The sequence below is a fragment of the Kiloniella laminariae DSM 19542 genome, assembly GCF_000374005.1.
GTDB classification, from domain to species: Bacteria; Pseudomonadota; Alphaproteobacteria; order Kiloniellales; family Kiloniellaceae; genus Kiloniella; species Kiloniella laminariae.
Genome location: NZ_KB893168.1, coordinates 57401 through 248282, shown reverse-complemented (window position 1 = coordinate 248282; position 190882 = coordinate 57401). Strand labels below are relative to the sequence as shown.

Genomic DNA, 190882 nt, shown 5'->3' with positions numbered 1-190882 from the left:
CTTTTCGCCGATCTGGGCGTGCGGCAGACAGCGGGGTTGCAGATGGTCACTATCCGAGGATTGAAGGAATTGAGGAGGAGTTTAAAAACCTGGTCCGGGTTGAGTCTCCGCTGATCTGGGGGGAGGTGGTTGCCCTGAGCTTTGATCCCGCGGTCCGTATTTCTGACTGGAATTCTCTGCGCAACTATTCGGTCGGTTACCCGGCGGACTGGATGATCTTTTCCAGCCGGACCGGGGACTATGGCCACCCTGCGCCGGTAGAGTTGGAAAGCAATATCCTGAGAATGCTCAAGGCCGGGCGGTTTCAGGTAGCTCTGGTTTGGAAAGAGCTTTTCCGCATATCTTCCGAACAGGAACAAAGCGGATATTCAGGCCTGACAGTGACACCGCTGGAACAGCGGAATGCCTATCTCTATCTGCATAAAAAACACAGCGCTCTGGCCCCTCTTTTGGCAACAGCGCTGGATGACATGCACAGGGATGGCAGCTTCGAGGTCATTTGCCCCTTTTGCAAAGGCCCCAATCAGGACAGTTCACAGGTGGAGTCATTCTTGATGCCGCCCTTTTCTCCAGCTTTATAAAGCTAGTAGACGGCTTTGTTCATGAATTGGCGTTCCCCTAAACAAGGGGCCATTTCAAGGCTTATTTGGGGGTGCATCCGCGGCAAGGGCCTTCGATGATTTGATCGAGGCCCTTGGCAAGATATGTGATCTCTACGATCCTTCCGAATGCTGGAATTCCTTCAAGGCTGCTAGATATGTCTCAGATTAAACGCAAAAATCTTTATTCTCCTGCTCTTGTGGCGATTTGTGCCAGCGCGTGGCTGAATGCTTGGCCGGCAGGTCCGAGTGGTTCGTCGAGGCGGTGGGCCAGGTAGGCTTCGGATATGAGTTGAGCATTCCGCCCCAGGGTCAGTGTGTCCAGGCGTACAAGACGTTTTTCGGCAAGATCAGAGGCCACCAGCCAAAGAGGTAAACGTCCCCATCCCAAGCCAGAGAGTATCAGCGCGTGTTTTGTTTCCTGATTGCTCACACGGCAGGTTTGGGGAGATATTACACCGAAATCACGCCCTTCCGATAGTGCAGTTGGGTCTGATAGAACGATTTGCAGATGGTCGGCCAGGTCAGTTACTCCAGCGGGTCGGGGCTGTAATCTTATCGCCAAGGGATGTTTTCTTGAGACGACGGCCACAGTTTCGATCGATGAAAGAGCCTCAAGGGTGATACGGGGATCCCGGAAATCCTCGCCTACGATGATAGCAAGGGTACTGCGCTTCTCTGTGAGTGCCGAGATCGGCCCTCCCAAAGGTTCCACGGCCATCTTGATTGATACAGAAGGGTAGAGCCTGCGCATCTCGACAAGGGCTTCTCCAACCTGCGCAATCGGGAATAATGTATCGACGATAAGCGAGAGCTCAAGTTCCACCCCTTCACCAAGGCCGCGCGCGCGTGCGCGCAGGGCATCGACTCTGAGGACGATGTCACGGGCATTTTCCAGTAAAGCCTGACCTTCCTGAGTAAGAACGGGACGATGTCCAGACCTGTCAAAAAGACGAATATTGAGTTCTGCTTCCAGATTTGCGATCGCATGACTTATCCCGGATTGGGCGCGAGAAAGGCGTATAGCACCAGAACGAAAGCTGCCGCATTCAACAACTGTCACGAAGATTCTCATCTGATCAAGTGTCAAAGCATCTAACATGATCTAGTCCACAGATAGGTTTGATAGATATTATGTCACTTATATAGATATCATGAAAGAGTCATGCTCCTGCAGAAAGCTCATTAGGACAGAAGGAAATGACAATGACGACAGTACTGGTGCTTTATTATTCATCTTACGGTCACATCGAGACAATGGCCGGAGCAATCTCAGAGGGGGTGAGGGCGGCTGGTGCTTCTGCAGTTCTGAAGCGGGTACCGGAACTTGTCCCGGATCATGTCTCAACAAAGGCAGGCTACACTCTCAATCATCAGGTGGAAACCGCGACCGTGGATGAACTCGCCGATTATGATGCAATTATTATCGGTACGCCGACCCGTTTTGGTAACATGGCCGCCCAGATGAAAAATTTTCTTGATCAGGCCGGTGGTGTTTGGGCCCGGGATGCTCTTGTCGGTCGGGTTGGCAGTGTCTTTACCTCATCCAGCAGCCAGCATGGAGGGCAGGAATCTACGATACTGTCCACGCATATTGTGCTGCTGCATTTTGGCATGGTGATTGCTGGCCTGCCCTATTCCTTCAAGGGACAAAGCCGGATGGACGAAATCACAGGGGGGTCTCCTTATGGTGCCTCCACGCTTGCGGATGATGGTAATGGGGGCGATCGCCAGCCGAGTACCAATGAATTGAATGGCGCTCGCTTCCAGGGGCAGCATATAGCCGAACTGGCGACTGCCCTAACTACCGCAAAGATGAGGAAGGCAGGATGACAGTAATGACGGGTATTAGTGCTTGGGAAGACAAGACAAGAAGGTTGACGGTGGCGATAGTGGTGGGATGCGGAATCGTGGCATCCCTGCAAATTGGCAAGGTAGCTATCGCTGCGCCTATGCTGCAGAGTGAGTTTAGCCTTAATCTCGCAGCGGTGGGGTGGATGACGAGTATTTTCGCCGTTATCGGACTTGTTGGCGGGATACCGTTCGGCGCTTTAGTGGCGCGGGTGGGGGATCGCCGGACACTGATCTTCGGTCTCGGCGCGATCGTATTGGGGGCTGCGATTGGTGCTAAATCCTCATCCTTCTTTATGTTTCTGTTTTCGCGGGTGCTGGAGAGCCTGGGTTTTTTACTGATCACGATTGCCGGCCCGGCAGTCTTGCAACGTGTTGTGCCGACCGGACAGCGTAACATCGCATTTGCACTGTGGAGTTGTTTCATGCCAACTGGTATCGCGCTTGCGATGGTTGCTGGGCCGCTTTTCACTGACTGGAAAACGATCTGGTGGACCTGTGCGTTCCTTGCCGCGACACTCGTTGTCGCGACATATCAGTTTATCGAAAAAACGGCAACTCCGTCTCCTGTTCAAACCTCGATGGGGGCGGATACACTTGCTGTTGTAGGTAAATCGGGGCCCGTCTTGCTGGCACTCTGCTTTGCTTTCTATAGCCTGATGTTCTTTGCGCTCTTTAGTTTCCTTCCAGTTCTGTTGATGGAGAGAATGGGGGTTACGCATGGTATTGCCGGACTGCTCAGCGCGTTGGCGACGGCGGTAAATATTATCGGCAATCTTTTTGCTGGATATTTTCTTACCCGCGGCACCAGCCGACCTGTTCTTATCGCTTTTTCCTGCGTCACAATGGGCGTCTCGGCGGTAGGGATATTTTTGCCCCTGTTCGGTGACACAGCAACATTTCTGCTCTGCTTGGTGTTTTCTGTCTCAGGGGGACTGATACCGGCGACCCTTCTTTCCTCTGTGCCGACTCTCGCACCTTCAACCAGGCTTGCTCCTCTGGTGATGGGATTACTGATGCAAGGAAGTAACCTTGGTCTGATTGTGGGGCCTGTTACTGTGGGGAGTGTCATTGATGGCTACGGATGGCCAGCCGCCTTGATCGTTGTTGTGATCGCGGCCCTGATGGCTACCTTCACCGCATTTGCCCTTCGGCGCAGTTTTCCAAGCAATTTATGATGATTTTGATTAACAACTGTCTAGGTGTTTAGTTCCTTGAACTGGATGAAAATGCCAGTGTTGCTCTGGTAGTATTTATGACAGGGGGGGTAGCAAGGCTTACTGCGGTATACAGCCGCTGATAAGTTCTGGTTTCTCTGCTGGCTGCAAAAATAAATGAAGCTTTAAAGCCTGTCTCAGAAATGAGTGAGGAGTTTATCACATTTTATGCGGCAGATTGAAAAATCAATAACAACAGAGTGTGAAATAAAGCTCATCCCAACTGTGGTAGTGAACTTCGAGGCGGGCAGGAAGTTGGCACAATTTTTCCGAGGGCTGAAAGGTGAGGGAGGAGGCAGTTGCCGCAACACAGGTCATCTCGTGGAAATCAACGAACTGTTGAACCAGGGGATAGATCGCTTTGTAAATGGCCTCTTTGGCCGAAAAAATGGCTGTCAGGGCTTGTTGCGGGGGCAGGATTTCCAAAAGCAGGGAAATTTCGGCCTCTGTGCAGACATACTTTCTGATGGTCTCATAGTCAGCCAGAGGAACAAGCTCCTCGACATCCAGCCCGATAGTCCTGTTCTTGCAGACTGCGGCGATGGCGTATCCGGCGGTATGAGAGATACTCCCCTGCAATCCCTTGGGCCAAAGTGGTTCGCGAGCGGCACCAATGGGGAAGGTTTCAAACGCACCTGTGATATTTTTGCAGGCCTTTCCAGCACAGTAACGCCCGGCGAGAAATTCGGCCTGACGTTTGGGAATCGCGTTGTTAAGGGATTCTGGCAGGGAGAGAGTACCAAGATCGGCTGTCTGGAGTGATTTTACAGGTTCAGTTCCGTGGGTGAAACGACAGGCATGAAACTGGATATTGTCTCTTTGAATCGTTACGGGAAAAGAGGCCTCAAAGATTTTCATGTTGTTTTCGTGGCCAGGGAAATCTGCAGAATACGGTATCCGATACAGCCAACAGGAATACACATCAGGGCAAGTCCGGCAAACAAACTGACCCCACCATAGTGATTGATCACCAGAGCCCCGGTAAAGGGTGCTATTGCTGCCCCCAGACCGGAAAGCATGGAAATCCCGAAAAAGCTGTTGCGCATGTCTGAAGGGGCCATCTTGTCGATCATGACAGTAAAAAGTGGCATGACAACAATCTCTGCCAGGGTTGCACAGCCGATTGCCAGCAACCAGATTGACATCCATCCTCCGACATTTGCGGCGATGATGGCCTCGGCAATCATCAGGAAAATCAATGCCAGGGCATAGGCTTTCTTTTCATCCAGAGTGACCAGCCAGCCCATCAGAAAGAGGTGGAACACCAAAACAACGGCTGTATTGGTGAAGTTGATCAAGGCGATGATCTGGTTGATATCCTGGACTTCAAGCGTCACCAGATAGAAGGTCAGCGGGTCTTCATTCTGGGCATAAACAAAGACCAACAGGAAGTTTACAAACAGTACGGCCAGAAAAAGCCGGTGGGAGAGAGCTGCTTTGAGAATAGCTGTTATCCCGGGTGTATCGGGTGACTGGGCAGCTGTTTCTTTTCTGGGGGCTGTTTTTGCCAGGAGAATACAGATTGCCAGCAGGAAGTAAGCCAGCCCTGCAATCAGGAAGACCAGATTGGTGTCCCGGTCAGCAAACCAGGCACCTAAAATGGGGCCGATAGCGACAGCAAGATTGACCAGATAATAGCGGATATGAAAAAGAAAAGCGCGGGTTTGGTCATCTCGGTCCAGGCTTTCGGGAATGGTCTCTCCAAGCCGGGCCCTCAAGAGTGGTTCAAGGAAACTGTGGGCGATGGCTGAAAGAATGATGGCTGTAAAATAGCTGGCGGGAGTATTTTGAAAAGCCATCAGTGAAAAGCAGAAAATGACAAGACCGCAGCTGGTCAGCATCAGGATTTTGCTGTTGAAACGATCACCGAGCATGCCAGCCAGCGGAGAAAGACTGATTGAAAGCAGGGCGGCAATCGAGAGCTGGGCACCGATTTCCGTGATGGGCGTTCCAAAACGCTTATACATAATGACGGCAATAAAAGGCCAGATCATATAGGCCGCAAACCGTGAGGCACAGATCCCCAGCAACAGCAATTTTGCCCCTTCAGGCAGACTCTGCAGTGTTGAGAAGGTGTTTCGAATACCACCAAGACTGCTGGTGCTCATGACTGGACTGCTTTCAGATAGGGGTGTCCGCTGCTGCAAAGAGACAGTCTCAGATTTTGTATAAAATGCGGTTCAGCAGATAGAGCATTTTCTTGGAGGATTTGCCGGATTGTTTTCGTTCCATCACAGTGTGAGAAAACCAGAGCTGCTGTGGGGTTAATCGGCGCCCGTGGAGCAGGACAGGGAATAGCCTGCGGGGAGAGTTCATAAAAGCCAGCCTCTTTCAGGACGTGGTTTTTTGTGGTGGTGCTTGCAGGATGAAACGCCGTATTGAGAAACTTTGCACAGATAGCTTTTTCGGTCAGGGCAGGGATCGGGCAGTCGGATTTTTGCAGATAAAACCAGAGCATGGGCGATTTTTCCCCCAACAGCAGATTTGTCGTCTGCCACTGATCGATTTCATCAAGCTTTGCATAGTTGAATTTCTGCTCTTCCCCGGCAAAATCCATTAACCAGTTGCTGTTGCCGCTGAGTTTGTCAAACTGATTAAGGCAATAGCTCAAAAGGGTCAGATTACAGTCTTGGGCCAGAGCATCCAGCGACTGTACCGTATAGCTGTATTCGACAGGCTGGAGCAGGGAGTCTGCGACAGCAGCTTCTGGCAGGGAACGCTGCAGGTCGAGGAAATCTTTCATCAGGCAGTCGGTGGGGAAATTTTGGACCAGATCCATAGTCAGGGGCAGTTCTTTTTCAACGTTTGGCTGACCACCCAGTCCACCGAGCAGACGGATTGCTTTTTGAAAGGCGGTTGTATGGATCCGGTGATAATAATTGTAGACCATCAGTTCCATAATACCGTCCGCTTTTAAACCACGCATCAGGTTCTTGAGGGGGATGGAGGGATCGGCGTTGTGATGGATGACCCCGGTACAGATCACATAGTCAAATTCCTGATCATAACTGGTGGCGTTCAGGCTTTCCTCACGCAGGGTCAGATTGGTCAGGCCAATCTGTTCGGCAACACGGGCACAGGTATTGAGGGATTCCGTTGAAACATCACTGCCGAGAACCTGGGCCTGGGGGAATTTCAGAGCGGTCAGAATGGCCTGATTGGTCCCGCAGCCCCCAACCCAGATTTTCATATCCGGTTTTATCCTTGGGCGGTCCCAATATCCGAGATCGTGATTAAGGGAGGCGGTCCAGAAGTCGGGGTCTTCGTAGCTGGGAAGAAACAGAGGAACCCAGGGATAGTTAAACCTGCTGTAGAAGCTGTTGTTCAGGCGATCGACATCTTCGGGGTTCTGCTTGTTATCGACGTTGAAGTGAATGCTGTCGCTCATCTGCTGGACTCTTGTGCTAGGAAAAGGTCATCGGGCGTTAAAATCAGATCAGCGATCTGGATGGCGTTTGTACCAGTCATGACCGTGTAGTGATCACCGGGGAGAACCCGGCTCGCCAGAGGAAATTTGAAATATTTCTGCCAGCTGTCCTGTAACCAGTCATGACGATTGGAGTAACCCGGTTCTGGTTTTTCTCCTTCCGCGGCAATCACAAGGGTGGTTCGGGCCGATATTTGTGCCTTGGGATGGAAAGAAGTCATTGCCGTTGCATTTCTTGCGCAGGCAGACATGACGGCTTCGATATAGCTGTCGCCTAAAGAAGGCAAGCGGGTGATTTTTTCCGAGGATTGATTTTGCAAAACGGATTTGTCTGCAAAATCGGGATGAGCCTGCGCCAGTTCCTGTAAAAAGACCCTGTTGGCATCAAAAGTGCTGTTTTGCTGCTGCCCGATGACGGGAGGGTCAATCAGGACGAGAGACGGTAGAGGACGGCCCTGCTGTTCGAGTTGTCTCGCCATGTCCCAGGCGATCAGGGCTCCGAACGACCAGCCGACAAGGCTTTCGGGCAGCTTGTCGCCAAGAAGTTCAAGGTAGTGCTGTGCCAGTTCCTCTACACTGCGTTCCTGGGCCTGCGGGTTTGCCAGAACCGGATCTCTAAAGCCCTGCACCTGCTGAAAAGCCGGAAGATGAGAAACCAGAGGACGATAGCCGGAGAGATCGCCCCCAATAGGGTGGATACAGCAGATTGACGGAGCGGCACCAGAGCGCAGCAACACCAGACTTTCGTCATTCGGGGAAGAGGCAGAGCCGATCGGTTTGTCTGCATCACTTTCGGCTGTGAGATAATTGTGTATGGCGGAGGCGCTGCCAAGTTTCAATATATCGGCGAGCGTCAGTTTGCCGGGATAGAGAGGATCGAGCAGATCCAGAAGGTCGAGGGCAGAAAGAGAGTCGCCTCCCAGATCATAAAAATCCATCTCCTCATCCAGCTCTTCAAGACCGAGAACTTTCGTGAAAGCAGCTGAAACGCTATCGGGAGGCGTGTTACCTGAAGGGGAACTATCCCGAGATTTACGGTTTTTGGTTTTGAGGTGCTCTTCGATTTTCCGCAGTTCTACCGGGGAAATCAGCAGTCTTGGCAGTCCCAGAGACAGGGCGACCTCCATCATCTCCAGCCCTTCAGCCGCAGTAAGGGCATAGTCTTTCTCGATGACAGAAGAAGAAACATGGTGAGCAGCCATTCCTGTTCCCGCCCAGGTTGGCCAGTTGATGGAGATAAAGCGGGCTGGATTTTCTATAGCTGTGACCTTCCGGGACATATTTTCTGCCCAGGCATCCATATAGCTGTTGGCCGCGGCATAGTCACTTTGACCCGGCAGACCAAAGACGGCTGACATGGATGAGAAACAGAGGACAAACTCCGGTGAAAGAGGCAGCAGGTAGCGTTCCAGATTTTGCAATCCGGTAACTTTTGCGGCCAGCCCCTGTTTCAGGGACTTGGAGGTGTTCTGGCTGAGCAGGCCACCTCCGGCCTGACCGGCCAGATGGACAATACCGGTCAGCTGTCCGAAATGTTGCTGCAGCTCTTCGGCAACAGCCCTGACGTCTTGTGGCTTGCCAATGTCCGCGGTCAGGGCGTAGTGATCGGCTTTTCCCCATTTTTTTACATTTTCGGGGTCTAGGGAGCGACTAGTTCCGGAACGGGAAAGCGAGACCAGTGTAACCTGCTCATGTTGGGAAAAATGATCCATGACGTGCTGGCCGATGCCACCCAGGCCACCAATAACAAGATAGACTCCCTTGTGCGTTCTTGGGGAGGAAAAGCGTGGGGCAAGCATGGGGCTATAGGTCTTGCTGTAGAGCGTGTCTCCGCGCAGGGCAAAGTGTCCGTTTCGCCCGGAAAGATTATCCAGCAGGCTGAGGAGGCGGGATAAAGTCAGTTCTCCCGGCTCAACATCAATCAGACGAGACTGGATATTCGGATGCTCTGCGGCCGTTACCAATAAAGGCCCGTTCAGCAATGCGACCTGGGGAACAAGCTGTTCTCCGGGGGAAAGTTTGGCTGTCCCCGAAGTGATAAGGGTAAAGTCCAGTGGCTGATCTTTACGCTGATTGGTCCAGGCCTGCAGAATTTCTATCTGGGTCAGCAGGGCATTTTCATCTGTCGGTTCGGTAACAAAGAGAATGGCAATGTCTGTATTCCGGGGAAGATCAGCCAAAAGTACGGGCAGGTTTTCTGGTGAAGAGGAATGGTAGTTCTGGCAGTGAGCAGCCATCATCCCGTTCAAGTCAGCAGGAAGGCCGATCCCGATCAGGGTTTGAGGTCTTTGTTCACTGGCTTGCAGCTGCTGAAATGATGTCCAGCCCTGTTGATACAGCCACTGCTCCTTCGGGGCCCGCAGACCAGCAGAGGGGATCTCCTGAATGGCAGGGGTAAAGCGATATTCTTTCTTGTCAAAAGGATAGGGAAGGGTATCGAGAGGAAGTCTGCCATGTGCTGCAGAATCAGTTGGATTTTCACCCGCCAGCCAGCGCAGATCTTGATTGTTGCCTTGAGGGCTTTGATCTGGAGCTGCCATGTCCTTGCCACTGATCAGATCCGACAGTCTGGCAAGAGCTTCTTCTCTGGACTGACAGAGGAACCCTGCCCGACAGGGGTAATGTCTTTTCCCGCTGTTCTGTATGGTCGCAAGTTCTTGCAGATCAATCAGATCTCCGCTGAGCTTGGCAAAGGCATTCTCAAGACTGCACCGCAAAGCCGTTGGGGATTTGGCCGAGAAAGGAATGAAATGTGCTGATGCAGCCCTGTTTTTGACCTGTTGCAGAGCACTGGACAAGATGAAATGGGCATTGGTTCCGCCCATGCCAAAACTGCTTACGCCAGCAATTCTTGTTTGTCCTGGCCAGTGCCGGGCGGTTTTGTTGAGGTAAAAGGGGGAACTGTCAAAAGCGATACGTTCATTGGCAGAGCCAATCCCGATACTGGGGGGCAGGATAGAGTGATACAGCCCCAGAGCTGTCCGGATCAGGCCGACGACGCCTGCTGCAGCTGCCAGATGCCCCATCTGGCTCTTAACGGTGGCCAGGGCACAATAGCCATTTTTATGTTCGTTTTTGCTGCTGGATTTCCGATGGGCGCGGGTCAGGGCTTCGACCTCGATGGGGTCGCCGATTTCCGTCGCGGTTCCATGGGCTTCGACATAGCTGATCTGTTCGGCCGCAACCCCGGCATTTGTCATGGCCTGGGTGATGACACTGGACTGACCTTTTACCGAAGGGGCAAAAAAGCTGACTTTGTCCCGGCCATCATTATTGATCGCACTTCCTTTGATGGTGGCATAAATGCGATCGTTATCAGCCAGTGCCTTTGAGAGAGGTTTGAGCACGACCATGCCCATGCCATTGGCAGGTACAGTACCGCTGGCTTCCTGACTGAAGGACCGGCATCTGCCATCCCTGGAATATATCCTTCCCTGCCGATACTCATAGCCGTCCAGATGTTCCGGATCAGCAGAAACTCCTCCTGCTAGGGCGATATCGCTTTCTCCCAGCCGAAGTTGCTGACAGGCGATGTGAATGGCCGAGAGGGAGCTGGAGCAGGCGGATTGAACTGTCAGTGCCGGGCCATTGAGGTTGAGGTGATAGGCGATCCGGCTGGAGACAAAATCCTTTTCGTTCAGCAGGGACATCTGGAAACCGTCCCGTGGTGCAGCACCGGATTTTAAAATGGCCTGCTGATACCGGTTTTCACTGGAGCTGACCACAACAGCGACACGTCCGGTTGTCGCTGTTGGCGGCAACCCTGCATTTTCCAGGGCATGAACGGCACCCATAAGGATATGGCGCTGCTGTGGGTCCATCACTTCGGCTTCACTGGCAGTCAGGCCAAAATAGGCGGGATCAAAATCAAACAACCCGTCCATGGAAGACACGGAAGAAACGCGGTGTCGATCAGTTGCCCCGGGAAGACTGTCCCGGGAGGTTCTGTTTTCGGTAAGGGAGGTAACATTCGAAGTGTTATTATGGGAAATACAGTCATCTCCTTGCTGTATTTTTTCCCAAAAACTGACCAAATCCGGGGCGTTGGGCAAGTGGACTGCCATACCAATAATAGCAATTTCCTCTTCTAGGCCCGCTTTTTTCTCCTCCTTAAGCTGCTCTGTTTCAATCTGGCCATTACCCAGGTAGGAGCCCAAGGAAGAAATGTTTGAATAGGTAAAAAAATCAACAAGTTCCAGGTCTAATTTATGTTTTGACTTTAGCTCACTGTGAACCTTCATCAGGAGGAGGGAGTTCATTCCTGCCTCGAAAAAGTTCATATCAGGATCAACTTCATAGCCCAGGGCATTGTTTATTTCATTACCGAGAAGGGTTTGAAGTTTTTTACTTTCCTGCGGGGCAGGAGTTTCAATAGCGGGTTGTGGTGCCAGGGGAAGGGCCTCACGATCCAGTTTGCCATTGGGGGTAAAAGGCAGTTGGTCAAGATGAACAAAGCTGTCCGGTATCATATGAGACGGCAAGATTTTCTGGAGCTGTTCCCGAAGTGTTGCCGATGTCAGGTTGCTGTTTTTTGTAACGATGTAGCCAATAAATCGTGTATCCCCCAGTTCAGATGTTTTGACCGCAACTGCGGCCTGCTCAACATCGGGCAGGGAGAGAAGGTGGCTTTCCACCTCGGCAGTTTCAATCCGGTATCCCCGTACTTTTAATTGTTCGTCCCGCCTGCCGATAAAATGTAACTGGCCGTCTTCGGACCAGAAGCCGAAATCGCCGCTGGCGTAGTAGCGCTTGCCGTATCGCAAAGTGGGAAAACGTTCACCGGTCAGATCGGAGCGTCTGAAATAACCCTGACCAACCCCAGCACCGCCAATGAAAATTTCTCCGGGAATGCCGATCGAACAGCGTTTTCCCCGGGCATTCAGGATTTTGATCTGAGTGTTGGCGATGGGTTGGCCTATGGGAACATCCCGATAGGATATTTGACTGGAAAGATCTTCTTTTGGCAGGGCATAAACGCTGCAGCCAACGACAGTTTCTGTCGGGCCGTATTCGTTGATGATTTCTGCTTTGGGGAAGAGAGTTCGGTAATGACTGGCCAGAACCCAGGGGAAGCTTTCCCCGCCGATGACAAAACAATGGGCTGTCGTAGAAGGGGCTGTTTCCAGATACCCGCGCAGAGCCCAGAGATGGCTGGGGGTGATCTTGAGAAGGAGGCGTTTTGTTGTCTTGTTCAGAAGCCGGGCAAGAGCCTCGACCTCTTTGCCATCCTGGGGTAACAGCTGGATTGTTTTCCCGCTGTATAGTGGTGCCAGAAGTGTTGTAATGGTCGCGTCAAAATTCAGGGATGAGCTGACAATGGCCAGATCAATCTGTTGGCAATACTGCTGGTTTGCATGTTCCAGATAGTTGGCCAGCGCACTGTGAGAAATGATGACTCCCTTGGGTAGGCCGGTCGAGCCTGAGGTATACATCACATAGGCAGTATCTTCGGCAGCTATTGTCGGGTCTTGCACAGGGCTTTGGGATAACGGATTTGCTTCCTCCGGGTCTTTTTCCAGTTCCTTCTGATCAAGGAGGAGGGTTTCAACGTCACAGTTGGCAAGAAAAGCCCCGGCTTTGTCGGTGGCTTTCCCGTGGGTCAAGATCAGGGAGATATCACTGTCTTCAACCAGATAGTTCAGGCGTTCTCCGGGATAGGCCGGATCCAGCGGAACATAGGCTGCACCGCTTTTTAACACGGCCAGCAGTGCGACGATCATTTCGGGAGAACGGTCAAAGCAAAGTCCGATACGGTGCCCGCTGCCCAGGCCGCGTTTTTTGAGGCGTTGAACCAGATGATCAACCTGCCCGGCAAGATCATGATAGCTGATATCGCTGCCGTTCATCTGAATGGCGGGGAAGGCAGGACGTCTGTCAACCTGTTGCTGAAAGCGGGTGATCAGGTCATCACTTGGGTCGTCAGGCACGGTAGAGCCTTCCCAGCTTTCCAGTTGTTGGGTTATCGCAGTGGGCAGAAGGGAGATGTCAGCTACAGACTGATTTAGAACGGTTGGAATTTTTGAGAGAAGAACTTCGAGGCCGGAGGCCAGATATTTGACCTGATGCAGGGTTAACAGAGCATTGTTGTACTCGAAGACCAGATGGGCGCCCTTATCCCGTTCTGTAATAAAGAGTGTCAGCGGGAATTTGGCGCTGCCGTTGGAATAGGTAACAGCCGTTGTTTGGGTACCAGGCAACTGCAATGTTTCAGGGCGGGTATTTTCCAGCACTATCATGACATCAAACAGAGGGTTTTCCTGTGAACGCTTGCTGAAGAGGGACGCAAGGTTATCAAAATCGATGTCGAGATCCTGAAAAATTTCAGTCGTATGTTTATGTGTCTGGTGAAGAAGAGTGCGAAGTGACCCCTTCGTCTTGAGCGGCAGGTGGCAAGGAAGACTGTTGACACACATGCCGACGATATTCTCGAACTCTCCCAAACCCCGATTGGCCAGGGGGGTGCCGATGGCGATGTCATCTCGTCCGGTCAACTGTGCCAGGGGCAGGGAAAAAGCGGAAAGCAGAAGAGAGAAGAGAGTGATGCCTTCTGATCGGGTGAAGGCAATCAGCGGTTCCCAGATTTGAGGCTCTATTGTGTACTCGTAAAAATCCCCTGTTCCACCTTTGGTGGATTTATCTGTGAATTTTGTTGCAAAGAGGGGGGTAAAGACCCGGCCGGAAAGGGCTGGTTCCAATCTCTTGCGCCAGTTTTGCAACTGGTCGCGGGCTGCCGGACTGTTATTGAAAAGCTGTCTTGCCGCTGCGAAGTCAGCATAACCGGCTTTGCCGGACAGTTCCGGGGCGGCGGTATTCTGTTGCAGAGCAGAATAGAGAGCTGACAGATCGGCGAAGAGAAGGTTGATGCTCTGGCCATCAATCGCGATGTGATGAAAACAGAGAAATAGCCTGTGCTGTTCTGATGCTGTTGGGGCCAGAGCTGCCCTTACCATAAGATCCTTGCCCAGATCAAAGGGCTGATCGCAATAGTCTTGTGCAGCAGAAAGGGTATCACACTGTTTTAATTCAAAGATGGTGTTTTCGCGGGGTACAGCATAGCTGATACCATTTCTGTCTTCGAAAATGGTGCGTAAAACCGGATGTCTGGCCACAAGAAGCATCAGAGCTTTTTCAAGTGTCCCGATTGAGAGGGAGCCTGTTACGTCAAAAACAAAAGGAGCGTTATAGGCAATGGAGTCCGGTATCAGACGTTGCAAAAAAAGCAGCCGGTTTTGTTCCGGAGCGGCGGGATAAGCCTTATTGGCGGTGAGAGGACCGGAAAGGGCAGGTAGGAGATCCTGTTTTACAAGACAGGGAATAAAAGCGGAAATGGAGGAGGCACCTAGAAGTTGCCCCACCGTTGCCTGGTGCGACGTCTGCTGCCGGATCTTTCCGATAATGCGCATGGCTGCGAGGGAGTCTCCACCCGCGGCAATAAAAGCCTCTTCTGCTTTAATAGCATAACCCAATACTTCCCGGCATATCTCCAGCACTGATGACAGAAGGCTGTCGCTGATTTCGACATCCTGCTCCTCTCTGCCAATTGCTTTTGCATCGCTGCGGGACAGCTGGTTCCGGTCAACCTTGTCATTGGCTGTACGGGGAAGAGTGTCTATTTGAAAAAACTGCTGCGGAATCATGTAGGGAGGCAAATGGAGGCTCAGAAACTGCCGGAAATCCTTCCGGGTCAGATCACAGGCTTTTTTTCCGACCAGATAGGCGGTCAGCCTCTGGCTGTTCTGGTCCTGTTCACAGGTCAAACAAACCTGGGATACTTCGGGATGTTGCGCCAGCAGGTTTTCTATTTCAGCCAGTTCAATCCTGTGGCCCCGTACTTTGATCTGGCCGTCTTGCCGCCCGATAAATTCAATCAGGTCTTCGCTGTTGCGACGCACCAGATCCCCTGTGAGATAAAGCCGATCTGGTGTAATCGCGGGGAGAGAGACAAAACTCTCGGCGGTTCGCTCTGGATTGTTGCAATATCCGCGGGCAAGTCCTGCTCCGCCGATATAGAGCATCCCTGTCGCACCCTCAGGAACCGCAGCCCCGTCATCCCCGATAATATGTATAGCGGTAGCATCGATCGGGGTGCCAATCGGAATATTCCCGGTGTCAAGGTATTGCTGGACCTTGGTCGGATGGATCTGGTGGGTCAGTGAAAAGGTGGTGCATTCTGTTGGGCCATAGCCGTTGTGCAGACGGCAGGTGCTTTTCGGGTTCGCCTGGAAGAAAGCGGCAACAGAGGCAGGGCGAAGTGGTTCACCGCCAACCAGAACATCACGGGCCGTACCAAGACAGTTCGGACTGAGATCAACCAGAACATTAAACAGCGCAGCTGTCAGGAACAGGGTATCGATCTTTTCCTGTTGCAGCCCCTGTGCCAGCAAAAACGGGTCTGTCACCTGTTCCTGAGAAAAGATCACCAGGGTCCCGCCGTTCAGCAGAGCGCCGAACAGCTCAAAAGTCAGGGCATCAAATGTCGGGTTGGAAAGGTTGGCAAATCGGGTGCCGGGCAAGATCTCCAGATAATCAGGATTTGCGGTTGTACGCAGAATACCGGCCTGTTCGATCTCGACGCCTTTGGGTGTTCCCGTAGATCCGGAGGTGAAAAGGATACAGGCGAGGTGACCGGGATCTGTTTCAGGAAGAGAAACAAACCCGGCTGTGTCCGGTTTCAAAAGATCGGTGAGGGTGGTTTGCTGCAATCCCAGATCTGGCGAAGGTTTCTGGCAAACCAGAAGTTTGACATCGGCTTCCTCCAGGCAGATTTTCTGGCGGGAAGCAGGAGCATTGGGGTCGATGGGAACATAGTTGGCTCCCAATTTCAGAACAGCGAGTATCAGGGCGGGAAGATGGAGGCTGCGGGGCTGGAAGAGGCCCACGGAATGGCCTTTACTGATTCCGAGTAACACCAAGTTCCGGGCGATACGGTCTGAAAGCTCGTCGAGCTCTCTGTAATCAAGTTTGTGATCGTTTTCTCTTACAGCAGGTGAATTTGCATGACGAGCACAGACGGCTTTGAAAGTTGCGATAAGAGATTGTGTAACTGACATTGCTATAATTCCCTTGGAGCTGTGCAGGGGCCGTTTTTTTTTTCGGCTCCTGCTGCTCTCGATACTTATTCCTGGAGTTCTACCTGAAGCCGGTCGAGGACCTGAACAGGGTGTGATCATGTAAAATCACGGGTGATCTCTTTTTCCAGGATCTTTGCGATGTGCTGAACAGCCGGAGCTTCAAGCATGGTGGCATGATCGCCGGGGCTGGTTTCAAAAACCAGGTCACCTGCTGCGTACTTGCGCCAATACTCCTGCCCATAGGCCCGTTCTTCCGCAGAGGTATCATCGGTGGCTTGAACCAACAGGCAGCGCCCTTTACTGGTTTGGGCTTTAAAGCTGCGCTGTGAAACAAGATGATGGTTATAGATCTGGTGATATTGAGAGATCTGGGCGTCATCAATCCCGGGATACATGCCGTTGTAGCGAACAAGCTTTTCCCGGAAAATTTCTGCGGAAACCGGATTGATCAACTTCAGTATTTCCGGGTCTTCGGTACCTTCGGTATCCAGCATGACGACGCTGGTATTGGTGATGCCTCTTTCATGGAGAATTCGAACCATTTCATAACCAAGAAGCCCTCCGAAAGAAGCGCCAACAAGAACAGTCGGGCCATCAAGCAGGTGTTCTATGGATTCAATATGGTGGCGGGCCATGGTTGAAATATCAGGCAGGAAAGTTTCTCCGGGATAGACCCCACGCGCCTGAAGTCCAAAAACACCCAGTTCGTCCGGCAAGAGCTTGGCAAGCGACAGATAACAAAACGCTGTGCCTCCGGCAGGGTGAACGCAAATGATATTGCGGTCTTTTTTGCCGTTCTTAAGGTCAATAATGCGGGAATGTTCGCCACGGTTTGCCCGTCCGGAGCGGATCAGTTCTGCGACCTCCTCAATTGTTGTCGCCCTTAGTAGGTCGCCAACGTTCAGCTGTGTTTCCATCTGGGCATTGATAGCTGACATAACCTTGATCGCCGCAATGGAAGAACCGCCGATATCAAAGAAATTGTCCCGGATGCCGATCTTGTTATGCAAAAGAATACGCTGCCAGATCTTGTAAAGAGCCAGTTCGATCTGGTCTCGGGGACTGGCCGTGTTAACCTGATTGGTGTCGCCCTGTTCTGCCAGAACGGTATCAAGCTGACGCCGATCGACCTTGCCGTTTGCTGTCAGGGGCAGGGCATCAAGAATGCAAAAAATACTCGGGATCATATAGTTTGGAAGAACATGTCCAAGGTGGCGGCGCAGATCGCCCACAAGGGCATTTTTTTGTTCCGGGTTTTGGGGAACAACAAAAGCAACAAGCTGTTTGTCTCCACTTTTCTCTGTGACATGGACAAAAGCATTAACCACCTCGCTCTGTGCCAGCAAGTGCGCTGTGATCTCTGAAAGTTCAATTCGGAAACCACGGATCTTGACTTGCGTATCAATGCGCCCGAGACAGTCAATGGTGCCATCCTTCAGCCAGCGGCCGAGATCCCCGGTGCGATAAAGTCTTTCATGGCCCTTTACATCACAAGGGTTGGCTATAAAGGATTTTTCATTCAGGTCCGGCCGGTTGACATACCCAAGGCCAACACCGTCGCCTCCGACATAAATCTCGCCCACGGCCCCCCGGGGCAACAGGCGTGCCTTGTCGTCCATAATAAAGGTGGAGACATTATAAAGTGGTTTGCCGATAGGGGTTGGGGAGGGATCTTGCGGGGTGACTTCGTGACAGGTTGCCCAGACCGAGCATTCGCTTGGCCCGTAGATGTTGACAAGCGAAGCCTTGAGTTCTGGAGGCAGACAATATTTGGTCAGACGATCCCCGCCTGTAAAGGCGTGTCTGATGGAGGCGGGCCAGTTGAAATCAATGCTGCAGATGGTCTCCATCAATCCGGTGGGGAGCCAGAAATGGCTGGGTTGATGCTGCTGAAGATGCTCCGAGAGTTTAAGAGGATCTTTGAGTGTAGCGTCAGGGGTCATAACCAGACAGCCGCCTGAAGTCAGGGTGGGCCAGATTTCCCAAAGGACAGAGTCAAATGAGACGTTTGCAGAGACGGTCATGACCGTTTCCGGCGTCATGTCAAAACGATCTCTTTGGGAAAGGGTCATGTTGATAAAGCCCCGGTGACTGGCAATCGCCCCTTTCGGGCGGCCAGTTGATCCCGAGGTGAAAACGACATAGGCGGCATCCCCTGGTGTAAGCATTGCGGCAGAAGGAGCGCTATCGCTTACTGGTTGATTGGTCAAATCTGTGATGTCGAGGTTTTCTATGCCTTCAAGCACGAGATCTTTATCTGCCAGGAGATCATTGCGGCTTATCAACAACCGGAAACCTGTATCTTCGGCAATATCAGCAACACGTTTTCCGGGGCTTGAGGGATCAATCGGAATAAAAATGTTCCCGGATTTTAACACGGCCAGCTGGGCGCAGATAAAGTCGATGCTGCGATCAAGGGCTATGCCGATATACCCCGGTTGTTTTCCAGCCCGGCTTGAGAGCAGAGCCGCGATTTTGTCAGCTCGACTGTTCAAATCGCCGTAGGTGATTTCGCCTGTGCTGTCGCGTACTGCAACATGATCTGGCTGAGAGCTGACAAAGGATTCAAACAGTTTGTGGCAGTATTCTGTCTGGTCATAAGGAACCTTTGGGCCAACACTGAGCTTGAGCAGTTCCCGGTTTTCCTGTTCGGACATCATGGGAAGGTCAGAGATTGTGCTTTGGGGATCTGCAGCAATCGCCAAGAGAAGAATAGAAAAGTGCTCGCTCAATGTTTCCACGGTTTCGCGATCAAATAATTCAGTCGCGTAGGTCCAGTTTAGGGAAAGCCCCTCTGGAAGGTGGCGGATTGCCAGGGCGAGATCATGTTTGGCTGAAATATTTTCCGGTAATTCCAGGGTCAGCGTGACATCATGCATGGTAAAGCTGTCGGCGACAAAATTTTCCATGGCGATCATGATCTGGAAAATACTGCTGTGGCTCAGGTTTCTGGGCGGGTTTACCTGTTCAACAATCCGGTCAAAGGATGTGTCCTGATGATCGAAGGCCGTAAAAATATTCTGGTGGCACTGATCAATGAAGTCGCCAAAAACCTGTTCAGGATCAACTTTGGCCCGAAGTGGTAAGACATTGGCAAAAAATCCGATCAACTTGCTGAACTCTGTCCTTTCCCGGTTGGCAACCGGGGCTCCCAAAACGATGTCGTTTTCGTTCGAGTGCCGGGCGAGAAGTGCCGTAAAAGCAGCGTAAAAGACCGTGAATAGGGTGGTTTTATGTGTTTTGGCAAGATCTTGCAGGGCCGTAACACATTCTGGCGGAAGAGGTCGTTCGACTGTATCTCCCTCGAAACCCTGATGGCTTTTACGCGGATGATCCAGCGGAAGGCTGTGTACGACAGGTGCCCCTTCGAGGTTCTTGCGCCAAAATCTGTGATGACGCGCTGTTTCGGCGCTGGCCTCTTGTTGCTGTTGCCAGAGGCTGAAGTCGGAAAACTGGTGCGACAGGTCCTCTAGAGAGCTGGCCTGATCTGTAACTCGGGATTTGTAAAGCTCGGCCAGTTCCTTGCTGAGAACACCAAAAGACCATCCATCCATAACAATGTGATGTCCCGCCAGATAGAGCTTGTGGCTGTTATGGGCTGTCTTGACGAGATGCCCCCGGAAAAGCGGTCCCTTTGCCAGGTCGAACGGCAAATCGAAAATACTGTTCTCGATAACCGCTAACTCTGTCCCTAGATCCTGCTCCCCGCTCAAGTCGCTATAGTCGAGTACAAACCGGTAGTTCTCAAGTAAGGTCTGGTAAAGCTGATCGTCAGTAATATGGAAAACACTGCGCAGTGTTTCATGGCGCTGGACAATCGTTTCCAGAGCCAGTGAAAGTGCTTCACGATCAAGAGGGCCTGAAAGATCAGCTAGCATAGGCAGGGTATAGTGCAGGCCCTTGGCTTCAATCTCGTTCAAAGTCCAGAGACTTTGCTGGGAATGGGAAGCAAGGGCGGTGGTCAGGTGATGAGCCGTTGGTGCCCGGCCTTGCGTGGTGTCGGGGTTGCTGTTTTCCGAAAGCCACGCGATCAGCTGGGATTTGTTTTCTTTGAGTATGGGGAGGATCTCATGATTGACCTCTCCCTTGTGCCAGCGGACCGCCAGCTGATCATCCTTGAGATAAACATCGATAGAATTGTCGCGAATAAGGCGCTGAAGTTCGAGGGAGATCATTTTATCGTTTCCTGCGAATTGCTCGTGTTTATATCAGGGTTTCAACGGTCGTTTCCGACAGATTTCTGGAGGCGAGAACCGAGCTGACGAGCTGGGCCAGTCCCAAAATATTTGGTGTGCTCAAGAGACTGCGGAGCGATATCTTGACGCCGGTTTTATTCTCGACTTGGCTCAGCATCTTAATTGCGAGAAGTGAGTGTCCGCCGAGTTCAAAAAAGCTGCTCTGAATATCAACCTGGGCTTTATCCAGGAGATCCTGCCAAATCAGGGCCAGCACACATTCGATTTCGGAGGAAGGGAGTTCCTGATGAAGCAGTTTTGTTGTTGAGAAATCTTGTTTTGTTTCCAGCAGGGCTTTTCGGTCGGTTTTCCGATTGGCGGTCAGAGGAAAGCTGTCGAGCGGAATGATCTGCTGCGGTATCATGTAAGAAGGCAGTCTGCTGGACAGAAAATCCCTAATTTGCTGCGGACTTGTCTCGCTGGCCGAAGGATGCGCACCGCTATCCCCTGGAGGAATTCTGACAAAAGCAGTGAGCTGCTCCCTCTCTCGTGTTTCTCCTGTGAGGAGAACCACTGCTTCAAGCACGGCAGGGTGGGCGCAAAGATGCTTTTCAATATCGCCAAGCTCAATACGGTGACCTCTGAGTTTAACCTGAAAATCCAGCCGTCCGAGTATTTCAACGGTGCCGACGCGGTCGTCTATGGCCGCTGCCTTGTCACCAGTCCGCCAGCGGGCAAGATCGCCGGTACGATAGAGGCGTTCACCAGTCAGAGGGTGAGCAACAAAGCGTTCAGAGGTGAGTTCTTCCTGGTCATAATAACCTCTGGCGAGGTTGACCCCCGAGATAAAAAGCTCTCCGGTTACCCCGAGCGGTGTCGGGTTCATGCTGTCATCTAGGATATGAAACCGATTGTTCGGAAGTGCTCGGCCAACGCTTACCGTTTTTGCCTGAGAAGTCATTTCCTGCATGCTGACGTAGACTGTGGCTTCTGTCGGTCCGTAAAAATTCCACAATCTGTTGCCGGGACAGGTCGCAAGCAGAGAGTCTTTCAGATGGCAGGGAAGACTGTCACCACCACTGTAAAGCTTGAGGGGAGTGGCGGGTTTCCAGTTGTGATCAATCAACATCTGCCAGGTTGCTGGAGTTGCGTGGGCATGGGAGATTTTCAGCTCTTCAAATTGCCGGGCCATGATTTCCGGATCAGTCAGGGCGGGTAAATCCAGGAGTGCAATCGTTCCGCCGCAAGCGAGAACATGCTGGACTTCGACAACATGCACATCAAAAGAGGCGGCGGTAATCAGCGGTACAACCATACCCGGTTGTAAGGGCATATCCCGTTCCAGGCCGGCAAGGAAATTGTTCAGGTTGCCGTGTTCGACCATGACCCCTTTCGGTGTTCCGGTCGATCCAGAAGTAAAGATGACATAAGCCAGATCATCCGGAGCCAGATTATCCGATGTCGCGCTGATGGACTGATGACTGCCGTCCACCACATCCCGAGAGAGTGTGATCCTGTCTAGATCAAGAAAATACCCGGTTTCCTGATGAAGCAACTCGGGACTGTCAGCATTCCCTAGGATGATAGAGGGGCGACAGCTGTTGAGGATCTGGCGGAGCCGGGAAGGTGGGAATTGGGGATCAAGCGGAACATAGGCTGCTCCGGCTTTGTGGATTGCCAGTATGGCCAGAATCATCTGGAACGATTGCGCAAGAGATAACCCGATCAGAACGTCAGGACTTGCGCCCAGTGCCACGAGCTGTCCAGCAAGGTCGTTGCTGAGCCTGTCTAGCTCCTGATAGCTCCAGCTGTCTTGCTCTGTTTTGCAAGCGATTGCCTGGGGATGATTTTTTACTGAGCGGGAAAAGCGATCAAGGAAGGTTTCCCCTTCTTTGACCGGCAGATGATCACTGTTCCAGCGTGCAATTGCGGCTTGTGAAGCCTCGGGACAGATCGAAAGCGAGGAGACCGCTGTGTCCGGGGTGGTCAGGGCTCTGGACAACAAGGTAACAAAGCTGTTGTGCAGCTCGGCAATGGTTGAGGCTGAATAGAGTTTCTCAAGATAGTTCCAGGAAAATTCTATGTTGTCTTCGTGATCATCAACATAGAGCTCAAGTTCGAAATTTACATTATTTCGGTAAACAGTCTGGGGGGCACAGATGACACCGGGAATATCCAGCTGATCCGTCGTGCCGCTATTCATGGCAAAGAGGATCTGAATGACCGGAGGGAACCCGGGATCCCGGTCCTTGACCAGTTCACCGACAATAACCTCAAAGGGAATATCCTGATGGCGGAAGGTATCCTGAAGCTGGTTCTGAATTCGTGTGATGTAGTGTCTGAAACTTTCTTCGGCTTGCAGTTTGATCCGCAAAGGCAGGGTATTGACGAACAAACCAATCATGCCTTCCACGTCAGGTGTATGGCGGCCTGACACCGGCGTTCCTGTTACCGCTTCGCTTCGGCCTGACCAGCGGGAAATCAGAAGAGAGAAGGCCGCCTGCAGGAGGGAAAAAGTTGTGATCTGTTGCTTTTGGGCAAAGAGCTGTAGCTGCTTTGCAAGCTCTGGCGAGAGCATGCGGGTCAGGGATTGAGCCTGATAGCTTTGTTCCGGCGGGCGCGGGTAGTCAGTCGGAACAGAATTCAGGGATTCAACACCAGCGAGAGTGTTCTGCCAGAAGTCCAGAGAGGAGCGCGAGAGATAGCTGTCAGGGTTATCGTTTTGCCAGCGGGCGATATCGACCATCTGGAGAGGGACGGAAGCGAGAGTTTTCCCGCTGAAGAGAGTCGAAATTTCCCGGAACAGGATCTGATAGGACCATCCGTCAAAACAGATATGGTGAAACACAAAAAGCAGGGTGTTTCGGTCGCTGTCTTCTTGCACCAGATACACTCTGACAGGAATTTCCTTTTCAAGATCAAAGGGAATTTCGGCGAGTTTGGCGAGGGTTTCCTCGAGCGGGGAGCTGGGAGAAAGTGGGTGGTTTTGCAGAGGGAGGGCGCAGTCGCTGGAGATACTCTGGCGAGGCTCACCATCGATGAGGCTGTATCTTGTGCGCAGTACCGTGTGGCGGGCAAGGATCTGGGTGAGTATATCCTCCAGCTTTTCAACATCCAGCTGCCCTCTGAGCCTGAAAGATGTTGCCATGTTATATTGAGATCCGCCTTCAAGCAGCTGATTCAAATAAAACATTCTCTTTTGTGAATGGGTCAGTGGAGCTGGTGAACCATACTTGTCCGGCTGTGGTTCAGGGCCAGTTGTTACAGGCTCCTGATGATCTTGCAGGAAGCTGATAATCGCAGACTTCCGGGTTTGCAGGCTCTGTTTCAATTCCGGACTTAGAGGCTGTCCGTGCGCCCGGAAACGCAAGTTTCCGTCTTGCAGGTAGAGCTCGATACCTTCGGATCTTGCCTGTTGGATAAGAGAGACGACCATTACAGGCTTCCCTCTTCAACGACATTGCCTTCTAACTCGGAAGGATTGCGAAGGCTGTTGACAGCAAGAATAAAGTTGGCCTGTTCCCGGATCGAAAAGTGGGTGAAGAAATCTTCCAGTTTCATGGTCACACCCAGGTCTTTCCGGAAGCGGGAAATGATCTTGATTGCCAGAAGAGAGTGTCCTCCGATCGAGAAAAAATTGTCGAGGACGGAAATTTCCTGGCGATCAAGAACAGCTTGCCAGATTTCTGTGACCTTATGCTCCGTCGGGTTTTCAGCAACAGCCTTGGTATCCGTGGGAATGAAAGGAGAGGGCAAGGCCCGGCGATCCAGTTTTCCCTGGGGTGTCAGCGGCAAGGAGTCCAACACCATAATGGCGTTGGGGCGCATATAGTCCGGCAGGGATTTTCGCAGGAGTCCAGAGAGATATCTCGCCAGTTTCTGGGGTTTAATTGAGCCGGAACTTATGGCTTTCTGTTCTTTTTCTGATGGTACAACGTAGGCAACAAGTGAGCCGTTTTCGTATAGGCAGGCGGCCTGAGATACCTTTTCATCAGCCTGTAATCGGGTTGTAATCTCGCTCAGGTCAACCCGGTAGCCCCGGATTTTTATCTCGTCATCCTGACGTCCGATAAACTCGATCTGGCCCGAGGCATTCCAGCGGGCCATATCCCCCGTGCGATAAAGCCGTCCCTCAACAGCAGGAAAGAGTTCCGCGCCGTCAATGAAGCGTTCTTCGGTTAGTCGAGTGTTCCCCAGATATCCCTGTGCCACCCCGGCACCACCGATGAGCAGTTCACCTTCGACACCAACAGGGCAGAGAGTTTTTCCCTTGGAAATGATATAAGCTGATGCGTTGGTTATCGGGTGACCAACAGGGGGCGGGGTTTCGTAACTTTGGCAAACTTCAAAACACAGCGCATCAACCGTTGTTTCGGTGGGCCCGTACATATTGAAGAGGCGAAATCCGCAATCCGGGGGAAGGGTCACGGCACCAAGCCTGTCTCCACCAGTCAGAAGGGTTTTCAGGCTGATTGGCCAGAGGAAATCTGTTGCCATCGCGGTTTCAAACAGCCCGGTAGACAGGCAGGCATGAGTAATGGCATGTTGCTCAAAAAGGTCGGCCATCAGGCCCAGATTGTTCCGTTCGCTGTCGTCCAGGGAGACAACACTGCCTCCGGCAAGCAACAGCGGCCAGACCTCGGCCATATAGGCATCAAAACTTTGGTGGGCAATGCTGATCCCTTTGCTTTTTTCATCGAGACTGAAGGTGTCCTGGTGAAAATGGCAAAGGTTAAGCAAGGAACGGTGGGAAATCACCACCCCTTTTGGCTGTCCGGTAGAGCCGGAGGTGAAGATGATATAGGCGGAGGAGGAAAAGCTGTTGAGCGAACCAGAGGAATTCTCTGGAATCAAGTGAACTTCCTGGGTCGCTGATAAAATCACCTGTGGCCTTGCTTCGGTCAGAATGTAGTCCAGCCGAGCCCGGGGCAGGTTTTGATCAAGTACCAGCACGGTGGCTCCGGCTTTCCAGACTGCAAGCATGGCAATGACCAGGGCGTTGCCACGCTCATGTTCCAGTCCGACGATCGCCCCCGGTTCGAGTGAAAGGGACGAAAGCTTCAAGGCCAGTTCGTTTGCTGCTTCTTCCAGCTCAGCGTAGGTAAGCCGGGTTTGGCCGTTTATCAGGGCACAGTGCTCCGGTCTTGTCTTTGCACGATGGCTGATTGCCGACACAAGGGAGTTTTGCACGAAGCTCTCTTGTTTTCCCTGCGACCAGACCAGCAACTTTTGTTGCTGGGCGAGGGAGGGTACGGGAAGGGATTGGAGAGACCTCTTCTGCGATGGCAGCATGCCGAGGAACAGTTCTTTAAAGCTCTCCAGAAAAAGGGTTATTTCCTGAGTTGTGAAAATATCACTTCTGTATTCCCAAAGAAAATGGACTTCATCTTCTGCGTGAAACGATCCTTTTCTTGGTACGACGAGACAATCAAGATCAAACTTGGAAGATCTTGATTCCATGGTCTCATCCTTAACCCATGTCAGGTTTTCGGGGGTTGTGGCTGAGATTGGCGTGTCATGGAAGCCAAGCAGAACATTGAAAAAGGGATTGCTTCCTCCTTCTCGCTCGGGGTTGAGAGCCGCAACAATCTTGCCAAAGGGGTACTCTTCATTATGTTGGGCGTCCTCTATCATCTGCCTGGTGTTGAGCAGAAGCTGTTCGAAGGTTGATGCCTTCGCAAGATCCTGTCGCAACACGATGGTGTTGACGAGCATCCCCAGAATAGCGTGGCTGTTTCCCCGGTTCCGGTTGGCAAAGGCGGAGCCAAAAGCGATGTCCGTCTGGTTCGAATAGCGTGACAGGCAGAGAAGCAGGACAGCCGAGGTGTAACAGAAGGTACTGATGCCCAAAGTCTGGCAGGTTTCTTCCAGCCGGTCCCATTGGTCCCGGGTAAAAATCATGCGCTGGGAGGCGCCTTCAAAACCCAGTGCTTGAGATTTTTTACCAAACAGACGCACCCCGTTGGGGCAACCTTCCAGCTGCTTGCGCCAAAAACCGAGCTGCTCTTCAGCCACATCTGAGGCAAGGAACTGATCCTGTTCCCGGGCGAAATCAAGATACTGGGGAACAGGAGACGGCTTGTATTCAAAGGCAGGGTCGACTTCTGAGCGATAGAAATTCAGCATTTCATTGGTGAATTCACTGCCGCTCCAGCCGTCGTGAATGATATGATGTTCCTGATGTAACAGGACATGAAGATCATCGGCAAAGCGGATCAAAAGAAAACGGGCAAGGGGCAACTGCCCCAGATCGCTGATTCCGGGAAGAGCGGTTTCAAAAAGCCGGGCGATTTTGCGCGGGCGCGCTTCTTCGGCAGTCGTCGTGCAATCCACCTGCTCAAGTTTTAACTTAAAAGCAGCTTTAACTTCCTGAAGCGCCTCGCCATCTTGCTCAATGAATATCGTGCGGTATATCTCGTGACGCTGGATAATCTTGTTGAGGGCTTTTTCGAGGGCCAGAGGAGAAAAGGTACCCTTAAAGGTGATGGATGCTTCTGCCAGATAGGCTTTGCTGTCCGGATTGCTCTGATGAAGGAACCAGGCTGCATTTTGTTGGGGCGTAAGGGGAAACGGGTGTTCGGGACGTGTCTGTACTGTCACTGCTGGCAGGGCAGCGGGAATGTCTTGTTCCAGCAATCGTCTTGCCGCAGCCGCTGTCGGATCTTTCCGGAATTGTTTTCCGCTAATGTCGCAGGAAAAATTCTCCTTGATGGCGTTTAACAGGCGGATGAGAGCAATCGAGTTGCCGCCCATCTTAAAGAAATCATCATCTTCACCCAGTTTTTCGTGGCCGAGTTCCCTATGAAACAGAGACAGCAGAAGATCGGAACTGGCGACAGGACCCGGTTTCTGATGTGTACTTAAAAGCGCCTTCCGGTCGATCTTTCCATTTGCCGTAAGTGGAAAATGCTCAAGACAGATGAAATCTGTCGGCATGTAGTAGTCTGGAAAGCTTGAGGCGATCAGGTTGCGAACCTTGTCCTGAATATCTTTCTGGGGGGCTTTGGTGGCAAGGAATGCAAGCAGATATTTGTCTCCTTGTCTCGTTTCCGGGGTTAGGATCTGGGCATTTTCAACCTCGTCGAGAGTGCAGATCAACTGCTCGATTGCTCCGGGTTCAACGCGGTTTCCCCTGATCTTTACCTGGAAATCCTTGCGGCCGACAAAAATGATTTTGTTTTTTGCTCCGCTTATCCCGTCTTCGCCGCCCTGAATCCGTCGCACCAGATCACCTGTGCGGTACCATCTGGTGCCGGAGGAATCAGAGTAAAAAGCAGTCTCTGTAAGTGCCGGGGCATTCCGATATCCGAGGGCTACCTGGGGACCTCCGAGAACTAACTCTCCCTCATCACTTTCTTGACCGTTTTTATCCTCGATCCTGTAACGAACATTTGCCGTCGCATCTTCTATCGAGGCGCTTTGTCCCGGTTTGATCAGGGTCAGGCTTGCACAAACCGTGATTTCAGTTGGCCCATAACCGTTGAAAAGCCGATATTTTTCTGCCCAGTTGTGCAGTGTTTTTTCCGGGCAAACATCTCCGGCGACGACCAGTCCTTCAAGGGCATAGCGCTCGGACAGGGGAAGGTAGGGCAAAAGGGCCGAGGGCAGAATTGCCTGTGTAATCTTCTTTTCCACGAGAAAATCTGACAGTCCTCGGGGATCGTCTCTTTTGTCATCCGGCACAAGGAAAAGGCTGGCGCCGTTCGTAAGCGCCAGAACCCACTCCAACACCGCAGAATCAAATGCGGGGGCTGCATAGTGCAAAACATGTGATTGCACGGTTATGCCCAGCTTTAGTACTACGGCATCTGAAGTGCGTAACATGGCATCTTGCGTTAGCTCAACACCCTTGGGGCGGCCACTTGATCCAGAAGTGTAGATCAGAAAAGACGTTACGTCAGGCCGGAGAACTTCAGGCCGGAGAACTTCAGGCCGGAGATCTACACAGGAAAAATTGGGGAGCGGCTTGATGTTGGGCTGTTCATATATAAGTGGTTCAGTTGCGAGAGAGGCAAAATCATTTTGATGGGATCTTGTTGTAATGACGAGACCGCCACCGGCATTCTCCAGCAGAAACTCTTTATGTGATGTCGGATGGCGTGGGTCAATTGCAACAGAGGGGCGGCCAACAGAGAGGCTGGCAAGCGAGGCAATAATCATCTCACAGGAGCGATCAAGACAGACAAAGACCACATCCTCATTTTGGTCTTGTGCATCACTTTTTTCTTGTGAAGACAGCTGGATCTGGCTTGCCAACTGCGCCACGGCATTGGCGACCTCTTCATAAGTCAGGCTTGTTTTGCTATCAACAAGAGCAAGGTGCTGAGGGGTTTTACGAGCCTGCGCGAGGAAGCGGTTGTATATAGTGTTGTGCACGACTGAAGACATCCCTGATTATTTTATAATTTAGCAATCCTGCCTTCGGATTGCACCGTCTTGTATGAATTTTGGATACGTTGCCCAGATTCCTTTGGATCCATTCAGACCGGTTCGGTTTCGCTTACCCGTCTATAGTGGCGTAATTTTGGTACCACTGTGAGGACTGGTTGCAATAAAACCCCTGATGTGTCCCTAGGTCAAATCAGGCTGGATCAATGTCAGACTATGAAAATACGATGCAAAGCAGGTGAGATGGCGTGACATTCCTGTGGTGCAAATCGCGCGCCTGCAGTCGGATGTAAATGGGTTTTTCATATGCACTGACCTGTTCGTATTTTTGTGTTGCTCTGGAACTTTAGTTGTCCAGTTTTCCCGCGGCATTATATTGTTAAATTTTATATTGTATATTTTATTTTGTTAAGAGGTTGTGTTTTTAATATTCTCATCATTATTAAATTCCAATAGTGAATTGTATTTTAATGGATATATCAAAATTTAAACACTCAGTAGTTGTATTTTTATTTTTTCTGTTCGTGAGTCTTGTTGCTTTTTTGTGTTGATCGAATCCTAAGTTCATTAGGTTGTCTTGTCCAGTGATAACAAATGGGGCATGAGTATAAAATGATAATCCAGGCGGAGGGGAAGTGATGGATTGTAATCCAGGAGAGCATTGGCAGGAATATTTTCTGGAAGATTATGATGCGGATGAAAGTGCGAACAACCTCCGCCTCACAGGGATTAAAGAGCGGTTTTTGAGCCCGGATGAAAATGTCTTGCTGAGCCCGGTTATTCTCGGACGCAAGGAAACCGGGCAGGCTTGTCGTGATCTGCAGCGACTGGGGCAATTGCTTCAGGAAATGCCAGAGCTGTTTTTCCATTCTGATATGACGCAATGGGCCCTTGCTTTGGGTTATTCATCAGAGCAGGCGGCTTTTCTAACCGGAACATTGGCAGGGCGACCACCTGCGTTTGGTCGTTGGGATATTCTACCATCGATTGAGGGGTGGAAGATTATCGAGTTTAATTCTGGTGGAGCTGTTTCCGGTCTGGACTGTGATGCGATGCAGGATCTGTACGATGTCCTGTTGTCCGAACAGCTTGCCGAGTACCTTGCAGGGCATGATGTTCGAGGGGGGAATGCCCTGGATGCGTTGGGTGAGCTGGTAGCAAAGCTTGTTGCGGGAAGGGAGCTGTCTGATGTCGTCGTTGTTGATGATGATCAGCAGTACCGGAACAGTCCCTTCAGTGCGGATGGGGCTGCGCAGGTTCTGGCACGAATTTTAAACAGGCAGGTCCGGGTGGAGGTTGCAAGCAAGTTTGAGCCTGCAAGCAAGGGGGTAACGCTTGTCTTTGAGGTGTTTACGCTACGGGATGTTGCTGCCAGACCTGAGCTGTATCACAGGTATCTCTCTGCAGTTGGTCGGCAGGATGTTCTTTCGGTTAATCCTCTGGCAACAGATCTTCTGATGAGTAAGGCGGGCCTGGCTGTCCTCTATGAGCAGGCTCGAAAGGGCTCCTTAACGCCGGCAGATCAGGATCTTGTTCTGAAATACATTCCGGAAACCTATTGTGTTACCTCCGATCTGCTTGCCCGGGAGGGGGGATTTGATCGAGAAAAGTGGGTTTTGAAAGCTGCAATCGGCTATGGCGGAATGGAGGTGTTCTGTGGCTGGGAGCAGACAGAAGCCCGCTGGCAGGAGCTGCTGGAAGAAGCCGCAAATGGAGAGGTTCTTTTTGTCCTGCAAAAACGTGTCCAGCCGGTAAAGCAGACGGTTGTGGCCATGACCCCCCAGGGAGATTTTATCGAACGACAGGAAGCACCTGTTCTCGGAATTTTTATCCGCGAGGGGCAGTTTTCAGGGGGGCTGGCGCGGGCAGGAATTGGGAACTCTGCTGTCGTCAATGCTCATAATCACGCAGCAGTTGGGGTTATGCGCCTGGAGCAGGAGTGAGCTGTTTTGGGTGTGATGGCAATCGGAATCGCCGGTTGGGGAGGCGCTAGTCTTCTTGTTGGGCAGTGGTGTTTCGACTGCGCAGTCTTTTGTAACTAAGGTTGATGTGCATCCAGCGAATATAGCCTACGGCCTGGATATCGCCGCTCAGCAGGGCATCGAGCACTTCTTCCATTTCCCGGTGGAAAACCCGGACTTCTTCCCGCAGGCTTGATTGGGGAATGGAGTGCACCCAGATCCGGGATGTCAGGAAGTAAAGATTTTCACATATTTCCTTGAGGGGTTCATTGTCAGTGATCTGCAGGAGTTCCTGAAAAAAAGCGGCATTGATGCGGGCGTAGTCGGTTACGCAGGGCTCGTCTGGTAGAGCGAGCAGTTTGGCGATGAGCGGCTTCACCGCCGTTGCAATTTTTTGGCTGTCCGCCGTGGGTGACAGTCGAGCCAGGAGCAGAGAAAGCTCTTTGCGCAGTTCATAGGTCTGAAACAGGGTTTTATCCTGTATCTCGGTTACAATGGTTCCGACGCCATGTTGAGCCTGTACAAGACCGCGCATTTCAAGCCCGGCAAGAACCCGGCGAATAGGCGTTCGGCTCACCCCGAATTCATTGGCGAGCTCGATCTCACCCAAGCGGGTTCCCGGAGGATAGATCAGGAAGCAGATCCGATTGCGGAGCTCTTCAAAGATGGCCTGGGATCGTCCATTGGCTGTTGTGGAGCCTCCCGTTTTCTGTATGTCCATTTTCTGACTCCGTAACTAGTGTAATGACTGTTTCAGTTTTTCCAGCATTTCCCAATCCGCATCGCATTGGGCTGCGATAGCATAGTGGGGAGACATTGCCTGGTACAGCATGTTCAGTCTTTGATAAAAAGCTTGCGGGGAACCGATGCGAGGCATTCGGCAGGGCCGGTCTCGCGTATCGCGATTGTCTCGGTGATCTCCAGCCCCCAATCTGACATCCACAAGCCCGGCATAAAATGAAACGTCATGCCGGGTTCCAGAATGCTATCGTCATCTTCACGTAATGATATTGTCCGCTCGCCCCAGTCAGGGGGGTAGGACAGGCCAGTCGGATAGCCCACGCGTCCCTGCCGATCTATTCCCGCTTTGCGCAATTCGTTCTTGAGTGCCTTTGCAATATCCGAGGCGCGGTTTCCTGCCTTTGCCGCTTCCAGTCCGGCTTCCAGCCCTGTGATCAGGGCTTGTTCTGCGTTGATCAAGTGGGCTGGTGGCTTGCCAAGAAATACCGTTCTGGACATGGGGGAATGGTAGCGGCGGTAGCAGCCTGATATTTCGAAAAAAGTGGCTTCACCAGTGGCGAACTCCTTGCCATTCCATGTGAGGTGTGGCGCTGATGCATCTGCGCCACTGGGAAGCAGGGGAACTATGGCGGGGTAGTCCCCCCAGAGGTCGTCTACCCCATCAATCGCATCGGCGTAAATCTGTGCGACCAGTTTGTTTTTGGGGATGCCTGGTTCCACGCGTTCTACGATATTGCCAATAATTTTTTCGGTAATACGCGCGGCGTTGCGCATAAAGCCGAGTTCTTCGGATGATTTTACCGTTCGGCACCAGTTGACCATTCCTGTGGTGTCAACCAGTTCGATGCCGGGGAGAGACTGGCGCAAGCTGTCGAGTGCCTTGCCTGAAAAGTAATAGTTGTCCATTTCAACACCTAGGCGCCCACGAAGCAAATCAAGGTCACTTAACTTCCGGGCGAGATCCTGCATTGGATGGCAGGTGGTTGATTGTACGAAGGCTTCCCCGTAGGCAATCACACAGCCGTCTTCCATCCAGACAGTGCGCAGCGCTCCATTTGCGTCCTGCGCACGTCCCCACCATATCGGATCATCGCTCAGGGAAAGGATAACTCCCTGATGGACATAGAATGACCAGCCATCGTAGCCGGTAAGCCAGGCCATATTGGAGGGATCGCTTACAAGAAGTGTCTCGATTCCCGCAGCCAGCATTTTTGAACGGCACTTTGATATTCGTCTGTCGTACTCGTTTTTGCTGAAGGGAAGATCCTTTGATTTCAACATTTAGTGCTCCGAAATGCATAATCTTAGATGTATACATATAATTGTAAAGTTCACTTTAAACAACATAATATGATCGAAAATTGTCAATTATGGTTATTTTATTTGTTGACATGTTCCTGTTTTGATATTGTTGTATACAAATTAATAACAACAAAAATGTCCGTGAACAGTGAGGATCAAGCTATGAAAAGTAATTTCCTGAAGTCTTCGTTCGCAACAATTGCCGTCTTGGCAATCGGGGTTGTGTCCGCTCAGGCCGGACCACTTATGGACCGGATCGAGGCAGGTGAGACAATCCGGATTGGTTTTGCAAATGAAGTTCCCTGGGCCTATCCGGGTGAAGCCAATCAACCGCTGGGTTTTGTTAATGCGCATGTATTGGGCGTCTTGGGCAAGATGGGCTATGAAAATGTCGAGCCGGTTGTGACAGACTGGGGTGGGTTGATTCCTGGTCTCAAGGCCGGTCGCTTTGACATGATTACAGGCGGCATGTTTATCTTGAACAGCCGTTGCGAAAACGTGTCTTTCTCAGAACCGATGGCCCGGGTTTCTGACGCGTTTATTGTTCCTGCAGGCAACCCAAAAGGCATCGAGAACTACAAGGACCTGATCGAGAAGGATGCCATTATGGTGACCGGAGCAGGTTTTAATACTGTTGAAGCCGCCAGGAAAGAAGGTCTTGCTGATGCAAGCATCATGCAGGTTCCCGGACCAACCGAAATTCTGGCTGCTGTCAAGGCAGGGCGTGCCGATGCGGGCGCGGTAGCCTTCTTTACGGCAAAAGAGCTTTCTGCGAATTCTGGTGGAACACTGGATGTTACTGATCCGGGTGCCTTGCCGGAATGGACACAGAACTGGGTCGGAATTGCCTTCAATGGCGAAGATTCAGATTTCTTGACGAAATTCAACCAGGCGCAGACTGGTTATCTGGGGTCGGAAGCGATGCTTGAGGCTGTAGCCCCGTATGGTTATGACGAAAAAATCCTGCCCGGGGAAGCCACAACGGATTGGGTTTGTAATAACCGCTAAAGAACCTCCCTAAGTCTCGCGGGTGCCTGCACCCGCATTTTTTTGTGGCTTTTCAAGGAGGTGGCGCATGTCCTATTGGGAATTTCTTGTAGAACAGGGCCCACGTTTTGTTGATGGTGCCTTGATAACGGCGGTGCAGTTTGCCCTTGCGGCCGTATTGGCAATTGCGATCGCGCTGCTTGCCGGCTTGATGAAACTCTCGTCGAACCCTTTGATCAAAGGGAGCGCAGTCATTTACATCGAATTGTTTCGCGGTACGTCATTGCTGGTTCAGCTTTACTGGATCTTTTTTGTGCTTCCTCTGTTTGGACTGACGCTTGAGAAATTTACCGCCGGTTTTGTCGCTGTTGGCATGAACCTGGGGGCCTATGGTGCCGAACTGGTCCGGGGAGGGATACAATCTGTACCCAGAGGACAGTGGGAAGCGGCCTATTCCCTGTCCATGTCACCGGCCAAACGCATGTGGCGGATCATTCTGCCACAGGCTCTTTTGAATATGCTGCCGCCCTGGGGTAACCTGCTGATCGAACTGCTTAAAGGCACGGCGCTGGTTTCGCTGATCTCGGTCGCTGATCTGATGTTCGAGGCCAAGCAGATCAACGGGTCAACCTATCTGTCCGCACAGACATTCGGAACTGCACTGATCATTTATTATCTATTCGCTCGGGTGCTGGTAACGCCGTTCATGCGGTGGCTCGAACAGGTCATGTTGCGCAAGCTGGGGAGGACCGAATGATGTTTGACTGGCGCTGGGATTTTACATGGGAAATATTGCCGCGGCTGATATCAGCAACGGCGAACACGCTGCTTGCTGCAGGGGCTGGTTATGGTATCGCCATTGTACTGGGGCTTGTGTTGGCTTTGTCCCAACGCACTCCCTACAGGTTGCTCACCCTGGTCGTGCGTGAATTTGTCGAGTTCATCCGATCCACCCCTTTGGTTCTTCAGATCTTTTTTGTCTTCTTTGTCGGACCGCAGATCGGTATCCGGCTGTCGCCCTGGACATCGGGGATGATTGCTATTGGCTTGCACTATTCGGCCTATCTGTCCGAGGTTTATCGCGGTGGTCTGAACAGTGTGCCTGTGGGGCAATGGGAAGCCTGTTCCGCCCTCAGTCTTTCGACGCGCAAGACCTATTGGCGGATCATTATTCCCCAGGCTTTGCCCGCCTGTTTTGCTGGAATGGGAAATTATCTCGTTGGTATTCTCAAGGACACACCGATGTTATCGGTGATCGGCGTGGCAGAGCTGATGCATACGGCCAATGCAATCGGATCAGAAAGTTATCGTTTTCTCGAACCCTACACCCTGGTGGGGATAATTTTTCTCCTGGTATCGCTGCCCACAGCAGGGCTGGTTCGAATTTCTGAAATGTGGGTTCGCAGAAAGTTAGGGGTGTACTGATGGAAGACATGTCACGCTATCCGTTACAGCTGGAGGGGGCGGATGTCCCTATGGTCAGCTTTAAAAACGTTACCAAGGCCTATGGTTCCCTGACGGTTCTCGAGAATCTTGATCTCGATATCCGTGAGGGTGAAATGGTGTCTGTGATCGGTCCGTCAGGCTCTGGCAAGACAACTGTTCTTCGCATGTTGATGCTGGAGCGCATCCAGCAAGGAGTGATCTATGTTAACGGCAAACCGATCACGCATATGGAAAAGAACGGGGGGCTGGTTCCTGCAGATGACAAGTACCTGCGCAAGGCACGCGAACCCATCGGCATGTGTTTCCAGCATTTCAACCTTTTCCCGCACATGACGGCGCTGCAAAACTGCATGGAAGGGCCTGTGCAGGTTCTGGGAATGTCAAAAAGGGCCGCGCGCGAAAGATCCGAAGATCTGCTTGAGCTTGTAGGGATGATCGACAAGAAGGATCAACATCCCTCGCGTTTGTCTGGGGGACAACAGCAAAGAGTTGCCATTGCGCGGGCTCTGGCGATGCGACCAAAGGTAATGCTGTTTGATGAAGTGACTTCCGCGCTTGATCCCGAAGTGATTGGCGAGGTTACAAATGTGATCAAGAAGCTTGTTGCAGAACATAATCTGACGATGTTGATGGTGACCCACCAGATGGGGTTTGCCAAAGATATCTCTGACAGGGTGTGTTTCTTCTTTGGTGGAAAAATCGAGGAACAGGGGCCACCCGAACAGTTGTTTGACCACCCGCAAAAGGAACGCACGCAGCAGTTCCTGAGCGCGGTAAAGTCAGCGGACTAGAGCATGAGCATAAAGATTGAGGATATTCTGTCCGCCCAGCAGATAATTAAAGGGGTGGCAGATAATACGCCGTTTATTCCTTCTCCCTATATGACCAAATATGCGGGGCAGGAGTTCCTGATGAAAATGGAGATCATGCAGCCCATCGGTGCCTTCAAGCTGCGCGGGGCCATGAATGCGGTTGCATCTGTGCCGGGTGACGCCGCCGGGGTGACCTGCTGTTCAACGGGCAACCATGGACGCGGGGTTGCTTTTGCCGCTGCGCGTCTGGGCCTGCGTGCGATTGTCTGTATGTCGTCCCTCGTGCCCCAGGCCAAGGTTGAGGGTATTAAAGCGCTTGGTGCCGAAGTCAGGATCGTTGGCAAAAGCCAGGATGACGCGCTTGCCGAAAGCCGACGTCTGGTGGAGTTGGAAGGGTTGGTGGAGATTTCGCCCTTTGATGATCCTCATGTTATTGCCGGGCAGGGGACGATCGGTCTTGAGATTATAAATGTACGCCCGGACCTGCACAGGTTGCTTGTCCCACTTTCCGGAGGCGGTCTTGCCGCAGGTGTTGCTGCTGCTGCCAAGGCTGTTAATCCGAAGGTTCAGGTTATCGGTATCACTATGGATCGAGGGGCTGCCATGCATCACTCGATTCTGGCCGGGAAACCGATTGAGGTAGAAGAAGTTGCCAGTCTTGCAGACAGCCTGGGAGGCGGGATCGAATTGAATAATAGGCTGTCTTTTGCCATGTGCCGCGATCTCCTTGATGGAATTGTTCTGGTGAGTGAAGAGGAAATTCGCGATGCCATGCAGGTGCTGTATTTCGAAGACCGGATTATTGCGGAGGGAGCCTCCTGTGTAGGTCTGGCGGCAGTCCTATCCGGCAAGGTAAAGGCAGAGGGATCCACAGGAACAATTATCACAGGGCGCAATCTCGACATGAATATCTTTACTGCGATCATGTCCGGGCAGGACGTGTTGTTGGGGGAACGCAGGTTGAAAGGAAAACTCTATGGCGCATGAAGTCAGGATCGTCACCGAGGCAGAGTTACGTAATGTGATCACGCTTGATCTGACAGCGGTAGAGGTCGTTGAGCAGGCTTTTGCTGCTCTTGCGTCCGGGGCTGTCGTGATGCCTCCGGTTCTGTCAATGGAGCTGGCAGCAGCAAATGGTGAAGTGGATGTTAAAACCGCCTATATCCCGGGGTTCGACGGCTTTGCAATCAAGGTTAGTCCGGGTTTTTTTGACAATCCGAAACTGGGATTGCCCAGTCTGAACGGCCTGATGATCCTGTTATCAGCAAAAACCGGTCTGGTTGAGGCTGTGTTTCTGGATAATGGTTATCTGACCGATATCCGGACAGCGGCTGCGGGTGCGGTTGCCGCGCGCCATCTGGCTCCGGCTGAGGTCGAGACAGCTGGTGTGATCGGCACAGGAGTTCAGGCGCGTTTGCAGTTGCAGGCGGCACATCTCGTGCGGCCGTTTTCGCGGGCATTAATCCATGGACGGAATGCGGAACATGCGGCGCGTTGTGCTGAAGATGTGGCCCGGGTTCTCGGTATTGAGACAGAAGTCGTCGGGGATGCAGCCGCTCTGGTGGCCCAAAGCCAGCTCGTTATTACAACCACACCCGCAAGAACACCGGTAATCTCTGCTGACTGGTTGCATTCCGGACTTCATATCACAGCGATGGGATCGGATCAGCACGGCAAGAACGAAATTGACCCCAAGGCGCTTGTACTTGCAGATGCCTATGTATGTGACCGTGTCAGCCAGTGTGAAAAGATGGGGGAGCTGCGGGCGGCAATTGACGCCGGATGCTGGAGCGGAAAACAGCCAGCAGAATTGGGACAGGTTATTACCGGCGTGTCTGTGGGACGAAGTCATGAGGATGACATTACGATCTGTGATCTCACCGGAACAGGTGCTCAGGATACGGCGATTGCGACACATGTCAGAAACATTATTGGCGATGCTGGTACGTCAATAAGCGCGCGTGCATAAAGACTGGAAATACAGGATTAACTTCCGGGAATAACTGTCGGGTGAACCAAGTGGCTTTGGCCGTCCCGCGCCAGTTATAAAAGCCCCCCGAACGCAGCCGGGTTTTGACAGCGTTCGAGGGGCGGAAGCGAAGATCAGGCCAGATCGAAACGATCAGCGTTCATCACTTTGGTCCAGGCAGCAACAAAGTCCCGGACAAAATCTTCGCCTGCGTCGTCACAGGCATAGACTTCTGCCAGGGCCCGAAGTTGCGAGTTCGAACCAAAGACCAGATCGACACGGCTGCCGGTCCACTTTACTTTCCCGGTGGAACGGTCCTGCCCCTTGAACTCCTGTTCTGAGCCTGAAGTGGCTTTCCACTCAGTGTTCATGTCGAGCAGGTTGACAAAAAAATCATTGCTCAGGGTTTCAGGACGCTTGGTGAAGACACCTGTGGCGGACTGACCGACATTTGCATTCAACACACGCATGCCACCGACCAAGACAGTCATCTCTGGTGCGGTCAGTGTCAGCAGCTGGGCTTTATCAACCAGAAGCTTTTCAGCCGGAACACTGTATTCGGTTTTGAGATAGTTGCGGAAACCATCTGCAATTGGCTCAAGAACGGCGAAGGAGTCTACGTCGGTCTGTGTTTGCGAAGCGTCAGTACGACCGGGTGTGAAAGGAACAGCTATCTTGTGTCCTGCGTTCTTTGCTGCCTGTTCGACAGCAGCGCAACCGCCGAGGACGATTAGATCAGCAAGAGAAACGGCTTTCCCGCCTGACTGGGCACTGTTAAACGCTTTCTGGATCTTCTCCAGGCCCGTCAGGACCTTATTCAACTGCTTGGGTTGATTGACTTCCCAATCCTTCTGTGGCGCAAGGCGGATACGCGCCCCGTTTGCGCCGCCGCGTTTGTCGGAACCTCGGAAGGTTGAAGCTGATGCCCAGGCAGTGGCAACCAGTTCGGAGATCGAAAGACCGGAAGCGAGAATACGGGTTTTAAGGTCCGTGATTTCTGCTGCTGAGATTACCTTGTAATCAGCTTCCGGGATCGGGTCCTGCCACAGCAGTTCCTCAGCGGGTACTTCCGAGCCGAGATAGCGGGTGACCGGTCCCATGTCGCGGTGGGTCAGCTTGTACCAGGCCCGGGCAAAGGCATCAGCGAATTCTTCTGGATTGGCATGAAAATGACGTGAAATCTTCTCGTAGGCCGGGTCCATACGCATTGCCATATCGGCTGTGGTCATCATGATCGGCATTTTCTTGGTCGGGTCTTCGGGGTCTGGGGCCATATCCTCTTGTTTCAACCCTTTTGGCTGCCACTGCTGAGCACCGGCGGGACTTTTGGTCAGCTCCCATTCGTAACCGAAAAGCACATCGAAATAGCTCATGTCCCACTTCGTCGGGGTTGGTGTCCAGGCGCCTTCGATGCCGCTGGTGATGGTATCGCGTCCCTTGGCACTTTTGTAAGTTGAGAGCCAGCCCAGGCCCTGTGCCTCGATCGACGCACCCTCTGGCTCGGGGCCGACATGGGCGGGATCACCTGCGCCGTGAGCTTTGCCGAAGGTATGGCCACCAGCGGTGAGGGCGACGGTCTCGTAATCATTCATCGCCATACGGGCGAAGGTCTCGCGGATGTCGCGACCGGATTTAACCGGGTCCGGTTCACCATTTGGTCCTTCGGGATTCACATAGATCAGCCCCATCTGAACGGCAGCAAGAGGATTTTCGAGGTCCCGGTCACCGCTGTAACGCTTGTCGCCAAGCCAGTCGGTTTCTGTGCCCCAGTAGATGTCTTCTTCCGGTTCCCAGATGTCTTCGCGGCCGCCGCCGAAGCCGAAGGTTTTAAAACCCATGGATTCCAGCGCGACGTTACCAGCAAGGATCATCAGATCAGCCCAGGAGATGCTGTTGCCGTACTTCTGTTTGAGGGGCCAGAGCAAACGGCGGGCCTTATCGAGATTGCCATTGTCCGGCCAGCTGTTGAGCGGGGCAAAGCGCTGTGACCCGGACGATGAGCCACCCCGGCCATCACCCGTACGATAAGTCCCGGCGCTGTGCCAGGCCATGCGGATAAAGAGACCACCATAATGTCCATAATCAGCTGGCCACCATTCCTGGGAGTCTGTCATCAGCGTGTTAAGATCTTTCTTTAATGCAGCCAGATCAAGCTTCTTAAAAGCTTCAGAGTAGTTGAACGCCTTGCCCATGGGGTTGGACAGGGAAGAGTTCTGATGGAGAATTTTAAGATTGAGCTGGTTCGGCCACCAGTCCCGGTTCGATGTACCACCACCTGCTGAATGGCCCATAGGACACTTGCCCGCAGTGTTTCCGGTCGTTTTGCTCATAAAAAGTTCTCCTGATCTGGTGGTTGGTTTTAATCAGTCTTGGGTCAGCTTATCATTGTGTGCTGTATCAAGGCAGCTTTCTTGGAAATTTAAAATATTGGGTCTGTGGAACTGGTGTTGTTATGTCCCTGATTTTTGATCACTTGTGGTATCCCGAATTCATTAGAAGAAATTTACGTACTTAATATAATTTTGTGAAACGATATAAATTTGATATTGTGTTCGGAATTTCCGAATTATAGAAAATGATAGATGAAGCCGTTACCAAGTCTTAAGCAGCTGCAATATCTGACAGCTCTTGCCGAAACCCGACACTTTGCCCAGGCGGCTGAACGCTGTAATGTCACACCTTCGACATTCAGTGCTGGCATCCGTGATCTGGAAAACGTTCTGGGGGTTGCTGTGGCCGAGCGAACCAAGCGGACGGTTTTTGTAACCCCCATTGGACTGGAGATTGCCGAACGGGCGCGTTGTTTATTACGCGATGCAGAAGACGTTATGCGGCTGGCATCCACCCAGAAAGAACCAATGACCGGGGATATGAAACTGGGAGCGATTCCAACAGTCGGTCCCTTCATATTACCGAAGATACTGCCAGAGATCGGGGGCAGGTATCCGAAATTAAGACTGTACTTGCGCGAGGAACAAACCTCTGTTCTTCTTTCTCGTCTACGGGAAGGTGAACTTGATGTTGCTCTGATCGCACTCCCCTACGACACAGAAAATTTGGCAGTGCGTGTTTTGTTTGATGATGCTTTCCAGCTCGCCTGTCATGCCGATCATCCCTTGTCCGACCATGAAACGATTACAGACGAAGATCTGATCGATCAGCCTCTGTTCCTACTCGAAGAGGGGCATTGTCTTCGGAGCCACGCCCTGGAAGCCTGTAGCCTGAACAAGTCTCCTGTCCGGGTTCAGTTTGATGCCACGAGCCTGCAAACTCTGGTGCAAATGGTGGCCTCAGGTATTGGTGTAACGCTGTTACCCCAAATGGCAGTGGACGCCGGGATGTCTCCCACAAGGGATATTCGCCTGATCCCTCTGCAAAGACGGACAGCCCGGCAGATAGGTCTGGTGTGGAGAGCCTCATCTCCGCGAGTTGCAGAGTTTGAACTTTTGGCGGAGTTGTTCAAAAACTCTCAGCCAATTGTGTAAATAAAAAAATAACTTTCCTATGGTTGTGTGTGGGGTTTATTCCAATAATGACAAGAGGATAGCTCTTGTTGCTTAATTAGGGGTGTTTCTGTACAATAGTTACAAAATTACGACAGCTACCTCCGTAAATTTGTTTGGAAGATCAATGGATGTTCCCTTTAAATTCAGGAGTTTGTTAGCCGGTAAAAATGGCCTTTGTTTGAGTGTCGCATTTTTGCTTTTGGTAAGTTTTGTTGGTAATCCCAAGGTTACATTCTCTGAAGAAATTTCACTGGAAGAGCGGCAGCACTTCCAGGCGCAACAATTACGAAAAGCCTCTGAAATCAGGGCTCAATCGCAGCTCGGTTATGAAAATATCTATCGCGATCCCAAAGATCGTCAGATTGATTATTATGCACTGACACAACAGATTAACACTCTGTCCAACATTGTCCGTGCTCTTGCAGAGGAGCAAAATCCTCAACCCAGTACAGAATCTCCTCCACACACATTGCCACGTGCACTTAGTGTCGTCCGTTCTCAGTCTTCGTCACCTCAGTCAGGGTCTCAGGTCGGGAATGTTTACGGACCCACTGGACCGAATGAGAAAGCGGTTCGTCTGCTGCTTGAATATCAGTTGATGGTGAATGGAAATCCACGGCTGAAAGTTGGTGATATAAGTGATGAAGAGGGTTTTATTGTTGCTGATGTGATCACCGTTGATGGCTCGCTAGTTGAAAGATATCGGATTGATAAAACAACCGGGATCTGGGTACCTCAATAGCCTCTGTTTTTGGGGACGGCTGTCGGGGTCTTGGTTTGCGGTATAATAGATCAGGAAAGGCTAACAACTATGCTAGGGCTTCAGTTGCATTCCCTCTCGAAAAGCGGACTGATTTTTACGGTGGCATCTTTGTTTTGTGCCCTGTCACTGTCCCCCGTCTATTCCCAGACTTCTGCCGATACTGGTGACGAGAAAGTCATGGTTCTGACCGAACCGGTACAGGAAATTGCCGGGCCAAAACGGGTGGTGTCGGTCGGGAAATTTGATGCCATTGGCGCTTTTGAGCAGAAGTACGGAGATTGGGATATCGGGGGCGGGCTTTCCGCCATGATGACCTCGGCACTGGTTGAGTCAGGCCGCTTTATTGTTGTTGAACGTGCCAACGTTCAGCAGGTACTGGCGGAGCAGCAAATGAAGGGTCAGAATATAACCAGCCCGACAACAGGTCCGGAACTGGGCCAGGTCACCGGGCTGAATTTTTTGATCTATGGCTCGGTTACCGAATTTGGTACCGATGACCAAGGCGGTGGTTTTGGCCTTGGTGTCTCTACCGGGACAATTGGCAATCTCTTCAGCGGTGGCCTCTCCAGGCAATCAGCCTCGGGAAAGGTGGCTATGGATATCCGGCTTGTCAATGCCACGACATCCCAGGTCGAGGAGGTCTACCGGGTGTCTGAACCGATTGATAACTCCTCCTGGGACCTGTCGCTTGGCTATGAGGGCGTCAGTCTGGGCACAAACCAGTTTTACAAAACCCCGCTTGGTGAAGCCACGAGAAAAGCCATTACCCATGCTGTTCAGCTGATTGCTGCAAAAACCAATACGGTGGCCTGGACAGGGCAGGTGGTCGATTTTGACGAGGGGCAGGTTTATATCAATGCTGGCAGCAGCTCGGGTATTCAGGCCAATGACAAGTTTATGGTTGAGCGGGTTGTCAAGAGACTGACCGATCCCCAGACGGGTGAAGTCTTGATGATCCGTAAAAAAGAACTCGGACTGGTGACGGTCTCCGATGTGCTTGAAAAGGTTTCCTTTGGAGGTTTTATACCTTTGGACATTGATGCACCGCAGAGGGGAGACGTGATTGTTCTTGTCCGCTAGTGGCTCGGCTGGTGGAAGGTGGGATGAAAAGCTTGCATATGGGTTGCTTCAGATTGAGGTGATGGCGAGATAAACAATACACAGGACAAGGCTTTGTAGCAGTAGGCTACGGTGGCCAACCGCTGTCGTCGAAGTAATCCCTGTCTGGACAGGATATGGGAGATTTGGTGATGGGCGGTTTTTTACTTACAGGGACGGTATATCCCACTCTTTCGAGCTATAGGGATTATCGTATTTTCCTGTTTTTGTTGGCCCTTTTTCTGTTTCCCAAAGAATCTCGGGGGCAGGAGATTCCCTCTATCTATCAAAACCAGGGCTATAGTGTCTTTACGCCGGGGCAGGCGACGACTTATGGCGGTGGTTATGCCACTCAGGCAACGCAAGCCACCCAGGCTACCCAAGCGCGACAGGCTGAAGGGTATGTATCACCCTATAGCCCGAGTCAGCCTTACCGCCCAACCTTGCCCACCTTTAATGTTATTGAGACACCGGTCCCGACCTATAATATTCAAACCTATAATGTCCCCTCTAGTGTTTCTTCTGTCACAACAAGCGAAACAACATCGTCTACACCTGTAATAGCCGCGCCTTATCAACCGAATGTGCTGGGGATGACGGTACCAGGAACAAGCCGCACGGAAACGGTAACCGGAGGAAATACCCGGATAACCGTTGCACCGCAGCCGCCTTCCGTTAATCAGGTCAATAGGGCCCCCGAGGTGGTATCAAGTCCCTCAGCTCCTGTAATCGCGATACAGAACCCTACCGAAGAAGCTGTACCAGCGGCACCTTCTTCTGTTGCAGCTGTCTCGAGTGAAGTCTCGGCAGAAAGCTCAGAGGTTTCATCAGATGCTGGAGCTGATGCCGAAGCCGCTGCTGAGGAAGTTATCGCCGAAAGTGGCGAAGCTGCTGCGATAACCGAAGAAGGGGGGAGTGTTTCCCAAGGGAGTAACGAGGTTCATCACGAGGAAAAGAAAAAAGAACCGGGCATGACGCTTGAGCAGATCACAGCCATGCGCAAGGCTTCGGAGGAGCGGGCGAAAAGAAACCTGGTCCGGGAAGATGTCGCCCCGATCAGCAGCATTGATACGGTCCGCGAATGGTCTGGCCCAAACCTGAACAGCCTGATCAATCAGGTTGGGGAGATGGTTCGTTCAGCTGGAAATGCCTCACTGGCCATGATTGAGAATGCAACACTCGAGATTGTGGTTGATCCCAAGGATATCGAAGCGGCGGCGGACAAGGAAGACAAAGAGAACGCTGAAAAAGCGAAGAAAATAAAAGAAGAGCTGGAGAAGAAGAAAAAGCTGAAAGAGAAGCTGGAAAAAGCCAGAAAGCGGATGAAAGAAGAAATGGAGCGCCGGGAGAAAGATAAAAAATACAAGGCGCGCAGAGAAGCAGAAGAAAAGCTTGAGGAAGAGCGCAAGGAGCTTGAACGAAAGAACAAGGAGCTGAAAAGAAAAGCTGAAAAGCATGAAAAAGACGGGGAGGATCTTGAACGCGAAGATAAAAATCTGCGTGAAATTGAAGATGAGATGCGCAGGGATGGGGACCCCAATTGCCGGAGTTCAGCCTGCCAGAATATCAGGCGACTTCGCGCGGATAACCAGGCCGCAAAACATGATCACAGAAATGCGGGGACTGCTCTGCAGAAAGAAGCCAAACAATTTAACAAGGACGTCAAAGAGCATCAGAAAGCCACACAGCTGGTTGAAGATATGAAAGACCAGAAATTTGGCATGAATGATGCCGAGTTTGATAAACATAAAGCCGATAAAAAGGTAAAGCAGCTTGCTGAACAGGAAGAGCAGATCAAACGGGCCATGGCGGATCTTCGTCAAAAAGCCGAATGGCAGAAACATGGCAAAGGTATTACGGAAAATGAGGCTTCTGATTTCCGCAAGCAGATGCGGGGACTGGAAGGTTTGCTTGAACAAAATGAGTCTGCCCAGGCTGAAGCAAAGGAAGCTGTCTTCGTTGCCGAGGCCAATGCACTGGGATTGGGTGCTGAACTGGATGCTGCCCAAAAAGCCTTTGATAAAAGCCAGAAGGGCAAGGGCTTTTTGTCAGGTCCAATCGGCCCGAATGTTGGTGGGGATATTCCCAAGGAGTTCATGGATTCTTTCTATGAAGCCAAATCCATTAAAGGAATGGAACTCGGGGAGCTTGAAAAGGTCGGGGCACAGTATGATTCGGCTCTTGAGCGTCTGGATGCAGCAGAAAAGGCTTTGGCTTCGGGTGAAATTCCCAAAGGAGGATCGCCAGAAAGTTTGGCAAAGTTCGGCCAACTTGCGGATAAGCTGGATGAGGTCGAGAAGCAGATCAAAGCCGAAAATGCAGACAAGGATAGCCGCTATACTAACGAGCTGAAGGAACAACGGCGCAGGGATCAGGTCCGCTTTGACGCTCTGGAGGAAGTCAAGAAGGCCCAGCAGGCTCTCGTTGAAGCTGGTGATACCGAATATATTGATTTTGATGTCAGCGGTATGCGCTCGGAAGAAGAGATGCGACAGCAGATGAACAAGACCTTTACAGGTCCCAAGGCCCTGCGAGAAAAGGTGGCGGAAAACCGGGCCAAGCTTTTGAAGGCAACCGAGGCGTTTCATGAAGCGGATCAGAACCTGCAAAATTACAGCGATGGTTTGCGGTCAGGCGAACTTCGGGATCAGGCTGATGCGATCCGTAAAGAGATGCGGGGGCTGCTGCCAGATGTCGAGGTTGATATTTTCAGCAGGCAAGTCGGGTTATACAACACGGATGTTGCCAGTGGGCTGGCTCTGGGGCCGGACGGAAAGGTTGATCGCAAGGCATTGGCGAATAATGTTGCGGCAGTCGCCGACCAGCAGATGAAGCTGGCCAAACTTGGAACCGAACTCGATACGGTTTCGCGCAAGCTGGCTTCTTTTCAATCTCAGGGAGGACTGACAGCACAGCAGGCTCAACAGACCGAGGTACTTGCTTTTCAGCGCGATCAAATTAAAGCCCAGCAAGATCAGGTTGTTGGTAAACTGGACAGCCTCGGGGTGAAAGGTACGCTGCAGGACGGGAAATTCACCCCGACCCCGATGACACGTGGTGGGGCGATTACCTGGAACACAGCCAGAGACCAGGTCATTGATACCTTCAAGGGCATAGAAGAAAATCGCCGCAAGGTTGCCGAGGCAACAAACAAGAAGGTCAGTCTTGCTGGACTTCCTGATGAGCCGGAAAAATCCGGGACAGGTGTCGTACAGAAGCTGCTTGATAAAGATCAGAAAGAACTGAGCGGAGTTGCTGCCGGTCTTGGCGGAATTGCGGGCGCGGCTTTATCCGGTTTGACCACAACGGAAGAGAGAACAGTATCTGCGGGAGATCTGGCCAAGTCAGCTGACCAGACAGTCCGTCAGCTGACGGTTACTGAGGCACCAAAGAAAAGTGAAGCGGTTATCAAGCTGGAAAATGCCATATCTGGCCTGGATGATACGATCGAAGCCGTGGAACAGACAATGACGGCTGCCAGATCGCATAAAATTCCCGGTCTTGAAGTTGGTCTGGATCTACAAAGAGAGGCTCTCTTTACCTCAAGGGCAACCCTGGAGAAGCAGCTGGATCAGGAAAAACAACAGCTCCAGACACAGAAAAATCAGGTGGACCTTGCCAGGGTGCAAACCAGAACAAGAACTGAATCACGTAAAGCAGAGCAGCTCAAGCAGGCACTCACCAATCTGGATTTGAATATTTCGGCGATTACCTCAGTTGAGGAGGCACTTGCAGGAAGTGAGCCCCAACCGCTGTCTCAGGGTCTTTCTGCGCAAAGGCAAGCTTTGGAAGCTAGCCGTCAACAGGTGGCAAAGGCGCTGGAAAACCAAAGGACGCTCGAGAAGGAAAAGACCAAAAACAATCCACGGGGATTAAACACGATTGATCGGTTACTTGGCAGAGAGGGAGCGCCCCCGCCGGTGGAGAAACCGGACCCTGTTGTGGTAACACCCGTAAAAAACCCAGATAATGCCAAGACCAAGGAGCTGAGCACTGCTATTGCGAGCCTCAACAAGTCAATCGAGACCCTTGAAGAGACGATGGCTGCGACAGAAAACAGCAATGTTCCCGGTTTGGCAAAGTCCTTGAACGATCAGCGAGAGGTGATGTTTGCCAGTCGCGACAGTCTGGCAAAGCAGCTCGAAAGTGAGCAGGAAAAATTACGATCCCAGGCCAATAAACCTGTAGAACAAAACCCAGAGCAGGCGAGCGAACTGGTTTTGAGCGAGAACATCAAGGCCTTTGAAACCGCTGCGGCGCACTATCGCGGGATTGGTCAGAACGGCCTTGCCCAGGTGTTCGAAACGCAAAAGGCCGCTCTCGAAGCAGAGAAAAAACGGATCAAGGCGACAAAAGCCAGTTACCCGGTTGGAGAGGAGGGGCGCAGTAAACCTTCCGAGCTGGAAGCGGTGAGTTCCCTTGTGCAATGGATTAACAAAGACATACTTCCAGCTTTCGCCAAAGAAGATCCGGCAGCAGGTATCTTACCCGGCGTGCTTTCTGATATGGCACAGAGGTTCGGGGCAGATATTACCGAACAGCTGCTTGACGAAGCACTTGATGAACTGGTTGATAATGGCCTGAAACCGGATGCTGCAGTTCTTCTCGATGCTCTTTTCCGAAGGATAAACCGGGAGCTGACCTCGGGTAATGGTGAGCAGCAGAAAGCGAGTGAAGAGCCACGTCTGAAATTTCTGGCCGAGATACTCGCAACACGGAAAAAGGGCAAGAATGATCGCGAGACGTCTTATCTCAAGGCCACCTACGAACAGCTCAAGTCAAGGCTTGAAGCCGCACAACATGAGAAACTGAATGTTCCGGGAGCTTCTGCTCTTGAGCTTCTGAATGCTGTTTCCTCGCTGGTTGATCTGGCGCGCCTGCCGGGAACAGATCCCAAAGAACTTCCGCCGCTTATCTCTCAATTACAGCGTCAACTTGCACGGGTTGAGAGCGGTATGAAACAAGGGGATGCAGAAAAACTGATGGTCGCCCTTGAGGCAGTTAATCTGAACGTCCGTCGTCTGCTCGCGCAAGTTCAGAAGGATATGGTCAAGGGGACAGAACAGACGCGTCTGACATCGGAACTGACCAAACAACTGGTCAGGATAAATGACATGCGTGCCGTTGTTTACGGGCGCAAGTTTTCGGCAGAGAAAAATAAAACCCAGGAAGAGTTGCGCAAAAAATATGCGGTTTCCCGCCTGGAACAGGTTCGCAATCTGGTGAACAGTGGTGATCTCGCGGGAGCAGTGGCGATATTGAAAAGCCTTGAGAGCGAAGATCAGTCGGTACAGCAAAGCCGATCGCTCGCTCTTATTGATATCGTTACACAGATAGAACAACGCTATGGTTTCCTGAATGCCAGTGAACGCGAGAAACTTGGCAAATTATCTGACCTCAAGGCATTGCGCGAAGCTGCCCTGAAAGGGTTCCTCGAAACAGCAAAAGATCCAAAGGTTATTGCCGGGATTTCATTGCATTGGGCCGAAAGGCTGTTGCGCGAAGGTAAATTTACGGAAGCTGGTGATGTGCTTAACAAGGCCCTTGTGCGCAAACCAAACGATCCGTCCTTGCTTGCGCTTCAGGTACGGCTGTCCCTGGCAAGAACGGGGAAAGAAGCCACACCAGAAATTATAAAATCTCTCTTGGGAAATATACCTGTTGAGATCGGACCCGTGGTTTCCAGTATTGTTCTGAACGGGTTCATTGAACAGGGCGCACATGTTAGTGCCCGCGCCCTTATCACTGTACTCAGAAGTGCTGAAGATATCGACGAAGCGACAAGGCAGCGCCTTAACATCCAGCTGGAATTTGCAGAAATCTCGCTTATGGCCAGTGGTTTGGGCAGTACGCAGGACGATTTGGAGTTAAAGAAAAAGCTGGAGGCCTTCATAAAACAACTGTCATCCACGGCAGGACTGGATGAAAAATATAAAACCGCTCTGGTTTCATCGAGTAACCGCCTGATGGCTGAAATAGACAAAGCCGCTGCCTGGAGAGGGGCTGTTGCCAGGGAAGGAACCTCGGCAGACGAACTTGGTTCGATTGCCAAAAATGCTGTGAACGCAGGGCGTTATGATATCGCTGGCACTGCATTGCAGAAACAGATTGAAAAACTGTTGAAGGAGAATGGCCCCGAAGAAATTGGTCGGGGTTTCCTTCAGGCTTTACGTCTGTTGGATGGTATCCGGATGCGGTCACAAGATCCACGGCTTAGCGAAGCCCATCAGAAGATTTTTGCAAAGTTCCTGAGCGATAATGGTAAAGCCATCACTGAAAAACTCGACGGGTATTTTAACGAACGCATAGCCGTTGCCGCAAAAACAGCGCGGGTTAAAGAGCAGAAAAGCACGCACCGGAGAAGTCTTGAACAAATCCAGCTTGAGTTGCGTTCTCTGGCCCAATTGAAATTACGCCTCGGCCTGCTGTCAGAAGATCCGAAGACACGGCAGAAAAAAATGTCAGAGCTTGTGGATTTGGCAAGTAAAGAGGTTGATCAAAAAGAAGCCCAGATCCTCAAGGCCTTTGATGGATTGGGTGATGTTCTGCGCGATAATGAAACCACTAAAATAAACTTGGCAGAACAGCTCTCCCGTTTGAACAATTTACGGGCCATCCGGGACGGCTTTAAAGATTATTATATTGAGAACGCAGATGTCTTCAATGCACCGGACTACCGGATGTATGGCATGCGTTATGGATCATTCCTGCCGGAAAACCACCGGGAGTGGGAGATTACCATCATCCAGCGCAAGGTTGCCGGGGTTTATGCAAACGGCAAGTCGGCGGACGAGATCTGGGATGAGCGGAAAAACCTTGGCAATTTTACTATTGGCAGGGGGCTGAGGGAGAAAACCCTGGCCAATCATAAAAACACGCCAAGAGAGCGGGAATACAAGGCCGATGAGAAAAAATACAGAAATCACTGGCTGACACTGGCGATGGACGATGCCGAGCTGAAGTACCTGGATCAAAGACGTGCCGAGTTGATTAACGAGGATAGGACCCGTGGCCGTAAAGAGCGCGGTGAGCTCTATGAAAAGCTGGTCAATGCCGAAGCGAAATACCTGCGCGCGCTGGTTGGCTCTTCGAACCCGCTTCTGGAAATGTTCGAACAGATGGCACAGACAGGACGCTTGATGAAAGGTGCGGCGCAGGAACTTGAGGGACGGATTGTCCTGAACCAGCAGCGTCTGTTGATTGAAGAGTATCAATCAGCTTTGATAGAAAAGGATGCCCAGAGGCTCTTCCGGTCCATGATCCCCTTGAGAGAAGCATCCCTTGCTGGAGAACTGGACAGCTTTGTCAGCTATCTGCATATCGAATGGTATAAAGCCGGACCCGCGCGGGCCGCAAATCTTCTGGGCGGGATGAAAGATACCCAGGCTGCACTGGAAGAGGTGATCGCCGAAAGCCAGAAACTGAACATTGCTCTGATCCGGGCGGGTCATAACCTTCCGGAACAGCTCAGTGAGGTCGATAAGGAAGTACTCCGCACCCATGGTTTCCTGAAAGACGGGGTTTATGTCATTCCAGAACAGATTGTGCTGGAGCCGACAAAAGTCGGAAGTACCTTTGTTGCAAGAACCCAGACTGGTGTGGCGGGAACAATTGACCGCTTTGTCAATGCTCAACAGGCCGGGGAACTCTTTGCCACAATTGCGGTTCCCGGAGGCATTGCCGGGAAGTTTGGCCGCTGGGCCACCGCCGAAGTCCTAGCCTATGGTGCCGTAAGGTCGCTTGGCGGTAAAGCGCTGGCCTATGGTACCGGCTTGGCCCTTGAGGCCGGTGCCTTTACCCTGTTAAACCGGACCGCCCAAGTGGCGCTGGATCCGGCACTTCTGATGAAGGATGGTTATTGGTCGAGTGAAACACTTCTCAAAGAATATGCACATAACCTCTTGATCATTGGTGCTTTAAAAGGTTTTGGAGCCGGGGCTGAAGGGTTGGCCAAGGCGACCAGCCGTGTGGGGTTGCAACAGATGGCTGCCTTTGTGAAAGGCAGTGCGATTTTCGGGGAGGCAGCGATGCTGACCCAGTTAAATGCCCTGCTGGAAGGCAATCAAATTACGCAGGAGGATTATCTTGGAAACCTCTTGACGATCGTCATGTTAAAGGGCACGGGCAAGGTATTGGAAGGTAAAGAAAAAACACCATTACAACGCCTGAATGAAGTACGGATCAACAGATGGCTCGAGAGCATCGGTAAACCACCTGTTGAAGGGACCGGGCCGACGACAAAAGTCAGCCAGCTCCGGGATTCCCAGATCCGGCAGATTGAATATCTGGACTGGTTGCTCTTTGTAGACAGGCCAACCAAAATCCTGATGGAAACCTACAAAGGTGACTGGGATGCAGCCCGAAAAGATTACGAGAAAGGCAATCTCTCCCCACAGGATATGCGTAAACTTGTCAATCTTCGTCGGCAAATTGTCGATAATCTGGCCAACGAGATCATACAGGAAATCGGGGGAGAGGTTCAGGCTTTTGGATCTGAAAATCTCACCAGTGATTATGATATCAGCTTTGTCGGACCGAAAGCAGCGCTGGGGGTGATCCTGTTCAACGCCCGTTTTGCCAGTCGTTGGAAGACGGCGAGTGAAATTGGAGGCAGGGAAACCGGGCTGGTTCTTGATACCAATGCCTATACGGAAANAATTCAGAGTCTGATCGAAGCAGGCAAGGGGGATGTCATTTTCCAGGATGCCTTTGCCCATCTCTCTGCGCGTAAGGCTCTACCAAAAGAGGCCTGGGATATTCACAAAAAATGGATACTGGAAAACACCGCAGAAGGAAAACGTGCCGAGGTTCTGGAATCCCTGAACCTGGCTGAAAAATACAACGCCGAATATAAACAGGCCATAGAGGCCCAAAAAGAGCTGTTGCGGAATGACAAGGACAATCCGGTTGGCGAAGCCGATTTACAGATCACGGCAGAAAACCGTCTCTATGAAAGTGCGTTGAAGGATATACTGCAACTCAGGGAGGCTTTCGAAAAGGCAAAGGGGCCTGAAAAAGAAACCCTGAGACAACAGTTGCGTAATGCCCAGTCCAAGGCGCTGTATTTTGCCCAGGAGGCTTATTACACCCAGGCGGCAATTGAACATGTGGTCTTCACCATTCAGGCGGCCAAACGGTCGATCACAGCGGAGAGCCTTCTTTCTGATACAGCGCCCAAATTAAAGATTGATCTGACACCCGAACAGGGCCGACAGTCCTATTTTGAACAGGTCGCCCATATGCTGCATGAAATAAGACATGCGGGTGATCCTGCAAAACTGGCCTCAAAGGGGGCTAAGTACTTTATCAGGGCGCTGGATGCGGCCCAGATCGCTGGACTGCGCCTGGGGGATCTGGAGAAGGTCGTTCGCGAAACTGTAGAGCTTAATGATAACAGGTCTGACCTTACAAAAGTTCGCGAAATTTTGGCCAAGGACTTGATTGAAGCGAAAGTAAAAGAGCTTGGACGAGAGCTCAACGATGCAGAACGGGAAGCCATCGAAAAAGAGGCCGGATTACAGTATCTGTCCGATGTGCAGAAGGCGGCAAATATCCTGACGGCTGCTCTCTATAGTCAGGCGTCGGGGCTGCGGGAAGCCAGGGTTGGTGAGAGCAAGGCCAATGAAGGTAAGGCCAATGAAGGTAAAGCAGAAGATAAACCGCTTGAAGCAGCCAATGATAACATTGATCCGGATATGGGCACCAGACCTGCGGCTGAAAACGCGGCGGAAAAGGCAGCTGAGAATGCAAAGGCTTTTGCCGATGCTGCTCCTCCAGCTCCGGCATTAAGGGGAGGGACAGGCGAGAGTGGGCCGAGGATACTGGTCAGTGACCCGGGGCAAACGGCAAAAGCCCAGACCGAATTCAATTTTACTGACCCAAGCGGCGCCAAACACTTCCTGCCACTGGGTAAATACCTTGGCAGTGGTTCAACCAGCTATGTCTATGAACAGGCAGGTAACAGTGGGCGGGTGGTCAGATTGACTGTGGCTGAATCCTGGGATGCACGGGTTCTGGATGAATTCGGGCGGTTTGCTCTTGAAAAGCTGGTGGACACGCGTTTTATCCGGATCGTGCAACGCTTTGCCCGTTTTGATGTAACACAGACTTCGACAAAATATTTTGAAGTGCGTCGGGCGCAATCAATCGAAATTAATGAAAAGGCAGAGAATGGTACAGCCCAGAACATGATGGCAGAGCAGGGTGGAAAAATGACCAAAGGACAAAGCCTGGCACTGGATCAAGCTGTTCGAGAGCTCAACCGCAGAGGCCTTGCCTGGCTGGATGTAAAACCAGACAACTATTCTTTCGAAAAGCTGCCAGGGACAGACAGATGGCGGGTTCTGGTGCTTGATCCCGGCGGCATTGTCGCAATGGAGGGAAAGTCACCACGCGAACGTTATGACAATGCCCGTGGAGTTCAGGAGATGATTAATAAACCGACGGCAGAACAACTGGATATCTGGCAAAAATTCACCAGTGCCAGAGAGCTGGTCCTCAACGATATACGTCAGTTGGTTCGGGAAAATTATGGCGCTAAATTCAACAGGGGGGCCATGAAGTTACCGTTTGATGGCAAGATTGCCTTCAATCCCGGCGGCAATATGGATCTGGTCGAGATACACAAGCTCTTTGAACTTTCCCCCGAGGCTTCAAACGATAACTATCTAGCGCATTATGGAACGCCACCGAAAGTTGCCTCACTTGAAATACGTTGAAAATAGCGGTCAAACGGTCGGGGCGTGGGCTCAAGGTTCCTTGGAACGAATTATTCTCCTGAAGTATGCTAGATATAGGTTCGTTCTGTGATCGGTGTTTTTTCAATCTGGGCCAGCAACAGGTCGAGAAAGGCCTGTTCTGCACGGTTCAGACGGGCTTTGGGGTTCCAGGCGACATAGACATCGACGGCGGGAGGAGACTCAAATGGTGGAAGCCGCCAGAGATGGCCGTCTTCGATATCCCGTTTGACCACGTGGATTGGCAAGGGGCCAATACCAAGCCCTGCGATAATCAGTCTGCGCACTTCCTCGAGGTTGGCAGAGGTTCCCACCACCCTGTCTTCCAGGTCAGCGTCAGCACGCATCAGGGTGACCGGCCTGAGGGCATCACTCATGTGATCTGTGACAAAGCTTACCGTCGAGTGCCCGGCCAAATCAGCTTTGTTTAGACCTTTCTGACCAAAAAGCGGATGTGAGGGGCCACAGAACAAGCCGAAATACTCCCTGAAAAGGCGTTTGTATTCCAGAGCAGGATTACGGTCCTTAACCAGGCAGATCGCGAGGGAGGCACGGCGGGCCATAATTTTTTCAATCACATGACGGCTGGCCGAGATATCAATGGTAAGGGTGCCATGAGGATAGCTTTTATGAAATTCAGTCAGCGTATTGTCAAAAAGTGGACTGATGACATGGCTTGCCATGGCTATTTCAACATGGCCGCGTACTTCATCCACCGTTTCGCGCATCAGGGTATTGAGCCGTAATATCGCACCGTGTATCTCGACAGCTTCTTTCTCAAGAAGTTCTCCGGCTTTTGTCAGGCGAAACTTTCCCGGTGATCGATCTATCAATCGTTTGCCGAGCCGATCTTCCAATCGCTTCAGGGCGCTTGAGACCGTCGGTTGTTTTAACCGCATTTTCTCGGCAGCCTCGGTCACACTGCGCGATTTTGCCAGAACAACAAAGGTGCGTAACAGGTTCCAATCCATGTCTCGGGCCAGCTTTTCCGCGCTATCTGTCCGAAATTCAGTCATCATAAATCTCATCAATACTTATAATTCTAACTATCTATTTGATCAATGATACGGCATCTGACAGGTTTTAAGGAGAAAAAAATAAAGCCGATAAATCCTTGAGTAAATTATCGGGTAAAGAGCAGGGTAAATTGATGGCACGAGAGACACGAGAAGCACGGCAACCCTGGTTGCTGCTTGCTCCGGCACTTACAACAATATTTTTCCTGCTGGTTGTGCCGGTGCTTTTTGTTGTCGTCTATTCCTTTTGGCTGCGGACAGCAAACGGGTCTGACCAACCCGGGTTTTATATGACCAACTGGGCGGAAGTTGTAACAGACCCCTTTTACCGCGATATCCTGTTCAATACCCTGAAGATCGCAGCTGTTACCACCTTCCTCTGTGCGTTGCTGGGGTATCCCACGGCCTATTTTATTGCCCGGTCTCGGGGAAACAAGGCGATGTTGTTGATGTTGCTGATGCTGCCCTTCTGGATCAGCTACATCATTCGCACCATGTCATGGATCAATATTCTGGGGGTGTCGGGGGCATTGAACTCTCTGCTGCTGTCACTGGGGGTGATCGAGACACCGCTTCAGCTGCTCTATAACGAGGCAACGGTTGTTCTGGGGCTGGTTCACTTCCTGCTGCCCTTTATGGTTCTCAATATTTATGTGAGCGTTGAAGGTATAGATGAGACGCTCGAAGATGCTGCCTGCTCGCTGGGGTCAACCAGATGGCAAAGCTTTCTTGAGGTAACGCTGCCGCTGTCTCTTCCCGGCCTGGCTGCTGGTGGCTTGCTGTGTTTCGTTCTGGCGGCAGGAACCTATATCACGCCCTTGGTTCTTGGAGGTCCAACGGACGCGATGTTTGCCAACCTTGTCTTTGAGGCAATTATCACACAGCTAGACTGGCCGCTTGGCTCTGCCCTATCACTGGTTCTTGTCGCTGTGCTCGGCGCATTGGTCTTTATCTACAATCGTTTCTTCGGAATGGCGCAGCTCATGAAAGGCTTAAGCTAATGGGTTGGTCAATTATCCGGGTGTGGACTGTCGCGGTTTACCTCTTCATGTTTCTTCCTGTCGCTGTCGTGGTTCTACTGAGCTTTAACGACAATCAGTTCGGCAGTTTTCCGATCACGGGTTTCTCTTTTCGCTGGTTTATCGAGCTTTGGCAGAACGATGCAATCCTGCGGGCCTTTAAAACCTCTATTGTTCTTGGCGCGCTGACAGCCCTGATCTCGACAATTCTTGGTGTGCTCGCCAGTCTGGCACTGGTACGCTACAAAATTCCGGGGCGTAATCTGATCTCAACGCTTCTGATTGCTCCGATACTGGTGCCCGAGGTCGTCCTGGCGGTTGCTCTGCTGCTTTTTCTGAACTTCCTTTCCTTTCACAAGAGCTTTCTCCTGCTGCTCTTGGGACATGTGATCTTCACGTTGCCTTTTGTTGTTTTGGTGGTTCAGGCCCGCCTTGTCAGTATTCGTCGGGATTACGAAGAGGCGGCGATGAGCCTGGGTGCTAATCCGGTTCAGGCTTTTTTTCAGATAACCCTACCGCTGCTTGCGCCAGCTGTCTTTGCCGGCATGCTCTTTGCCTTCACGATCAGTTTTGATGACATTACCGGGACCCTGTTTTGGAAGCCGGGAGGCATAGAAACCGTGCCAACGCAGATCTTCTCGATGTTGCGCAATTCAATTTCTCCGGAAATCAATGCCCTGGGATCCATCATGATTATCCTGACTGTGGGATTGCCGCTGATCGGGGTAGGGATCGCCCGGCGCATTGCGATGAAACAACACTAATCACGAAACGTCATAACAATAATAACCCTTAGAACAGAGAGATAAAACAATGGACAATTCAAAAAGATATGACCGTTTGCTCGACCGTTATAAAAGTGGTGATGTGGATCGTCGCTCTTTCCTGGGGCTGATCGGTGCTGCCGGACTGGCTTATGGAGTCAGCACGCCTTTTGCCAAAAATGCGTTGTCGGCGGTAAAAGAGGTTCGTTTTGATGGCTGGGGCGGCGTGGTATCCGAAGCGTTTCGCAAACATGCTTTTGACCCCTTTACCAAGGCGACAGGTGTCAACGTTGTCGATGGTACCTTTGGTAGTGGTGATGAATACATCTCCCGGGTGAAGGCCAGCCAAAACGGTGAGTATAATATTGCTCATCTATCGGGTGTTTTTGACTATGCCCGCTATCATGAACTGGGTCTGACCAGTACGCTGAACGAAGACAATATTCCAAATCTGAAAAATGTAATTCCCAAGCTGGTCGATGTTTTCCGCGGTGTTACCGATGGAAAGCTTTCCTGTGTACCTTTTGACTATGGGACAACCGGGATTGCCTATAACCGAAAACATATTTCGGATGAAGAAATGCAGGAAAAAGGCGCATCAATCCTCCTTGATGAGCGTCTGAAGGGAAAAATTGGCGGCTGGAGTGACTGGCGTACCCGCATCTGGTATGCGGCGCTTCAGACGGGCCAGGATCCCAACAATGCAACAGATATGGATGCGATTTGGGGAGCTATTCGCACACATAGGGACCTTTTGCTGAAGTACTGGGGATCTGGGGCTGAATTGATGTCTTTGCTGGCCGAGGAAGAGATTTATGTGACGGAAGCCTGGTCTGGCCGGGTTTTCGCTCTTCAGGAACAGGGGCACGATATCGGGTACATGGACCCACCAAATGGTTTTGGCTGGCAGGAATGTCTTTTTGTTCTCAAAGGCTCGCCCATGGAAGAGTGTGAACAGCTGCTGAACTTCATGCTTTCGAGCGAGGCATCTATTGCAGTGGCCGAAGGACAGAATTATCCACCGGCGCTTGATCCGGCAAAAGTAGATTTGGGCAAAAAAATTCCGACCCTGCCTGCTTTCGATCCAACAGGTACTCTTTCAGGCCTGACCTTTGCCAAATCAGACTACTGGAACGGCAATCAGCAGGCCTGGTCCAAGGAATTTGGCCGTATCCAAAAAGGCTACTGACCTTTTGACTGTCTGCCCTGCAACTTTCTCTGCCGCGGATGTCGCGGCAGAGAGTCTCTTAACAAATCCAGTTTCTGGAGGCTTTCTGTGAGCTCCGTCAGTTTGAGAAATATAGTCAAACGATTTGCCGATTTTACGGCTGTACACCCGATGTTTCTCGACATACCGGAAGGCAGTTTTGTAACCTTGCTTGGTCCATCCGGTTGTGGCAAGACGACAACCTTGCGGATGATCGCCGGTCTTCTTGACCCGACTGAGGGGGAGATCAGCATCGGAGAGCAGTTGGTAAACAACATTCCGATGCACAAAAGAAATCTTGGCATCGTTTTTCAGAACTATGCCTTGTTTCCCCATAAAACGATCCATGACAATGTCGCCTTTGGCCTCAAGTACCGGAATGTATCTGATGCCGAGGTGAAACGTCGCGTGGAAGATGTGCTGGAATTGGTACAGCTCCCTGATGTGGGAAGCCGCTACCCTAACCAGTTGTCTGGTGGGCAACAGCAACGCATCGCCCTGGCACGAGCAATTGTGATCAAACCTGATGTGCTGCTGCTGGATGAACCTCTTTCCGCGCTGGATGCGAATTTGCGCGAAAACATGCGTATCGAGTTAAAACGCATTCAGGAAAAAACCGGTATTACCACAGTCTTCGTTACCCATGATCAATCCGAAGCTCTGGCGATGTCTGACAAGCTGGTTGTGATGTCAGAGGGGCGAATTGAACAGGTCGGCGCGCCCAAAGACGTCTATGATAATCCGGAAAGCTCTTTTGTTGCTGACTTCCTTGGTACTTCAAACATTATTGATGTCAATTGTGAGAGCGCGGATAAAAGTGGTGTTTGCGTTGATGCCAAACATCTTGGTTCAGTCTGTTTGCCACGGGAAAAAGCCCGAAATGCTTCTGCTGGTCTGGCGGCAAAGCTGGTGATCCGCGCCGAGAAACTCTATCTGGTTGCGGCGGACACTCCTTCGGACCTTCGTTCCAGTGTGGAAGGCGTTGTCGAGACGGTCGATTATCAAGGGCAAGCCGTTCGGTATTTTGTCCGGGTCGGCGACCTGCAATTACAAGCCCTTAACATGATTGATAATCAGCCCTTTAATGAAGGGGACACGGTATCCCTACGCTTTAGACCACAAGATTGCGTCGCACTGAAAGGAGAGGGCTGATGGCCGAAAGAAAACAAAGTCACCTCTTCTATCAATCGCACAGCCGTCGCCCCGTTCTAGATCAGGCGCGGGGGATTTATATGTGGGATGTTGATGGGGAACGCTATCTCGACGGATCATCCGGGGCGATGGTATGCAATATCGGGCACTCCAATGAGATCGTACTGGAAGCCATGCGCAGGCAAATGGACAAGTCGACATTTGGCTATCGTTTGCACTTTGAAACGGAACCCGCAGAACGTCTGGCGAGCAAAGTCGCGGCCTTGTCGCCAGAAGGGCTGGACAAGGTGTTTTTTGTCTCAGGCGGGTCCGAGGCCGTAGAAAGCGCGATCAAGCTTGCCCGACAATACGCACTTGCTATAGATCAGCCCAAACGCTGGAAAGTGATTTCCCGTTTTCCCGGTTACCATGGATGTACTCTGGGGGCGCTTGCCCTGACGGGCTATACAACGCTGACCAAGCCCTTTGGTCCCATGATGCAGGCGATGCCGAAGATCCCGGCACCCACAGCTTATCTTGATGGATTGAACCCGGATGATCCTGAAACAGGGCATCACTATGCTGATATGCTGGAAATATGTATTCTTGAAGAGGCCCCGGAAAGCGTTCTGGCTTTTATCGTCGAACCGGTAGGCGGGGCGACCACCGGTGCTCTGGTGCCTCCAACGGGATACATGGAGCGCATTCGCGAGATTTGTACCCGGTATAATATCCTTTTGATCCATGACGAGGTTATGACGGGTGGAGGAAGAACGGGACGCTTTTTTGCGGGTGAACACTGGGATGTGTCGCCGGATATTCTGGTGCTGTCAAAAGGGTTTTCTGCTGGTTACGTCCCGCTTGGCGCGATGATTGCCCATAAGGATATTGTTGATGCTGTGATGGCTGATGGCGGTTTTTTACACGGATTTACCTATGCCGGTAATCCACTGGCCTGTTCTGCCGGGCTTGCTGTTATTGAACAGATCGAGACACAGGGGCTTTTAAAAAATGCCGAAAACGTAGGGGCGATCCTCAAGCAACGTCTGAGTGGGTTGATGGACCGCTACCCCTTTATCGGTGATGTTCGGGGAAAGGGGTTACTGCTTGCCTTTGAACTGGTCAGTGATCGCACAACGATGCGACCTCTCCCCAAAGAGCTGGCTGCTTTTGATCGACTGGTTGATATCGCATATTCAAATGGGCTTATCATCTATTCCCGTCGAACACGCGGCGGTGTGGAGGGAGATCACTTTCTGGTGTGCCCTCCGATGATCACAACAGAAGCTCAGGTCGATGAAATCATGACCATGCTCATTAAGTCCCTCGATACTTTTGCCGTTGAAGCCAAACTGCCCATCGAAAGATAAAGGCGCAATCCCATGAGCAAGATAATCATAACCTGTGCTGTTACGGGCTCTATACACACGCCTTCAATGTCGCCTTATCTTCCTGTTACAGGCGAGGAAATTGCAGCGCAGTCAATCGCGGCAGCGCAAGCTGGTGCTGCGATTATTCATCTGCATGCCAGGGAGCAGAGAACCGGAAAACCATCTTCTTCATTCAATGATTTCATGAGCTTCCTGCCTGAAATTAAACTCAAATCTGATGCTGTGTTAAATCTGTCAACAGGGGGAAGTGCCCTGATGTCGCTGGAAGATCGACTGGTTGCGCCGCGTCTGGTCGAACCGGAGATGTGTTCCCTGAATATGGGCAGCATGAACTTTGCCCTTTATCCGATTGCCGAACGGATTGAGGAATGGAAGCATGACTGGGAGAAACCGTTCCTTGAGAGTTCGGATGATCTTGTGTTTAAAAACACACCGCGTGATATCTCCTGTATCTTGACTGAAATGGGGGAGAAGCGCGGCGCGAGATTTGAGTTTGAATGTTATGATCTCGGGCATCTCTACATGCTCAAGCATTTTGTTGATCGCGGCATGGTCCGTGCTCCGCTGTTTATCCAGTTTGTTTTTGGTGTGCTCGGCGGAATGGGGGCTGATCCTGAAAATTTAACCCATATGAAGCGTATTGCAGACAAGCTCTTCGGCGAGAGTTATTCCTTTTCGGTGCTGGCAGCCGGGCGCCATCAAATGCAACTGGCCGCAATGTCTGCCACGATGGGCGGGCACGTCCGGGTAGGGCTTGAAGATAATCTGACCATCGCGAAGGGTACTTTAGCCCAATCCAACGCACAGCAGGTCACCAAGATACGGGAGATCGTTGAGCATCTTGGCCGTGAAGTTGCCACTCCTGATGAAGCCCGCGTCCTTCTTGATCTGAAAGGAAGTGCTCATGTCAAATTATAGAAAACCTTCCTTGTCCATCGTCTATCCATTGACCCCCGTAAATATCGTTAGAGGTGCAAGATGAAATATGTCTTTGACGAGCGCCAGAAGAGGCATGATCCAAAGCATTTTTTTGCTAATGGGACCCCGCTTCCCAATCCCGAGCAGCCGGAGAGAACAAGATTGTTGCAAAAAGGGGCGAAAGCCGCTGGTTGTAAGCACGTTCTGACCAAGGATTTTGGTCTGGGACCAATCGCGGCGATACACTCGGCAGAATATCTGGCCTTTCTGGAGAATATTCATACGCGATGGCAACGAATAGACGGGGCTTCTGATGAAGTTATTCCGAACATCCACCCGATGGCGCGGAATGTTAATTATCCGAAATCTGCGGTGGGGCAGGCGGGGTATCATCAGGCCGATACGGCCTGTCCGATTTCTGCCGGAACCTGGGAGTCAGCTTACTGGTCCGCGCAAACAGCGCTTACCGGGGCGGATCTTCTTCTGGAGGGTGAAAAGGCGGCTTATGCTCTTTGTCGACCACCTGGGCATCACGCTTTTGCTGACATGGCTGGGGGCTTCTGTTTCCTTAACAATTCAGCCATTGCAGCAGAAAAAATTCTGCGGACAGGGCGCAGGCCCGCTATTCTCGATATCGATGTTCATCACGGTAATGGAACACAGGGAATATTTTACGAGCGCAAGGATGTTCTGACCCTGTCTATCCATGCTGATCCCGACCGTTTTTATCCTTTTTTCTGGGGGAGCGGGCAGGAACGGGGAGAGGGCGAGGGACAAGGGTATAACTTTAATCTTCCTCTGCCGCGTGGAACGGGAGACGATCACTACCTTGTTGCCCTGCAAACAGCTCTGGAACGGATAGAGTCATTTGGCACAGATGTTCTGGTTGTTGCGCTGGGGCTCGACCCCTACGAAAAAGATCCCCTTAAGGGCTTTTCAATCACTACAGCCGGGTTTGCCCGAATAGCTGGGGCGATAAAAAAGCTGGATATACCGACACTTTTTGTACAGGAAGGGGGCTATCTGTGTGAGGAATTGTCGGATAACCTTGCATCATTTCTGCAGGGATTTGAATCTACAGGGCTTGAAAAATAATGATGTTTATTTCGGATGTATTGGTTATCGGGGGCGGGATTGCAGGTATCGGGGCGGCGGCCAGAATAAGCCCGGAAGCAAGTGTGACCGTACTTGAGGGTATGAATGCTTTTGGCTATCACGCCACCGGGCGAAGTGCGGCCATTTTTATTCGCAATTACGGTAACAAGACGTTGCGGGCGTTGAATATTGCATCAGAACCTCTATTACTGGAGCCAGAGGGTATTTCCGATAGCAGTCTTCTTTCACCTCGCGGGGAAATACTGGTTGCGACGGAATCAGAACTCGATGATCTCAAGCGATATCTGGAAGGTTCCAGTGGTATCGAGGCCCTGAGTGCAGATCAAGCAGTAGAACTGGTGCCAATTCTACGCCGGGAAAAAATTGCTGCTGCAGCTTATGAACCCCAGGCACAGGATATTGATGTCGACAGGTTGCTGCAGGGCTTCGCGAGGATAATCAAACATAACAAAGGACAGATTGTCACCAATGCTGCGGCACAGACCATTGCCCGGAAAAACGGCGTCTGGCGGGTAGAAACGCCTGCGGGTACTTTTGAGGCCAAGATACTGATAAATGCCGCCGGGGCCTGGGCTGATGAAGTGGCCGCTATGGCAGAGGTCAGAAAAGTTGGTCTGGTTCCCATGCGGCGCTCAGCTGCCCTTCTACCACCACCGGATGATCACGACATCATGAAATGGCCTCTTTTTGCCAGTGCTTCGGAACAGTGGTACGCCAAACCGGAGGGCGGAAAGCTGATGGTTTCCCCCGCGGATGAGGATCCAGTCGATCCTCACGATGCTTTTGTCGACGATATGGTTCTGGCAGAAGGACTGGACCGCTATGAACAATCCGTCACCGTGCCTGTCACCCGGGTTGACAAAAGCTGGGCTGGCCTGCGCTCTTTTGTCAAGGATCGTACGCCTGTTGCCGGTTTTGCAGCGGATACTGAAGGCTTTATCTGGCTGGCCGGGCAAGGCGGATACGGAATACAGACTGCACCAGCCCTGTCAGCTCTGGTGGCTGACATTTGTCTGGGCAGAACACCCCGGTTGTCGCAGGAAACCCTGGAAGCACTCAACCCCGCGCGTTTGGCCATATAATATAGAGAAAAATCCTGTCGGGATGGCTGTTCGTGGCTGGGCGTATTGTTATATTTGAGAGCGATCTCAAATATAATAATCTCGGTTTTCTGAAAGATTTTTCAGGAAATTTCTTTAGTAAAGTGATGGTTTTAGATTATCCGCTCACCCCAGAAATTTTTCGGGGCGGATCACGCTGACATTGCTGCAATAGGTAATCATGGCGTAATTGTCATAATACTTCTGTTCCAAAAACGCGAGGATCTGTCTGGAAAGTTTTTCGCTGCAGACGATTTCAACCCGGATATTCCCGTCGATCCCCCAGTCGCCGGCACGATTTCCACGATGACCTCGACCACGCACATCTGTAATGGTGAAGCCTTTAACACCAAGGTTTTCAAGGTCGGTGAGAAGAGTTGTCTCAATTACAGACTCAGTAATGATGACAACGAGTTTGGGCTGTATTGTTTCAGTCATAAGGGAGTTCCTGAAATTTGGAGAGCCAGTTTGTGGTAGAGGGGAATGCCGACAAGAACGTTAAAGGGAAAGGTGATCCCGAGAGAGGCGGCGAGCGAAAGCGCCGGGTTGGCTTCAGGGACAGCGGTTCGAATAGCGGCCGGAACGGCAATATAGGACGCGCTGGCTGCGAGGGTTGCCAGAATAGTCGTGCCGCCGACAGACAGGTCCAAAAAACTTCCAAGCAGGGCGCCAATACAGGCAGACGCCAGAGGTAGCCCCAATCCAAACAGGATCAGGGGGATGCCATATTTGCGCAGACTGCTGACGTGCTGTGCCGTAATCAGACCCATTTCCAGTAGAAAGAGTGCCAGAACACCTTTGAAGGTATTGAAGAACAGACCTGACAGCGGCTCGACCCCTGAGGGCCCCACAGCCCAGCCGATCAATAGTCCACCGAGCAGAAGAACAATACTTTTGCCAAGAAAAGTCTCATGCGCCAGTGCTTTCCAGTTGGTCTCTCTTGTGATGCCTTTGGCCAGAATAATGCCGACGATAATGGCCGGGACTTCCAGCAGAACAACAAACAGCGGCATGTGGCTTTCGTACTCGATCTGCTGGTGGCCAAGATAGGCTACAGCGACAGCAAAGGTTCCGACACTGACTGAACCGTAATGTGCAGCGAGAGAGGCGGCATCAGCACGTTTGAAACGCCCCAGTTTAAGCAACAAAGGAAAGGAAAACAGGGGGAGAAGAAACCCCATGACAATAACAGCAGCCATCTGGGGCAGGAGCGTTGACATTGGCTGGGTCGCAAGTTCAACGCCGCCCTTCAATCCGATGGTGAGCAACAGAAGAACAGAGAGAAACTCATAGATGGCGGGAGGGAGGCGGAGTTCCGAGCGCAGGAGAGCCGCTATCAAACCCAGCAGGAAAAACAGAATTATTGGGTCCATCGTGTGATTTACTCTAGTGTTTGTTAAAGCGAAACCAGTTCACCGGAAAGCAGTATATCTGGCAAGGGGAAAAGGATAGATCATGAACTGTTCTCAGGCATAATTACAGATTTTTGCAAAGTGGAGTTCTGATTGAACAGCTATATGATCTAGAGGGGGAAGCTGTCCTCTTTACATCAATCCCGACAAGAAGTAGAAGTCGCTCTGCTTTCCACTGATTTATTTGATGATTGAACAGTTCTGTTCTTTGTTCTGGTGGAAAATTGAGAGTAAGCCTGTCTTTTAGAGCTTATTCTTAGGTGGCGCGCAATACCGTGTGCTATGTAATAAAGATGAGAGCCCTAAGCTTAACGGATAGTCCCATAGCCTGCTGCCTCACCCGTTCCTGTTCCGAAAGAAAAAACATGTCTGAATCTTCTACCCACTTCGAGGGTGTTCTTCCATCACTGGAGCAGGCTCTTGGTAAACGTGGTTATAAAGCTTTAACTCCGGTCCAGCAGGCTGTACTGGCACCTGAGTTGGTTGACGCAGATGCCCTGGTCTCGGCACAGACGGGGTCCGGGAAGACAGTTGCTTTTGGACTGGCCATTGCTCCGACATTGCTTGAAGGTGCTGAGCGCTTCACCAAGGCCCAGGTTCCTCTGGCTCTGGTAATTGCGCCGACCCGCGAACTGGCGCTACAGGTCAAAAGCGAGCTGGACTGGCTTTATGAAATGACTGGCGCGTCTGTTGCTTCCTGTGTGGGGGGCATGGACATGCGCAGCGAACGGCGGGAGCTGGATCGTGGGGTACACATCGTTGTTGGTACGCCCGGACGGTTACGCGATCATATCGAACGGGGATCGCTTGATGTCACGGCTCTGCGGGCCGTGGTTCTGGATGAAGCGGACGAGATGCTTGATATGGGTTTCCGGGATGATCTGGAATATATTCTGGATACAACACCGGAAGACCGCCGTACATTGTTGTTCTCTGCGACGGTGCCGCGTTCCATTCTGGGACTGGCAAAGCGGTATCAGCGCAATGCTGTGCGTCTCTCGACAGCAGCAGAAGAAAAACAGCATCTTGATATCGAATACCGTGCCCTGACAGTTGCACCGAATGATCGTGAAAATGCGATCATCAATCTGGTGCGCTATTACGAACCTAAAAATGCGATTGTGTTTTGTGCAACGCGTTTGACTGTAAGTCATCTTGCAAGCCGTTTAACCAACCGGGGGTTTGCGGTGGTTGCTCTGTCAGGAGAATTGAGCCAGGCACAGCGAAGTCACGCGTTACAGGCCATGCGCGATGGCCGGGCGCAGATCTGTGTTGCAACTGATGTTGCTGCGCGCGGGATTGACCTGCCAAATCTTGAGCTGGTTATTCATGCCGATATTCCCAAAGGGGCAGAGCCGTTATTGCATCGGAGTGGACGTACAGGCCGGGCCGGGCGAAAAGGTGTCAGCGCACTGATCGTCCCGCATAACTGGCGCAAGCGTACAGAACGTCTGTTGGATAATGCCAATGTCGTGGCGACCTGGGCCAAGACACCGTCGGTTGATGAGATCGTTGAGCGGGACCGCGAGCGTTTCCTGGCGAACCCCGCATTGAATGAGGCCGTGAAGGATGATGAGCTGGCTTTTGTTCAGGAGTTGCTTTCCCGTTACAGCGCAGAACAGGTGGCGGCGGCTCTGGTCCGCTTAAACCATGCAGGCTTGCCAGCCCCGGAAGAGTTGCTGGATACACCTGAACCTCACCAAGGGCGAGACCGCAGTGAACGCGGAGAGCGGAGCAGTTCCAATGAACGTGGTAATCGTCAGGACAGACGAGACCGGGAGCAGAGCGACGTACCTAGAAAACAACGTCAGGACTTTACTGACGGGGTCTGGATTTCTGTATCTGTTGGTCGAAAACATACGGCTGAGCCTCGCTGGCTCTTGCCGATGCTGTGTCGTGCCGGCCATGTGACCAAAAACGAGATCGGGGCAATCCGCATTTACGAATCAGAATCTTTTGTCGAGATCACTTCTGACGCAGTGGATAAATTTTTCTCTGCCTTGGGACCGAGCAGCAAGATGGAAAAAACCATCAGCGTGAAACGGTTGGAAGGATCTCCAGATGATGAAGTTGCGACCTTCAGATCCTCAAGAGGGGAAGAACGCGGCAAACGTGAAGCTCATCAGAGGGAGGAAGGGCTGAGTGGAAATAAAAAGCCCGGACGTAACGGAAGAGATCATTTCAGAGATAACTTTAACTCCAAGGCTGAAAAAAGAGATTTTGGCGATGGGAACTGGAAGTCGGATCGTCGACCGAAAGAACCGGTAAAGGCGGGCAAGGTTGATTTGCAAGCCCTGGCATCGAACATCGAAGAGAAAAACAAAAAATCTGCTTTCAAATATGATGCTGCCCACAAAAAATCAGGCAAAACAGCTCAAAAATCCTTCGGCAAGCCAAGGGCGGAGAAAGAGTTTTCCCCGATGAGTGGTGACAAAAAACCGGGAGCAACCAAGGCTGGAGCGGGGAGAATAGATCGTCCGGCTAAAAAAGAAAAATCCGCGGAATATGAAGGGCCTGATGATTCTGGAGAAATCTTTACCCGCAAACCCCGTTTCGACAAGGTCGGGGGTGCCGGAAAAGGTAAACCGGGGTTCTCTGCAAAAGCCAAAGATAAAACAGGGTCTTCAACCTTGAAAAGAAAGAAACCGAGAGCCTGATCCGGTTTTCTAATCCTGACTGGTTAATTATATAGAGGGGTAAGAGGCATCATTTGTTCTCTTGCCCCTCTGTTGTTTTTAATCTGTCCATTAACTGTCATCTTGTCGAAACAGCTGTGGGGTAGGGCTGGGATATAACAAAACCCGAAAGCCAGCGATCTGATTAGAGTCTGGCGTACGCAGGAGACGATGATGGAAAAAGAGACTACCCCGCTTTCCTTTGATGATTTTGATGAAATTCAGAACCCGGGCCCGGAACAAACCGATTTTGAGCAGGTTGTTGACAGGGCGATCAGCCGCCGTGGTTTTCTCGGGGCTGGTCTGGGGTTCGGAGCTGCAGCATTTGTGCTGGGCACGACGGCTCTCACACCAACAAAAGCCAGGGCATCCAGCCGCTTTTCTTTTGAGCCGGTTGCAGCCAACTCACTTGATACTGTCACTGTGCCCAATGGTTATAGCTGGCATGTCGTGAGTAAATGGGGCGACCCTCTCTGGTCAAAGTCCCTGGATTTTGATCACAAGACCCGTGGAACGGGGGAGAGCCAGGAACTGGCCTTTGGTGACAACAACGACGGCATGACGCTTTTTGCAGAAAATGGCCGGGATATTCTTGTGGTCAACAATGAATACACCAACCGTAATATCATCTATGGTAATCGGGAAAGCGAGTTGCCCGAGACTGCGGATGATATTCGGAAAGGCAAAGCTGCTCATGGGGTGACAGTGGCTGAAATTGCCCAAAAAAACGGTCAGTGGATAATCGTCAAGGATTCTGATCTCAATCGTCGCATTACTGCCGATACACCGATGGAAATTACCGGACCAGCACGTGGACATGCTTTGGTACAAACCAGAGCAGATGTCAGCGGAACACGCTCGCTTGGAACTTGGAATAACTGCGGTAACGGCCGTACGCCCTGGGGCACCTATCTTGCCTGTGAAGAAAATTTCAACGGTTATTTCTCCAGCAGTGATGCCTCTTACGAAGCAAGTGCAGAGCTCAAGCGGTATGGGGTGAGCAATGAAGACTGGGGCTATGGCTGGGCCAGGGAAGACGAGCGTTTCGATATCAGCAAGCACCCAAATGAAGCGAACCGCGCTGGCTATGTTGTAGAAATTGATCCCCGCAATCCTTCTTCCACACCAAAAAAACGCACGGCTTTGGGACGTTTCAAACATGAGAATGCTGAAGTGGTCGTCAATGGCGATGGTCACGTGGTGGTCTATATGGGGGACGACGAGCGCGGCGAATTCATCTACCGTTTTGTTTCCGAAGGAAAATACAGCGAAGGTGCAGACAACAGCAATCTGCTTGAGACCGGTCGCCTGTTTGTTGCCAAATTTCATGATGACCAGAAAGGTGAGTGGCTGGAGCTAACGCCTGAGACAACCGGTATGGCATCGCAGGCAGAGGTCTGTATTCATGCCCGACTGGCGGGGTCAGCCGTCGGCGCCACGACAATGGATCGTCCCGAGTGGGTCGCAGCGCATCCAAAGCGCGCAGAAATCTATTGTGCCCTGACCAACAACAAGAACCGCGGTAAAAAACCTAACGCCGGAGGGGATGATACCCCTGTCGGCGGGCCGAACCCGCGGGCAGCAAATCTCTATGGTCAGATTGTACGCTGGAAACCTGAAAACGAAGATCACACAGCGAAAAGCTTTACCTGGGACCTGTTTGTCATGGCGGGTAATCCCAACAGCCACAAAGATGCCTATGCAGGATCTGAAAATATTAATGCCAACAACATGTTTAATTCCCCGGATGGTATTTCCTTTGATAACAACGGCATGCTGTGGATACAGACAGACGGGGAATATTCCAACGAAGGAGATTTCGCTGGAATGGGCAACAACCAGATGCTGATCGGCGATACTGAAACCGGTGAAATTCAGCGGTTTCTGGTGGGGCCAAAAGAATGTGAAGTGACCGGGATTACCTGGAGCGGGGATCGCAAAACTGTTTTTGTTGGTATTCAGCATCCCGGTGAAGAAGGCAACAGCCACTTCCCTGAAGGGGGCTCTGCTGTTCCACGTTCGGCAGTGATCGCGGTAACCCGGGATGATGGTGCCGTAATCGGCTGATTTGTTATCCTGTAAACAAAGAACCCCCGGATTTCTGATCCGGGGGTTCTGTTATTTATAATAATCTGTTCAGCATTCCCTGATTGAATACTAAGCGATTTTGCCTGCACCGGGTGAGGCAAAATCCGGATGGGTGTTCTGTACGTGATGTTTCTCTTCAACCCTTTTGACATGCAGGTTGGCAAAGAAAGCAATAAGCAGCAGGGCTGCCATGGCATACATCGTCGTGTTGTACAGGCTTGGTGTCGGATCAAGCGTTCCTTCGGGTGCAATCTCCATCAGTTTGGCGACAGTCACCGTTTTGGCTGCAACAAGTTCCTGGAGCTTCTCAATACCTGCGCCAAATTTTTCCTGGAAAACAGCAGGATCAACTTTTGCTGCCAGATCACCGAGGGCACCATCAAGGGAACGCTGACGTAGATAGGTGATGGCGAAGGGGCCGAGAACCCCGGCCGTACTCCAGGCTGTGAGCAGGCGTCCGTGAATGCCACCAACATGCAGGGTACCAAAAACATCGGCAAGGTAGGCCGGAATGGTCGCAAAACCGCCGCCGTACATGGTGAAGATCACCATGGTTGCGCCATAGAACAGCACCAGCCACATGACGGCGGGACTCGCACTGACCTGATTGGCGACAAGGGGGATCGAGAGATAGAGGATCATCCCGAGAATAAAGAAACAGTGATAGGTATTTTTGCGTCCGATGTAATCTGAAAGGGAAGCCCAGATAAAGCGACCGACCATATTGAAGACCGAGATCATCAGAACGTAGGTCGCCGCAAAACCGGCATCCACAATGCCGGGCAGGGTGGAGCCGAAAATTTCGGTCATCATGGTTTTGGCGACACCAATAACCCCGATCCCGGCTGTAACGTTCAGGCAAAGAACAATCCAAAGCCGATAGAACTGTGGGGTCTTGAGCGCCTGATCAATATGTACATCATCGTGGGTAATCATACGCTTGCTGGAAAGATCTTTTGACGGGGCTTCCCATCCCTCCGGTTTCCAGCCGGGGGCAGGAATGCGGTAGGAGAAAGCTGCGAGGATCATGACGATGAAATAGGTAATCCCCAGCGTGATAAAAACACTGGCAACCCCGGTATTCCCCGTCCCGACCAGATAGACCCCTTCAGGGCCTGCGATCGGCATTTTTGCCATATCGGCAGCAGAAGCAATCACAACTTCCGCCTGGGTTCCGGCGACTTCGGCAAAACGCCGCCCGCTTTCGGTAATAAGATTGATATCTGTAACTTTACCCAGATATTCAGGGGCTTGATAAAAGACACCGAGGAGCCAGGTTTTAAGAGGCGCACCAATCATCGCGCCGCCACCAAAACCCATGATCGCCATACCCGTTGCCATGCCACGGCGATCTGGAAACCAGCGTAAGAGTGTGCTGACGGGGGAGACATAAGCCAGGCCGAGACCAACACCGCCGATTGCGCCGTACCCAAGATAAATCAGCCAGAGCTGATGGGTTGTGATCCCGATACTGCCGATCAGGAAACCACCACCCCAACAACAGGCAGCAAGCACACCGACAGCTCTCGGGCCAACACGTTCCAGCCATTTACCGCCAATCGCAGCAGCAAGACCCAGGAAAACGATGGCAGTGGAAAAAATCCAGACGACGGAGCTCAGGCTCCAGTCATCCGCTGCACTGGTAACCACGCCATATTCCTTGATCAGGGGCGTGTTGAAAATACTCCAGGCATAAACCGAGCCAATACAGAGATGAATGGCGATCGAGGCGGGGGGGACGAGCCAGCGGTTAAAACCTGGCTTGGCGATGATACGTTCTTTGGACAGCATGGCCATGAAGCCGGACATGAGTGTTTTCTCCTCAATTATTATTTGTTTATCGTTTCTTCTTGTTCCACCGGAGTTTCGAACTCTTTAATCCGGGATTCGGAATAGGAAACGATCTCCCTGGGTAGCAATTTCACCAAAATAACCAGCTGGGGCATGATTGGTGAAATCAGGGCCTAATCAGCAAGGGGCATGCCAGATGCCTGCTTTCCAGCTTTAGAGCCAGTTTTGTTTATTGGATAAGTTAATTGGAAAATTAAATCGGGACTCAATGTCTCGATAAAATTAATGTCGGGACATTTTGGCCCTATATGAAGGTGCTCAAAGAAATGATTGTCAGCATCGGCCCGTTAGAAATCGGACAGGTCGGTGATGACAAACCAGGGTTGAGCGCGTAGCCTCAGGTGAAAATGCAGGAGAGTGTGTGACTTGGAATCACTAATTCTCAGCTCATAAAAATGGGAAAGCGGGAAAATTGTCCAGCAAGGTAGAAAGAGTGACAGGGGGATATACCGGGAAAGGAAAATTTCCTGCGTCTTCTTCTGGGAAGGTAGAAGGCAAGGTCAGCTTTTCCATTCTGGTTGTTGATGACGAGGCGGGGATCCGCGACTTCCTGCAACGGGCTCTTGCCAAGACCTATAGTCTGGTCGAAGTGGCATCTTCGGCTGAAGAGGCGAGCGAACTGCGCTCGCGGATCCATTTTGACCTGATGATTGTTGATATTTGCTTGCCCGGAAGTTCCGGTGTTGACTGGCTTAAATCTATCGTGGAGCCGGGATGGACATCGGATGTGGTGTTCATGACGGCTTTTGCTGATGTGGACAAGGCAATCGATGCTCTGCGGATCGGGGCGTCCGATTTTATCCTCAAGCCTTTTCGCCTTGAACAGATGATCTCTACAGTGCGGCGCTGTCAGGAAAAACGACGACTGCTGCGGGAAAATTTTGTTCTGCACCGCCGGATTGACAATTTTTATCCCAAAGAGGGAATGATTGGTCGCAGCGCCCCTTTTCAACAGCTCTGCCAGATGATTTCCCGTGTTGCGCCAAGTCCATCCATGGTGCTGATAGAAGGCGAAACTGGAACCGGAAAAGAGCTGGTGGCCAGTGCAGTCCACAAGGAGAGTGGACGGACCGGGCCTTTTGTCCCGGTGAACTGCGGTGCGATTTCATCCGAGTTAATTGAGTCAGAACTTTTTGGTCATCTGAAAGGGGCCTTTACCGGCGCACAACAGGCTCGAGAAGGGTTGTTTTCCTACGCGGATGGCGGGACACTTTTCCTTGATGAAATATCGGAAATGCCCTTGCCATTACAGGCCAAGCTTTTGCGAGTACTTGAGGAAAAAACGATCCGGCCTGTTGGAGGCGAGCGCGAGATTGCTGTGGACGTTCGTATTGTTGCAGCAACAAACCGGGACCTGACAAAAGAAAAGGATGAAGGGCGCTTTCGAGCCGATCTGTTCTATCGTCTGAATGTGGTTACGCTTTTGATCCCGCCTTTGCGTGAACGCAGGGAGGATATCGTGCCCTTGGTTGAATACTTCACACAGGTGCTGGCAGGTCAGTTGGGACTGCAGGACGTCCCTTTTGATCTGAGTGATTTTCGAGAACTGGAAGCCTATAGCTGGCCGGGAAATGTCCGAGAGCTGAAGAATATGGTGGAGCGTTGTTTGCTCCTTGGCAGATTTCCATCTGAGCTGCTCAAGCCGGGAAAATCTGATAATAGCTCTGTGGCGGGCTATCCTGTTAGCTGGACACTTGAGGAAGCAGAAAAAGATCATATCAGGAAAGTCTTGGCACGATCAGGAGAGAACAAGACACAGGCGGCGAGAATTCTTGGTGTTTCACGCAAGACCTTGACCCGCAAACTTCATGCCTGGCAGCAGGGGAGGGAGAGCAAAGATCAATGATCATGCGTCTCTATGCGCTGATTACCCGCAGCCTGCGCCACAAAATGCTGTTCCTTGTTTTATTTCCGGTTCTGATTGTCATGCCGACGGTGATCGGGATGGCCTATCTCTGGAGTAACGATCTTAGCTATCGCCAGTTGCTGATGAAGGTCAACGGAGACCTTTCTGTTGCCCACGAGGCCTTTCTGCGTGCCCAGCAGGATTATCTTGCAAGACTGGGATTAATGGCTGAATCCCATAGCTTTCATCTTGCTTTGGATGAAGGTCTCACTCCAGAACAGCAGAAGCAGAAAGTTGGTCGTCATCTGCAAGAACTCAGAACGAACGAAGGTTTTGATTTTGTGTATCTTGTGGACCCCCGAGGGTGTGACTACTGGGATAGAACTTTCTGTGCAAGAAAGGATAGTCCCTTGTTGCAACAAGCTGAAAAACTGGGGGCAGCTACGGGTGTTGAAATTTTCAGCAGGGATGAGCTGGCGGCAATTAACCCGGCATTACCGCAAAAGATATACCTCCCGCTGATCCCGACACCCCGGGCAAAACCGACGGAACGTCTGATCGAAGACCGGGGGATGGTGCTGCACAGTTATTACCCGGTGAGGGATGAGGCCGGGCAAGACGAAGCAGGAAAAATCAGGGCCTATCTGGTCGGGGGCGTACTGGTGAACCGGGATTTTGGCTTTGTTGATCGTCTCAGGGATATTGTCTATAGCAAGGGCAGCCTTGCCGAAGACAGTCTGGGGACAATCACTGTCTTTCTTGAAGATGTCCGGATCAACACCAACGTTCCGCGTCAACTGGAAGTCCCCAGCCAGCGCGCTCTGGGAACCCGTGTATCCGAAGAGGTCCGCAACAGGGTCCTTGAACAGGGGGAGCGCTGGATTGATCGGGCTTTTGTCGTCAGTGAATGGTATATTTCTGCCTATGAAGCGATTACAGATGTCCGGGGTGAGCGGGTCGGCATGCTCTATGCCGGTTTTCTGGAGGCCCCCTTCAAGGATATTTATCTTGAAGGCTTGAAGAAGCTGTTGCTGCTTTTTGTTGCCGTGACCCTGCTGTCGGTTGTTCTGGCCATGCTGGTTGCCCGTTCGATCTTCCGACCAATTGAGGCCATGGCCAAAGTCATTACCCGCATCCAGAAAGGCGATGACCTGCGCATTGGCTGGATTAAAGCTGAAGACGAGGTGGCAGCCCTGGCGCAGCAGTTTGATGTGATGCTCGACCAGTTGCAGGAACAGCGTGACCAGATCCAGTCAGCTGCCGATGATCTGGAACGCAAGGTAGAGGAACGTACAGTACAACTTCGCAACCGCACCGATGATCTGGAGCGTAACATCGCCTTGCTCAATCACACCCGCGAGCAACTGGTGGTACGGGAAAAGCTGGCTGCCATCGGAGAATTAACAGCCGGGATTGCTCATGAGATCAACAATCCGACAGCTGTGATCCTGGGGAATATGGATCTAATGATCGATGAGCTGGGGGAACAGGCGGGGCCGATAAAACGCGAAACCGATCTGGTGATCCAGCAGGTCTATCGCATTCGCGCGATCATTAACAATCTGTTGCAATACTCCAGACCTTCCGATTATCAGAACCAGGCTATTCCGGTCGATATCAACCGGGTTGTGTCCGATACACTGGTTCTGGTGCAGCATGATCTGGAACGCAAGAAGATCAGTCTGGCTCTCGACCTGCGGTCTACGCGCCCGGTAGAGGGCAACCATCAGCAATTTCAGCAGGTCCTGATCAATTTAGTCGTCAATGCGGTGCATGCAACAGTGGCCGGGGGGCAAATTACCCTGCGTTCGCGTAACTGGCGCGATCAGGGTGTTTTACTGGTGGTGCGCGATAACGGCTGTGGCATCCCCGACGATGTTTTGCCCCGCATTTTTGATCCCTTCTATACTGGAACCAACAGTGGTACGGGTCTCGGCCTGTCCGTAAGTTACGGTATTCTGCAGCGCTACCAAGCAAAGATCGAGGTTCGTTCCCGCCCCGGTATTGGCAGCTGTTTCTATATCTGGTTCCAGCCGGCAGAAGGCAAGGTCATCGAAGGAATAGATGACTTTGATATATTGCTGGAACGGGAAGGGGGAGGATAAGGTATTTTAAACGATTAAAACTTTAATTCCTTCCGGTTAATCAATCAAAATATCAAAAACTTATGTCTCAAGGGTTTTTATGACAAGACGTCTTCCGCCATTGAATGCGATCCGAGCTTTTGAGGCAGCCGCAAGGTTGTTGAGTATCTCCAATGCTGCCGAAGAGCTGTCGGTAACACCTACGGCAATCAGCCACCAAATCAAGCAGCTTGAGGACCTTTTGGGGATCAAGCTATTCGAACGCTCTGGCCGGAATATTACCTTGACCAGACAGGGGGAACGCATATTTCCAGGTGTAACCCAGGGGATGGATAGCCTGGCGGGCGCGTTTGAAGAGACCTATGGCAAGGTTGATCTCAACACAATTACAATCAGCACCACCAGAGAGTTCGCCCGCTACTGGCTGCAGCCCCGGCTAGGTGATTTTTATGAACAGTTTCCATCCCTTGTGTTGAATGTATTCACATCGGAAAGCTGTGTTGACCTGTCTGGTCGCGAGGTTGATCTGGCGGTGAGATACGGCCCGGTGCCGGCCGAGGATTCAGGCGATGTGGTTCTGTTTCAGGAGCATTACATCCCCGTCATCAGGAAAAGCCCTGTTGATTCCAAGGACAAGACAGTCGATATCGCGGATCTGGAAACCAAACGACTTATTGATGTCCGATGGGAAAATGCAACCCTTGCTGCTCCATCCTGGAAAACCTGGTTTGAGCAGAGTGGCAAGGAGGGATTCCATCATTTCAAGCGGATGAATTTTGATTCATATCATCTGGCTTTTGATGCGCTGAAGCGCGGGTATGGTGCTGCTCTTTTAAGCCAGACGATTGTCAACTCGGATGAATTTTCATCTGAACTTGTCCGGATAGAGGGGCCACAGTTGTCTGGTTATTCCTATCGGGTGGTTGTTGCGCCTGCCAGCCAGCGGAAAAAGAATGTTCGTTTGTTCGTGGATTGGCTTTCGGGATAAAACCCCGTTATCCCCGTTATTTGAGACCCCTGAAAACCTGAGATTATCTCATCTATTCCTGAATAGTCCTCATTTGTGGAAAGCTGCCCTGTTCGTCACTGTGGTTTTGTTATCAACTTAATGACCTGAGGAGCCACCATGAAAACGCTATTGCAGATTGATGCGAGTGTCAGAAAAACCGATAATCCGGTTCACAAATACAACTCCATTTCCAAATCAATTGCGCAGTCTTTCATCAGGAGCTGGATGGATCGCGGCATAGACACAAATATCATCCAGCGTGACGTTGGGGTTAATCCTCCCGACTTTATCACAAATGACTGGATTGCAGCCGTTTTCACGGCGGAGGAAGTCCGTACGGAAGAGCAGAAAAGCCTACTGGCATTATCCGACAGCCTGATTGATGAGCTGGTTCAGGCTGATATAATTGTCATTTCATCGCCGATGTATAACTACGGCATGCCTGCCGCCCTGAAAGCCTGGTTTGACCAGATTATCCGGATCAACAAAACCTTTACCTTTGACCTAGCCCGGGGGATTACCCCTTGAGACCGATTTTATCAGGAAAGAAACTAGTTCTGATTACCTCAAGTGGCGAATTTGGATTTCACCCCGGCGGCATCCGGGAAAAAATGAACCACCTTGGTCCGCATATTAAAACCCTTCAGGCCTATCTCGGGGTTGAGGAGGCTTTCGAAATCAGTTCCGAATATCAGGAGTTCGCCGATGATCGTCATGCCTTGTCTGTAGAGAAAGCCCACAAAGCTGCTGCAGAGCTGGCAAACTGCCTTATATCCGATCTAACGCCTGCTTAATTTGCAATGCTTTCATCAGATACATCACTGAAAAAAAAGCCCTCACCGTTTCGGGTGAGGGCTGGCGTCTGGTTCGCTCATTGTTTTTGGAAGGCGGCGGTTTCAGACGTAAGTTGTGCTTTTGCAAGCAGGGTAAAGGGTTAAGCGCGTTCGAAGCCGCGGGCAACTTCCCAATCGGTGACACGGCGGTCAAACGCCCGCTGTTCCCATTCGGCTGCATGGGTGTAATGATCGATCACCTCGTCCCCCATGGCGGCACGCAGCATCTTTGACTGGTTGAGGGCAACGGCGGCACCCCGCAGGTTGTTCGGGATGGAACGGGCCTTTTCGGAATTGTAGGCATCGCCCTTGAACTCGGCTTCGAGCTCGCGCTTGTTTTCGATCCCGTCAAGTCCGGCTGCGAGCAGGGCGGCCATGGCGAGATAGGGATTCAGGTCGGAACCACCGACACGGCATTCGATACGGATTGCCTTGGTGCCATCTCCACAAAGCCGGTAACCGGCGGTGCGGTTGTCCTTGCTCCAGATCGCTTTGGTCGGGGCGAAGGTGCCTTCGGCAAAACGTTTGTAGGAATTGATGTAGGGGGCGAGGAAATAAGTGATATCACTGGCGTTGTGCAGCAGTCCGGCAACATAGTGACGCATCAGCTGGGACATGCCGTATTCAGCCTTCGGATCATGGAACAGGGCTTCCTTGCCATCCGCAGACCAGAGCGACTGGTGAACGTGCGAGGAGCTGCCCGCAGCATCGTTGTGCCACTTTGCCAGGAAAGTCAGGGCTTGACCTTTCTGCCAGGCAATTTCCTTACAGGCGTTCTTGATAAAGGCATGGTTGTCAGCTGAATTGATTGCATCGTCGTATTTGACGTTGATTTCTTCCTGTCCGGCAGAGGCTTCGCCTTTGGAGCATTCAACCACAATACCGGCACCATGCAGGCCGTTACGGATGGCGCGCATGACGCCTTCTTCCTTGGTGGTTTGGAAGATGTGATAATCTTCGTTGTACTTCCCAAGGGTTTCCAGCTTGTGGTAGCCGTCTTTCTGGGCTTCTTCGTAGGAGTTTTCAAAGAGGAAAAATTCCAGCTCAGAAGCCATGTAAGCTTTCATGCCCATCGCATCGAGACGTGCAACCTGCTTCTTGAGAATGGCGCGCGGAGAGTGGGGGACTTCTTTGTGAGTATTGTGATCAAGCGTATCGCAGAGCACAAAAACGGTGCCTTCGAGCCAGGGAACCCGGCGAAGGGTGCTCAGATCGGGTTTCATCACATAGTCACCATAACCAGCTTCCCAACTGGTCGATTTATAGCCTTTTACGGTTTCCATCTCCATATCGGTGGCGAGGAGATAGTTGCAGCTGTGGGTTTCGACATAGCCGCCTTTGACAAAGTAGTCTGCGTGAAAACGCTTGCCCATCAGGCGGCCTTGCATGTCAACCTGACAGACGAGAACGGTATCAATCTCGCCGCTGGAGACGGCACGTTTCAGGTCTTCAAAGGAAAGATTGCCGGACATTGTATTCTCTTATTCTAAAGGTGTTTAAAAAAGGGGTGTCACAGCCCGATAATGGGCTGTGACAGAACGCGGGATTAGCTGTAGCGATATGGCTTGCCAGCTTTTTCCATGGTTTTTGCGTACTTTTTGAAGATCTCGACCACGCGTTTGGCACGATCACTGGTTTCAGCGATTTCGTCCCAGAACTTGTAAGCTTCAGCTTCAACAGTTGCCCACTCTTCATCAGGAATAGTGGTCAGCTGCATTTTGGTGCCTTCGGTACGAAGCTGTGCTTCTCCACCCCAGTACCAGTGCTGGCGGTAGTAGTGCGAGCTGTCCATGCAAAGCTTAAACAGGGTTTTCAGATGCTCAGGAACTTCGTTCCAGCGATCTTCGTTGGCAAAGAATGACCCACACCAGGCACCGGAGATGTTGTTGGTGAGGAAATAGTTGGTCACATCAGCCCAGCCAACAGTGTAATCTTCGGTAATCCCGGACCAGGCGATACCGTCGAGTTCACCGGTCTGCATGGCGACTTCGATGTCTTCCCATGGCAGTGTTACCGGAACAACACCAAAGCGGGAGAGGAAACGGCCCGCGGTCGGGAAGGTAAAGACACGCTTGCCTTTCAGATCTGCAAGGCTGTTGATCGGATCTTTTGTCGCGAAGTGACAAGGGTCCCAGGCACCAGCAGAAAGCCACTTGACGCCTTCAACTTCGTTATAGGCTTCTTCCCAGATTTCATTCAGACCGTACTGGTTGAACAAGACCGGCACGTCGAGGCTGTAACGGGTTGCGAAGGGGAAGTAACCGCCAAAGACAGATACGTCAACGGGAGCAGCAATGGAATCATCGTCGCTCTGTACGGCATCGATCGTTCCGTTCTGCATCGCGCGGAACAGTTCACCGGTCGGGACCAACTGATCCGCATAATAAAGTTCGATGACCATTTCGCCATTGGCAGCTTTGTTAAAAGCATCAATAGCCGGTTTGATCACATGCTCACCCAATGCAGGACCAGCATAGGTCTGCAAGCGCCACTTGATTGTGGATTGGGCATGTACTGCAGGTGCTGCCAATGTGGTAGCGCCAGCGGCACCAACGGTCGCCAGACCTGCTTTTTTCAGAAACTCGCGTCTGTTATTCGTCATAATTTCTTACTCCCTAGTTCAACTTGTTTATCTCCGGACAGAATATCCGGATGGCCTGAAGCTCTTTCAGTTCTTCTTGACTATTCTCACCTAAATTATTTTTAACCTCCTGTATTCGTTCTGTTTTACCTTCCTATAGCAGATGTCAAGACTTGACATATTCTGGCAGCCACAGAGCAATCTGCGGGAAAGCCATAACAACCACCAGTGCTATGATCATGATGATGACGAAAGGAATCACGGAACGATAGATATCGACCAACGAGATTTCCGGCGGTGCCATTGCCTTCATCAGGAACAGGTTGTAGCCAAAGGGAGGTGTCATATAGGCAACCTGAACCGTGATGGTATAGAGAACACCATACCAGATCGGGTTAAAGCCAAGACTCATCACCAGTGGAATATAGAGTGGCGCAACAATCACCAGCATTGCGGTGTCGTCCAGGAACATACCCATCACGATATAGGACAACTGCATCAGGATCAGGATTTCCCAGGGGCTCAGGCCCCATTTTTCCAGAAACAGGCTTTCGATCGCCTTAACAGCACCAAGGCCGTCAAATACAGCGCCAAAAGCGAGGGCTGCAAGAATGATCCACATGAACATACAGCTGATGCCCAGGGTCTGGCGGATGGTTGTCTCCAGTACCTTCATGGTCAGACGTCTACGGAAGACCGCTGCGAGCAAGGCCGCTGTCGCTCCGACAGCAGAACTTTCAACCAGACTGGTAATCCCGGCGACGAAGAAGCCTGTCATGAAGACAAAGATCAGCAGAGGCAGGATACCCGCCTTGAGCAGCGCCAGCTTTTCCCGCATGGGAATGTCACGCTCTTCTTTGGCAAGTACAGGCCCAAGTTCCGGCTGCAGGCGGCAACGTACAACAATATAGATGACAAACATCGCTGCTAGCATCAGCCCCGGGACGGCACCAGCAAGCCAGAGATCACTGACAGGCTGTCTGGCAATCATGCCATAGAGAACCAGAACAACACTTGGTGGCACAAGAATACCCAGAGAACTCCCTGCCTGGATCACCCCTGTGACCATAACCTTGTCGTATCCACGGCGCAGCATTTCCGGCAGGGCAATGGTGGCTCCGATGGCCATACCGGCCACGCTGAGACCGTTCATGGCCGAAATGAGGACCATCAGACAGATTGTCCCGATGGCAAGACCGCCGTGCAGCGGTCCCATCCAGACATGGAACATCTTGTAAAGATCACTGGCAATCCCTGATTCAGACAACATGTACCCCATGAAAACAAACAGGGGAAGTGTCAGGAGCGGATACCAGCTCATAAGTTTCGAGGTTGCGGTAAAGGGCATTTCCACCCCTCCCTGGCCCCAGAGAAGGATTGCAGCAATTGCGGCAACAAATCCGATAGCACCGAAGACACGCTGACCAGTCAACATCATGACCATCATCGTGGAGAACATCAGTAATGCGATTAGTTCGTAACTCATTAAAGTGTTACTCCTCTGGCTTTTGCCAGGTCTTTAAAGAAGGCTGAAGTTGCCTGAAGCAGCATCAGAAATATCCCGATTGTCATGATTATTCTTATGGGGGCGAGAGGATAGGGAACCAGCGTACGGGTCGCCTGACCTGTCTTGACCGCATAAACCGAACTGGATATGGCCCCAATCATCAGGACGACCAGATAAAAAACGAGGAAGATGGATGTAAAGGCATCTGTTCCCGCCTTTCGGCGCGAGGACCAGCGGCTGTAGAACAGATCCATACGGACATGAGCGTTTTCCTGCATGGAAAAACCACCGCCTAGCAGATAGTAAGCAGACATCAGAAACTGGGAAATCGTCACGACAGAGTTGACGGGGGTGTCAAACAGGGTTCGCGAGATTGAAGAATAAAGTAAGATGCCGATCATCAGGAAGATGAGATGCATGGTCACCAGCCCTGTAAACCGGTTCAGCGCATCCACGGCTCGAACGTAGGATCTTATTATACTGAGCATTTCAGTTTCCCGTTTTTATCGGTTTTGTTGTGGGAGCTGTATGATTTTTCTTTTTCCCAAGAGTTTTTTCAGCCTGCAAGATTGCCTGTGCCAGAACCGTCGCCATATCCTGTTGGCTTTCCGGGTCAGTTATCAGATCATTTCTGATTTCCAGCATGACATTCCTGAGATTTCGGGGCAGGGCGTGTTCCGTAAGGGTGTGCGTAACGCCATCCGCAGGACCGTATGGCTCATTAAGACGTAGCACGAATTTATCTGTTTCTGCGGCAAAAGTCTTTATCAGTTCTTTGGCAAAGATATCATCCCGGTCATGAAGGAAGCCGATTTCCACATCGCGTTTCACTCCTTTATAGACAGGGGTGAAGGAATGGACAGTGATCACGACAGGCGACTGACCTCTGGCCTGGAGCTGGTCAAGGCAGTCTGTCAGGGCACTGCGAAAAGGGACATAAACACTGTTTGTCCGCATATCCCGATCAGCCTGGGAAAGATTGCTGTTACCGGGAATTGTGAAGATTTCACTTTGCGCCGGCATGGCGTTTTCGGCTTCAGGTGGACGGTTGCAGTCATAGATCAGGCGAGAAAGTTTCTGTTCCACCAAAGGGGCATCAAGTGCCTTTGACAAAGCCTGGGCAACAGCCAGCGCACCAGGGTCCCAGGCGACGTGGCTTTTGAGGACAGTCTCATCCAGACCCAGGTTGTTATAAGCTGGCGGAATGTAGTTTGAGGCATGTTCGCAGACAATAAGGAAATCCCCGGCACCAGCAAGGTTACTGGTTTCAACCACACTGTTGGCAGAACCGGTGTTTTCTGCGTTATGAGACTCAGTCGACAAATCTGTACCCCTGTTTTTATTTTTGAAATTATATTTTCAGACCTGAGAAAAAAGTCAAGATATTTTCTGAAAAGATATTTTCTTATAATAATGTTGTGGAGAAAATTACACATTTGTGATTAAAGTAGGCGCAGATAGAGAAAAACCGGAGTGAAATCCGAACAGATCGGAACGGGTGGTCATGGATAATGCAGAGAATCTGACGGTTGCAGAACGTATCCGTCAGCAGTTTGAAGACCTGACACGTGCAGAACGTCAATTGGCCAATTGCATGCTGGAAGATTATCCTGTTTCAGGACTGGGAAGTATTACGGCGGTTGCAGAATCTTCTGGAGTTTCCACACCGACAGTCGCCCGTATGGCACGGAAACTTGGCTTTGGCGGCTTTCCGCAGATGCAGGCCCAGCTTCATTGCGAACTCAAGGCGACAATATCCAACCCGATCAACAAGCACGATCTCTGGGCTGAAAATGCGCCGGGAACCCATATTCTGAACCGCTTTGCCGAAGCGGTAATGGAAAATATGCGGCAGACCCTGAGACAAATCAACCCGGTTGACTTTAATGCCGTTGCCCAGTTGCTGTCTGATCCCAAACGAGACATCTATGCCGTTGGGGGAAGAATTACCCGGTCAATGGCGGATCATTTTTTCACCCATATGCAGGTGATGCGAAGTGGTGTGACGCTTATGGCGCCAAATTCGAATACCTGGGCGCATTATGTTTTGAATATGAAAGAAGGCGATGTTCTGGTGGCTTTTGATATCCGTCGCTATGAGCACGATATTCTCAGGCTGGCAGAGGTTGCCAAGTCACGGGGGGTAACTTTTGTTCTTTTTACCGATCAATGGGGATCTCCTGCCGGAAAATTTGCCACGCACAGCCTCAATTCCCGCATTGAGGTACCCTCCGCATGGGATTCNCTTGTGGTGACACTGTTCCTGGTTGAGGCGGTTATTGCTGCTGTGCAAAACGAAACCTGGGATGAAACCAAAGACAGAATGAAAATTCTGGAGGAGTTGTTTGACCAAACCAAGATGTTCAAAAAATTTATCTGAATTTACGAAAGGTATTCCTGTGAGCTCAGGAGCAACAGGAGCTACCCTGTTGAACGGGGGGACAAGCGACTGTCCCGTATGAGCAATATACGCAACAATCCCCCGGTTTGGGCTTGAGTAATTCGAGACAACCCTTGCACTCGTAAAACCATTGGCAAGCATCTGTCGGCATTGTTTCTGTTTCCCTGTGTCCGCAGGCAGGGCAGGTGATTTTCGAAACAAGACTAATCATGGCATGACCTTTTTTCCACGGTCTTTTTCCAAAGTGCGTAGATTGTCAGCAACACGAAAATCAGGAGTGTCGGCAATAGCACAAAATCCAAATATCCGACGAGCCCTGACAATCCTGCTATCCCAAGCAGGATGACCAGTATCGGTGTGAAACAACATAATGCTGCTATGACTGTTCCAATGATACCAACGGTTAGCTGTTTATTTTGCATAGATCCCCGATTATTTTTTTGAACCAACTCAATACAAGGTTATAATTCCTGTAGTGACTACAGGAGCAAGAACATAATGACACAAGCAATTGGGGTTGCTGCTCGATTGAGTGGGGTTACGATTGAGACTATACGTTATTATGAACGTGAGGGAGTTGTCCCCAAAGCGGCGCGGTCTGTATCAGGACGTCGTGTTTATGATAAAGATGCTATAACCCGTCTCCGTTTTGTTAAGCGGTGCCGCGAACTTGGTTTTCCTCTCTCGGAGATTAGATCTCTTCTGGATCTTTATGGTGATGCCTCGGGAAACTGTGATGAAGTCAGGATCATTGGCGCAAACAATCTGAAGCTCGTTCAAGAAAAAATTGCTGATCTGAGGTCTATGGAGGCCGCATTGAAGACACTTGTCGTATCCTGTAAATCTGGCGGCAAAGATTGTCCCATGCTCAAAGATCTGTTTGCAGATTGATTGGGTACAGGCAGGCGGTCAGCACGGTCATGAGCGGTCAGGTCTTGCGCGTAGGGATATAAATCGAGACAGTTTCAGGCGAAGCCCGGATCTGTCCGGAACCTTAATCCAACGGCAGGCTCTGATCCATTTCCCGGGCAGGTTGCGGGCAGCAGCTGCCGACTATTTTGGCCGGAACTCCGACAGCAGTGCAGTGAGCGGGGACATTCTGCAGCACCACAGATGCTGCGCCGACCTTGGCGCATTCACCGACTTCGATGTTCCCGAGAATTTTTGCCCCGGAACAGATCAATGCGCCCTGGCGGATTTTCGGATGGCGGTCTCCGGTTTCCTTGCCTGTTCCGCCAAGAGTGACATTTTGCAAGAGGGAGACATTGTCTTCGATGACAGTGGTTTCACCGATCACAACCCCTGTGCCGTGATCAATCATAATGCCCTGTCCAATTTTTGCGGCGGGATGAATGTCGACTGAGAAAACCTCTGAAATACGGTTTTGTAGGAAAAGTGCGAGGGGTTTGCGACTGTTGTTCCACAGCCAATGGCCAATCCGATAGCACTGCAGGGCGTGAAACCCTTTGAAATAGAGCAGGGGTTCCAGGTGACTTGTACAAGCCGGGTCACGTTCGAAAACAGCCAGAATATCCGCGCGGATTGCTGCGATAATATCAGGGTCAGAAGCCAGGACCTCATCAAAAACCTGCCTCAGCAAGATAGAAGGGACAGCCGTGTTCCCGAGCTTTTGGGAGAGGTGGTAACTCAAAGCCTGTTCGAGAGTATCGTGATTGAGCATTGTGGAATAAAGAAAGCCGGCAAGAACAGGCTCGTTCTCAACCATCTCAACAGCTTCTTTCCTGATATAGGACCAGATCAGATCACTTGGATCCGTTTTCTCTGCTGTATGGGCCATCGTGCTTCCTTTTCCTGTACTGTCAGGGTTTGCCTCAGAGATATGATATAAGATCACAGGGCAATTTTTTAAATGATTTTTTGTGATCGAAGGTATCTCAGCATCACGAGAGCTGGACGCAAGATGCCTTTCATATAAATTATATCAGAATAAAGCGGTTTAATTTGTTAAATTAACAGTGATAAAATAATGCCAGAACCAACCTCCATTCTGAAATATCTCCCGCTGGAAACAGAACGTTTAAGAATTCGCCAGTATCTCGAAGAATATTTAACACCAGATTTGTAAGGTCACTTCCAAGCGAGGTCGGTTCAAATCAACTTTCTTCCAGAATTGTCTTTAGAAACTTTCTGGTTCGCTCTTTTTTGGGATCAGAGAAAAATTCCTTTGCGGGGCCTTCTTCGACGATACGGCCTTCTGCCATGAAAATTATCCGGTCAGCAACATCGCGGGCAAAGGCCATTTCATGGGTAACAATAATCATGGTCCGGTGCTCTTCAGCTAGGCTGCGGATGACGGCAAGTACTTCGCCAACCAGCTCTGGATCAAGCGCAGATGTTGGCTCATCAAACAGGATGACATCAGGTTCCATGGCAAGCGCACGGGCAATGGCAACACGCTGTTGCTGACCACCGGAAAGAGCGGAGGGGTAGGCGCTTTCCTTGTTGGCCATTCCGACTTTCTTCAGGAGATAGCGGGCGCGTTTTTCAGCAACAGCGGGTTCTTCGCCCTTAACAATAGTTGGCCCTTCGATAATATTTTCCAGGACCGTTCTGTGCGGGAAGAGGTTAAAGTTCTGAAATACAAATCCGGCATGCTGACGCAGTTTGCGGATATCGCGCTTTTGTTTTGATAACGAGAGCGCCGTATCAATTGTGATGTCGGCAACCCGGATTGATCCGGATGAAGGTGCTTCCAACAGGTTCAGGCAGCGCAGCAGAGTGGTTTTCCCCGAGCCACTCGGGCCGATAATGGCAAGTACTTCGCCCTTTTTTACGACCAGATCAATACCTTTGAGAACATCAGTTTTTTCAAAGGTTTTATGAAGGTCCCTAACCTCGATCATATTCATCTAGCGTGACCTCAAGTGACGGTTTGCCCGTTTTTCCAGGCGGTTTTGCAGCCAGGAAAGTCCTGTGGAAAAAATCCAGTAAATAACCGCGGCCGAGATATACATGGCAAAGATTTCATAGGTTCTTGCACTGATCAACTGGGCCTGACGGAAAAGTTCAGGGACCTGGATTGTTGCGGCAATGGCTGTGTCCTTGAGCAGGCTCAAGAAGGTGTTGCCAAGGGAGGGCAGGGCGATGCGGATTGCCTGGGGCAGAATTGACCGACGCATGGCCTGAAGCGGGGTCATGCCAATGGAATAGGCTGCTTCCCAGTGGCTTCGTTCAATGGCCCCGATGGCCCCGCGCAGAATTTCACCGGTATAGCCGCCGACATTCAGAGATAGTCCGAGAAGGGCGGCGGGAATGGGGTCAAGACGGATGCCGAATTCAGGCAGCCCATAATAGATCAGGAAAAGCTGAACAATCAGCGGCGTGCCACGGATAAAGGAGATAAAAAACTTTGCCGGCCAGTTAAGCAGTCGCAAAGGCGAAAGGCGCATAAAGGCAACAGCAAAGCCCAGAGCAAGCCCGAAGACCATGCTTCCGAGGCTTAAGCCCAGAGTATAGGCGGTCCCCTTCGCAAGGAAGGGGACCGAGTCGAGAATCAGTTTTGTGATCTCATCCATGAGTGATTACTTGGTTACGTCCAGTTTGAACCATTTTTGCGAGATTGCTGCCAGTGTGCCGTCAGCACGCAATTCGTCAATAGCCTTGTTCAGGGCAGCCAGCAGGTCATCGTTGTTTTTACGAAGAGCAACACCCATGCGTTGTTTGTCGAAAGGCTCGCCCGCGGCAACAATCCGGCCATCGGAATGTTCCAGCAGATAAGCGGCTGCAAGACGGTCATTGAGGAAGGCATCAATCCGGCCTACCAGGAGGTCCTGAAGCTTGGTTGCATTTTCATCGTAGGTGGAGACTTCAGCACCGGGAACATTGGCGGTGAGCCAGTCTTCGTAGTTACTGCCCAGGCCAACGCCAACTTTTTTGCCTTCGAGATCAGCAGGGGTGACATAACCATCCTGGTTGTCCTTCAGGGTGATGACCTGAATGCCGGATACCGTATAGGGTTGGGTAAAGTCATATTTTTTCAGGCGATCTTCGGTGATTGTTACCTGGTTGGTAATGACATCGAAGCGTTCTGTTTCAAGACCGGCCAGCATGCCATCCCATTTTGTTGGCACAAATTCGGCTGTCACACCAAGGCGTTCGGCAAGGGCTTTGGCAACGTCAACTTCGAAGCCGACCAGTTCGCCGTTTTCATCCTGATAGTTGAAGGGGGGATAGGTTGCTTCAAGGCCGACCAGCAGCGTGCCGCGTTCCTTGATTGCTGCCAGGAGCTCGCCTTTGGCATGGGCTGAGGCCGTGGAGAGGCCCAAGAGTGAGGCTGTCAGGACGGCAGCAGAAAAGAGATTTTTAACAGAGATGTTTAGCATGATGACTCGCAATCAGAGTAAAGAGGTGATGAACCGTTGGCGCAGATATGGCGCAGGATTATTTCGATTACAAGGTAATTTACAAAAAAAATAGTTATTATTATATTTTAACAATTATTTTGTGTTTAATTGTGAATTTTAAAAGTGAGAAAGCCTGCCATTTGGGGGTGAAAAAAACGCCCCTGAGGATCTATTCCCCCTGAGGAGTTATCTTGGATGTCTCTGGCCAGTGTTCATCGTAAGTGTCTGGGTAGTTTCAGCTGCTTTGGTTATAACTAACAACTTCTATTTCAGGGGGGAGATTATGCTGGATCTGTGGCATGGCGACTGTTTTCACATGTTCCTGGCAGATCCGGGCAAGTTGTTTGGGTAATTTGCCCAGTTCCCGATCCCGGGAGACAAGGGAAATCTGTCGCGAAAAACTGGCGAAGGGCAGGGGAAGGACTTTGACGTTGTCGAGAAAGTGGCGACAGTCCAGCAATCCGGTGGGGGTCGTAATGGTCCAGCCCTGTCCTGCGGCAACCATGGGCATGATTGCTCTGGTTGTATCCAGTTCGTATCGATGCGGAATATTGAGACGTAGCCGCCTGAGCTGCTGTTCGATCAGCTGGCCAATCTGAAGTCTGGGGCTATAGCGGATAAAGGGGAGGTTCTTAATCAGGAAACCGAGCAGATCCCCTTCTTTTTTCGCTGCTGTCGGGATCGCCAGAACAAAAGGTTCCCGATAGAGAGGGTAACGTTCCATTGCATCAATATCCTCCATCTGGTCCATGGTAATGATCAGATCTGTTTTTCGTTCCAGCAGCGCAGTGCGGTGGTCTCCGGTTTGGCCGCTCCAGATTTTAATTCTTCCTGCAGGATAGCGTTTACCCAAATCATAGGACAAGGCAGGTATAAGTGTGTCTGCCAGTGTATCAATAACTGCAACCCGGATTTGATATAGTGAATTTTGATCTGCCTTCTGTAAGGCATTCCACATGCCTGTTGCTGCATCAAGTGTTCTGATGGCGTGGTCATAATAGAGCTGCCCGGCAGGTGTCGGTGTTAGCGGTCTGACAGAGCGGTCCAGGAGTCTTACGGCAAAGAGGTCTTCCTGATTGGAGACTTGCTGGGAGATTGAAGACTGGGTCATCCCCAAAGCTTTTGAGGCATCGGCCATACTGCCTTTGTCTACGACGATGACAAAAATCTCCATCGCCCTCAGGTTCATGTTCTTGGTCATATGCATCTGCTCTAAGCCAATTTGTTCAAGCGGGTTGTTACCCGAATAACTTACACATCTTCGGTATAATTAATGATGAAATATTCATTTAGTTCAAGAAAGTTACATAAAATTAGCATCTAGATTGGAAAAACTTAACTGTTGAATTGGTTTTTGTGAGGTCGCTTTTCTTTCTTGAACTGTCCGGGCACACTTTTGCCTGTTCCATAGTCTTGCCGACCGTAGTGGTCAGACACTAGGGAGCAGAACCTTTATCTGTAGTCGAGGCTCATTGGGCTGAAGGAGAGATTTGAATGTCTGGAAATTTTGTGTTCGATCCGGCTACGGAGAATGACTTTCCGAACTTTGTCACACACCTTGAATGTTCTTATACAGGGGAGACTTTTCCCTCAAACCAGCTTCATGGCCTGTCTCCAGCAGGAAAACCCCTTCTGGTGCGGTATGATCTCAATGCTTTGGGAGCCTCTGTCAGCAAAGAGGATCTGGCGGCACGGCCGGGCGGGTTCTGGAAATACAGAGAGTTTCTACCTGTTCGACAGAGCTGCAACGTGGTCAGTCTGGGGGAAGTGATGACCCCGTTAATTCCCTTGCGCAAACTTGGTGCAAAAGGCGGTCAGTTGCTGGTCAAGGATGAGGGACGTCTGCCGACAGGATCTTTCAAGGCACGGGGGCTGGCCCTGGCCGTCGCGATGGCCAAAGAACTTGGCATTACCCGTTTGGCCATGCCGACCAACGGTAATGCGGGTGCCGCGATGGCGGCTTATGCCACCCGTGCGGGGATGGAAACCACCATTTTCTGTCCGGATGACACACCAGAAGTCAATGTTTCCGAGATCGAGTATCAAGGCGGCAAGGTCTATCGCGTCAATGGTCTGATCAATGACTGCGGCAAAATTGTCGGGGAGGGTAAAGAGCCTACAGGCTGGTTTGATTGCTCCACCCTGAAAGAGCCTTACCGGATTGAGGGTAAAAAAACCATGGGGCTTGAGCTGGCTGAACAGCTGGGCTGGGATGTTCCTGATGTCATCTTCTATCCCACGGGCGGAGGAACGGGGCTGATTGGTATGTGGAAGGCTTTTGCCGAGCTGGAAGCCATTGGCTGGATTGGCAGTAAACGTCCGAAAATGGTCGCGGTCCAGTCAAGCGGTTGTGCTCCTATCGTCAAGGCGTTTGAAGAAGGCAAGGAACATGCGCCTTTGTGGCCAGACGCCGATACACTCGCTTCGGGGATACGGGTGCCGGTTGCTGTTGGTGATTTTCTTATTCTGAGGGCTGTCCGGGAAAGCGGTGGTTTCGCTATTGCCGTGGACGACAACTCGATCGTTAAAGCTCAGGAAGAAGTTGCCCGTCAGGAAGGGTTATTGCTTTGCCCCGAGGGAGCCGCGACCTATGCTGCTTACAAAAATGCTCTTGCTGATGGGCGGATCAATGCCAGTGATCGCGCTGTTCTCTATAACTGTGCAACCGGCCTGAAGTACCCCATGCCCGCTATTAACCGGCGTTTGGACAAAAATAAGCCCGTTGATTATTCGACGATTTGAGAGAGCAGAAAGTCAGAGTTAATGAGGAGTTACACGATCTCTATGCGTTCTCGCGCCCGGAGGCCGTATAGGAGTAGTGATTGACATCTTCTCTTAAGCTCCAGCCTTTTGATTGCCAGAAGGCATTGGCGAGATCGTTGTTCTTGAAAACAAAGATGTGAGTTTTATCAATACCGAGGTTGGCAAGTGCTGTTAGGCATTTCTGAAACAGGGCTTCGCCCAGGCCCTGTTGTCGGAATCCTTCGCTGACAATCAGATGCTGCAGGTATCCTCTGCGACCATCGTGTCCACACATAACACAACCGACAATGACGTTGTTTTGCTCGACAACAAAATTCAGACCGGGATTCCGCTCAAGGTACCGTTCAGTTGCTTCTTTGTTGTCAGCCTCACGAAGCGTCACACCCGGAGTTGAGCTGAAGAGGGCCAGCAGAGCGCCATGATCTCCGGGTTGCATTTCGCGGATAGGATAACTGTTCATGATATTCCTGAGATCTGTGATGTTCTGTTTAGGGAGATACCCTGTGAATTTGACCTGTCAACATTGTCAGATCTGTTGAATATCAAAAGTAGTATATCCCGAAATTATTACAAAAAAAAGAGATTGATAAAATGCAATATGAAATCTCTCGACATTGTTGTTTTTACAGTAATAATGCTAATTCTTATCTGCCGTGTTTTCGCTCTTAATTGTTGTGTTCTTCAACAGATTTTCCTTATTGTTTCTATCTGTGATTCCTGGCGCAAAGGGATTCTACCTTGTTTACCCCAAGTCGAAAAAGCTCAGGGCTTTTTAAAACATTACGATGTGTTTTTGTTTTGCTGCTTATCTCAGGCTGTAAACCAGACAAGCAGGATCTTGACTTTGAACTGGTGACAAAAGGGCGCTCGACCATAGCACTCAAAAGCCTTGAAGGGCACGCTCTTAATGATTGCGCTGTTTTTCTCAATGGCATAAATGGTTTCTGGCATAAACCGGGAAACATCAACTTTCGCAAGGGCGAGCAGAGGATACTGGTATTATCAAATTTTTTCAGCCCGGTGAAACGTCAGTTTGATCCAAAAGTCAACCGGATAGAAGAGATTTCAATCAACTGTTCCAAGCCAAGGGGGCGGGCAATTCTGTTCAATTCCCGCAACGGGTTTGGTGATTTTCTGGGCTAAATTATTTTCGTTCGGAGACAGTTCTTACCGGAAACATTCTTTATACCTTTCCTGAGATGATTTATTAACCAGCATTCAATTAGACTTCACCACACCAGCAGGTATGAGACCACCTGCTGTTTGTTTGGTGAGGGAGATATACAGGGTGAACCTGAAGAACTGTTTGGTTTATTTGTTGAGTGCGCCATTTATATTGGCCGGATGTGACGGTTCCCAGGGGGATTATGACTTTACCCTTGTCTCACTGGGGAAAAGTAATGTGACGATCAAAAGTGAAGATAAGCGAACTATTGACGGTTGTATGATTCTGGTAAATGGGGCCGGCGGATTTTCCTACTCGCCTGAACAGGGAACATTTAAACCGGGAGAGACCAAAGTTTTTTCCTTTTCAAGTTTTTACAGTACGACGCGCCGGCAGTTTGATCGCAGGGTGGATCGTGTCGAAGAAATTGCGGTTTCCTGTCGAAGCCCTAATGGCTCGGTGATCGTCTTCAAGGCAAATGATGGCCTCGGTGGTTTCTTGAAATAGCGGATGCTGTTATCTGGTGGCTGAGGTGTCTGGCCCTGCTTGATAAAATAAAGCGGCTTTGTTATATAGCGGCCAACTTTAATTGCAGCTCTGGTTTTGCATTCCAGCCCGCACAAGGAAGAGTCATGACAAAATACGTTGTTTCGGCACTGTATCACTTTGCTGTCCTCGAAGATTTCGAAAAGCTTCGTGAACCCCTTCAGAAATTTATGCTTGAACAGAATGTCAAAGGGACACTTCTGCTCGCACGCGAAGGCATCAACGGGACCGTTGCCGGAACCCCGCAGGCAATTGCTGCACTTCATGGATATCTTCGGTCAGACCCCCGCCTGGCAAAGGTTGTAACCAAGGAATCCTACCACGAGGAACTTCCTTTTCACCGTACCAAGGTTAAACTCAAGAAAGAGATTGTAACCATGGGGGTTGAGGGAATTGATCCCAATGATATTGTCGGCACCTATGTGAAGCCGAAAGACTGGAATGCGCTGATTTCAGACCCGGATGTTGTGCTGGTTGATACCCGCAATGACTACGAGGTTGGTATCGGAACCTTCAAGAACGCGATTGATCCCAAAACCGCTACTTTCCGTGAGTTTCCCGCTTATGTGAAAGAAAATCTTGCTGATGCCAAAAGCAAGAAAGTGGCCATGTTCTGTACAGGGGGTATTCGGTGCGAGAAATCGACCGCTTATCTGAAGCAACAGGGGTTTGACGAGGTTTATCACCTTGAAGGTGGTATCCTGAAATATCTCGAAGAAGTGCCGGAGGAAGAATCTCTCTGGGAAGGCGAGTGTTTTGTGTTTGATAGCCGGGTTGCGGTGAAACACAATCTGGAAAAAGGCAAATACGACCAATGTTACGCCTGCCGGATGCCCTTAACAGAAGAAGACAAGAGAAATCCTAAATACCTCAAGGGAATTTCCTGTCATCTCTGTCATGACAAGCTGAGTGATGAACAGAAACAGCGCTTTGAAGAGCGGGCGAAGCAGGTAGAGCTTTCCCGTCAGATGGGCATAGACCATATTGGTGGGGAAGTTGCGGCTATCAAGGAAAAACGTCGTCAGGAAAAACTTCTGAAGCGTCAATCCCAGCAGCAGATCAATCAACAAGAGTGACAGAGCCCCGCGTGTCACTTGAGGGTTTGGGCTGGTTTGATTTCTTTCAGGAGCAGTTGGCACAATCTGAAATCCAAATGTTAGGCGATGGCGCTGAAACGTCCCTCATTCCCATGAGAATTTCCCGGGTACAACGTATCCGCCTTCGCGCCTTGTCTGTTTCGGGAGAGGGGGAAGAGATACTTTTTCCGCCCAAAGAGCAGACTACTGGGAGTTATGCTGTCGGTGATTGGGTGCTTGTTGATGGGGATAAGGGACAAGTTGTTCAATTATTGACACGCAAGTCCCTGTTACAACGATTGATTTCCCGTGCGGGATCTCGGACTGGAACTTCCGGGCAGGCCAGACATTGTCAGTTAATTGCCGCCAATGTAGATACACTTTTTATCGTCAGTTCCTGTAATGCAGATTTTAAACTTTCCTGGCTCGACCTTTTTCTGGCTCTGGCTTATGAGGCCGGGGTGCGCCCCGTAATAGTTTTAACCAAGGCTGATACGGTTGATAATGTCCCGCAGTGGATCGGGCAAGCTCAGGCCCTGTCTCCCGGTTTGGTTGTTATCGCCCTTGATGCCCGCAACAGGGATGATCTGAAACAGCTTGATCAATGGTGCGGCCCCGGGCAGACCGTTGCTCTGGTTGGTTCTTCCGGTGTTGGAAAATCGACGCTGTTGAACGGATTATCTGGTTTTGAACAGGCCACGGGAGCAACCCGGGAAAAAGATGATCGGGGGCGGCATACAACTACAGCCAGATCAATGCACAGGGCAGCGGCTGGCGGCTGGTTGATTGATACGCCGGGCATACAGGTTCTACGTTTGGATGATGTGATGGTCGGGATTACCCGGCTGTTTGGTGACATTACCGAGGCCAGCAAGAACTGTCATTTCCGTGATTGCAAGCACCAGAAAGAGCCTGGTTGTGCCCTGCAGGAAGCGGTGTTAAACGGAAAAATCTCTGCTGAACGTCTGGAGCGCTGGAATAATTTGTGCCTTTCGGATGAGGGCGAGGGTAAGGCGGATGGGGAAACCGCCTTAAACTGGAGAGAGCAGTTGAAGGCCGAAAGATCAGTCAAGAAGAGAAGAAAAAAGTAGTTCTAAATCAATTTAATACATTAAATATTTAATTTTTTAAATTAAATTTAGCAGTGCTTCATTTGCAGCAACCAGTGCACCTTCCAGATATCCGCCATCCCGACTGGCGACTTCTGTGCCTGTGAAAATCAGGCGTCCATCCCACAGCCTTTTCATGCTCTCTGGCATACTATAGTGCGGGTGGTTCTTGAGCGGCTGTTGGTCTGATATTGTTGCGGTAAAAGGGTCCTGTGCCCAGTCTTTGATTGTGATATCAAGTGGAAGAGTGGCTTCGTTGCCAAAAAGTCGATTGAGCTGCTCCTGAATTGCCTTGGTCATCTGGTCTTTGCCAAGTGGGGCTCTGGAAGCGGAGGTTCCACCAAGAAACCCAAAAAGACCATAAGGGCCTGTCCCTTCTGTCGAAGCATCGTGAATTTCCATCATTGGGCCAAGGCGACTGAAGGCTTGGCCAGATAAATGCTGATCGCGCCAGAAGGGGCGATCATAGGTGATCAGGGCTTTGGCCTGTCCTGCCATCCAGGTTGGGATGGCCATCATGTCCGACAGGGTTTTCTGGGGAAGTGTTGGTTGAAAGGAGATCATTTCAGCAACGAGGCGCGGTGGCAGGGCTAGAAAGGCCCGTTGGGCTGAAAATTTACGTGATGAGGCAGAACCTGCTGGCGTTGCGTCTATCAGCAGGTTTTCGCTGGCGCTGCCATCCCTGTTTTTAATGGATCGTACCTGATGGGATAACAGCAGCTTTTTCTGAGGCAGAGCTGCCCGCAGACTTTCAACAAGTCGAATAAACCCTCCATTCATCCGATAGGATGTCATTTGATAAGCTTGCGGGGAAATCCGTTCTGCGATTACGAACTGGTCTTCGTAAAGAAGGTCTCCCTGGTTTTGCTGTTTGAAGACAGGAATTTCCAGCGATCTTAGTAGTCTTTCCAGCTGTTCTTGCCCGGGCCAGAACCAGGTTGGTCCCAAGTCGAGGGCCGGGCCCTCCGGAACAGGAAGGTGGCCAAGAATACGTCCGCCAAGCCGATCTCTTGCTTCGAGCAGTAAAAAGTCTTTCCCGGTCTGCTGGAGCCGATAGGCGAGGTAAAGTCCGCTAAGTCCGCCGCCGACAATGATATTTTCGCAAGAGGATACAAGATGTTTTGGGGACACTAGAAATTTTCCTGTTGCGGGCGCAGGTCAATCTCGTGGGTCCAGGTCGAACGTGGTTGCTGGATCAATTGCCAGTAGATCTGGGCGATATCGTCGGGTTTCATCATGCGGTCAGATGAAAGTTTGTGCAGGGATCTGCTTGTATCTGTGTCAATAATTCCATCAAGAATAGCGTGAACAACGTGAATTCCCTGTTGCTGATACTCACGGGCGAGAGATTGGGCAAGTCCGCGCAGGGCGAATTTTGCTGAAGCGAAAGCGGCAAAATTTTTGCCGCCGCGCAGGCTTGCCGTTGCGCCGGAAATGATAATGTTACCTCGCCCGGCTTCTAGCATCTGTGGAAGCACTGCCTGACAGGTGTTGACTGCACTGAGCATCATGGATTTCCAGGCGCGTGTGAAATCCTCTGCCGAGGTCTCGAGAAAGGGTTTGATAACCAGACTGGCCGGATTGTGGATCAGGATTTCGGGCGTCCCGTATCGGGTCAAACAGGGAGTAAGAACTTCTTTCACAGCCTGGGTATCTGCCAGATCGACCTGGGCAAACAATATCGTGTCTGAGATAGAAGATGATGGTTTTGAGCGTGTTATGCCAAGGACGTTGTAGCCTTCCTGAGATAGCTTTCTTGTCAGGGCTTGCCCCAATCCCGGACCGGCACCGGCAACAATGGCGAAGGGTCTTTTCTTGGTCATCTCAAATCTCCTTGGCAGGTGGATTTCGGGCAGGAGTGTCAAAGCATCTTCTGCTTCTTTATTCGATAGCCTAAAGTCGGCTGCCATAGTGTTGCACAGGAAAGGCAACCGGGCTTTAGACATTATCGTGAGGACGGAGAAAGGAAGGGGGTGTTTAGTTACGGCCTGCCATAACGCCACCATCAGTATCCCAGATAGCTCCGGTTACCCAGGAAGCCTGTTCAGAGAGCAGGAAGACGATGACTGTGGCGATATCATCAGTTCTGCCTACCCGGCCAATAGGATGAAAAGCATCAAAAGCGCTGGTCAGTGCTGTCTCAATTTGCTCGGGCTCGATAAAAGAGCCAAAAATTGGAGTGACAACAACGGCAGGTGATACCGCATTTACCCTGATATTGTAATCAGCAAGTTCCATCGCAAGGTGCTGGGTCAGGGCGTGCAACCCGGCTTTGGCCATGGAGTAGGCCGATGAGGGCGTGGCCTTGATCGCCTGTTTTGCCCACATAGAACCGATATTGACGATAGCGCCGCTGCCGTTGGTTTTCATATTTTCTGCTACGGCTTGGGTGATGAAAAACAGGCTTTTGTTGAGCTGGTGATAGTTTTCGAAATCACTTGCTATGTGTTCAAGAAATGAAACGGGTTTAAAGGAACCAGCAGCATTGACAAGCTTGTTGATATGGCGCTGTTCTCTACTGATTTCCTGAATGAATGCTGTGACTTGTTCATCTGAATAAAGGTCCAGTTCTTTCACTTCGATATTGCCGCTGCTCTGGACCAATAACTCCTGCTTTGTCTTGTTCAGTTTTTCGAGATCTCTACCAATTAATATAAGCTGTTCCCCCCGGGCATGCAGGTGTTGAGCTGTTGCTTTACCCATCCCGCTAGAGCCACCAACAATAAGTGTTACTAGGTTAGTCATTTTCGAATCCAATCTATCTATAGGTAGGTTATCTGTTTTTTATAGATAGGCAGTTTCGAGATAAGGTCAACTTATAAATCTATCTACAGATAGGTAAATTATTGTGTGATGATATTATTTATTTAAAAACAAATTGTTATAGGGAGGTGCGGAGGTGATAAAGATTAATAATATGGGGTTGTAAGGAGCAAAGAACAGATAATGTGCTGTGAGTACCTAAAAAATGACTTCGAAAGAGAAGGAGATTATTCCCTTATTGAGAACAGTTCTGTTGTAATTTTACATCATGGTCTTTTTTTTGCTTGGTCACTAAGAACTCTGACTTGGCAAGGTTTGATTTCGAGGTTACAAGGTTAGCGTGTATTACCCGTTAAGACTTCAGGAGGACTGCATTTATGACCCGTATTTTTGCCTCTGCATATATCCGCACGAGTGCATATGGGCTGTGTGCACCTGAAGCTTTGTTCACTCGTGTTTCCAAATCAGCAATGAACCGACGTAATCTCGGCTAGTTTTATACCACGCCCCGATTATATCCGGCCTCGGCTGTCAGGAACGGTAATTCACCTTTCTCTATAATTACGTTAACAATTTTTCTATGCCTTGATTCTGCTTGTCTGATCAGGGCGGAAAATCTGTCTGTTCCCTTTGGGGCTGCTGCAGATAATCTGCGTTTTGTTTTATGCAGGGATTGATTATGCGTTTTTATCGTGAAGGACACGAGTGACTCTGTTCGTTTCCCGATAGTCGTGGCCTATTCTATGGAGAATAGACATGACCAGGCTTATCCAGCTTGTAAGCAACTTTTTCTTTAACCGTCAGGCAACCACGCGTTTGCAAGACCTGCCCCGCAGGCTGCGCCGGGACATTGGCCTTCCTGAAGATCCGGGACCACCGGGGATGACGGGCGACTACACCCGCTCATGGGAAAGATATCTGTAAGGTTCCATTCTTTCTTTCTGAATGCCAGCGAGTAGATGAGATCTTCAGGAGAGGCGGGGCTTTTCCCCGCCTCTTGTCTCATTACTGCACGGACAGGCTTTTGTTAAAAAAATCCAGGACTTCCTGATTGAATCTCAGATGAAATTCTGCGCGATCAAAAGCAATATTATCTACGCAGACCATATTCCAGATTCTGGGGTTGATCTCTTTTAATCGCGGGTTACAGGGAGGGAGAAAAGCGAAGTGCCCTGCATTTTCAATCTGATGATACTCCGGCTCCAGAGGAAGAGATCGGCGAACAATCGCCGTATTGCTTTTGTATGGTACATTTTTATCTTCAGCAGCTGCCCAAAGCTGAACCGGGATTGTTACCTGTTTTAGAGCCTGTTTGTTGAAGGCAAAACCAAGTCCCGGCGCAACAACAACCGCCGCAGAAATTCTGGGGTCATGTCCCCAACTTTCAGCGGGTGATGTTACCAGCTTAGCGATTGCCGGGTCTTCTTTCAGACCGAGAGTACAGGCCAGTTCTTCCGGAGTATTGGCGCAATGTGTGTGCATTGCCTTGATATCCGGTATTGCACCGGATGAGACCAGTGCAGTGTACCCACCTGCAGAAAAACCAAAAATACCGATTTTGCCAAGGCCTACTGATTCTTTGCCTTTCCAGTTTTTCAGGATGTAATCAAGAGTAAGGCTGATGTGGCGAGGGCGATCCCGCATCCAGCGGGAGGGCGGGTAGCTTTCATCTTCATAGTTGTTACCAGTGTGGGTCGGGGAAACCACAACATAACCGGCTTTAGCAAGGGTGAGGGCTGTATCCGCGTGCCCTGCCATCCATCCACCATAACCATGGGACATAACGACAAGGGGTAAATTGGTTCCAACCGGTTGACTATCGATCGCCAGGGCTTGGCGAAAGGGCGTGTTGGCTTCTTCTGGCGCTGTTGTATCTGTCGGATACCATATGCCGATTTCCAGTGGTTGATCATCTGGATCAGATATTTTGTAAAGCTGGAAGCCCACTGCTGAAGCAAAAGAGAGTTGAGAGAACAGGCAGAGGGCGCTGAGATAAATCGAAAGCAGGGAAGCGAATTTCATAGGGCGGGGCCTTTATATAATCAAATTTGTCTTTGTGGTACGGATGAGTGAAGTATTTGTGGTTCTCTGCACCTTTTGAGACCTTGATCATGTTTCAGGTCGTACTAAGTCGCGTTTAAGGTCATTTTATTTATCAAAAGAGCCCATCATTCTTTTGGGGTGAGGCGTGTATCTTGGTTTGAAACGTTGCCCGCGCTGCTTGTGGAAAGTGAGATTTATTGATGATTTTTGTGCCGCTGCCCTTTGTCGTCGCTTTGTTGCTTCTGGTTTTAATCTTTCAGTTACTCCGTCAGGATCAGGGGTTGGGGGCAAATCGGCTTTTTGTTCTTCTTCTGGGGTTTTATGTTGTTCTGTCGATTATGATCGGTGTTCGCTGGGGGTATGATATTCTAGAGTTCTTGCCTCTGCAGTCGATCCTGGCAGCAACCTGGGCTCCCCTGTCCTGGATTTGTTTCCGAAGTCTTTCCCGTTCTGGAGCAGCCGTGATATTGCCTGGAGATATCAAACATCTGGCGCCGCCGCTATTGGTTTGTGTACTGATTTTACTAGCTCCCCGCTTTATCGATTTCCTTTTGATCGGGATATATCTTATATATGCTATCCTGCTTGCCTGTTTGGCTTTTTCTGGGGCAGATAAGCTACGGATGGTTCGGTTGGTTGACGCTAGGAATGCGCATCGTGCTCTGGTGATCACGGCTCTGGCGCTGTTTTTTTTCGCCGGAATTGATATTCTGATTTCTTATGACCTGCGCTCTGGAGCAGGCGATTTTTCGGCCAGGCTTGTCGCCCTGGCCAATGTTCCGGCAATTCTGGTTCTCGGGATGATGGCGACCATAGCCGGGCAGGGGCGGTCTCCTGATATTGCTGCTGATTCTGTCATGGAACATGAGGCCCAACAGAGAGAAGAAGAGGATTATCAGGTTCTGGAGAAAGTCGATGACCTGATTTCAACCAAGGAAGTGTACAGGGATTTCGACCTCAACCTCGATCGTCTCTCCCGTAAAAGTGCAATCCCGGCACGGCAGATCTCAGGGGCGATTAATCGGGTGAAGGGGCAAAATATCTCGCAGTATGTTAATGGTTTCCGGGTTAATGAGGCCTGTCGGCTTCTGGAGAACAGAGAAATCAGGATAACGGACGTTATGTTTGAATCGGGTTTCCAGACAAAATCCAATTTTAATCGGGAATTTAGGAGAGTCACGGGGCTTTCCCCCAAAGATTGGCGGGCCCGATTTTCAGCTTAAATATTGTTAGGAAGTATGGAATCACAGCCAGTGTTATCAGGTGATACCTGCCCCTTGGAATGTTTTTGAGTAATAAAATTACAAATTAATCCTAAAGAAATGGATTGCTATTTCGAGTAGGCATCTGAAATCATATGTATATATCCTGTTTGGGGAGATTTGATCTGCGAAATTGCAGACCACTGCTGCAGAATTATGTGTTTATCTGCAAATCAGCAGATGACATTATGACCTTACCTAAGGTGACACTACGTAATAGATTAAAAAAAATATCATTAAAAACAATATTTTGTCACTGGGTATGAACAGAAAAAACAAGGCATCTTTATAAGAGAGTTCGGAAAATTCCGGTAAAGGTAATTGACTTTTACGTAAGATGTTAAAGGATCTGCAAATGAACGGGCGGGGATTCTATAGCATAACCGAACTGACAAACGAGTTTGGGATAACCACCCGGACCTTACGGTTTTATGAAGGGGAAAAACTTCTCAATCCCCAGCGGGAAGGGCGGAAAAGATTATATTCTTCACGTGATCGGGCGCGGTTGATTTTGATACTGCGGGGGAAACGACTTGGTTTTTCCCTGGCAGAGATCCGTGAAATTATTGAAATGTATGATCTTGAGCCGGGGGAAAGTGGACAACTTCAGCGCCTGCTTGGTTGTATCGCAAAGCACAGAGCCCTTTTGGAAAAGAAGCGTCAGGATATTGATCAAATTCTGATGGAAATGAACGAAGTCGAAACATCTGCAACACTTCGTCTTGGCGAGTTGGAGATGAATACAGTGGATAAGAAAGAGTCTGCAGAGGCATCTCTGGCCATTCCGACCAATTTTAATTCCCTCCAGGGATTGTTGGTCAGGAGCGGTAAAGACGGGCAGAATTAACGCGCAGAAATAGCAGAAACAAGTGACACAAAGTCACGCGGGACATAGGCAGCATAAAGCTGCTGTGGACAGGGAGAAGAGGTTTGGTTCAATCGGGCGAGCTTTTGCTTGAAGCGAAAGGGATTAACCTTCGTTTCGGTGGTATTCGTGCTTTAACAGATGTGAGTTTTAATGTTCGCAAGGGCGAGGTTTTTTCAATTATCGGCCCCAATGGTGCCGGCAAAACCTCTATGCTTAACTGTATTTCCGGGCGGTACAAACCCCAGGAAGGCGAGATAACCTATAAGGGACGCAGCCTGATCGGGCGTTCAATCAATGATCGCGCAGCCATAGGTATTGGCCGAACTTTCCAGAATCTTGCTCTTTTTGGCCATATGTCGGTGCTCGACAATATTATGGTCGGGCGACATCACCTGTTGAAAAACAATTTTCTTACCGGGATGTTCTACTGGGTCGGCGGGGCCAGAAAGGAAGAGCTGGAACACCGCCGGGCCGTTGAAGATATTATTGATTTTCTTGAAATTCAGCATGTCAGGAACGAGCCAGCGGGCACACTGTCCTACGGCCTGCGTAAGCGTGTCGAGCTTGCAAGGGCGATCGCAATCAACCCTGACCTTATCCTGCTTGATGAGCCTATGGCGGGAATGAACCTGGAAGAAAAAGAGGATATGGCCCGCTATATCCTCGACCTCAACGAGGAACTGGGGACGACCGTGGTGATGATTGAACATGATATGGGGGTTGTCATGGATATCTCCAATCGTGTGATGGTTCTGGATTTTGGTAAAAAAATTGCTGCCGGACTTCCTGAAGAAGTGATGGCGGATGAGCATGTCAGGCGCGCCTACCTAGGAGAGGAAGATGCGTTATTGCACGATGAAGAAGGGGAGGCTGCAGCACTATGAGAGATACAAGCCTGACCACAACAGCTCCCTCGCTTTCGCCTTCAAAGGTAATGCAGGGCAACGGCATTGACTGGGCACCAGCTTCCAGTAGCCATGCCGACGTAACAGTATACGATACCTTGCCAAAAATTCTGGCCTTTAACGCGGAAAAGTTTCCAGACGATGTCGCCCAGCGGGAAAAGGAATTTGGTATCTGGAACCGCTTTACCTGGAAAGAGTTTAACGATCATGTTGGCCGGATGGCTTTGGGAATGGTCAAACTGGGGGTGACCCGGGGAGATACAATTGCCTTGATCGGGGATAACCGGGTTGAGTGGGTCTGGGGAGAAATAGCGGCGCACAGTTGCCGGGCCATGAGCATGGGTATTTACCGGGATGCTCTGGAAGAGGAAATTGCCTATCTCACCGATTATACCAGCCCCAAAATTGTTATTGCCGAAGACGAAGAACAGGTTGATAAATTTCTTAATCTTGAAGATAAAATTCCCTCTATCACGCACATTGTCTATTGTGATCCCAGAGGGATGCGGAAATACGAAGACCCCCGGCTGATTTCACTCGAACAGCTGGAAGCGCTGGGCCAGGAAGTACTGGACAAGGATCCTGCTGCTTACGACAAGATGATCAAGGCGACGGATACTGATGATGTTGCTGTTCTCTGCACCACATCGGGAACGACCTCTAATCCCAAACTCTCCATGTGGCCACATCGGGCTTTTCTGGGACATGCCGCAGCCTATCTGCGGGCTGATCCAAAGACCTCAGAAGATGAATACCTTGCAGTTTTACCCCTGAGCTGGGTGATGGAACAGATGTATTCTGTCGCCTGGAACCTGATCTCACGCATGCGGGTCAATTTTCCTGAGGAACAGTCAACGGTAATGTCTGACCTGCGGGAAATCGGACCGACTTTTGTTCTGCTCGCCCCCAGAATCTGGGAGCTGATTGCTGCAGATGTCCGGGCCCGGATGATGGACTCTTCTGCCTGGAAACAGGCGACCTATGAATGGGGAGCAAAAAAGGGGCTGGCCGCCCTGGAAAAAGGTGAAAAATCCCTTGCGGCAGAATGGCTTCTGATGCGGGCGCTACGTGATCGCCTTGGCTTCAAAAACCTGAAGTCTGCGGCGACAGGCGGGGCTGCCATGGGGCCGGATACCTTCAAGTTTTTCCTCTCCATGGGAATTCCTCTACGTCAACTCTATGGTCAGACCGAAGCGCTTGGTGCGCATACAATCCACAAGTCGGATGATGTGAACCACGATACGGTTGGTTCTCCGATGCCGGGGGTGGAGCTGCGCATTGATAACCCGGATTCAGAAGGGCTGGGCGAAATTGTGGTTCAGCACGGTCATATGATGAAGGGCTACTATAAGAACGAAAAAGCAAGCAAGGAAACGTTTGGCGAGGACGGCTGGTTCCTGACCGGAGATGCCGGGTACTTTGATAAAAACGGGCATCTGGTGGTGATTGACCGGATCAAAGATCTGGCCAAGACCACCAAAGGCGTAAAGTTTTCGCCGCAGTATATTGAAAATAAACTGAAGTTTTCCACCTATGTTGCCGAAGCTGTCATTCTGGGTTCTGACCAACCCTATCTGACTGCCATGATCTGTATTCGTTATCCCATTGTTTCCAAATGGGCAGAAAAACGCCGCCTGCGCTTTACCACCTATACCGATCTGTCGGCCCAGTCTGAGGTTTATGAGCAGTTGCGGGCCGAAGTCGAGATGGTCAACGCGACCTTGCCGCCGGCTCAGCGGATCAAGAAGTTTCTTTTGCTTTACAAGGAACTGGACGCTGATGACGGAGAACTGACCCGGACCCGTAAGGTTCGCCGGGGAGTTATCGCCGACAAGTATGGTGATATTATCCAGGCGCTTTATTCCGATCAGGACAAGGTTGCTGTGGATACCGTGATCCATTTTCAGGATGGCACCAAACAGCGCATCGTTACCTCGCTGAAAGTCGAGACACTCGACACATCTGACAAAGAAAATAAGGGGGCAGGGCAATGAACTGGGATCTGCTGTTTCAGCTTTTGATCAATGGCCTGATCGTCGGGATGCTCTATGGTGTTGTCGCCATGTGTTTCGTCTTGATCTACAAATCGACCCAGGTGGTGAACTTTGCCCAAGGGGAATTCCTGGTGCTTGGGGCCTGGGTTTGCTGGTTTTTCATTATGAAAATGCAGTTACCCTTTGTACTGGCTTTCCTTTTTGCCATGGCCTTCATGACTATTTTCGGCATCATCGTGCAAATGGTGGTGCTGAGGCCCTTGATCGGAGAACCGATTATCTCAGTGATTATGGTGACCATCGGCCTGTCCATTTTTATGCAGGCATTGATGAACTGGATGTTTGGTAATTCTGCAGAACGTTTCCCGGCGGTTTTCGGTGAAAATACCGTCTCAATCGGGGGGCTGCAGGTTGAAACAGCTTACCTAATGTCTCTGGTGTTATCTGTGTTGGTGATGGGGTTGTTCTATTATTTCTTCAAGTTTTCCAGATACGGTCTGGCGATGAGAGCGACTGCCTATAACCAGCAGGTAGCACAGAGTTTGGGAATTTCTGTCAAACAGGTCTTTTCCATGGCTTGGGCAATCTCGGCTCTGGTTTCCTGTATTGCCGGGGTTGTGCTTGGTTTGGTCAATGCCGTGTCAAATTCTCTGGCGATTATCGGGATCAAGGTATTTCCGGCAGTGATTGTCGGGGGGCTTGATTCCATTATCGGAGCAGTTGTTGGGGGTGTGATTATCGGTGTGCTGGAAAATATGGCCGAATTTGTTGATGGCCAGTTCCTGCATATTGGCAACATGTACACAGTTGCGCCTTTTTATGTGTTGATCATTATTCTGATGATCCGGCCTTACGGGCTTTTCGGCACCAAAGACATCGAACGTATCTGATAAAGGGAGCGGTTAAACTATGTCTCATGTTCCTCATCCGCGCCCTTGTGGTGATTTCCGGACCTCTTACAGTGATGATACATCGCTGTTTCGTACCAGATTTGAAGGTTGGAGTATCTATGCAGGGATCGCGGCCCTTCTGGTCGCGCCCCTGTTTCTGAACGATTATTATATCAGCCAGATGCTGATGATCGGGATCTTTGCTATTGCGGCTTTGGGATTAAACGTTCTGGTCGGCTTTACCGGACAGATCTCCCTTGGACATTCTGCATTTTTCGGGTTTGGAGCTTTTGCTTCGGCCTGGATTAATAATACGACAGGTCTGCCGGTTTTTATCTGTATTCCCCTGGCGGGTATTTTGACCACAGCAGTTGGTATGATCTTTGGTATACCGGCCGCTCGTCTGAAAGGGCTGTACCTGGCAATTGCCACGTTGGCATCCCAGTTTATCCTGCAGGATTTCTTTGCCCGGGCAGACTGGTTTTCCGGTGGGTCGTCAGGCTCCCTGGCGGAAACGGTCAATTTTCTCGGCATAGAGCTGGATACGGATCAAAAATATTTCTATCTCGTGCTTTTCTGGGTCATCGTCTCCTTTCTGGCAGTAAGCAACCTGCGTCGCTCACGAGATGGCCGGGCCCTGGTAGCGGTAAGGGATCATTACCTTTCAGCCGAAATCATGGGCATCAATCTGACACGTTATCGTATTCTGTCTTTCGGCGTTTCCAGCTTTTTTGCTGGTCTGGGTGGCGCACTTTATGGCCACTATCTCGGTTATGTGTCGGTTGAAGGTTTTACCATTCTTCTGTCGATCCAGTTCCTCGCCATGATCATCATTGGTGGATTGGGGTCTGTAACAGGATCTTTGCTCGGGACGATCTTCATCATGCTTTTGCCGCAGTTCATGGAAGAAGCCGCCAGTGCTATGGCAGTTGTCTTTCCGGCGATGGAACAGGGCAAGGCCTATATCAAGGAAATGTCTGTCGGGGCTGTGATCATTCTGTTCCTGATCTTTGAACCTGAAGGACTGATTCATCGCTGGCGCATGATCCGCGCAAGCTGGAAACTTTATCCATTCTCTCATTAAGAGAGGCTTCTCACGCTGCGGCGGCCAGGGTGAGAAATATAATAAGCCGCCAATAGGGAGGAAAGTATGAAGCAGCGCATTCTCGCCGCAACATTTGCCCTGGCGGCAGCAGGAAGCCCGGCTTTGGCCGAAGATTCTGTCTTTGTTGGGCATCTGGTCGACTACACCGGGCCAACGTCTTTTGTGAGCAAGTTTTATGGTCCCGGCGTCCGTGATGCCGTTGACTATATCAACTCGACCGGTGGCATCGACGGCACCAAAATCGAAATGGAAACCATCGATTACGCCTACAAGGTTCCAGAAGCTATTGCCAACTATAAAAAGTGGAAATCCAAAGGCATGATCGCCCTTCAGGGCTGGGGAACCGGGGATACTGAAGCCCTGATTTCTTTCGTTGCCAAAGATGAGGTTCCTGTCTGGTCAGCGTCCTATTCTGGTCACCTGACTGATCCGACCGGGAAAAATCCAAAAACGGCCAAACCGGCACCTTATAACTTCTTTTATGGTCCTTCCTACACTGATGCCTGTCGGGCACTGGCGCAGTGGGCGGCAGGTGATGCCAAGGAAAAAGGTATAGACAATCCAAAGTTCGTTCATACGGGGGATAACCATCCCTATCCGAATGCACCGAAAGAAGGCTGTGCTGAATATGCCGCAGAATTGGGTCTCGAAGTTCTGCCACCAGTTGTGGTGCCGTTGGGACCGGGTGATTTCAAGGCCCAGTGCCTGACCATCAAAGAGTCTGGCGCTAACTATGCGTATATCGGAAACTTGGGTGGCTCTGTTATTTCCCTGCTGAAGTCCTGTAATACCGTTGGGGCAGATGTGACCTATATGGGCAATATCTGGGCTGGAGATTATCTGACGATCGAAGCTGCAGAAGCCAAGGATTATGTCTTCCCGACAGCGACACCTTTCTGGGATGCCTATGCGCCGGGTATGGATCTGGTTTATAAAATCGCTGACATGAGTGGTTTTTCGAAAGATGCCAAACCAACCCATCATTACATCCGTGGTGTCTGTTCCGCTTTCTACATGAAAGAGGCCATGGAGTGGGCCAAGGCTAATGGTGGTCTGACGGGTGCGAACATCAAGCAGGGAATGTATGCCAAGAAAGACTGGGTCCCCGCAGGACTTGATGGTGTGTGTCTACCTTCCAACTGGTCCGCAGAAGATCACCGTGGCAGCACTGTTGTGTCTATCAACAAGGGCTCCTTTGAAGATGGTGGTGTCAACATCGAGCGTATTGCCGAGATGACTTTGCCACGTCGTGATGACTGGGTTGGGTATTAATCGTACCTGATTAGTTGACGAGAAACAGGCCCGTCATCGGGCGGGCCTGTTATTTCAATTCCGATATTCCCCGATACTCCCTGATATTTTGTGCCAGAGGTTCTGACCAATGAGTAGCGTTACACAGCTGAAAAACCAGACCCCCAAAAATCAGAATATGGAAGATACAATCCTATCTGTGAATAATATCGAAGTGGTTTTCAACGATGTTATTCTGGTCCTGCGTGGCTTGAACCTGAATGCCAAACGCGGACAGATTACAGCTCTGCTCGGCGCCAACGGCGCAGGGAAATCGACAACTCTCAAAGCTATTGCCGGGTTGCTTGGTTCTGAAGACGGCGAGATTACCCGGGGGGATGTGGTTTATAACGGCGTCGATATCACACGCTTGCCGCCAGAGAAAATCGTTCGTAACGGAACCTTTCTGGTGATGGAAGGACGTGGCATCGTCCAGGACATGACGGTGATCGAAAACCTGCGCCTCGGGGCTTTTACTCAGCCACAGGCGAATGTTGCCGGGGATATTGAAAAGGTCTTCAGTTATTTTCCACGTCTGAAAGAACGAACAGGGCTTGCCGGGTATCTCTCCGGAGGCGAACAACAGATGCTGGCAATTGGCCGGGCGCTGATGGCGCGCCCGAAACTGATCATGATGGATGAGCCTTCCATGGGACTGTCACCCCTGTTGGTTAAAGAGGTGTTTGGTATTATCAAGCGCCTGAACAAAGAGCTGGGAATTTCCGTTCTGCTGGTTGAACAGAACGCCAACATGGCACTGCAGGCAGCCGATTACGGCTACATTATGGAGAACGGCAAGATCGTTCTTGATGGCACAGCTGAAGAGCTGATGAACAATGAAGACGTCAAGGAATTCTATCTTGGTGGTGGAGGAAGTGAACGTAAGTCATTTAAAAACATCAAATCTTTCAAACGCCGCAAACGCTGGCTGTAACGCTGCCAGAAAGGCTCGACGGAGTATTTACGGGATTTATTCATGATCCCGGACTTTTGAAGGAACAGGTATTTCAGCGATGAGCGATTTTTTTGATGATAAGGAAACCCGTTCGCAAGAAGAGCGTGAAAATGATCTTCTGGGCAGGTTGCGGGATCTGATATCCTCAGCACAAAAAGCTGCGCCCTTTTATAAAGACACACTTGCCGGGATAGAGGCTGGGAAAATCAAAAGCCTCAAAGATCTCTCCAGGCTTCCGATTGTGCGTAAGTCGACCCTGATCGAATTGCAAGATGCGCAAGCGCCTTTTGGCGGGCTGGGCATGGTTCCGGCAGGAGAAATGGCGCGGTTGTTTCTTTCACCCGGCCCGATTGTCGAACCCCAGGGCAAGGACGAAGATATCTGGCGTATTGGCCGGGCGTTGTTTGCAACCGGCTTTCGCAAGGGCGGTGTTGCTCATAACTGCTTTGCCTATCACTTTACCCCTGCAGGGATTATGTTCGACTATGCAGCAAGAACACTTGGTTGCGCGGTCTTTCCCGGCGGTGTTGGCCAGACTGAAGGGCAGGTTGAGGCAATCAATCGTTTCCAGGCTGACGGTTATATGGGGACACCTGACTTTCTGAAGATCATTCTGGAAAAAGCAGATACGTTGGGAACACCGATTACCTCGATCAAAAAAGCCCTTGTTACAGGTGGTCCATTGTTCCCGGACTTGCGCAGCTATTATGAGCAACGCGGCATTTCCGTATTACAGTGTTACGCAACGGCAGACGTCGGCCTGATTGCTTACGAAAGTCCGGCAAAAGAAGGTATGATTCTTGACGAGGATGTGATCGTTGAGATTGTTCGCCCCGGCACAGGGGATCTGGTCGAGGAGGGAGAGGTCGGCGAAGTCGTTGTTACCTGCTTTAACCCGAACTATCCCTTGATCCGTTTTGCTACAGGGGACCTGTCAGCAATTCTGTCGGGTCAAAGCCCTTGTGGTCGGACCAACCGCCGGATCAAAGGCTGGATGGGCCGTGCAGACCAGACAACCAAAATCCGGGGCATGTTCGTGCATCCCGAACAGGTTGCCCGGGTTGTCGCCAGCCATGAGCAACTCGTCAAAGCCCGGCTTGAAGTCACCGCGCAAGGCGGCAAGGACAACCTGACCTTCCATTGTGAAGTCGCAAGTGGTGCGGATACTGCTGAACTGCAATCGGCAATAGAGGAAAGCATCAGGGTTCACTGTCGTTTACGGGGAGAAGTGGTGTTTGCCGCTGTCGGTTCTCTGCCAAATGACGGCAAGGTAATCGACGATACCCGACCATCGGCTGTTGGCTAACAGGCATTGTGCGAATAAAAAGGGCTGGATCAGTGGACCACCTTGATCCAGTCCTTTTTTATCGGTTAATTCTTTCTTTGAATGTCATCCAAAGGCTTCTTTAGTTCATGAATCTGCTCATGTAGCAACATATAATTCGGGAGTCTGGCCTGGAAAAAATGAATGAAGTAGGAGCTACCTCGATCGAAAATTGGCACAGAAAGAGCATGGACATTCATGTGAAGCAAAGAACAACTTATGGCGGCTGGACTGTGCCAACTAACTGATAGATAAGAGTTTGAAATATGAATTATTTGCGTCTGTGGGCTTTATCTGGATTGTGGATGTTAACTGCTTGTTCAAATTCAGATCTAACACATGAAAAATGTATCGAGCACGACATGCTAAAAGAGTTAAAGCAAACATTTAGCTCTAAAGAATATTTGTTAGAATTTCCTATTACAGTAAAGCAGGAGAAAGAAGTATATCAGGATCCGATTTGGTCAATTAAAATAATTGAGATTAAATTGGATGGAGAAATTGTCCAAATTCTACCGTCGGCAGTAAGTTTTGACTATGTAAATTTAAATACTCAAAAAGTTAAAAATAAGAAACTTGTTTACCAAGTGTCATTCCCACATATGGTTTTTGGCAAAATTTCGAACGGAAATGAGTATGAAGCATATAAATACCCTGCCCCCTTTGAAGTAAAGTTAATCGAAGTCAAATATTCATTTATGTATGTTGATGGTTCCTATAGTAAGGATTGTTATTCATTGATCGCAAAACGTGTTGATGATTAAAAATGTGGCGAAGGCGTTGTAGGCCTGCCATTTTCGGTTTCATTGCTGGCGTGATGTCGCCGATGTCCATGTTGGGGTGTTCGCTGTTGTAAGTCTAGAGCCATTATGTTGGCCAGATCCTCTGCCTCCTCAATTGTTTCAAAGATATATTGGTCAAGCCATTCGCCCCGAACCGTGCGGCTGTATCACGGATAACCTGTGATACAGCCCTTTTCTTTAGTTAAATCAGCTCAACGGCCAGTGCTGTGGCTTCGCCGCCACCGATGCAGAGGCTGGCAATACCTTTTGTGCCGCCGGTCTGTTTCAGGGCGTGGATCAAGGTCACGATCAGGCGGGTGCCGGACGCGCCGATTGGATGGCCGAGAGCACAGGCGCCGCCGTGGACATTGACCTTTTCGTGGGGCAGATTGAGCTCTTTCATTGCCGCCATGGTGACAATGGCAAAGGCTTCGTTGATTTCATAGAGATCAACTTCTTCGGCTGTCCAGCCTGCTTTGTCCAAGGCGTTGGAGATGGCACCGACAGGGGCCGTGGTGAACCAGCAGGGCTCTTGGGAATGGGTGGCATGAGCCTTGATCGTCGCCAGCGGTTTCAGGCCGCGTTTTGTTGCTTCGGACTGGCGCATCATAACCACGGCTGCCGCTCCGTCGGAAATCGAGGAAGAAGAAGCCGCGGTAACGGTGCCATCAGGGCGGAATGCAGGGCGTAGTTTGGGGATCTTGCTGATATCGACCGCATAGGGCTGTTCGTCCTGTTCAACAAAGTCTTCGCCTTTGCGGTGCTTGACGGTCAGGGGTTCGATTTCATCCTTGAACAGGCCTGCCTCGGAAGCTTTCTTGGCCCTGTTCAGGCTTTCGATGGCAAAGGCATCCTGCTCTTCGCGGGTGGCGGCATATTTGTCTGCGGTGTTTTCCGCAAAGGTGCCCATTAGGCCCCCCTTGTCGAAATAGGCATCTTCCAGACCGTCCATGAACATGTGGTCCACGACAGTGCCGTGGCCCATGCGCATTCCACCTCTGGCTTTGGGGAGAATGTAGGGGGCATTGGTCATGCTTTCCATGCCACCAGCAACGATGATCTCAACCGATCCAGCCAAGAGGGCATCATGGGCGAGCATTACAGTTTTCATGCCGGAGCCACAGACCTTGTTCACAGTGGTACAGCCTGCTGACAGGGGCAGACCGCCTTTGATGGCTGCCTGACGGGCAGGGGCCTGACCAAGACCAGCGGGCAAGACACAGCCCATCATTACTTCCTGAATATCGTCGGCGGCAAGGCCTGAGCGGGTCACAGCAGCTTTGATTGCGACAGCACCAAGATCAGTGGTTGAGAGAGGAGAAAGCGCCCCCTGAAAAGAGCCCATAGGGGTACGGGCAGCAGAGACGATGACAACGGGATCAGACATGATGTGTTCCACTTTGTTTCTAGTCGTTTTGGACAAGTTCTTTCAGGACAGGCAGCAGGTCAGGCAAGCCTTACCGAGCCGTCCAGACGAATGGTTGTGCCATTGAGGAAGGCATTTTCACAGATATGTGCGGCAAGCGCTGCGAACTCTTCAGGCCGTCCCAGACGTTTCGGGAACAGGCTCTTTTCAATCAGGGTTTCTTTGACCTTGTCGGACATCCCGGCAACCATTGGCGTTTCCATCACGCCGGGGGCAATCGCGACAACGCGGATGGCGCTTCGGGCCAGCTCACGAGAGAGTGGCAGGGTGAGGGAGGCCACGCCACCTTTGGAGGCTGCATAGGCTGCCTGACCGATCTGGCCTTCCCAGGCGGCGATTGAGGCCGTGTTGATGATCACACCGCGTTCGCCGTCAATCTCCTCATAGGTGACCATGCGTTCCGCCGCCAGACGCATAACGTTAAAGGCGCCGATCAGGTTGATTTCAATGGTCTTGCGGAACAGGTCAAGGTCGTGGGCGCCCTCGCGGCCAACCAGCTTCGCACCGGGGGCAATGCCAGCGCAGTTCACGACAATGCGGATAGGGCCCAGCATCTTTTCAATCATGGACACGGCAGAACGGATCGCATCCGGATCTGTGACATCAGCCGTAACCGCCAGTCCATCGATATCCGTGGCAACGCGGTTGACACCTTCATCATTCAGGTCGATCAGGCCACATTTTACCCCTTTGTCTGCGAGATGCCGGGCAACGGCCTCTCCCAATCCAGAACCGCCACCAGTGACCAATGCGGTAAGTCCAGATAGTTTCATGACTTTGATTCCTTTATATTACTGCAAGCTTTTCAGGCTGATTTTTTAATCTGTTCTTCCATGACACGGGCCAGTTTTGACCCCGGCGCTTTCCCGAGAACACCCGAGATGTACCAGGCGGTTTCAACCAGTTTGGTCAGATCAACACCCGTTTCGATGCCCATGCCGTTGAACATGTAGATCACATCTTCGGTAGCGACGTTTCCAGAAGCGCCTTTGGCATAGGGGCAACCGCCCAGACCGGATACCGAGGTATCAAAGACCCGGACCCCAAGTTCCCAGGAGGCAAAGATATTGGCCAGAGCCTGACCATAGGTATCGTGATAATGGCCCGCCAGTTGTTCAATTGGTACTGATCTGGCCACGGTCTCGACCATGCGTTTGGTCGCAAGCGGGGTGCCGACCCCGATGGTATCACCCAGGCTGATTTCGCTACAGCCCATGGCATGCAGTTCCCGGGAAACCTCGGCAACCTTTTCGGCGGCAATCTCGCCTTCATAAGGGCAACCGAGAACACAGGAAACATAGCCGCGGACCCGAATGTTTTCTTTCAGGGCGGTGGAAACGACCGGGGCGAAGCGCTCCAGGCTTTCCTTGATAGAGCAGTTGATGTTTTTCTGGGAAAAACTTTCAGAGGCCGCGCCAAAGACGGCTATTTCGTCAACGCCTGCCGCAATCGCTCGCTCCAGACCTTTCAGGTTCGGGGTCAGCACAGGATAGCGCACACCCGGACGCTTTTTGATGCCGGTTATGACCTCGGTGGCGTCTGCCATCTGCGGCACCCATTTGGGCGAGACAAAGGCACTGGCTTCGACAGCAGAAAGACCGGTATCGGAAAGGCGTTCGATCAACGCGATCTTTGCGTCTGTCGGTACCAGATAAGGCTCGTTTTGCAAGCCGTCTCTGGGGCCAACCTCGACGATTTTTACCCGCTCCGGGTTTATCTGGTTTGTTACCGTCATCGGTTATTCCTCGGCCTCAAATTCCACCAGACTGTCGCCATCATCAACCTGATCGCCTTCCTGGGCGAGGAAGGCGGTGATTTTGCCTTTTGCCGGTGCGAGAATGGTGTGTTCCATCTTCATGGCTTCAAGCACCAGCAACGGGGCGCCGCGTTCAACGATATCACCAGCAGATGCAAAGAGTTTGACGATCTTGCCGGGCATGGGGGCGCGCAAACCGCCAGTGTCATCATCGATATTTTCTGCCGCGACCAGCGGATCAAAAAGATCGAGCTGATAATGGGCACCCTCAAGGAAGATATGGCGTTCCAGCGCATTACTGACAACTGCTGCGACAATACGATGCCCATCGATGTTGGCCGTGACGATATCCCCCTTGACGCTGCCGGTGACTTCATACCCGGCTGCACCGATCTGCAGGGCATAACCTTCAGCGTGATAGATTGCGGTAACAAGGTGTTCTTTTTCACCGGTCATAAAACGCAGTAGACGGGTGGCCCGACCGCCCAGACGCCAGCCATCCTGGGCAATCCAGGGGGAAAAGGGGTCTGTCGCGGGTCCCTGCGGTTGATGACCGAGTAACTCGGTAAGGGCCGCCAGCACCAACACGGTATCGGGAAGCGCTTCTGGCGCGGGAAAGAGCACTGCTTTCTCCCGTTCAATCAATCCGGTATCCAGCTTTGCATTTTTAAAAGGCTCGAGCGATGCCAACCGCGAGAGGAAAGTGACGTTGGTGGTCAGGCCAACAATACGGGTTTCTCCCAAAGCGCCGATCAGACGATCCAGGGCACGCTCCCGGGTTTCGTCCCAGCTGATCAGCTTGGCGATCATCGGATCATAGTGTGGGGAAACGGTCCCTTTTTCCTCGACCCCTGCATCGATCCGGATGTTTTCCGAAGGTTCAGGAAAGGAAAGCCGGGTGAGGTGACCTGTTGCCGGGAGGAAGTCGTTGTCTGGGTCTTCGGCATAGATGCGGGCTTCAAAGGCATGACCCGTCAGGCTGATTTCATCCTGTCTGGCAGGCAGGGGTTCACCAGCGGCAACACGCAGCTGCCATTCCACCAGATCAAGTCCGGTGATCATCTCGGTGACTGGATGTTCGACCTGAAGCCGGGTATTCATTTCCATGAAATAAAAATCACCGCTGGGATCAAGCAGGAATTCAACCGTCCCTGCGCCGCGATATCCCACAGCTTCGGCGGCAGCGATTGCTGCTTTGTGCATGGCATCGCGGGTCTGGTCACTCAGCCCGGGAGCAGGAGCTTCCTCGATCACTTTCTGGTGGCGTCTTTGGGCTGAACAATCACGTTCAAATAGATGCACGGTATTGCCGTGATTATCAGCAAAGACCTGAATTTCCACATGGCGTGGATTGACGATGAATTTCTCGATCAGGACCCGTTCATCGCCAAAGGCAGCTTTGGCTTCGCGTTGACAGGAGGCGAGAGCCGCAGCGAAATCCTTTTCACTGTGGACAATGCGCATGCCTTTTCCGCCACCACCAGAAGATGCTTTGATCATAACAGGGTAGCCGATTGTTTTCGCCTGTTTTGTGAGGAGTTCAGGCGTTTGATCCTCGCCTTCATAGCCAGGAGAAAGCGGAACGGCGGCGTCGCGCATCAGGCGTTTTGAAGCAGACTTGTCGCCCATCGCAATGATTGAACTGGCTGGCGGGCCAATAAAAACCACCCCTGATTTGGCACAGTTTTCGGCAAAAGCTGCATTCTCTGAAAGGAAGCCATAACCCGGGTGAACAGCTTCTGCGCCCGTCAGTTTTGCGGCCTCAAGAATACGCTCTGCAAGCAGGTAACTTTCAGCCGGGGCAGGCGGGCCGATATGTATTGCCTCGTCAGCTTCTTTGGCGAAGGGCGCGTCCCTGTCCGCATCGGAATAGACAGCAACAGTTTTGACCCCCATCAGGCGGGCCGTTCGAATAATCCGCCGGGCAATCTCCCCGCGATTGGCAATCAGGATTTTTTTAAACATCTGTTTATCCTATCTCAGGCAACCCAGGAGGCTTTGCGTTTTTCAAAAAAGGCGGTTAGTCCTTCGCGTGCTTCAGGCTTGAGGCGCTGACGGGCGATCAGTTCAGCGGTCTCGTCCATCAAGGCAGCATCTAGCTGACGATTTGAAACAGAGCGGATCAGGTCTTTGGCAACGTCAACAGCATCTGGTGCCGCCAGACCAAGCGCGGAGATCAGGTCGCCTATTACTGAATCAAGCTGGTCATCAGCGCAGCTTTCGTGAACAAAGCCGATTTCCCGTGCCCGCTCAGCACGGATGATCTCGGCTGTAAGGAAATAACGCCGTGCCTGCCGTTCCCCCATTGCCGCGACCACATAGGGTGCGATGGTCGCAGGGACCAGACCGAGTTTGACTTCGGAAAGACAGAACTTGGCATGTTCTCCGGCAATGGCGATATCAGCTGCTGCCGTCAATCCAACACCACCACCAAAAGCCGCGCCCTGTACCCGGGCGATCACAGGCTTTGTGCAATGGGCAATGGCCTGAAGCATCTTTGCCAGTTTCAAGGCGTCCTGACGGTTCTCTTCTTCGCTAAAACCTGCGGCGCGTTTCATCCAGCCCAGATCGGCCCCGGCGGAGAAGCTTTTGCCGCGCCCGGCGAGGACGATGGCCCGAACCGAGAGGTCTTTGCCGAGAGTGGTAAAGGCGTCAGTCAGTTCGGCGATCATCACTTCGTCAAGCGCATTGTGGATTTCCGGACGGTTCATCCAGACCCAGGCAGCGCCATGTTTTTTTTCAATCTCGAGAGTTTGATAGCTCATGTCATTACATCCTGAAGACGCCAAATTTGGTGTCACTGATCGGGGCGTTGAGTGAAGCGGACAGACCCAGAGCCAGAACCCGGCGAGTCCGGGCGGGATCAAACACGCCGTCATCCCAGAGCCGGGCAGACGCGTAGTAAGGGGAGCCCTGTTCTTCAAACATGTCCAGCATCGGTTGTTTGAATTTGGCTTCTTCATCCGCTGACCAGCTATCCCCCTTGGCTTCGATGTTGTCCCGACGCAGGGTTGCCATCACAGAAGCGGCCTGTTCGCCGCCCATCACGGAAATGCGGGAGTTTGGCCACATCCAGAGGAAACGCGGTTGATAGGCCCGGCCACACATGCCGTAGTTCCCTGCGCCAAAACTGCCGCCAATCAGAACGGTGAATTTGGGCACAGCCGCGGTTGCCACTGCTGTCACCATCTTGGCGCCGTCCTTGGCAATGCCGCCTGACTCGTATTTGCGGCCAATCATAAAGCCGGAAATGTTCTGCAAGAACACCAGGGGAATACCGCGCTGAGCGCAAAGCTCGATAAAGTGGGCAGCTTTCTGGGCACTTTCGGAAAAGAGAATGCCGTTGTTGGCGACAATGCCGACAGGGTAACCCCAGATGCGGGCAAAACCACAGACGATGGTGGTGCCGTATCGGGCCTTGAATTCATCAAAGCGGGAGCCATCGACGATACGAGCGATGACTTCGCGGACGTCGTAGGGGGTTTTCAGATCACTTGGCACCACGCCATAGATTTCTTTTGGATCATAAAGCGGGTCTTCGGGTTTGCTCAGATTGAGCTGGTTTGGTTTTTGCCAATTGAGATTTGCAACAACATGTCGTGCGATGGTCAGGGCATGGGCATCGTTTTCTGCCAGATGATCCGCGACACCGGAAAGACGGGTGTGGACATCGGCGCCCCCGAGATCTTCAGCAGAGACAACTTCACCCGTTGCGGCTTTTACCAATGGTGGTCCACCGAGAAAGATCGTGCCCTGTTCCTTGACGATAATCGTTTCGTCAGACATGGCGGGAACATAAGCACCACCAGCAGTACAGGAACCCATAACTACAGCAATCTGGGGAATGCCTTTCGAGGACATCTGGGCCTGATTGTAAAAAATCCGGCCGAAGTGGTCCCGGTCTGGGAAAACCTCATCCTGGTTCGGCAGGTTGGCGCCACCGGAATCCACCAGATAAACACAGGGCAGACGGTTCTCCAGGGCAATCTCCTGTGCCCGCAGATGTTTTTTCACGGTCAGGGGATAGTAGGTTCCACCCTTTACCGTGGCGTCGTTAGCCAGAATCATGCACTCGACACCGGAAATCAGACCAATGCCTGCGATCACGCCTGCAGCAGCAATATTGGCATCATACATACCGTGTGCGGCAATCGGGGCGATTTCCAGAAAGGGAGAACCTGGATCAAGCAGGGCTTCAACCCTTTCTCTCGGGAGCATCTTGCCGCGAGCCAGGTGCTTTTCCCGGGCGTGATCCGGGCCACCTTTGGCTGTCTCTGCCAAAACGCTGTTCAGCTGATCGACCAGGCCTTGCATATGGGCTGCATTGGTCTTGAAACCCTCAGATCTCGGAGAGATCTTGGAACGGATAACCGACATCAGGCTGTCTCCCCAAAGAGTTCGCGGCCAATCAGATAACGCCGGATTTCACTGGTACCCGCACCGATTTCATAAAGCTTGGCATCACGCCACAAACGCCCGGTCGGATAGTCATTGATGTAACCGTTGCCGCCGAGAACCTGAATTGATTCCCCGGCCATCCAGGTGGCTTTTTCTGCCGAGAAAAGGATTGCTCCGGCAGCATCCTTGCGCGTGGTCTCGCCGCGATCACAGGACTGACCAACAGCATAGACATAAGCACGGGTCGCGTTCCAGGTGGCATAGATATCAGCCAGCTTACCCTGCATCAGCTGGAACTCACCAATGGCCTGTCCGAACTGTTTGCGCTGGTGCACATAGGGAATAATGACATCGAGGCAAGAGGACATGATGCCAAGTGGTCCGCCGGAGAGTACAGCGCGTTCATAATCCAGACCAGACATCAGGACGCGGACACCACCATTGAGCTGGCCGAGAATGTTTTCTTCCGGTACTTCGCAGTTATCAAAGACCAGTTCGCCAGTGTTGGAGCCGCGCATGCCAAGCTTGTCGAGCTTCTGGGCGACGGAAAAACCGGGGAAATTCTTTTCGACGATAAAGGCTGTGATGCCTTTGGCGCCTGCATCGGGATCGGTTTTGGCGTAGATGACCAGTGTATCGGCATCGGGGCCGTTGGTGATCCACATCTTGGTGCCATTCAGGACGTAGCGGTCACCTTTTTTCTCAGCTCGCAGTTTCATTGAGACAACATCAGAACCTGCACCGGGTTCGGACATGGCGAGGGCACCGACATGTTCACCGGTAATTAGTTTGGGCAGATATTTTTGTTTTTGTGCATCGGTCCCGTTGCGTTTGATCTGATTGACGCAAAGGTTGGAATGTGCGCCGTAGGAAAGACCAACAGAGGCTGAGGCCCGGCTGAGTTCTTCCATGGTGACGATGTGGGCCAGATATCCCATACCACTGCCGCCAAATTCTTCTGCAGCAGTAATGCCAAGAAGGCCCATATCGCCCATCTTGCGCCAGAGATCCATGGGGAATTCGTTGCTGCTGTCAATTTCAGCGGCACGGGGGGCAATCTCGGCTTCGGCAAAGGCCTTGACGCTGTCGCGCAACATATCGATTTCTTCACCAAGGTGAAAGTTCAGGCTGGGAAAATTATGACCGGTGCTCATGTTCTGCTTCTCCGCTTACGGACGTTTTGTCAATTGTGACAGAGCTTGAAGGAAAATGTATGGAAATTCGGGCTCTGTTATTTCTTTATGGTTGTATCGCTTTTGGGGCGAGAGGCTTAGCCGGGCTTGTTCTTCTGCAATCGCCCGATTGTCGCGGCGACATCGGGGGTGTTTTCCATGCGCATAAATGTTCCCTGACCAGCGGCAATGTGAACTTCGCTGCCGTCGCTCTGTTGGGCGAAAACATCCATACGGGCAATGGTCACACGACGACCTGGACGTAGTACTGTGCCTGTTGCGCGCAGTTTGACGCCAGCGCCAGGGGCCATCATGTTGATCTTATATTCAACGGTCAGCATGGAATCGTCGGCATTGATCAGGGTATAACTGGCAAAACCACCGGCATAGTCAGCCATGGCTCCGATCACACCCCCTTGAAAAAAACCGTGATGCTGGGCCAGCTCTTGCCGAAAGGGGAGGATCATTTCGACATGACCGGGTTCAATAACCGTAAATTCAGCCCCGAGAGTTTTCCCAAAACCAGAGTAATGATAGCTGTCCATAACCAGCTGCTTGTAATCGGGATTTGGTGGTACGAACCTGTTTGTCATTTTCCCCTCCGTGCTGTCAGTCTATGTGTTTTTTGTTGCGATTTTCCGCGTTTCTATTGGTTAAATTTGTTTCCCGTGATCAGGAACCAGTTTCATTTTTGCAGCTTTTCAAGTTCATTTATGCGGAGCAGCGCCAGACTTTCGACTTCAGCTAACTCTTTCAGCGTTTCCTCAATATCCCGGCGTTTTTGCTCAAGTTCAGCTTTGCGTTCATTGATGCGTTGCATCAGGATCTGCAACTGGCGGTTTTCTCCCGGTGCATGGTCATACATCTCGATGATTTCTCTGATTTCTGCCAGAGAAAAGCCCAGACGTTTGCCGCGCAGGATCAGCTTTACCCGGGTCCGGTCGCGCGGGGTATAAAGCCGCTTGCGTCCGTGCCGCCGGGGATTGATCAGTTTCTCATCTTCATAGAACCGCAAGGTCCGGGTTGTGATCCCGAATTCGGCTGTCAGTTCCGTAATGGTGAAATAGCGCCTGTCTGTCATATTTAAAGTTTTTACGCATCTTACGTAAAGGTCAAGAATATTTTATAATACTAATAATATCAATATTATATGTCGCATTTAATGAATGTGTTTCTTTGTTTTGTGACAGTTTTTTACAAGGAATCGATCTTAATCGATCTCCTCAAGTGTGTGCTTGGAATGGTGAGCTTGCGCTGATAGTATCTAGCCGATCAAGGAAGGACCCCGTTTTGACTGATATCATTCTTGATTGCTGGCAATCCTGTGCAGAGAGCGATGGGATCATACCAATTATCCCGGATGGTTGCCGGGATCTGGTTCTTAAATACTCTGTAAATGAAAAACCGGAGTGGTTTTTTTCTCCTCTTCAAGATCACACGCGAGAAGTGGCTGTGACCTCCGGTGTTCTCATGAAGGGGTATCGGCTTCATCCTGCTGTGAAAATTCAGGAAAGTGAGATACTGGCAAATATCGACGGAAAACATCTTGAAGAGGGTGATATCCGTTGTTTGTTGAATGATTTCTCTGTTCTGGAGAGGGCAACTGAAGAAGCCCTTATCTGTCTGTCTTCCGATATTGATACAGTAGAGCAGGCTTCGAGACGCTTGGGAATGAGCCAGCGAAGCCTGCAAAGGTTATTACGCGAACAAACGGGGAAACCTCCTTCTTTCTGGCTACAGTTGGCACGGGTAAGAAGAACTGCCCGAAATATCCAACTTGTGCCTTCCCTTGCTGAATTAGCGGATGTATCCGGTTATTCGGATCAAGCGCATATGACCAGGGAATTTCAACGTTGGTTTCGGGTGAGCCCCGCAAGGATGCGTCTTGGCGGGGCAGAGTTTGAGCAGTTACTTGTTCCGGCTTTCGGCTAGGCTCAAAAGTCGGGGCGCCGTTCAGGGGGCTGTTTAAGTGACCGGACTGCAAATCTCGATCAGGAAACCATTGGGATCACCCACATAGGCGGTTGTCTGACCCCAGGGCATTTCTTCTTCCTTCTGTATCAAGGTTGCCCCAGCCTTAAGCGCGGCCTTTAGTGCAGCGGAAACATTATCAGTTTCAAACGCAATCTCAAATTGAGGGCGCGCGGTATCGGGTTTTTCCGGTGATTTCCCCAGCTGTTGCATTAATGCATAGGATGAAAATGACAGAGTGGTCGAGCCTGTATCCAATTCACCATAATCACCGCTTTCATGGAGCATTTTTTGGGAGAAACCAAAAGCCCTTGCGTAAAAATCGAGAGTTTCAGAAACATTGTCGACATAGAGAATGGTATATTTTAACTGCATTGATGGCCTCTGGAATAGGTGTGTTTTTGTGATGGAATTGACTCTGCCCGGGCGATGGCGATCTGTATTGAAAATATGCGACAAAAGATAGTTTTCAGATGAAATAGAATAGTAGCTTCGCAAAAATGACATGAAACTGAAATTCGCATGACACCAAGAAGCTTCATAGCAAAAGGATAATTATTGAAATATTGTCCGGAGCTTTATTAATGAAACACCTTGCCAAATCAGCCAGCCTAGCGGTTATCGCCCTGGGCTTGGCCGGACCCGCCATGGCGGTTGAGGGCTTTAGCCGTCTGTCTTCCCTGCCTGTTTATAAAAACCTGCCCAAGGGCAAGGAAATGGCGACGGTCACCGGGGCAGAGATCGTGACCTCAGCAATGAACGGTACGATGCTGGTCTACACGGACTCGTCTCTTGAGGTTATTGGCAAGGTCGATATTTTCGATCCATCCAATCCCCAAGCGGCTGGCGTGGTGATGGTTGGTGGTGAACCAACCTCGGTTACTGTCAAAGGCGGTCTGGCTTATGTCGGGGTTAATACTTCCAAAAACTATATGGAACCCTCAGGATATCTCGCTGTTGTTGATCTCGCTAAAGACAAGGTTATTGCCAAGTGTGATGTGGCCGGACAACCTGATTCCGTTGCGCTGAGCCCTGATGGAAAGTATCTGGCTGTTGCGGTTGAGAATGAGCGCGATGAAGAACTGAACGATGGGCAATTGCCTCAGGGACCTGCAGGACACTTGGCTACATTTGTGCTGGGTAGTGAAGGACAGCTCTCCAACTGCAAAACAGTAACCAAAACCGATATGACCGGATTGGCAGAAATTGCTCCTTCTGACCCTGAGCCAGAATTTGTTTCAATCAACAGCTTGAACCAGGCCGTGGTCACACTTCAGGAAAACAATCATATCGTTCTGGTCGATCTGGAAAATAACAAGATTATTCGCCATTTTTCTGCTGGAACCTCAACTGTTTCCGGGGTCGATGCGACCAAGGATAAATCTATTTCCCTTACGGATGATCTGAAGGATCTGCGTCGGGAGCCGGATGCGGTTTCCTGGATTGATGATACCCGTTTCGTTACCGCCAACGAGGGAGATTACGAAGGGGGATCACGTGGGTTTACCGTGTTCTCAACCGCAGGTGATGTGCTTTATGATAGCGGATCCCTGACAGAAGAGCTCGCCGTTTCCATGGGGCACTACCCCGAGAAAAGATCCCATAAAAAAGGAACTGAACCAGAGGGGGTAACAGTTGGTACCTTTGGTAAGGACCGTCTGATCTTTGTCGGTCTGGAGCGGGCAAACCTGATTGGTGTGTTCCAGGATGTTGAGACTTCTGGCAAACCCAACAATCGACTGGATCTTGTACAGGGTTTACCAAGTGGCGGCGTTGGGCCGGAAGGCATTGTTGCTATTCCTGCGCGAGGCCTGCTGGTGATCGCTAATGAGAAAGACAGTGCTGAAGTCGGTTACAGATCAACCCTGACAATTTACAAACAGGGACAAAAGGGGGCTGCTGTGCCGCAGATTGTTTCTGTCGAGGGGGCAAATGGAAAGCCGATTGGCTGGGGTGCACTATCGGGACTGACAGCCAATCCAACGGACCCGAGCATTCTTTACGCAGTAAACGACAGCTTCTATTCCACTGCTGATATCTATACTCTTGATGTTTCTGCCAGCCCGGCCCGTATTGTTGCAGCTCGCCGTTTGATCAAAGACGGTAAGCCAATGGAAAATCTTGATCTTGAAGGCATTGCTGCAGCACCGGATGGATCATTCTGGGTTGTATCAGAAGCAAAGCCGGAAAAACGTAAAAGCTTGTTGCTACATGTCCTGCCAACGGGGCAAGTGGTAAAGGAGATTGCTTTGCCAACTGCTGTAGAAGCCCAGATGCTCAAACACGGGCTTGAAGGGGTAGCACTTGATGGTGATCAACTTTACATTGCCATTCAAAGGGAATGGAAAGATGATCCAAAGGGTTACAGTAAAATCCTGACTTATGACATCAAGAGAGAAATCTGGGGCGTTCTGTCTTATCGCCTGGACAAACCAGAAAGTCCTGCGGGTGGTTGGGTTGGTCTGAGCGAGATCACAAGTCTTGGCAATGGCGAACTTGCTATCGTTGAACGGGACAACAAAGGAGGTGAAGACGCCACAATCAAACGCCTTTATCGTGTCTCTGTTCGCCATACAGCGCCGGTACCTGTTGGCACAAAAGAAGTCCCGGTTCTGGAAAAAAAATTGATCCGGGATTTACTTGTTGATCTTAAGGGGGCGAACGGCTGGACACCTGACAAGCTCGAAGGCCTGACTGTTGCGGCTGATGGAACTGTTTATGCAGTTACAGACAATGACGGTGTGGATGATTCAAATGGAGAAACGCTCTTCATGAATCTCGGCCCGCTTGATAAGGTTTTGGCTCAGAAGTGATCGTCTTATACGTATCTGTTTAAACTGAATGTTATTAGAAGTGCTATGGCAGAAAACCCCGGTCTGATGACTGGGGTTTTCTGTTTTTAGGATTCAGGCATAAAGACTTTACGTGCGGCAGTGACTTTTTCCACGATAAAATCGACAGTTGCGCGGATACGGGCAAAGCCCTGCAAGTCTGCGTGATAGATCAGCCAGAAGGTGCGCATGATCTTGACCTCTTCCCGGAGGATCGGCACCAGGTTTTCGTGATTATCGGCCATAAAACACGGCAGGATACAGATCCCTGCACCCGTTGCGGTGGCATGCATCTGGGCGATCAGATTGGTGCTGCGCAACTGGGGCCGCAGCTCCTTGCCGACCTGCGGCACATAATCCAGTTCGGGTGAAAAAATCAGATCTTCGATATAGCCAACCAGCCTGTGGCTCTGGAGCTGGTCTTTGCTGGTGATGGGGCCGCGTCGTTTGAGGTATTCTGGTGAAGCGTAAAGCCCGAGGCGGTAATCCGTCAGTTTTCGAGAGCGCAAACGTCCTTCAGTCGGACGGCTCAGGCCAATGGCAATGTCTGCTTCGCGTTTTGAAAGGCTGAACATGCGGGGCATGGCGACCAGATCAATTTCCAGACCCGGATGGGCCCGGCAAAGATCACAAATTCTTGGGGCCAGGAAGTAGCTGCCAAAACCGTCTGGCGCACCAATCCTTACGGCTCCGGTCAAGGTAAGGTCAGCTCCGGCCAATTCGTTCTGAACGCCCATGGCAACGGTTTCCATGGATTCAGCTGCGCCGAGAAGACGTTGACCGATTTCCGTCAGGGCATAACCTTGCGGGCCACGTTCAAACAGAGTGGCGTTCAGGGCGTTTTCAAGCGCCTGTATCCGGCGGCTGACAGTGGTGTGATCCACTTTCAGCCGTTTGGCGGCGATGGTGAGCTTGCCCGTTCTAGCAACAGCGAGAAAAGGGCGAAGATCATTCCAGTCAAAGGTCGGGTTCATAATTGCATTTTCGCACACTGGTTTGTTGGTATTACCTATAGCTGTGCGAAAAAAACAATGCAAGTCTCTGAGCTTAGTTCTTTGTGGATGTATCCAGAACAACGAGTCTTCCGGGCGAAATATGATCTGTCGGGGAGCAAATGTTGCAAGAACACCTGATTTCAATTGTCGGTATAGCAGGGCAGGGTTTTGGAACTCTGCTCTGGTTCTGACTTCTTACGTATAAAGGAGATGCGGATATGACCGCTGAACTCTATCACCTTATCGGTGGCAAAAAAGTAAAAGGCACTTCTGGTCGTTTTAGTGATGTCTACTGGCCAATGACGGGCGAAGTTGCTGCAAGAGTTCCGCTGGCATCAGCCGCAGAGTTGCGAGCTGCTGTCGAGAATGCCAAGGCGGCACAACCAGCCTGGGCCGCGACCAACCCGCAAAAGCGTGCCCGTGTGATGCTGAAATTCCTGCAGTTGATTGAAGAGAACTATGGCGAACTGGCCGAGATGCTGTCGCGTGAACACGGCAAGACCATCCCGGATGCCAGAGGTGATATCCAGCGTGGCCTGGAAGTTGTAGAGTTTGCCTGTGGCATTCCGCATCTGCAGAAGGGCGAATTCAGCGAAGGAGCCGGACCGGGCATTGATATGTTCTCCATGCGCCAGCCGCTGGGTGTTGTTGCTGGCATTACGCCGTTTAACTTTCCTGCGATGATCCCGATGTGGAAATTTGCTCCGGCAATTGTTTGCGGCAATGCTTTTATTCTCAAGCCATCCGAACGCGATCCTTCTTTGCCACTGCGTCTGGGGGAACTGATGCTTGAGGCTGGATTGCCAGCTGGTATTCTCAATGTGGTCAATGGTGACAAAGAATCAGTCGATGCCATCCTTGATGACGAGGATATCCGGGCTGTCGGTTTTGTCGGCTCGACCCCGATTGCTGAATACGTCTACACCCGTGCAACCGCGAACGGCAAACGTGCGCAGTGTTTTGGCGGGGCGAAGAACCACATGATCATCATGCCGGATGCTGACATGGATCAAGTTGCTGATGCGCTTATTGGTGCAGGGTATGGCTCTGCCGGGGAGCGCTGCATGGCGATCTCTGTTGCTGTGCCTGTCGGTGAAGAAACGGCGGATCGCCTGATTGCCAAGCTTACGCCACGTGTCGAAAGCCTCAAAATCGGTTTGTCAACAGATCCGGATGCCGACTTTGGCCCGCTGGTTACGGCAGAAGCCGTCGAGCGCGTTAAAGGCTATGTGAATATCGGTATTGAAGAAGGTGCCAAGTTGGTTGTCGATGGTCGCGACTTTGTCATGCAGGGGTATGAAAAAGGCTTCTATATGGGCGGCTGCCTGTTTGATAACGTCACGCCGGACATGCGCATTTACAAGGAAGAAATCTTTGGACCAGTGCTCTCCGTTGTTCGTGCCAAGGACTACGACGAAGCTCTGCGCCTGCCAAGCGAACACGAATATGGGAACGGCGTAGCGATCTATACCCGTGACGGTGATACTGCGCGTGATTTCATGACCCGGGTAAACGTGGGCATGGTTGGAGTAAACGTACCGATCCCTGTTCCTTTGGCTTATTACACATTCGGAGGCTGGAAACGCTCCGGCTTTGGTGATTTGAACCAGCATGGTCCGGATGCCATCCGTTTCTACACCAAAACCAAAACGGTTACTTCCCGCTGGCCTTCCGGGGTCAAGGAAGGAGCCGAGTTCTCCATCCCGACGATGGACTGATGCAGGTTTGCGGGGCGATCTTCGGGTCGCTCCGTGTTCCAGTTTATAAAATAAATACGACCGGGCAGGAAAAAACCGATGAGCCAGTTTGACCTATTTGACCTCAATGAAGACCAGCGTGCCATTCAGGAGATGGCGCGTGATTTCTCTCGGGACAAAATTGCCCCCTTCGCCCTGGAATGGGATGAAAAAGAACATTTCCCGGTTGATGTCATGCGTGAAGCAGCCGCACTGGGTATGGGGGGGATCTACGTCAGGGATGATGTTGGTGGAACTGGCCTTGGCCGGCTGGATGCTGCCTTGATTTTCGAGGCTCTGGCCAGCGGTTGCCCGGCGGTATCGGCCTTTATTTCCATTCACAACATGGCTTCCTGGATGATCGATCGTTTCGGGACCGAAGCACAGCGTCAGAAATGGCTCCCCTCCATGATGTCCATGGATTTGATTGCCAGTTATTGTCTGACGGAACCATCTGCCGGGTCTGATGCTGCAGCCCTTAAAACCAAAGCCGTAAAAGACGGAACTGATTTTGTGCTCAATGGCACAAAGCAGTTTATCTCCGGGGCGGGAACTTCTGATCTTTATCTGGTGATGGCCCGTACAGGGGGCGATGGCGCTGCAGGGGTTTCCTGTTTTCTGGTGCCAAAGGATGCACCGGGCGTATCATTTGGTGCCAACGAGAAAAAGATGGGCTGGAAAGCCCAGCCGACCAGAACAGTTATTCTTGAAGACGTACGTATCCCGGCCGAAAACATGATTGGTGACGAGGGGCAGGGCTTCAAGATTGCCATGATGGGGCTTGATGGCGGCCGTCTTAATATCGGGGCCTGTTCGCTTGGGGGAGCGCAGGCTGCGCTCGACAAGGCGGTAACCTATATGGGCGAACGCAAGGCCTTTGGTAAAAATCTGGCCCAGTTCCAGGCGCTGCAGTTCAAGGTGGCCGATATGCTTACCGAACTGGAAGCTGCCAGAACTCTGCTGTACAAGGCGGCCTGCAAGCTTGATGCAAAGGCCCATGATGCGACCCGCTGGTGCGCCATGGCCAAACGTTTTGCCACGGACACCGGATTTTCTGTCGCGAACGAAGCGCTTCAGATCCACGGTGGTTATGGATATCTTGCCGACTATGGGGTTGAGAAAATTGTGCGTGACCTCAGGGTTCATCAGATCCTTGAAGGAACCAACGAGATCATGCGCCTGATCATTTCCCGTGATCTGCTGAAGGGAGGACAGGCATGACTGACGAGCTGATTATCCGTCAGGAAGGTGCGGCGGGCCGCATTACCCTGAACCGTCCCAAAGCGCTCAATGCCCTGACCCTCGAGATGGTCCACGGGATGCTGGATGCCCTTGAACGCTGGCTGACGGATGAAACCGTACGGATCGTTATTGTCGATGGGGCCGGCGAACGCGGTCTTTGTGCTGGTGGTGATATCCGGGCACTTTATAAATCAGCGCAGGAAAACGATGGACTGGCACAGAAATTCTGGGCGGATGAATATCGTCTGAATGCTCTGATTGCCAACTATCCCAAACCATACATTGCTGTGATGGACGGTATCGTTATGGGCGGCGGCGTTGGCGTGTCTGCCCATGGTAGCAACCGTATCGTGACAGAGCGCTCCATGATCGCCATGCCCGAGACAGCCATAGGGCTTTTTCCGGATGTTGGCGGGAGCTGGCTTCTTGCCAATGCGCCGGGAGAAATCGGCAGTTATCTTGGGTTGTGCGGTCAGCGGATCGGGGCTGTTGATGCGATCTATGCCGGACTGGCCGATGTCGAGGTTTCAAGCGATCGTCTGCCTCGTCTGATAGAATCCTTGGTCGCTGCTGATTATGGTGTGGATAGCCGGAGCGATGTTGATACGCTCATCAGAGGGTTTGTCAGTTCGAACGCTCAGGCACCCCTTGCTGCTTTGCGCGGTGCGATTGATGATGTCTTTTCCTTTGACCGGATCGAAGACATCCTTGCTGCAGCAGCAAAGCTTGGGACTGACTGGGGCGACGAACTGGTCAAGACCCTGCGGGGGCGGGCACCTCACTCCCTGAAAGCGACACTGGCAGCTCTCCGTAAAGCTCGCAATCTTGGGGGCATAGAAGAAGTTCTTGATATGGAATACCGGCTTGCGTTGCGGATGTTTGCTCTTCCCGATTTTTCTGAAGGAGTGCGCGCAGCGGTTATCGATAAAACCGGAGACCCCAAATGGTCTGTTGCCAGGGTTGAAGATGTTCAGGACGCAATGGTTGATGTTTGTTTTGACAGTCTTGGTGACCAGGAACTTGGTTTAAGTACCAGACTGGCCCGGTAGATCAGGTTGAGAAGGAATAATAATATGAAAACAATTGCATTTATCGGCTTGGGAAACATGGGCGGCCCGATGGCTGCGAACCTCGTTAAAGCCCAGTACACAGTCAAGGGTTTTGATCTGTCTGAAGAGGCCAAGGCGCATTCCAAAAGTCAGGGTGTGGAAATTGCTTCCTCCATGGAAGAAGCTGTACAGGCTGCTGATGCTGTTATCACCATGTTGCCAGCAGGCAAACATCTGCTTGCGGTTTATGGTGCAGCCCTGAAGGAAGCCAAAGCCGGGACACTTTTTATCGACTGTTCTACGATTGATGTCGACAGCGCCAGAGCCGCACACCAGTCCGCAACACAGGCATCCATGCTGTCACTTGATGCTCCCGTGTCCGGCGGGGTTGGAGGTGCGACAGCTGGCACGCTGACCTTTATGGCCGGCGGGTCAAAACAAGCTTTTGACAAGGCTCAAGAGCTGCTCACGGTTATGGGCGGTAAAATTGTTCACTGCGGCGGTGATGGCAATGGTCAGGCAGCCAAAATCTGCAACAACATGATCCTGGGTATTTCCATGATAGCCTCGGCTGAAGCCTTTAATCTGGCGGAAAAGCTCGGACTGGACCATCAGGCGCTGTTTGATGTTGCTTCGACATCTTCAGGCCAGTGCTGGTCAATCAACAGCTATTGTCCGGTGCCGGGACCTGTGCCAACCAGCCCGGCGAACAATGATTACAAGCCGGGTTTTGCGGCAGCCCTGATGCTCAAAGATCTTAAACTGTCTCAGGAAGCTGCCAAATCCAGTGGCGTGTCAACGCCTTTGGGGGCCCATGCTGAAGAGCTGTATGAGCTGTTTAATAACGAAGGTGGCGCTTCGACAGATTTTTCCGGCATTATCAAGTTTCTCAAAGGCGAGAAATAGGGTAGCTTGTCACCGTCCAGTGTCCCTGGAATAAAAAAACAATCCTGCGGGGAAAGAGTAATGTTACGTCAGGGGCCAAGCTATGAATCTGTTAAAGAGGCTTTTCACTGGGAAATTCCGGATAGCTACAACATCGGTGTAGATGTCTGTGACAAATGGGCTGAGCGCGAGCCAGACAGGCTTGCGCTCAGCTTTATTGATACTGCAGGGCAAGTATCTGATTATTCTTTCGGCGACCTGAAAAAGCTCTCAAACCGTCTTGCAAACCTATTGGATTCCAGCGGCATCGTCCGGGGAGACAGGGTTGCGATCCTGTTGCCACAGTCACCTGAAACGGCTTTTTCACACATTGCCGCCTATAAGATGGGCTGTATAGCCATTCCGCTTTTTATGCTTTTTGGTGTTGAGGCGCTTGAATATCGCCTGTCAAATTCGGGTGCCCGGGTGGTTATCACCAATACCGATGGTGTGCGGAAACTGGCAGAAATACGTGACCGTTTGCCTGAACTGGAACTGGTTCTGTCTATTGACGGCCCTGTCGAGGACGCAAGGGATCTGCATCAGGAAATCGCTGTTCAGTCCGATCTCTTTACGCCAGTTCTGACCAAAGCGGATGATCCTGCCGTGATTATCTATACTTCCGGAACAACAGGGCAGCCAAAAGGGGCGCTGCATGCACACCGGGTTCTGCTTGGGCATTTACCGGGTGTGGAGATGTCGCATGACTTTTTCCCTCAACCGGGAGATAAAATCTGGACTCCGGCGGACTGGGCCTGGATTGGTGGCTTGTTGGATGTTCTGCTTCCCGCCTTGCATCACGGCGTAACGGTGGTGGCCCGGCGTTTTGAAAAATTCACAGCCGAAGCGGCTTTTGAACTCCTTGAGCAGCAAAAAATTCGCAATGCTTTTATCCCACCAACCGCCCTGAAAATGATGCGAACGGTCAAAGATCCGGAGAAGCGCTGGAATCTTCAGATGCGCTCAATTGCTTCCGGTGGTGAAACGCTGGGGACTGAGTTACTGGATTGGGGACGCAAGACCTTTGGTCTGACAATCAATGAATTCTACGGCCAAACAGAGTGCAACATGATTGTCTCGTCCTGTTCAAAAATTATGCCTGCCCGTCCGGGAATTATGGGGCGTGCAGTGCCGGGTCACGAGCTGGCAATCGTTGATGACAGTGGCCAGAAACTTCCGACTGGCGAGCTTGGCAATATCGGGGTGAAAAGCCCTGATCCGGTGATGTTTCTGCAATACTGGAACAATCCGGAAGCAACCGGGAAGAAGTTTGCCGGGTCCTGGCTCCTGACAGGGGACAGAGGTATTCTTGACGCTGAAGGATGGATACAGTTTGTGGGCCGGGATGATGATGTTATTACCTCGGCCGGTTATCGTATAGGCCCCGGTGAGATAGAAGACTGTCTGATCGGTCATCCGGCGATACGTATGGCCGGCGTGGTTGGAAAACCGGATCCGCAACGTACCGAAATTGTGAAGGCCTTTGTTGTTCTGAACGATGGTTATCAGGAAAGCCCTGAACTGGTGAAAGAAATCCAGAACTTTGTCAAAAGTCAGCTTGCGGCGCATGAATATCCACGCGAAGTCGCTTTTGTCGAGGCCTTACCCATGACCACGACAGGAAAAATCATCCGACGTGAACTTCGCATGCTTGGGTGAATTTACTGAACGGCACTGTTGGTTACAGTGCCGTTCACTTTGACCATCAATTATATACCGTTCTGCCTTTGATCGGGATACAGCCAGCCTTGTCCGGCCAAGGCATGATCGATCAACGTCTTGTACAGATGGTTCCGAGCGGGGTGTGCTGCTGGATTGATCCAGTCACGCTCCAGCAGATTCCAGTTCTGGTCTTCCGGATCGAGCCCCAGCGTTCGGATATAATCAGCCTCGCATACAAGAAACTGGGTTTTGTAGGGCAGGAGATATCCCGCATTTTTCTGTCGGACCTGACGGGCCTCTCCGTAGAAAACATGCCAGATATTGGTGTAAACACCACAGCGGGGTGGATAGAGAAGTTTACCGTAATCTACTACTGATCTCTGGTTTTCACCAGGAGGGCTACCAGGCTCTTGCATGACTTTGAGCAAATGTGCCCAGCCCTGAAACCCCAAAAAGATAGCTAGCTGGGACAAGCAATGACGCCGCAGGGTCTGTTCGATCAGTTCAGCGTTGGATAACTTGACTAAACCAGGTTGTTTTCGGATGAAAGCCAAGCTTTGCGGCGTAGAAGTAAGGATATTTCGGTGAAGATGACGCGCTTTGTGTTTGAGATCTTTGATAATATCGACCATAGAGTTTTCTCCTTAACCCGGATCATTCCCGCTCAATGCGATCCAGAAGAATACTTTGGTGATAGTGAACGTCAGTGCGACATTTCAGCAGGGTGATACGACTTTTGGCGGTAGGCGTCCCTGAAAACCTGAGCCAAGCTAGAAGATTGGGTGCTGGTTTTCAAGCCTTTTCCGACAAGCCTGCTTTATCAGTCTTTTGTCTTGACCAGATCCAGAGGCAGGCCTGTTGTATATTTGACCTTTGAGACAGCAAAACGGGAATGTACTTCAGCAATATTTGGGATTTGCAGCAGATTGTCGCGCAGAAATCGCTCATAGCTGCGCATATCGATTGTGACGATGCGCAGGATGTAATCCATGCCCCCGCTGACGGTATAACATTCAGTCACTTCATCAAAGCGGCTGACCCTGCGTTCAAAATCCTCAAGTCCATGCTGAGCCTGCGCAGTTACCTTGACCGTGGCAAAAACCACTATTTCAAGCCCCAGACTGTCTGGATCAAGAATGGCGACCTTTTGTCTGATAATGCCGTTTTCTTCGAGCCTTTTGATCCGGCGCCAGCAGGGTGCAGTTGATAACCCTACCTGTTCAGCAATTTCGGCATTACTGAGGCCAGAATCCTGCTGCATCAGCTTCAGGATCTTTCTGTCTGTATTGTCGAGTGAAATCGGCATAATTTTTTCGCCATAATGAATTTTAGAGAAACCAGATTGCTAAAATACCGGAAAATTGAATGGAAAAGAAAGAACATTCCAGAAAGATTTTGGCAAAATTAAAAGAAGCCGTAAACAAACAGAACAAGCGGCAGCTGCAAGATATCTGCAGGGCAGGAGAGAGTGATCCAGATGATAATATCTTTCTGGCATCAACGAAGAGCCAGCTTGAACAGTATGATTCAAGTGTAAAACTCTTGGTTTGTTTTTCTCCTGCAAGGTCTGCCTGTTCTACGGATAATCAATAGAGACTGATCGTTTCGGTCATCCGGGGAAAAGTAAGATGAGCGTATTTAATCACGAGGCTTTTGCCGGGCACGAGCAGGTTGTTTTTTGCCATGATGCCATTTCCGGCCTCAAGGCAATAATCGCGGTTCATTCAACCGCTTTGGGGCCTGCAGCAGGCGGTTGCCGTATGTGGTCCTATGCCAGTGACGAGGAAGCTCTCAGGGATGCCCTGAGGCTTTCAAGGGGAATGAGCTATAAAAATGCCATGGCTGGACTGGAACTTGGTGGCGGCAAGGCTGTTATAATAGGGGATGCAGGCAAGGATAAGTCAGAAGCGCTATTTCGCTCATTTGGTCGTTTTGTCGAGGGACTTTCTGGAAAATACATCACAGCCGAAGATGTCGGCATCTCTGTATCGGATATGGAAATTGTCGCCCAGGAAACAGATCATGTTGGCGGGTTGAACTCCGGGCAGGCAGCAAGTGGTGACCCGTCGCCTTTTACGGCACGGGGAACCTTTAACGGGATTAGAGCTGCTGTCAGGCATCGTCTGGGAAAACAAGATGTCAGGGGGCTTGTTGTGGCCGTTCAGGGGCTGGGGCATGTCGGATGGCACCTTTGCGAGGAACTCCACAGGGCCGGGGCAAAGTTGATAGTTGCCGATATTAACGATGACATCACAAGAAAGGCTGTATCCGCTTTCGGGGCGACAGCTGTTTCCTGTGATGAAATCCTGTTTTGTGATGCTGATGTGGTCGCGCCCTGTGCTCTCGGGGCTATTATGAATGAACAAAGTATCCCGCGGATCAAGGCCAGGATTGTGGCTGGTGCTGCGAACAACCAGTTATCCTCAGCATCGGATGGCGATCTCTTGCGCCTGCAGAAAATCCTCTATGCTCCTGATTATGTGATCAATGCTGGGGGCATCATCAATGTGGCCGGAGAAATTATCGGGCGCTATGACCGTACTCTGGTTGATTCCAAAGTTGCCAGTATCCACGATGTCCTGCTGGACATATTCATCCGTGCTGATCGGGAAGGTCGTGCAACAAGTGATGTCGCGGACAGTATGGCTCAGGAAAAAATCTTGCAGGCCCGGCAACGTCAGATGAAAGGCACTGGTGCAGGCCGTACAGTAAAACACGTTGCCTGATTGCATCAGGGATATGTAATAAAAAAAACGCTGAGGCAGAGTAACTTTCTGCCTCAGCGGAGTTTCCTTGAGGAGATATCCATCAAGGAGGTATGGTTTTAAAGTTTTTCTGCTCCGTAATAGAGGCTTACAGTGTGTTTTGCCTCTGCAAAAAATAGCCAGCGTTCTGTGAGAATACCTGTTGTTCCCATCAGTATGGCCAGTATCATCACGAGATTGGCGAGTGTTGTACTTGCCAGAACTCCGACAAGAGAAATCAGAAAAACTGGCAGAACAAATCCACTGATAAAAGTGATCTTGCGTAAACGTTGACTGTGTTTTCGGGCAATCCTGAAACCCATTTCCTTCATCAGATAGTTGGCTTCACTGTGGGCGGCTTCGAGAAGGCGAACCTTGCCCAGCTTGCCAAGTCCTGTGGCTGTCCCGACAGAGGACCGTCCCCTGTGTTCGGCGATATGTTGCCAGTAGAGAAACTTGGTCACGAGAGATGCCAGCAACAGGATGATGGTGGTAATATCGGTGATCAGGTCACTGAGCCCCTGAAAGTGCAAAATACAGCTCAGGAGCAGGGCTCCGGAAGAGAGAGCAAGCACCAGATAACTTGTGGGCACCAATCGATTATACCAGGCGGGTATCGGCTTCAGGGATGCATAGATCATGGCTGTGCAGTAAACGGTTGCTGTGCAAAGCATCAGGCTTACCAGACCTGAAAATATCACCAGACCATCAAAGCTACCCTGTCCAACCACAATGAGCAGTGCATAAAGGCCTGCAGGAATAAAGCTGGATATGGCCAGAATTCCTTCCCGGCTCAGCCATGAACTTCGCCACTGGCTCAGAGCCCTCCAGGCTCTTTCCGGACGGCCCAGATGAAAGGTTGATGAAGCCAGCCCCAGGATAATCAGGAAAAAAGCTGTACCGAAGCCGCTGAAAGCCAGGGTACTGTTAAATGGAAGTATTCCAAGCAACTGACCTAACGTCAGCAGGAAGATCATGCCATATCCGGCCCCGGAAGCCGTGGTGAACAGAATAACGGACTTAGCCGGATGCATAGAGGGCCTCTTGCTTGGAGTGTATTGAATTAATTTTGTTCACAGGGACAATACCTTGTCGGCCCAGCGGGCAAAGAGTCCGGCTTTTTCTGTTGCGACCGGGGTAAGCTGTTTGGGCTTGTTGGCGGCACAACTGTGTTCATTCTGTTTCGGACGCGGAGGCAGATATTTGTTCACAGGTTTGTAGTCAAGCTCGGCCATCAGGTCAAAACCACCCCGGTCCGCGACCAACAGGCTGACATGGGATTTGGGGTCATTGAAATCCCCAAAAGATCTGGCTCCGACCGGGCAGGTGGAGACACAGGCAGGAACTCTGGAGGCTTCGGGCAGGTTCTCGTTGTAGATCCGGTCAACACAGAGAGTGCATTTTTTCATGATACCGACATCTTCATCATATTCTCTTGCCCCATAGGCGCAGGCCCAGGAACAGAGTTTACAGCCGATGCATTTGTCGGCATCAACCAGAACAATGCCGTCTTCTTCACGTTTATAGGATGCCCCGGTCGGGCAAACAGTCACGCAGGGGGCATCATCACAATGCAGGCAGCTTTTGGGGAAGTGAACTGTTTTACTGTCATTGTCCTCATCCACAACTTCAAAACTGTGAATACGGTTAAACCAGACACCATTGGGGTCAGCCCCGTAGGGATCAAGGTCGGTCAGGGGTGCTGAATGACCTCCCGTGTTCCACTCCTTGCAATTGACAGCACAGGCATGGCAACCAACACAGATATCCAGGTCTATAACCAGTCCCAGTTTTTTTGTCGGATTGACAACAGGAAGGCAGGTCATGATGCTTCCCCCTTCACATTTGTTTTGTATACCAGAGCTGGTTCTTTGTGCTCGGTTGTCGGGCTTTTTTTGTTTAGAGATTTCGCGGGTGGGAAATTTTCACCATAACGAAGAACAGCAAGCTGTTCCGGCGCATTGGGAATAGGGGGCAGAGTATCAAACAGCGGCTCTGTCACCGTTTCTTCCGTTGCATCACACTTTTCGATGCGCACTCTCAAATCATACCAGGCAGCTTGTCCTGTGACGGGATCTGAATTTGAATAGCGATAGCCATCTGCTCTGGGAGGCAGAAGTTCAGAAATGATATGATTGAGCAGGAAACCTTTGTTTGATTCCGGTGCTTTCGGATCAAGTCCCCAGGTTCCCTTGCGTTTTCCAATGGCATTCCAGGTCCAGATTGTATCGGGATTGACCCCGCTCATCAGGCGCACCTGGGTTTTGACCTTGCCATGGGGAGAGACAACCCAGATCCAGTCATCGTCTGCAATCCCCTGTTTCTCTGCAGTGTTCTTGTTTATGAACAGGCGATTCTGCGCTGTGATCTGGCGTAACCAGGCGTTCTGGGATCCCCAGCTGTGGTACATGTGCATCGGGCGTTGGGTGATGGCATGCAGGGGATAGTCATCGCCATCAAAAGCTTTTTCTTCAAGCGGCTGATACCAGAGAGGCAGGGGATCAAAATTTTCCTCGATCCGGCTGCGCAGGTGATCAGGCGGCTGGATCTCCCCATGTCCGAGCGCCGCAAGACGGAATTTCTGCATTGGCTCTGAATAGATCTGCATCACGATCCGATCCGCCGAAGGGATCCAGCCCATGCTCTGTGCCCGGTCGAGATAGGAGCGATTGGCAAATTTGAAATAAGACTGTTCTGCCGTGAATTCATCCGACCAGAAACACCCGTTATCAATATAGCGCTGAAGTTGACCCTGGTTTGGAGTTCCTTTGCCATGGCTGGTGCCGTCCTTGCCACGCCACCCTGCAAGCGGCCCGACACCCGGGGTTCGTTCATGGTTGGTGATATAGTCTGCATAGCCACCGGGATAGGCGGGGGACCCGTCTTCTTTCACCATACCAGGCAGACCGAGGCGGGCCCCAAGATCAAGCAGGACTTCCTGAAATGCCCTGACATCACGATCCGGCTTGACCACAGGTTGGCGAATAGAGTCCGCTGGCCCATGCGCACTGCAGATCGGACGGTCCAGCAGCGAGATACAGTCCCAGCGTTCCAAGTAGGTGGTATCTGGCAGAACCAGATCTGCATAAGCCACCATTTCAGAATGGTAGGCGTCAGAATAGATAATCCGGGGGATTTTGTACCCGCCATCTTCGTTTTTATCCGTCAGATACTTGATCGTTCCCGGCACATTCATGGAGCTGTTCCAGCTCATGTTTGCCATATACATGAACAGAGTATCCACCGGGTATGGATCTCCCTTCCAGGCGTTGTGGATTACCATGTGCATCAGGCCATGAGAGGCGAGAGGAAACTCCCAACTGTAGGCCTTGTCGATCCGTTTCGGGCTGCCGTCTTTTTCGACCAGCAGATCTTCCGGGCCTGTGGGAAAGCCCAGCGGCATGCCTGGTAGGGGCGTATTGGCAAGTGAGTCCTGTCCGGCAGGTTTTGGTCCGGGGGGGCAGGGGCGCGGGAAAGGGGGCTTATGTCGGAAACCTCCCGGCACATCAATCGAGCCAAGCAACATCTGCAGGACATGAATGGCGCGACAGGTATGAAAACCGTTGGAGTGGGCAGAGATCCCGCGCATGGCATGCATGGAAACCGGGCGACCAATCATCTTGTCCTGCTTGCGACCCGCCCAGTCAGTCCAGGGAACATCCAGAATAATTTCCTGCTCGAAGGCCACTTCGGCAATTTCAGCAGCAATGCGCCGAATGTTTGCAGCGCTATAGCCAATCTGTTCGGCAACTGCATCCGGCGCATACTTGGGATCAAGATAACGTTCGGCCATCAACTGAAAAGCCGGTACAGCTTTACGTCCATCCGGCAGGATATATTCTCCAACCAGAGCAGGCTGTGCCTCGGGATTGTTGGCTGAAGTCAGGAATTTTTTCTGAGCGTCATAACAAAGCGGATTTGTATCGACGTCCCGAGCAAAAAGACCATCGTCAGCGGCTCCTTGGTCCTGGATCACCAGCCAGGTAGCATTGGTGTAGCGCGACAGATATTGCCAGTCGACCTTTTCTGCCTTGAGCAGCTCATGGATCAGGGCAAAAACCAGAAGGCCATCAGTGCCCGGGCGAATACCGATCCACTCATCTGCAATACCTGAATAGCCTGTGCGGACCGGGTTTACAGAAACAAACTTGGTGCCCTTGCGGCCTTTAAGTTTGCCAAGGCCAATTTTGATCGGATTGGAATCGTGGTCTTCGGCAACACCGAACATCAGCAAGTATTTCGTCAGATCCCAGTCAGGCTCGCCAAATTCCCAGAACGAGCCCCCAGCCGTATAAAGTCCGGCTGCTGCCATATTTACAGAACAAAACCCACCATGGGCTGCAAAGTTGCGGGTGCCGAATTTGGCGGCCCACCAGCCGGTCAGGCTCTGCGACTGGTCGCGTCCGGTGAAGAAGGCGAGTTTGGCTGGATCCGTTTTTCGGATATTGCCAAGCCAGCCCGTCGCCAGTTCCAGCGCTTCTTCCCATTCTATTTCCCTGAACTCGCCAGAGCCACGCTCGCCTGTGCGCAACAGAGGCTTGCGCAACCGGGCAGGGGAGTTGTGCTGCATAATCCCGGCCGAGCCTTTGGCACAAAGCACCCCTTTATTGACAGGGTGATCCGGATTGCCTTCGATGTAACGGATCTGGTCGCCTCTTAAATGCACTTTGATGCCGCAACGGCAGGCGCACATATAACAGGTGGTCGTCTTTACCTCGTCCGATACGTGGGGAGAGGTCTCAACCTGCTCCTGTCTGGACGTGGGCAAGAAGCTCATATTTTATCTCCATCCTGTAGCAACCCTGTTGTCTTTTTTTATTTTTGGTCGAGTTATGACTGATTGTTAAGTTCGTTATTTCTTAAACAGTTGTTCAAGATGTTTATACATTTTGTGCAACTATGGTTGCAATAGCCATGCTGGCCAAACGTGCAGCAGGAGGGTCGGCACGACTGGTGAGGACGATGGGTACGGAAGCGCCTAGGACGATACCTGCAGCACAGGCGCTGTCGCAGTAAACCAGCTGTTTAAACAGAGCATTGCCTGTTTCAATGTTGGGGACCACAAGGATATCGGCCTGTCCGGCCACGGCATTATCTATGCCTTTTATCCGGGCTGCTTCGGGAGAGATCGCATTATCCAGAGCCATGGGGCCAAAAACATCGGCATGTGTGATTGAGGCTTTTGCCCAGCGTGTGAGTTCAGCAGCTTCCATGCTTGAGGGAATACGTGGATTTTCCTCTTCACTCGCCGAAAGCACGGCGACCTTGGGATGTTTGTTTCCCAGGGAATGAAGCATCTTTACCGCATTGAGAATAATTGACTTTTTGGTTTCCAGATCAGGTGCAATATTAATCGCTGCGTCAGTGATTACTACAATCCGGTCTGAATCTGGCACCGACATGTAAAAGGCGTGTGAGAGACGACCTTCACGCCGTAATCCTTTTGAGCGATCAATGATTGCTTTCATAAATACATCAGTATGAATCTGGCCTTTCATCAAGGCATCAACCATCCCGTTACGAGCAAGCTCGACAGCAGAAACGGCAGCGGTTTGTTCATCTGGAGCATGGTGAATTTCCAGATGGTTGATATCCCAGTCAAATCCTGCTGCCAGAGTTCTTACCGTTTCTTTATTCCCAATCAATATGGGCTCAATAAGCCGGGCTTGTGCTGCGAGAAAGGCACTTTCCATTGCGATGGGGCTCACCGCATTTACAATAGCCGTTCTTACAGGGCCGTGAGCCGCAGCCGTGCTCATCAAACGGGTTGGGCATTCTATGGGATGTTGGCTTAACATTGATGAAATCTCATTTTTATGCGTATCCGCCTGAACTGTGAAAAGTCGATTTCAAATGAAAAACCGGGAGTTCTTCCTGTTTCAGAGTCACTCCCGATGAGTTTATGCCGAAGGTCGTCGGGACACCTCAGCAGTTTCACTTCCGTTTGACAGGGATGTGAACCGGAGAAAGCAGGGTGGGCTGTCCTTTGGAAATGACAAAGGGCCTGATCTTTTTTTCTACTAAGCGGATGAGTTCAAAAATCAACATACAACACCTCCTGCGCAACCTGATGGTTTTGCTGTTTTTCCCAAATCGGTTTCGATGCAGGAAACGTCGCCTGATCAGGTTTACCTGTTCTGCTGCAATTCTTTATCGCCAGTGAGGTTGCGACTAGCTCCATATGGAGCCTTTCGATGGGTCCAGTTCTGGTGAACAGGTTCAGTCGGGGTCACTGGGATATACCGGGGGATGTGATCTTGTTATTTGGCAAGACGGTCAATCGTACTTGCCAGCTGCTTGATACCAGGTTCGATCTTGGCGGTTTCTATGGAGGTAAAACCAATCCGGATATGGGTGTCGGGGGCAGGGCGTTCGAGAAAAAATGGCCGTCCGGATTCAATCAGGACACCGTCATTGTATGCTTCTTTGGCTAATGTATCGGCACTGAGTTGCTCCGGGATCTGGACCCAGTAGGAGGTGCCACCGGATGAATGAGGATAACTGCATTGTGGTAGAAAGCTGTCGAGCGCCTCGCTCACCGCTTCCCACCGACGATGCCAACGTTTTCTCAAGCTATAGATGAGGCTGTCATAATAGCCGTGGGAAAGGAACAGGGCGACGGTTCTCTGGTTATTGCTCGGGGTATAACGGACGACGAGGCGGCGGAAATCACTTAACTGGGCAATCAGTTCGGGCGCTGCGACGACATAGCCGACCCGCAGCCCGGGAAACAGGGTTTTGGAAAGACTGCTGATATAGATAACCCGATTGTTGGTATCGAGAGCTTTGAGCGAAGGGCTGGCTGATTTGAAATAGTTGATCTCGTTTTCATAATCGTCTTCTATAACCAGAAAATCCTGTTCTTCCGCCTTTTCAAGAAGTTTGCACCGTCGAGACAGAGGCATGGTTACGGTTGTCGGGCACTGGTGGCTTGGTGTGACAAAAGCATAGTCACAGTCATTCAGGCGTTCATCTACCACCATGCCCTGTTCATCAACGGGAATTGCGGTAAGCTTTTCGGTAAAAAGCCGCATGATGTTTTTCGCATCCGGATAGCCGGGGTTTTCAACAGCAACCCGGGTATTTTTGCGCACAAGTAGTCCCGCAAGCATATAGAGCGCATTTTGCCCGCCCAAGGTAACCAAAATCTGGTCACTGGACACATGTATGCCTCTTGCCGGGAGCAGACGGGTTCTGATCTGCTCGACCAGCTGTGGATCGTCATAGATCTTGTCGTCGTGGATCCAATCCGCCATATCACGGGTACTGAGAGCTAACCTGCTGCATTCCCTCCAGGCTGTCAGAGGAAACAAGCCGCGGTCTGGCTGGCCATATATAAATGGATAAGGTTTGTGTTGCCAGTTTTTGGGAAGGTTTAGATAGTCGAGATCTGAAGGGCGGAGAAAAAGACGACTGTTCCAGTCCGGATCTTTATCCTGATTGCGGAGCGGAGCTCTTGCTTTTTCCGGTGTCAGGCGGGACTGTTCCAATCCCGCGACAAAATCCTTGTTCACAAAAAGACCACTTCTTTCGTGAGCAACCAGATATCCGTCATCCGTCAGGCTTTGATAAACCAAAATGGCTGTGTTGCGGGAAATGCCCAGATCTTTTGCGAGCTTGCGGCTGGAGGGCAATTTGAAACCAGCGGGCAGGGTGCTGTTGAGGATGGCATTGAGGATTGCTCTTCTAAGCTGGCTTTGCAGGGATTCACGGCTGTTTTTATCCAAATGGAAAAGTATATCGCTGGCCACCTGTATATCCCCTCAATAATTATCCGGATTCTTTACAGCAATCTAAGTCATTTGATCAAAAGGCTATATCACGCTTTCTCTCTGGACTCATCATGTTCTCTGCACTGGTTCTAACCGCAGGGCTTTTTCCGGTCTTACCGTTACCAGCGGATTTATAGCAAGTTTAGGCGATTTTTAGCTGGAGAAAGCTGCTCTGGAATCTTTGGGTAGGAAGATTTTAAGACATTTGCCCCTATGATCATCGCCTTTAAGGGGCCCTGTAGGGTGGTTCGGGCCAAAAATTTGTCTGTTGTGTATCAAATAGGGGAAGAAATCTGTTCAATCGGGGACCGGTTGGGGATCAGGGCTTCCAGGGGAGACGAATATGTCTGAAACCACTTCGGGTTCTCATGGTGACGGGGATCAAGCAACCGGAACGTCTACTCTATACGAAAACAAATCTATATTACCTGATGAGCTGAAGCGTGGGTTAAGTGTTAAAGTAAAGATGCTTCTTGCCGTAGGGAGTATCGTAGCGACAACACTCCTCGCAGGATTGGTCGGCTGGATCTCTTTTCAGGGGGTGAACCAGTCTCTGGAACAAATTTCAAGTCGCAGCATGCCGCAGATGACGACGGCATTAAAGCTGTCTGATATCGGAACAAAAATCGCCACGGCTGCGCCTGCCTTGATCTCGGCACCGGACCTGGATGTTAAGAACAGAGTTTATACCTCGCTTCAGGAGCGGGAAAAGGAGCTCGAAAATCTGACCGAAGAGCTCAAAGCCGGAAACTTTGACGCCTCTATTAGTCAGGGATTAAGCCGTGTCTCGGCAGATATTTCTTCAAATCTTTCTGAACTCAATAATTCTGTATCTCGCCAACTGGAGCTGGAAAATCAGGGGACGGCAAAAATGGCTGATCTTCTGGAGCTGAAGTATGCCTTTGATACTGTTGTTATTCCGTACCAGGAGCAGGCGAAGAAAACAGCAGAGGATTCAATTGATCAGGCCTTCGGTAGTTCCGATGTTACCAGTCAGCTGATTGAAATTCTGATTTCTGTAACCAGAAATCAGGTTTCATCTGGTTTGCGGGTCGATATTAATTTTATTTTTGCGCAGCTCGCGGAGGCAATTTCGGCAAAAGATCCTGTTGCGGTGGATGGGGCTGAAGAGCAGGTCAAAAATGCTGTTGCACGCAGCGAAAATAATCTGTCCCTGATCAGCGATGATATCTCTGCCGAGGCCGTTAAAATACGCGAGCTTGGTAAAAAGCTCTTCAGTCTGTTGACGACCGAAGAAACCGTCTTTTCCTACCGTCGTTCCATGCTGCTGGAACAACAAAAAATCCAAGTGTTATCTGCAAGAAATACCGAACTTTCTTTGGAGCTTACTGCCTTGATCAGCGAGGTGGTCTCCGGAGCAGCGGAAGGGGCAGTGGCCTCGGTTTCTGTTTCTGAAGAGGCTATTGCCGAAGGTAAATTCTGGCTATCAGCCATCTCGGTTCTGTCTGTCATTCTCGCGCTGTTCATCGTCTTCTTTTATGTTGGCCGAATGATAATCGAACGCCTGGTGGTGCTGTCTTCTGCCATGGGTGACATTGCCAATGGCGATCTAACCGTTGAAGTTGCTGCGGGACAGAATGATGAAATCGGGGCCATGGCCCGGGCACTGGAGGTTTTTAAGAAAAATGCTCTGAATGTCGAGCGATTGCGGCGTGAACGCGAAGAGGCGAAAGAAGTGGCTGAAGCGAAGCGCAAAGCTGATATGAATGCTCTTGCTGACCAATTCAATAGCCGGGTCAAAGCCATCGTCTCGACGGTTCAATCCTCTGTTTCTGATTTAAGTACAACGGCTCAAGGGATGAATGATATCGCCGGGCGGGCACAGCAAAAATCGTCTCAGGCATCACAGGCTTCGTCAGATGTATCCGTTAATGTTGATTCCGTTGCTGCTGCCTCAGAAGAGCTTTCCTCCTCGATTGAGGAAATCAGCCGTCAGACTGCTTTGGCTGCAACGGCTTCACGCGAAGTCAGTTCGGATGCGAGAGAGACCAACCAGGCTGTGGACAGTCTGTCTGAAGCCGCAGAAAAAATCGGAGCGGTTGTTGATCTGATCAGTGAAATTGCGGATCAAACCAACCTTTTGGCATTGAATGCCACAATCGAAGCCGCCAGGGCAGGGGATGCAGGCAAGGGATTTGCAGTTGTGGCGTCAGAAGTGAAAAATCTGGCAACCCAAACCGGTTCTGCTACCGATGACATCTCTACCCAGATCTCGACAATACGTTCTACTGTGCAACAGGCTGCGGATGCGATCAAAAAAGTTACCCTGGCTGTAGGGAATGTCGATGAGATCACCAGCTCAATTGCCGCTGCCGTGACGGAACAGTCATCTGCGACAGGAGAGATGTCGAGGAATGTACGGTTGGCGGCCGATGGAACAACCCGAGTGTCTCAAAATATCCAGGAAGTCATGCGGGCATCAGAAGAGACTGGTGGCGCTTCCGAGACGGTATTGAGTGCCTCGCGGAAACTGGCGGTTGAACTGGAGACACTGTCCAAAGAGGTAGATGGCTTTATGCAGGAAATTCGCAGTTGATGTCCTGTCCGGGAAAAAGCTGGTGTCTTTCCGTTTTTATCTGGACCCATCTTGTTTTTGTAGTTGGTACTAGATCGAATTTTCATTTCGATTACCGTATTAATAACAAGGCAGTTAAAGCCAATAAAACAAAGAACAGGTAATATTCAGATCTTTCGCGCCAAGAGCTGTTCGTGATCGTATCTTGAAATGGGGTTTCGTGTTTTCATAAATGAAAAATGCCTTTATTTATGATGGGGTAGGAAAATATGAAAATGCAAATATTTTCAGGATATTGATGAGTGAAAATTATAATATTCTTTTCAGAGTACGAAGGGTATTTGTAATTTTTTTTCAGAATTTGTCTATGTGGTGTATTATTCCCTGAGATCACCAGTATTTTGTTTGTTTGTGTATTTGAGCTGTGACGTAAGGGTTATCGGGCTGTAGGGGTGTAAATACTCGCCGATGACAAGTTGACCAAGGCAGCAAACGATTTTTCTAGTCGTTTTAAAGTGTTGTGCGATCTGACAAATGACGTAAGCCGTTTACAAGAACGCATGTCTTTCACAGTTGCCTTTTGGTCGGTTCAGGTAAGGAGCTGACAGTGGGTATGTCTGTTGTAAGTACCAGAAATCTCTTTGTGTCAGAGAATTCATTTTTGTTGCTGCTTCGGTGTACCTCCCAGTTTTTACAATTTTCCTTTTTATCAGAACTTATAGTGTTTTCTACGCGTATTTTTTTACAAAAAGAAGGTGCCTTTACTATATTTATCAAAAGCTTAAGAGGTGCTTTTTACAACACTCGACAGGGAGGTGTCTCGGCAAACAGGTCCTGATTCAAGCGAACATTTACCCAACGATAAACGAAACAGCTTTCTTGGCGCCAAGTACGTTCTACAGAGGCTGTGAACAGGGAAACGCCTTGCTTCTAATGGCAGGGAATTTGGGAGAAGTGATACATGACAATCTTAAACAATAAATCTGTAAGCCGTCGTAAAGTCCTTAAAAATGCTGCTGTTGCCGGAGTATCTGTGCTGGCTGCTCCGGCTTTTATAAAAAATGCTCTGTCTTCTTCAGGCGAAATCAACGTGATGATGTGGTCAGATTATTTGCCCGAGGAATTCAAGGAAGCCTTCACCAAGGAAACCGGTATTGCGATAAACCATACTGGCATTGGATCAAATGAAGAAATCATCAACAAGCTGCGGGCGACCCGTGGTCGGGGCTTTGATCTGGTTTCTCCAACCAACATGCGTGCCCAGCAATGGGAACCTCTGAACCTGTTGCAGGCATTTGATATGAACAAAGTGCCAATTGACCGGGTGAATGCCTCCATGGCCAAGGTCGGAGAAACCGACTGGAATTTTGGTGGGAAGGGATCCCACTGGGTTCCGCAGCTTTGGGGAACCGAAGCCATTGCCTGGCGCACTGACAAGTGGACCCCGGAGGGGGGAGTTCCCAGTTATGGCGATCTCTGGGTCGAGGGACGTGATAACGAAATGATGGGGCGTCCACATTCCATGATGCTCGGCGCAGGTCTTTATATGGAGACTATTGGGGAGCTGGCTCCTGGCGATGTTGTTCGCGCCTACAAAAGCGAAGACGACATGAAGGATGTATGGTCCAAGATTACCCAGTTCTGTATTGAGCGTAAAAAGAACGTCAAAAAATTCTGGAATGATGCTGATGGTCAGAAAAATGGCCTGATGCAAGAAGATGTTATCCGTGGGCAAACTTGGGATGGACCAATTTTGGCGCTCAAGTCAGAAGGTAATCCGGTTCAGTATCAGGCGCCAAAAGAAGGAGCACTTGCCTGGGTGGATGGTATTGCAATGCCGGTTGGCGCCAAGAACATTGATCAGGTATATGCCTTCCTCGAGTTTTCTTTCCGGCCCGAATTCGGGGGATTAACCGCCAATCTGACAGGATACAATTCGGCTGTGAACGGTGCGGATGCTCATCTTACCGAGGCGTCGAAGAAGAACTTTGCCGAGGCCTATCCTGGAGATGCCCTGGATAATCTCTTTGCCTGGCCCGCTGAACCAACCTGGTATGCGCAGCTGCGTACAGAGTTCCAGGACAAGTTTGTTGCGTCCTAGTTTCTGAGCTTAACTCAATTGAGAGGGGCACGGGTTTTCTGTGCTCCTCACTCTTCTTGAAATAACAAACCGGGCCAGTTGTTGAGCCCGTGAGAATAGTCTTGGGGGCGTCATGAGCTCAGGTGTCGATTTAGAACATGTATCAATTCGTTTTGGGAATTTCACAGCTGTAGATGATGCAAACCTTTCAATCAGAAAGGGAGAGTTTTTCAGTTTTCTTGGCCCATCCGGCTGCGGAAAAACCACGATCCTGAGGGCCATTTCTGGATTTAACGAGCCGACCGAAGGTGTCATCCGGATCAATGGATCTGATATGCGGGGCATTGGCCCGAACAAACGACCGACGGCCCTGATTTTTCAAAACCTGGCTCTCTTTCCTTTGATGTCTGTTGCTGAAAACATTGCCTTCGGGCTGGAGGTCGAAGGTGTCAAATACGCTGAGCGCCGCCGCCGGGCAGAAGAGTTACTCAATCTTATTGCTTTGCCCGGGCAGGGCGACAAGATGGTCTCGGAGCTGTCGGGCGGACAGAAGCAGCGGGTTGCTATTGCCAGGGCTCTGGCTGTTGAACCTCAAGTTCTGTTGCTTGATGAGCCGCTCTCTGCCCTGGATTTGAAGCTTCGACAACACATGCGCAGTGAATTGCGCAATATCCAGCAGCGTGTCGGTATTACCTTTATCTATATCACCCATGACCAGGGTGAAGCTTTAACCATGTCCGACCGGGTGGCCGTGATGTCTGCCGGCGTTATCCAGCAGGTTGGGGACGGTACAAGCATCTATAATAATCCGCAGACTGCATTTGTGGCCTCCTTTGTTGGGGAGAATAATCCTTTTTTTGGCAAAGTCGTTAAGGCAGATGCTCAGTATGCCCAGGTCGAAAATAAATTCGGGATACTGAGGGGGCGTAATACCCAGGGACTAGAGGAAGGAGATGCTGCCATTCTTTTTGTCCGGCCGGAATCCCTGTCTCTGGTTGAAGGTCAGAGCCCGGCAGAGAACAGCATAGAAAGCACTGTGCTTTCCGAGGAATTCGAAGGTCATTCCATTCATATTCACCTGGAAGGAGAGGGCAGCAAACATATTGCGCTTTCCTTAAGCAACGATGGTGTTGATACCAACATGCATGTCGGTGACAAGGTTAAGATCCGTTTTGATCCAGACCGTGCCATTGTTCTGCCGGAAGGAGAGTTGGCTGATGAATGATCCACTCAGCACCTTCTTTGTTGTTTTTCTGGCTGTAATTATGGCCCTGACACTTGCACCCGTCTTGCAAAACAATTCGGCCAGGGTCTGGGACAACCTGAGGCAGATCAAGTTTGTCCGAAAAAACGGTGTATTTGTCTCGATCTATCTGGTCGGGGCAGTTGTGCTCTGGGTCGGGTTGATGATTATCGCCCCCCAGCTTTATATGGTTGACTATTCCTTTCGGGATGGCGCGATTGGCGGAAATCTCGAAGGGCATACGCTGGTTAACTACTCCTATCTTATTTTTGGAAGGGAAAGTGACGAGGCGTGGTTTAACTGGCTGCATCTGCAGGTGTTTCTCAGAACTATTATCGCTTCAGTAATGGTGACACTCCTTGCTTTTGCGCTTTGTTATCCGATTGCCTATTACCTGGCTCAAACCGCAAAAGGCGGAACGGCAAGATTATTTCTGATTTGTCTTATCCTGCCGTTCTGGGTCAACGAAATCCTGCGGGCTTTTGCCTTTCGTATCCTTTTTGGATCAAGTGGTGTCATTAATGCTGTTCTGATTTCTATCGGGCTCATTGATGATCCGATTGACTTTATCAAAATCGATGTGGCGATGTATGCTGGCCTGAGTTATGCCTACATCCTCTTGATGGTTTTCCCGATCTACAATGCGATCGAAAGTCTTGATCACAACCAGATTGAAGCGGCGAGGGATCTCGGATCTCCCTGGTGGCGTATTCATTACCGAGTGGTCATTCCTTACGCCAAACCGGGGATTGCCTCTGGCTGCACCATGGTTTTCATGCTGTCAGCTGGTGCCTTGGCTGTTCCCCAGATTCTGGGCGGGCCAAGCAGTCTTTGGTTTACCCAGATAATCTACGACTGGTTCTTTTCCGGTGGTGATTGGGCGCGGGGTTCTGCCTATGCATTTGTACTGCTGTTTTCCTGCATCATCTTCGTTCTGACGATTATGCGTCTCTTCAAGGTTAATCTGGGGGAGCTGGCAAAATGACTTCAGATCGTATTCAGAAATACATGGTCCGTTTTTATATCGGGATGTTCTTCCTTTACCTTTTTGGTCCTTTGATTTTGATGGGGATCACAGCCTTCAATACACCAAAGTTTCCAACAGCAATACCGATTGAGGAACTTACGCTGGAATGGTTTTCGGTTCTTGCCAACGATAAGGAGATGATTACAGGGATCCAGAACTCGCTTTTGATTGGCGTCGGGGTTATTTTTCTTGCTGTACCAATCGGTCTGGCCGCAGCTTTGCTGATGTCCCAGGTGCACAAGAAGGTTCAACCGATCTACTACACGGTTGTGGTTTCTCCTCTGCTGACACCGGGCGTTATTCTGGGAATCTCCACTCTGGTTTTCTGGGATCGGCTTGGTGTCTGGATGGACGCTGATTACGACACAATTTTCTATAGCGGGATTTTTCTGACGATTGTGGGGCAATCTACCTTTATTTCGGCCTATTGCATGTTGATCTTCCTCTCCCGTCTACAGCGATTTGACCGGACCCAGGAAGAGGCAGCGCTGGATCTGGGGGCAACAAATGTGCAGGTGTTCTGGAAAATCCTGATCCCGTTCTTGAGACCTGCGATTGGCTCAGCTGCTGTGCTGGCGTTTCTAACCAGTTTCGAGAATTACAATACAACCCTCTTTACCATTCAGGCGGAAAGCACTTTGACGACAGTCCTGGCGGGTAAGGTGCGTTTGGGAACCAATCCTTCTCTCAGTGCTCTGGCCGTCGTTATTGTCTGTGTGACCTTGCTTGGTGCTATTCTGCACGAAGTCTACCGCCGTAAGGAACTGCGCAAGGAGAAGATTGCAGCTGAGGCCGCCAAGCGGGCAGCGGCTGAAGCAGACAAGGCAATGGCGCCAATCTGAGTGGGCTGTATAAAAAAAGATATGGCGCTTGAGCTAATTCTCAAGCGCCATATCTGTTATGTTTTTGAAACAGAGGATCAGCGGGAAAGTACAAGATCTCTGGTCAGGAAAGATACTGATTTGTCAGGCACCGCCATTGCCAAAATGTTCTCCGATAATTTCTGCTTTTGTATCAAGGGAAACATCGAGAACGGTTTTGTTTGGACCGATCTGTTGCCAGGCTATTTTCCAGAAGAGTTCTTTTTCAAGACGTAAAATATCAACAAAAGACTGATAGTATTTTATATCATAATAAGCGGTTGCGGTTTGCTTTTGGTGATCACCGTAAGGGTTTTGCGCATTGCTTTCGCCATAATCCTTGAAAACAGCAACACCACAGGTCTTATCTTCCTTGTTCAGCAATCGAACGATAATCTGTGCTTTCGGTGTATCGGCGTTGCCCTTGGTGTTCAGGATCTGGACAGTATATTTTAAGATGCTATGAACTGTAGTAGGCATCATTTACCGATTTCCTTTTGCCGTTGTTTATCGTATTTGACGCTAAAAATATCAGACTGGTTTTTACTAACAGAAACGGGCACAGGATCGAACTGAAAAGCTTGTTCCTCTTTGCCAAATTTTCAATTGAAAACTGGAAGACCCTATCTGATAATACCTAGCATAAAATGATAATTTTCACCAGAGAGGGTGAAAAACTGGACCCATAATATTATTGACTCTGGGTGTAAAAAAAATCCGGTGTATCCAGCTTGGTTGGCTGGATTCAGAATTATTTTACGATTTCCGTTGATACTGTTACCCAGTTGCCAGAATAGCGAGATTGAATGACCAGTTTTCATGGCTATCTGAAAAGAGCAATATTGTCCTTTTTGGGTATTTTTCTGGCGCAAGAGCTTTGGGCTTCTGAGCAAAGCTTTCGTGTGTGTTACGAAGACAGAAGCCATCCACCCTTTGTGTTAGGTGGCGACGATCAGGTCCCGGAGAGAGAACCTGGTATCTTCCCTGAAATGATTTCTGCCTCTCTCGCTCCCCTGAATGTTTCTACCGATTTCATAAGGCGTCCCTGGAAACGTTGTCTGGCTTTGTTAAAAGACAATGAGGTTGATGCTGTCTTTCCCGCTATTTATCAGAAAGAACGTGAAGCCCTGGGGCAATATCCGTTAGATGTTGCAAAAGGAGAGGGAAATCCGGACATTGATCGCCGTTTACTGAGGGTTTCCTATATGCTTTTCGCTCGTGAGGACACCTTGCTCAAGTGGGACGGAAAAGCTTTTAATAATGTCGGGATGTCTATCGGAGCTCCCTTGGGTTATGTGGTCGTCAAGCGGCTCAGGGAAGATTTTGGGCTTGAAGCAAATACGGTGCATTCACCGGAAAAGGGTTTGTCACTAGTCGCGGAAAAACACCTTTCAGCCTATATCATAGAGCGAAATATTGGTCGAAAATTACTTGAAAAAATAGGCCGGAATGATGAGCTTGTCGAGCTTGAACCAGCATTTGCGGAATATGACTGGTACATGATGATCAGTCATAAATTCTATTCGGAGAATAAAGGTCTTTCCGAGAATATTTGGGATGAAATCGCCCGTTATCGACGGGACTTAATAGAAAGGAAATTTGAAATCCCTCTGAGTAATTGAGGGGACATTTGTAATGGGAAAACAAATTTTTTTCTCTATTAATATTAATCGAGTGTAATTCCGTATTTCCTTAATTTATCGGCAACTGTTGTATGGGAAACACCAAGAGCCTGTGCAAGCTTTCGGCTGCTTGGGTGAAGTGGATAAAGCTCTGTAAAGAGATGCTTTTCAAAATTTTCCAAAGCCAGTTTATAGCTGGTGCCAAGTTGTATGTGCGAGCCCTGTGAAAGAGAAGGCGGGGTGGGAATTTGTAATGGTAATTCCAGATCAACGGCTGATAGCTGTTCTTTTTCACAAAGAGACACTGCCCGGAACAGGGCATTTTCCATTTGCCTTATATTTCCAGGCCAGGAATAGGCACTAAGCTGGTCTATTAGCGACTGGGATAAAACGGGTGTCCGGCAGCCAATCTGACGGGAAGCTCGTTTGGTGAAGTGTCCGGCAAGCAGAGGAATATCTCCAGCTCGTTCACGTAAAGGCGGAAGGGTGATCGACAGGACATTGAGGCGATAATAGAGGTCCTCGCGGAAAGTCCCTTTTGTAACCATCTCTTCGAGATTGCGGTTGGTGGCACTGATGGTTCGGACATCAACCCTGATTTCTTTTGTGCCGCCGACCCGCATAAAACTGCCGTCCTGTAAAAACCGCAGCAGTTTGGCCTGCAGATAGGGGGTGAGTTCGCCGATCTCATCCAGAAGAACTGTTCCAGTGTGAGCGAGTTCCAGCAGTCCCGGCTTGCCGCCTTTTGTGGCAGAGGTAAAAGCGCCGGGGGCATAGCCGAACAGCTCACTTTCTGCCAGATTTTCTGGTAGCGCGGCACAGTTTAAGGCGAGAAAAGAGTTTTTATTTCGGAGACTGGATTCATGGCAGGCGCGGGCAAAAAGCTCTTTACCGGTTCCGGTTTCTCCCAGGATTAGTAGTGGGGCATCAACTTTGGAAAGCCGAACTGCTCGATCCTTGATATGGAGGAATGCGGGTGTTTCCCCCAGTATAGCCGAAAAATCTTTAACAGCTTGTTTTGTATCAAGTGCACTGAAGGTTCGTCCCAGTCTGGCCGGACGTTGAAAAACCAGTACGCTGCCAGATATCTGGGTATTCTGATTTTCTTGTGCTTTGATTGGTTCTGCATGCAAGAGAAAATTCTCGCCGCCCAGCTGCATTTCAATCTCGGCTATTTGAAAAGAAGATTTTTGCAGCAAATGGGCGAGTGGTTGTGAGAGAAGTTGGTCCAGTGGTCTGCCTCTCAGGTCCAGTTCTGTTTTATTGACAATTTTTTGCGCTGCGTCGTTCGCCTGGGTTATGTCGCCCTTTGTGTCAATGGCAATAACGGGGTCAGGCAAACTTGACAGGACTGCGTGTAATTGCAATCGGCGACGCTCTGTCGGCAGAAGGTCAATGGGCATGATCTGGTGCACACCAGGAACAGCGGTTATCGCCGCTGTTAATGCTGATGGTAATGATGACGGGGCTTGAGCCCGGTCAAGCGAGGGTAAGTCGATATAGATATGATTGGTTGTGACCTCAAGGTTACGCAAATCCAGGCCTTGGGCAACCAGGACTGAGAGAACCTCCTGGGTCATCCCCAAACGATTATCGGTTCTTATTTCAATTCTCATGTAAATATATCCTTACGTACGAATTAATTTACACCATATTGATCTTTGAAAATCAACAGATTTACTGCACTTTTAAGATCCAGGCTAAAATAAGTGTAAGAATAAATTTACATTAATTTGATTTGAATTTATGTATCTATTTGATTTTATTTGATAAAATACTTGGCACGCTTGTTGCTTTTGTGGGTGTTAAAGACATTTCACTCTGGGAGCCAAATTCAAATGACTGATCTTAAAGGCAAAAAAGGTTTCGCGACACGCGCCATTCACCACGGTTATAATCCGCTTGATCACCAAGGGGCGTTGAACCCGCCGGTTTATATGACCTCGACCTTTGCCTTTGATTCTGCCGCACAGGGTGGCCGTCGTTTTGCCGAGGAAGAGGCTGGCTACATCTATTCCCGTATTTCCAACCCGACCCTGGCTTTGCTGGAAGAGCGCATGGCCATTCTGGAGGGAGGAGAAGCTGCTCTTGTTACCTCTTCCGGGATGGGGGCCATTACCTCCGTTTTCTGGACCCTGGTGAAGCCCGGTGATGAAATCATTGTGGACCGTACCCTTTATGGCTGCACCTTCTCCTATTTCCGCCACGGACTTGAACGCTTCGGGGTGACGACACGTCATGTCGACCTGACTGATCCGGCAAAGCTTGAAGCTGCAATCAGTGACAAAACCCGGATTGTATATTTTGAAACCCCGGCCAATCCCAACATGCGGGTTGTGGATATTGCCGCGATTTCCGAGATTGCTCACAGTAAGTCAGCAACGGTAATCGTCGATAACACCTATTGCAGTCCTTATCTGCAACGTCCCATCGAACTCGGGGCTGATCTTGTGGTCCATTCTGCGACCAAATATCTTGGTGGCCATGGCGATCTGACAGCAGGAGCTGTTGTGGGAACCGCAGAAGCCATGCACGACATCAGACTGATTGGCCTCAAGGATATGACAGGTGCGGTGCTGTCCCCCCAGGATGCCCAGCTGATCCTGCGCGGGATCAAGACACTGAACCTGCGGATGGATAGACATTGTGCCAGTGCAATGACGGTTGCCAGTTATCTTGAATCTCACCCGCTGGTTAGCCGGGTTTTCTATCCTGGTCTGGAAAGCTTTGAGCAATATGATATTGCCCAAAAACAGATGGACAATTCTGGTGGGATGATTGCTTTTGAGCTCAACGGTGGTCTGGAGACGGGGCGTAAAATGATTGATGGTTGCCAGATGATCGTCCGGGCAGTCAGCCTGGGAGATGCGGAAACCCTGATCCAACACCCCGCCACAATGACTCATTCGACCTATACAGCCGAAGAACGCCAGGAATACGACATTACAGACAGTCTCGTACGGCTTTCTGTTGGTCTCGAAGAGGTCGAGGATATTCTTTCCGATCTCGAGTACGCGCTTGATGTGGCCGGAGGCGGAAGCAAGGTCAAAATGATGGCCCGTTCAGCTTGATTTAATAAGCGTTGTCATAATCCAACGAAAAGTAAAAAAACAGGGGCAGAATAATGCAGGCTGTATTGGCAGAGAATCAAACCATGTTCGAAAATGCGTGGGATGGGGAAAACGAACAGGTCTTGGCTCTTCAGCAAATCGAGAACAAAGTCCGCTGGCTTGCGAGTTGGATGATCCACAATGCCAATCACCTGCGAGAAAGCCGCGATGGTTTGAAAGTCGGCGGGCATCAGGCCAGCTGTGCCTCAATCACCACAATCATGACTGCCCTCTATATGCATGAACTGCGCGCACAGGATCGTGTGGCGGTAAAGCCCCATGCCAGCCCTGTGCTGCATGCCATTCAGTATCTGCTTGGTAATCAGACCCGGGAAAAGATGGAGAACTTTCGGGCCTTTGCCGGGGCCCAGTCCTATCCATCGCGAACTAAAGACGGAACTATGATCGATTTCTCGACCGGCTCGGTTGGACTGGGGGCGGCAATCACTAACTTTGCGGCGCTGACCCAGGATTATCTGCGGTACAAGGATATCATTCCTTCGGATGAGGTGCCGGGACGGATGGTTGCGCTGGTTGGGGATGCAGAACTGGATGAAGGCAACATCTATGAGGCCTTGCTTGATACCTGGAAGCATGACATCCGCAATATCTGGTGGATTATCGATTACAACCGTCAAAGCCTTGATGGCATGGTCAATGAAGACCTGTTTCGCATCATCGGACGTTTTTTCCGGGCGGCTGGCTGGAATGTCATCACTCTGAAATACGGCAAGTTACAAAGAACCGCTTTTAACCGTCCCGGCGGTAAGGCGCTACGTCGTTGGATCAATGCCTGTCCGAACGACATCTACTCTGCACTGACCTTCCAGGGAGCTGCTGCCTGGCGCAAACAGATCATACAGGATTTACCGGATGAATCTGATCTACACCAGCTGATAGCCAGTTATGCCGATGATGATCTGCAACGGTTGATGACCAATCTGGGCGGGCACTGCATGGAAACCTTGCTTGAAGCTTTCCAGTCAGTTCCTGATGACAAGCCGACAACCTTTGTTTGTTATACTGTCAAGGGTTATGGGCTACCCCTGCAGGGTCACAAGGATAATCATGCTGGCCTGATGAACTTGCCGCAATTTGCTGAATTCCAGAAAACCTGCGGTGTTGAATCCGGGCAGGAGTGGGATCATTTCGCCGGGCTGAAGGGGGATCTGGAGGCAATCAAACAGATTATTGAGGATGCTTCGCTTGTCAGTAATGGTTCCCGACATAAAGATGCCCGGAAAATAGCCCTGCCTGAAAAGATGCCCTTTACAGTCGCGGATAAAGCCTCAACCCAGGAAACCTTTGGTCGTATCCTCAATGATCTTGCTAAGGCTGGTGGTGATCTTGCCGACCGGATTGTCACCACCTCTCCGGATGTAACGGTTTCAACCAATCTGGGCGGCTGGGTCAATCAGCGCGGGTTATTCGGCCGCAAAGACAAAAAAGATGCCTTCCGGGCGAACAAGGTTCCCTCCATGCAGAAGTGGGACCGCCATCCCTCCGGGCAGCATGTTGAACTGGGGATCGCCGAGAATAACCTTTTTCTTAATCTGGCAGCACTCGGACTGTCCGGAAGTCTGTTTGGCGAGCGTCTTTTGCCGATTGGTACACTCTACGACCCCTTTATTTCGCGCGGTCTCGATGCTCTGAATTATGCCTGTTATCAGGATGCCCGCTTTATGCTGGTGGCTACGCCATCAGGGATTACGCTGGCACCAGAAGGGGGCGCTCATCAGTCGATCTCAACACCGATGATTGGCATGGGGCAACCGGGGCTCACCTCCTTTGAGCCAGCCTTTGCTGACGAAGTGGCCGAGATCATGGGCTGGAGCTTTGCCCATATGCAGGATGAGAGCAATGGTGGTTCGGTTTACCTCCGCCTTTCAACCCGACAGATAGAACAGCCGTCGCGTACACTCGACGAAGAAACCCGAAAAGGGATCGTCAGCGGCGGTTACTGGCTGGTTCCTCCGGCAAAAGGATCAAGCAAAGCACTGGTCTATACAGGGGCTCTGGCTCCTGAAGCTTTAAAGGCTTTTGATGCTCTGAAGACTGATTTCCCCGAAATGGGGCTGCTTTCGGTGACCTCGACCGATCGTCTTTATAATGAATGGCAGGATCTTGAACGCTTGCGTTTAAAAGGCGAAGACAATGGTCAAATGGCGCATGTTGAAAACCTGCTCGAGCCTTTGGCGTCAAATGCGCGTCTGGTTACAGTTATCGATGGTCATCCCGCAGCTCTGGCCTGGATGGGGGGCGTAAGAGGCCATGCCGTCGCACCCTTGGGGATCAATTCTTTTGGGCAGTGTGGAGATTTGATCGACCTGTTCGATCATTATCAGATTGATGATAACTGGATTAGCAAAGCAGCGCGTCGTCACTAACCCGACACAATTGCTTGCTAGGAAAATGAAAAGCCCGCGAATATGGCTGAGAAACAAGAGAGAAGTCTATGTCATTGAATGATTGCAGGGGTGTCCCCGTTTCCTATGGAAATCGGGATGCGATTAAAGCTTTGGAAGAGGCACATCTCTGTACCATGACATTCTTTGGTGATCCGATCACCATGATCAACCGGACGCTTGAAGAACACCCTGATTTCATCATGGGACACTGCTTTAAGGCGGCCTGGCTGACCCAGACTCTGGAAACAAGAATTTATCGCCGAATGTTGTCTGCTCTTGAAAAAGCCGAAGCGCTCTGGGACAAGGCAAATGAACGGGAACGCGGCCATATCAAAGCTGTACGAGCCTGGGTTGATGGTGATTTTTTTGCTGCTGTTCAACACTGGGAAGCTGTCTTAACCTGCTATCCTCTTGATCTCCTTGCACTGCAGATGATTCACCTTGCTGATGTCCTGTTGGGTGATGTGGTTGGGCAACGCGACTGTGTTGCCCGGGTCTTTGCCCTCTGGGATGAGGACATGCCAGGTTACGAATTTGTGCTTGGTTTCTATTCTTTTGGCCTGGAAGAAAACAGCGACTATCTCCAGGCAGAAGAGATGGGACGTATGTCACTGGCGATCCGCCCTGACAATCCCTACGCGGTTCATTCGGTTTCCCATGTTATGGAAATGCAGGGCCGTCAGGCGGGCGGGATAAGCTTTATGAGAGAACGCGCGCCAAGCTGGTCGCGCAGCCACTTTGCCAACCATCTCTGGTGGCATCTGTCCTTGTTTCATCTGGATGTAGGGCAGGTTGATCGTGTCCTTGATATTTATGATAACAATCTGCGGACCCAGAACCAGACAGCCGACAAGTACGAAGAGCTGGATGCTGCGGCTCTGTTATGGCGGCTTAAGCTTCTTGGGATCGATGTTGGGGACCGCTGGACTTCCCTTGCTGATAAATGGGAGCCCAGTGCGGAAGATACGCTTTATGCCTTCAATGATGTTCATGCCATGATGACCTTTGTGTCTGATGGGCGGACAGAGGCTGCACAGCGGCTGCTCAATGCCAATGAACGTTATATCGGCCATGCAACAGATGCCAACGTGGCGATGAGCCGGGAAATCGGTCTACCATTCTGTCTGGCTCTGCAAGACTTTGAACGGGAAGACTATGGCAGTTGTGTTGATCGGCTTTTGGCTGTTCGTTACATGACGCACCGTCTTGGCGGCAGCCATGCCCAGCGCGATATAATCGGCTGGACCTTGCTGGAGGCAGCTCTTCGGGCAAAACGTTTTGACCTGGCCCTTGCCCTGGCAAACGAACGTTGTGCTTTGAAAAACACTTCAGTGCAAAACTGGAGTTATGTGGCCCGCGCTCACAAAGGGTTGGGGCATGTAAACCGGGCCGCCCGCGCTGACGCTCGGGCGCTCTCGCTGACAACCGGATAGATTTTCTAAAATCAGATATAAAAGATAAAGACCAGTTTTGACAGCTGGTCTTTATCTTTTTGTGGATCTTTTCTCTTCCAAAACGAGTTATCGCTTGGCCTTTGCCAGACTGGTTTCAACCAGCCGAGTAATCTCATTCCATTTTTTTTCTGTGACCATATTTTTGGGCGCCAGCCAGCTTCCTCCAACACAGATTACGTTTGGCTGGGAGAGGAAGTTGTTCAGGTTCTCTAGAGATACACCGCCCGTCGGACAAAAACGAACATCAGCAATAGGTGCATGCAGGGATTTCAGCATATCAATACCACCGACTACTGTGGCAGGGAAAAGCTTCTGTATCTTGAACCCCTGTTCTCGCAAAGACAGGACTTCAGAAGGGGTTGCAGCTGCCGGAACATAAGGCAAGTCAGCATCGATGGCTGCCTGGCTAAGGCGTTCCGTTGTTCCCGGGCTTAAGGCATAGCTTGCTCCAGCACTTTTTACCTGTGCAAATTGAGCTTGCTCCAACAGAGTTCCTGCACCCAGGGCCAGCTCAGGTAAAGCCGTGGCAATCTTCTCAATCGCTGAAAGTGCAGCCTGGCTGCGCAAGGTCACTTCAATGGCTGTGCAGCCTCCGGCGAAAAGAGCTTTGGCAAGTGCAACAGCTTCTTCCGAGCTTTCGATGACCAGAACAGGCAGAATAACCGCTTTTTCCAGTGTTTGCGTGAGGTAACTGTGATGGGCATCATTGGTCATTATAGGCTTGCCTGCTGGTTTTGTTAGAGTGCCGGAGCAATAATCGGGACAATGGCGCCTTGCTGGGCGATAACCTGTCGGGCGATTTCTCCGGCAATCGTAATAGAATTCTCAAGGGATTTCCCGCTGAGCCTAGCCCAGAGATACCCGGCGTTAAAGCTGTCACCTGCGGCTGTCGTATCCTTGACCACCTTCGCGGCCTCAACTGGAAAGACCTGAACTTCCCCGTCAGAATAAGAGGTGACGCTGTCCGATCCATTTTTCAGAATAATCTCGTCCACACCCAGCTTTGAAATCCGTTGGATTGACTGGTTTGTATCTTCCTGATCGAAAAGAAGTTTTTCATCATCATAGGAAGGCAAAGCCAGATCACAGAGGCTATAGGCCTGGTTCAATACATATTTTGCTTCATCTCTGTCCTGCCAGAGTCTGGGACGATAGTTGCTGTCAAAAGCTACTTTTCCACCCTTCGACCGGAAATCACGGCAAAGCTGAAATAGCTCTTCCCTCCCTTCAGGGTAGAGAATAGCCAGGGTAATGCCAGAAAAACATAACCAGTCTTTTGTCATCAATCCGGCTTTGAGCTGTTCGGTAAAGGCCGTTTGGAAGAGCTGCCGAGCAGGGGCTTGAGATCGCCAGTAAAGGAAACTTCGTTCGCCATGATCATCGGTCTGGATCATATAAAGCCCGGGAACAGCACCAGATATTTTTTCGATAAGATCTGTCTGGACACCTGCCGTCGCGAAGGTTGTGATCATCTCGTCACTAAGGCTGTCATCACCAAGAGCAGTGATATAGCTGACCCCTATTGCCCCCTGAGAACATTGCGCCAGATAATAAGCGGTGTTGTAGGTATCACCACCAAAGCGCTTTTTGAACAATTCGTCTTGTGAGGCAGAGGCTTCGGCGCGAAAAAGCTCGACCATACATTCGCCGATAATACCGATTGAGGTCATGCGGGCGGGTTCCTTGTTCAATTCAGCTTGCCTTGTTGACTCCAGGCGAGAATTTTATTGTATAACATGTTGTTAGAAATTGATTTTACTGCTTGACGTTAACCGTTTTGTCTCATTGTTCAAGATCTGTTGAACAGTACAGTCAAGGATTATTCAAATGATGGAGCGGTGGCAAAGATAGGCTAGTGGGAATGTCTGGGCAAGCCCTTGTTGTCGATAATGCGCAGATGCAGGGTGGCAGGCTCAAGGCAGGCTCCAGTGGAAAGTTGCCCGACCATGGACCGATATATATCCTGCCAGGGAGTCTGGTTATCTAGCTCGGGTAGCACCAGTTCTGACTGTCTTTTTGCCAGTTCTTCATCACTGATCATCATGTCGACCTTGCGGTCATTCAGATCCACACGGATCCGGTCGCCATTTTTAAGCAGGGCGAGCCCGCCTCCAACAGCGGCTTCAGGTGAAGCATTGAGGATGGAGGGGCTACCTGATGTTCCGCTCTGTCGTCCATCACCGGCACAAGGGAGAGAGGTGATACCTTGTTTGACCAGACTGTCCGGCGGCAACATGTTGACCACCTCGGCAGAGCCGGGATATCCCACCGGGCCGCAGTTCCTGATGAAAAGAATGGAGTTGGCGGTTACGCCAAGATCGGGATCATTGATCCTGTGATGGTAATCTTCGGAGCCTTCAAAAACGATGGCATCGCCAAAAAACACGTTTGGATGTTCGGGATCTTCGAGATACCGTTTGCGAAAGGCCCCGTCGATTGCTGAGGTCTTCATGACAGCGTTTTCAAACAGGTTTCCTCTAAGCACCATAAGGCCAGCGGATTGCAGTAAGGGAGTATCAGCTGTGCGAATGACTTCACGATCATGTGTGAAGGCACTTCGGCAGTTATCGCCAATGGTGTGGCCATTCACTGTCATTTGTGTTTCATGAATCAGGCCAGCTGAAATCAATTCGGCGAGGACTGCTGGAACACCACCAGCTTTATGGAAACCTTCACCAAGAAAACGGCCGACGGGCTGACAGTCTACGATCATCGGTACGTTGTAGCCGACCCTCTGCCAGTCCTCCATATCAAGCTCAACCCCCATATGACGGGCTATGGCAATGAGATGGGGCGGACAGTTGGTCGAAGCACCAAGGGATGATGCCAGGACAATGGCGTTTTCAAAAGCTTCTTTGGTCATGATTTCGGAGGGAGTTAGATCCTCCCAGACCATTTCGACGATGCGTTTCCCGGTGTGATAGGATATCTGGCCTCGCTCCCGATAAGGTGCCGGAATGGACGCACAGCCGGGCAGGGACATACCCAGTGCTTCGGCGAGGCAATTCATGGATAATGCCGTGCCCATAGTGTTGCAATGTCCTATTGACGGGGCAGAGGCTGCCGCCAGGTCCATAAAACCTTCGTAGTCCAGTTCACCTGCAGCCAGTTGCTGGCGGGCTTCCCAGATGATGCTTCCGGAACCAACAGTGCGGCCTTTGTGGTAGCCATCGAGCATTGGGCCACCAGACAGGACGATTGCGGGCATGTTCACAGTCGCTGCCGCCATAAGGCAGGCGGGGGTCGTCTTGTCGCATCCTGTCGTCAGAACCACGCCATCCAGAGGATAACCATGGAGAACCTCTACCAGCCCAAGATAGGCAAGGTTACGGTCCAGAGCCGCCGTTGGGCGCTTTCCGGTTTCCTGAATTGGGTGAACCGGAAATTCCAGCGGAATTCCCCCGGCGTCGCGAATACCTTCTTTAACCCGGGTCGCCAGATCCTGGAGATGACGGTTACAGGGGGTCAGATCTGATCCGGTCTGGGCGATACCGATAATAGGTTTGCCTGATTGCAGTTCTTCACGGGTCAGGCCGAAGTTGAGGTAGCGTTCGAGATAAAGCGCAGACATGCCAGGATCATCAACATCATCAAACCATTTTTTGCTACGGAGTTGTTCTTTGGTGATCGGGCTACGGGTCATGTCATACTCTATTTTCTGGGGCGGATCTTATTGTAGCAGGCAGATTATCAGGCTTAACTGTCGGCTATCCGGTTACGGCCAATCAAGGGATACTGTTCAACCTCCAGCACCGTACCGGTAACAGGTACTGACTTGTCCGAAAGCCAGAAGACGGCGTGTTGCGCAACCTGTTCGGGCAAGAGAATCATTCCCGTTGGTGCAGAAAGCGGGGAAAGGTCATCTAGCCAGTTTTCCGGGCGGCCTTCGGCCAGTTGCAGCTTGTGCTCGTTTTCAGTGTAGGTCCAGCCGACATTCAACTGGTTAACGCGAATTTTTTCTGGACCAAAGGCATCGCCAAGATTCCGGGTCATCGTCTGGAGCCCGCCCTTGGAAACTGAATAGATCAGCAGATCCGGTTGACCACAGTGTGCATTGATTGAACCGATATTGACGATACTACCGCTGCCCAGCTTACGGAAATTTTCCATGCAGGCCTGGATCATGAGCATCGGGGCGCGCAGGTTGATCGCCATGACCTGTTCAAAGGCCTCTGCTGTCAAACTGTCGATGTTGTGTCGGGGAGAGATCCCGGCATTGTTGATCAGACCGTCAATCCTGCCAAAATGACGAATGGCCGCTGCACATAGCTGAACCGGAAACTCCGGATTGGCGATATCACCAGCCAGCCCGCCAACCCGCTCCTGCCCATACAGGCTGCCCAGTTCTGTGATTGCTGCTTCAACCAGCTGTTCCCGCAAGCCATGCAGGAAAACGGATGCGCCTTCCTTGAGAGCTTCCTCTGCAATCTTTCGCCCAATGCCGCTGCTTGAGCCTGTTATCAATATATTTTTGTTTTCCAATATCATGTCAGATTTTTCTAATCTAAATAATTGACTAGGGTTTCCGGAAGACCTGCGATGTCGAGGTTAAGTTTGAACAAAGCCCCGGCGTCCGGATTACGGGATATTTCCTCTGGTGTCAGCCTTGTTGAAGCTGAGGTGATATAGAGTGTTTTGAGGTCTTTCCCGCCGAAACAAAGCGAGGTCGGGCGTTGAACAGGCAAGGTGATCTTGCGATCAATTGTGCCATCGGGAAGGTATCTGGTGATTGCCCAGCCATCCCACTGGGCATTCCACAAACAGCCTTCACTATCGATAGTCATACCATCGGGATACCCATCTGTTTCTGACAGCTGGACAAAAACTTCAGGCAGGCTGCTGATGCCATAATCCTGATCATAGCTTGCAGTCATTATTTTCCGGGATGGAGAATCAGCAAAATATATCCGGTCTCCGGCAGGGCTAAAGGCGGGGCCGTTGAAAACGGTAAAATGTCCTTTCTGTTGAACGATCTGTCCCTGCGAATATCGCCAGCAACCGGCAAGGGCTGATGTTTCTTTAAGGTGCTTGGCTCCAAAAAAGAAATTGCCATAACGATCTGCTTTGCCGTCATTCATCAGGCAGGCATCACCGGACAGGCTTGGGGCAAGTGCCGTGACAATTCCGGTTTCCATATTGATCAGGGATATGCCCTGGCCGAGGGCTGCGATCAACTCGCCGCTATCAGACAGAGCTATGCTCCCGGCAGGTGCTGGCAGATCAAGACTGTCGGTAACAGGCTGGTTTCCAGTTCCATCCTGTTTCTGGCGGAATAGCCTGGCGTTTTCTATGTCCAGCCAATAGAGGCAGCTGTTGCCTGGATCCCAAAGAGGGGACTCGCCCAGCAGAGCCGGGCCTTCCCAGATTGTCTCAACAGCGATGGTTTGCATGATTCTATGCCTATATCCGCAGTTCGCTTTTGGGGTCAAACAGGCTGGCTTTGCCCATATCGACCATAAAGGCCATGGTTTCCCCGGGATTGGAGGTATTGTAGGGATTAACCCTGGCAATAACTTCCCGCCCGCCCAGCTCGATATAGGTTAGCGTATCTGCCCCGGTTGGTTCCAGTACTTCCACCTGACAATCGAATGGTTGAAGCCTTTTGTTCTGGGACATTTCCGCATCTGAACGATGGGTAAGGGTTTCCGGACGAATGCCGAGGATAACCTCGCGCCCAACCCATTCGCCAATGTCCTGTAAATCATCGGGAAGGGCAAGGAAAACAGAACTGCGCTCTCCATTGGCGGTTCGCTCAATAGAAACACCAAGCTGGTTATCTTCACTGACAACAGTTGCCGGAATAAAATTCATGGCTGGCGAGCCGACAAAGCCTGCAACATACATGTTTGCCGGACGTTCATAGACTTCCTGAGGACTGGCAAACTGCTGGATTTCACCTTCACGCAGAATGGCGATCCGGCTGGCCAGGGTCATGGCCTCGATCTGGTCATGGGTGACATAGACCATGGTTGTGCCCAGGCGTTGGTGCAGTTTTTTGATCTCTGTCCGCATCTCGACCCGCAATTTGGCATCTAGGTTGGAAAGCGGTTCATCGAACAGAAAGATTTCTGGCTTGCGCACCAAGGCCCGGCCCATCGCCACACGCTGTCGCTGTCCACCGGAAAGCTGTGCTGGCTTGCGATCTCTCAAGTGATCGATCTGCAGCATGCGAACGGCTTCATCAACCCGCTTTTCCCGGTCTGCTTTTGTAACCTTGCGCATCTCCAGACCAAAACCGATGTTCCGTTCAACGGTCATGTTTGGATAGAGCGCGTAGCTCTGAAATACCATGGCAATGTCACGGTCTTTGGGGTGAACGTCGTTGACCACCTTGCTGTTGATCAGGATTTCACCATCCGTGATGGTATCAAGCCCGGCAATCATGTTCAGCAGGGTAGACTTTCCACAGCCGGAAGGGCCGAGAAGGACAAGAAATTCGCCGTTTTCCAGCTCCAGATCGATGCCTTTGAGAACATCGACAGCACCGTAGGATTTCTTGACGTTTTGAATGGTCAGGGTTGCCATGAGAGTTTTCTCCTTACCCTTTGACTGAACCAGCGGTCAAACCACGAACGAAATAGCGTCCGGCCAGAACATAGACGGCCAGTGTCGGGGCTGCCGTAATCAGGGCTGCCGCCATATCGACGTTGTAGCGTTTGACACCGGTTGTGGTGTTAACAAGATTATTAAGCGCAACGGTAACAGGCTGTCCGCCGCCTGTGGTAAAGGAGGCGCCAAACAGGAAGTCATTCCAGATCTGGGTAAACTGCCAGATAATTGTCACCACAATAATTGGCGGGGAAAGGGGTAACAAAATGCGCCAGAATATGGTGAAGAAACCGGCACCATCAATAGTCGCCGCCTTGATCAGGTCATCGGGAATACTGACGTAGTAGTTTCTGAAGAACAGCACGGTAAAGGGCAATCCGTAAACGATGTGAACCAGAACCAGACCGGGGACTGTGTTTGCCAGCCCAAGGAACCCCAGAGACTGTGCCATGGGCAGTAACACCACCTGGAAGGGGATGAAGCAGCCAAACAGAATCATGGCAAAAACCATGTTGGCACCAGGAAACTTGAATTTGGTCAGGGCATAGCCCGTCAAGGCCCCAAGAACTGTTGAAATGAGGACCGCAGGGATGGTCATCATGACCGAATTCCAGAAATAGGGTTTAAGTCCGGTGCAGGTGACGCCGATGCAGGCCTCGCTCCAGGCATAACGCCAGGATTCCAGATTTATTTCTGCGGGCAGAGACAGCAGAGTACCGTTTCTGATTTCGTCCAGATCCTTGAAGGAAGTAGAGAGAACGACAATCAGCGGCAGGATATAATAAACCCCGAAACTAAGTAGCAGAAAGTAGAGACCAAAGCGGCCGGCGCTGCGCCAGGGGCTGTTGCCGCCAGGCAGGGAAGCAATATCAGCCATGTTTGCGCTCCCTCAGTTCTGAATAGAGATAGGGGATGACAATCGCCATTACAGTCGCCAGCATCATCATGGCAGAGGCTGCACCAAGACCGATTTGATTGCGGCGGAAGGTCATTTCATACATGAAGTTTGCTGGCATGATCGAACTGTTTCCCGGCCCACCACCAGTCAGTGCGACGACCAGATCAAAACTCTTTACAGCCATGTGGGCCAAAATAAAGAAGCTACTGAGGAAGACGGGGCGCAGGGTCGGCAGAATAATTACAAGATAAATGCGCGAAAGTGAGGCTCCGTCCAGATAGGCGGCCTTGATGATTTCGCTATCAACACCCCGAAGAGCAGCAAGAAACAGAGCCATGACAAATCCGGAGGATTGCCAGACAGCTGCAATGACAAGCGTGTAGATCGCCATGTCGCTGTTGATCAGCCAGTCAAAGGAAAAGCTCTCCCAGCCCCAGGAATGAAACATTTTTTCAAGCCCCAGGCCCGGGTTAAGGATCCACTTCCAGGCAGTCCCCGTGATAATAAAAGAGATTGCCATAGGATAGAGATATACTGTCCGCAACAGTCCTTCTGCACGTACCCTTTGGTCCAGAGCGACAGCAAGCAGGCAACCAAGTACAATGGCGATCAGGATAAAGAGGCCACCAAAAACCAGTAGGTTTTCCATGGCAACATGCCAGGTGGACATTTTCCAGAGCCGGACATACTGGTAGACGCCTTCAAAGGAATAGGTCGGCAGCATCTTGGACTTGGTAAAGGAGACATATCCTGTCCAGGCTATAAAGCCGTAAACAAAGAATATGATCAGCGCAAAAGTTGGAGCAACAACCAGTTTTGCAACATTCCAGCGCAACCAGTCCGAAAGCGGCCGTTTTGCAGGTAGGGATTGTTCAGTCATGGGGTTTGTTTTCATTTCCAGAATATCCACTCATAACCCTAGTGAAATATTCAATATCTCAGGAACAGCGTTCACAGAAAATTTTGTAAACTGTGAAAAATGTTCTGTGCAGCTTTGGTCCTGTTCTGTCAGGAAGCAGAATAACCGAGAGGCGGTATAAAGATGAGATTATACCGCCTCTGGTCCGACAAGCTTATTCAGCGAGTTCAATGGCTTCAGCAAGTCGCTCTACGGCAGCTTCGGATGTCATGTCTGAGTTGAAATGCTCAGTTACCACATCAAGTACCGCCCCGCGAATAGCACCTGCAGCAGCAATTTCATGGGCAACTGAGCCAACAAGCTCGCCGCTTTCTGATGAAGCTTGCAGATCAATCATGGATTTGACCGCACACTCGTCAAACTTGTCAGTGGCAACACCCATGCGAGCAGGAATGGAACCTTTGTAGAGGTTGAAGGTTTCCTGAAATTTCTCTCCCAGGATCAGACGGGCAAGAAGTTCCTGGCCAGCATTGTCATCTGCACTGGTTACCTTGAACATGGCAAAACTGTCAGAGTTCAGGATGTAACCGCCATTTGATGGAGTTGAAAGACAAAGGAAGTCAACGCCAGGTTTTTTGCCCGCAGCAACAAATTCGCCCTTTGCCCAGTCTCCCATGATCTGCATGGCAGCTTCCCCGCGCATAACCATTCCGGTTGCAAGGTTCCAGTCACGACCCGGGAAATCGGCATCAACGTAGCCGCGCATTTTGCGCATCTGGTCAAACACTTTTTTCATGGTGTCAGATTTCAGGGTCTCAGGATCTTTTTCAACAAAGGCTTTATTAAAGAATTCTGCCCCGCCAAGACCAAGAGCGACTGTTTCAAAAATTGTCGCGTCCTGCCACGGCTGTCCGCCATGTGCGAGAGGGGTGATGCCAGCAGCCAGCAATTTATCTGCAATGGCGTTGAATTCGTCCCATGTACGCGGCGGCTCTGCATCTACTTTTGCCAAAACTTCCGGGTTAGCCCAGATCCAGTCAACCCGGTGAATGTTCACCGGAACAGCAACATATTTGCCGTCGTACTTGACAATATCCTGCAGCAGGGGAGGAAGGACGTTGTCCCATCCTTCTGCTGCTCCGACAGCATTCAGGTCACCCAATGCGCCAGTTGCAGCCCACTCGTGAATGTTTGGTCCCTTAATCTGGACAGCCGCAGGCGGGTTGCCAGAGAGAACACGAGAACGCAGTACAGCTGCCTGGGCATCTCCACCGCCACCGGCGACAGGTGCATCGATCCACTTGCCACCGTTCGCTTCAAAGTCCTCTTTCAAAGCCTGTACGGCCTTGGCTTCACCGCCTGAAGTCCAGTAATGCAGAACTTCAGCCTGTGGCTGAGCATGAGCTGTTACAGCGGCAAACATCAGAGTGCTTACAAGTGCTGTCGTCACCGTTAATTTATGTGTCAATATTTTCATCCCGATTTCCTCCCCGAGCTTTTGTTGACAAAGAACCGATCTACGTCCCATAGATTATTGTTAGCTGTTCAGGCCGTATCGGTTTCGATAGTTATAGTTAAACCCCGGGAGGGTCAGTTAAGCGATCTTTTTAGGGTAACAGAAGATTGCAGCCAGAGCTGAGTGTTACAAACTGATACATTAAGGTTATAAAAAAGTTTTGTTACAGTCTTTTCCCGCAAATGCGAAATTAAACAGGACAAGAGATGGAAAAGGTCAAACATCTTCTGATTGTTGATGATGATGCCGAAATCCGGGAGCTTTTGACCGGATTCCTGACCCAGAGGGGGTATCGGGTCTCGGTGGCGGGATCGGGGAGCGAGATGCGTCGTGAATTGTCCCGCTGGTCTGTTGATCTCATCATTCTCGATATTATGTTGCCAGGTGAAGACGGTTTGACTCTTTGTCGCTCGATCCGTGAAAGCTCAACAGTTCCCATCATTATGTTAACAGCCGTTACAGGCGATGCAGATCGAATTGTTGGGCTTGAAGTCGGGGCGGATGATTATCTCGAGAAACCTTTTAATCCCAGAGAACTGCTTGCCCGGATGAAGGCAATATTCCGTCGGGTATCCGGAGGAACCAATGATAGCGAAGAGGAGCCGTGTAGCTCTGTAAAAAACCGGCAATTTAAATTTGCAGGCTGGCAGCTGCACGAAGGCAAACGGGAAGTGCGCTCCCCGGAAAAATTTATTGTGCATTTGTCATCAGGGGAGTTTGCACTTCTTGTGGCTTTTCTTGAACGTCCACAAACAGTCTTGACGAGAGATGACCTGATTAATGCAACGAGGGGCGTGGAAGCTATCGCTTTTGATCGGAGTATAGACATACAAATCAGTCGATTACGGAAAAAACTTGAAGTTGATTCTGATAAACCGAACTTAATTAAAACAGTGCGCGGACAGGGCTACATTTTTACAGAGCAGGTCAAACAGCTTTCTGAAACTGTTTCTGGGCAGGATCGTCAGTCTTGAGCAATCGATGGCGATGGCTTTTGAGCTGGACACCAGAGCGGATCAGAGTGCGGATCCTGCTGTTCGGTTTCTTTTGTGGTTTTCTGGCCAGCTCATTTGCCGCGGGCGGAATTGGCGCAATTATCAACAGGAGAGCTGAAATCGCGGAGGCGACCTGGATCGGCCCCGTTATCGCCCGTGCGTTTGAAGAATTATCCCGGATGCCTGAGGAACGCAGAGCCGTTGCAGCTAATAATTTTAATCGAAGTAACTCTGTGCAGTTTGAATATTATACAGAAGAAAAGCTACTTCATAATAACGGCGAAGAATACTTTCTTGATCTAACCCGTGAATCCATTATCTCGCTCTACCCGAACATTCGCTTAGGGATGAAAAGGGGACAACCCAGATCCAAACTCCTGTCACCCACTTATCCACCAGAGGATCTCACTGCTCATTTAACGTTTTTGACCTCTGCAATCGCCCGGCATGATCGGCCAGCTTCGTTATATCTACGTTTGTCTAATGGGGATCAACTGATTGTGACCAGCCCCGTTTACTGGCGCGAACGGGTCACCGAGGTGCAATGGTTGCTTATCTTGCTGGGCGGCATGTCATTTTCGGCTGTCTTGTTTGTTTTGGGTATTCGCTATCTGCTTTATTCCTTTCGTTATCTTGGAGCTGTTGGGACAAGCAGCGGGATAGGACGCTCTGAGGAAAACAATATCAATAAAGATAGTCTGCGTTATAGATTTTGGCCTAAAGAAGCCAGAGAGATCGCTGATCAGCTGTACAGGGAACAGGAAGAAAAAACCGAGGCTATCGAGGAACGCACCCGAATGCTGACCGCAATTTCCCATGACTTGAGAACACCGGCAACACGCCTTCGATTAAGAGCAGAGTTTGTTGAGGAAGAGGAGCTTCGTAATAAAATTTTGGCTGATCTGGATTTGATGTTGTCCATGACCAAAGATGCGATCGATTTTCTTAAAGGTGGGATGGAGGCCGAAGAGCTGGAGCAGTTTGATATTGTCTCACTGGTTCAGAGTATCTGTGATGATTTCTCGGATGTCGGTATGCCAGTAACTTTTTTACCTATTCAATATCCAACCCTGCGAACATCAGGCACCGTTTTTAGCCGGCATGAAAAAACAGTGTCCCTCGACGGGCTTCTCAAAGGTTATATGGTCGGGCGTCCGAGAGCGTTGAAACGGGCAATAACAAATCTGGTCGCCAACGCCGTAAAGTACGGCTTTCAGGCAAAGGTCGGCTTGACGATTGAGCCCGGTCTTATTCTGGTCGAGGTGAGCGATCGTGGGCCGGGCATTCCCGAAGAAGAGATGGATAATGTCCTCAAACCCTTTTACAGGCTTGAGAAGTCGAGAAACCGGGAAACCGGGGGAAGTGGGCTGGGCTTGAGTATTGTCAAAAATGTTGCTGAAACACATAACGGCGAACTGGTGCTTGTAAACCAACCTGTTCAGGGGCTTTCTGCAAAACTTCTCCTGCCTCGCTCTCTCGACCCTGAGGTATCCTTTGTTTCTTGATTAATTCATATAACGAAAGGCCGGGTACATATTCTGCCCCGGCCTTTTGTGATTTAGTTTTCTGTAGGATATCGTTTTATTCTGCTGCTTTGGGCAAATAACGGGTGTCGTTGGCAAGCAGAGAAGGTTGAATAAAGCGCGAAAACAGAATGGGCAGTTCTTCGGGCGGACGGGTTTCTTCAGGGATCAGCAACAAGCCCTGGTTCAGAAGGAAAAGGCCGATTTTTTCCTGACCAAAAGCAACCGCCAGTGGCGCGCTGATAATCAGGCCAGTGAGGATCGGGGCAAGCCAGGGTAAAAGCTCTGGAGCTTGCAGATAATACACCGCACCAAGCCCCGCTGCTGCCAAGAGGTGCGCACTGTGCTGTTTAAAAGCTTCGCTCCAGGGAATATTTCGCCCGCTTCTGCTCTGGGCATTCCACTGTACCGTTTTCCCGAGAAGCAGGGCTGTGATGATACGAACATGAAAGATCATTACGACAGGCGCCGTGATTGCTGAAAATGTCATTTCCAGCAAACAGCTCAGAGTTATCCTGATAACGCCACCGTAGGCCTTGGCATCGCGATAACCGATAATCAAAGCAAAAATCTTTGGCATAAAGAGCATGCCCATCACAACAGTAAAAAGTGACAGTGGCGTCATTATGTGATTTTGCAGTGAAGGCCATTCAGCCGGGAGTTCAAGGACTGGACCCAACGGCATGGTTCTTTCCGTTACCAACAAGGCACTGAGTACCAGCAAAAGCATCCAGAGGTATGATGAGGCATAGCTCATAACCCCCATGAGCATGTGTAATCTGCTGATTGGTTTCAGGCCTTTAGTACCAAGAAGTCTGGTGTGCTGAAAGTTACCCTGGCACCAGCGCTGGTCCCGAATGATATGATCCAGAATATTGGTTGGTATCTGTTCATAGCTGCCTTTGCCTTCTGGAAAAATCCAGACATCATATCCAGCACGACGCAACCATGCAGCTTCGACAAAGTCGTGGCTCAGGATATCTCCGGACAAAGGTCCTTTGCCGGATAGTGTCGGCAAATTACAATGTTCCATAAAAGGTTTCAGGCGCAAAATGGCATTATGCCCCCAGTAATTCCCGTCGTTCAGGGTCCAGTAGCTCAGGCCAGTAGAGAAAAGCTCTCCGGTCAGACGGATATTGAACTGGGTCAGACGGCCAAACAGGGTTTTTTGCCCCATAGCACGCGGCTGTGCCTGTATCAGACCTGCGTTTGGATTGTTATCGAGCATTCTGGTCAGGTTGAGAATGGTTTCTCCTGACATAATGCTGTCCGCATCAAGAACGAGCATATAGTCGTAGCCTGTTCCCCAGCGATCACAAAAATCCTTGAGGTTACCAACTTTTCTGTGAGTGTTTTTCTCGCGGCGGCGATAGTGGAACCTGCCTTGCAGGGCATAGCGATGCAAGAGTTCCTGTGCCAGAATATTTTCCTGCGCAGCAATCTCGTCTTTGGTTGTATCACTGAGAACAAAAAAGTCGTAATTATTCCCATGGCCGGTTGCGAGAACCGAACGCAGTGTTTGCTCCATACCCTGAAAAACCATCTCGGGGTCTTCATTGTAGATCGGCATGACAATTGCTGTTCGACCAACGGGGCAGGCTTTTACATCAAGCCCGGCAGCAACAGGTGAGACCTTCATCGCGGCATTGCGCGGAAAGAAGAGGCGAAAGGCAAAACCGACTGTGGAAGTCCAGAAGGACTGGGCGATCCAGAGAAAGGCAATTGTGGAAAGGAAGATATAGCAACCTTCCAGCAGGCTCAGTCCATTTTCGAACAGATTGATTGTCAGGTTTGTACTGAGAATGCCAACTGTCAAAAAGAGCAGAACGACAAGAAACGATCGTCTTCTCACCCGCATGGCCGAGAGTTTTTTTGCATCAGATATAGTGATATCTTCGATGTTCATTGTTGTATCCTGCATCAGACGGGTTTGCCTGTATAAAGATAAGTCCAGGTCTCGGTTAGTGCCCTGTCGCCCAGCTTGAGGTATCCTCTGATGTCGCAAGAGCGATTTTCAGGGGTGCTCAGATTGAAAGAGACCCGCCATTGATTATTAACCGGGTTCTTCTGGCACTGCATGTCGTATATTTTACCATCTTGACAGGTGAAAATGGCTTCTATGGGGCTGTCTGCAGCAAGAGTGTCGAGGTCGGCTCCTTCAAACTCTACAATAAAATATCGGGCTTCTTCATGGTTTCCATAGGAAAACCCTGGACGATTGGCCGGGCCTTCTCTTGTACTCAGGGTTCGCCCAACCGGAGGCCATTGAGGGGCGTCAAGGAAACTTGTCAGCCGATAGGAATACTGGTGGGATTGGCCTGCTTTAAGTTGCGTATCCGAGACCCAGTAACAAACAATATTATCGCTTGTCTCCAGATCCGAATTTAATTCAACCAGTTCGACATGTCCCTTGCCCCATGAGCCTTTGGGCTCAATCCAGATGCTTGGTCTTAACTGGTATCTTGAATCCAGGTCGTGATAGCTGTCGTAGGACCGGTCACGTTGACAAAGACCAAATCCTTTGGTTCCGGCATCGACAAAGGACGAGATGGTTGGGCTGCGGCGACGGGCCAGAGGACGCCACAACCATTCATTCTCGGCGTTGTGAATCATCAGACCATCTGAATCATGAACTTCTGGTCGGTAATCATCCAGTTTTCTGGAGTTTTCGCCATAGAGATACATGCTGGTTAGGGGGGCGAGGCCAAGCTTGTTGATATCTTCCCGGGCAAAAAGGGAAACCTCGACGTCAATAGTGGTCTCATCACCAGGCGTGACGACAAAGTGATAGGCCCCGCTGATGCTCGGGCTATCCAGTAGCGCCATAATAACCAGCTCATTTGAGCCGGAGACAGGTTTCTCGATCCAGAATTCGCGAAAATCGGGAAACTCTTCTCCGGATGCTTCTGCGGTATCGATCGCCAGGCCGCGAATAGACAGGCCATATTGTTGGCCGCGACCAAGTACCCGAAAATAGTTAGAGCCGAGAAAAGAAATCAGTTCGTCATAATATTCATTGTTCATTTGGTGATGAACACGAAATCCGGCAAAGTGAAGATTGTCAAAATCCCTGGCTGTCGGCTGTTCGCCTTCATACCAGAACATGCCTTGCTGAAGGGTTTGATCTTTTTCTTTGCCGTTTTCCTGAAGCGTAATATTCACGGTGTGATGAAACCAGGGGCCACCGGGATGAAAAAATTGCATCTGGAAGGGACCGCCATCGTTCCATAGTGGTGCCTTTGGGTTGTAATAAATTTTAGAGAACTGCTCGACAGACATTTTCTTCCAAAAATCACTGATACGGTCATCAGGTTTTTGATAGGGAGACTTTGCCAGAGTCGCAGCTTTTTTCTGAACATCCGGAAAACGGGTAAGGCCAGCTGGCCCAGCTGAGCTCTCAGCAAGTATTCCAGGCAAAAATCCCGCACAAGTCAGGGCCATAGTAGATAGAAGAAAATCTCTGCGTTTCATCTGTTACAGTACTTCAGGATAGTTAGAATTCGACGTAGTTCGTCGTCGAACAGGAATTTGATCTAAAGTAGAAAATCTTCAAGGGGAATCTTTGTGTCATCTCACTTTTATTTCACTTTTTTATCTCTTTAAGCAGGGTGTAAAAACAAACCGGGGCTTGACAGTACTTTTAACCGCTTAAAGAGAGTGGGAATAAACAAGACTCATCACAAGTTCGCGAACAGGTTTTACTATAGATTCCATTGCTCAAATGCCATTTTAGTTATAGAGGGATGGAACAATTCTTAAGAAAACCGGGTTACCGTCGCATGTCACAAGAAATATCTGATAAAACTAACCTTCAACTGCCTGGAGTTCTTCCCAATGGAAAAAAGGAACGTGATCCGCGACTCGACTTCTTTCGCGGGCTGGCAATGCTTTTTATTTTTATTGCCCACATTCCGGAAAATTACTGGTCACGTTTTATACCGGGCAGGTTTGGACCAAGTGATGCCACAGAGATGTTTGTTTTCTGTTCCGGCTTTGCTGCAGCGATAGCATTCGGTGGGACTTTCCGTCGATCCGGATTTGGAACCGGCACCGCGCGTATCGTTATTCGCTGTATTCAGATTTTCTTTGCCCATCTAGGGTTGTTTTTTGCCGTAGCTGCTGTCAGCGCCTATGGCAATGCCGAGATATTTGGTGGCGATTATATCAACAAGATGAACCTGGGGTATTTCTTTGATCACACTGGAGAGGCTCTAATCGGGCTTTTCACACTGACATATGTGCCGAACTATTTTGATATCATGCCGATGTACATCGGTGTACTTGCCATGGTGCCTATCGTTATGTTCCTTGCCCGATTCAGTCCATGGCTCGCAGCAGCTTTTTCGCTCGGACTCTACGTTGCTACCTGGATCTGGGATCTTGGTTTCTCGGCCGAACCTTTTTCTGATCGGGTCTGGTTTTTTAATCCTCTTGCCTGGCAGGTTCTGTTCTTTTCCGGGTTTGCCATTTCTTCTGGCTGGATAAAAACCCCAGAACCAAACAAAATACTGCTTTCAGTCTGTGTGGTTTTTATACTGGTTCTGGTACCTTTCAGTAACTGGTCAATTATCTATGGCTACCCTGACCTTCTCTCCAGCAACCCTGACTTTAGTATGGATAAAATCCGTCTGGAACATTTACGGGTTGGTTATGCCAAAACAAATTTTGGTTTGCTACGCTGGGCACAGTTCTTTGCCCTGGCCTACATTTGTGCCTCTATGCTCAAAGGGCGGGCACATATTCTAAAAAGTCGCTATCTCCGGCCGATAATTGTCACAGGTCAGCAGGCTTTGCCTGTCTTTATTCTGAGCATGACACTTTCTTGGATCGGCGGAATGGTTCTGGATCTTGTCGGTCGGGATGCCATGGGGCTGCCTTTGGTGAATATCTCTGGGCTGGTTATTATAATTATCTTTGCTTATGCCATGTCGTGGGTCAAAGCTGCGCCCTGGACAAAAAGAGCTGCCCCAGTTGCTGGAGATACCTCTCCAGAAGCAGTTTCCACAAGCAGTCGAATAGAGAAAACTCTACCCGCACAATAATCTGCGGATAGGGAAATTGACTTATTTGGCGTATATGTTCTTCTGAAGATTGCGAGGAGGGGAGAGTGATGAAGAATGTCTCGTTTTACAGGATGTTGTTGCTCTCCTTCTGCCTGTCATGGCTCGTAACAGAAGCAATGGCACAAGGACGCATAGATTTTAATAGAACAATCGCCCTTGATGCTCTCGAAACTCCTCTGGACTATTCTATTTATCTGCCGGAAGCCTATTGCAAAAGCGAGGGTGCTCCCTATCCTGTGCTCTATCTTTTACATGGCTATGGCGGCGGGCATCACGACTGGCTCAAAGTTGGCAATATTACAAACACCCTTGATCGGTTAATCACAGATCAGGTTATTCCTCCTCTGATCGTTATCATGCCTGCCGCAGCCAAATCATGGTATGTCAATTCACCCAAGTATGGCAATTATGAAACAGCCATTCTCTATGAATTACCAGAAGCGATTGAGGCAGAATTTCCTGTGCAGACGAACAAGGGGGGACGGGTCGTTGCCGGGTTGTCCATGGGCGGATATGGCGCGCTGCGTATGGCTTATCTTGAACCTGATCGGTTTGCAGCTGTCGCTGCATTAAGCCCGGCCATCTTCCCCAATGCCAGTGGGCATGATGACTTTCGCCCGATCCAGATAAAATTGTTTAGCGGTGTTTTTGGAGAGCCGTTTGTTGTCGAGAAGTTCAATCAGAAAAATATTTTTTCCTTGATAGAAGATATCCCCAATCCTCCCGCTACTTTTTTAACGGTTGGTGACGATGATTCCTTTGGGCTTTATGATGGAACCTATGCATTCTACAAGTTGATGAGAGAGCAAAAAAAACCGGTTGAGCTCAGAGTAACTGATGGAAATCACAGCTGGAAACTTTGGTCCAGAGAAATAGAAACTGCGCTTTTGTTTCTTTCCAAACAACTGGAGAGACAGGATAACTTTTCATATATCCCGGAAAAGCCTTTGGACTCTTTTTGTTTATAAATACATCAATAGAATTTCTTATTACATAGTTGCGAAATAAAACATCAAATAAGTATAAAATGCAGCATAAAAATACTGTTTCAGCTATTAATAAAACATGTTATTTAATGCGGCTGCTGTACCCTAATGATTCCTGTTTAAAAATCAGAGAGAGACAGCTTTATTCTTCTTATGTTTTTTTGTGGTCTTAAGAGACAGTGATGGTTGTTACCGATAAAACCCCCGTTTCCTATAACGACAAACTTCCTGATGAAGTTGATGTCGTGGTGATTGGTGCAGGTATCATCGGTATCTCCATAGCCTATTTTCTCGGTCGCCAAGGCAAGTCAGTACTTGTCTGTGAAAAAGGCCGTGTTGCGGGCGAACAATCTTGCCGTAATTGGGGCTGGGTGCGTCAGCAAGGCCGTGACAGCTCCGAACTCCCCATCATGAAAGAAAGCCTGCAAATCTGGAAAAGATTGGCATCAGAGATTGGGGAAGATTTGGGTTTTCACCAGGGAGGCTGTCTTTATCTGGCTGAAAATGATAACCAGCAGCAGGAAAATGAAACCTGGCTTACTGTCGCCCGGGACCATGAACTCGATACACAGCTGTTAACTGCCAGTGAAACTGCAAGACTACTCGGCCAGGATCAATCCCGATGGAAAGGTGCGCTTTTTACACCGAGTGATGGCCGGGCGGAACCCTTTATCGCCGTTCCCAAACTGGCTCGTGCGGCGAAAAAACTTGGTGTCAGTATCATCGAAAATTGTGCTGTGAGGGCATTGGACGTTTCTGCAGGAAAGATTTCGGGCGTTATAACTGAACAGGGGCGGGTGCGGGCAAAACAGGTGGTTTCTGCGGCTGGAGCCTGGTCATCTCTCTTGGCTGGGTATCATAATATTATTGTACCGCAGCTCAGAGTAAAAAACTGTGTTGCCAGAACTTCCCGGGTGGATGGTTTTTTTGCGGGTAATGCCGTTTCAGACAAGATTGCCTTTCGACGGCGACAGGACGGTGGTTATACTGTCGCACTTGCAGATCATATGACCCATAACATTGTTCCGGACAGTTTCCGTTATCTGCCCAAATTCATTCCGCTGATAAAAAAATCCCTGAAGGAAATTAGCCTCAGAATAGACGAGAGCTTTTTTACTGACTATGGGCGCCGGAAGTCCTGGAATGAAGAGAAAATATCCCCTTTTGAGCGAAACAGAATCCTCGACCCCAAACCGGATCCAGAGTTACACAGAAAACTCAGACAAAGACTTAATGATTATGTCCCTGCTTTGGCCGACGTAACTTTTCTGGAGAGCTGGGCCGGGATGATCGAGACATCACCTGATGTCTTGCCGATTATTTCAAAAGTCGACAGCCTGCCAGGTTTGACAATTGTTGCTGGTCTGAGTGGACACGGTTTTGGTATCGGCCCCGGAATTGGACGTGTTGTCGCTGACATGGTGGCAGGGCGCCCGACGGGACATGATCTGACACGCTTCCGGCTGAGCCGATTCCACGACGGCTCTCCGATTATTCCCGGACCATCGTTGTAACCTTCTCGCTTACAGCAGCTTTTCAGGCCGGTATCTCGTTCATTTTGTCCCGTACCCGGGCTGCTCTATTCAGGGCCCATATATTATTGGGCCTTTCCTCAAGTCGTTTTTCCAGCAAGCCTTGGGCTGTCTCATGACGATCCGCGCGTATGGCAGCATCTATGAGGAGTCTGTGAAAGACATCTCTCTGGGCATGACTGCCCCCGATCTGTTGCAGTTGACCGAAAATAGGGAGTAAAAGATCCACACACTTCCCGTCTTGTCCGGTTTTGCTGGCTTTTATGGCCTTGGCAAGCGGCATGCCGATGTGTCGGAAAACAGACTGTGCAGTACCTTCACCCCGGCTTTTTTGCTCCATTGTTTCTATGAAACTGTCCGCTGCTGACTTGTTTCCTGCACCAAGAATAGCCAAGAGATAATGGGCATCAGCAAAAGCCAGACTGTGATCATTAACGTGAGACGCAGATAAGTGAGCCATTTCTTCCCACCGTTGTCCAACATCTACACCTTCAAGCTCCAGTCGATAAAGTAACGAAACACCATTGCTGATATCCCTGAAATCATCTGTATGATCCTTGCGGATATAATGGTCATAGAGCTTGAGAACTTCATCTTTCTGTCCCAACTCCAGATGAAACAGGGCCATATGCCAGTACATGTGAAAGGAAAAGTTATTGCACTTGTCCCAGCGATCCTGAAATTGCGAAAGCCAGTTCAGGCCATCCTGTGGGCGGGAAGACATCTCGAGCACATGTCCAACAGCGTGGGTTCCCCAAGCGTCATCCGGTTCCAGTTCTACAGCATGTTTTCCGGTTTTCTCTGCTTCCTTGTAAGAACCGGTTTCTTCCAGACCAAAGCAATGGCATCCAAGTATAAAGCCATAATCCCGGTCATTTTCTCCCCAAGCCTGGAGAGCCTTTGTTGTCGAGGCACGCATGGCCTGGCTTTTCCCGCGAATAAACTGGCAGGCGTGGGTCAACTTTACAGTCAGGGCATCAAGAGGATAACTGTCAAGCAGGTTGTCTAGCCTGGATATAGAAAGGTCGAGATGACCACTGCACCAGTCTTCCAGGGCTTTGACAAGCTCCCTTTCGCGCTGAGTGGCACCCCTTTCACGTAAACTCAGTTTGGCTTTAAAGAGCGATTCCAAAGCCACTGGATCAGCAGAGGATTTAGCCAACATTTTGTAGAAAAAACCTTTGGCTATCAAAGCAATGAGCAGTTGCGGATCTGTTTCAAGGGTTGTGTCGAGAGCCTCGGGTGTCTTTTTTGAATGTGCCAGAAAGAGGGAAACCGTATTGTCGAATTGATCAACAGCAAGCTGGCTTAAGGCAGTTACTTCATGGCCACGGCAATCAAACAGCACAGGAAACCTCCGGGTAAAACAATAAAATTCTTGAGTACCATATGGCATGAGCGCCCCTGTGATTTCCAGTGATGAAAATGTGTTGGGGCCGGGCAGTTATGAGACTTGTGATCGACGTGAGTTGTATTTTTTCCAGAACTAACAGGGTTTCCCGACAATTGTTCCTGCACTCCTGATCCGTGGGGAGAAAGCAGAACACAACATTCTGACACGATTGTGAAAAGAGGTTATCCGTTTTTCCGGTCTATAGTGATCAGGACGAGCAGTCTTATTACAAACCGCTCGGTTTATTATGTACGGGGAAAGCATATCTATGCAGCAAACCTCAAGACTTTCTATTTACAAATTACTGCCTCTTGCCTGTTCGATAGGAACTGTTGCCTATCTGGGGGGCTTTATCAATGAGCGGGCAGGCCTTGCGACTGGGATCGGGATTGCTTTGGGGATCTGTCTTTATCATGCAGCTTTTGGCTTCACCTCGGCCTGGCGACGTTTCCTCACGGAACGGTGGGGGGCAGGGTTGAAAGCGCAAGTGATCATGTTGGCCCTTGTGGTGATCTTGTTTTTTCCGGTGCTGGATGCAGGAAGTATTTGGGGGCAGAGAGTTTATGGGTTTGTTGCCCCTGCCGGCACCGGGGTTATTGTCGGAGCCTTCATTTTTGGTATTGGCATGCAGATCGCCAGTGGTTGCGCCAGCGGAACACTCTTTACAGTTGGAGGAGGCAGTCTGCGGATGGTTTTGACGTTGTTTGCCTTTATGATGGGGTCGGTACTGGCGACAGTCAATCTGCCGTTCTGGCACGAATTACCCAAACTGGCCCCGCTTTCAATGGTCACCCTCTGGGGATGGAAGGGAGCTCTGGCTTTTCACCTGGTACTGTTTGGGGGACTGTATCTACTCGTAACAAAAATGGAAAAAAAAGAGGAACCTTCGACAGTTCATTTTGTCGTTCCAGTAACAACTGTTCTTTTGCAGAAAATGGTGCAGGGACCATGGCCCCTGGTTTTGGGGGCAGTTGGTCTGGCCCTGCTGAACTTCGTCATGCTTGCCACTCTGGGACACCCCTGGGGAATCACTTCAGGGATTACCTTCTGGGGCGGAAAACTGGTTACCTTTCTGGGCGCGGATCTGACCTCGGTTCCCTATTGGAGCGGACAGGCAGAAGCACTCAAGGGTTCCTTGTTTGATAATGATGCCTCATCCAGCAATATTGGTATTGTTCTTGGGGCAATGAGCGCGGCGGTACTGGCGGGAAAATTTGGGAAAAATCAGAATTTGACAACAAGGGGTATTATCACAGCCCTGGTTGGTGGTTTGTTGCTTGGATATGGAGCCCGGCTGGCCTATGGTTGCAATATTGGGGCATTTTTTAGTGGTGTGGCTTCAGGGAGCCTGCATGGTTGGGTGTGGCTCATCGCTGCACTTGCCGGAAATATGGTTGGAATCCGGGTCGTCAAAGTGTTTCCCATACGCTGATTCCTGTACCAGATACTCTTTTGAAATATCAGGTGTAACTACCAACTAAAGTGAATTCTTCGCCGCCGACGCCTCTTTTAAAGGTGGTAACACCTGCCGCATCCTGCGGGTTGATTCCCCCCAGATCCAGCCAGTTAACCTGTCGTTTTTTTAATTCCATAATACTGTGCCAAATAAGGAAATTATGGGCTCTTTTATCACGTCCTGCCGGGCTGTTCCAGCCAACCAGATAAGTTGCACTGGCCTCGTGCAGGAAAATCAACACGGCACCTATGGCTTTGCCGCCGTCTAAAGCGCGTAACAGCAACATGTCCTCACGATCTTTTGTGAAGCGTTTAAGGTGGGCAACCAGGGCTGGGCTTGGACCTCTGAATTCTTTCAGGAGTTTGTCTGTCTCACTTAGTTTCAACAACCAGTTGAGATGTTCACCCTCATTATCGATTTCAAGAGTTAGTCCTTTCTTCAGTGATTGATTGAGAGGATTCCGCCAGTTGGATTTCAGGTTGGCGCGTAAAGTCTCTTCTTCCTGGGAAAGATCAAGCCAGATAGAACTGTAACCCTCTGTATCAATGCGTTTGAAACCAGCTGTTTCCATGAGTTGCCGATTTTCTACCGTGTCCGGCAATTCCGGTAAAAGGTAGGTGAAGCGCCAGGGGCGCACGGGATAACGTGTTCGAATTTCCTGCCAGAAAGCCAGATAAACGTAATCTGGCAAAGATTGTTCAAACCAGAGCGGCCCCCGATAGAGACGAACTTTATGGAATAGGCCGAGCAATCTCTGTTCTAGAACCTGACAGATACCAACAATGCGCCCTTCATATGAAATGGTCGCAAACTGTCCGGTTAAACGTTCTGTAATGAGGATTGCCTGTGCGTAGGGCCAGCTTTGTAACAGGTTGGATTTTCCCGATTGATGGACAAGCTCCCGCCATTGCCTGACTGAAATCTTGTTCCATTCGATTTTCACTGACTTGTCCTGTTTCACTGAATTTTCCGAGCTGTTATCAGGCATTATTTTTCCGCTATTTACGAGCTTCCCTTTATTATCCATAATAGGTAAGTACGGGATTTGTAAATGATTTCCGAGTGATTTCGTGCTATTCCTATAGCGAGACAGATTTAATTATTACAGGGCTTTCAGCGTAATGGCCAAGGTTGTTGCCGTATATAACAAAGAACGAAGACGGGATCACCGTCGCGCCGTAAAAATGGCGGCGATACTGAAGGGATTTGACGCCAGAATCAAAGGTGTCATGGTCACTATTCGGGATATCAGCCCGGGTGGTGTTGGCTTGACAGGAGAAGAGCCAGATCTTTCTGATTTTAACGATATGGATGTTTTGTTGAATCAGGAGGGGGAAAAGATTGATCTTAGTACCCTTGACCTCAAAGTAGGCGATATAACCACACTTGAAATCCTTCTGACCACAGACGAGCCTTTTATTATCGATGTCGAGATCAGACGGGCCGATAATGATTCCGGAAATCTTGGCGCTCGCTTTGTCAATATCGGCAACCGGGCATTTAATACTCTTGAGAAAATCGTATTGGGCCGTATTCGTTAAAAGCTATCGCTTTTCTCCATAGATAATTAAAGCTATCAGGCCGCCAGAACCGGGCGGCCTTTTGCTATGGCGATGATACGACTTTCAATGAAAAGCTTGTCGCCGCCTGCATCGAGGATAATTTTGTCTTTGCGGGTGATGTTCACCTTTACTTCAGCGGCACCACAGGCCAGAGCCAGATCACGAACCTGTTGATCGGCGGTGCTGGTGGCAAAGGTTGCTGCAAGCTCCAGATCTGTAAAGTCTTTCTGGGCGCCGCTGATATGAACGCGATAACGGCCTTTTTCAGGGGATGAAATCAAGGCTTTGACATTCTGCACAACTCCCCCGGCGACGGCTCCCACAGCGTTGGTTACTTCGGCATGCTCCGGCACCGAGAGTCTTGTGTTCAGGCGTTTGGCAACATCAGGGTAATAGGTGGCTGCCGGGGCTCCAATGGCAACGATCGGGCGACCAAGCTGGAGGCTGAAGTTGATCAGAGGTGATTTTTTTTCGGTCAACTTGTCACGCAAGGCATTTTCGATCAGGTTTTGTCCCAGCTGCTGCTCCTTGCTGAGGGCGGGATAACCTTCTTCGGACATGGCTGATTCAAGAATTGTTGTTCCTGAACGGGTGACTGTTTTTTCATAGATTTTTTCCGCCAGCTCTTTAACCGAGACATTCCGGAAAATATTCTCCCTGTCGGCGAAACGAAGGAAAAGCTGAGCAGAGAGTTCTGCTCCCTTAACATCCCAGGATTGGTGACGGCCCAGCAAATGACTGGCATCACTGGGGGTCAGTCCGGAGTAGATAACCAGTCCCCGATCGACCAGCCGCTGAAGGGGCGGGATCATCGCCGGTCTTTCCGCCAGTTCATTCAACGCGACGGGACCATCTTTGAGGAGGGTCCAGATCTCAGCCTCCATACGAGAGAGGCTGGTTTCACCTGTATCAAGCTTTCGAAGGCGCAGAACGAAGCGGCCATCTGTTGGACGAATACGGTCTGACTTCAGCTGCTTTTGCATGACATCGAGAACTTCAGGGTATTGTAGCGCCAGCAAGCTGATCGGTTGAACCCGTCTGGGACCAACAGTAAGTATGGCTTTGCCTTGTTCCAGGGCGACTTCGCTGTCCCCACCCAGGCCGAAAGTATGAACGGCCACAGCCTCGACCATTGTACGCCAGCCGCCAACCAGAGCCCCTTGATCGTTCAACAAAGGTTGGCCGTCTTCAAGAATAGCTATATCCGTTGTTGTGCCCCCCATATCGACCACGAACACATCTTTTTCACCCGAGAGGAAATGTGCCCCGACAACAGAGGCAGCAGGACCGGAAAGGATGGTTTCCACGGGTCGGTTCAGGGCGGTTTCAGCAGTAATAAGCGAACCATCGCCTTTGACGACCATCAAAGGTGCTTTGATATTTTTCTGTTCCAGCATTGTACCAACAGCGAGAATCAATTGCTGAAGCTGGGGAATCAGACGGGCGTTGAGAACAGCAGTTAATGCGCGGCGAGGGGCGTCAAGACTGGAAGTAAGCTCATGGGCACAGGTCACGGGCAATCCGGTTTCTTCGCGGATCAGTGTTCTCACAGCTTCTTCATGAGCAGCATTACGTACCGAAAAATATCCTGCCACAGCAAAGGCAGCAACCTTGGGTCCCTGCTCCAGAACAGTTTTTCGAACGGCGGCAAGATCAAGTGGGGCCTGTTCATCCCCCATGGAAGTATGGCCGCCCTGAACAAATACATAGGGGTTTTTTCCGATTGCCTCTCCAAGATTGGAGCGCATGAGAGAACCTTCGTCGTAACCGATCATGATCAGGCACACAGGACTGCCATGAGATTCGACAATAGCATTGGTGGCGAGGGTTGTGGAAAGGGAAACCATCCGGATTTCTTCACCGCTTCCGGGCAGGATGGCATCGACGGCCTTGCAGATTCCGATGGAAAGATCGTGTTTTGTTGTCAGGGACTTGGAGGTTTTTATTACACCGTCTTCTTCGGTAAAGAGAACAGCATCGGTATAGGTCCCTCCGGTATCAATCCCCAGCAGCATTATCAATCCTTTCACTTGCCAGACAGGTAACGATTCGCATGAAACAGTGGCAAAGTCCTAGCAAATAACCCGGATAATTACTGTACTAAAAACGACGAGAACCGAAGACACGGAAAGATATAATGTTATTTTTTCAACTTTATGAACCCCAAAGCCCCAACCATACCGACTGTAACGACACAAACTCCGGCAAATTCCAGTGGTGAAAGGCTTTCTCCCAGAACAGGGTAAGCAAGCAAGACAGCAATGCCGGGCACCAGCGCAGCAAAGACAGCACCACGAGCTGCACCAAGCAGAGATACTGCCTTAGTATAGAAGAGAAGTGCGAGCAAAGCTGAACCAATACCTTGAAATAAGGCCTGAAAAACAACTTCATTCCTTGGAGCAGTAAATATCTGGGGGTCACCAAAGACAAAATATAATGGCAGATAACCAATCATTGAAATAACGGCAACAAGTGCTGTTGCGTGCAAAGGATCGGCTTTGAAGTATTTGCTTCCGATAGTATAGCAGGCCCAACATGCCCCCCCTGCAACAAATAGAAGGTCTCCAATCCACTGGTCTTCCTTCTGGCTGGACGTCAGGCCCTGCCACCCCAGAAGGCCAACGCCAAAAATGATAACAATCAAGCCGATAATCCGGGATCTGTCGGGACGATCCCCCAAAATAAACCAGCTGCCGATTGTTGATATGGTCATCATACAGCTGGGAGCAACGATGCCCATATGACTGGCTGGCGCATAGGTCATGCCAGACACGGTAATCAGCATATAGGGCACCCCTGCGCCAAAGGCGAGAATTAAAGCCCCAAGCCACCCGATACCCTGCACACCTCGCTTGACGATAAGAGGAAACAGAATAACCCCGGCAACACCAAATCGAAGGGCGGTTATATCGTAGGACGTCAGAACCTGTTCTCGTAACCCCAGACTGGAAACCACAGGCCAGGCGCCCCAGAGAAGTGCCGCGAGCAAACCATAAATAATACCGGGCACAACCGGGTTGTTTTCTATCTTAAGACTGACGAACATATACATTATACCCGATGTGATTTTTTAGGCTGAGAAGAGCAAGAGTTTATTGTATTTTAATGCTGAATAACTGCATAATTCTCTTCCTGCAGGTATAATTTATGCAAATTACCTGCTTAAAATGATTAATATCGGTGCCTACATGGATCTTGATGGCTTTGATCGCTCTATTCTGCGTTGTCTGCAGCAGAGTACCCGTTTTACTTCTGAACAGATTGCTGAAAAAGTTGGCCTGTCCGCAACAGCCTGTCAACGTCGGATCAAACGTCTTCGCGATACAGGAGCAATTGTCCGGGAAGTTGCGATCCTGTCTCCGGACGCCGTGGAAAACCGGCTAACTTTACTGGTCCAGATTGTTGTGAAACGGGGACGTTCCGATGTTATTGATGCCTTTAAACGTGACATGATGACTTATGCCGAAGTGCAGCAGTGTTATTATGTGACGGGGGCTTTCGACTTTATTCTGATTGTGACGGCCAGAGATATTGTCGAATATGAACATTTTACCCGGCGGGCGTTTTTTGATAATCCGGCAATCCACGAATTCAATACCACCGTTGTTATGGAACAGGTCAAGGTCGGCCTTGAATACCCTCTCTAATTCAGGCTTTAAGTCAGAAAAATATTAGTCGGTAAAAAAGCTTTCCCAGATGGATGATTCTGATAAAGCCCGGGCCATGGCCTGATAACCAACTGCATTGGAATGAAGACCGTCATTTTCTCTTAGGCCAGCAAGATAGTCTGGATTGTTCTGTAAAATGGAAAAGATATCCAGATAAGGGGTATTTTCTGCGGCACAAACCTGTTGATAGCCTTGAGAGGCCGATGCCAGGCTGTTGTTGCTAAAATAAAACAACATGTTTGACTGGGGCGACAGTACTGGCATTTTTGTTTCATCGACGGGTGTCGGCCCAAAAACCACAAGAGGGGCGATCTCCTGGAGCTGCTGAATCAGATTTTTAAGCTGTTGCATAGCTCGATGCGGCGGGGTTCGTGGCAGCCCCTGTTCCAGCATGGCAAAATCATTTGATCCTGTTGCCAGTACAATTCCTGTATCTGAGCTGTTCCCAAAGCGGGCTAGGCATTCCTGTGACGCCCGCAGAGATATTTCCCGCAGTGTTTGTCCTCTGATCCCGAGGTTATAGGGAATAAAATCTCTGTTCTTGCTTCTTTCCAACAGGGTTAAACGAGCAGGAAGACCGAGATTATCCTCATCCCCCATGCCTTCCATAATCGAAGCGCCAACAAAGCAGATACGTTTCATAATTCACCCAACAGTTTTCTCTATGGCCAATCGTTCAGTTAAAACCGCCAAATCAATAGTCTGGTCTTTCTTTGATCATCCAGCTCGATAACCTGATCCGGGAGGTGCCCGGGAACATCAAAAGAATTACTGATCAGTATGGCCCCACTTTTCAACTCCCTGGCCGCTTTTTCATAAACACGCGGCATTGGTTCAGGTGACAGAAAGCAATAGACGATATCCTGGGATGACAAATCCATCTGCCAGTAGTCGCCATAACAACAGGTGACATTCGGTGCCTGTGTCAGCTTTTGCCAGAACCATGAAATGATAAAGGGGATAGGGGCATTTTCTATCCCTGTGAAAAGACCCTGCGGCTGTTGTTTTCCCAGGTACATGACTGTGCCACCAATACCACTACCGATATCGACAAAAGAAACCTTTTCCTTGGCAGGCAGCAAATCAGAGAGGGCTTCCCAGGTTTTTTTATTGGTCAGGTAAAGGGGAACTCTTTCGCTGCCAACGTTCCAGAAAACAGCTAGACAAAGCAGAAATGCGACCAGATAAATCCAGCCCGGGAGAGCAAAACCACTGGCGATAAACAGAGCCAACGGAAAAACAAAATTGATAAAACCCCACCAGATCGGGAGGGCCAGAAGGCTTGATCCCAAAATTGCAGCTGTCAGACCCCACAGGGCCGGAAGCAACCAGATTCCTATAACCGTTTGTGTAAGTATTGGAACAGTTTTCCAGAGTAGAAGCGTTATTCCAACAGCAAAAATCTGAGCCAGAAAGGCACGGACAGCTGGTCTTTGAATAATTGGGGGCATGGATGGCTATTCAGGAACAAAAAGTGAAGGATAGGCACCGATTGCCTGCGCGCCACCCGTATGCAGGAAAATCACCGTATCAGATTTTTTAAAGCGACCCTGACGGATATGATCAAGCAATCCAGCAAAACCTTTGGCTGTATAGACCGGATCAAGCAGGATGCCTTCGATCCGGGCCAGAAGTTCCATGGCTTTTTGACCTGCGTCAGTTGGCAATCCGTAACTTTCCCCGCTGTAGCCTGTAACAACTTCAAGATCATGATCGGGGTCCCAGCGTTCAAAACGCCCGAGCTTTTCAAGGGTTCGGGGGACAATTTCCAGTATTGCCTCTCTAACAGGGTCAGCTTTGCCATCAACCTCGATGCCGATAACCGGGAAGGGGCGTTTGGCACTGATCAGTCCTGCAATGAGGCCTGCCTGTGTCCCGCCGCTTGAGGTGGCATGATACAGGGCTTTTGGTGTGGTTTTTTGCGAGCGGCACTGGTCGAGCAGTTCCATTGCGGCTGTTGCGTAGCCAAGGGCACCAGTAGCATTGGAGCCACCAACAGGAATAATGTAGGGTGTCTTGCCTTCTGTTTTCAGATTTTCTGCCAGATCAACCATTATCTGATCGCGATCAGTTCCTGCCGGATATACTGAAACTTTGGCACCGAGCAGGTGGTCCAGTGTTCTGTTCCCTGAGGTTTGATAGGCAGGGTCGGACCATTCAACGTTCCTGACGAGTATCAGATAACAATCCAGCCCATATCGGGCTGCTGCCGCAGCGGTTTGCCGGACGTGGTTTGATTGCAATCCTCCGGTCGTAATAATGCTGTCAGCACCCTTTTCAAGGGCATCAGCAATCAGGAACTCGAGTTTACGGGTTTTGTTGCCGCCACCGGCAAGGCCGGTACAGTCATCCCGCTTTATCCATATTCTGGGGCCGCCCAGATAATCAGACAGTCGATCAAGAGCCTGCAAGGGAGTGGGCAGAAAAGCAAGTGAGACGGAAGGATTGAACTCGGTCAGCATGGCAAACCAGATAATTGGGGAAAGGAAACCTGATTATTGTTAGCCGGGAAGAGGGAAGCTGTAAACACAATCCAATAAAACAAAAGAGGGAGCCAACAAGGCCCCCTCTATAAATCACAAAATTTAGTGGTATTCGTTATTTTGCAGCGTTATCAATCGCCTGCTGGATCATCTTGGCAGCAACATCAGCGCCTTCCCAGCCCTTTACCTTGACCCACTTGCCGCTTTCCAGATCTTTGTAATGTTCAAAGAAATGGCCGATCTGGGCGATAAGGTTTTCCGGAAGGTCCGTATATTCCTTGATGTTTTTGTAGTTTGGATCAAGCTTGGTTACAGGAACGGCAAGGATCTTTTCATCCTGACCTGCTTCGTCTTCCATCACCAGAACGCCGACAGGACGGACCCGGATAACGGCACCTGGCAGGATTGGCAAAGAACCAACCACGAGAACGTCAGCGGGATCACCATCATCGGAAAGAGTGTGTGGCACAAAACCATAGTTACAGGGATAGTGCATCGGTGTGTGCAAGAAGCGGTCAACTTCGATGGCACCGGACTCTTTATCGAGTTCGTACTTGACTGAAGAATGAAGCGGAACCTCGATAACGACGTTTACATCCCAAGGGGCGTCTTTGCCGATTGATACCTTGTTAATGTCCATAAGACTTCTCCTAATAGCGTAAACCAGCCCCGTGCAGGACTTGGAAACCCGGGCTGCCTGCAGTAAAGGCAGCTGTTAAAAATCGGCCTATTAGGAGCCATGAAATCACCGTCAACTCAAGTTCTTTTCGCGGATGCGGTAAAGATTGTTGATCGAAATCAGAGCTAACGGTGACTGAAGCACAGATTTATTCCGTAATGGCCTTGATCACTTTGTCGGTCGCAATGTTTCGGCCAGTGAGTACAACAGCAATTTTTTTGCCTTTGATATCGCCGAGTTTCCCGGCAAGCAGGGCCGCAACAGTAGTCGCGCTGCCGCCTTCGATAACCAGTCCCTCATTCTCGAAGGTATAGCGCAGGGCCGGAGCCAGGGATTCTTCACTGACCAGAACCGCCTGATCCATATAGTCTCTGACATAGGGGAAGGAATAACGGTTGTCCAGACCAATAGATCCCCCAAGGGCATCTGCCAGGCTGGGGTGTTCGTCAACATTGACCGGTTTTCCGGCTTCAAGGCTGCGAACCATGCCGGGTTCAATC

General features: G+C 50.6%; 144 protein-coding genes and 1 pseudogene (1 of these 145 only partly in view). 72 read left to right on the top strand and 73 right to left on the bottom strand.

The window, feature by feature from the left end; genetic code table 11:
• Positions 1 to 581, top strand: a 581-nt coding sequence (locus tag B152_RS0118870) for a hypothetical protein (protein WP_020594006.1), incomplete at its 5' end; no start/stop codon positions are given.
• A 202-nt stretch (positions 582 to 783) separates the two neighbouring features.
• On the opposite strand, the gene B152_RS26475 is transcribed toward B152_RS0118870, so the two are convergent.
• A complete protein-coding gene (locus B152_RS26475) occupies positions 784 to 1701 on the bottom strand; it encodes a LysR family transcriptional regulator (protein ID WP_020594005.1) in 918 nt (305 codons plus the stop codon).
• Between the two features lie 104 nt (positions 1702 to 1805).
• Here B152_RS26475 and wrbA point away from each other — a divergent pair, with 104 nt between their 5' ends.
• Positions 1806 to 2432 (top strand): NAD(P)H:quinone oxidoreductase, encoded by a 627-nt coding sequence (gene wrbA / locus B152_RS0118860; RefSeq protein ID WP_020594004.1) that lies wholly within the window; start codon positions 1806 to 1808, stop codon positions 2430 to 2432.
• A 5-nt stretch (positions 2433 to 2437) separates the two neighbouring features.
• Positions 2438 to 3628, top strand: a complete 1191-nt coding sequence (locus B152_RS0118855; protein WP_051083090.1) for an MFS transporter — start codon at positions 2438 to 2440, stop codon at positions 3626 to 3628.
• A gap of 225 nt (positions 3629 to 3853) precedes the next feature.
• On the opposite strand, the gene B152_RS25590 is transcribed toward B152_RS0118855, so the two are convergent.
• The 7 genes from B152_RS25590 to B152_RS0118820 all read right to left on the bottom strand — a co-directional run bounded on the left by B152_RS25590 (position 3854) and on the right by B152_RS0118820 (position 28716).
• A complete protein-coding gene (locus tag B152_RS25590) occupies positions 3854 to 4525 on the bottom strand; it encodes a 4'-phosphopantetheinyl transferase family protein (RefSeq protein WP_020594002.1) in 672 nt (223 codons plus the stop codon).
• On the bottom strand, positions 4522 to 5775 hold the full coding sequence (locus tag B152_RS0118845; protein WP_020594001.1) for an MFS transporter: 1254 nt from the start codon (positions 5773 to 5775) through the stop codon (positions 4522 to 4524). Before B152_RS0118845 ends, B152_RS25590 begins: the two co-directional genes overlap by 4 nt.
• Entirely contained in the window at positions 5772 to 7055 is a 1284-nt protein-coding gene (locus B152_RS0118840) for a class I SAM-dependent methyltransferase (RefSeq protein ID WP_020594000.1), read from the bottom strand. The genes B152_RS0118845 and B152_RS0118840 overlap by 4 nt, the downstream gene beginning before the upstream one ends.
• Positions 7052 to 16144 (bottom strand): non-ribosomal peptide synthetase, encoded by a 9093-nt coding sequence (locus tag B152_RS0118835; RefSeq protein ID WP_020593999.1) that lies wholly within the window; start codon positions 16142 to 16144, stop codon positions 7052 to 7054. Before B152_RS0118835 ends, B152_RS0118840 begins: the two co-directional genes overlap by 4 nt.
• A 116-nt stretch (positions 16145 to 16260) precedes the next feature.
• A complete protein-coding gene (locus B152_RS0118830) occupies positions 16261 to 20340 on the bottom strand; it encodes a non-ribosomal peptide synthetase (protein WP_020593998.1) in 4080 nt (1359 codons plus the stop codon).
• 28 nt (positions 20341 to 20368) lie between these two features.
• Complete coding sequence (locus tag B152_RS0118825) at positions 20369 to 23776, bottom strand: non-ribosomal peptide synthetase (RefSeq protein ID WP_020593997.1); 3408 nt, start codon at positions 23774 to 23776, stop codon at positions 20369 to 20371.
• Positions 23776 to 28716 (bottom strand): non-ribosomal peptide synthetase, encoded by a 4941-nt coding sequence (locus B152_RS0118820; RefSeq protein WP_169337437.1) that lies wholly within the window; start codon positions 28714 to 28716, stop codon positions 23776 to 23778. The genes B152_RS0118825 and B152_RS0118820 overlap by 1 nt, the downstream gene beginning before the upstream one ends.
• Positions 28717 to 29366: 650 nt before the next feature.
• Between B152_RS0118820 and B152_RS0118815 the strand changes: the two genes are divergently transcribed.
• Entirely contained in the window at positions 29367 to 30671 is a 1305-nt protein-coding gene (locus tag B152_RS0118815; RefSeq protein ID WP_020593995.1) for a hypothetical protein, read from the top strand.
• A gap of 46 nt (positions 30672 to 30717) precedes the next feature.
• On the opposite strand, the gene B152_RS0118810 is transcribed toward B152_RS0118815, so the two are convergent.
• Entirely contained in the window at positions 30718 to 31410 is a 693-nt protein-coding gene (locus B152_RS0118810) for a GntR family transcriptional regulator (RefSeq protein WP_020593994.1), read from the bottom strand.
• Positions 31411 to 31523: 113 nt separating this feature from the next.
• On the bottom strand, positions 31524 to 32711 hold the full coding sequence (locus B152_RS0118805; protein ID WP_026261711.1) for a M24 family metallopeptidase: 1188 nt from the start codon (positions 32709 to 32711) through the stop codon (positions 31524 to 31526).
• A gap of 183 nt (positions 32712 to 32894) precedes the next feature.
• On the opposite strand from B152_RS0118805, the gene B152_RS0118800 reads away from it, so the two are divergent.
• The 6 genes from B152_RS0118800 (at position 32895) to B152_RS0118775 (ending at position 37946) form a co-directional block, all read left to right on the top strand.
• Positions 32895 to 33740 carry a transporter substrate-binding domain-containing protein gene (locus tag B152_RS0118800; protein ID WP_020593992.1) on the top strand — a complete coding sequence of 282 codons (846 nt, stop codon included), beginning with the start codon at positions 32895 to 32897 and terminating at the stop codon, positions 33738 to 33740.
• 67 nt (positions 33741 to 33807) lie between these two features.
• Positions 33808 to 34476 carry an ectoine/hydroxyectoine ABC transporter permease subunit EhuC gene (ehuC, locus tag B152_RS0118795; RefSeq protein WP_020593991.1) on the top strand — a complete coding sequence of 223 codons (669 nt, stop codon included), beginning with the start codon at positions 33808 to 33810 and terminating at the stop codon, positions 34474 to 34476.
• Positions 34473 to 35144 carry an ectoine/hydroxyectoine ABC transporter permease subunit EhuD gene (gene ehuD / locus B152_RS0118790; protein WP_020593990.1) on the top strand — a complete coding sequence of 224 codons (672 nt, stop codon included), beginning with the start codon at positions 34473 to 34475 and terminating at the stop codon, positions 35142 to 35144. Before ehuC ends, ehuD begins: the two co-directional genes overlap by 4 nt.
• Positions 35144 to 35956, top strand: coding sequence for an ectoine/hydroxyectoine ABC transporter ATP-binding protein EhuA (gene ehuA / locus B152_RS0118785; protein ID WP_020593989.1), 813 nt, complete (start codon positions 35144 to 35146; stop codon positions 35954 to 35956). The genes ehuD and ehuA overlap by 1 nt, the downstream gene beginning before the upstream one ends.
• A 3-nt stretch (positions 35957 to 35959) precedes the next feature.
• Positions 35960 to 36964, top strand: a complete 1005-nt coding sequence (eutB, locus tag B152_RS0118780; RefSeq protein WP_020593988.1) for a hydroxyectoine utilization dehydratase EutB — start codon at positions 35960 to 35962, stop codon at positions 36962 to 36964.
• The gene (locus tag B152_RS0118775) at positions 36954 to 37946 is read left to right on the top strand and encodes a cyclodeaminase (protein WP_020593987.1); all 993 of its coding nucleotides are present in this window, start codon (positions 36954 to 36956) and stop codon (positions 37944 to 37946) included. Before eutB (B152_RS0118780) ends, B152_RS0118775 begins: the two co-directional genes overlap by 11 nt.
• Before the next feature lie 134 nt (positions 37947 to 38080).
• Here the strand turns inward: B152_RS0118775 and katG are convergent, their stop codons facing one another.
• Positions 38081 to 40276 (bottom strand): catalase/peroxidase HPI, encoded by a 2196-nt coding sequence (katG, locus tag B152_RS0118770; RefSeq protein WP_020593986.1) that lies wholly within the window; start codon positions 40274 to 40276, stop codon positions 38081 to 38083.
• Positions 40277 to 40528: 252 nt separating this feature from the next.
• On the opposite strand from katG, the gene B152_RS24350 reads away from it, so the two are divergent.
• The 3 genes from B152_RS24350 (at position 40529) to B152_RS0118755 (ending at position 43295) form a co-directional block, all read left to right on the top strand.
• On the top strand, positions 40529 to 41431 hold the full coding sequence (locus tag B152_RS24350; protein WP_020593985.1) for a hydrogen peroxide-inducible genes activator: 903 nt from the start codon (positions 40529 to 40531) through the stop codon (positions 41429 to 41431).
• A gap of 145 nt (positions 41432 to 41576) precedes the next feature.
• Complete coding sequence (locus B152_RS0118760) at positions 41577 to 42194, top strand: hypothetical protein (RefSeq protein ID WP_157231171.1); 618 nt, start codon at positions 41577 to 41579, stop codon at positions 42192 to 42194.
• Between the two features lie 69 nt (positions 42195 to 42263).
• Entirely contained in the window at positions 42264 to 43295 is a 1032-nt protein-coding gene (locus B152_RS0118755) for a CsgG/HfaB family protein (RefSeq protein WP_020593983.1), read from the top strand.
• A 10804-nt stretch (positions 43296 to 54099) separates the two neighbouring features.
• On the opposite strand, the gene B152_RS0118745 is transcribed toward B152_RS0118755, so the two are convergent.
• Entirely contained in the window at positions 54100 to 55068 is a 969-nt protein-coding gene (locus tag B152_RS0118745; protein ID WP_157231169.1) for a LysR family transcriptional regulator, read from the bottom strand.
• A gap of 131 nt (positions 55069 to 55199) precedes the next feature.
• Here B152_RS0118745 and B152_RS0118740 point away from each other — a divergent pair, with 131 nt between their 5' ends.
• The 8 genes from B152_RS0118740 to B152_RS0118705 all read left to right on the top strand — a co-directional run bounded on the left by B152_RS0118740 (position 55200) and on the right by B152_RS0118705 (position 63693).
• Complete coding sequence (locus B152_RS0118740) at positions 55200 to 56066, top strand: ABC transporter permease (RefSeq protein WP_020593980.1); 867 nt, start codon at positions 55200 to 55202, stop codon at positions 56064 to 56066.
• The gene (locus tag B152_RS0118735; RefSeq protein ID WP_020593979.1) at positions 56066 to 56848 is read left to right on the top strand and encodes an ABC transporter permease; all 783 of its coding nucleotides are present in this window, start codon (positions 56066 to 56068) and stop codon (positions 56846 to 56848) included. Before B152_RS0118740 ends, B152_RS0118735 begins: the two co-directional genes overlap by 1 nt.
• Positions 56849 to 56897: 49 nt before the next feature.
• Entirely contained in the window at positions 56898 to 58037 is a 1140-nt protein-coding gene (locus B152_RS0118730) for an extracellular solute-binding protein (RefSeq protein ID WP_020593978.1), read from the top strand.
• A gap of 87 nt (positions 58038 to 58124) precedes the next feature.
• Positions 58125 to 59207, top strand: coding sequence for an ABC transporter ATP-binding protein (locus tag B152_RS0118725; protein ID WP_020593977.1), 1083 nt, complete (start codon positions 58125 to 58127; stop codon positions 59205 to 59207).
• Entirely contained in the window at positions 59207 to 60556 is a 1350-nt protein-coding gene (locus B152_RS0118720; protein ID WP_020593976.1) for an aminotransferase family protein, read from the top strand. Before B152_RS0118725 ends, B152_RS0118720 begins: the two co-directional genes overlap by 1 nt.
• A 12-nt stretch (positions 60557 to 60568) precedes the next feature.
• Positions 60569 to 61495: a 3,5-dioxohexanoate:acetyl-CoA acetone transferase gene (kce, locus tag B152_RS0118715; RefSeq protein ID WP_026261709.1), complete on the top strand. Its 927-nt coding sequence runs from the start codon at positions 60569 to 60571 to the stop codon at positions 61493 to 61495.
• A 60-nt stretch (positions 61496 to 61555) separates the two neighbouring features.
• A complete protein-coding gene (locus tag B152_RS0118710; protein WP_020593974.1) occupies positions 61556 to 62590 on the top strand; it encodes a histone deacetylase family protein in 1035 nt (344 codons plus the stop codon).
• Positions 62590 to 63693, top strand: coding sequence for an NAD(P)/FAD-dependent oxidoreductase (locus B152_RS0118705; RefSeq protein ID WP_020593973.1), 1104 nt, complete (start codon positions 62590 to 62592; stop codon positions 63691 to 63693). The genes B152_RS0118710 and B152_RS0118705 overlap by 1 nt, the downstream gene beginning before the upstream one ends.
• 144 nt (positions 63694 to 63837) lie before the next feature.
• Here B152_RS0118705 and B152_RS0118700 read toward each other — a convergent pair whose 3' ends face one another.
• Together B152_RS0118700 and B152_RS0118695 are read right to left on the bottom strand one after the other, a co-directional pair.
• A complete protein-coding gene (locus B152_RS0118700; RefSeq protein WP_020593972.1) occupies positions 63838 to 64149 on the bottom strand; it encodes a P-II family nitrogen regulator in 312 nt (103 codons plus the stop codon).
• Positions 64146 to 65084 carry a sodium-dependent bicarbonate transport family permease gene (locus tag B152_RS0118695; protein WP_020593971.1) on the bottom strand — a complete coding sequence of 313 codons (939 nt, stop codon included), beginning with the start codon at positions 65082 to 65084 and terminating at the stop codon, positions 64146 to 64148. Before B152_RS0118695 ends, B152_RS0118700 begins: the two co-directional genes overlap by 4 nt.
• Positions 65085 to 65488: 404 nt before the next feature.
• Here B152_RS0118695 and B152_RS24345 point away from each other — a divergent pair, with 404 nt between their 5' ends.
• Together B152_RS24345 and B152_RS0118685 are read left to right on the top strand one after the other, a co-directional pair.
• Positions 65489 to 67780: a DEAD/DEAH box helicase gene (locus tag B152_RS24345; protein ID WP_020593970.1), complete on the top strand. Its 2292-nt coding sequence runs from the start codon at positions 65489 to 65491 to the stop codon at positions 67778 to 67780.
• Positions 67781 to 67972: 192 nt separating this feature from the next.
• Entirely contained in the window at positions 67973 to 69865 is a 1893-nt protein-coding gene (locus B152_RS0118685; protein WP_020593969.1) for a PhoX family protein, read from the top strand.
• A gap of 90 nt (positions 69866 to 69955) precedes the next feature.
• On the opposite strand, the gene B152_RS0118680 is transcribed toward B152_RS0118685, so the two are convergent.
• On the bottom strand, positions 69956 to 71695 hold the full coding sequence (locus B152_RS0118680; protein WP_020593968.1) for an OFA family MFS transporter: 1740 nt from the start codon (positions 71693 to 71695) through the stop codon (positions 69956 to 69958).
• Between the two features lie 454 nt (positions 71696 to 72149).
• Between B152_RS0118680 and B152_RS0118665 the strand changes: the two genes are divergently transcribed.
• The 5 genes from B152_RS0118665 to B152_RS26240 all read left to right on the top strand — a co-directional run bounded on the left by B152_RS0118665 (position 72150) and on the right by B152_RS26240 (position 77470).
• Complete coding sequence (locus B152_RS0118665) at positions 72150 to 73583, top strand: sigma-54-dependent transcriptional regulator (RefSeq protein WP_211212245.1); 1434 nt, start codon at positions 72150 to 72152, stop codon at positions 73581 to 73583.
• Positions 73580 to 75688, top strand: coding sequence for a sensor histidine kinase (locus tag B152_RS0118660; protein WP_020593965.1), 2109 nt, complete (start codon positions 73580 to 73582; stop codon positions 75686 to 75688). The genes B152_RS0118665 and B152_RS0118660 overlap by 4 nt, the downstream gene beginning before the upstream one ends.
• 79 nt (positions 75689 to 75767) lie before the next feature.
• Positions 75768 to 76655 carry a LysR substrate-binding domain-containing protein gene (locus tag B152_RS0118655; protein ID WP_020593964.1) on the top strand — a complete coding sequence of 296 codons (888 nt, stop codon included), beginning with the start codon at positions 75768 to 75770 and terminating at the stop codon, positions 76653 to 76655.
• Positions 76656 to 76793: 138 nt separating this feature from the next.
• Positions 76794 to 77204, top strand: a complete 411-nt coding sequence (locus B152_RS26245) for an FMN-dependent NADH-azoreductase (protein WP_211212244.1) — start codon at positions 76794 to 76796, stop codon at positions 77202 to 77204.
• Positions 77201 to 77470, top strand: coding sequence for a hypothetical protein (locus B152_RS26240; RefSeq protein WP_211212243.1), 270 nt, complete (start codon positions 77201 to 77203; stop codon positions 77468 to 77470). Before B152_RS26245 ends, B152_RS26240 begins: the two co-directional genes overlap by 4 nt.
• Before the next feature lie 140 nt (positions 77471 to 77610).
• Here the strand turns inward: B152_RS26240 and B152_RS0118645 are convergent, their stop codons facing one another.
• The 5 genes from B152_RS0118645 to B152_RS0118625 form a co-directional block, all read right to left on the bottom strand.
• Entirely contained in the window at positions 77611 to 78981 is a 1371-nt protein-coding gene (locus B152_RS0118645) for a glutamine synthetase family protein (protein WP_020593963.1), read from the bottom strand.
• A gap of 74 nt (positions 78982 to 79055) precedes the next feature.
• The gene (locus B152_RS0118640; protein ID WP_020593962.1) at positions 79056 to 80111 is read right to left on the bottom strand and encodes a TRAP transporter substrate-binding protein; all 1056 of its coding nucleotides are present in this window, start codon (positions 80109 to 80111) and stop codon (positions 79056 to 79058) included.
• 145 nt (positions 80112 to 80256) lie between these two features.
• On the bottom strand, positions 80257 to 81576 hold the full coding sequence (locus tag B152_RS0118635) for a TRAP transporter large permease (protein ID WP_020593961.1): 1320 nt from the start codon (positions 81574 to 81576) through the stop codon (positions 80257 to 80259).
• Complete coding sequence (locus tag B152_RS0118630) at positions 81576 to 82085, bottom strand: TRAP transporter small permease subunit (protein ID WP_026261706.1); 510 nt, start codon at positions 82083 to 82085, stop codon at positions 81576 to 81578. Before B152_RS0118630 ends, B152_RS0118635 begins: the two co-directional genes overlap by 1 nt.
• 1 nt (position 82086) lies before the next feature.
• Positions 82087 to 82920: an N-formylglutamate amidohydrolase gene (locus B152_RS0118625; RefSeq protein WP_020593959.1), complete on the bottom strand. Its 834-nt coding sequence runs from the start codon at positions 82918 to 82920 to the stop codon at positions 82087 to 82089.
• A 181-nt stretch (positions 82921 to 83101) separates the two neighbouring features.
• Between B152_RS0118625 and B152_RS0118620 the strand changes: the two genes are divergently transcribed.
• Positions 83102 to 83977 (top strand): MurR/RpiR family transcriptional regulator, encoded by an 876-nt coding sequence (locus tag B152_RS0118620; protein ID WP_020593958.1) that lies wholly within the window; start codon positions 83102 to 83104, stop codon positions 83975 to 83977.
• 25 nt (positions 83978 to 84002) lie between these two features.
• Here the strand turns inward: B152_RS0118620 and B152_RS26560 are convergent, their stop codons facing one another.
• Together B152_RS26560 and merF are read right to left on the bottom strand one after the other, a co-directional pair.
• Entirely contained in the window at positions 84003 to 84209 is a 207-nt protein-coding gene (locus tag B152_RS26560; RefSeq protein ID WP_083921944.1) for a GDCCVxC domain-containing (seleno)protein, read from the bottom strand.
• A complete protein-coding gene (gene merF / locus B152_RS0118615) occupies positions 84202 to 84420 on the bottom strand; it encodes a mercury resistance system transport protein MerF (protein WP_020593957.1) in 219 nt (72 codons plus the stop codon). Before merF ends, B152_RS26560 begins: the two co-directional genes overlap by 8 nt.
• Positions 84421 to 84496: 76 nt before the next feature.
• On the opposite strand from merF, the gene B152_RS0118610 reads away from it, so the two are divergent.
• On the top strand, positions 84497 to 84889 hold the full coding sequence (locus tag B152_RS0118610; RefSeq protein WP_020593956.1) for a MerR family transcriptional regulator: 393 nt from the start codon (positions 84497 to 84499) through the stop codon (positions 84887 to 84889).
• A 103-nt stretch (positions 84890 to 84992) separates the two neighbouring features.
• Here the strand turns inward: B152_RS0118610 and cysE are convergent, their stop codons facing one another.
• The 5 genes from cysE to B152_RS0118585 form a co-directional block, all read right to left on the bottom strand.
• A complete protein-coding gene (gene cysE / locus B152_RS0118605) occupies positions 84993 to 85796 on the bottom strand; it encodes a serine O-acetyltransferase (RefSeq protein WP_020593955.1) in 804 nt (267 codons plus the stop codon).
• A 316-nt stretch (positions 85797 to 86112) separates the two neighbouring features.
• Positions 86113 to 86868, bottom strand: a complete 756-nt coding sequence (gene tcyN, locus B152_RS0118600; RefSeq protein ID WP_020593954.1) for an L-cystine ABC transporter ATP-binding protein TcyN — start codon at positions 86866 to 86868, stop codon at positions 86113 to 86115.
• Positions 86869 to 87534: a cystine ABC transporter permease gene (tcyL, locus tag B152_RS0118595; protein ID WP_020593953.1), complete on the bottom strand. Its 666-nt coding sequence runs from the start codon at positions 87532 to 87534 to the stop codon at positions 86869 to 86871. It lies immediately after the preceding gene.
• A gap of 6 nt (positions 87535 to 87540) precedes the next feature.
• Positions 87541 to 88341 (bottom strand): cystine ABC transporter substrate-binding protein, encoded by an 801-nt coding sequence (gene tcyJ / locus B152_RS0118590; protein WP_020593952.1) that lies wholly within the window; start codon positions 88339 to 88341, stop codon positions 87541 to 87543.
• Between the two features lie 256 nt (positions 88342 to 88597).
• Positions 88598 to 89563: a LysR family transcriptional regulator gene (locus B152_RS0118585; RefSeq protein ID WP_020593951.1), complete on the bottom strand. Its 966-nt coding sequence runs from the start codon at positions 89561 to 89563 to the stop codon at positions 88598 to 88600.
• A 293-nt stretch (positions 89564 to 89856) separates the two neighbouring features.
• On the opposite strand from B152_RS0118585, the gene B152_RS0118580 reads away from it, so the two are divergent.
• Positions 89857 to 91104: a threonine synthase gene (locus tag B152_RS0118580; RefSeq protein WP_020593950.1), complete on the top strand. Its 1248-nt coding sequence runs from the start codon at positions 89857 to 89859 to the stop codon at positions 91102 to 91104.
• Positions 91105 to 91144: 40 nt separating this feature from the next.
• On the opposite strand, the gene B152_RS0118575 is transcribed toward B152_RS0118580, so the two are convergent.
• Complete coding sequence (locus B152_RS0118575) at positions 91145 to 91585, bottom strand: GNAT family N-acetyltransferase (RefSeq protein ID WP_020593949.1); 441 nt, start codon at positions 91583 to 91585, stop codon at positions 91145 to 91147.
• Between the two features lie 338 nt (positions 91586 to 91923).
• Between B152_RS0118575 and B152_RS0118570 the strand changes: the two genes are divergently transcribed.
• The 4 genes from B152_RS0118570 to rsgA all read left to right on the top strand — a co-directional run bounded on the left by B152_RS0118570 (position 91924) and on the right by rsgA (position 95003).
• On the top strand, positions 91924 to 92268 hold the full coding sequence (locus B152_RS0118570) for a hypothetical protein (protein WP_020593948.1): 345 nt from the start codon (positions 91924 to 91926) through the stop codon (positions 92266 to 92268).
• A 145-nt stretch (positions 92269 to 92413) separates the two neighbouring features.
• Positions 92414 to 92797 (top strand): hypothetical protein, encoded by a 384-nt coding sequence (locus B152_RS0118565; RefSeq protein ID WP_020593947.1) that lies wholly within the window; start codon positions 92414 to 92416, stop codon positions 92795 to 92797.
• 125 nt (positions 92798 to 92922) lie between these two features.
• Positions 92923 to 93912 (top strand): oxygen-dependent tRNA uridine(34) hydroxylase TrhO, encoded by a 990-nt coding sequence (gene trhO, locus B152_RS0118560; protein ID WP_020593946.1) that lies wholly within the window; start codon positions 92923 to 92925, stop codon positions 93910 to 93912.
• Between the two features lie 11 nt (positions 93913 to 93923).
• The gene (gene rsgA, locus B152_RS24335) at positions 93924 to 95003 is read left to right on the top strand and encodes a ribosome small subunit-dependent GTPase A (RefSeq protein ID WP_157231168.1); all 1080 of its coding nucleotides are present in this window, start codon (positions 93924 to 93926) and stop codon (positions 95001 to 95003) included.
• A gap of 36 nt (positions 95004 to 95039) precedes the next feature.
• Here the strand turns inward: rsgA and B152_RS0118550 are convergent, their stop codons facing one another.
• The 3 genes from B152_RS0118550 to B152_RS0118540 form a co-directional block, all read right to left on the bottom strand.
• Entirely contained in the window at positions 95040 to 96152 is a 1113-nt protein-coding gene (locus B152_RS0118550) for a flavin monoamine oxidase family protein (RefSeq protein ID WP_020593944.1), read from the bottom strand.
• Positions 96152 to 96844 carry an SDR family NAD(P)-dependent oxidoreductase gene (locus B152_RS0118545; protein ID WP_020593943.1) on the bottom strand — a complete coding sequence of 231 codons (693 nt, stop codon included), beginning with the start codon at positions 96842 to 96844 and terminating at the stop codon, positions 96152 to 96154. Before B152_RS0118545 ends, B152_RS0118550 begins: the two co-directional genes overlap by 1 nt.
• Before the next feature lie 154 nt (positions 96845 to 96998).
• Complete coding sequence (locus B152_RS0118540) at positions 96999 to 97766, bottom strand: SDR family NAD(P)-dependent oxidoreductase (protein ID WP_026261702.1); 768 nt, start codon at positions 97764 to 97766, stop codon at positions 96999 to 97001.
• A gap of 774 nt (positions 97767 to 98540) precedes the next feature.
• Between B152_RS0118540 and B152_RS26075 the strand changes: the two genes are divergently transcribed.
• Positions 98541 to 98708: a hypothetical protein gene (locus B152_RS26075; protein ID WP_020593941.1), complete on the top strand. Its 168-nt coding sequence runs from the start codon at positions 98541 to 98543 to the stop codon at positions 98706 to 98708.
• Positions 98709 to 98789: 81 nt separating this feature from the next.
• Here the strand turns inward: B152_RS26075 and B152_RS0118530 are convergent, their stop codons facing one another.
• The gene (locus tag B152_RS0118530) at positions 98790 to 99806 is read right to left on the bottom strand and encodes an alpha/beta hydrolase family protein (RefSeq protein ID WP_020593940.1); all 1017 of its coding nucleotides are present in this window, start codon (positions 99804 to 99806) and stop codon (positions 98790 to 98792) included.
• A gap of 221 nt (positions 99807 to 100027) precedes the next feature.
• Between B152_RS0118530 and B152_RS26470 the strand changes: the two genes are divergently transcribed.
• The 10 genes from B152_RS26470 (at position 100028) to B152_RS0118480 (ending at position 111184) form a co-directional block, all read left to right on the top strand.
• Positions 100028 to 101050 carry a helix-turn-helix domain-containing protein gene (locus B152_RS26470; RefSeq protein WP_020593939.1) on the top strand — a complete coding sequence of 341 codons (1023 nt, stop codon included), beginning with the start codon at positions 100028 to 100030 and terminating at the stop codon, positions 101048 to 101050.
• Positions 101051 to 101444: 394 nt separating this feature from the next.
• Entirely contained in the window at positions 101445 to 101936 is a 492-nt protein-coding gene (locus B152_RS24330; RefSeq protein WP_083921946.1) for a MerR family transcriptional regulator, read from the top strand.
• 83 nt (positions 101937 to 102019) lie between these two features.
• Positions 102020 to 102841, top strand: coding sequence for an ABC transporter ATP-binding protein (locus B152_RS0118515; protein WP_020593937.1), 822 nt, complete (start codon positions 102020 to 102022; stop codon positions 102839 to 102841).
• A 50-nt stretch (positions 102842 to 102891) separates the two neighbouring features.
• Positions 102892 to 104856, top strand: coding sequence for a long-chain fatty acid--CoA ligase (locus B152_RS0118510; protein ID WP_051083087.1), 1965 nt, complete (start codon positions 102892 to 102894; stop codon positions 104854 to 104856).
• Positions 104853 to 105746, top strand: a complete 894-nt coding sequence (locus B152_RS0118505) for a branched-chain amino acid ABC transporter permease (protein WP_020593935.1) — start codon at positions 104853 to 104855, stop codon at positions 105744 to 105746. The genes B152_RS0118510 and B152_RS0118505 overlap by 4 nt, the downstream gene beginning before the upstream one ends.
• 19 nt (positions 105747 to 105765) lie before the next feature.
• Positions 105766 to 106830 (top strand): branched-chain amino acid ABC transporter permease, encoded by a 1065-nt coding sequence (locus B152_RS0118500; protein WP_020593934.1) that lies wholly within the window; start codon positions 105766 to 105768, stop codon positions 106828 to 106830.
• A gap of 66 nt (positions 106831 to 106896) precedes the next feature.
• On the top strand, positions 106897 to 108123 hold the full coding sequence (locus B152_RS0118495) for an ABC transporter substrate-binding protein (protein WP_020593933.1): 1227 nt from the start codon (positions 106897 to 106899) through the stop codon (positions 108121 to 108123).
• 109 nt (positions 108124 to 108232) lie between these two features.
• On the top strand, positions 108233 to 109075 hold the full coding sequence (locus tag B152_RS0118490) for an ABC transporter ATP-binding protein (RefSeq protein ID WP_020593932.1): 843 nt from the start codon (positions 108233 to 108235) through the stop codon (positions 109073 to 109075).
• Positions 109076 to 109154: 79 nt separating this feature from the next.
• Complete coding sequence (locus tag B152_RS0118485) at positions 109155 to 110402, top strand: phenylacetate--CoA ligase family protein (RefSeq protein ID WP_020593931.1); 1248 nt, start codon at positions 109155 to 109157, stop codon at positions 110400 to 110402.
• Positions 110403 to 110686: 284 nt separating this feature from the next.
• Positions 110687 to 111184: a hypothetical protein gene (locus tag B152_RS0118480; RefSeq protein ID WP_157231167.1), complete on the top strand. Its 498-nt coding sequence runs from the start codon at positions 110687 to 110689 to the stop codon at positions 111182 to 111184.
• A gap of 25 nt (positions 111185 to 111209) precedes the next feature.
• On the opposite strand, the pseudogene B152_RS26070 reads toward B152_RS0118480, so the two are convergent.
• The 10 genes and pseudogenes from B152_RS26070 to B152_RS0118435 form a co-directional block, all read right to left on the bottom strand.
• A pseudogene (locus B152_RS26070) lies at positions 111210 to 111369 on the bottom strand (integrase core domain-containing protein); the annotation flags it as partial.
• Positions 111370 to 111404: 35 nt separating this feature from the next.
• On the bottom strand, positions 111405 to 112589 hold the full coding sequence (locus B152_RS0118475; protein WP_020593929.1) for an acetyl-CoA C-acyltransferase: 1185 nt from the start codon (positions 112587 to 112589) through the stop codon (positions 111405 to 111407).
• A gap of 59 nt (positions 112590 to 112648) precedes the next feature.
• On the bottom strand, positions 112649 to 113401 hold the full coding sequence (locus B152_RS0118470) for an SDR family NAD(P)-dependent oxidoreductase (RefSeq protein ID WP_020593928.1): 753 nt from the start codon (positions 113399 to 113401) through the stop codon (positions 112649 to 112651).
• 32 nt (positions 113402 to 113433) lie between these two features.
• On the bottom strand, positions 113434 to 114363 hold the full coding sequence (locus B152_RS0118465; protein WP_020593927.1) for a hydroxymethylglutaryl-CoA lyase: 930 nt from the start codon (positions 114361 to 114363) through the stop codon (positions 113434 to 113436).
• A 3-nt stretch (positions 114364 to 114366) separates the two neighbouring features.
• Positions 114367 to 116349 carry an acetyl/propionyl/methylcrotonyl-CoA carboxylase subunit alpha gene (locus B152_RS0118460; RefSeq protein ID WP_020593926.1) on the bottom strand — a complete coding sequence of 661 codons (1983 nt, stop codon included), beginning with the start codon at positions 116347 to 116349 and terminating at the stop codon, positions 114367 to 114369.
• A 14-nt stretch (positions 116350 to 116363) separates the two neighbouring features.
• A complete protein-coding gene (locus B152_RS0118455; protein ID WP_020593925.1) occupies positions 116364 to 117149 on the bottom strand; it encodes an enoyl-CoA hydratase/isomerase family protein in 786 nt (261 codons plus the stop codon).
• Positions 117150 to 117153: 4 nt separating this feature from the next.
• Positions 117154 to 118761, bottom strand: coding sequence for a carboxyl transferase domain-containing protein (locus B152_RS0118450; RefSeq protein WP_020593924.1), 1608 nt, complete (start codon positions 118759 to 118761; stop codon positions 117154 to 117156).
• Positions 118761 to 119936, bottom strand: coding sequence for an isovaleryl-CoA dehydrogenase (locus B152_RS0118445; protein ID WP_020593923.1), 1176 nt, complete (start codon positions 119934 to 119936; stop codon positions 118761 to 118763). Before B152_RS0118445 ends, B152_RS0118450 begins: the two co-directional genes overlap by 1 nt.
• A 116-nt stretch (positions 119937 to 120052) precedes the next feature.
• Positions 120053 to 120547, bottom strand: coding sequence for a PaaI family thioesterase (locus tag B152_RS24325; protein ID WP_020593922.1), 495 nt, complete (start codon positions 120545 to 120547; stop codon positions 120053 to 120055).
• Positions 120548 to 120639: 92 nt separating this feature from the next.
• Positions 120640 to 121035, bottom strand: coding sequence for a MerR family transcriptional regulator (locus B152_RS0118435; protein WP_020593921.1), 396 nt, complete (start codon positions 121033 to 121035; stop codon positions 120640 to 120642).
• Positions 121036 to 121244: 209 nt separating this feature from the next.
• Here B152_RS0118435 and B152_RS25585 point away from each other — a divergent pair, with 209 nt between their 5' ends.
• On the top strand, positions 121245 to 121886 hold the full coding sequence (locus tag B152_RS25585; protein ID WP_020593920.1) for a helix-turn-helix domain-containing protein: 642 nt from the start codon (positions 121245 to 121247) through the stop codon (positions 121884 to 121886).
• Positions 121887 to 121919: 33 nt separating this feature from the next.
• On the opposite strand, the gene B152_RS0118425 is transcribed toward B152_RS25585, so the two are convergent.
• A complete protein-coding gene (locus B152_RS0118425; RefSeq protein WP_020593919.1) occupies positions 121920 to 122300 on the bottom strand; it encodes a VOC family protein in 381 nt (126 codons plus the stop codon).
• Between the two features lie 209 nt (positions 122301 to 122509).
• Between B152_RS0118425 and B152_RS0118420 the strand changes: the two genes are divergently transcribed.
• Positions 122510 to 124738, top strand: coding sequence for an esterase-like activity of phytase family protein (locus tag B152_RS0118420; RefSeq protein WP_020593918.1), 2229 nt, complete (start codon positions 122510 to 122512; stop codon positions 124736 to 124738).
• A gap of 86 nt (positions 124739 to 124824) precedes the next feature.
• Here the strand turns inward: B152_RS0118420 and B152_RS0118415 are convergent, their stop codons facing one another.
• Complete coding sequence (locus B152_RS0118415; RefSeq protein ID WP_020593917.1) at positions 124825 to 125730, bottom strand: LysR family transcriptional regulator; 906 nt, start codon at positions 125728 to 125730, stop codon at positions 124825 to 124827.
• 239 nt (positions 125731 to 125969) lie between these two features.
• Between B152_RS0118415 and B152_RS0118410 the strand changes: the two genes are divergently transcribed.
• The 5 genes from B152_RS0118410 (at position 125970) to B152_RS0118390 (ending at position 132361) form a co-directional block, all read left to right on the top strand.
• Positions 125970 to 127469 (top strand): CoA-acylating methylmalonate-semialdehyde dehydrogenase, encoded by a 1500-nt coding sequence (locus B152_RS0118410; protein WP_020593916.1) that lies wholly within the window; start codon positions 125970 to 125972, stop codon positions 127467 to 127469.
• 78 nt (positions 127470 to 127547) lie between these two features.
• Positions 127548 to 128708: an isobutyryl-CoA dehydrogenase gene (locus tag B152_RS0118405; RefSeq protein WP_020593915.1), complete on the top strand. Its 1161-nt coding sequence runs from the start codon at positions 127548 to 127550 to the stop codon at positions 128706 to 128708.
• Positions 128705 to 129778: an enoyl-CoA hydratase/isomerase family protein gene (locus tag B152_RS0118400; protein ID WP_020593914.1), complete on the top strand. Its 1074-nt coding sequence runs from the start codon at positions 128705 to 128707 to the stop codon at positions 129776 to 129778. The genes B152_RS0118405 and B152_RS0118400 overlap by 4 nt, the downstream gene beginning before the upstream one ends.
• Before the next feature lie 24 nt (positions 129779 to 129802).
• Positions 129803 to 130684, top strand: coding sequence for a 3-hydroxyisobutyrate dehydrogenase (gene mmsB / locus B152_RS0118395; protein WP_020593913.1), 882 nt, complete (start codon positions 129803 to 129805; stop codon positions 130682 to 130684).
• 60 nt (positions 130685 to 130744) lie between these two features.
• Positions 130745 to 132361 (top strand): acyl-CoA synthetase, encoded by a 1617-nt coding sequence (locus B152_RS0118390; RefSeq protein WP_020593912.1) that lies wholly within the window; start codon positions 130745 to 130747, stop codon positions 132359 to 132361.
• A gap of 50 nt (positions 132362 to 132411) precedes the next feature.
• Here B152_RS0118390 and B152_RS0118385 read toward each other — a convergent pair whose 3' ends face one another.
• Both B152_RS0118385 and B152_RS0118380 read right to left on the bottom strand, forming a co-directional pair.
• Positions 132412 to 132996 (bottom strand): hypothetical protein, encoded by a 585-nt coding sequence (locus B152_RS0118385; protein ID WP_020593911.1) that lies wholly within the window; start codon positions 132994 to 132996, stop codon positions 132412 to 132414.
• A 188-nt stretch (positions 132997 to 133184) separates the two neighbouring features.
• Positions 133185 to 133670, bottom strand: a complete 486-nt coding sequence (locus B152_RS0118380; RefSeq protein ID WP_020593910.1) for an Lrp/AsnC family transcriptional regulator — start codon at positions 133668 to 133670, stop codon at positions 133185 to 133187.
• A gap of 59 nt (positions 133671 to 133729) precedes the next feature.
• On the opposite strand from B152_RS0118380, the gene B152_RS0118375 reads away from it, so the two are divergent.
• Positions 133730 to 133957 carry a hypothetical protein gene (locus B152_RS0118375; RefSeq protein WP_020593909.1) on the top strand — a complete coding sequence of 76 codons (228 nt, stop codon included), beginning with the start codon at positions 133730 to 133732 and terminating at the stop codon, positions 133955 to 133957.
• Positions 133958 to 133992: 35 nt separating this feature from the next.
• The gene (locus B152_RS0118370; RefSeq protein ID WP_020593908.1) at positions 133993 to 135090 is read left to right on the top strand and encodes a Glu/Leu/Phe/Val dehydrogenase dimerization domain-containing protein; all 1098 of its coding nucleotides are present in this window, start codon (positions 133993 to 133995) and stop codon (positions 135088 to 135090) included.
• 98 nt (positions 135091 to 135188) lie between these two features.
• On the opposite strand, the gene B152_RS0118365 is transcribed toward B152_RS0118370, so the two are convergent.
• The 5 genes from B152_RS0118365 to pdxR form a co-directional block, all read right to left on the bottom strand.
• The gene (locus tag B152_RS0118365) at positions 135189 to 136142 is read right to left on the bottom strand and encodes a dimethyl sulfoxide reductase anchor subunit family protein (protein WP_020593907.1); all 954 of its coding nucleotides are present in this window, start codon (positions 136140 to 136142) and stop codon (positions 135189 to 135191) included.
• Positions 136143 to 136181: 39 nt separating this feature from the next.
• A complete protein-coding gene (locus tag B152_RS0118360) occupies positions 136182 to 136934 on the bottom strand; it encodes a 4Fe-4S dicluster domain-containing protein (protein ID WP_020593906.1) in 753 nt (250 codons plus the stop codon).
• Positions 136931 to 139885, bottom strand: coding sequence for a molybdopterin oxidoreductase family protein (locus B152_RS0118355; protein ID WP_020593905.1), 2955 nt, complete (start codon positions 139883 to 139885; stop codon positions 136931 to 136933). Before B152_RS0118355 ends, B152_RS0118360 begins: the two co-directional genes overlap by 4 nt.
• A 103-nt stretch (positions 139886 to 139988) precedes the next feature.
• On the bottom strand, positions 139989 to 140906 hold the full coding sequence (locus tag B152_RS0118350; RefSeq protein WP_026261700.1) for a bifunctional enoyl-CoA hydratase/phosphate acetyltransferase: 918 nt from the start codon (positions 140904 to 140906) through the stop codon (positions 139989 to 139991).
• A 462-nt stretch (positions 140907 to 141368) separates the two neighbouring features.
• Entirely contained in the window at positions 141369 to 142859 is a 1491-nt protein-coding gene (gene pdxR, locus B152_RS0118340) for a MocR-like pyridoxine biosynthesis transcription factor PdxR (RefSeq protein ID WP_020593902.1), read from the bottom strand.
• Between the two features lie 364 nt (positions 142860 to 143223).
• On the opposite strand from pdxR, the gene B152_RS25580 reads away from it, so the two are divergent.
• The 5 genes from B152_RS25580 (at position 143224) to B152_RS0118310 (ending at position 150608) form a co-directional block, all read left to right on the top strand.
• Positions 143224 to 145437, top strand: a complete 2214-nt coding sequence (locus B152_RS25580) for a methyl-accepting chemotaxis protein (RefSeq protein WP_020593901.1) — start codon at positions 143224 to 143226, stop codon at positions 145435 to 145437.
• 940 nt (positions 145438 to 146377) lie between these two features.
• Positions 146378 to 147517: an extracellular solute-binding protein gene (locus B152_RS0118325; protein ID WP_020593899.1), complete on the top strand. Its 1140-nt coding sequence runs from the start codon at positions 146378 to 146380 to the stop codon at positions 147515 to 147517.
• Between the two features lie 112 nt (positions 147518 to 147629).
• Entirely contained in the window at positions 147630 to 148721 is a 1092-nt protein-coding gene (locus B152_RS0118320) for an ABC transporter ATP-binding protein (protein WP_020593898.1), read from the top strand.
• On the top strand, positions 148714 to 149724 hold the full coding sequence (locus B152_RS0118315) for an ABC transporter permease (protein WP_020593897.1): 1011 nt from the start codon (positions 148714 to 148716) through the stop codon (positions 149722 to 149724). The genes B152_RS0118320 and B152_RS0118315 overlap by 8 nt, the downstream gene beginning before the upstream one ends.
• Positions 149721 to 150608, top strand: a complete 888-nt coding sequence (locus B152_RS0118310) for an ABC transporter permease (protein ID WP_020593896.1) — start codon at positions 149721 to 149723, stop codon at positions 150606 to 150608. The genes B152_RS0118315 and B152_RS0118310 overlap by 4 nt, the downstream gene beginning before the upstream one ends.
• Positions 150609 to 150731: 123 nt before the next feature.
• Here the strand turns inward: B152_RS0118310 and B152_RS0118305 are convergent, their stop codons facing one another.
• The gene (locus tag B152_RS0118305) at positions 150732 to 151109 is read right to left on the bottom strand and encodes a hypothetical protein (RefSeq protein ID WP_020593895.1); all 378 of its coding nucleotides are present in this window, start codon (positions 151107 to 151109) and stop codon (positions 150732 to 150734) included.
• Positions 151110 to 151432: 323 nt separating this feature from the next.
• Here B152_RS0118305 and B152_RS0118300 point away from each other — a divergent pair, with 323 nt between their 5' ends.
• On the top strand, positions 151433 to 152248 hold the full coding sequence (locus B152_RS0118300; RefSeq protein WP_020593894.1) for a type 2 periplasmic-binding domain-containing protein: 816 nt from the start codon (positions 151433 to 151435) through the stop codon (positions 152246 to 152248).
• A 44-nt stretch (positions 152249 to 152292) separates the two neighbouring features.
• Here B152_RS0118300 and B152_RS0118295 read toward each other — a convergent pair whose 3' ends face one another.
• Complete coding sequence (locus B152_RS0118295) at positions 152293 to 153864, bottom strand: sigma 54-interacting transcriptional regulator (protein WP_020593893.1); 1572 nt, start codon at positions 153862 to 153864, stop codon at positions 152293 to 152295.
• A 222-nt stretch (positions 153865 to 154086) separates the two neighbouring features.
• Between B152_RS0118295 and B152_RS0118290 the strand changes: the two genes are divergently transcribed.
• The 3 genes from B152_RS0118290 (at position 154087) to B152_RS0118280 (ending at position 159199) form a co-directional block, all read left to right on the top strand.
• The gene (locus B152_RS0118290) at positions 154087 to 155319 is read left to right on the top strand and encodes a methionine gamma-lyase (RefSeq protein WP_020593892.1); all 1233 of its coding nucleotides are present in this window, start codon (positions 154087 to 154089) and stop codon (positions 155317 to 155319) included.
• 83 nt (positions 155320 to 155402) lie between these two features.
• The gene (locus tag B152_RS0118285) at positions 155403 to 157745 is read left to right on the top strand and encodes a transketolase (RefSeq protein WP_033406942.1); all 2343 of its coding nucleotides are present in this window, start codon (positions 155403 to 155405) and stop codon (positions 157743 to 157745) included.
• A 68-nt stretch (positions 157746 to 157813) separates the two neighbouring features.
• Positions 157814 to 159199: a tetratricopeptide repeat protein gene (locus B152_RS0118280; protein WP_020593890.1), complete on the top strand. Its 1386-nt coding sequence runs from the start codon at positions 157814 to 157816 to the stop codon at positions 159197 to 159199.
• Between the two features lie 87 nt (positions 159200 to 159286).
• Here B152_RS0118280 and eda read toward each other — a convergent pair whose 3' ends face one another.
• The 9 genes from eda to B152_RS0118235 form a co-directional block, all read right to left on the bottom strand.
• Positions 159287 to 159934, bottom strand: a complete 648-nt coding sequence (gene eda, locus B152_RS0118275; protein WP_020593889.1) for a bifunctional 4-hydroxy-2-oxoglutarate aldolase/2-dehydro-3-deoxy-phosphogluconate aldolase — start codon at positions 159932 to 159934, stop codon at positions 159287 to 159289.
• Positions 159935 to 159957: 23 nt separating this feature from the next.
• A complete protein-coding gene (locus B152_RS0118270; RefSeq protein WP_020593888.1) occupies positions 159958 to 160890 on the bottom strand; it encodes a sugar kinase in 933 nt (310 codons plus the stop codon).
• 182 nt (positions 160891 to 161072) lie between these two features.
• Positions 161073 to 162863, bottom strand: coding sequence for an IlvD/Edd family dehydratase (locus B152_RS0118265; protein ID WP_020593887.1), 1791 nt, complete (start codon positions 162861 to 162863; stop codon positions 161073 to 161075).
• Between the two features lie 53 nt (positions 162864 to 162916).
• Positions 162917 to 163708, bottom strand: a complete 792-nt coding sequence (locus B152_RS0118260) for an SDR family NAD(P)-dependent oxidoreductase (protein ID WP_020593886.1) — start codon at positions 163706 to 163708, stop codon at positions 162917 to 162919.
• 11 nt (positions 163709 to 163719) lie between these two features.
• Positions 163720 to 164610, bottom strand: coding sequence for an SMP-30/gluconolactonase/LRE family protein (locus B152_RS0118255; RefSeq protein WP_020593885.1), 891 nt, complete (start codon positions 164608 to 164610; stop codon positions 163720 to 163722).
• A 10-nt stretch (positions 164611 to 164620) separates the two neighbouring features.
• Positions 164621 to 165745: an ABC transporter ATP-binding protein gene (locus B152_RS0118250; RefSeq protein ID WP_020593884.1), complete on the bottom strand. Its 1125-nt coding sequence runs from the start codon at positions 165743 to 165745 to the stop codon at positions 164621 to 164623.
• Between the two features lie 13 nt (positions 165746 to 165758).
• Positions 165759 to 166646 carry a carbohydrate ABC transporter permease gene (locus B152_RS0118245; RefSeq protein ID WP_020593883.1) on the bottom strand — a complete coding sequence of 296 codons (888 nt, stop codon included), beginning with the start codon at positions 166644 to 166646 and terminating at the stop codon, positions 165759 to 165761.
• Positions 166639 to 167547 carry a carbohydrate ABC transporter permease gene (locus tag B152_RS0118240; protein WP_026261696.1) on the bottom strand — a complete coding sequence of 303 codons (909 nt, stop codon included), beginning with the start codon at positions 167545 to 167547 and terminating at the stop codon, positions 166639 to 166641. Before B152_RS0118240 ends, B152_RS0118245 begins: the two co-directional genes overlap by 8 nt.
• Positions 167548 to 167740: 193 nt before the next feature.
• A complete protein-coding gene (locus B152_RS0118235) occupies positions 167741 to 169003 on the bottom strand; it encodes an ABC transporter substrate-binding protein (protein WP_020593881.1) in 1263 nt (420 codons plus the stop codon).
• A gap of 245 nt (positions 169004 to 169248) precedes the next feature.
• Here B152_RS0118235 and B152_RS0118230 point away from each other — a divergent pair, with 245 nt between their 5' ends.
• Together B152_RS0118230 and B152_RS25575 are read left to right on the top strand one after the other, a co-directional pair.
• A complete protein-coding gene (locus B152_RS0118230; protein WP_020593880.1) occupies positions 169249 to 170016 on the top strand; it encodes a response regulator in 768 nt (255 codons plus the stop codon).
• Complete coding sequence (locus tag B152_RS25575; protein ID WP_157231166.1) at positions 170013 to 171542, top strand: sensor histidine kinase; 1530 nt, start codon at positions 170013 to 170015, stop codon at positions 171540 to 171542. Before B152_RS0118230 ends, B152_RS25575 begins: the two co-directional genes overlap by 4 nt.
• Before the next feature lie 76 nt (positions 171543 to 171618).
• Here B152_RS25575 and mdoH read toward each other — a convergent pair whose 3' ends face one another.
• Both mdoH and B152_RS0118215 read right to left on the bottom strand, forming a co-directional pair.
• Positions 171619 to 173466 (bottom strand): glucans biosynthesis glucosyltransferase MdoH, encoded by a 1848-nt coding sequence (gene mdoH, locus B152_RS24305; RefSeq protein WP_157231165.1) that lies wholly within the window; start codon positions 173464 to 173466, stop codon positions 171619 to 171621.
• Between the two features lie 14 nt (positions 173467 to 173480).
• Entirely contained in the window at positions 173481 to 175031 is a 1551-nt protein-coding gene (locus tag B152_RS0118215) for an OpgD/OpgG family glucan biosynthesis protein (protein WP_026261694.1), read from the bottom strand.
• Between the two features lie 308 nt (positions 175032 to 175339).
• On the opposite strand from B152_RS0118215, the gene B152_RS0118210 reads away from it, so the two are divergent.
• From B152_RS0118210 to B152_RS0118200, 3 genes are all read left to right on the top strand, one after another.
• Complete coding sequence (locus tag B152_RS0118210; RefSeq protein WP_020593876.1) at positions 175340 to 176602, top strand: OpgC family protein; 1263 nt, start codon at positions 175340 to 175342, stop codon at positions 176600 to 176602.
• A gap of 68 nt (positions 176603 to 176670) precedes the next feature.
• On the top strand, positions 176671 to 177591 hold the full coding sequence (locus B152_RS24300; protein ID WP_083921943.1) for an alpha/beta hydrolase: 921 nt from the start codon (positions 176671 to 176673) through the stop codon (positions 177589 to 177591).
• A 200-nt stretch (positions 177592 to 177791) separates the two neighbouring features.
• Complete coding sequence (locus B152_RS0118200; protein WP_020593874.1) at positions 177792 to 179123, top strand: NAD(P)/FAD-dependent oxidoreductase; 1332 nt, start codon at positions 177792 to 177794, stop codon at positions 179121 to 179123.
• 22 nt (positions 179124 to 179145) lie between these two features.
• Here the strand turns inward: B152_RS0118200 and B152_RS24295 are convergent, their stop codons facing one another.
• Positions 179146 to 180489, bottom strand: a complete 1344-nt coding sequence (locus B152_RS24295; protein WP_033406925.1) for a tetratricopeptide repeat protein — start codon at positions 180487 to 180489, stop codon at positions 179146 to 179148.
• Positions 180490 to 180802: 313 nt separating this feature from the next.
• On the opposite strand from B152_RS24295, the gene B152_RS24290 reads away from it, so the two are divergent.
• Complete coding sequence (locus B152_RS24290) at positions 180803 to 181966, top strand: YeeE/YedE family protein (protein WP_020593872.1); 1164 nt, start codon at positions 180803 to 180805, stop codon at positions 181964 to 181966.
• A 28-nt stretch (positions 181967 to 181994) separates the two neighbouring features.
• Here the strand turns inward: B152_RS24290 and B152_RS24285 are convergent, their stop codons facing one another.
• Complete coding sequence (locus B152_RS24285) at positions 181995 to 182978, bottom strand: lipid II:glycine glycyltransferase FemX (protein WP_020593871.1); 984 nt, start codon at positions 182976 to 182978, stop codon at positions 181995 to 181997.
• A 133-nt stretch (positions 182979 to 183111) separates the two neighbouring features.
• Between B152_RS24285 and B152_RS0118180 the strand changes: the two genes are divergently transcribed.
• A complete protein-coding gene (locus B152_RS0118180) occupies positions 183112 to 183531 on the top strand; it encodes a PilZ domain-containing protein (RefSeq protein WP_020593870.1) in 420 nt (139 codons plus the stop codon).
• Positions 183532 to 183566: 35 nt separating this feature from the next.
• On the opposite strand, the gene B152_RS0118175 is transcribed toward B152_RS0118180, so the two are convergent.
• Both B152_RS0118175 and B152_RS0118170 read right to left on the bottom strand, forming a co-directional pair.
• On the bottom strand, positions 183567 to 185567 hold the full coding sequence (locus B152_RS0118175) for a hydantoinase/oxoprolinase N-terminal domain-containing protein (protein ID WP_020593869.1): 2001 nt from the start codon (positions 185565 to 185567) through the stop codon (positions 183567 to 183569).
• A 125-nt stretch (positions 185568 to 185692) separates the two neighbouring features.
• Complete coding sequence (locus tag B152_RS0118170) at positions 185693 to 186598, bottom strand: DMT family transporter (RefSeq protein ID WP_020593868.1); 906 nt, start codon at positions 186596 to 186598, stop codon at positions 185693 to 185695.
• Between the two features lie 121 nt (positions 186599 to 186719).
• Between B152_RS0118170 and B152_RS0118165 the strand changes: the two genes are divergently transcribed.
• Positions 186720 to 187199, top strand: coding sequence for an Lrp/AsnC family transcriptional regulator (locus B152_RS0118165; protein WP_020593867.1), 480 nt, complete (start codon positions 186720 to 186722; stop codon positions 187197 to 187199).
• 24 nt (positions 187200 to 187223) lie between these two features.
• Here B152_RS0118165 and B152_RS25570 read toward each other — a convergent pair whose 3' ends face one another.
• From B152_RS25570 to eutB (B152_RS0118140), 5 genes are all read right to left on the bottom strand, one after another.
• The gene (locus B152_RS25570) at positions 187224 to 187862 is read right to left on the bottom strand and encodes a GDSL-type esterase/lipase family protein (protein WP_020593866.1); all 639 of its coding nucleotides are present in this window, start codon (positions 187860 to 187862) and stop codon (positions 187224 to 187226) included.
• Between the two features lie 38 nt (positions 187863 to 187900).
• On the bottom strand, positions 187901 to 188548 hold the full coding sequence (locus tag B152_RS0118155; protein WP_157231164.1) for a class I SAM-dependent methyltransferase: 648 nt from the start codon (positions 188546 to 188548) through the stop codon (positions 187901 to 187903).
• Positions 188549 to 188677: 129 nt separating this feature from the next.
• Positions 188678 to 189682: a D-cysteine desulfhydrase family protein gene (locus tag B152_RS0118150; protein ID WP_020593864.1), complete on the bottom strand. Its 1005-nt coding sequence runs from the start codon at positions 189680 to 189682 to the stop codon at positions 188678 to 188680.
• A 136-nt stretch (positions 189683 to 189818) separates the two neighbouring features.
• The gene (gene ppa / locus B152_RS0118145) at positions 189819 to 190343 is read right to left on the bottom strand and encodes an inorganic diphosphatase (RefSeq protein ID WP_020593863.1); all 525 of its coding nucleotides are present in this window, start codon (positions 190341 to 190343) and stop codon (positions 189819 to 189821) included.
• A 187-nt stretch (positions 190344 to 190530) separates the two neighbouring features.
• Positions 190531 to 190882 carry the end of a hydroxyectoine utilization dehydratase EutB gene (gene eutB, locus B152_RS0118140; protein ID WP_020593862.1) on the bottom strand. Its footprint extends 656 nt past the window's final position, so only the last 352 of its 1008 coding nucleotides appear in the window; its start codon lies off the right edge, out of view — the gene reads right to left on this strand; its stop codon occupies positions 190531 to 190533.

Coding starts and splice junctions, on each gene's coding strand:
- B152_RS26475 (WP_020594005.1), bottom strand. CDS start 1,701: ATGTTAGATGCTTTGACACTTGATCAGATGAGAATCTTCGTGACAGTT.
- wrbA (WP_020594004.1), top strand. CDS start 1,806: ATGACGACAGTACTGGTGCTTTATTATTCATCTTACGGTCACATCGAG.
- B152_RS0118855 (WP_051083090.1), top strand. CDS start 2,438: ATGACGGGTATTAGTGCTTGGGAAGACAAGACAAGAAGGTTGACGGTG.
- B152_RS25590 (WP_020594002.1), bottom strand. CDS start 4,525: ATGAAAATCTTTGAGGCCTCTTTTCCCGTAACGATTCAAAGAGACAAT.
- B152_RS0118845 (WP_020594001.1), bottom strand. CDS start 5,775: ATGAGCACCAGCAGTCTTGGTGGTATTCGAAACACCTTCTCAACACTG.
- B152_RS0118840 (WP_020594000.1), bottom strand. CDS start 7,055: ATGAGCGACAGCATTCACTTCAACGTCGATAACAAGCAGAACCCCGAA.
- B152_RS0118835 (WP_020593999.1), bottom strand. CDS start 16,144: ATGTCAGTTACACAATCTCTTATCGCAACTTTCAAAGCCGTCTGTGCT.
- B152_RS0118830 (WP_020593998.1), bottom strand. CDS start 20,340: ATGATCTCCCTCGAACTTCAGCGCCTTATTCGCGACAATTCTATCGAT.
- B152_RS0118825 (WP_020593997.1), bottom strand. CDS start 23,776: ATGGTCGTCTCTCTTATCCAACAGGCAAGATCCGAAGGTATCGAGCTC.
- B152_RS0118815 (WP_020593995.1), top strand. CDS start 29,367: ATGGATTGTAATCCAGGAGAGCATTGGCAGGAATATTTTCTGGAAGAT.
- B152_RS0118810 (WP_020593994.1), bottom strand. CDS start 31,410: ATGGACATACAGAAAACGGGAGGCTCCACAACAGCCAATGGACGATCC.
- B152_RS0118805 (WP_026261711.1), bottom strand. CDS start 32,711: ATGTTGAAATCAAAGGATCTTCCCTTCAGCAAAAACGAGTACGACAGA.
- B152_RS0118800 (WP_020593992.1), top strand. CDS start 32,895: ATGAAAAGTAATTTCCTGAAGTCTTCGTTCGCAACAATTGCCGTCTTG.
- ehuC (WP_020593991.1), top strand. CDS start 33,808: ATGTCCTATTGGGAATTTCTTGTAGAACAGGGCCCACGTTTTGTTGAT.
- ehuD (WP_020593990.1), top strand. CDS start 34,473: ATGATGTTTGACTGGCGCTGGGATTTTACATGGGAAATATTGCCGCGG.
- ehuA (WP_020593989.1), top strand. CDS start 35,144: ATGGAAGACATGTCACGCTATCCGTTACAGCTGGAGGGGGCGGATGTC.
- eutB (WP_020593988.1), top strand. CDS start 35,960: ATGAGCATAAAGATTGAGGATATTCTGTCCGCCCAGCAGATAATTAAA.
- B152_RS0118775 (WP_020593987.1), top strand. CDS start 36,954: ATGGCGCATGAAGTCAGGATCGTCACCGAGGCAGAGTTACGTAATGTG.
- katG (WP_020593986.1), bottom strand. CDS start 40,276: ATGAGCAAAACGACCGGAAACACTGCGGGCAAGTGTCCTATGGGCCAT.
- B152_RS24350 (WP_020593985.1), top strand. CDS start 40,529: ATGAAGCCGTTACCAAGTCTTAAGCAGCTGCAATATCTGACAGCTCTT.
- B152_RS0118760 (WP_157231171.1), top strand. CDS start 41,577: ATGGATGTTCCCTTTAAATTCAGGAGTTTGTTAGCCGGTAAAAATGGC.
- B152_RS0118755 (WP_020593983.1), top strand. CDS start 42,264: ATGCTAGGGCTTCAGTTGCATTCCCTCTCGAAAAGCGGACTGATTTTT.
- B152_RS0118745 (WP_157231169.1), bottom strand. CDS start 55,068: ATGATGACTGAATTTCGGACAGATAGCGCGGAAAAGCTGGCCCGAGAC.
- B152_RS0118740 (WP_020593980.1), top strand. CDS start 55,200: ATGGCACGAGAGACACGAGAAGCACGGCAACCCTGGTTGCTGCTTGCT.
- B152_RS0118735 (WP_020593979.1), top strand. CDS start 56,066: ATGGGTTGGTCAATTATCCGGGTGTGGACTGTCGCGGTTTACCTCTTC.
- B152_RS0118730 (WP_020593978.1), top strand. CDS start 56,898: ATGGACAATTCAAAAAGATATGACCGTTTGCTCGACCGTTATAAAAGT.
- B152_RS0118720 (WP_020593976.1), top strand. CDS start 59,207: ATGGCCGAAAGAAAACAAAGTCACCTCTTCTATCAATCGCACAGCCGT.
- kce (WP_026261709.1), top strand. CDS start 60,569: ATGAGCAAGATAATCATAACCTGTGCTGTTACGGGCTCTATACACACG.
- B152_RS0118710 (WP_020593974.1), top strand. CDS start 61,556: ATGAAATATGTCTTTGACGAGCGCCAGAAGAGGCATGATCCAAAGCAT.
- B152_RS0118705 (WP_020593973.1), top strand. CDS start 62,590: ATGATGTTTATTTCGGATGTATTGGTTATCGGGGGCGGGATTGCAGGT.
- B152_RS0118700 (WP_020593972.1), bottom strand. CDS start 64,149: ATGACTGAAACAATACAGCCCAAACTCGTTGTCATCATTACTGAGTCT.
- B152_RS0118695 (WP_020593971.1), bottom strand. CDS start 65,084: ATGGACCCAATAATTCTGTTTTTCCTGCTGGGTTTGATAGCGGCTCTC.
- B152_RS24345 (WP_020593970.1), top strand. CDS start 65,489: ATGTCTGAATCTTCTACCCACTTCGAGGGTGTTCTTCCATCACTGGAG.
- B152_RS0118685 (WP_020593969.1), top strand. CDS start 67,973: ATGGAAAAAGAGACTACCCCGCTTTCCTTTGATGATTTTGATGAAATT.
- B152_RS0118680 (WP_020593968.1), bottom strand. CDS start 71,695: ATGTCCGGCTTCATGGCCATGCTGTCCAAAGAACGTATCATCGCCAAG.
- B152_RS0118660 (WP_020593965.1), top strand. CDS start 73,580: ATGATCATGCGTCTCTATGCGCTGATTACCCGCAGCCTGCGCCACAAA.
- B152_RS0118655 (WP_020593964.1), top strand. CDS start 75,768: ATGACAAGACGTCTTCCGCCATTGAATGCGATCCGAGCTTTTGAGGCA.
- B152_RS26245 (WP_211212244.1), top strand. CDS start 76,794: ATGAAAACGCTATTGCAGATTGATGCGAGTGTCAGAAAAACCGATAAT.
- B152_RS0118645 (WP_020593963.1), bottom strand. CDS start 78,981: ATGTCCGGCAATCTTTCCTTTGAAGACCTGAAACGTGCCGTCTCCAGC.
- B152_RS0118640 (WP_020593962.1), bottom strand. CDS start 80,111: ATGACGAATAACAGACGCGAGTTTCTGAAAAAAGCAGGTCTGGCGACC.
- B152_RS0118635 (WP_020593961.1), bottom strand. CDS start 81,576: ATGAGTTACGAACTAATCGCATTACTGATGTTCTCCACGATGATGGTC.
- B152_RS0118630 (WP_026261706.1), bottom strand. CDS start 82,085: ATGCTCAGTATAATAAGATCCTACGTTCGAGCCGTGGATGCGCTGAAC.
- B152_RS26560 (WP_083921944.1), bottom strand. CDS start 84,209: ATGATTAGTCTTGTTTCGAAAATCACCTGCCCTGCCTGCGGACACAGG.
- merF (WP_020593957.1), bottom strand. CDS start 84,420: ATGCAAAATAAACAGCTAACCGTTGGTATCATTGGAACAGTCATAGCA.
- B152_RS0118610 (WP_020593956.1), top strand. CDS start 84,497: ATGACACAAGCAATTGGGGTTGCTGCTCGATTGAGTGGGGTTACGATT.
- cysE (WP_020593955.1), bottom strand. CDS start 85,796: ATGGCCCATACAGCAGAGAAAACGGATCCAAGTGATCTGATCTGGTCC.
- tcyN (WP_020593954.1), bottom strand. CDS start 86,868: ATGAATATGATCGAGGTTAGGGACCTTCATAAAACCTTTGAAAAAACT.
- tcyL (WP_020593953.1), bottom strand. CDS start 87,534: ATGGATGAGATCACAAAACTGATTCTCGACTCGGTCCCCTTCCTTGCG.
- tcyJ (WP_020593952.1), bottom strand. CDS start 88,341: ATGCTAAACATCTCTGTTAAAAATCTCTTTTCTGCTGCCGTCCTGACA.
- B152_RS0118585 (WP_020593951.1), bottom strand. CDS start 89,563: ATGACCAAGAACATGAACCTGAGGGCGATGGAGATTTTTGTCATCGTC.
- B152_RS0118580 (WP_020593950.1), top strand. CDS start 89,857: ATGTCTGGAAATTTTGTGTTCGATCCGGCTACGGAGAATGACTTTCCG.
- B152_RS0118575 (WP_020593949.1), bottom strand. CDS start 91,585: ATGAACAGTTATCCTATCCGCGAAATGCAACCCGGAGATCATGGCGCT.
- trhO (WP_020593946.1), top strand. CDS start 92,923: ATGACAAAATACGTTGTTTCGGCACTGTATCACTTTGCTGTCCTCGAA.
- B152_RS0118545 (WP_020593943.1), bottom strand. CDS start 96,844: ATGACCAAGAAAAGACCCTTCGCCATTGTTGCCGGTGCCGGTCCGGGA.
- B152_RS0118540 (WP_026261702.1), bottom strand. CDS start 97,766: ATGACTAACCTAGTAACACTTATTGTTGGTGGCTCTAGCGGGATGGGT.
- B152_RS26075 (WP_020593941.1), top strand. CDS start 98,541: ATGACCAGGCTTATCCAGCTTGTAAGCAACTTTTTCTTTAACCGTCAG.
- B152_RS0118530 (WP_020593940.1), bottom strand. CDS start 99,806: ATGAAATTCGCTTCCCTGCTTTCGATTTATCTCAGCGCCCTCTGCCTG.
- B152_RS26470 (WP_020593939.1), top strand. CDS start 100,028: ATGATTTTTGTGCCGCTGCCCTTTGTCGTCGCTTTGTTGCTTCTGGTT.
- B152_RS24330 (WP_083921946.1), top strand. CDS start 101,445: ATGAACGGGCGGGGATTCTATAGCATAACCGAACTGACAAACGAGTTT.
- B152_RS0118510 (WP_051083087.1), top strand. CDS start 102,892: ATGCAGGGCAACGGCATTGACTGGGCACCAGCTTCCAGTAGCCATGCC.
- B152_RS0118505 (WP_020593935.1), top strand. CDS start 104,853: ATGAACTGGGATCTGCTGTTTCAGCTTTTGATCAATGGCCTGATCGTC.
- B152_RS0118500 (WP_020593934.1), top strand. CDS start 105,766: ATGTCTCATGTTCCTCATCCGCGCCCTTGTGGTGATTTCCGGACCTCT.
- B152_RS0118495 (WP_020593933.1), top strand. CDS start 106,897: ATGAAGCAGCGCATTCTCGCCGCAACATTTGCCCTGGCGGCAGCAGGA.
- B152_RS0118490 (WP_020593932.1), top strand. CDS start 108,233: ATGAGTAGCGTTACACAGCTGAAAAACCAGACCCCCAAAAATCAGAAT.
- B152_RS0118485 (WP_020593931.1), top strand. CDS start 109,155: ATGAGCGATTTTTTTGATGATAAGGAAACCCGTTCGCAAGAAGAGCGT.
- B152_RS0118480 (WP_157231167.1), top strand. CDS start 110,687: ATGAATTATTTGCGTCTGTGGGCTTTATCTGGATTGTGGATGTTAACT.
- B152_RS0118475 (WP_020593929.1), bottom strand. CDS start 112,589: ATGTCTGATCCCGTTGTCATCGTCTCTGCTGCCCGTACCCCTATGGGC.
- B152_RS0118470 (WP_020593928.1), bottom strand. CDS start 113,401: ATGAAACTATCTGGACTTACCGCATTGGTCACTGGTGGCGGTTCTGGA.
- B152_RS0118465 (WP_020593927.1), bottom strand. CDS start 114,363: ATGACGGTAACAAACCAGATAAACCCGGAGCGGGTAAAAATCGTCGAG.
- B152_RS0118460 (WP_020593926.1), bottom strand. CDS start 116,349: ATGTTTAAAAAAATCCTGATTGCCAATCGCGGGGAGATTGCCCGGCGG.
- B152_RS0118455 (WP_020593925.1), bottom strand. CDS start 117,149: ATGAGCTATCAAACTCTCGAGATTGAAAAAAAACATGGCGCTGCCTGG.
- B152_RS0118450 (WP_020593924.1), bottom strand. CDS start 118,761: ATGTCGGTTATCCGTTCCAAGATCTCTCCGAGATCTGAGGGTTTCAAG.
- B152_RS0118445 (WP_020593923.1), bottom strand. CDS start 119,936: ATGAGCACCGGTCATAATTTTCCCAGCCTGAACTTTCACCTTGGTGAA.
- B152_RS24325 (WP_020593922.1), bottom strand. CDS start 120,547: ATGACAAACAGGTTCGTACCACCAAATCCCGATTACAAGCAGCTGGTT.
- B152_RS0118435 (WP_020593921.1), bottom strand. CDS start 121,035: ATGACAGACAGGCGCTATTTCACCATTACGGAACTGACAGCCGAATTC.
- B152_RS0118425 (WP_020593919.1), bottom strand. CDS start 122,300: ATGCAGTTAAAATATACCATTCTCTATGTCGACAATGTTTCTGAAACT.
- B152_RS0118420 (WP_020593918.1), top strand. CDS start 122,510: ATGAAACACCTTGCCAAATCAGCCAGCCTAGCGGTTATCGCCCTGGGC.
- B152_RS0118415 (WP_020593917.1), bottom strand. CDS start 125,730: ATGAACCCGACCTTTGACTGGAATGATCTTCGCCCTTTTCTCGCTGTT.
- B152_RS0118410 (WP_020593916.1), top strand. CDS start 125,970: ATGACCGCTGAACTCTATCACCTTATCGGTGGCAAAAAAGTAAAAGGC.
- B152_RS0118405 (WP_020593915.1), top strand. CDS start 127,548: ATGAGCCAGTTTGACCTATTTGACCTCAATGAAGACCAGCGTGCCATT.
- B152_RS0118400 (WP_020593914.1), top strand. CDS start 128,705: ATGACTGACGAGCTGATTATCCGTCAGGAAGGTGCGGCGGGCCGCATT.
- mmsB (WP_020593913.1), top strand. CDS start 129,803: ATGAAAACAATTGCATTTATCGGCTTGGGAAACATGGGCGGCCCGATG.
- B152_RS0118390 (WP_020593912.1), top strand. CDS start 130,745: ATGTTACGTCAGGGGCCAAGCTATGAATCTGTTAAAGAGGCTTTTCAC.
- B152_RS0118385 (WP_020593911.1), bottom strand. CDS start 132,996: ATGGTCGATATTATCAAAGATCTCAAACACAAAGCGCGTCATCTTCAC.
- B152_RS0118380 (WP_020593910.1), bottom strand. CDS start 133,670: ATGCCGATTTCACTCGACAATACAGACAGAAAGATCCTGAAGCTGATG.
- B152_RS0118375 (WP_020593909.1), top strand. CDS start 133,730: ATGGAAAAGAAAGAACATTCCAGAAAGATTTTGGCAAAATTAAAAGAA.
- B152_RS0118370 (WP_020593908.1), top strand. CDS start 133,993: ATGAGCGTATTTAATCACGAGGCTTTTGCCGGGCACGAGCAGGTTGTT.
- B152_RS0118365 (WP_020593907.1), bottom strand. CDS start 136,142: ATGCATCCGGCTAAGTCCGTTATTCTGTTCACCACGGCTTCCGGGGCC.
- B152_RS0118360 (WP_020593906.1), bottom strand. CDS start 136,934: ATGACCTGCCTTCCTGTTGTCAATCCGACAAAAAAACTGGGACTGGTT.
- B152_RS0118355 (WP_020593905.1), bottom strand. CDS start 139,885: ATGAGCTTCTTGCCCACGTCCAGACAGGAGCAGGTTGAGACCTCTCCC.
- B152_RS0118350 (WP_026261700.1), bottom strand. CDS start 140,906: ATGTTAAGCCAACATCCCATAGAATGCCCAACCCGTTTGATGAGCACG.
- B152_RS25580 (WP_020593901.1), top strand. CDS start 143,224: ATGTCTGAAACCACTTCGGGTTCTCATGGTGACGGGGATCAAGCAACC.
- B152_RS0118325 (WP_020593899.1), top strand. CDS start 146,378: ATGACAATCTTAAACAATAAATCTGTAAGCCGTCGTAAAGTCCTTAAA.
- B152_RS0118320 (WP_020593898.1), top strand. CDS start 147,630: ATGAGCTCAGGTGTCGATTTAGAACATGTATCAATTCGTTTTGGGAAT.
- B152_RS0118315 (WP_020593897.1), top strand. CDS start 148,714: ATGAATGATCCACTCAGCACCTTCTTTGTTGTTTTTCTGGCTGTAATT.
- B152_RS0118310 (WP_020593896.1), top strand. CDS start 149,721: ATGACTTCAGATCGTATTCAGAAATACATGGTCCGTTTTTATATCGGG.
- B152_RS0118305 (WP_020593895.1), bottom strand. CDS start 151,109: ATGATGCCTACTACAGTTCATAGCATCTTAAAATATACTGTCCAGATC.
- B152_RS0118300 (WP_020593894.1), top strand. CDS start 151,433: ATGACCAGTTTTCATGGCTATCTGAAAAGAGCAATATTGTCCTTTTTG.
- B152_RS0118295 (WP_020593893.1), bottom strand. CDS start 153,864: ATGAGAATTGAAATAAGAACCGATAATCGTTTGGGGATGACCCAGGAG.
- B152_RS0118290 (WP_020593892.1), top strand. CDS start 154,087: ATGACTGATCTTAAAGGCAAAAAAGGTTTCGCGACACGCGCCATTCAC.
- B152_RS0118285 (WP_033406942.1), top strand. CDS start 155,403: ATGTTCGAAAATGCGTGGGATGGGGAAAACGAACAGGTCTTGGCTCTT.
- B152_RS0118280 (WP_020593890.1), top strand. CDS start 157,814: ATGTCATTGAATGATTGCAGGGGTGTCCCCGTTTCCTATGGAAATCGG.
- eda (WP_020593889.1), bottom strand. CDS start 159,934: ATGACCAATGATGCCCATCACAGTTACCTCACGCAAACACTGGAAAAA.
- B152_RS0118270 (WP_020593888.1), bottom strand. CDS start 160,890: ATGACCTCAATCGGTATTATCGGCGAATGTATGGTCGAGCTTTTTCGC.
- B152_RS0118265 (WP_020593887.1), bottom strand. CDS start 162,863: ATGACCCGTAGCCCGATCACCAAAGAACAACTCCGTAGCAAAAAATGG.
- B152_RS0118260 (WP_020593886.1), bottom strand. CDS start 163,708: ATGATATTGGAAAACAAAAATATATTGATAACAGGCTCAAGCAGCGGC.
- B152_RS0118255 (WP_020593885.1), bottom strand. CDS start 164,610: ATGCAAACCATCGCTGTTGAGACAATCTGGGAAGGCCCGGCTCTGCTG.
- B152_RS0118250 (WP_020593884.1), bottom strand. CDS start 165,745: ATGGCAACCCTGACCATTCAAAACGTCAAGAAATCCTACGGTGCTGTC.
- B152_RS0118245 (WP_020593883.1), bottom strand. CDS start 166,646: ATGGCTGATATTGCTTCCCTGCCTGGCGGCAACAGCCCCTGGCGCAGC.
- B152_RS0118240 (WP_026261696.1), bottom strand. CDS start 167,547: ATGACTGAACAATCCCTACCTGCAAAACGGCCGCTTTCGGACTGGTTG.
- B152_RS0118235 (WP_020593881.1), bottom strand. CDS start 169,003: ATGAAAATATTGACACATAAATTAACGGTGACGACAGCACTTGTAAGC.
- B152_RS0118230 (WP_020593880.1), top strand. CDS start 169,249: ATGGAAAAGGTCAAACATCTTCTGATTGTTGATGATGATGCCGAAATC.
- mdoH (WP_157231165.1), bottom strand. CDS start 173,466: ATGAACATCGAAGATATCACTATATCTGATGCAAAAAAACTCTCGGCC.
- B152_RS0118215 (WP_026261694.1), bottom strand. CDS start 175,031: ATGAAACGCAGAGATTTTCTTCTATCTACTATGGCCCTGACTTGTGCG.
- B152_RS0118210 (WP_020593876.1), top strand. CDS start 175,340: ATGTCACAAGAAATATCTGATAAAACTAACCTTCAACTGCCTGGAGTT.
- B152_RS24300 (WP_083921943.1), top strand. CDS start 176,671: ATGAAGAATGTCTCGTTTTACAGGATGTTGTTGCTCTCCTTCTGCCTG.
- B152_RS0118200 (WP_020593874.1), top strand. CDS start 177,792: ATGGTTGTTACCGATAAAACCCCCGTTTCCTATAACGACAAACTTCCT.
- B152_RS24290 (WP_020593872.1), top strand. CDS start 180,803: ATGCAGCAAACCTCAAGACTTTCTATTTACAAATTACTGCCTCTTGCC.
- B152_RS24285 (WP_020593871.1), bottom strand. CDS start 182,978: ATGCCTGATAACAGCTCGGAAAATTCAGTGAAACAGGACAAGTCAGTG.
- B152_RS0118180 (WP_020593870.1), top strand. CDS start 183,112: ATGGCCAAGGTTGTTGCCGTATATAACAAAGAACGAAGACGGGATCAC.
- B152_RS0118175 (WP_020593869.1), bottom strand. CDS start 185,567: ATGCTGCTGGGGATTGATACCGGAGGGACCTATACCGATGCTGTTCTC.
- B152_RS0118170 (WP_020593868.1), bottom strand. CDS start 186,598: ATGTTCGTCAGTCTTAAGATAGAAAACAACCCGGTTGTGCCCGGTATT.
- B152_RS0118165 (WP_020593867.1), top strand. CDS start 186,720: ATGATTAATATCGGTGCCTACATGGATCTTGATGGCTTTGATCGCTCT.
- B152_RS25570 (WP_020593866.1), bottom strand. CDS start 187,862: ATGAAACGTATCTGCTTTGTTGGCGCTTCGATTATGGAAGGCATGGGG.
- B152_RS0118150 (WP_020593864.1), bottom strand. CDS start 189,682: ATGCTGACCGAGTTCAATCCTTCCGTCTCACTTGCTTTTCTGCCCACT.
- ppa (WP_020593863.1), bottom strand. CDS start 190,343: ATGGACATTAACAAGGTATCAATCGGCAAAGACGCCCCTTGGGATGTA.